Raw genomic sequence first — 228,881 nt, 5'->3', positions numbered from 1 at the left:
GCCGAGGCGACGTCCTGGATGCTGCCGTTGCCGTCGATCTTCGACGAGGCTCCCCAGGCGCCGCCGGCGGCCCGCGTGCGGTCCCAGATCTCGCCGTTCACCAGCGCCTGGACGTGCAGGGTGCCGTTGGGGAGGGCCGCGGAGGCTATGTCGGTGACGGCACCGCCCGCGTCGATCTTCGAGGAGTTGCCCCACGTGCCGTTGGCGGCGCGGGTGCGGTCCCAGATCTCGCCGTTCACCAGCACCTGGACGTGCAGGGTGCCGTCCGGCAGGGCGGCCGAGGCGACGTCCGTGATGTTGCCGTTGGCGTCGATCTTCGTCGCGCTGCCCCAGGCGCCGCCCGCCGCCCGCGTGCGGTCGAAGACCTGGCCGCCCGCCAGGGTCTGGACATGGACCGTGCCGTTGGGCAGTCCGGCCGCGGAGATGCTGTTGACGGCGCCGCCCTCGTCGATCAGGTCGGCGGTGGCGTCCCAGGGGCCGCCGTCGGGCCGTGTCCGGTCCCAGACCCGGCCGCCCTGCGGAGCGGTGGGCGGGTACGGGTCGGCGTGGTCGCTGCCCAGCCCGGCCAGCGGCCCGCACGACGGCCAAGCGCCTTCGCCCTGCCCCGCGAGGACCTTCTCGCCGGTCAGTATCTGCTCCTTCTTGGTCGCCAGATGCGGGTAGGTCGCGTAGGCGTCGCCGCCGTACGCGTTCCAGGTGCTGAGGCTGAACTGCAGCCCGCCGTAATAGCCGTTGCCGGTGTTGATGCTCCAGTTGCCGCCGCTCTCGCACTCGGCGACCTTGTCCCAGGTGGCGACCGAGGCGGCCTGTGCCGGGCTCGGCAGCGCGGTGGTCAGGGCCAGGGCAGCGGCCGACACCAGGAGAGCGGCGGTGGGTCTGCGGGTGGACACTGATGGCCTCCAGGTTCGGGAAAAAGGGCAGAGGAAACCCCGGTGCCCGGGCGGTGCCGGGCACCGGGGTGGTGGTTCAAACACCTGGTGGTGCTGGGTGATTGACGTACCGTCAGGCGTTGGTGCCGACGTGGAGCGTGCCGTTCGGGGTGGCGGCGGCGTAGGTGTCGAAGATCGCGCCGTTGTCGTCGATCAGGCTGCTGACGGACCAGTTGCCGGTGGTGCCCTTGAGGACCCGGTCCCAGACGTCGCCGTTGACGACGGCCTGGACGTGGATGTCGCCGTTGGGCAGACCGACCGAGGAAAGCTGCTTCACCGCGCCGCCGGCGTCGATCTTCGTGGCGCCGCCCCAGGTGCCGCCCGCGGCACGGGTGCGGTCCCAGATCTCACCGTTGACCAGCGCCTGGACGTGCAGGGTGCCGTCCGCCCCGGCGGCCGAGGAGAGGTCCGTGATGGCGCCGCCCGCGTCGATGCGCGAACTGCCGCCCCAGGTGCCGCTCGCGGACCGCGTCCGGTTCCAGATCTCGCCGTTCACGACCGCCTGCACATGCAGGGTCCCGTCCTCCAGCGCGGTGGACGCGATGTCCGTGATGGCGCCGCCCGCGTCGATCTTCGAGGAGTTGCCCCACGTGCCGTTGGCGGCGCGGGTGCGGTCCCAGATCTCACCGTTGACCAGCGCCTGCACATGCAGGGTGCCGTCCGGCAGGGCGGCCGAGGCGACGTCGCTGATGTTGCCGTTGGCGTCGATCTTCGACGAGGCGCCCCAGGTGCCGTTCGCGGCCCGGGTGCGGTCCCAGATCTCACCGTTGACCAGGGCCTGCACATGCATCGTGCCGTTGGGCAGACCGGCCGCCGTGACCGCGTTGACGGCCCCGCCGGCGTCGATCAGGTCGGCGGTGGCGTCCCAGGGGCCGCCGTCCGGGCGCGAGCGGTCCCAGACCCGCCCGGCGGGCCGGCTCACGTCACCGACGATGCTCTTCAGCCGCGCGGGCTTGAAGGTTCCGTACCCCGAGTAGTACGGGTACGGGATCGCGCGGTAGTGGACGCCGGAGCCGGTGAACTCGTAGCCCATGTACTCCGTGTGGGTGGAGTCCGTCCACGAGGAGAAGAGGGCGACGTGCCCGCTGCTGCCGCTGGCCTCGTTCAGCAGGACGTCGCCCGTCTTCAGGCTGTCCTTGGTGCTCCACTCCGCGACGTCCTGCGGGATGAACGTGTTGGTGGTGAGGGACGAGCCCAGGTTCCAGGCCATCGAGACATAGCCGGAGCAGTCGGTGCGCCAGCCCTGGTATTCGCCGGACTGGTCGTACGGGAGGCCGATCCCGACCCAGCTCTTGGCCCGGCGGATGACCTCGTCGCGGGTGATGGCCGGGGAGGCCACGGCCGCGGCCAGGCTGCCGGAGGCGCTGCCGGCCACCGGTGTGACCGGGCCCTGTCCGCTGCTGCCGTGCTCGGCGTCCGCGGCGGCGGCCACGCCGCCCGCGGGGGCCGCCCCGGCGGTCTGGACGACGCCCAGGAGGCTCGCCGCCACGACGGCCATGCCGACGGCTGCGGCTCTGCCGCGGTTTTTGAACATGGTGAAGGACACAGTTCTCCTACGGAGTTGGCGAATGAGGTGCAGCGAGGTGAGGGGAGAGACGCCGGTCAGGCGTTGGTGCCGACGTGGAGGGTGCCGTCCGGCGTGGCGGTGGCGTAGGTGCCGAAGATCGCGCCGTTGTCGTCGACCAGGCTGCTGACCGACCAGTTGCCGGTGGTGCCCTTGCGCACCCGGTCCCACACGTCGCCGTTGACGACGACTTCGACATGAAGGTCGCCGTTGGGCAGGCCGGCCGAGGAGATCTGCTTCACCGCGCCGCCGGCGTCGATCTTCGTCGAGTTGCTCCAGGCCCCGCCCTCGGAACGGGTCCGGTCCCAGACCTCGCCGCCGACCAGGGCCTGCACGTGCAGGGTTCCATCAGGCAGCGCTGCGGAGGCGACGTCCTTGATGCTCCCGTTGGCGTCGATCATCGTGCTGCCGCCCCAGGCGCCGTTGGCGGCCCGCGTGCGGTCCCAGATCTCACCGTTCACCAGCGCCTGCACATGCAGGGTGCCGTCGGGCAGGGCGGCCGAGGCCACGTCGGTGACGGCGCCGCCCGCGTCGATCTGGGTGGCGTTGCCCCAGGTGCCGTTGGCGGCGCGGGTGCGGTCCCAGATCTCGCCGTTGACGACGGCCTGGACGTGCAGGGTGCCGTCGGGCAGGGCCGCCGAGGCGATGTCGGTGATGGCGCCGTGGGCGTCGATCTTCGTCGCGTTGCTCCAGGCGCCGCTCGCCGACCGCGTACGGTCCCAGATCTCGCCGCCGACCAGGCTCTGGACGTGGACCGTGCCGTTGGGCAGTGCGGACGCGGAGACCGAGTTGATCGCGTCGTTGGTGTCGATCAGTTCGGCGTTGGCGTCCCAGGGACCGCCGTCCGGCCGGGACCGGTCCCAGACCCGGCCCGACGGAGCCGCGGCCGTGGAGATCTGGACGTCCAGGTAGTCCTGGTCGATGTTGATCGAGACACCGCCCCAGGTCTCGGTGTGGCCGCCCGAGTACTGGTGGATCCGCTGGTGGTTGCTCCAGCGCGAGCTCGGCACCACCGGATCGGCGGTGTCCGCGACGCCGTTCCAGAGCGCGTCGAAGATGACGTCCGGCATGGTGTAGCCGTTGTAGTTGTCGACCAGGTCCTTGATGCCGGAGCCACTGCTGCTGTAGATCCCGGAGTGGTAGCCCCGGGAGTGCAGTTGCTCGGTCCAGGCGGACTCGAAGGCCAGCACCTTGGAGCTGAGCGACGAGGAATAGGCCTCCATGTCGTAGTACAGCGTCGAACCGGGGCTGAACCCGAGCGCGACGGCGTCGTTGACGGCGGCGTTCGCGGCGCTGATGCCCTGGTTGGCGGGCGAGGTGATGCCCGAGGCCTGCGTGCCGACGTAGATCGGGATGAACCGCCATCCGTCGTCGGCCTGTTGCTGCACCCAGCTCGCCGTGAGGTTGGGCTGGCTGCAGGCGCGCTGCGAGCCGCCGATGTAGATCCCGACCGCGCTGTACGGGGAGCTGGTCTGCCAGGCGCTCATGGCGGCGGAGGAGGGGGCGGCACAGGCGTCGAAGCCCTTGCCGGTGAAGTTGGTGGCGGTCGCCGGGAGGGCGTCGGCCTGCGCGGTGAGAAGCGGGGCGGACGGCGAGGCCGAGGAGGGCTCGCCGGCCTCAGTCGATTCCTGGGTGCGGGGAGCGGTCGCCGGGATCTCGGCTCCGCTCAGGATGTTCCGGACGAGCGCCGGGTCCGTGCTGTACGTCGCCGTGACGCTCACCTTGGCCGCCTTGGCGCGGTACTCGCGCTCGACGGGCTCGGCCACCGTGCCCCGCCGGTCCGCCGGGTTGTCGGCCGGCTCGATGAGCAGGGCCTCGGTGCGTCCGACGAGGTGGCTGGGGCAGTCCTGGTCGGCGCTGGGGTGGCCGAGATACACCGCGTGCCGGTCGAATCGCACGCAGGCGTTCGGCGTCTTCGCGAGGTCGACCACCTCCCAGGAGCTCGGCACGGTGAACCGGTGCCCCTGGTAGTCCAGTTGTCGCCCGGCGGTCGGTGCGTCGGCCTGGGCCGGAGCGGTGCCGAGTGCGCCGAGCGCGCCGAGGCCGAGGGTCACCAGAGCGGTCGTCGCGGCCGTTCTCCGGGCTCTCCGTCTCCGGGAGCCCGCGTCCTTCTCAGAGCCGTTCGTCTTCGAGCCGTTCGTCTTCGATTCGTTCTTCGAGTCGTTCTTCTTCGTGCGTAAGCGCATTCGTGTCCCCTGATTGCTGGATACGTGCAGGAGAAAAGTGCGGGTCGGGCAGCAAAGAAAAGCGGTCTGTGCGGGATTCGAAAGGAAGATGAAAGACGGTTGAAAGACAAGAGAAAGGACACCTGTATCGACTGTCGGCCGACATGTCCTCCCCGTGAACCCGCCATTACGATCACCCTCCGCGGATCACAATGCGGGGCGACTCCCAATGCTGTCGTTAACAGCGGGTCCACAGGTGTGTTGCTGCTGCGTCTACACGGGCTCCGGGCCGGCCCTATTCCGGCTCGCGCGCGGACTGCGCCTGTACGCGGTACTCGTTGGGCGAGATCCCGTACGCGCCGCGGAAGGCACGGGTGAAGTCCGAGGCGCGCGGGATGCCCCAGCGGGCGGCGATGGTGTGGATGGGGGCGGCGTTCAGCGTGGGGTCCGCCAGGTCGCGGTGGGCGCCCGCCAGGCGCTGGTTGCGGATCCGGGCCGCGACCGTCTCCCCGGTGGAGTCCTTCTGGAAGAGCCGGTGCAGGTAGCTCACCGAGATGTGATGCGCGGCCGCTATCACCGGTGGCGACAGCGCCGGGTCGTGCAGGTTCTGGCGGATGAACGCCTGGATGCGCATCATCAGGCCTTGCTGACGGGTCTCCGGCGGAAGCGCGTCCTCCACCTCCAGTGCCTGCGCGAACCAGGCGGACAGCAGGTCGAGCAGCACCGTGCCCAGGCGGGGCGCGTCGGACGGCTGCAGAAAGTCGGCCTCCCGCTCGATGCCGGTGAGGAACCCGGTGAGCAGGGCGCCCATGCCTTCCCGCCCGGACAACGGCCTGCCCAGCAGCACCCGGACCCGGTCGGCGGGCAGGGGCAGCAGCGCCTTGGGGAAGTCCACGCCCACGCCCGTGATCACGTGGTGGCGGGCGCTGCCGGGCAGGGGGCGCACGTCGTAGGGCTGCGCGGTGTCGCTCACCCAGATGTCGCGTGGGCCGTACCCGTTGGACCGCCCCGCGTGGTCGAAGCTCAGCCCGCCCCCGAGCACCAGCGACAGGTGATACATCTCGGGGTCGCACTGCCGCACCATCTTCTCGGTGCGCCTGAATCGCGTCGACAGGTGCGACGACGGCCACACCAGGACCGGCCCCAGTTCCAGCAGTCGCTGCCGAGCCCAGAACTTGGCGGCGTGTTCGCTGCTCATCTCGCTCGGCGCGATCGCCCGGAGGGTTAACTCCCGCCAGTAGTCGAACCTGTGCTCCACAGACACTTCGTCGCTTTGGAAGACCGTCCCAATCATTCCGCCCCGTCCTTCATCCCGGAAGACCCTGCAAATGCTGATGCTCCCGCAGCGTACCCGGACCGTTTAATTGACCCGACGGCGGCCGGATCCGGCGAAGGAACTCCGGGGACGACACCACGATTTCATCGCCTGACGCAAGGGAATATGCCTCGATCACCCGCAAAGAACGTCCGAGAACGTCTGTATCCCGGCACCCGGTTGCGCTTCACCGACGCCGACGGACCGCTGCCGAGCTGCTTCGCCACCGACGCCGCCGGCACCCCGATCGCCGCACTCGAATTGCAGCGGGGCGCTCGCTTTCGCGGAGGGTTGCGGATACCTCCGCCGGCGCACCGTGCGGCGCGCCGGACGACAAAGGGGCTCGGGGCCAGGCGGACGCCGCCCGGCCCCGCACGTCCACCGGACTGCTGCCCGGCGAGCCGGACCGCCCGGTCCTGATCGACCGACGCGGAGCCGCTTGCGCCACCCGGGAAAGAGTCTCGAACCCGCGCGCGGCGGATCGAGGCCCGTAGCTCTTCGATGGCGAACTCGTCCGACAGCCACCTGGCTCCCGCCCGAAACGGCCGAAGCCACCAGGCCGTCATGGCAGGCCGACTCGCAACGACGTCGGCGACAGGGCACTTCAGGAGAGCCGCACCCGACTACTGGTGGCGGTCACAGACGTTTGGCGCTGCGCAGGGTCTTGGCGTAGTAGCCGTTGCCGTCGAGGCGGGAGGCGCCGCCGATGTCGCCGATGGTGGGGCCGTTGACCTCCTCGCGGCTGGAGACGAAGATCAGGTGGCCCTCGGTGTCGTAGCCGAGGACCATGCCCACGTGGTCGAGGCGTTCCTTGGTACGGGTGTCGAGCTTGAAGAAGACGAGGTCGCCGGGCTGGAGTTGGTCGATGCCGGACGGGCGGTCCTTGGCGGCGACGCCGGTCAGCGGGAGGACGTCGACGCCCCGCTCGGAGCGGGCCATCCCGTTGGCGGTGCGGGGCAGGCCGTTGCCCGAGGCGTCGGAGGACATCAGGGGGTAGCGGGCGCGGTAGCCCAGGATCATGCGCATATAGCCCGAGCAGTCGATGGACTTGGCGCGGAGGGTGTCCGGCGTGCCGGTGACGCCGTCCCGGAAGGGGTAGTCGGTGCCGAGGTAGTCGTAGAAGTCGGACTGCTCCAGGCGCAGGTCGCCGCCTTCGGCGCCACTGGTGTTGAGGGGGCCGAAGTTGGCGTCGCCCGCGTAGACGGCGCCTGTCGAGCTCTTCTTGTCGGGAGCGCCGGCGACGTACTGGAAGGCGTAGGCGAAGAGGTCGTCCTCCTCGCTGCTCGCGAACTCCTTGTACCAGTCCTTGAACCACTTCTCCGACTCCGCGCCCTTGGCCCAGGGCTCGGGCATGAGGCGTACCCAGTCCGTGGTGGACACCTTGGAGGAGGTCGAGGAAGGTTCCTCGAAGGTGCGGGCCGGGCCGGTCAAGGTGGCGGTGCGGGCCCCGTCGGTGAGGATGGCCTTGATCTGGCCGTCGGACCCGCGCAGAACGGAACGGGCCGGGTTCTCCAGTCGGGCCCAGGTCTCCTTTCCGGTGTCGGTGGAGGCCTTCCCGCCGTCCAGGATGCCGACGTTGCGGACCTCGGTCACTCCCTGGTCGTTCTGCTTGCGCAGTTCCACGGTGAGGTAGCCGGAGGCTCCGACGAGGCCCAGGACCACGAGGCCGGTCAGCAGCGGGCGCGTTTTGTTCTTCTTGGCAGCCATGGTTGTCTCCTCGCTCTCAGACGGTGGGCATGACGCCGAGCAGCAGGCCGGCTGCGACGACGATGTAGGCCATCAGCGAGACGGCGGCGGTGGCCAGCAGAGTGGCCCCCTTCGGCTGGCGGACCATCTGGTAGGCGATCAGGCCCGGGACGATGAAGCCGAGGGTCTGGTTGCCGTACAGCAGCGGGAACTGGAGGGAGAGCACGATCATCACCGTGGCCTGGAGCAGCACGCCCAGCAGGACGACGGCGGCGAAGAGCCGCTTGCCGTAGAGGATGACCAGGCGCTGCATGATCTTGGTGCCGCCGTAGGTGAGCGCGGTGACGCCGACCACCATGGCGGCCCGCTGGAGGTCCTCGATGAGGGTGAGGGCGAGCCAACCGGGGGTGATCATGCCGCCGGGAGAGAGGTTGGTGGTCAGATAGCAGATCAGCGAGAAGAACAGGCCTATGGCGATGCCGAGGGCGGCCATCTCGGGGGTCAGGGCAGCGGGGGTCACGGGGTCTCCGGGCGGTGGCGCAGGGACGAGGCAGGGCGGACGGGCACGGGGCGGCCCGGTGCGCGGTCGGTCGCGCGCGGTTCAGTAGCGCGGTTCAGTAGCGCGGTGGATTTCCGTCGCCCTGGTCGGGATAGAGCGGAAAGCGATCGTCCGGCGCCGGAGCCCCGGTGTGGTCCGGATAGCCGCCGTACTCTTCGGAGCGGTAGCCCCAGGTCTGCTGATCGGACGGCCATCCGCCGGCCTGGTCCGCGTACGGTCCGCTCGGCTCGGCCGGGATGCCCCTGAGGTTGATCACTGGGATCTCCTGCGTGCGGGATGCCTGGTAGCGCTCCTCGTACGCCACCGGGTAGGAGGCGTACGGGTCCAGGCGGGTCGGCTGAGCCGGTGCGGTGGCGCCCGGGGATGTCGCGTCGGCCGGCTCGTCGTCGGCCTGCGGGAGTTCGGCCAGGTACTCCAGGAGTTCCTCGCCCTGGCCGTGGATGTTGCCGATGGCGACCAGCGAGGAGCTGTCAGCCATGCGGCCGAGCAGTTGGGGCATGAACTCCTCGGAGGAGCGCCGCTCGCCGCCGAGGTCGACGGCGCGGTCGCGCCACTCGGCGGGGATGGCGTCGATGGCGCTGCGGGCGGGGTGGCCGATGACGAAGACGTTGTCCGGCTGGAGGTCGGGGATGATCTCGCCCATCTGCCCGTTGCGCTCGACGCGGTCCGGACGGCAGTTGATCACGACGTTCAAGGGTCGGCTGATGGCCCCGAGGTCGAGCAGTTGGTTGATGTTCATCAGCGTGGACTCGGGGTCGTTCGCGGCGAAGACGTTGGCGAAGGCGAGCCGCTTGCCCTCGGGGGTGGCATAGCGCTCCACGGAGAGCACGCCGGGGTCCGGCGGCGCGTCGTACATGCCTTGGAGGGCCACCTCGCGTTCGACGCCGAGGAGTTCGGCGACGGTGACGGCGATGGCGACGTTCTCCTTGAAGGTGAACCAGCTGAAGCCGCGCAACTCCTCGTCGGTGACGGTGTCGGGATCGGCGTAGATCAGTTGGCAGTTCCGGGCGTCCGCCTCCTCCTGGAGGATGGAGAAACGTTCCTTCTCGGCGGTGACGCAGATGCCGTTCTCGGGCATCGAGCGGCTCAGCGAGCGGGCCACGTCGTCCAGGGTGGGACCCATTTCGGCGAGGTGGTCCTCGCGGACGTTGCACAGCACGCCGATCGTGGAGCGGATCAGCTTGCTCTGGTTGACCTCCTGGAGAGCGGGCATGACGGCCATGCACTCGATGACCAGGGCGTCGGGTCGGTAGGTGGCGGCCCGCCGGACGATGCCGATCTGCTCCACCACGTTGGCGATGCCGAACTTGCGGTAGACCGGTTCCTCGGTGGCGTCGGGGTGGATGAACCGGGCGGCGGTGCCGGTCGTCTTGGCGACGGTGACGAGCCCGCCGCCGCGCAGCGCGCCCGCGCACAGCCGGGTGATGGAGGACTTGCCGCGGATGCCGTTGACCAGGACGCGCGAGGGGATGACGTGCAGCGAGGCGTAGTGCCTGCGCTGCTCCACGACGCCCGCCACCAGCAGGCACACCCCACCGATCAGCAGGACGAAGTACAGATAGAGCATGGCGGGATCACCTTTCCCCGGTGCCGGTCAGCGCCTCGGCGGGTGGGCGCGGCTGGTTCTGTCTGTGGGCCTGCAACTGCTGGCGGAGGAGTTCGAGGCTGCGGACCACGGCGCCCACCTCGTCCTGATAGCGGGGGTACAGCACGGTCTTGTGGTCGCCGGCGGCGACGTTCTCGGCGCTCGCGGCCAGGCTGCGCAGCGGTCGGACCACGACGAGGTGGATCCAGCCGAGGCAGACGACGATCGCGGCGAGCCCGAGCATCCCGGCGAGAACGCTGCGGTCCTCCAGCTGGTACGGGGCGATCTCGAAGACCTTGGCCGACTGCCAGCTGACCACGGTCCAGCCCATCTCGGCCGCGACTCCACCCCCGGAGAAGGGCGCGGCCGCGGCCACGGTGACGCCCGAGCCACCCCGGATGAGCAGCCCGTTCTCGACGGGGCCCGCTCCGACCGGGACATTGCCGGCCCTGACGAGACTGGTCAGTGCGCCGTCGGGCAGTTTCTCGAAGGCGAGGAAGCCCTTCCCGGAAGCGATCGTCCGCGCGTCGGGGTCGACGACGCGGACCTCGCCGAGCCCTGGGCGCTTGAGCAGCGAGTTGAGGAACTCCACGCGGACCTCGCCGACCAGGGTCGCGCCCTTGCCGTCCGGCACGGTGACCGACGCCTGGACGACGGGCTTCCTGTCGCCCTTGCCGGAGACCTTGATCACCGAACCGTCCTCGTCCGGCTTCCAGGAGTGCGGCGAGCCGCCACTGCGGGCGACGACGTCGCCGTCGGAGTCCACGAGGTACAGGGACTGGTAGCGGGTGTGCTCGCGCAGAGCCTCGTCCAGTACGGCGGCGGTGGCGCCGGAGCCGTCGGGCTCGATCTGCCGGGAGAGCGAGACGATGTCGGCGTGGGCCTCGTTGAGGGCCCGGCGGACCCGGTCCGCGACCAGGTCGGTTCGGTCGCGCTGGTCGTTGACCAGGGTCGACGGCACGCTGACCGAGGCGTCGGTGCGGTTGAGCAGGAGTCCGACAGGCACGCACCACACCAGCAGCAGGAGGGCGGTCAGCACGAGCGGCCCGCGCGCCCCGAGCCGGCCGCGCTTCAGGGCGCGGCGCTCGATGTCGCCACCGCCGAGCTGTCCGCGCAGGCGCTCCAGGGCCGCGCCGATCCGGGCGGCCTCACCCCAGCGGGGTACGGCGACGGGCCGGGCCAGATCGCCCCGGGCCAGTCGGCGGGACTCCAGGAACAGCCGGATCAGGGGACGTTGCACGGTCGCCCACAGCACCGCCGCGGCAAGCAGCCCCAGCAGCACCAGGACACCGGCCACCAGCAGGCCGTACAGCTTGTGGCTCTGGCCGGTGTCCTGCTGGACCACCGGGAGCAGGCCCACGACGGTCAGACCCAGGCCCGCACCGACGCTCCGTTTGTCCTCGGGATCGGCCGAGGCGAGGGAGGCGTAGCCGGCGGTGGCGACTCGGCCGTTGTAGCTCTTCCCGATGAGGGTGCCGCTGACGCCGGGGTACCCGCGGGAACCGGGCTCGCGTGCACTGACGGGGTTCGCCTCGGTCTGCCGGGCGGCACGGCCGGACAGCCGGGTCATCTGCTTCTGGAGGAAGGAGAGTTCCTGGCGTTCCTGATCGGAGTTGAGGGCCTCGGCCTGTTCGAAGCCGGCGGTGGCCAGGACCTCGCCGCCCTTGGCGACGACGGCCATGGTGCGGAACGGGCCGAGGTTGATGGCGGGCACGGAGAGGCTGTTGGAGGCCAGGAGCAGGCGCTGCGGCCGGCCCTTCCAGTCCAGTACCGCCATGGTCATCAGGCGTACGTCGCCTGTTTCCAGGCGCACCATGCGGGGGGTGAGAGCCTGTTCACCGGTGAGCGTCTCCTTGTCGAGCCAGCCCAGAGGAATCGTTTCTCCTCGGGCGGCGAGCACCTCGCCGCTCTCCAGGTCCAGCACGGTGGTGCCGGTCCACTTCTGGTACGCCTCGCCGAGGTCGGACAGGATCCGCTCCGGTTCGACCGGCTTCCCCGCATTGAGCGCGACGGCGGTGCGGCTGAGGTCGGCGACCCGTTCGTCGACCGAGGCTCGCAGGGCGATGGCGCCGTCCTGGGCGAAGTGCTCCTGCGAGGTCAGCACCGCCTCGGGAACGACCGGCGCGCCGCTCGGGCCGAGCACTTTGGCGGTGAGACCGGCCAGGGCGAGGACCAGCGCACACAGCACGGCGATCGGCGGGCGGATGCCGCCGAGCAGGGGCATGTCGGCCCGTTTCCGGATCCGCCGTCTGCCGCGGGAGCGTGCGTCATGGGTGGATGTCACTGGTTTGTCTCCGACCTCTGCCGCCCCGACGAGCCATGCGTGTGCCATGGTCCCGGCAGTTCGGTGCCGTAACTGAGAAGACTTCTGGTGTGGGCGCGGGCTGCTGAGTCCGGTGCCCTGAACGTGTCGCCGTCACTGCTTCAGCGACAGTTCCTTCAGCCCGTCACCGCCGGGGGCGCCCCGGTTGAACAGGAAGCCGCTGGTGCGGTCCGCCGCCAGCCGGTAGCGCGCGAGGCGGTCGCCGGACAGCTCGCCCGGGTGGTCGAGCGCGTCCCGCACGTCCACCACGCGGTGGTCCGTGACCGAGCCGGCGCGCGTCTTGTCACCGGGTTCGGTCTCCGGCGGGATGTCGACCAGCGTGGTGCGGTAGCGCGCGTCGACCTTCCAGCCATCGGTCGTCTCGCGGAACTCGAACCAGCCGATCGCCCCCTCCTCGGTCAGCCCGGTGGGCGAGGAGTGCCGGGCGACCTGGTTGCCGAGGCTGTAGGCGACCCAGGTGCCGTTCACCTTCTGGATCGGCTGGACCACGTGCGAATGGTGTCCGATCACCAGGTCGATGCCGGTCTCCTCGGTGATCCGTTCCGCCAGCTCCAGTTGGGGGACGCTCGGCTCGTTGTAGTGCTCCAGGCCCCAGTGGACGGAGAGGATCACCACCTCGGCGCCCTGCTCGCGGGCCTGGGCCTCGGCCTTCTTGATGCTGTCGGTGCTGATCTGGTTGAAGGCCCACCTCTCGCCCTTGGGCGTGGGGTTGAGGAACGACTCCCAGGAATAGGAGAGGTGGGCCACCTTGACGCCCTTGACGTCCCGGATGTTGATCTTCTTCGACTCTGCGGCCGTCCGGAACGATCCGGTGTGCCCCAGCCCCACCTTGTCCATCTCGTCCAGGGTGTGCTTCACGGACTTGAGGCCGTGGTCGAAGGTGTGGTTCGAGGCGGTGGAGCAGGTGTCGTAGCCGACATCCTTGACGGTGGTCAGGATCTGCGGCGGGACGAGGAACTCCGGATAGCCCTCGAAGGGGCCTTCCGGATCGCCGACCGGTGTCTCCATGTGACAGATGGCCAGATCGGCCTCGCCGATGACCGGCTCCACCCCGGCGAGCAGCGGCGCGAAGTCCAGTCCGGCCTCGCCCTCGCCCGTCCGCTTCGCGTCCTTGGCCGCCTGTTCCACGAGCTCGGGGTGGATCAGGATGTCACCGGCGGCGGCGACGGTGAACGACCGGCCGCCGGGTTTCACCGTCGACTCCGCGGGCTCCGACGTGCACCCGGTCGCCCAGACGGTGATTGCGGTCAGGACCGTCAGGACACGAGCTGTCCGGAGGGGTTTACGGAATGTCACCGACCTATGATCACACAACCTCCACAACCGATCTTCCCATTACCATTACGACCGTGTCACGTTTCACGCACTTTAACGTCCTAATAGGTTTGATTCTGGCCTTGTCCGCTTGCATGACGGAAGGTCAGGCCCCACCGGATCGATCCGTCTCGAATGTCCGAGAACTGGTCGACCTCCGCAGCCGTGTCCTCACGTATACGAAGGACTTCAGGGCGTCCGGCTCCTACACGCCGCCCCGTGGCACGCAGCGTGAGCGGCTCGCCGAGGGCATCGAGCGGCTTCTGGCGGGCGAGGCGGAGAAGGCCGGGGAGACACTCGCTCCCCTCGGTCTGAGGATCACCCACCTCACCGACGCGGCCTCGGGACGCCGCTACGACGAGGTCGCCGCCACCCGGAGCGGCGCGGCTGAGCACTGGGGCCGGCTGTATCTGAACGTCGACTCCGCGCTGCGCTGGAACGTCCAGGTGCCGCACCCCGTGTCCGACCAGGACACCGAATCGCTCGGCATCCGGCTTCTGGAGAGCGCTCCCGGCGGGGCGCTGGTCCTGGCCGGCTCCCACCGCCGGGCCGGCGAGGGCGGGGCCGCCGACGTCGCCCACCGCGCGGACAGCGCCTTCCACACCATCGTCGTCGAACTCCAGAAGCGTGGCGTGCCCAGCCTCCAGGTGCACGGCTTCGCCGCGTCCGGCGACCGCCCCTACGAGGCCGTGGTCTCCGGCGGCGCCGCCCGCAGCACGGTCGGAGAGGCGTCCGCCCTGGCCGACCGGATGGAGGCGGGCGGGCTGCAGGTGTGCCGGGGCTGGTCCGCGCGCTGTCCGCTGGAAGGCAACACCAACGCGCAGGGGCTCTCGGCGCAACGCCGGCACGCCAAGTTCATCCACCTGGAACTGGCGCCGGACGCGCGCGGGAACGGTTCGCGGGCCGGGGAGACCGCGGAATCCCTGACCGGGCTGCTGTCCGGCTGGGCGAAGGGCTGACCTCGCCAGTGAGGAGCCGGCTCACTCGTCTGTCGGCTCGGCCTCATGGGCTGCAGCGATGGCGTCGATCCGCCGGGCGAGGTCGAAGTCCGCAGCCGTCAGCCTGTGCCCGGCATCGTGCGTGGTGATCCCGAACCGCACCTTCCCCCACCGCAGATCGATGTCCGCATGGTGGCCGATCAGCCGCTCGACGTCCGCGACGTGCACGATCATCGCAACGCCGCCGTGATACCGGATCCCATACGAGCGGGTGATCTCATCCCCCTCTCGCCGGCACCCCGGCACCGCCTCCAGGGCGACCGCGATCTCTGCCTCGGTAAGCGGCACCGGTGCCTCCGCCACGCTTCGGCTCCTCTCGGTCACAGGTGCCAGAACCTCCGCAAGGTCCCGGCCGACCGGAGCATCCTGCCGCGGGGCCATGGCCCGCTGAAGAGCGGACAACTCGCGGCGCATGCGCGCTGATCGGGTCTCGACGGCGATGTCCGCCACTCTGCGGGCCATCTCCAACGCCTGGTCCGGCGCCCCCGCCCCGGTCGCCGCGACCGCATGCCGGGCGAGGTACACGCCCCGGTCGCGGCGCGCAGTCTCGGGGACGAGGTCGAGGACCTGGCCCCACAGAGCGACGGCTTCCTCGCCAAGACCGAGCCGCCCGTAACATGTCGCGCGCTGCACCTCCAGGTAGCCGGGCGTCCGCCTGCACGCGTTGCCCCACGGCAAGTCGTCGTCGACCCGGGCGAGCAGCCCGCCCGCCTCGTCGATCAGCCGATCCACGGCAGTACGGTCACCGATGAGGCTGGCACCGTGCGCCTGCTGCTGCAGCGCCATCACCGACACCTTCACCGCCGTCTCCCGCCGTCGGTCCAGTGCCGCCTCGCACAGGTCGACTACGGGGCATCGCGCCGACCAAAAGGTTCAGCACCGGAATCGACAAGAAGGCCGCGCGGTGGAACTCACGAAGGAAGGTGTCCTTCCAGGACGGCGGAAGCGTTCCGTCCGACCACAGCCGGACCACCCGCAGCCCGAAGATCCGCTTGCCGACCGTCGTGCCCCACCAGTGCACGAGGGGCAGGAAGTAGAGCCCCCCCCCCGCCGCGAACCCCACCGGCACAAGAACCAGCAGCGCGACGCCGTCGCTGATGCCGCCGCGGCCAGGAAGCCGAAACACGCGAACACCGTCGCGAAAACCGTGTCCACCAGACGGGCCGCGACCCTGCGCCCGTTGAAGGCCGGCACGAACACCGGAGCGCCCGTCGCGGCGCCGGCCCCCGCCGGGTCGGCGACGTACTCCACGTGAGCCCCTCGGGCCGAACCCCGTGCAACGGGTCCATCTCGGCCAGATGCCCTCGGTACTACTACCGCCCCATCTCCCCGGTCATCTCCTCGCTCATTCGACCACGGTGATCACGACACCAAGCCGCTGGAACAACTCCTCCGCCAGCTCTCGACCCGCGCTGCGGGGAATACGCAGATGCCACCAGGGCAAGGCGTCGCCCTCCGCCACGGGTCGCACCACGGAGGTAAGTGCGGAGAACTCCTGGTCGATGGAGTCGACAGCCTCCCTGAGACGCTGGAATTCCTCGACCGTTCGAAGGGTCTCGTCGTCAAGAGCCTTCTGCAGCCGATCCCGGACGCTCAGATCGAACTCGTACTCCGCGAGCGAATCAGAGTACCCGTCCCCGCATTCTTCGACGAATTCACGCCATGATTCGACATCGTTCCAGAGGTCCACGAAGCGGGAGTCATTTTCCCTCACCATCGAGCCTCCTTCGTAGATTCAAGCGATCTCACAGGATCTTACCGCCGCACTTGGCCAACTGAGTCTGCAGGTAGGGTGATCGAAGCCCGAGGGAACACCTCGCGTCAATCACTTCGCGGAGGAATCAATTCCACCAGGTCGCCCCATAAGCGACATCATAAACGCAAAGAAAAGGAATGGAATGAATAATGCGATCGCCATCGAAGAGCAAGAGGAGCTTCAGTACCGCGACCGAAAACGCCTATAAACCCAAAGCATCAACAAGGAGAAGAAAATCCTTGCCCACATATCCATCACGCGGCGAGGCCGCAGAGAACCGCCTCCCCGTCCGATCAGACCGTGAACTCCCGGATCACCACGTTCCGGAACACCGCCTGCCCGTCGATCGTGAACAGCGCAAGTGCGGTGTCGGACGGGTCGGGGAAGGCCTCGGTCGAGTGCACGTACCGGCCGTCGCCGACGAACATCTCGACGGACGTGCGGTCGACGAGGATCCGCAGGCGGACCGTGCCGGCGGACAGGTCGAACGGCGTGCGGCTCTCCTGCCAGCGGCCGGACGCGTCGGGGCTCACGGTGTAACCGCGGTTGACGAAGGCGTAGTCGCCGTAGACTCCCGCGTCGATGTGCCGCCCGCCGTCCGAGGACCGCCGCAACTGGAGGCCGGCGCCCAGCAGTTGGTTCCAGGTGATCTCACAGGTCAATTCGTACGCGGTACCCGTGTAGTCGAGCAGTCGGGTGCCGTCGACCGCGATGTCGCCGAGGTCCACCGTGCGCGACACATGGTCGTCCAGGGCCGCCACCGGCCGGGACGCCAGGTAATACGCACCCGCCGCGTGCTTCAGTCGTACCTCGCGGACGATCGAGTCGGTGCCGTTGAAGCCGTCGCACTCGACGGTGGGCGTGGTGTTCGCGTAGTCCCAGTGGTTCAGCCAGCCGATCGCGTACCGCGCGTCGGGGTCCAGGACCCCGCTCGCGTCACGTCTGTCGAAGGTGACCGCCGCGTACCAGTCCCAGCCGTGGTCCAGCCACTGGGGATCGGACGCGTCGGCGGTGAAGGTCGTACCGTCGAAGGAACCCGTCCAGTACGCGAACGTGCTCGGCAGCCCGGAGCCCTTGCCGTTGGCGCTGACGCCCAGCACCCACTTCCAGGTCCCGTCGTCCGCCCTGATCCGGAACAGGTCGGGGCACTCCAGGACGCCGATGCCGCCCTTGATGAAGCCGCCGACGTACGTCCACGCCTTGAGGTCGGCGGAGTGGTAGAAGCCGACTTTGTCGTTCTCGGCGAGTGCCATCACCCACCGCCCGCGCTCCTCGTCGCGGATCACCTTGGGGTCGCGGAAGTCCCGTACGCCGGGGTTGGGGAGGACCGGGGCGGTGCCGTGGTTCGTGAAGGTGCGGCCGCCGTCCGTCGAGTAGTACAGGTACTGGGCCTGGGTGACCTCGTCGGGCGCCATGGTGGCGATGACGATCACCGCGCCCGCGCCGAAGCCCGCCGTGTCGTCCGTGTCGACCACCGCCGAGCCGGACCAGACATCGCCGCCCGGAGTCGTGTCCTTCGGCACGGCGATGCCGCGGTCGGTGAAGGAGACGAGGTCGGTGCTGGTGGCCAGGCGCCAGGCGGTGCCGGCCGACGTGCCGCCCGTCGAGTAGTCGGGGTTGTAGAGGTAGTAGTAGTGGTACTCGCCGTCGATCCAGACCGGGCGCTGCGGGTCGTTCATCCACTGGTCGGGGACCGTGAAGTGGTACTCGGCGCGGTAGCTGCCCGGGCACGCGCCCGTCGCCGCGCGGGGCGCCGCCACCGCCGGTCCCACGAGATCCGGCAGCAGAACACCGGCGGCGCCGACGGCCGAGGCCGTCAGCAGCGACCGCCTGGACAGCGTCTCCCCCGGGCCGAGCGAACTCCCCTTCGTCTCCCCCGGGCCGAGCGAACTCCCCTTCGTCTCCCCCGGGCCGAGCGAACTCCCCTTCGTCTCCCCCGGGCCGAGCGAATTCCTCTTCATGCCACGCATCGTGCGGCTCCCTTCCCCGACGTCGTCGTCGGGACGCGGATCTTGTGCCTCGGAACCGTACGCCTAACTCGTTAAAGGTCAACCCTTCGTGCACCAACTCCTCTTATCTGCACATGCCTTGACAGAGTCGCAGCGAGGTTCCCATCATCGGGGAATCAACTTCGGCTAACACGAGTTAGGCTCGCCGATGACCGACTCGCTCCTCTCCCGACGGGCCCTGATGCGCTACGGCGCGTACGGCGCCGGAGCCGCCGCACTCGCCGGCGTCGCGGCCGGCTGGGACCGCCTCACCGCCGCCGACATCCCCGGCCGCGACGACGGCTCGCTCGTCATCGCCACCCTGGGCTCCGCCTTCGACCCCGAGGCGCAGCGCGCCCTGCGCGACGGATTCCGCACGGCCCACCCCGACATCAGGATCCGCATCAACCCCGTACAGGCCTACGACTGGTCGGACTTCTTCTCCAAGGTCCTCACCCAGATCGCCGCGGGCACGGCACCCGACCTCGTGTACGTCGCCACCGAGGGCGTGCAGCTCTTCGCCCAGCGGCTCGGCGTACCGCTGGACAGCTGGGCGAAGCGCGACGCGGCCGAGCTGCGCACGTACTTCGCCGACGTCCATCCCTCGCTGGTCGAGTCGATGATGTACGAGGGGAGCCTCTACCAGCTGCCGGTCGAGTTCAACGCGGCCGACATGTACCTCAACAACCGGGTCCTCGAACGCGCGGGCGCCGACCTCCCGGGCGACGACTGGACCCACGACGACTTCACCACGCTGCTGCGAGCGATGAAACGCAGCAACGGCGACCGGTTCACCCCGTATTTCTGGACCAACCGGCTGTGGGGCGGAGTGGTCCCCTGGCTCTTCGCCAACGACACCAACCTCCTCACCGAGTCCAAGGCCCCCGGCGGCGACTGGCTCTGGAACTCCTTCTATCCCGAGGCGCAGCGGCGCGGCCGGGGCGGCGGCTACCGGTGGACGACACCCCTGGCCGACTCCGACCGCGTCGCGGAGGTCTACGACTACCTCTCCTCCCTCGTCCAGGAGGACCTGTGCACCCGGCCGGAGGGCGGCGACGGCCGCAACCTCGTCGGCGTCTTCTCCACCGGCCGCGTCGGTGCCACGCCCGCGGGCGGCTTCTGGGCGGGCGGCCTGCATCAGGCGGGCATGAGACCGGCCGACTACGACGTGCGGTACTTCCCGCGCCGGCGTACCCGGCGTCACCAGTTCGGCGCCGCCGGGTACGCGATGCTGCGCACGTCGAAGATGCGGGACGAGGCCTGGGAGTTCATCAAGTACACCGCCCGCAAGGACGTGATGACCCAGCTCTTCGCGGCCAACCAGACCACTCCGGCCCGCCGCTCCATGGTCGACGAGGCCCGCTACCGGGAGACCGGCCCGGCCCACTGGCAGGTCTTCTACGACACCCTCGACAAGATCCCCACCACCGGCCCGATCCCGGCCCCGCCACAGGTCAACGAGGTCGAGCAGCTGCTGATCAAGCACACCGGAACGGCCCTCGCGAGCCCCGGCGCGGTGCGTCCCGCGCTGCGCCGGCTGCAGGGGGACCTGGAGCAGGCCATGGAGCGTGAAGTATGACCGTCCGCACCCGAGGCACCCGCCTCCTCGCCGTGCTGTTCCTCGCACCCACCGTCGTCGGCATCGTCGTCTTCACGGTCGTACCGATCGCCGGCTCGGTCGTCCTCAGCCTCTTCCGGTGGGACGTGATCGACGACCCGCGGTGGGCCGGGGCGGCCAACTACCGTGAAATCCTTACCGATTCGACGGTCCTCGTCTCCTTCCGCAACACGCTCGTCTTCATGGTGCTCGCGGTCGCACTCCAGTTGCTGATCGCGCTCGGGCTGGCGATCGCGGTGAACGGCCGGATGCCCCAGTGGCTGCGGTCCGTGTTCCGTTCGGCGTTCTTCTTCCCGCTGGTGCTGTCCGCCGCGTCGATCTCGGTGGTGATGAAGTACCTGTTCAACCAGGACTTCGGCCCCGTGAACTGGCTGCTTGCCACCGTCGGTATCCCCTCCGTGCCATGGCTGACCTCGGAGAACGGGGCGATGGCGGCCGTGGTCCTGGCGTATGTCTGGCAGCAGTTCGGCTTCTCGTTCCTGCTGTTCGTCGGCGGCCTGAACAACATCCCGAAAGAGGTGCACGAGGCGGCCTCGCTGGACGGCGCGAGCGGGGTGCGCAAACACCTCGCGATCACCCTGCCGCTGCTGTCGCCCACGCTGCTGGTCGCGTCCGTGGTCGGCATCATCAACGCCCTCCAGGTCTTCGAGCAGCCGTACGTCCTGACGGCGGGCGGTCCCGGCGACTCGACGCGCACGGTCGTGATGGTCATCTACGAGACGGCCTTCGAGCAGCTCCGCTTCGGCGAGGCGTCCGCCGTGGGCGTCCTGCTGTTCGCCCTGATCATGGCGGTCACCGCACTCCAGTTCCGGCTCAGCCGGCGTTACGTCCACTACCAGTGAGCCGGGTGAGTCAGATGAGCACGAGTTCCCTCTCAGGTCCGGCATCCGGTTCGGCATCCGCATCGGTATCGGGTTCGGCACCGCGTTCGGCACCGGGTTCGACCCCGGGTCCATCGGGTTCGACGCCGGGTCCCCGCACGCGCCCCACCGCGTCACGCGTACGGCACGGCCTGGCGCCCTGGGGACGGATCGCAGGCCTCGCGCTGTGCGCCCTGTTGACGCTCGGCCCGGTCATCTGGACGGTGTCGACGTCACTGCGCACGCCGGCGGAGTCCTTCGACCTGCCGCCGAAGATCATCCCCACGGACCCCACCGTGGACGCCTACCGCGGGGTCTTCGACCAGATCGACGTCTGGCTGTACGCACTGAACTCCACCCTGGTGACCGCGCTGATCGCGGCCGGCCAGATGATCACCGCGGGCCTGGCGGGCTATGCCTTCGCCCGCCTCGAATTCCGCTTCAAGAAGCCGCTGTTCGCGCTGGTCCTGGCCACGATGATGGTGCCGTTGCAGGTCACGATGGTCCCGGTCTTCCTGGAACTGAAGACGATGGGCCTGACCGACACCCTGCTCGGCCTCATCGTCCCGGCCTTCCCGACGGCCTTCGGCACCTTCCTGATGCGCCAGTACTTCCTGGGCATGCCCAAGGACCTGGGCGAGGCGGCGATGATCGACGGCGCGGGTCCGTGGCGCGTCTTCCGGTCGGTGTACGCCCCGTTGGCGGCCCCCGGTCTCGCCATCGTCGGCGTGCTGGCCTTCAACTACCACTGGAACGAATTCTTCCGGCCGCTGATCCTGGAGACCTCCACCGAGAACCTCACGCTGCCCCTGGGCCTGGTCTCCCTCCAGGGCAACCTCGGCACCGGCTCGATCTCCGTCGTCCTCGCCGGAGTCGTCCTCTCCATGCTCCCCGCCGTCGTCGTGTTCGTCGTCGGCCAGCGCCCTCTGCGCGAGGGCATCACATCCGCAGGAGTCAACCGTTGAGTTCCGTGAGCCGGTCGACGAGTTCCGTGAGCCGGTCGACCGACGACAACAGCCCGCGTTTCAGGGTCCGCCCGCCGGCCAACTGGATGAACGACCCGAACGGCCCGTTCCGTTGGGGCGGTCGACACCACCTCTTCTACCAGCACAACCCCGACGCCCCCGTGCACGCGAACGTGCACTGGGGCCACGCCTCCAGCCCTGACCTCGCCCACTGGGACGACCACGGGATCGCCCTGCGCCCCACGCCCGACGGCCCGGACGAGGCGGGCTGCTGGTCCGGCTGCGTGGTGGACGACGGTGGTGTGCCGACAGCGGTGTACTCCGGGATCGACCACGACCACCAGGGCCTGAGCGCGATCTGTCTCGCAGTGGCCGAGGACGACGGCCTCCAGAAGTGGAAGCAACTGCCGGAGCCGGTGGTCGCCGGCCCACCACCCGGCCTGGGCGTGACGATGTTCCGGGACCCTTTCGTCTTCCGCTTCGCCGGACGCCGCTGGGCGCTGCTGGGCGCCGGCCACGCCGACGGCACCCCGTCCGTCCTGGTGTACGACTGTGAGGACCTGTACGACTGGCGGTTCGCCGGGGTCCTGCTGGACGGCCGGGACCCCGCGGCGGCCCGCGCCTTCGGCAACCGGGCGATCGGCTGGGAGTGCCCACAACTGTGGGCGACCCGCGGGGGCGACTGGGTGCTGGCGGTGGCCCTGTGGGACGGCGACCCGCTGAGCACGGCCTATCTGACGGGACGTCTGATCGAGGCTGACGACCGGGAGTTGAGGTTCGTGGCGGGCACGGGCGGCGGCCCGCTGGACCTCGGCCGTGACTTCTACGCCCCTGCCGTCCTCCAGGACACGCAGTCCGGCCGCGCCCTGCTCTGGGGCTGGTCCTGGGAGTCACGCCCGCCCGAGGAGGTGGACCGCGCGGGCTGGTCCGGCGTCCTCACGGCGCCCCGGGTGATGGACACCCACGAGGACGGCACGCTACGGGTCGTACCGGCTCCGGAGCTCGAACTCCTGCGCGCGGCCGTCCCGTTCACGGCCGCACCAGGACCGTCGTCCCGGCCGCTCCCCCTCGCGTACGACCTGCTGGTGACCGCCCGTTCCGCGGCGACGGTGAGTCTGCTGCGGGCCGCGTCCGGGGCCGAACTGACCGTGCGACTCGATCCGGCGTCCGGCACGGTGACCCTGGACCGCACGGCCTGGCCACGCTCCCGACCGGACGGCACGGCCCCCCTGGTCCTGCCGACCCCGCCGGGCGAGACCCTCACCGTACGGATCCTCGTGGACGGCTCCCTGCTGGAACTGTTCGCGGCCGACCGGGCGACGGCCACGGAACGGGTGTACCGACGCGGCGACGACATCGCGGAGCTGACCGTGCGGGGGACGGACGTCGAGGTCACGGGCTGGGAGCTGGTCCCACCGAACCCCGCGTGACGACGGGGCACTCCAGCCGCCGGGTGGCGACCGGCGGCGCGGTCCCGCCGTCGATGGCGTCCAGGAGCAGGCGGACGGCCGTCTCCCCCATCGCGCGATGGGGCAGCGCGACCGTGGTGAGGGGCGGACTGAGGAAAGCCGCCATGTGTTCCTGGTCGTCATAGCCGACGACGGACAGCTCGGCGGGCACGTCGAGGCCCAGGCGCGCGGCGGCGTGCAGGACGCCCGCGGCGACCCGGTCGTTGTAACAGACGATCCCCGTGGGCCGCCGGTGGGCGGGAACGCCGTCCAGCAGCCGCAGCGCGCCCTGGTACCCGGCGGAGATCTCCCCTCCCGTCCGCAGGAGCCAGTCCTTCTCGGCGGTCAGCCCCACCGTCCGCAGCGCGTCCCGGAAGCCGCGCAGCCGTTCCGCGGTCGCGATGTCGTCCAGACCGCCCACCAGGGCGACACGGCGGTGGCCCGCGTCGAGAAGGACGCGCGCGGCGCTGCGGCCGCCGGCCCGCTCGGCGGGGATGACGGCCGGGAGGGAGCCGTCCTCGGGGAGGCAGTTGGCGAACACGGCGAACGTGCGGTGCAGCCCCTCCGGGACCCGGGCGCGGCGCAACGACAGCGCGGCGTAGATGATCCCGTCGACCCTCCGGTCGAGCAGTTCGGCGACGGCCGCGTCCTCGGCGACGGGGTCCTGCCCGGAGTCGACGGTGAGCACCAGGTGCTCACTGCTCCACGCCATGTCCATGGCCCCGCGCAGCAGCCGCCCGGCGAACGGCGAGGTGGCGATCTCGTCCGTGACCAGACCGATCACGGCGGTACGACTCCGGCGCAGGCCACGGGCGACCGCGTTCGGCCGGTAGCCGAGCTGTTCGGCCGCCTTGCGGATCTTCTCCTGCGTCTCGGCGGAGAGGTTGCCCTGGGCCCGCCCGTTGAAGACGAAGGACACGGCCGTGTGCGACACCCCGGCAAGCCGGGCGACGTCCCGCGAGGTCGCCCGCTCGGCCCCGCCACCCCGCGTCTTCTCGACCCCGCCCATGCCTCGTCCCCGCCGACTTCGCCTGACCGGCCAAAGCCTACCCGCGGCAACTGCCGCGGAGCCCGCCACCGCAGACCGAAGGTTCCTGCTGGCGCTGCTCGTACCGGGCGGGCGCGCCAAGGATCCAGGACCGAGTGCGGGGCTGCCCTGCTCGTCGACGGCGTCGGGATCCGCCCCGGCCTTCAGCAGCACTGTGACCGCGTTCTCGTCCCCGTTCCGCACCGCCGAGATGAGTGGGGCCTCGCCCATGCCCCGCCCCCCTGTTGCACTCGATCACCGGCCCTACCGGCAGCCGCGGGCCGGGAGAAACCTCGCCGGCCGAGTCCGTCACGCCGCCCCCGGAGTGGAGCCAGGGGCTGACCATCCGGGTGCCGGGCCCCCGGGCCGCTGACGATCGGCGGTCGATCCCGAGCCTCGTCCTGTGCGGAACCCATGCGGAACCCACTGGCTGAAGCAGCCTGTCACACGCGCTGGGCCTGGAGCGGCCACCGCGTGATCATCAAGGGCTGTGCGGACTCCTGAAGATCGTGAGGTGACCGCGGACCACAGGATGGACGCCGCCTGTCGGCGTCCATCGTCAGTCGGCGGAGAAGTAATGGCCGTTGTCCAGATCGGCGAGCAGGCCGGGCTGAGCGGGTTCCCAGCCGAGGGTCCGGCGGGTGACGAGGTTGGACGCCGGGTAGTTCTGCGTGACTATGTTCGCGAGGAACCCGAAGTATCCCGGCACCATCAGCACGTCCGCGGGAACGCTCACTGCGGGCAGGCCCAGACGGCTGCCAACGGCCTCGGCGATCCGGCGCAGCGGGATCGCCCCGTCTCCCACCGCGTGCCAGTACTTGCCGTCGGGCCCCTTCTCCAGCGCCAAGCGGAACAAGGTGGCGACATCGCGGACGTGCACGGCGTTCCACAGGTTCGCGCCGTCTCCGGGGTAGCCGACGAAACCCTTCTCCTTCGCGAGCGCGATCAGCTGCACGAGGAAACCGGCCCGATCGGTCGTACTGTGCGCGATGTTGGCGATCCGCACGACCGAAGACCGCACGCCCCGCTCGGCGAGGCCGATCACGGCGGTTTCCACGACGTTGCGAACCCGCAGGGTGCCCTTGTGCTCATCGCCGCCGGGAAGTGCCGGGTCCTCCTCGGTGACCGGCCGGCCCAGGTTCCCTGGCGAGCCGATGCTCCCCGCCGTGACCAGCGGCTTTCCGGTTCCCGCCAGCGCCTCGCCGTACGCGAGCATGATCGGGAGTTCCGCGGCGGCCACGCCGTCGATCCCGCCGGAGGGAAGCAGGTCCTGCCTGTGCGCGACGTGGATGACGCCGTCGGAGTCCGCGGCCGCCTCCTTGAGCCCGTCGAGATCCTCGAGGTCGCCGCGACGCACCTTCGCACCGAGCGCGGACACCGCAGCCGCGGCCGTGTCCGACCGGGCCAGGCCGGTGACCTCATGTCCGGCGGCGATGAGCTCGGGGATGATGTACGAACCGGAATGGCCGGTCCCGCCGGTGACGAAAACGCGCATGCGACTGCTCCTGGTGAGAGTTGGGTGGAGGGGCTGCTTCTCCCCGCGCCGCAGATCCACTGACGTGATGTGACGCGGGAAGTGGTGGTGAGAAAAGGGTGTTGAACGCCTGGGGGGCTCAGCCGGTGAATTCGTTCACGCCGAGGGCGAAGTCCCAGTGGCCAACTCCGTTGCCGGCAAGGCTCACCGTGAGCAGGCCCACTCCTTCCAGCCAGTGCGCCATTTTCAGGCCGCCGACGTCCAGCGGGCGCAGCCCGAGGCTCTCGACGAATGCCGCCACGCCGGCCTTGGCCTGCGCATTGTCGCCGGCGATGAAGACGTCGGGCCGGCCCGTCTCCAGGACATTGCGGAAGATGGTGTTGAACGCCTTCACCACGCTGGCGCCTGCCGGGGCCACCTTGGCGACTTCCTGCGCGATCGAGGTCTCCTCGCTGTGGGCCAGTCCGTCGAACGCAGCGTTGAAGGGGTTGCTGATGTCGACGACGACCTTGCCCGCGAGGGCGTCTCCGTACTCGGCGACGACCGGAACGACACCGGCGTACAACAGGGCCGTGATGACGATGTCCCCGGCCGGGACGGCGCCCCACTTGCCCGCCGTCGCACCGCCGCCCAGAGCCTTGGCCAGGTCGTCGGCCTTGGACTGATCGCGTCCCATGACCTCGACGGTGTTGCCGCCCGCGACCGCGAGTGTGCCGATGGTACGGGCCATGTTCCCCGTGCCGATGAGGGTGATGCTGCTCATGAGGTGTGCTCTCTTCCTGTTCTCGAGGTGTCGCTCTGTCTCGTTCGTGCCGGGTCAGGCGCAGGGCGTCGGCCGCGATATCTCCGGGCCGCGGCATTCCCGGTGTGTGGTTCAGATGGCGGTGGTGCCACCGTCGGTGACCAATTCCAGGCCGTTGACGTAGCTGGAGTCGTCGGAGGCGAGGAACAGGGCGACAGCGGCGATTTCCTCGGGGCGGCCCATCTTTCCGCGGGGAATGAGGGACTCGAATCCGGCCTTGGTTGCCTCGTCGAACAGTTCTTCCTGTTTGGCGGTGGCGACCTGGCCGGGGGGCAGGACGTTGACCCGGATCTTGCGGTCGCGCAGTTCGTTGAGCCAGACGCGGGCCCAGGCCTGCTGGACGGCTTTGCTTCCCGCGTAGAGACTCCAGCCGGGGAAGGCGCCGAGGGAGGCGTTGGACCCGGTCATGAAGATCGAGCCGTTGTCGTTGATCAGCGGCAGTGCCTTCTGCACGGTGAACAGGGTGCCGCGCGCGTTGAGCCAGAAGGCGCGGTGGAACTGTTCCTCGGTGATCTCGCCGAGGACGGCGGGTTCGCCCATCCCGGCGCTGGCCCACAGCACGTCGATCGAGCCCTTTTCCCGCTTGACGGTGTCGTACAAGCGGTCCAGGTCGTCCAGTTCGGCCGCGTCGCCCTGGACGGCGGTGACGTTGCGGCCGATCAGCTTGACGGCGTCGTCCAGTGCTTCCTGCCGCCGAGCCTGAATGAAGACGTGCGCTCCTTCCTCGACGAACAGTTTGGCGCCGGCCAGTGCCATGCCGGCGGATCCGCCGGTGATCACCGCTACCTTGCCATCGAGCTTTCCCACGATCACTCCGTTGAATTGACGGGTATCCGAAACAGTGCGCTCATTCTGGGACCTGAGCTCTGCCATCAAGTTCCGATGCCGAATTCGTGTAGCGAATTCTTATAGCGAATCCTTGCAGCAAATCCTTGTGGCGAACTCTTATGGCGAACTCTTATGGCGAATTCGCTTCGGCCCCAATAGGCACCTATTCAGGTTGCCATTGGCCTGAGGTGGTGTCCAAGACTTCTTTTCGGCCCGGTGATACCCTGGAGGTATCACCGGGCCGGGAGGCGCCATGGATCTGGACCTGCGCAAATTGCGTTACTTCGCCGCCGTGGCCGACCGGTTGCACTTCGGCCGTGCCGCCGAAGAGCTGCATATCGCGCAGCCGGTGCTCAGCCGGCAGATCCGCGCGCTCGAGCAGGATCTCGGCGCCTCGCTGTTCACCAGGGATCGCCACGGCGTGGCGCTGACCGACGCGGGCCGACAATTGCTGGCCGACGCCGGTCCGCTGCTCGCCTCCGCGCACGCGGTCCGCCGCAGGGTGTCCGTGGCCGCCCGCGGCAGCCGGCGGCTGATGGTCGGTTTCCGGGCCGGCATCCCGGTCATCCCGGCGGCGCGGGCGTTCGAGGCCCGGCACCCGGACGTGGTCGTGGACGTGCAACGGATCGAAGGGGACGACCAGGCCCCGATGCTGCTCGACGGCCGCATCGACGTCGGCTATGTGCGGCTGCCCATCGACGAGGCCGGCCTGCGCGTCACCCCGCTGTACACCGAGCCGCGGGTGGCGGTGCTGCCCACCGGCCACCGGTTGGCCGGCAAGGAGGAGGTCACCGAGGCAGACTTGGCCGGCGAACCGCTGGTCTGGCATGCCGACCCGAGCACGCAGCCCACCAGGCGCCCGCACCCCAACGCCGGGTACCTGGTGCGCGGGGTGGACGAAACGCTCGAGCATGTCGCGGCCGGCCGGGGCATCTCGTTCCTGGCCCGTTCGGCGACCGTGTTCTACTCACATCCGAACGTCACTTATGTGCCCATCCCGGATCTGGCGCCCGACCAGGTGTGCCTCGCGGTGGCGGCATCGCACACCTCGCCGGTGGTCGATGACTTCGTCACCGCCGCTCAGGCGACGGCCGAGATCACGGCAGAATGCGGAAACTATGAAATGTGGCAGCTTGGAAGCGATGCCGTTTCATAGCAAGGTCGAGCAGGGTCGAGCAATCCACCTGACAACAACAGCGCCAACAGGGGCAGACGCCCGCGGCAATTGCTGGCTTGGCGTAGGAGCCGGGAGAGAAGCGGTCGAACAGCGGGCCCGCCCGCAGCGTTCGCCGGGAGTCGGTCTCCGTTCAGAGGTAGTGGTGGTCAGCCTTCGGGTTCGGCAGTTGCGCGGCGAGGCCGTTGAGTACCGGGCCTCTCCGAGGGGCCGGACAGGCCGGGCCCACCTCCGCCAGGACCTTCCGCGCGAGGCCACCGCCTCCCCTGCTCATGAGCCGAGGTAGGTTCCATTTCTCAGGCATCCGTAAGAGCGCGGTCCCCAGCGACGCTCTAATCCTCGTCTCAGGTTGACCCGGGACAATGACCGGCAAAAACATCGACCGGAAATCGACCGGAAGGGGGCGGGCCGGCGTGCGGATCATGATCGCGGATGATGACGTGGCCATCCGTGAGGGGCTGGAGCGGGTGCTCCAGGTAGAGGGTTACGACACCAGCACCGTCGCCAACGGTCTCGCCGTGCTCGACGGGTTCGGTGGGGCCGACGGTGACACGCTGGATCTGCTGCTCCTCGACGTGATGATGCCCCACCTCGGCGGGTTGGAGACCTGCCGGCGGTTGCGGGCCGCGGGTCGGGATCTGCCGGTGCTGATGCTGACCGCCCGTGACCAGGTCTCCGACCGGGTCGCGGGGCTGGACGCGGGCGCCGACGACTACCTGCCCAAGCCGTTCGCCACCGAGGAGTTGCTGGCTCGGGTGCGGGCCCTGCTGCGCCGGCGCACGCCGACCGACGACGAGTCGCAGATCCTGTCGTTCGCCGACGTCCGGCTCGATCTCGACAGGTTCGAGGCGTCGCGGGGCGGGCGGCCGCTGCACCTGACCCGGACCGAGTTCTCCCTCCTGGAGGTCCTCGTGAGCAACGCGACCCGGGTCTTGACCCGCGACGCGCTGTTCGAGGCGATCTGGGGCTTCGGCATGAGCTCCACCGCCAACAACCTCCAGGTATACGTGAGTTACCTGCGCCGCAAGATGGAGGCCGAGGGTGAGCCGCGATTGATCTACACGCTGCGCGGCCTGGGATACACGTTGCGGGAGACTCCTCCGTGAGCAGGCCCGCCGGCCGGGAACCGCGCCGGCTGACCCGATGGTGGCGCCGGCGGTCCCTGCGGACCAGGCTGACGGTGATCGCGGCGACGGCCATCGCGGTCAGCGTGTTCGCGGCCTTCCAGGTGGCCAGCGAGCTACTGGACTGGGAGCTGCGGGACACCGCCGAGAATCAGCTGCGCGCCGACTCCCGCGTCCTGGCGACGAACGCGGAGCGCGCCGGTCTGGCGCAGGTCCAGCTACCGCCGTATCCCGGATCCGGTCGGCTGGTGCGGGTCATCCTGCCCGACGGCTCGATCCGGACGCCGGCCGGCCAACCCGCGCTGCCCCCGGTCAGCGAGCACGCCGGGCGCGTGGCGCAGGGCGCGTCGGCCGACCTGATGGAGTCGAACGACAGCGACGACGACGGCTACGTCATCTACACGCTGCGGGCGGGCGACGGCGCGGTCCAGGTGGCTCGCGTCGTCGACGACAGCCCGATCAACCGGTTCGGGTTCGGCATGCTGCTGATCGGGCTGCTCTGCGTGGTCGGCGGCGCCCTGGTCGGGCGGACCGTGGCGCGGACCGGGCTGGCACCGATCGACCGGCTGACCGCCGCCGCGGTACGTGTCGCGCACACCCGGGATCTCGACGCCGACATCCCGGACGAGGGCGGTGGGGAGATCCGGCGGCTGATCCAGTCGATCAACGACATGCTCGCCGCGCTCCGGAACTCCCGGCAGGCCCAACGGCTGCTCGCCGAGGACGCCGCCCACGAGCTCAAGACCCCGCTCACCAGCCTGCGCCTCAACGTCGAGCTGCTGATCCGGCTCGATCGGCGCGGCACCCTGGACAGCGCACTGCCGGCGGAGAGCCGGACCCGGCTGCTCAACGATCTCGGCGCCCAGGTGGCCGAGTTGAGCACCCTTGCCGCCGAGCTGACCGACCTGGCGCGCGGTGACATCAGCGACGAGAGCACCGAGCTGCTCGACCTCGCCGACGTGGTGGTGGCCGCCGCGACCCGGGCGCGTTCCCGCATGCCCGACATCGAGGTCGCGCTCGACGTGACCTCCGTGTGGGTGAGCGGGCGTCCCGCTGCGCTCCAGCGGGCGGTGCTCAACCTCATCGACAACGCCGGCAAGTGGTCCCCCGCGGACCAGCCGGTCCAGGTCCGGCTCCGTGCCGAGGGCGCGTCGGCGGTCCTCGAGGTCGACGACGCCGGGCCGGGCATCGACGCCGCCGACGTACCGCGGGTGTTCGACCGGTTCTACCGTGCCGACAGCGCCCGGGCGTTGCCGGGATCCGGTCTGGGGCTGTCGATCGTGCAGCGGGTCGTCGACGCCCACGACGGCCGGGCCACCGTCGCCCGCTCCGCACGCGGTGGCGCGCTGCTTCGGGTCGCCCTTCCGGCCGCGGCCCCGCCCGCCCCGATCGCCAAAGGGCGGCGACCGTCGGGCCCATGAAAAAATCCGGGACGGGCCTGGGGCCCCGTCCCGGATCTCGTCCGTGCCGCCGCGCTCACCGTTGCAGCGCGGGCTCCTCGTCGTCGGCGCGCGGCTGTTGACCGTCCGGCAGCTCCGCCGCCGGCCGGGACAGCCGGCTCGGCCACCAGATCCGGCGGCCGATCAGCAAGGTGAGGGCGGGCACCAGGACCGACCGCACCAGCAGGGCGTCGAGCAGTACGCCGAAGGCAACCAGGAACCCGACCTCGATCAGCATCACCAGCGGAAGTGTGGCGAGGACCGCGAACGTGGCCGCCAGGACCAGGCCTGCCGAGGTGATGACGCCACCGGTGGCGGAGAGGGCTTTGAGCATGCCCTCTCTGGTGCCGAGACGCACGGTCTCCTCCCGGGCCCGGCCGGCCAGGAAGATGTTGTAGTCGACGCCGAGCGCCACCAGAAACAGGAATGCCAGCAGCGGCACCGAATAGTCGATGCCCTTGAACCCGAGGATCGTGTCGAAGACGAACACGCTGCCGCCGAAGGCCGCGGCGAACGAGACGATCACGGTGGCCATCAGGACCAGCGGGGCCAGGATCGCGCGCAGCAGCAGCCCGAGGACGATCAGGACGACGACGAGCACCAGCGGGATCACCAGCTTCTCGTCGCGCTCGGTGGTCACCTCGGTGTCGAGGTTCTCCGCACTCGGCCCGCCGACGATCGCCTCCGCCCCGCTCACCGCGTGCACGGCGGTACGCACCCGCAGAATCGTCTCGTACTCCGCGACGGTGTCCGGCGCGTCCTTCGGGAACACGGAGATGTTGGCCCAGCCACCGCTGGTCTGCTCCGGGATGGCCAGGGCCACACCGCGAATGTCCTTGACGATGTCGAGCACCCGCTCCTGGTGCGCCGGCCGCGTGAAGACCGTGATCGGCTGGCCGCCGAGCTCCGGGAAGTGCTGGCGGAGAACGGTGAAGCCGGTGACCGACTCCGGCGCGGACAGGAACTGGTCCTGCTCCCGCAGGGCGCCGGTGTTGCCCGCCAGCCCGAGGGCGAGCACGCCGAGGACTCCGAGCGAGCCGAGCGTCGCCACCCACCGGCGGCGGCTGATGGCGGTGCCGAGCCGTCCCCACAGCCCCGGCTTCTCCTCCACGGCCGTGCTGAACCGCGGGATGGCCGGCCAGAAGATCCGCCTGCCGAGCACCACGAGCACCGCCGGGAACAGCGTCAGCATGGCCACCAGCGCGCACAGGATGCCGGCCGCACCGATCGGGCCCAGCCCGCTGGTGCTGTTCAGGTCCGCGACGAGCAGGCAGAGCAGGCCGGCGACCACGGTGGCCGCGGACGCGACGATGGCCGGCGCCGCGCCGCGTAGCGCGTGGACCATCGCGACCCGGACGTTCTCATGGTGGTGCAGTGCCTCCCGATATCGAGCGATGAGCAACAGCGCGTAGTCCGTGCCGACGCCGAATACCAGGATCGTCAGCAGCGCCGAGTTCTGGTCGTTGACCACGATGCCGAAGCCCTTGACGAGCAGGTAGACGGTCGCCATCGAGGTCAGTGCGGCCGCGCCGACGGCCACCAGCGGGATGATCCACAACACCGGGCTGCGGTAGGTGAGGATGAGCAGGAGCGTGACGACGACGATGGTGGTGAGAAGGACCTGCACGTCGATGCCGTCGAAGACGGCATCCATGTCGCCGTCGATCGCGCCCGGGCCGGTCACGTCGAGTTCCAGGCCGGAGGGGCGGTCCTTCGCGGCGTCACGCAACGGGCCGACGATGTCCTCCGGTGCGCCGTAGGCCGTGCTCACCTCGAGGGCGAACATCATCGCCTTGCGGTCGGTGGAGGGGCTCGTCGGTGAGCCCTCGTCGTCCTCGCCGGCCGCCGCCGTCGCCTTCGGCGGGTAGCGCTCGGCAAGGGTGTTGTAGTGGCGCTCGACCGTCGCTCGGTCGGCGTCGGTCATGCCGTCGGCGCGGTGGTACACGAAGACGAACGTGTTGTCGTCACCGCCGGGGAGACTGTCGTCCAGCACCGCCACCTTGGTGGACTCGGCACTGGCCGGCAGGGTGTCCACGGCGCTGTCGGTGGTGACCGAGCTCAGCTTTCCGCTCAGCGGCACCATGCCCGCCGCCAGCACCAGCCACAGGCCAATCACTAACCACGGCACCCACCGGCCTGCCAACCGACCGGCCGGCGCTTCCCCGGACGGCGCTGCGTCGACTGCCATCACTGGCCTCCTACATACGGGTTGCATCGCTTGTCTGGACGCCTACTTCGTACCGAGCGAACCTGAGGCGACTGTTAATACGCTGCTCAGGCCGGTTGGCGTCGAGGTCCACCCGCTCTGTGCGGGCGGTGACGGTGCTGACCCGTCCGGTCCACGCGGCCGCGGCGTCATGGACCTCCGCGCGGTCGACGAGGTCGAGCAGGAGCCCCCGCCCCTCACGCAGCAGGTCCGCCGACCGGGTCACCGCGGTGACGCCATCGGGGTCGGGCACAGGGTGCCGACGAGCCGATGGTCGTCGCCCAACTCGTACCGAACGTCCATGCCGGCGAGCGTGTCGGCGAGCATGCGACGTACCGGTGGGCGTCGTCGAGGTCTGCGGGTCCGGTCGCATCAGGGCGATCTGGGCCCGGGTGTTCTGCAGCAGACGCGCCGCGACCGGATGCCGTTCGGTGGTGTACGTGTCGAGGATGTCCTCGCCGGCCCAGCCGCGAACCACGGCCGCGAGCTTCCAGCCGAGGTTCGCCGCGTCGACGATAGCGACGTCGAGGCCCTGGCCGCCGACCGGCGCGTACACGTGGGCCGCGTCCCCGGCCGGCAGGACCCGGCCGGTCCGGTACCGCTGATGCGCCCCGGAGACATCGATCACCGAGGTCAGAAGCCGACAGACGTGATCCTGCCTCCGGAGATCAGGCTCGTGCGTCTCGCTGCTGCACTTCCTTGAGGACTCCCGCCACCGTCACGAAGTCGTTGTCCACATGGAGAACGGTGTGCCCATGGTGTACAGCTGTCGCACACACCAACAGATCGATCGCCCCAGCCGCCCGATGCCGGCCCTGCTGGGTCAGTTTGTACTGAGCGGTGTCGACCCAACGCCAGGCGTTCTTCGGAACCGGAGAGAGCAGGCAGAGCGCGTCCAGTTCCTCTGCGAGCTCATCCCGATGGGACGGGCTGGTTGCCGAGTAGAGAAATTCGGCACGTGTCGGCTCGCAGAGGTGGAACACCCCGGCGGCAATGTGTCCCTCCCAGGGAGGCAACGCACCTGGGGTGCGAAACAGGTGCCACAGAAACGAGGTGTCCACCAGATACGTGATCACTCGAAGGCCTCGCGTCGCGCACGCTTCTCCGCGTCATGCGCCGCCGCGGCCTGCTCGAACTCTCCACGCGCACCCCGCGCGGCCAGCTTCTCCGCAGCCTCAAGCCGCTTGATCCGCGCCACGTAGTCCCGAAGGGCCGCGTTGACGGTCTCCTTCTTCGTCGTGACGCCCATGAGCCGCATGGCCTCGGCCAGCGCCTCGTCGTCGAGATCAATCTGCGTGACGGACATCGGACACCTCCAACATCCACGATGTATGCACCCAAAATACATCACCAACATTGGGCGCAGCCATCGATCACAAACAGACCACGCGAGGGAAGTGCGCTGGATGTCGGGGCGTTCCCATGGGCCGCTTCCCGCCCCGGGGCGAGCCGGCGGAGACCTGCTCGACGTCGACACGAAATCCTGCATAGGAGCCATGCCCGACTTGACCGGAATCGGCGTCCGGAATTTGTCCAGCCGATCATGAAATTTTGAGATTATGAGTCCTTTGAGGATCTTGGCGACCCTTGTCGATCCATGCCCATCTTGACCGTTTTCCCAGGTCATACGATGTTTGGCGCCTCAGCCCTTCCCTGCCCTTGTCAGTCTTTTCCGATCCTTGTGTCCAACCTGCGTCCAGAACGGGTCCTGGAAGGACAAGCCCAACCAGCTTCCGAGGCGATCGCCCCAGCTCGGGAGTGCGCCTCGAAATCGCCCGCAGCGGATTCCCCGTCTCCCGCCTGCTGTCCGGTCAGATCCGGGACCGACCGGACAGGCGGGGTAGAGTCGCGGTTTGTCAGGTGGCGATGCTGTTTGTGGTGGTGAGAGGCGTGTCATGCTGATGTGACACGTGGGCCCCTCCTCATGTCCTGGCGTCTTCGCCTTCCGACGCTTGATCTCGCAAGGACCCCGCTTGGACCGTTTTCAGCAACCGTTCCTGCCTGGCGGAGCCAGCGGCCTGCAGTCCCCGTTGCGGGGGCGGGAAGAGGAGCAGGCGTTCGTCGGCGCGCGGTTCGACGCGCTGCTCCACGGCCATGGCAGCGTCGTGTGCGTGGAAGGCCCTCCGGGCAGCGGTAAGACCCGGTTCCTGGCGGAGGCACAGGCCACCGCGGTGCGCCGTGGGCTCCGGCTGTTTCGCGGAGGCGCGGATCCCGATGGCCAGTTCGTCCCGCTGGGTCCCCTGCTGGAGGGTCTGCTGACGGGCTCGGGGTCGTTGTTCGACGTGGACAGGCTGCGTGATCTCGCGGCGGCGCCCGAGCAGCGGTTCTGGTTGCTGCAGGAGTTGCAGGACCGGCTGGAGCAGGCGGCGCTGGAGACTCCGCTGGTCATTACTCTCGATGACGTCCAGTGGCTGGACGACGTGACGCTTCTGGCTCTGCGCACGCTTTCGGCCCAGCTGACGGCCCACGCGATCCTGTGGTTGGTGGCCGTCCGCAGCGGGACCGAATCGCCGGGCGTGCGCGCGACGCTGGACGCGGTGGAACGGGCCGGTGCCCATCGGCTCCAGCTCGTGCCCCTGACCGATGCCGCGGTCGCGCGGATCACCGAGGACGTGCTGGGGGCGGCTCCCGATCCCGGGACCCTCAGTGTCGCCCGCCGCGCGGAGGGCGTACCCCTGCTCCTGGTGGAACTGCTCCACGGCATGCGCGACGAACACGGGCTGATCGTCGCGAACGACGTGGCGCGGCTCGCGGCAGGCCGACTTCCCGCCAGTTTCCAGGCCTCCGTACGGCAGCGTCTCGGTCGGCTTGCCGAAGCGACCCGCGAGGTCGTGCAGACCGCGTCCGCCGTGGGCCGGAGCGTCACCGTCGGACTGCTGGCCGAACTGCTCGGCAGGCAGGCCGCCGCGCTGATCGCGCCGGTGCAGGAGGCCCTCGACTCCGATCTGTTCGTCGAGCGGGACGGTCGTCTGCTGTTCCGCCACGACCTGATCCGCGAGGCCGTCGAAGCGAGCCTGCCGGTGTCCGTACGCCGGGCACTGCGACGCCATGCCGCCGATGTTCTGCTGGCGCGCGGTGCACCGGTGACGGAAGCGGCCGCCCTGCTCGTGGACAGCGCGGACCCCGGCGACCAGGTGGCTGTGCGGTTGCTGCGGGCGGCCGCCAGGGAACTCTCGGCGACAGCTCCGGCGTCGGCAGTGGAACTCAGCGCCCGGGCACTGGCGCTCACCGCCGGGCAGGGTGCCGAAGGACCGGCGATCGTCGCGGAAACGATGCTCCTCCTGTGGCAGACGGGCCAGGCCGCGCAGGCCCGGGCGCTTGCCGCCTCGGCGCTGCCCGGCAGTCTGGATCCGGACACCGAGGCACGTGTACGGCTCGGACTGGCACGCGTGTCCAGCCAGTTCGACTTCACGGAGGCCGTCCACCAGGCTCGTACCGGAGCCTCTCTTCCCGGCATCGATGCATCGCTGCGGGCCGAACTGCTGGCGCTGCGGTGTCTGAACCTGGCCATGGTGGGAGATTTCGAGGCGACCGCCCTGGCCGTGGCCGACGCGCTTCACTGTGTAGAGGAGGCACAGAACAAGAGCGCACAGGCCACCGCGATCGCCGTCGACTCGGTCGTGCAGTTCTACCGGATGGACTGGAGTGCCGCGTTCGAGCAGGCCGACCGGGCCGCGGCCCTGGCGGCCGAGGTCGGGATCGAGCATTCCCTGTGGGTACCGGAGGCCCTGTGGAAGGCGTTTCTGCTGAACGCGGCGGGTCGCTCGCCCGAGGCTCTCGCCGAGTCCGAAGCCGGAGTTCGCGTCACCCAGCGACAGGGCCAGGCCGCGGCCACCGGTCTGTGGTTGATGAACCGGTCCCGGGTGCTGCTGGACGCGGGCCGGCTGGAGGACGCGCGGGCCGAGGCGGAGGCCGCGTCCGCGATGATGGAGGAACTGGGCATGGGCAACTTCGCCGACGCCACCCTCCTGTACACGCTGGGGCGCGTCGCCGTGTACACCAACGACCGAGAAGCGGCCAGGGCGTACGCGGCCGAGGGCAAGCGGATGCTGAACGACCCGGCGATCCTCGTACGCAACGTCGGCTCCTGGCTGACAGCACTGGTCGCGGACGCCGAAGACCGTCCCCGTCAGGCCATGGAACTTCTCGACGAAGCGTTCGACACCTTCGGCCTGGAAGGCCCCTCCCTCGCCAGCCCGGACGATCCGGCCGACGCCCCCGTCTTCGTCCGCATGGCACTGCGGGCCGGCGCGGCTGAGCGTGCCGCGGCCTGCGTCGCCGTCGCGGAGCGCCGGGCAGCCCTCAACCCACGGTTCCCGATCCTGGCGGCAGCCGCCGCGCACGCCCGGGGACTGCTCGACAACGACCTCGCACTCCTGCTGCGCGCCGTCGAGTTGTACCGCGGCGTTTCCCGCCTCCTTCCCCGGGCCTCGGCGCTGGAGGACGCCGGACGCAAGCTGGCCGCGACCCGCACCGTCGATGCCGTGCCGTACCTCGACCAGGCGCTCGACCTGTACACCGAGGCGGGCGCCGAGCGCGAGGCGGCGCGGGTCCGCCGGCGGCTGCGAGCAGCGGGAGCACCACGGCGTCGTACGACGTCCACGGGGTTCGTGAAGGGGTGGCCGGTGCTGACCATCTCCGAGGTGGCGGTGATCCGGCTCGTGGCGCAGGGGATGACGAACCGGCAGACCGCACAGCGCCTGGAGATCTCGCCGCACACCGTGAGCTCGCACCTGCGGCACGCCTTCACCAAGCTCGACATCACCTCCCGCGTCGAACTGACCCGACTGGTGCGGACACGCGAACACTGAGCGTGACCGCTTCGCATCCCACACGTGCTCCGGGAACCGGACGAAAACGTGCGATGCCTCGCCCTGTCCCCGCTGCCAGGATCGGTCCTGCCCGACGAAAAGGGAGAAGACCATGCCGCCTGACGCATCGGTGCACGATGAGGAAAGCGCCCCCGAAAGCGTCTACACGACCGACTCGCTGCCGGTCCACCACAGGCGTGCCTACTGGCGCGAAGCCCTGTCCCGGACGTTCGGCGCCGTCGACATGAAAGTCCCCGACGAGGTGTACTCCGGCACGATCCGCGCCTCGCCGCTCGGCCGGCTCCAGACCATCACCGTGGACGGCGACTGCCTCTACGCCCTGCGCACGCGCAGGCTCGTGGCGCAGGGCGGCGGGGAGGAGCGCGTGGTCGTCAAACTGCTGGACCGAGGCACCGCCAGGCTCACGCAGGACGGCCGCGAGGCGGACATGCGACCGGGTGACATCTTCGTCTACGACATGGCACGCCCCGTCCGGCTGGATCTCCCCCGGTCCTTCCGGACGAAGTCCGTCGTACTGCCACGGGACGTCCTCGGGTTGAGCGAGTCCGACCTGACGCGCGTCACGGCGTCCCCGATCCGTCCCGACTCGGCGCTGGGCGGTCTTCTGTCGCCCTTCCTGACCGGCCTCGTCGACACCGCCGCGACCTACCCTCCACGCATCAGCGAGCTGATGGCCAGCAACGTCGTGGACCTGCTCAGTGTGCTGGTGGACGAACAGCTCGGCCGGACGGCCGCCGGCACACGACGTGGCGACCGGGCACTGCTGCTGCGGATCCAGGCGTTCATCGACCAGCACCTCGCGGACCCCGAGCTGGGCCCGAAGGTCATCGCCCGCGTCCACCACATCTCCCCGCGCCACCTGCACAAGCTGTTCGAGAGCGAGGACGTCACCGTGACCCGGTGGATCCAGCGGCGCCGGCTGGAAGGGAGCAGGCGGGAGCTGGCACGACGCGATGCGGCATCCCGCTCCGTCACCGTGGTGGCCCACCGGTGGGGCTTCACCAGTGCCGCCCATTTCAGCCGGGCGTTCCGGGCCGCCTACGGCATGACTCCCAGCGAATGGCGCGGGGCGCGGAACTCGGCACAGGTCGCCCTGGCCGCCGCCGGACCCGATTCCTCCCCGAGCCATTTTCCGTGCGTTCTCCGACAAGGAACACGCTCCGTCGAATTCTAGGATCAGCGGCAGAAGAACAACTCCCGCATCCTTATTGGGGGACGCAATGAGAAAATCTCCCTCCTCGGTCGTATGCGCGGTCACGGTCCACGTCAGCGTCCCGGACGAACTGCCGGTACCCCTGCCCGCCGAATTGCGCTACGCCACCGCCGACCCCTACGCCGTGCGTCTTTCCCTCGGCGCACCCCACGCCGGTCCCGTCGACTGGGTGTTCTCCCGCGCACTGCTCACGGAGTGCCTCCGCACACCGTCCGGCATCGGAGACGTACTGGTGACACCGAGGTACGGCGGTGGTCTGAGCACCGTGCGCATCGTCCTGAGGTCCCCCGCCGGAACCGCGTTGATCGAGATCGCGACCCGCCCGGTCGCCGCGTTCCTCCGGAAGACCGTCTCTCTGGTGTCACCGGGAACAGAAGGCCGCCACATCGACATGGACCGCACTCTCACCGAGCTCACCGGGCAGCAGGGACTGAAATGAATTCGGCCGCCACCGCGTCGCACAAATAGCCTGAGACCAAGCAAAGGATTCACCATGAAAGAGCCGATGTCCGAAGGCGGCACAAATTTCCTCGGCTGCCTGGGGATCACCGTCCTGCGACCCGATGACGGAATCACCCTCCCTCCTCCCTTGCGGTCGAATTCGGACCATCGCGAATTCCTGCACATAGCCCTGCATGTTCGCGGCCCGGTCGCCGTCCTCCTTGACCACGGCAAGGAGTTCCTGGACCCCGGCGACCTGGTCTTCTACGATCCGGGCCGCCCCGGCTTCGCCCGCTTCGGCGAGCATGTCCGGATGACGTTCTTCCGGATACCTCGCCACTGTCTGGAGATCACCGAATCCGACCTTCACCGCATCATGGGTGTGCCACTGACCTGCGAGAAAGGCGTCCGCGCGCTCGTGTCGAACTTCCTGTCCGCGCTCGCCCGCGAAGCGGAGTTCCGCCGGACGGGCATCGGCGACCGGCTCGCCCGCAACGCCGCCGATCTCCTCACCGCGGTCGTCACGGAGTTCTCCGGCGAGGCAGCCGCCGGCCCAGCGGACGGACGCACACAGACGCTGTCCCGTGTCCGGGCATACGTCGAACTGCACCTGACCGATCCGGACTTGTCGCCGGAATCGATCGCGTTCGCCCACGGCATCTCCGTCCGCTATCTGCACAAGGTCTTCCAGGACGAGGGCACAACGGTGAGCCGGCTGATCCGACAGCGTCGGCTCGACGCCTGCCGACGCGATCTGGACCGGGCCCGGCATCGCGGCCTCACCGTCGCCGCCGTCGGACATCGCTGGGGGTTCACCAGCCCGTCCCACTTCAGCAAGGCGTTCCGGGACGCCTACGGCATGACGCCCAAGGAATGGCTGGCTCCGACGCCATCGAACACGGACACGGACATGATCACCGTCACGGCGGAGCGAGGCCCGGTGAGCGTGTCCGGCAGTCCCCTCCCGCTCAGACCTCGATCGTCCGGTACTCCACGCCGAGTCCGGCAAGGAACGTGAGCAGGTCCTTCGCGCCGATGAAGAGGGTGGCCCTGTTGTCGCCCGGGTGGAAGGTGAGGATCTCCTCCTCCAGCATCTCGGCATCGAACAGCAGGGACACCTCGCGATGGTCGGGGTCGATGAGACCGAACGGCGAGACGACCCCCGGCTGCAACCCGAGAGCGTCCGTGAGTCGCTGCGCCGACCCGAACGACAGCCGGTTCTCACCGAGCGTCACGGCCAGCCCGCTCACATCGAGGCCCTTCCGGTCGTCCATGATCAGCAGATACCGGGCCGTGCGCCTGCGGTTCACCAGGAAGAGACTCTTGGTCCGCACCCCTTCGTGCCCCTCGATGAACGCGTCGGCATCTTGGGTCGTATGCGCCTGCGCGTGCTCAAGGAGCCGAAAGCCGATTCCGGCCCCGGTGAGCGCACGGATGATGTCATCACGAGTGATCATTTACGCCTCTGCGGGAGTCTCGCACGGCCGGATAGTTCAGTACAGTAACATGAGAGTCTAATTTAGTAGACTACCATATACTGCACTTAACTGTTCATTAAAGTGAACTGCGAGGCGAGCCGTGACGGCGATCTCCACTCTGGCCGCCGATCCCCTGCGGGGACCGGCCGGTCGCACGCCCGCCGGTATTTCGGCCGCGACAGGTTGGAGAGCCCAGTGACGGACGGCCGGATCCCGGAGTGCGTCGAGCGCGGTCGCGACCAGCCTCAGTCCCTTCTGATGCCGGGCAAAGCCGGTACCGGCAAGACCGAACCGCTCCGCATCGCGACGGAGCGGGCGAGCCGCACAGGCACGCGCGTGTCGGCTGCCCAGGGTCGCGAAGCGGAGATACGGCAGTCGTTCGCAGCTCCGCACCAAGCGCCGCTCCCGGTGGTGGGTGATCTCGCGTTCCAGCCGGAGCGGCAGCGTGACGCGCTCCGCGCGACCTTCGAACTCGGCACCGGCCACTGGGCCGGCCGAGCCCATGGTGTTCCGCGTCGCCGTCCTGATGCCGCTCAGGCACGTCGCGCAGGCGAGGTCCCTACTACTGGCCGTCGACGACATCCTGTCACGGCACTGCTCGCGGCCCGTGGTGCGGTGCTGCCGCTCGGGCAGCGGGATCCACTCCACCAGGGCAGACAGAGGATTTATGTACGGATCGTGTCCGAGCGCCCGCGACGTCCACGGAGGAAACCCGTGTCCACTGTCCTCTCCACAGCTCCGCTGTCCGCTGCCGACCGGGCGGAGCGGTGGCATCAAGCGGTTTCCGGCACCTTCATGCCGATGGACGTGAACCTGCTGGAGAAGGAGCCGTCACCCGGAAAGATCGTCAGCAGTCGGCTCGGCGCCCTGCAGATCTCTCATGTGCAGGCCGGACCGCAAGTAGTGACGCGCAACAAGCGCAACATCTCCCGCGAGGACCGGAATTCACTTACCGTCAGCCTTCAGCAGCGAGGCACCGCGATAAAGGAGCAGGACGGACGGGAATCCGTGATAAAACCGGGCGAATTCTCCATCATCGACTCGTCCCGCCTCTTCAGGATAAAACTCGGAGGGGAATTCGTTTTCACCTCCTTTCATTTCCCTCGCGAAGATCTGCACGTGCGGGACGAGGATCTGCGGGCACTGACCGCCACCACCTTCACCGGCGAGGAGGGCAGCTCCGCACTCGTGGCGACCTATCTCGCGCGTATGGCACGCGAAGCCGAGGGCTTCGACGACGGCGTCGGCCGCCGGGTGGCCGCCACCGCGCTCGATCTGATGGTGCTGCTCATCGACGAACGGCGCGGTCGCCTTGCCGCCGAGGGCCCGCAGGTGGCCGCGGCCTCCCTTGATCGGGTCAAGGAGCATGTCCTGCGCAACCTCGACGATCCCGATCTGTCACCGTCCAGGATCGCCGAAGCGCACTTCATGTCGGTCCGCTATCTGCACAAGCTGTTCCAGCTCGAAGGCACAACCGTGAGCGGCTGGATTCGGACGCAGCGGCTGGAGCGGTGCCGCCGGGATCTCCTCCGGCCCATGGCCAGAGAGGTGGGGGTGGCGGCGATCGCCCAACGCTGGGGTTTTGTGAATCCCAGTCACTTCAGCCGGGCCTTTCGCACGGCTTACGGTACGACGCCTCGCGAATGGCAGCTCCACGGCCGATCCGGAGCACACTACGGGAACACTTGCGGTGCACTGACGGACAAGTGACCGGCAGCAGCGGCCCATAGCGTGGCGAGCAGGAAAGCATTCACACCACGCAAGGAACTGCAGATGTCTGACACGACGACTCCTGTACCCCCCGTTCTCGAACCCGAAGCCCTCGCCTTCGCCGAGGCGACCGCGAATCCGCCGTACCTGTTCGACCTGCCCCCGGCCGAGGGCCGCAAGGCCGTCGACGAGGTCCAGTCCGGCGCGGTCGACATGCCCACGGTCGACGAGGAGTGGATCACCGTCACGGGCGGCCCCACCGGCAGTGTCCGGGCGCGGATCGTGCGGCCGGCCGACGCCACCGGCACCCTGCCGGTGATCCTCTACATCCACGGCGCCGGCTGGGTCTTCGGCAACGCCCACACCCACGACCGCCTCGTGCGCGAACTCGCCGTCGGCGCGAACGCGGCCGTGGTCTTCCCCGAGTACGACCTCTCGCCCGAGGTCCGCTACCCCGTCGCGATCGAGCAGAACTACGCCGTCGCCCAGTGGATCGTCACCCAGGGGACCACCCAGGACCTGGACGGCACCCGGCTGGCCGTGGTCGGCGACTCGGTCGGCGGCAACATGAGCGCCGCGCTGACCCTGATGGCCAAGGAACGCGGTGACGTCCCGCTGCTCCAGCAGGTGCTGTTCTACCCGGTCACCGACGCGAGCTTCGACACCGACTCCTACCACCAGTTCGCGGAAGGCTACTTCCTGCGCCGCGACGGCATGTTCTGGTTCTGGGACCAGTACACCACCAGCGAGGCCGAGCGCGCAGAGATCACCGCCTCCCCGCTGCGCGCCACGACCGAACAGCTCACCGGCCTGCCCCCGGCCCTCGTCATCACCGGCGAGGCAGACGTGCTGCGCGACGAGGGCGAGGCGTACGCCAACAAGCTCCGCACCGCCGGCGTCGCCGTGAGCGCGGTACGTGTCCAAGGCGTCATCCACGACTTCGTGATGCTCAACGCCCTGCGCCCCACCCATGGCGCCCAACTGGCCATCACCCTGGCCACTGCCACCCTCCGCACCGCCCTGCACCCGGCCTGACCTGCCGCCCCAGCACCAAAGAGGATCCCCATGCCCCAGTCAACCGCTCCCACCATCGTCCTGGTCCACGGCGCGTTCGCCGATGCCTCCAGCTTCGCCCGGGTCATCCCGGAACTGCTGGCCGACGGTTTCCGCGTGGTGGCCCCGGCCGTGCCCAAACCGCAGTCTGATAGGCGACGCCGCCTACATCGCCTCGGTCGTTCGCCAGATTCCGGGCCCCGTGGTCCTGGTCGGCCACTCCTACGGCGGCGCGGTGATCACCGTCGCCGGCGTCGAGGACAACGTGCAGGCCCTGGTCTACCTGGCCGGCTACGCCCTGGAGCAGGGCGAGAGCCTGGGCGAGCTCCAGGGCCGCTTCCCCGACTCGGATCTGGGCTCGGCCCTGGTCTACACGCCCTTCCCGATCGAGGGCTCCACCGAGAGCGGCACCGATGTGACGGTGGACGTCGCGAAGTTCCCCGCGATCTTCGCCGCCGATGTCGAGCAGGACCTGGCCGAGATCCTGGCCGTGTCCCAGCGCCCGCTGGCAGCTCAGGCGTTCGCTGACGCGGCCCCGGCGGCGGCGTGGAAGACCAAGCCCTCCTGGGGCCTGGTCGCCTCGGCGGACCACACCATCAACCCGGACGTGGAACGCTTCGGCTACCAGCGAGCCGGGATGACCACCGTCGAGGTCCACTCCTCGCACCTCGTCATGCTCGCCCACCCCAAGAAGGTCACCGAGCTGATCCGCGAAGCCGCCCGCACCACGGCCCACTGACCACAGCCGTCCCGCCCTCCCGCTGCTGTCGGCCGGCCTCCCCTACCGGCCGGCAGCAGCCCGGGGCAGGCCCCGTCGAGGAGGTCTCAGGAGCGATCAGCCGCTGCTGAACCAAAAGGCCACCCCATGTCCGCGCGTTCGGAACCCTCGACCAGTTCCCACTCGGGCTGTCCCACGACGGCCGCATGCACTCCTGCCGGCGACTGAGCCAGGCTCTGGCCGACACCCAGTTCCTGGCCGAGCACCTCGTCGACACCCCGCTCGTCCGCAGTTGAATCTGCCCGAGCCCGACAGGGCGCTCACCTGGAAGACGAACGCCTCCTGGGCTGTCGTCGGTACCAGCACCGACCACGTCCTCCCTCGGCCGAACAACTCGTCAGGGCCACCCGTGCCAGCGCCCCGTCGCCGAGGCCAATGCTCCGCACCTCTCGGTGATCGCCCGGCCTGCCACCCAGCGGCTACTGCACCTGACAGACACAGCCCCTTGAACCCGGGCCAGCCACGCAACACTCACGCTGTGCAAGCCGGCTTCGCGCACCCCGAGTGTCCCTTCGTGCCGTTTCCTGTACGGGCCGTTTCTCGCCGCCCCGAGGCTGGCGGCTACGCCGTGATCCATGGGGCGCCCAACACCCTGGTCATCGTCCGCCACCGTCTCCCGGGGGCCACCGGGCGACACCACTTCCGGATCCTCGCGTCCAGCCAGCGTCCAGAATTCGACGTCCAGGCGCCCACACAGCCCACCTACGACGCCATCCCCCCGCTGCGGGCTGATGCGTCTGCGCAGGTCAGAGCGACCTCAACTAACGCTGACGGCAACGGAGTCGAACTCACGAGCAGCGGATTCAGCCCCGCGGACCAACGTCCTGAGTCCGTACCCCAGATGAGACGTTTCCGCAGGTCACAGGGGCGCACAGTGGGGCGGGTGGGACTCGAACCCACGGCCGACGGATTATGAGTCTCCGGTGGCGTTGATATGCCTAGTTCCGCCTTATGCCGCCCCCTGTCGGGCGGCATCGGTATGTGCTGGTCACAGAGGGATGGGCACCAGTGCCCACCCTTTCTTGATGCCGCTTCATGCCGCCCCGTGACGGCTACTTCCGGGGCGTTCGGGCCAGCAGCGGGCCAGCAAGAAGGCCCCCGTCACCTGCGATGACGAGGGCCCTGCTGTCCGCCTTCAGGATACCGGTCACGCGTCCGCAGGGGCAGTCTCCTCACGCGACTTCCGGGCCCGAGGCACGACCAGCGCCGCCTTCTCCGCGATCTCCAGATCGACCTCCTTCAGCAGGCTCGTGTACGTGTTGGACGTCAGCCTGATGTCGTCGTGCCGCAGCGTCTCCTTGATCGCATGCAGGTCTCCCCCGCCCGCATGGATCAGCGTCGCCGCGCAGTGCCTCAGGTCCCGCAGGTTGATCGGCGGCAGATCCGCGCGCCGGCAGACCCGGCGGAACTCGTCCGACACCTTCTCCGGATGCAGCCACCGGCCGTCGACGTCGGTGAACGCCTTCCCGGTGTCCGTCCAGTCGTCCACCTTCTTGCCCGTGGCGCGCTCCCGGGCCGCGTGCTCGTTCCACGCTTCCCGCTCCGCCGGCTGCCGGTCGCGGTGCTCACGCAGCACCGCCACGTTCAGCGAGTCGAGGGCGATCGTCGCCGCGCTGCCGTCCGTCTTCGGCACCCCTTCCTCCGGCGTCCACTGCCGCACCACGATGTTCTTGGCGATCGTGATGGCGTGCCCGTCGAGGTCGACGTCCCGCCAGTCCTGCCCGACCGCCTCACCGCGGCGCAGGCCCCGGAACGCGACCAGGTGGAAAAAGGCGTACAGCCGCGACGACTCCGCCTCGTCGAGGAACGCGCCGATCTGGGCAGGCGTCCACACCATCACCCCGCTCGGCTTCTCCCCCGTCTTCCGCCAGTGCTCGACATGCTGGTCCGTCCACAGCACGGCCTTCGGCCGCTTGCCCGAGGCCAGCTCCAGATGGGAGGCAGGGTTGAAGGTGATGAGCTGCCGCTTGATCGCCGCGTTCAGCGCCGTGCGCAGCGTCGCCCGGATCCGCTGCTTCGTGGCCGGCCCGGTGACGATCCGGTACGGCGGCATCGCGGCGAGCTTCTCCCGCTCGACGGCGAGGCGCGCGGACTCGGCGGCCGGCGGGCGCGAGTTCCTGCCCCACTTCGCCCGCGCCTCCTGCTCTCGGCGGGCCTGGTTCTCGGCGGCCACGGTCTCGTTGGTCTCGTCGACCGCGTCGAAGAACTCCTGGACGTGGGCGACGCTCAGCTTGTCGAGCCGGTAGTGCCCGAGGCCCGGCGCGAGGTGGACGCGGATGTGGGAGCGGTAGCCGTCGGTGGTGGTGCCCTTGGTCTTCTTGGTGGCGACCCACTTCTCAAGCCACTCGCCGACGGTCATCTTGCCGTCGAGGGGGACGCCGACGCCGAGCTTGCGGGACACCTCGGTCGGGTCGGGGATGTCCTTGCGGTCCTTCATGACGGCTTGGAGGAGGTCGCCGACGCGCCGCAGGCCGTCCTCGTCGTCGCCGGGCAGGTCGAGGATGGCCTGGAGTTTGGTGAGGTCGCCCTGTGCGTCGGTGACCTTGGCGTAGCCGGTGCGCCGGAAGGTGCGCCGTCCGCCCTCGGCGGTCGGCGGGAGTTCCTGCCGGATGGCGTGGGAGCCGTGGTTCCTCTTGGTCAGCTGCGGGCACGCGTTGCTGAGCAGCTTCCCGTCCGGGCCGCGGCACTCGCAGCGTTTACTGATGCCGCCAGCGCGGCGAGATGCGGGCATCTGCCCCTCCCTATATGTACAGCCAGATCCAATACCCGACGAGGGGCGCTTCGACTGCGACGCCCTCGTGTTCCAGTGGAAGCGGGGATAGTGGGAAGTCACTTCTCGGCTTTCCGCCCCTCATCATAGAGAGACAAGAAGTGAGCCGGGTCTAGCCCTAGGAATCTCGAATAGGTACGGATAAGAGTGCGAGCAAGTACGTCACCCCCAACGTTCCCAAATTGCCCCTTCTCGATCTCGTGAACAATTCCAGGTCCAACCCGGAGAGCCTTAGAAGCGTCTTGCATCGAAATATTCTTCTCTTCTCGGACGTTCTGCAGGTTCAGACCCAGCTGACGCCAAGCTTCATGCAACGGCTTCTCTCGATACCTTCTGGTCGGCGATCCTCCACTCGGCTTCCATCCTGCATACGTTGAGGTCAAGCCAGCCTGCCGGGCCCGGTGCACCCATGTACGCACAGTGGCTTGAGCCACATCGTGCCGCTCCGCCATTTCTCCGGCCGGATCCTTGGACCCGCCCGCCAAGATCTCCATGTATTCGTCGAGCGCTTCCGCCAGCTTGACCAGTCCGTTCCAACTGCGCGCGGAACCCTTACCTTCCCCTGGATCCAAATCAGGGCGGACTCGGCGGACCATTTCAATAGCCCGCTCTCGCCTGTTTCGCGACATATGGAAAAGGCTAACGGCCTCCTCTTCCGGATCCCCTGCCCCGTGCAATGGGTTGCCGTCAATTAGCCGCTGATACTCACCCGGCTCTAGCGGCACCGAAACCGCGGCAAGGCTGCGCTCCATGAACGCTTGCTCAACTGCAGCCTGGGCAACACGGTCCCACCTCGCTAGGGGTAGGTCCTTGATGACACCGGGCCCGAAGCGCGCCACTCCCTCTGGACGCTCCGCCTCCAGCAGCGTGACGGAGAACCCAATCTGCTCGATGCGAGGCAGCTCGTCAGGCACGAGGTACTGAAACGCCGCCCGGATCCCCGGATGATTGGCGTCTTGGATGGCGACGTGAGCCACTTCCCGTGCGGCAGCGCCGTACGACGATGTGGCCTCGAAGTCGACCGACACTGTCATCTGCTGATTGCTGTCGTGGGGGGCGTCGCCGACGGGGCCCTCATGGGTGCCCTGCTGGTCGGTCATGCCCCCATCGTGGGGAACCGGGAACGATTACGCAACACCCCTCCTTGGGCGTTGCGCGAATGTGTTGAAACTTGTCGCCGCGAGTGTTGCAATTTGATGTGAAACGACAGCGGAGTCTTGTTGCGAAACTGTCCTCCGCTGGAGTCTCATGTCCTCATGACACCGGAACAACTCCGGACCGTCGGTGAACTACGGCACCTCGCAGTCACTGGGGAGGCGCGGGCACTCCGCGAGTCTCTGCACATCGGGCTTCGAGAACTCGCACGCGTCATCGATGTGAGTCCATCGGCCCTCTCCCGCTGGGAGAACCACATCAATCTGCCGCGCGGCGAACACGCCCTGAAGTGGGCTGCAGTCCTCGGAGTCAGGGTCAGTACGGAGGAAGCACAACATGACTGACCGCACCGCAGTCCGCCGTAAGGCGCTCTCTGTCGCCGAGGTCTTCCAGCTCCCCGCCATGGTCGACGGCTGGCCTGACGCCGCCGCTGCCTGCGGAGGCATTTCACGCACCGTCTGGTACGAGCTCGTCGCCAAGGACGAGACACCTGTGCCGGTCGTACGCATCGGCCGGTCCATCAAGGTCCGGCGCCAGAGCCTCATCGACTTCCTCGGCTTGTCCGAGGAGACCGGCACCGCTCCGACGTACCAGGCCGGAGCGCCTGCCGGGAACGGCGAAGGGCCCGGGTACCAGCCGGGCCCTCCAGTCGAGCAAATCCGCACTCCCACGCAATGAGAACGAGGAACAGCTCTATGGACAAGCTACAGCTCACAACCTCGGGCAGCACGTCCCCCTCCGCCGAGGAGATGTTCGGCTGCGTCATCGCCGCGAATCTCGACCGGCTCGACGAGGCCATGCCCTCCGTGGTCGACAAGGCCATGCGGGAGGTCCTCCCGCACCGGTACACCCCCGAGCTGGCGCGGCAGATCGCCGACGACATCATGGCCCGCCTCCGCAGAGCAGCCGCGCCCGAGCCGCTCACCGCGCGGCAGCGCGGCACCGAGTGGATGCTCCGCTGGAACTGCCCCCCGTGGTGCATCAACGACCACACCGACCCGACCTCCCCCGAGTTCCACAGCGCCGCCCCGGTCGAGACCGACCTGCGCACCACCCACCTCGAAAACGGCCTCAACGACTCGCCCTGGCTGACCGCCGAGGTCGTGGCTTTCAGCGACAAGCCGCAGGCGTACGGCCGTGAGACCCGGGTGCTGCTGGGGTACGGCGACCACCTGGCCGAACTCACCCCGGCCAAGGCGCGCAATGCCCTGGAGGCGATGCGCGGTTTCGTCCCCCTGCTGGAGTCAGTGGTCGACCTGGCCGACGAGATCGCCGCAGACGACTTCGAGGGCGACCCGGAGATCGCAGCGGCCGACAAAGAGGCCGAGGACCGCCGTGTCGGGCGGATCACCGGAGCAGCAGCGTGACGGCCACGCCCAACACCGTGACGGCCGGGGGTGTGCCGCTCGTGGGCACCCCCGGCCGCCCGGCCCGCACCATCACCACCAGCAGCCAGGAGGCGGCGTGAACGAGCAGCCCATCCGTATCAGCCTCTCCGAGTCCAGCGGCCCCATCCCCGGCGGACCCATCGCCTCCGCCGACGGCACCGTCTTCCAGACGACCGCATGGGCGAGCACCTGCCCCGGCTGCGGCAAGGTCCCCGAGGCCGGGCAGAAGATCACCAAAATCTTCTACGCCTGGTGGCACGGAAACTGCGGCGCTGCCTACCTCCGCAGTACAGCCGCAGACGAGGCGTGGCTGGCCCTCGCCCACCAGCTGGAGCGGGCCCCGTCCCGGTTCAACAACGCCGAGACCAAGGCCATCGTCCGCAACCTCCTGCGCATCGCCGGCGCTGCTCGCACCATCCCTGAATCCCCGGACTGCCGTCGCGTCCACGGGGACAGCGCGATCGAGCGGGCGCTCCCCGCGGACGACGAGACCCAGTTCGCGGACGTCATCGACGGGTTCCACCAGTCCAACCTCTACGCGGCGTTCCTCCAGGTCGAGCAGCGCTACCCCGACGAGCTGCCGGTCGTGGCCGGCGTGCGGATGTGGGCCCTCCTCGACCGCGAGCAGCAGGCCCGCTACACGAACCAGGTGCTCGGGGCCTACGTCGAACTCGCCCGGATCCAGCGCGCCGAAGAACGAGAGGAGGGGTGGTGACCCGTACTCCGCAGCAAACGTTCTGGTCGGACCAGGCCCTCGCCGCCGCGCGGGAGACCGCCGCTGACCCGAGCCTCGTGCCGGTCGCCATCACGGCTGCCAACGGCGAACAGTGCACCTGGTGCGACTGCCCCCTCGGCCCGGACTCCCCGCACAACCAGCGCGGCTACGTCTGCGGCGGCTGCCTGGCCACGGCGACGAGCGTCGTCAGCACCTTCACCGGCCCGAGCCTCCGCTACGACTTCCCGGCCTGCGACCGGCACACCGCCGACATCGTTGCGTCCATCGCCCAGGTCGTAGGAGGTGCCCGGTGACGGACTACAGCCCGGGCGAGTGCCCGGCAGACGAGCCCGTCGGCTACGTCCCCGAGGACCTGTACGTGCAGCGGGCCGCCGAGCGCGGCCGTCACGAGGTCGTCCTCGGATCGATCCGCGCCCACCTCGAAGAACAGCCCACCCCGGTCGCCGTGCTCTCCGCCGTCCGCCGGTGGATCAACGACGTCATCGCCTTGGGCGACCAGGTCGCCAAGACCAAGCGGCGAAACCCCGGCTGATCGGGGAAGCGCTGCGGCCCCGGGCCCACCCCCAGGCCCGGGGCCGTCCGCGCACTCACGAACCTCACTGGCCCCGCTCGTAGAAGAGAGCACCGTTCGTGAACAGCACGACCACCGTCCTCCCGCTCTTCGGGGAGGACACCAAGCAGGACCAGGCGAACATCCAGCCGCCCCCGGTCCAGCTCGGCATGGCCGCCGCCGCGGCCCGCCTCGTCGCCTACCGCGACACCCAGTTCGCGGACGACGAGCCGCGCACGCTGCTCGTCGTGGACTGCCCGTTCTGCGACCACCAGCACGTCCACCCCGCCGGCCTCGCCTCGGCGCCGCGCGTCTGCCCCCGGCGGTCGCGGTGCGTCGGCCGGCCGACCGGCTCCTACTACTTCCCGGGGGTGGACCAGTGACAGCCCTCCTCAACGTTCCGGCCGACCTGCCGAGTGCGGCAGTCGCCTACGCGACCGCGGGCATCCGCGTGTTCCGCGTCCGGCCGGACAAGGCCCCGTTCGCCAACTGCGCCCGGTGCAGGCCGCCGACGGAGAAGCGGCCCAACCCGTTCTACATCGAGCACCGCCCCGAGGAGTGTCGCTGCACCGCACGCACCTGCCACGGGTTCCACGCGGCGACCACCGACGTCGACCTCGTCAGGCAGTGGTGGGCCGAGCAGCCTGACGCGAACATCGGCGCGCCCTGCGCGTTGAACGGGTGGGCCGTCCTGGACGTCGACCCCCGGAACGGCGGGCACCTGTCCCTGTCCGTCTTGGAGAAGCGCATCGGCTGCCTGCCCGGCACCGTCATGCAGCTCACCGGAGGCGGCGGACTGCACATCGTCTACCGCACGCCCTCCGTCTCCCTGCCCGGCACGCTCGGCCCCGGGCTCGACGTCAAGCACAACGGCTACATCCTGCTCGCCCCGTCTCTGCACAGCAGCGGAGGGAAGTACCGGTGGTCCGGGCACGGCCGGTTCCTCCAGCCTGGTGCGGGCTGGCCCGCCGTGCTCACGCCGCAGGCGCGGAGGGCGGCAGCGTGACCGCCTCCGACGCGATCCAGGAGGGCGTAGACGCGGCGCTGGCCAAGCTCCACGGCGGCGGCCAGCCCCGCGGCACGGGCTCGTTCACCGTGCAGTCCGAGCGCCTGGACGCGTACACCCGCAAGGCGCTGCAAGACGAGTGCGATCTGATCGTCAGCGCCCCGGACGGCGACCAGAACAACACGATCAACCGGGCCGCGTTCAACGTGGGCACGCTCGTCGGCGCGGGCGCGCTCTCCGAGGGCGAGGCCCGCGAGGCACTGCTGTCGGCCGCGCGTGCGGGCAACCACCCCGAGGGCCGGGCCCGGCCGAGCATCGACTCGGGGCTGCGCGCCGGCGCCGGGAGCCCCCGCCATCCGTGGCCCCCGGTGTCCCGCGCCGACGAGGCCGCGGACTTCCGTGCCCTGATCGACGCGCAGGGTATCGACTGGAGCGACCTCGAGAACGAGTTGCCCGTCGACGACGAGGGCTTCGACGACGCCGACGCCGAACAGCCTGGCGGGCAGGGCGCAGCCCGGGTGCCCGGGCTGATCCCCGAGGAGTTCTACGCGGCCCGCCCCCAGCTGCGGCACATCCGCCAGGCCGGGCACTCCCGCAGCCGGTCCGGCGACGTCGCCGTCCTGTCTGTCCTCACCCGGCTCTCGTCCCTGGTGTCGCACCGCATCCGCGCGGATACCGGTATCGCCGGGTACGCCTCGCTGAACCTGTTCGGCGGGATCATCGGCCCGTCCGGCATCGGCAAGTCGACCGGCGTCGAGGTCGCCGACCGGCTGCTGCCCGCGCCGCCCGAGCTGGACTTCCGAGACGGCCTGCCGCTCGGCTCCGGCGAAGGCCTCGCCGAGGTGTACATGGGCATCGTCGAGGAGGAGACCGGCGAGGTGCGGAAGGGCAGGGGCGGGACCGAGACGCCGGTCACGGTTAACGTCCGCAAGCAGGTGCGGCACAACGCGTTCTTCTACGTCGACGAGGGCGCCACGATCACCCGGCTGATGAAGGAACGGTCCGGCTCCACCCTCGGCGAGACGCTCCGCAGCGCAGCCGTCGGCCAGACCCTCGGGCAGACCAACGCCTCGAAGGACACCAGCCGGTACATCCCCAGCGGCTCGTACAGCCTCGGCCTGCTCGTCGGTTTCCAGCCGGAGACCGTGGCCCCGCTGTTCGAGGAGGTCGCCGAGGGCACGCCGCAGCGGTTCGTGTGGGTGCAGGTCATCGACCCGTCGATCCCCGACGTGCAACCGGAGTGGCCCGGCGAGCTCCGCGCTTGGCGGGACGCGGCCGCCGCACCGCCCGGCGACGAGGCGAGCCGCTTCGTCCTCGTCTCCTTCGACGAGTCCATCAAGGCCGAGCTGCGGGCCGCGGACCTGGCCAAGGTCCGCGGGCTGGTCAACCCATCCGAGCTGAACCAGTTCGACTCCCAGGCCCCGGTCATGCGGGTGAAGCTCGCCTCGCTCCTGGCCATCCTCGACGGGCGGCAGCACGTGAACGTCGAGGACTGGCAGTTGGCCCTGATGCTCTGGGAATCCTCGTGCGCCACGCGTGACGCGATCCTCGCCTACAGCGTGGCGCAGCGCCGCCAGGAGCAGGAGCGGCGCACCGTCTCCCGCATCGAGGAGGAGGTTCGCGTCGACCACGCGAAGCAGCTGGCGGAGGAGAGGCGGACGGATCGGGCCACCGAGAAGCTCGCGCTTCGGATCTCGGCCCACGTGCACGCGAAGGGGCCGTTGCCCCGCTCGGCACTGCGGGAGCGGGCGGCTGGCAAGGAGAAGCGTCTCCTGCCGGACGCCTACTCCTACGCGTTGCTCCGCGAGTGGCTGATCGAGGCGGATGGACGGTTCGCTCCGGGCCCGGTTCCCCCGTCGTGAGGAGGGGGGAACGAGGGGGGGGAACAGCGGCAGGGGGGAACGGCTTTCTCCCCCCTCTCTCCCTCACTCGGTGACGGATCTCGTTCCATCCCGCAACTATTGCACGCGCAACCAATCGCCTGAGCTGCACAAATAGAAGATCAAGATCAATAACTTCTCGACTCGCATAGCGCGCGACCCAGAAAGCGCGAGGGGGGGAGAAACCTGTTCCCCCCTGTTCCCCCCCCAAGGAGATCTGATGCCCGACTTCATCCCCGCCACGGCCGGCTGGTACGTCGAAGAGACCGAGGACGGCGAGACCAGCCTCGACCCCGTTCTCGCCTGGAAAGCCGCGACCGACAAGGACGGCGACGACATCCTGCTGCCGTTCGTCGACGCCGGCCCCGGCTACCCGCCCCTCGTCCTCACCGAGGACTCGTTCAAGCACTGCAACCGCCGCGTCGTCTACCGGCCGTCGCACGACCCGGGGCGGGCCGAGGCGTGAACGTCGACGACATCGTGGCCGAGAAGATCGCCGCCGCCCGAGCCCGCGCCGAAGCCGCCAAACGCCGGCGCGCAGCCCTCGCCGCCGCCCGGCAACGCGGCCTCGCCTTCCGGCACGCCGCCAAGCTCCGCAACCTCGCCGACGCCGAGCAGCACCAGGACGCCGAGGACGACCAGGACCACGACGACGAAAGGGCCACCCAGTGACCGACATCCTGACCGCCTCCGAGAGCAACGCGCTCACCGAGCACGAAGCCGTCATCGAACGCGGCATCCAGACCTTCTACGAGGTCGGCATGGCGCTCGCCGACATCCGCGACCGCAAGCTCTACCGAGCCGACTACGGCACCTTCGAGGAGTACGCCCAGCAGCGGTGGAACATGAGCCGGACGCGCGCCTACGAGCTCATGAGCGCGAGCGCGGTCGTGTCCGCAATTGCGGACACCGAGACGCCCGCACCCGCCAATGAGGGACAGGCCCGCGCGCTCTCCCGGGTGCCCGAACCAGAGCGGGCGGCGGTGTGGGCGGAGACCGTCGAGCGCACCGAGGGCAAGCCCACCGCGGCCGCCGTGCGCGAGACGTATGAGCAGCGGCAGCCCCCCAAGCCGCAGCGTGCAGCGAAGCCGGTGGAGGAGCACATCGGCTTCTACCGCGTACACCCGTTCCTGGCCCTGTTTCCGTGGGCCGACGACGAGCTGTTCGCGTCGATCGTGGACAGCATCAAGGCCATCGGCCTCCTGCATCCGATCGTCCTCACCCATGACCGGAAGACCATGGTCGACGGCCGCATCCGGTACCGGGCGTGCGAGGCCGCTGGAGTCGAGCCCAAGTTCACCGTCCTCGGTCCCCACTACACCGAGCGGATGGTCCTGGACGTGATCTGGTCGCTGAACGTGGTCCGCAGTCACGCCAGCACCGTGGAACGGACCATGGCGCTCGTCGACCTCCAGGCCAGCATCGAGCACCCTGCGCGTCCTTGACCCGCACGCAACCGGCCGGGCCCGCGGTTATCGGGCCCGGCCTCCCGCCAAGCATCCCGCGACTGACCTCCTTCAAGGAGGCCTGTCGCCGAACCCGAAGGAGTCCGCCATGGCCGGCGAGACCGTCATCACCGTCGTAGGAAATCTGGTCGACGACCCCGAGCTCCGCTTCACCCCGGCCGGCGCGGCCGTCGCCAAGTTCCGCATCGCCTCCACCCCGCGCGTCTACGACAAGCAGACCAGCGAGTGGCGCGACGGCGACGCCCTGTTCCTCACCTGCTCGGCGTGGCGGCAGGCCGCCGAGAACGTCGCCGAGTCCCTCACCAAGGGCGTCCGCGTCATCGTCCAGGGCCGGTTGAAGCAGCGGTCCTACGAGGACGGCCAGGGCGTCAAGCGCACGGTGTACGAGCTGGACGTCGACGAGGTCGGGCCGACCCTCGCCCGGGCCACCGCGAAGGTGACGAAGAACCCGGCGGGCGGCGGGCAGCGGCAGGCAGGTGTAACACCCGGCCAGGGAAATGTGACACCTGACCCGTGGTCCACGGCCCAGCCCGCCAACGGCCAGCCGCAGAACGGCGGCTGGGGTGGCGGCCAGCAGCAGCCCGCCGCGCAGGGCGCCGGGTACTCCGATGAGCCCCCTTTCTAGGAGATCGACATGACCGACCACGAGATCCAGCTCCTCGCCATCGGCGTCGCCATCGGCATGGACCTGATGCTGCTCCTCCAGCTCGCGTTCGGGATCCTCGACGACCGCCGCGACCGCAAGGCCGCACGCGCCGCCGAGGCCATGCTCGATGCCGCACGCAAGAGGGCCGAGGCGTGAGCGCGTGCGAGCTGTGCGGGGAGGAAGCCGGCGGCCGGTACCTGTGCGAGCGGCACACGGTGGAACTCGCCGTGCGCCTGCTCCAGCTGCCCGCGCTCGACGACGAGCTCGTCATGCACCTGGTGCCCGCCGCCGCCGGGATCACCGAGGCCGTCACCGGGCGGGGCTCCGGCCCCAGGTCGCCCATCAACGAGGGCGTCCTCGACCTGATGCGGGCCAACCGGGCGGCCCAGGTGATGCACTCGTGGCGCGTCGACGTTCAGCGTGAGCGTTGGCCCGAGCGCTCGGCGCCGCCCCCGGCCGGGCTGGCTGCGGACTGCCGGTGGCTCGGCATGGAACTGGACTGGATCGTTGCGAGCTATCCGGCGACCGGCGACCTGGCGCGCGAGGTGCGCGACCTGGAGGCGGAGTTGCGGTCCCTCGGCGCGGAGCCGGCCCGGCCGCGGGAAGGGCGGTGCATCGCGGTGACCGACGACCGGGGCACGGTGTGCGGCGCTGTGCTGTCCCGAGGGCCGGGCAACGTCGTGCGCTGCCGGTGGTGCCGGACGGAGTACCGGACGGAGCAGGATCTCCTGCTGCTGCGGCACTACCAGCCGAAGGCGTCGGCGTGATCCGCTTGTATCCCACCCCGGGGTGGGATACGGTTCTCTCAATGGACGCCAAGCCCTGGCGGGAACGGGTCCACGAGGAAGAACAGCTGTTGGAGCAGCTGCGCACCCTCGCCTCCGAATCCGCCACACGACGCGCCGCAGCCCTACGCGACGGCGTAAAGGAACTCGGCTCCGTCGCCGAGGTCGCCCGCGATCTCGGCCGGAGCTGGAACGCCGTCGACAAGGCGCTCAAGAAGCAGGACCGCAAAACCGCGTCCAGCACGGACGCCACGACAACCAAATAAACAACGAGGGCCGGACAGCAGCTCTCCACGGTGTTGGAGCACCGAGGAGGCGCGCGCGCCGTCCGACCCTCTAGCCCACACGAACGAGATCGGACCTCGTCGCATGGACCAGCAAAACCTTAGCGCGCCCGCATGCGCGCAGATCAGCCCCGCCCGCCGCCTCATCGCCGCCGGATTCATCCGCCGCGAGGCCGGCCGCACCATCACCGTGCGCGCCACCCCGGCCGGCGTCACCGGCAGCATCCGCAAGGCGGGCGCCCGATGACCATCAACACCCCCGCGCAGCAGCTCAACGAGCGCTTCACCGCGATCTACGCCCAGTTCCAGCCCCGCATCACCCGCCTCGTCCAGCACGAGGTGCGTGACGCGAACCTCGCCCTCGCTGAGGACCTCACCGCCGACGCCTTCTTCCGCGCCTGGCTCGACCTCCACAAGTGCAAGGCGACGACGGACGGCCAGATGTACGCCTGGCTCGCGACCGTCGCCCGCCGCACCGTCGGCCAGCACTACCGCGTCAAGAAGAACACCGCCGAGACGCCCGTCGACACCGGGCATTGGTCGTTCGCGAACTCCAACCTCACGCCTTCCGCGTCCGGCGCCTACGAGCCCGTGCGCACCGGCTTCGCCACGGCCAGGATCGGCGGTGGCCAGTGAACAAGCCCTGCTCCAGCCTGGCCGCTCTCGACGCCAGCAACGGCGAGCTCCAGGCCGCGGTCCGCACCGCACAGAAGATGCTCGCCGCCTACGGCGACAGCAGCGGCTTCGACGAGTTCGGATACGCCCAGGCGCACGGCGCGCTCTCCGAGTCCCTCCGGATCCTGCTGCGCGCCCTTGACGCCGAGCCGACCAGCGACTTCCTGCGATCGCAGGAAGTCACAGAGAGCAACAAAGTTCGTGTCACGAACATTAAGGAAGGCGCCGCACCCCGCTGCCCGGCCGCGCATCCCGAGGACCCCACCCCGTGCGGCGGTCCGGTCGTTGTGACCGTCCTCGACCGCGGCAACGCGGGCGCCCACGGCTGTGAACACCACGCCGCCCGGCTCCTCGCCTCCCTCGACGGCGGACGCGTCTACGCCCTCGGCACCTCCCCCGAGGCCGCCGCCATCCGCGTCTTCAAGGCCGCCGCCGGCACCCGCCCCTACCCCTGGGTCGAGCGAGGTGACCGGTGAGTACCGAGCCCCGCATGATCACGCTCACCACCGCCGATCGCGGCGACGTCACCATCCCGTGCCCGACCTGGTGCGTGGGGCATGCCCACCACGACCCCGAGGCCGGCCTCATCGACCTCATGCACTGCGGGCCGGCCGTGGAGTGCACCTTCCTCGGCATCGAGGTGTTCACCGCCGAGCTCGTCGCCTCCCCCTACGCCAGCACCAGCCTGCCGCGCCTCGGCGGCCGCACCCCCGGCGTCTCCATCCACCCCCTCGACAGGACGCTCGACCCGACCGACCTCTACAGCCTCGCCGCCGCCCTCGACAGCTACTCCGACCGGCTCCGCGACCTCGGCGACCGCCTCGCTGTGATCCTCGACGGAGGCGACCAGTGAAGCGCGATCCGCTGCTGTGGGCCGCGCTCGCCGCGGTCCTCGTCGTCCTCGCCTCCGCCGAGTACAACCTCGCCGTCGCATGCGGCTTCGGCCAGTACGTCGCCGCCGGCGTCCCCGCCGCCCTCGACGTCTACGCCCTCGCCGCACTCCGCGCCCGCCGCGACGTGTTCACGGTCGTCCTCACCCTGATCGCGGTGAACGCCGCGTCGCACCTCGTCGAGGTCGGCCTGCTGCCCGTATCCGTACCCCTTGTGGTCGGCGTCTCGGCAATCGCCCCGCTCGTCCTCTGGCGGGTACACCGGCTCAGCGAGCAGCACCCCGAGCCCGTCGACGAGCCGACCGTATCCGCCGTATCCGAGGCGTACCCGCCCGTAGAGGTACACCGGGATGCACACGCCCCCGAGCCCGTCGAGCAGGCCCCGGCGATGCCCGTCCTCGGCCCGTTCGCCAGCCTCGAACAGTTCCCGCGTATCACCGCGTACCCCGAGGTGTATCCCGGGCCTGAGCAGGACGAACACGAGCGCACCGACGACGACACACCCGCTCCGGACGCGTCCACGGATACGGCGGATACACCCCCGCTGCCGCCCGGATACGAGCGCGCCGACGGACGCCAGGACGAGCTCACCGTGCGAGCCCGCGAGGACTTCGAGCAGCTGCTCGCCAAGGGCCGCGCACCCTCGATCCGCTCCCTGCGGGATACGTACTCCATCGGCCAGCCACGCGCACAGCGCATCCAGAGCGAGCTGACCCGGGCGTGATCCTCGCCGCGTTCTTCGCCGGCACCGCCCTCCTCGCCCTCCTCGGGCTATGCGCCATCGCGCTCCACGACGTCCCCCGCATCACCGGGACCGTCGCCCTCGTGCTCACCCTCGCCGCGCTCGGCGCGGCCGTCCTCCGCTGAAGGACCAAGCTCATGAACTACATCACCGCCGGCGGCGTGACCGTCGGTCTCCTGATCCTCACCTACCAGGCCGTCACCTGGTGGCCCGGCCGCAAGGCCCTCATGAAGGACCCCGTCAAGCACGCGTCCAAGCTCCTCCCGTTCCTCCTGTCCTGGAGCTACGGATGCCTCACCACCCTCGGCATCGGCGGCCTCATCGGCACCGCGTCCAGCGCCGTCCTCGGCCTGTCCAACTGGCTCGGCGACGCAGCCCTGGTATGGGGCGTCGGCGAGAGCGGCGGGCAGCTCGCGGCCGCGACGACGTTCGTGCCGCTGTCCGGCCCCGGCGCCTGCCTGGTCCTGATCCTCACCGCGGGGTTCGTGGCGGCCGTGAAGAAGGCGGGCGACGGCGAGGCCGGCGTGCTCAAGCGCGGCGCGTGGTGCGGCATCACCCTCGGCACATCGGCGGGCGTGGCCGGGTTCGCCGCGGTGCCGCTCGCGCTCGCCGCGAACTGGCTCGGCGACCACGTGTACGCGGCCCTGTGATGGCGGCCGAGGAAGAACCGTCCCGCGCGGCCGGCGGGTGCGTCCTGGTCGTCCTCGCCGCGACCGCGGCGGGCGCCGCCTTCGCCATCGACGAAGCGGTGGGCATCCTCGCCGTGGTCCTCGTCGGGTGGGGCGCGCTGTACCGGTCGGCCCGCCGCATGTCCGATTCGTCCGCCACTCCCCCACCGGGGGAGGACCGCCCCTCCTGCCGCGAGTGCGCAGGTCACGAAGTCGTCAGCGTCACCCCTCTCACAGGCCAGAAGGGGATGTCGATCTACAAGGTGGAGCTGCCCGACCGCCCCGGACACACCCACGTGCACATCGCTGGGGAGGTGACCGAGACGTGATCACCAGACTCCTCGAACTGGTCCCCACCTACTGCGCCAAGTGCGGCTGGTGGACCGAGAACTGCGGCCACTGAACCCGCCGAGACCAGCCCCACCGCACCCACCGCGGTGGGGCTCTCCCGCATCACCGGGCATGGAGTCGTCAACCAGCCGATCTGGCTATCAAAACGCGCGGTCGCCATCAGAACCCCAGACACTGAAGCCAGTGCCGCCACAGGCTTGGCCAGCTAGGGACTGACCGATGACTCCAGAGAAGCCAAGAAAACGCCGCACCTTCTGGCTGGCGATCATCTCTGCTGCTGGCCTCACCGTTGGCGGCCTCCTGCTGTCAGCGTCCCTGGTGAACTCGGATTCACATCCGGCAGTCGAGGCTTCTCCAAGGCCGCCCGCAACCACCACCCAGCGTCCGACGCCATCAGCCTCAACCGAGAGTGGCACCCCGACACTGTCACCGGCCCCCGACGACAGCGACAACGCGCAAAGAACCGCGCCGCCCGCCCCCGACAGCAGCGACGGCACGCAAGGAACTCCCCCCGCACCACCTCACGAAAGCGAGGACACCGGCGAACAAAACAGTCGCCCGCCATCGCCTTCCGAAGCTGATTCAGAGTTCCCCTGGCTCCCTTCCGACGGGGTCACTGGCGAGGTCGCCGCCTCAGACAAGGAAACGGGGGCAGTGGAGCTAATCACTGCAGTTACGGGCGCCGTCACGGCGCTGGGAGGCGCATGTGCGGGTGTCGCCGCCCTCATCACCGCGAAGCACACGGCGGCAGCCGGACGGGCGGAACAGGGCACCAGCCGCAACCCGCCAGCTCCTTGACCCGGCGCATCATGGACGCATGACCACCGCGCTCATCCCGCCCGGCTACTACGGCACCATCGACGTCGCCCGCGCCCTCGGCAGCACCCCTGGCGGCGTCCGCAACCTCGTCTACCGCGGCCGCCTCCGCCGAGCCGGAGGCACCGAACGGCACCCCTGGTACCGCACCGAAGACGTCGCCGCACTCCTCGCCGAACGCCAAGCCCGCCAGGCCGCTTGACCGCAGGTCAGCCGCCGTGTGACGATCCGGGTGTACAACTGTGCCCTCAACCGGCACCACAGACACACGACGAAGCCCCGGCTCGGTCCCTCCAGCCGGGGCTTCGTCGTGTCCGCAGGCCTACTCGCCATCCGTGGCCTCCTTCTGGGCGTTCTCGATCCCCACGGCAATATGCCCAGGACCGAAGACACGTGTCGCTGTGTCGCCATCGAACAAGACCTCGAAGTGCCAGATGGGCTTCCGGCGCTCCCGCCCCCAAGACCGGTCCTTGATCACGCCGTCCCGCAGCACTGGCGGCACGGCCTGCGTGTCGAGCATGCGCACCCTCATGCCGGGACGCCACTCGTCGCCCCACCTCTTCTCAACCATGCGCGACAGCACATCACGGGCCGGAACGGAAGCGCCATGTCGAGACGTGCCATGCAGGTCTGCCCCACCCCAGGCTGTCCCACGCTGACCCCGTCCGGGCGCTGTCCCGCATGCCAGGCCGAGGCGAGAGCCCAACGCCCAGCACCCAACACACGCGGATACAACTCGGACTGGCGCAAGGCCAGCGCCGAGTACCTGCGTGACCATCCCTGGTGCGAATGCCACGACTGCTCAGCCCTGCCCATGCTGCAGCGCGACCTCGCCACCGAGGTTGACCACATCGACGGCCTCGGACCGCTCGGCCCGCGAGGCTTCGACCCGACCAACTGGCAGGCCATGAGCAAGCGGCACCACTCCCGCAAAACCGCAGCAGAAACCTGGGGATTCTGACATCACTCCCGGTCACCGACCCAGGGGGGTGACCCCCGGCCGGCCGGGGGTGGAGCAGCGCGGGGGAGGGCGCTGCCTGGTCCGACGGGTTCAGAGGGTCCCCGCTGTCACGCAAGGTGACGGCATGGTGCTGCGCAATGCAGCGCGTTGAAGGAGTGATCGACATGCCCCGTGGTGGAGCTCGCGCGGTCTCCGGACCGGCGCCGGATCCCCGGTCGCTGCGCAGCAGCAGGTCCGTGGACAAGGGCGGATGGAGGACTCTGCCGGCCGAGGGCCGCGGCGAGGCGGCGCCCGAGTGGCCGCTGACGACGGCGTCCGACCGGGAGGCCGTGCTGTGGGATGAGATGTGGGCCAAGCCGCAGGCCGTCGCGTGGGAGGACATGGGCCAGGAGTTGGAGGTGGCGCTGTTCGTGCGGACGCTGGCCGAGGCGGAGCGCGCTGACGGCCGGGTGGACGTGAAGAAGATGGTGCGTGGCTACCTCGACTCGCTCGGGCTGAGCGTGGCGGGCATGAACCGCAACCGGTGGAAGGTCGCCCCGGCTGTGGAGGAGCTGGCCGAGACCGCTCCGGCGGCCGCGCCCGTGCCTCGGTCGTCGGCACGTGACCGGCTGAAGGTCGTGTCCGGTGGCGAAGGGGCCTGACGCCGGGCCCGAGTTCGTCGTCGACTTCCCCACCCTGTGGATCGTGCCCGACTGGATCGAAGCGCACTGCCCGGTCCCGGACGGCTTCCGTGCGGGCGAGGACCTTGAGCTGTATCCGTGGCAGCTGTGGTGCACGGCCAACCACTACCGCGTCCGCCCGGGCGCGAGCGTGGGGCAGCTGGCGCCCGCGTTCCACTACCGGCGCTCGCAGGTGGTGGCTCCGCAGAAGACCGGCAAGGGCCCGTGGTCGGCGACCATCGTCCTGGCCGAAGCCGCGGGCCCGGTCGTCTTCGACGGGTGGGCCCGCGGCGGCGAGCGCTACCGCTGCTCGGATCACGGTTGCGGCTGCGGCTGGTGGTACGAGTACCGGCCGGGCGAGCCGATGGGGACGCCGTGGCCGACGCCGCTGATCCAGTTGACGGCGACGTCCGAGGACCAGGTCGCGAACGTGTACCGGCCGTTGCAGGCGATGGTGAAGCGGGGCCCGCTCGCCGAGATGATGTCGGCCGGCGAGGAATTCACCCGCGTCGGGGACGACGGCCGGATCGACACCGTCACGTCGTCGGCGCTGTCCCGCCTGGGCAACCCGATCATCTTCGCGATGCAGGACGAGACCGGCCTGTACACCACGGCGAACAAGCTGCGCCGGGTCGCGGAGACGCAGCGGCGTGGCGCGGCCGGCATGGGCGGCCGGTCGATGGAGACGACGAACGCGTGGGACCCGTCGGAGAACTCGGTCGCGCAGACGACGTCCGAGGCCAAGGCGAAGGACGTCTTCAAGTACCACCCTCAGGCTCCGAAGTCCCTGTCGTACAGCAACAAGCGGGACCGCCGGAAGATCCACGCGGTGGTGTACGCGGGCTCGTCGCACGTCGACCTGGACGCGATCGAGGCCGAGACCGCGGAGATCATGGAGAAGGACCCGGCGCAGGGCGAGCGGTTCTTCGGCAACCGGTGCGTGGCCGGTTCGGCGTCGTGGCTGGACGGGGCGAAGTGGGCTGCGAAGGCGAAGCCGCGGCGGGTCCGTCCGCTGACGCGGATCGTGCTCGGCTTCGACGGCTCGGACGTGGACGACTGGACTGCGCTGCGCGCGGAGACGATGGACGGCTACCAGTTCACGCCGCGGTACGGGCCGGACGATGCGCCGACCATCTGGAACCCGGCTGACTACGGCGGGCAGGTGCCGCGCGCCGAGGTGCGTGCGGCCGTGAGTCAGGTGATGCGGCGGTACGACGTGGTCCGCGGCTATTTCGATCCGCCGTACTGGGAGACCGAGATCGATGAGTTCGTCGATCTGTACGGGGAAGAGCGGATCATCCGCTGGCACACGCGGCGCATCGTGCAGATGCACTCCGCGTGCGAGCGGCTGCGCACGGACGTGCTGAAGCGCAACTCGGAGGGGGCCGCGTTCACGCACGACGGCTGTCCGATCACCCAGTCGCACATCGAGAACACGCGCGCGGCCGCCCGCCCGATGGACCGGTACGTGCTGCGCAAGGCGAGCCCCACGCAGAAGATCGACGCCACGATCCCGAGCATCCTCGCCCACGAGGCACTCGGCGACGTCATCGCTGCGGGCCTGGCCGAGCGCGAAGTGTCCTACTACTACGGCAGTTGAGGAGGGCCCGATGGCTACGGAGGCGCAGGCTCTCCAGCTGGTCGCGCTGCTGGAGAACGAGCTGATCCGGCGGCGCGGGGACATCGACCGGCACAACGACTACTACCGGGGCAAGCACCCGCTGCGGTTCGCGTCGCAGGAGTTCGCGAAGTTCCACGGCGAGAGGTACCGGGACTTCTCCGACAACTGGGTGCAGGTGGTCGCCGACGCGCCGGTCGAGCGGCTGACCGTCAACGGGTTCCTGGCCGACGGCGAGACGACCGCGGACAAGGATCTGTGGCGGGTGTGGCAGATCAACGGCCTGGACGCCGACAGCCAGCTGGGGTTCCTCGGCGCGGTCACCGGGGCCAGGTGTTTCGTGCTGGTGTGGGGCGACCCCGACGACCCTGATATGCCGGTGGTGACGTTCGAGGATGCCTCGCAGTCGATCGTCGCCTACGAGCCCGGCTCGCGCCGGCTGCGGCGGGCCGCGCTGAAGCGGTGGCAGGACGGCAACCAGGACTACGCCACCCTGTACCTCAAGGACGAGGTGTGGAAGTTCTGCCGCCCGCTGGCGCAGCAGGACAAGTCGCCGCAGATGGCCGACGTCGACGAGGAGCTGAAGCGGTGGACGCCGCGGGAGATGGGCGACGAGCCCAACCCGCAGCCCAACCCCATGGGCGTGGTGCCGATGGTGGAGCTCCCGAACAAGCCGATGCTCGTCGAGGATCCGATCTCGGACGTGGCCGGTGTGGTGGCGATGCAGGACGCGATCAACCTGATCTGGGCGCAGCTGTTCACCGCCTCCGACGCCGCGTCCTTCCCGCAGCGCGTGATCATGGGTGCCGAGCGGCCGATGATTCCGAAGCTGAACAGCGCGGGGGAGATCGTCGGCAAGCAGGCGGTCGACCTCGACAAGTTCATGGTCGACCGGGTCGCGTGGATCACCGGCAAGGACGCCCGGATCGACTCCTGGCCGGCCGCCAACCTGGCCATGTACACCGGCATCATCGAGGTCGGGGTCGGCCACCTCGCCGCGCAGACGAGGACCCCCCAGCACTATCTGATCAGCCGGATGGCGAACATCGCCGAGGGCACGCTGCTCGCCGCCGAGACCGGTCTGGTCAAACGGTGCGACGAAAAAATCTTGTGGTACGGGCAGGGCCTGCGCGAGGTGGCGCGGCTGATCGCCCTGGCCAAGGGCGAGTACGCGAAGGCTGAGGCGCTGCGCTCCGGGCGTGTGCTGTGGGCTGACACCGAGTCCCGCAGCCACGCGCAGATGGCGGACGCGCTGCTGAAGCTGAAGCAGCTTGGGTTCCCGTTCGAGTGGCTGGCCCTGCGCTACGGCCTCACCCCGACCGAGGTCGCCGACGTCGTCGCGCTGCGCGAGCGGGAGGCGGAGATGGATCCGGTGGCCGAGGTCGCCCGCATCATGACCAACGGCCCCGGCCCTGCCGCCGAGCCTGGCGACCAGGACGACGGCGAGGAGGCAGAGCCGGACGAGCCGGACGAGGTGTCGGCGTGAGCCCGACTGCCGCCGCCGACCGGCACGCCGAGTCGAGGCTGCGGCTCGCGGGCGCCGCGTCGAGGGCCGCGCGCCACCTGTGGCTGCAGACCGACCGCAACAACCTGATGTCGTCGTGGACCGGGCTGCTCGCCGGAGTCCTCGCCGTCGTCGCCGCCGGCCAGCTGACCGCGGCGCAGTCGTCCGAGCCGTGGCTGCAGCAGTTGCTCGGCGAGGACCCCGACCAGCCGCAGAGCGACCGCCTCAACCCGTCCGCGCTGGTCGGTGTCGACGGCACCGGCCGCCCGCTGGCCGGTGTGCTGATGGCTCCGGTGTGGTCGGCGCTGCGCCTGGTGACCGCGGGCGCGCCGATCGTGCAGGCGATGGCGCGCGGGCAGCTGCTCCTCGACGCCATCGTGCGCACGGCGATCGCGGACACCGGGCGGGCCGCGGACTCCGTGGCCATGATCAGCCGACCGGCCGTCACCTCCTACATCCGCGTCGTCGAGGCGGGCGCGTGCTCGCGCTGCCTGGTCCTGGCCGGCCGCGAGTACGGGGTGTCCACCGCGTTCGCGCGGCATCCGCGCTGTCACTGCGGGATGGAGCCCGTCACCCGCGAGCACCGGCCCACCGCGCAGGATCCGAGGCAGGCGTTCGACCGGATGTCGGACGCGCAGCGCCTGCGCACGTTCGGCGCGGCCGGTGCGAAGGCCATCGCCGAGGGCGCCGACCTGGCGCAGGTGGTCAACGCCCGGCGGGGCATGGCCTCGGCCACCGTCGAGGGCCGCCGCCTGGCCACGACGACCGAGGGCAGCGTGCGCGGTGAGTTCCGCCGGCGGGAGTTCCGCCGTCTGCAGGGCGAGGGCGCTGTCCCCCGCAGTCGGTCCATCCGCGGGTTCCGCCCGGAGCGGGCCCGCCTCATGCCGGAAGAGATCTTCCGCATCGCCGACGACCGGGCGCACGCCGTGCGGCTCCTGCGTCTGCACGGCTACCTGTACTGACCGCGCGCAACGCGCGGCCGCGTGATCTGAGGGAGCCGCAATGGCCGCCGACAACGAACTCGACGACATCGACCCGGCTGTTCCTGCCGGAACCCTTGAGTACTGGCGGGCCCGCGCCCGGCAGTGGCAGAAGCGATGCAAACGAGCCGAACGTGAGAAGACCGAGCTGATCGCCGAGCTGGAAAGGCTCCGGGCGCAGCCGCCCTCCCAGCGCGAGGCCCGGCGCATTGCCGTCCTGAACGGCGATCTCTACCCAGGGACTGGCCAGCCGCCGCGGTCCCGCTGATCCGCCCGACCTCCCGCCCGCAACGGGACGGGACCGATCCCGCAACGGGAGCACACCGATGGATCTCTTCACCCTGCCCCGCCATGCCCGCCGTCACGCGGCAGGCTGGTCCCACCCCTACCCGGCCGGCCCGTTCTCGCCGGTGTTCTACGCCGACGGCGACGACGATCAGAGCACCGACAACGACGATCAGGACGGCGTCGGAGACGACTCCGACGACGGCCAGGACGACGGCGGATCGGACGACGGCCAAGGCGACGGAGCCGCTGGCAGTGACGGCGACGACGACCAGGACGGCGCTGACGCGCTCGGGGACAAGGGCAAGCGGGCCCTCGCTTCCATGAAGGGGAAGTGGCGGAGCGAGCGCGACAAGCGCAAGCAGCTCGAAGAGCAGCTCGCGCAGAAGGCCGGCGCGGACGAGGCGGAGACTGTGCGCCGCAAGGCGGAGCAGGACGCCCTCGGCAAGGCGAACAGCCGCATCGTGCGGGCCGAGGTGAAGGCCGCGGCCGCGGGCAAGCTCGCGGACCCGGCCGACGCGTACAAGTTCCTCGACCTCGACCAGTTCGAGGTCGACGACGACGGCAACGTCGACAGCGAAGAGGTCGCGGAAGCGATCGAGGAGCTCATCAAGTCCAAGCCCTACCTGGCAGCCGCAACGGCGAAGAGGTTCCAGGGCACTGGCGACGGCGGCGCAGCGCGCAAGGCGGGCCGGCCGAAGCAGCTCACCCAGCAGGACCTCAAGACCATGACCCCCGAGGCGATCGACAAGGCCCGTATCGACGGGCGGCTCGACGACCTCATGGCGGGCAAGTAGCCAGGAGGCAATCCCATGACCGTGCGGAACTTCGTTCCCGAGATCTGGAGTTCGCGGCTGCTCGTCGCGACCCGCAAGCAGCTCATCTACGCTTCGCCGACGGTGGTGAACCGCGACTGGGAGGGCGAGATCTCCGAGGCTGGCGACACCGTCCGCATCACCTCAGTGTCGCGGCCGGCGATCGGCACCTACGTGCCGGGCACTACCACGATCACGCCGGAGAAGCTGACCACCGGCCAGCGCACCCTGGTCGTCGACCAGTCGAAGTACTGGGCGTTCTCCATCGACGACGTCGACAAGCGGCAGGCCAAGTCCAACCTGATCCCGCAGGCGATGAGCGAGGCCGCCTACGGTCTGGCCGACATCATCGACCAGTACGTCGCCGGGCTGTACACGCAGATCCAGGCGGGCAACTTCCTCAACGTGGTCGGCTCCCCGATCGACACGTACACCACGCCGACCGACGCCTACAACAAGGTCCTGGTCCCGCTGCGCACCAAGCTGTCGAAGGCGGACATCCCGAAGGCGGGCCGGTACTGCATCGTGCCCCCGGAGTTCTACGCCTCGCTCCTGCTGGACGACCGCTTCATCGCGGCCGACAAGGCGGCCACCGACCAGGGCCTGCGTAACGGCTTCGTGGGCAGGGCGGCCGGCTTCGACATCTACGAGTCGAACAACTGCCCCGTCCCGACCGGCGACACCACCGTCGTGCAGGCCGGCGTGAAGGAGGCCGTCACGTTCGCGGAGCAGATCAACAAGACCGAGGCCTACCGCCCCGAGTCCAGCTTCAGCGACGCCGTGAAGGGCCTGGCCCTGTACGGGGCGAAGGTCATCCGCCCGGACCACCTGGCCGCCGCGTTCATCAACCCCGCCGCCTGATCGGAGACATGACTCATGGCGACAACCCAGCTCAGCTACACCAACCTGCCGCCCAACAGCGGCGTGGTGAACCCGACCGGCACGACCCTCGTGGCCGCGCCGACCAACGACATGCAGCTCGCCAACGCCTTCCCCGAGCTGACCATCCTGCGCGTCCTCAACAACGACGACGACACGGCCCTGACCATCACGGTCAAGGCTGGTGACCACCCGCCCGCGCTCGCCGCGGGGCAGGGCGACCTGACGGTGTCCGTCGCGTTCGGCACCACGCACTTCATCGGCCCGTTCGAGTCGGGCCGGTTCGTCCAGTCCGACGGCAGCATGATGATCACGTCGTCCACGACGACGGGGACCATCGCCGCCCTCAAGGTCCCGAGGAACACCTGACATGGCCGAGACGATTTACGTCCGGGGCGAGGGCGGGGGCATCTTCGCGATGGACCTGCCCCTGCCCGAGGGCATCCAGGAGCGCCTTGACCGCGGGGCGATCCAGCGCGTCAACACGGACGGCTCCCCCTACTACGGCGCACCCGTAGCAGGGCCCGCGCCGAAGGCGGCGGCCGTGCAGGGCAGCGCGCTGACCGAGGGCATGGTTCCGCGCCCGGGCGCACGGGCGGGCAAGGACGACTGGGTCCTGTGGGCCATGGCCGTGCACGCCATCCCCGAGGCGGACGCCGAGGCGATGACCAAGGCGCAGCTGCAGGAGCTGCCCGAGCAGCCCGCCCCCGCCGCGCGCGCGGGCGACGGTCGGCCGGACCCGGGCGCCGACAAGGCCGCGTGGATCGACTTCACGGTCAAGTCGGGCCGCATGTCCCGCGAGGACGCCGAGGCGTACACCAAGGACGACCTGATCGCCCTGTTCGCCTGAGGCGAGGAAAGGGGGGCCGTCATGGCGCTCGCTGCTCTGGCGACCACGGCCGACCTTGCCGCGCGCGGCCTGACCGTGACAGCGCAGGAGGAGACCGTCGCGGAAACCTACCTCGACGTCGCCTCCACCGCTGTCCGGGAAGCCGCCGGGGTGCCGATCTCACAGACCACGTCCACCGTCACCCTGGAGGGCCCGGCCGCGGAGTGGCTGACGCTGCCCGGCCCGCCCATCGTGTCGGTGGCGACAGTGGAGATCGACGGGGAGGCGGTCACCGACTGGCGGCTGCGCTCCCACCGCCTGTGGCGGGCGGGCGGCTGGTCGCCCGGCTGCGGCCCGTCCGACGTCGAGGTGATCCAGACGCACGGCCTGGCCGTCGTGCCGTCGGACATCGTCGACCTGGTGTGCCGGATCGCCGCGACGGCGCTGGCCGACTACCGGGCCGACCCCGACGGTGCGGGCCTGGCCGCCGGAGACATCCGCTCCGAGCGGATCGGCGACTACTCCGTCACCTACGGGGACTCCGGGCTGATCACCGGCATGGAGCTGCCCGACTACCTGCGCGAGCGCCTCGCCGCACGCTTCGGCGGGGGCGCGGCGCTGGTGACGTTCCGGTGAGGGGCCGCGCGGGCATCGGCCGCTACCTCAACCGCGCGCTCACGGTGTGGCGTCCGCAGACCGACGACGACGGATCCGGCGGCCAGACCACCACGCTCGTCGAAGTGGGCAGCGTCCGGGCGAAGGTCGACCAGCCCACGGCCGCCGAGCGCATCGTCGCCGCATCGACCCTTTCCCGCCACTCGCACGACGTCTACCTGCTGCCCAGCGCGGACGTGCGCCGCGGCGACGAACTGCGCGGCACCGACGCCCTCGGCACCGTGCAGGTGTTCCGGGTGCAGGCGGTCGTCCAGCCGTCCACCCCCGTCTACTCCAAAGCTCTCGTCGAGCTGATCCAGGCAGAAGGAGAAAGCTGATGGCTGACCTCAGCCTCGTCACAGTGCCGGTCGCCACCGGCATCGCCGACATCGCCGCCCAGGCGACCGCCGCGGCCGGCGGCGGCGACACCGCCCCCGTCGGACCCGGCCGGTTCCTGTACGTCAACAACGGCGACGCGTCCTCCAAGACGGTGACGATCGCCACCCCGGGCACGGTGTCCGGGCTGGCCATCGCCGACGTCGCGGTCGTCGTCGCCGCGGGCAAGCACGCCATCATCCCGCTGACCAACGTCTTCCGCGGCTCGACCGGACGGGCGGCGATCACCTACAGCGCTGTCACGTCCGTGACCGTGAGGCCGTTCGAGCTGGGCACCTGATGCCCGGCCCGGAGGGCGGCGGCCTGCCGCGGGCCGAGCCGCAGGAGTGCCGGCGCGAGGCCGAACGGCTCCTCGGCCTGGGTCAGGTCGACGTCGATGTGCCTCAGGCGATCGCGTGGGCGCTCCTCGCCGTGGCCGGTGAACTGCACCAGATCCGCCGGCTCCTCGACAAGCGGAGGTGATCCCGTGGCGCGTCGACGAGGGGCCCGGGTTGAGATCGTCGGCATGGACCGGCTGCAGCGCCGTCTGCAGGAGCTGGTGCCGCAGCTGGAAACGGCCGCCAAGGCGGAGGTAGAGAACTCGGCCGCGCTCATCGTGGGGGACGTGCGCCGCAACGTGCGCGTCGACTCCGGCAACCTGCGCGGCAGCGTCGAGCCCAAGTACCAGAAGGACGGGCTGCAGGTGGAGGTCGGCTGGCGCGACCAGGACGACCTCTACGCCGTCTTCCACGAACGCGGCTCCCGCCGTATCCCCGCCAACCCCACGCTGATCCCCGCGCTGGAGCGTGCCGGGACGCAGCTGGTGCAGCGGCTGAAGGACGAGGTGAGGAGCCGCCTGTGAGCATGCCCGCCTCCGACTCCGCCGTCCTGCCCGTCCAGGAAGCCGTCCTCGCCGCGCTGACGGCGGACAGCACACTGACGGCCCTGGTCCAGGGCGTCTTCGACTGGGTCAAGGAGAACCAGCCGTACCCGTACATCGTCATCGGCGAGGCCGTCGAGACCCCGGACAACACCCACGACAGCCACGGCTCCAACACCGTGATCACGCTGCACGTGTGGTCGAAGTACCGCGGCTACCGCCAGGCCCTGCAGATCGCCGCCCGGCTGCGGGCGCTCCTCGAACACCGGCCGCTGACGGTCGCCGGGCACCGGCACGTGGCCACCTACTACGTGTCGCAGCAGACGATCACCGACCCCGAGCCGCCGGGCGACATCCGGCACGTACCCATCAGCTTCCGGGTCCTGACCCAGGTCAGCCCGTGAACGACGACAGAGAGGATGTGACCCGCCATGGCTGGTGAGGACGCAACCGGGACACTGCTCAAGCGGGACTCCACCGGCGGCGGCGTCTTCGTGACGATCGCGTCCGTCGAGGATCTGTCGGGCCCGTCCCGGTCCCGCAACATGATCGACGTGTCCGCGCACGACTCCCCCGACAAGTACCGGGAGTTCGTCAAGGGCATGAAGGACGGCGGCGAGGTGAGCGCCACCATCAACTACCGCCCGGGCGAGAACACCCACCAGGACCTGGACGCCGACTTCGAAGAGGACGAGCTGCGGGACTACCAGCTCGTCATGCTGCCCGGCGACGACGACGAGCACACCTGGCAGTTCACCGCCGGCATCAGCGACATCTCGGATGAGTTCCCCCTCGACGACAAGATGGGCCGAGAGGTCACCTTCAAGATCTCCGGGAAGCCCACCCTCACGGCCACCGGCTGACGATCACCCCTAGGAGCACTGCCGTGAGCAGCATCAAGGACGCCATCCGCGCCGCGCAGGACATCAAGACCCAGCCGGACGTGGAGATCCCCGAGTGGGGCGTCACCGTCGAGGTGCGCGGTCTGCCGTCCGGGGACTGGGAGGCCTACCAGAACAAGCTGAACAAGCTGCGCTTCCAGGAGGGCCGCAGCGGCGCCGAAATGCAGGTCCGCTCGAACCGGGCGGAGATCGTCGCCAAGGCCCTGTACGACCCGGACACGGGCAAGCTCGTCTTCCCCGACCTGCGCGAGGGCATCGCCATCCTCAGCGAGAAGAGCTCGGGCATGGTCGACGGGCTGTTCAAGCTGTGCCGTCACCTGTCCGGCGAGGACCGGGACTTCGAGCAGAAAGTCCGGGACGCCGAGGGAAACTCCGGCGGCGACCAGAGCTGAGGCTGCTGTACGACCTGTCCATCGCCTACCGGCTGCCGCCGGACGAGGTCATGGCCCGGTTCAGCGATGAGCAGATCGTGCACCTGGTCGCCTGGCAGAACCTCTACGGGCCCGTCACACCGCGCCGCTGGGACGTCCTCCTGGCACGCCTGGGCATGGACGTCACCGCCCCGCACATGAAGAGGGGCGCGCGGCCGAGGCTGCGCGACCACCTCATGGTGTGGTCGCGGGCGGACCGCCCTGCCCGCACCGGCCGGGAGATCCTCGGCATCGTCCAAGGCCTCCAAGCCCAGTACGAGCAGGACGAGCCCCGCCGCGGGCGCCGCTCCCGGAAGGGGACCTGATGGCTGTTTTGGACGAGCTCCTGGTGCGCCTCGGCGTCGACATGTCCGAGGCGCAGGGCGAGGTCGACGAGGGCGCCGCAGGCATCGAGGACCGTCTCAACGGGCTCGCCGCGGCGGGCACGGTCGCCGCGGCCGGGCTCGGCGGCGCGTTCGTCGTGGGCCTGGAGTCCGCCATGGACATCTCCTCGGCCATGACGACGCTGGAGCACGGCTTCGGCCTGACGAAGGACGAGGCCGACCGCGCGGGGCATCTCGCCGGCGAGGTGTTCTCCGCGGGGTTCGGCGAGTCGGTGGCGGGCGTCGCGGACGCCATGGGCGCGGTGATCGGCGCGATGGGCAAGGTCGGCGACTTCACCGACGCCGAGCTCAAGGACATGACCAAGAGCGCGGCCGCGCTGGAGAGCAAGTTCGGGATGGACATTCCCGAAGCGGCCAACGCCGCCGGAGCGCTCATCAAGCAGGGCCTGGTCAAGGACGGCACCGATGCGTTCGACGTGCTGACCAAGGCAGCGCAGACGCTGCCCTCCTCGATGGCCGCGGACATCCCCGCGATCGTCACCGAGTACGGCACCCACTTCAAGCGGATCGGCCTGGACGCGCAGACCGCGTTCGGGATGATGAGCCAGTTCGTGCAGGCGGGCGGCCGGGACATCGACCAGGCCGCCGACGTCCTGCACGAGTTCGCCCGCATCACCTCCGAGGAGACCAAGAGGGCATCGGACGGCTTCAAGGCGCTTGGCCTGGACTCGAAGACGATGCTCGCCGACATCGGCAAGGGCGGCAAGCCCGCCGCGGACGCGCTCACCAAGACCCTCGACGCGCTGCGCGGCGTGAAGGACCCCGCCGAGCGGGCCCAGCTGCAGGTGGCTCTGTTCGGCGACATGGCCGGTGAGGCGGCCGATGCGCTGCTGGCCATGAACCCGCAGACGGCGGCCGCCGCGACCGGTATGGACGACGCGGCCGGCGCGGCGAAGCGCGTCACCGACGGCATGGAGGGGGACCCCGCCCAACAGTGGAACTCGGTCATGCGGACCGTGACCGAGACCCTGGGCACGGCGCTCCTGCCCGTCCTGCAGCTGGTGTCCGGCCTGCTCACGAAGTACCCCGGCCTGGTCCAGGCGCTCGTCCCCATCGTGCTCGCCCTGGCCGCCGGCCTCGCGATCGCCGCGGTCGCGCAGTGGGCGATGAACTCGGCGATGCTCGCGAACCCGATGACGTGGATCATCGTGGCCGTCGTCGCGCTGGTCGCCGCGATCGTGTACATCGCCACCCAGACGGACCTGTTCCAGCGGGCATGGGCGGCAGCGTGGGGCGCGATCAAGGGCGCGGCCGCGGCCGTGTCCGGCTGGTTCACCGGGACCCTCATGCCTGCACTGAAGGCCGGGTGGAATGGCATCAAGGGAGCTGTGGAAACGGTTGTGGGCTGGTTCACCGGGACGCTCGTGCCGACGCTCACCGGCGTCTGGAACGCCATCTCGAACGGCGCCAGCGGCATGTGGACGAAGATCAAGGGCTACTGGAACGGCATGGTCTCGTTCATCACCGGGATCCCGGGGCGGATCAGCAGCGCCGTGTCGGGCATGTGGGACGGCATCCCGAGAGCCTTCCGTAGCGCCATCAACTCCGTGATCGGCGGCTGGAATCGCCTGTCGTTCAGTGTCGGGGGCGGCTCGTTCATGGGCGTCGACATCCCCCGCCTCACCCTCAACACCCCCGACATCCCCTACCTCGCCGACGGCGGCATCACCACGGGGCCGACGCTGGCGATGATCGGCGAGGGCCGCGAGCAGGAAGCCGTGCTGCCGCTGTCGAGGCTGGAACAGCTCCTCAACCAGGGCACGGCAGCGCCGTCGACCCGGCGCGTCCAGCCTCTTGAGGCCCGCTTCACGCTGGCGTTCGAGGGCGCCAACGACCGGTTCGTGGCGTTCCTGCAAGAGATCACCCGTACCGAGGGCGGGGGCTCCATCGTGCAACTGGCAGAGGGGTGAAGGCATGGTGTCGTGGCCGCTGAAGCGGATCGGTGAGGCGTTCATCGACGGGGAGTGGGTGAGCCTGCCCCTGCGCGAGTCGACCCGTGTCACCATCACCCGGGGCACCGGCTCGGAGGGGTCCTCCCCGCGCCCGGGCAGCATGACCGTGCGGGTCAACGACCCCGACGGCACGCTCAGCCCGCGCAACGTAGAGAGCGACCTGTACGGGCTCTTCGGTCGCGGCACCCGTGTCCGGTTCCGGGTCGGCGACGTGCCCGCCGCCCCGGCCGCGGTCATGACGGACACGTTCAGCCGCACCGAGTCCAACGGATGGGGGACCTCGGACTCGGGCACGGACTGGGTGATCTGGGACCCCGTCGGCAGCTCGCCGCCCGCCTCGGAGTTCTCCGTCTCCGGCGGCGCGGGGAAGATCACCACCAGCACGCTGAACTCCAGCCGCTTCATGATCACAGACGGGCTCGACCTCGGCGACTACGAGGCGACCTTCACCATCGCGACCAGCGTGCTGCCCCGGGACAACAACACTGAGGAGGGGCTCGTCTTCACGGCGATGCTGCGGGTCGACCCGGTCGCGGTGGAGGTCTACCTCTGCAACATCTTCCTGCTGCCCAACACCGGCCTGCCCGGCGGCGCGGGCCTGCGCGTGGGCGTGAACATCGCCACCCCGTCGGGGAACCCCTCCACCCCCTTCCAGCAGGTGCCCGGCCTCACCTACAACATCAACACCCCGCTGCGGGTGCGCGTGCGCTGCGAGGGCCCCCAGCTGCGCACGCGGGTATGGGCCGACGGAACGCCCGAGCCCGACCACTGGCACGCCCAGTTCTACGACGCCAGCTACAGCAGCGGCGAGTTCGGCTTCCGCGCTTCCATCCCGGCCGACGACACCGCGGTCCCGGTGACGTTCTCGTTCGACAACCTGGAGATCACACCGCTGCCCGAGGCCGCCGACACCGTCCGCCTGGTCGGCGAGACCAGCGACATCGAACCCTACGAGGACGAGGACGGCCCGGCGTCCGCCTACGTCGACCTCGACGTCGCCGGCGTGCTGCGCCGCTACGACGGCCCGCAGAAACCGGTCCAGTCGCCCATGCGCCGGCGCATCTCCCGCTACGGCGCGCAGGCCTACTGGACGTTCGAGGAGGGCGCGCAGGGCGACGTCTACGTCGCCGAGGTCGGTGAGCAGTCCACCGCGGGCCCGATGCGGGTCACCGGCCTGGACTTCGCGCGGGACAGCACGCTCGTCGGCAGCGCCCCGCTGCCCACCGTCCAGGCGGGCGGCACCCTCATGGCCACGGGCATCACCGGCGAGACCACGGGCTACTGGTCCGTCTACCTCATGGTCAAGCTGACCACCGACGGGTTCCCCACCGACGGGTCCAAGCACCAGATCCTGCGGTTCTCGACGGGCACCGCGACCATGACACTGGCCGCCCAGCTGATCGGCGGCGCCGAGAACATCACCCTGGACGCCGTCACCTCCGACGGCACCGCGCTGGGCTCCACCGCGGAGATCAGCCACGACACCATGCGGGGCCTGGGCTTCCTCGGCTTCCTCGACCGCTGGCAGCTGGTCAAGGTCTACGCCGAGCCGTCCGGCGCGAACACGTCCATCGTGCTCGCGCTGCTCGACCCGAACAACAGCGGCTCCACCGATTCGATCGGCGCGGTGGCCATCGGCGCGGACCGGGTCCGCTCCATCCGGACCACCTTCGGAACCGGCGTGCGGGGCATGGGCATCGGCCACCTCAGCGTCTGGGGCGTCGGCTTCACCACCGCCTACACCTTCAACGGCGACGGGCACCTCGTGAGCGGCGAGCTGGGCATCCCCGGCCTCAAGACCCGCGAGTGGCTGGCGCTGCTGGCCACGGACCAGGCCCTCGCCCTGGACGTCACCGGCCCCGGCACCATGGCGCTGGGCCCCTACGCCCAGTCCCCGGTCATGGCGCTGGTCCAGGCGGCCGCCGACACCGACATGGGCCTGCTCGTCGAGCGCCGCGACGACGTCGGCCTGGAGTACCTCACCCACGAGACGCTGGAGAACAAGCCCGTCGACCTGGTCCTCGACTACACCAGCGGGATGGTCTTCGCGCCGTTCCAGCCGAAGGACGACGACAAGGGCTTCACCAACAAGGTCACCGCCCGCCGGCGGCTCGGCTCGGAGGCCACCGCCGAGCTCGCCGAAGGCCGTCTGTCCACGGCCCCGTTCCCGGACGGCATCGGCGACAAGGGCACCTCGCCCGAGACGATCGTCCACACCGACGACCAGCTGCCCGATCAGGCCGGCTGGCGGCTGCACCTGGGCACGTGGGACGAGATGCGGGTCGCCAGCCTCACCCTGAAGATGGCCAACCGCCGCATGCGGAACCTGATCGACGCCGTCCTCAGGCTGCGCGAGGGATCCCGCGTCCAGGTCGTCAACACGCCCAAGCGGTACGGGCCCGACGGGTTCGACCTCCTGGTGCGCGGGACCAAGGAAGCCCACGGCGAGGGCGTCTTCGACATCACCCTCAACTGCACCCCCTACGGCCCCTGGACCGTCGGCGCGGTCGTCGTCTACGAGGACTTCGAAGACACCGACTACGCGGTGGAGTTCACCAACGGCGGCTCCGCGTCCTGGGCCCGCTCCACGACCCACTTCAACACCGGCGCCTGGTCGCTGCGCTCGGGGGCGATCGCCAACAACCAGGTCTCCAACTGGACAGTAACCGTGCCCACGGGCGCGACCGAGATGCGGTTCTGGTACTGGACCAGCAGCGAGGCCTCCGGCGTCGGCTTCGACGGCGACCGGCTCCTGGTGACCGTCGACGGCGCACTGGTGCTGCGCGCGCAGGGCGCCACGGGGTGGACGCAGAAGATCGTGCCCGTCGCCGGCGCGACCGCCGTGCTCTTCCAGTACGCCAAGGACAACTCGGCGGCCTCCGGTGAGGACGCCGTCCACATCGACGACCTGTCCTTCACCGGGATGGCTCCGGTGCGGGCCGACACCGCGGGCTGCGAGCTCATGACCGCGGCGACGGCCGCCGCGACCGCGCTGACCGTGGTCACCAGGCAGGGCCCGGAGTGGACGAGGTCGGCGATCGAACTGCCCTTCAACCTGAAGGCGGCCGGAGAGGAGATCCAGGCGTCCGCCATCACGTCGTGGGCCGCGGACGCCTTCGGGCGCACGGTGTCCGCCGGATGGGGCAGCGCCGACTCGGGCCAGGCCTGGACTGCCTCGGGCGGCACCGTCGCCACCGACTACGCCGTCGGCTCCGGCTACGGGCAGCACATCCTCACCACGACGAACGTCTCCCGCCGCTCCGGCATCGACCACACCGACCCGGACGTCGACGTCGTCGTGTCGGTCACCACCAGCGCCACCGCCACCGGCGGCAGCCTGTACGGCGGGCCGGCCGCGCGGTACGTGGACGGCAACAACCTCTATTTCGCCCGGGTGGAGTTCACGACCGGCAACGCCGTCCTCGTCGACCTCCGCAAGAGGGTGGCCGCCGCGGAATCCTCCCTCGGCACGTACACCACCGGCATCACCCACGTCGCCGGGACCTACGTCCGCTGCCGCCTGCAGGTGTCCGGCAGCCTCGTCCGCACGAAGGTGTGGGCGGCCTCGGCTGTGGAGCCGGAGACCTGGCAGGTGGCGACCATCGACACGTCGCTCACCACGTCGGCGTTCGTGGGGGCCCGGTCGATCACCGCTGCAGGCAACACCAACGTCAACCCGCAGGTCAGATACGACAGTTTCGAGGTTCTCAACCCGCAGGTCATCACGGCCTCGCGGTCCGTCAACGGCGCCGTCAAGCCCCATACCGCAGGCACGGCCATCAGCCTGGCCCGGCCGGCCGTCGCCGCACTGTAAGGAGGAACCCGCATGGCCTTCCTGGCCGGTGACACGCTCAAAGCCCAGCGCATCAACCGCCTGCAGCCCAAGTCCTACCGTGCTGGACAGACGAGCCCGCTGGCAGGCCCGGCGGCCATGGCGGACGTGCCGGGCTGCTCGATCACGCTGACCACCGAGACCGCCGGCGCGGTCTTCGTGGCGGAATGCGAATACGACTTCGAGGTCACCACCAGCAACGGCGGCCTGAGCAGCGGGAACCTGAACGTGGACGGCGCCACTCAGACCGAGTTCGCCGTGTTCCGGTGGAACAACACCAGCACGAACGTCAACAACCGCGCGACGACCCCAGCGACCTACCGGGGGACGCTGAGCGCAGCCGGCTCTCACACCTTGAAACTGGTGGCGTCACCGAGCACCGGGCACCGGCTGTTCGCGTACAGCGCCCTCACCGTGACGATCTACGAGGTGGCCTGAATGACGACTCACGTACTGGTCACCGAGGCTGGCGCGCGGCTCGCCGTCATCGCCTGCGCCCTGCGCAACACCGGCAGCGGGTGGGCCGTCATCGGCGGCTCTGCGCACCAGCCCTCCGCAGTGACGGGCGTGGAGACGAACGCGGACCACATCGAGCTGCAGCACGCCGTCGGCGCCACGCACGTGGTGACCATGTCGGTGACCGTCGATGAAACGTTCGCCCGGTCCGGGCTCCGGGCGGGTCCCTCGGCAGGCCTGGCCCTGTCCCGCATCGAGCTGTACGCGGGGGCCGCGGACACGCCGGCGTTGGACCCGGCCGACGTCGTCTCCGCCACCGGCAACCTGTGGGTCAGCGGCCTCCTGCTGCTGCCCGCCGCCTGACCCGACCCCACCACCGACCGCCCCGAGCCGCTGGCCGGGGCGTTCGTCATGTCTGGAGCACCCACGTTGAAGCTCGTCACGAGAGCCGAGTTCGGCTGGCCCGCCTCGGCCGCGCCGACGCAGACGTCCACGAAGGGCGTCAAGGTCCACTACGAGGGCACCGCCGTGAGCACGACGCTGCTCACCGACCATGCCGCGTGCATCGCCGAGTGGAAGGCCATCCGCAAGTCCCACCTGGCGAACACGAAGGAGAACTACTCCGACGTCGCCTACAACTACGCGGCCTGCCCGCACGGGTTCCTGTTGGAGGGCCGCGGCATCGGTAAGCGCACCGGCGCCAACGGCGACCAGGCCCTGAACCAGGCGCACTACGCGATCGTCGGACTCGTCGGCGACGAGGGCCTCACCCAGCCGACGGACGCCATGCTCGGCGCGATCCGCGACGGCATCGAGCTCCTGCGCAAGCACGGAGCCGGGAACGAGATCAAGGGCCACCGCGACGGCTACGCCACCGACTGCCCCGGCGGCCCGCTGTACGCCTGGGTGCAGAACGGCGCGCCCCGCCCGGCGGGCACCGTGACGGAGACGACCCCGGCCAAGCCCAAGGTGTCCCTGGCGCACGTCGTCGCTGCCGCCCGCAAGGACCCGGCCGCCGCGCAGGGCCACACCACCTACAAGGCCGAAGTCCTCCTCGTCGAGCGCGCCCTGAAGGCCGAAGGTCTGCTCGCCGCGGCCTACGTGGACGGCTCGTTCGGCACCAAGACCGTCGCCGCCTACGCGCGCTGGCAGCGGTCCCCGGCCGGCGGCGGCTACACCGGCACCGACGCCGACGGCATCCCCGGCCCTGCCTCCCTGAAGCTGCTGGCCGCCCGGCACGGCTTCACCGTTACCGCCTGAGCATCGAGAGGAACACCCCATGTCGAACCTTCACCTGCCCGACGCAGAGACGGTCGTGAAGACCGCGGGCACCTACGGCCGCGACCTTCTGGAGCGCGTCCTGTCCACGTTCCTGCAGTCGTTCATCGGCGGCATCGTCGTCACTCAGCCCCTCAACGGCAGCATGTGGTACGCAGCCGGAGCGGGTGGCGTGGGCGCCGTACTCGCCCTCTGCAAAGGCCTGGTGGCCCGGTGGAGGGATGTCACCAACAGCGCTTCGCTCGCGAGAGGCGTCTGATGGCGACGCCGGACTCCGGCGTGTATATCAGCACGGCTCAGATGTTCCAGGAGGTGAGGGATCTGGCTCAGACGGTCGGCCGCATCGAGTCCAAGGTGGACAGTTTCCTCGACGAGGCGAAGGACATTCGGCAGGACGTCCAGGACCACGAGCTCAGGATCCGCACCCTCGAACGCGCCCGCTGGCCGCTGCCTACGATCGGCGTCCTCGCCGGACTCGCCGGCGCGGCAACGGGCGCCGTCTCCCTCTTCGCACGCTGACCGCGGCCCCGTCCTCTTCGGAGGGCGGGGCCGCTTTCGTGCGTCCGAGGTCAGCTGCGCTGCGCGGCCACCGCACCCGTGTAGGTCTCCCGTGTCAGATCGTCCGGCCCGATCCCGAGGTCGGCGAGCACCGCGCGGATGTCGTCCAGGGCGGCGGTCACGTCGTCCTCGGCGACGAGGGTCTCGACCTCCAAGAAGGTGCCGTTGAGCTCGGGCACGCGGACGAGGGTGGCGAGCATCTGTCGGCCGCGGGCGGTGAAGTCGTAGTTGCGGCACCGCTTCTCGAACGCGATGACCTCGACATGGCCGAGGCCGCGGAGGATGGCGTGCGCTGCGTCTGCGTCGGCGACTGCGGTCTCGTGCTCGGGCTTCGACCCTGAGGCCTCGTCGACTGCAGCGTCCTTGAACGTGAGCACCGTCCGCGTGCTGTCCGCGCCGTGCACCGTCCGCACGCGCAGCTCTTGGTCGGCCTTCTCCATGCCGCCGTCAGGCCGGTCGTAGTACGTGTCGCGGTACACCTCGATGCGGGCCGTGGCGCGCTCGTCGAGCTGCCGCATGACCGCCTCCGGGGCGTGCACCCGAGCCTTCAACTCCGCCTCGATCACCAGCGAATCCCCTTCTCACACCGTGCGCTGCGCGCCGTCGATGACTGTCTCGAACATCCGCCGGAACCCGCGGAACAGCGGGCCGTGCGGCGTCGCCATGACCTTGTACATCGCGCTCTCGTGGCCCTCCCACCCTGCGTCGAAGGCACCGACGAACATGGTGGAGTCCGTGCGGATGACCCGCCAAGTGGGCAGCATCCGGTACCTCCACACTCCGACGTCCCCCGCGCCGGCCAACTCCCGCAGCCGTGCTTCCGCCAGACGCACGCCCCCGGCGAGGGACTCCGAGGACTCGCCGATCTCGGCCGCGCGGCGGGCCAGGGCGTCGCTGTCGGGGTCGAGGAGCGCCACCCGCACCCGGAGTCCCCGGCCGCCCTGCTCACGCGGCAGACATGCGCGCAGCAGGCTGTCGTTCAACCCAATCAGGCCGAGCCCTCGGACCGCCAGGACGTCCAACTCCTGCGCCTCACGAGCCTGCTGCCGGATCTCCTCGGACGCCGAGCCCTGCGCCGCGTACACACGCACCACTTCCGGGAACGCAGCCAGATCGAACGCCGGGCCGCCCGTGCGCTTCTCCCTGCTCGCCGCCAGGCCGAGGAGGTGTCGGGCGTCGTCGGGCATGTGCAGGCCGTCGGCGATCCGCTCGTACACGTCGAGCCGTGACACCTCACGGCGGCCGTTGATGATCTCGTTGACGCGGGCCTGTGTCATTCCGGCCGCGACGGCGATCCGGGCCTGACTCGCGCCGGCGTACTGCTGCACGTGGCGGAACACGGCACCCATGTCCCTGGCACGCAGGGCCTGGCGGACCTCGGCGCGTTCCCACGCCCAGGCCGGTAGTTCGATCGGCTCCAGTGCGGTTCCCATGGTGCGGCCCCCGGTATCCACGGTGGGATCGAAAGGTATCTCACCGTGAGATTACCGGTGGGGTATCGAGCCGAAACCGTCCGTCACACCAGCCTGACCAGGTACGCGAAACCCCGGCGGCCGCGCGAACGGCCCCGGGAGTGGCCGACTGGTTGGAGTCGACGTGGCGAAGCCTACGCAGACCGAGAATCCCCCCGCCATCCCCCGCACCGGTATCGCCTGGTGCGCCTGGCACGAGTCGTACAGCAACACGGCCCGGCTCGTCCGCGACTCCAGCGGCGCGAAGCTCTTCGCCTGCTCCTCGTGCCGTCAGGTCTACGACCTGGTGCCCGTCGCGGACCAGCCGTGAACCCCGGCTTCGTCAACGCGACCGAAATGCTGCCCGTACCTCGAGCGGCCGGCCTCGCCCCCGAGCAGATCGAGGGGAAGCGCTGCGTGTGGTGCGGCGGCGCCGACACGGTGGAACTGGGCCCGCGCCTCAGCGTCATCGGCGGAACCCTGAAGCGGTGGGAGCCGCGCGCCTGCCGACCCTGCACCCGGCGGGAGGCCGGCCGCGTGTACGACGTCCACATCACCGCGTGCGCCCGCTGCACCCACCGCGACTACTGCCCGGACAGCAAGGCCCTGTACACGCTCGCCCTGTACCGCCAGACGTCTGGCCTCCTTCCTGCCCGCACCGCGTGGAGAGACGGGCAGAGGAGCACGCCAGAGAAGGTGTCACGTCATCCGCGGTCACAAGCAGACCGCGCGTGACAGTCCCGAAGGAGGACTGAACGATGCAATGTCCGAACTGCGGCGCTTCCGCCATCCAGGGATCGAACGGTTCGTGGATCTGCTCGAACCAGTGCGGCTGGGCCAGTGGGTCCGCGCCCGCCCCGCGGGTACCCTCGGCACATGACTCAGCAGCGGCCGAAGCAACCCGTGCCGAGTAAGACCGCCCGCCCCCGGATCAGCCCGGAGATCACGAAGACGGAGTGCCGCCAGTGCGGCGCCGATGTCCACGGGCTGAACGGCCGTTACGCCTGCGGGCTCTGTGGCTGGGTCAACCACTGGTCGGAGGGGTACGGGAATCTCCCGACGGCCGAGGACGACCCGGACCACCCCGGCCGCTGAAACGCACCCTGCGCCCCTCGCCCCTTTCACGGGAGCGAGGGGCGTTCTGCTGTACCTCGGCGTGACCCCGCCGCCGGCCAGGTCCGTCTCCATGTCGTGATCGTTTACCTTCGGGCCAGCAGCGGGCCAGCTGACGATCTTCGAAGACGACGAAAGCCCCTCCATCGGAAGGGGCTTGGCGCTCTGCCGCAGGTGAGAACGTTCCTGCACTGGATCGCGAAGGTGGGGCGGGTGGGACTCGAACCCACGGCCGACGGATTATGAGTCCGCTGCTCTAACCGGCTGAGCTACCGCCCCATAGCGGCGTGTCGCGTACATGTGTGCGCGCCGTCTGCCGCAGCATAGCCGCTCATACGATCTCACGCTTCGGCTGGTGGACCTTGCACGACCATGAGGACTGCCCCCCTGGCCTGCACGGTTCCCGCCGACATGAAAAAGGACCCCCACGGGGTCCTCGTTCACGCTGCTCTCCCGACTGGACTCGAACCAGTAACCTGCCGGTTAACAGCCGGCTGCTCTGCCAATTGAGCTACAGGAGATCGAAGCTCCCCCGACTGGACTCGAACCAGTAACCTGCCGGTTAACAGCCGGCTGCTCTGCCAATTGAGCTACAGGGGAACGCCTCGTTGCATCGATCGTACCTACCTGGGTATTCGCCAGGGGGCGCTCGCTCGCTGCGACACATACATTAGCGCAAGCAGGGGGGTGCTCCGCCAATCGGTTCCCCCCGGCGTCGAGGTCACGGCCGGGACCGTCACGAGGGAAGGGTGGCCGTCATGCGCTACAAGCTCACGTTCGTCGTCGGACTGGCTGTGGGTTACGTGCTGGGCACGCGTGCCGGGCGCGAGCGCTACGAGCAGTTGAAGAAGTCCGCGCGGCAGGTCGCCCAGAACCCCGCCGTGCGCAATACCGCCGAGACCGCCGCCCAGCAGGGCCGCCAGTACGCGGGCAAGGCGTACCACGCGGTCAGCGACAAGGTCGGCGACCGGATGCCCGAATCGGTGGCGGGGCGGGTGCGGTCCCTGCGCGACCGCAACAGCAACGGCGCGAGCAGCGGCGCAAGCAGCGATGACTGGGGCACCAGCAACACCTGAGGCGGGCGGCAGCGGTGCGGAAGCCCGTCCGCGGGGCGCACCGCTGTGACATGTGCCGCCGTGCCGCGCGGGCTCGACCAGCCACGACGGGGCCGGTTCCGCGGCCGCGGAACCCTTCCCGCGGTCTCCGCGGCCAAACCCGAGCGGCGCGTGCGGCAGAATTTTCGTTATGGGGATAGTCGCCGGGCTGGACAGTTCGCCCGATTTCACTCGTATCGTCGTCTGCGACGCGGACACCGGAGCCGTGCTCCGGCAGGGATACGCGCCGCATCCGATGGAGGGCGCGGAAAACAGTGGACGGCCTTCGGACGTCGATCCGCAGGCCTGGCTGCTGTCCCTGGGCGAGGCCGCGGGCGGCGGGCTGCTCGAAGGCGTACAGGCCATCGGCGTGTCCTCGCAGCAGAACGCGGTCGTCCCGCTGGACGCGCAGGGCAACACCGTGCGCCCGGCGATGGTCGGCGGGGACAAACGGGCGCAGGTCGCGGCGGCGGATCTGATCGACGCCCTCGGCGGGCGCGAGGCCTGGGCCCAGGCGGTGGGATGCGTGCCGCAGGCCCCGCAGCCGGTGACCAAGCTGCGCTGGCTGGCGAAGAGCGAGCCCGACGCGGCCGCCCGGACCTCCGTGCTGCTCCAGGCCCACGACTGGCTGGTGTGGCAGTTGCTCGGACGGCCGGTGCGGCGCACCACCGATCGCGGCGGGGCCTCCGGGACCGGCTACTGGTCGGCGGCCACCGGCGGCTACCGGCCCGATCTCGTGGAGCTGGCGCTCGGTCACCAGGTGATGCTGCCCGACGTGATCGGACCGTCCGACGCGGCCGGTACGACGCCGGAGGGGCTGCTGATCTCCGCCGGCACCGGCGAGACCATGGCGGCCGCCCTGGGGCTCGGGATCGGGCTCGGCGACGCGGTCGTGTCCCTCGGCGCCTCCGGGTCCGTGATGGCCGTGCACCACGAGGCGCTCTTCGACCAGAGCGGGATGATCACCTCACTGGCGGACGCGACCGGCATGCATCTGCCCGTCGTCACCACCCTGAACGCGGTACGGACCCTGCGCGGGGCCGCCGAGCTGGTCGGCGCGGCCGATCTGGAGGCGCTGTCGGACCTGGCGATGAAGTCGACGCCCGGATCGCACGGGCTGGTCATGCTGCCCTATCTGGAGGGCGAGCGGACGCCGAACCTGCCGCACACGGCCGGGACGCTCGCGGGGCTGCGGCGCGAGTCGATGAAGCCCGAGCACTTCGCGCGGGCCGCCTTCGAGGGCATGCTGTGCGGGCTCGCGGACGCGCTGGACGTGCTGCGCGGCCGGGGCGTGGAGGTACGGCGGATCTTCCTGCTCGGGGCGGCCGCCGAGCTCGCGGCGGTGCAGACGGCGGCGCCGGCGCTGTTCGGGGCCCAGGTCGTCGTACCGCAGCCGGCGGACTACGCGGCGATCGGGGCGGCCCGGCAGGCCGCGTGGGCGCTCGGCGTCTCGCAGGGGGCCCTCGACCCGCGGACCCCGCCGGCCTGGCAGGGGGCGGCGGCGCAGGTCCTGGACCCGGGCGAGGAGCTGGCCGTGGGGCAGGCCGTGCGGCAGCAGTACGTGTCGGTGCGCGAGCAGACCCATCCCGGGGCCTTTCGCATATAGACATATAGACATATAGACATAGGGCCATGGAGTCGTGGAGTCATCTCGGGGCATAGCGCGCATACGGTGATACAGGCGACGCCCTGCGCACTGCTGTCGGCTTAATCGGTTGAGGTAACACGGGTGGAGTGTTCGACGATGGGGGCCAGGGGCAACCAATGCCCCTGGCCCCCACTCCGAGAGACGTAGCGTGCTCATACGACTTCTGCGGACCTATCTCAGGCCCTACAAGAAACCCATCTCCCTGCTGGTGCTGCTGCAGCTCCTGCAGACCTGCGCCACCCTCTATCTGCCCACCCTCAACGCGCACATCATCGACAAAGGCGTCGTCGAGGGGGACACCGGTTACATCCTGTCCTTCGGCGGGGTGATGATCGCCGTCTCGCTGGCGCAGGTGGTGTGCAACATCGGCGCCGTGTACTACGGCGCCAGGACCGCGTCCGCGCTCGGCCGGGACGTGCGGGCGGCCGTCTTCGACCGGGTGCAGTCCTTCTCCGCCCGCGAGGTCGGTCAGTTCGGCGCGCCCTCGCTGATCACCCGGACGACGAACGACGTCCAGCAGATCCAGATGCTGGCCCTGATGACGTTCACGCTGATGGTGTCCGCGCCGATCATGTGCGTGGGCGGCATCGTGCTGGCGCTCGGCCTCGACGTGCCGCTGTCCGGGGTGCTGGTCGCCGTGGTGCCCACGCTGGGCATCTGCGTGACCCTGATCGTGCGCCGGCTGCGGCCGCTGTTCCGGTCGATGCAGGTGCGGCTCGACACCGTGAACCGGGTGCTGCGCGAGCAGATCACCGGCAACCGGGTCATCCGCGCCTTCGTCCGGGACGAGTACGAGGAGCAGCGGTTCCGCAAGGCCAACACCGACCTCACCGACATCTCGCTCAAGACCGGCAATCTGCTCGCGCTGATGTTCCCGGTGGTCATGACCACGGTGAACCTGTCCTCGATCGCGGTGGTCTGGTTCGGGGCCCATCGCATCGACAGCGGCGGGATGCAGATCGGCGATCTGACCGCGTTCCTCGCCTACCTGATGCAGATCGTCATGTCCGTGATGATGGCCACCTTCATGTTCATGATGGTGCCGCGCGCCGAGGTGTGCGCCGAGCGCATCCAGGAGGTGCTCGACACCTCCTCGTCCGTGGTGCCGCCGACCGCGGCCGTCACCGAGCTGCGCCGGCACGGCCATCTGGAGATCCGGGGCGCCGGGTTCCGCTATCCCGGCGCCGAGGAGCCCGTCCTCAAGGCGGTCGACCTGGTGGCCCTGCCGGGCGAGACGACGGCCGTGATCGGCTCGACCGGCAGCGGCAAGTCGACCCTGCTCGGACTGGTGCCCCGGCTGTTCGACGCCACCGAGGGCGAGGTACTGGTCGACGGGGTGCCCGTCGGCGACGTCGACCCGGTGCTGCTCGCCAAGACCGTCGGACTCGTGCCGCAGCGGCCGTATCTGTTCGCCGGGACGGTCGCGACGAATCTGCGCTACGGCAATCCGGACGCCACCGACGAGGAGCTGTGGCACGCGCTGGAGGTGGCGCAGGCCAGGGACTTCGTCAGCAAGCTGGAGAACGGCCTCGACTCCCCCATCGCGCAGGGCGGGACGAACGTCTCCGGCGGTCAGCGGCAGCGGCTCGCGATCGCCCGGACGCTCGTCCAGCGGCCGGAGATCTATCTCTTCGACGACTCCTTCTCCGCCCTCGACTACGCCACCGACGCGGCCCTGCGGGCGGCGCTCGGCCGCGAGACCGCCGAGGCGACCGTCGTGATCGTCGCCCAGCGGGTCGCCACCATCCGGGACGCCGACCGGATCATCGTCCTGGACGAGGGCCGGGTCGTCGGCGCCGGCACCCACCGCGAACTCATGGCGGACAACGAGACCTATCGGGAGATCGTGCTCTCCCAGCTCACGGAAGCGGAGGCTGCCTGATGGCCGGGCCCATGGGACGCATGATGGCCGGCACCGGTCCCGAGAACCGCTCGCTGGACTTCAAGGTGTCCGGCAGGCGGCTGCTCGCCCATTTCAAGCCGGAGCGGTTCACGCTCTGGACGATGCTGGTCTGCGTGGTCTTCAGCGTCGGCCTCAACGTGGTCGGGCCGAAGCTCCTCGGCGAGGCCACCGACCTGGTGTTCGCCGGCATCATCGGACGGGAGCTGCCGGCCGGGAGCAGCAAGGAGCAGGTCCTCGACTCGATGCACGAGCGCGGCGAGGGCAGCGTCGCCGACATGCTCCGCAGCACCGACTTCACTCCGGGCGAGGGCATCGACTTCGGCGCGGTGGGCGAGGTCCTGCTGGTCGCGCTCGGGGTGTTCCTGATCGCCGGTCTGCTGATGGCGGTCGCGACGCGCCTGGTGAACCGGGCCGTGAACCGGACGATGTTCCGGATGCGCGAGGACGTGCAGACGAAGCTGTCGCGGCTGCCGCTGTCGTACTTCGACAAGCGGCAACGGGGCGAGGTGCTCTCCCGCGCCACGAACGACATCGACAACATCGGGCAGACGCTCCAGCAGTCGCTGGGCCAGCTCGTCAACTCGCTGCTGACGATCATCGGCGTGCTGGCGATGATGTTCTGGGTGTCCTGGCTGCTCGCGCTGGTCGCGCTGGTGACCGTGCCGCTGTCGGCGGTCGTCGCCACGCGCGTGGGCAAGCGGTCGCAGCCGCACTTCGTGCAGCAGTGGCGCTCCACCGGCAAGCTGAACGCCCACATCGAGGAGATGTACACCGGGCACACCCTGGTGAAGGTGTTCGGCCGCCAGCAGGAGTCGGCGCAGCAGTTCGCCGAGCAGAACGACGCGCTGTACGAGGCCGGCTTCAAGGCGCAGTTCAACAGCGGGGTCATGCAGCCGCTGATGATGTTCGTGTCGAACATCAACTACGTGCTGGTGGCGGTCGTGGGCGGCCTGCGGGTCGCGTCCGGCGCGCTGTCCATCGGCGATGTGCAGGCGTTCATCCAGTACTCCCGCCAGTTCTCGATGCCGCTGACGCAGGTCGCGTCGATGGCGAACCTGGTGCAGTCGGGCGTCGCGTCGGCGGAACGGATCTTCGAACTCCTGGACGCGGAGGAGCAGGAGGCGGACCCGGCGGAGGCCGTACGGCCGAAGGAGCTGCGCGGGCGGGTGGCGCTGGAGGGAGTGTCCTTCCGGTACGACCCCAAGAAGCCGCTGATCGAGGACCTGTCGCTGACGGTGGAGCCCGGTCACACGGTCGCGATCGTCGGCCCGACGGGGGCCGGCAAGACGACGCTGGTGAACCTGCTCATGCGGTTCTACGACGTCTCCGGCGGACGCATCACCCTGGACGGCGTGGACATCGCGAGGATGAGCCGTGACGAGCTGCGCGCCACGATCGGCATGGTGCTCCAGGACACCTGGCTGTTCGGCGGCACGATCGCGGAGAACATCGCGTACGGGGCGGCGCGGGAGGTCACCCGGGGCGAGATCGAGGAGGCGGCGCGGGCCGCGCACGCCGACCGGTTCGTGCGCACCCTGCCCGACGGCTACGACACCGTGATCGACGACGAGGGCAGCGGGGTCAGCGCCGGTGAGAAGCAGCTGATCACCATCGCGCGGGCGTTTCTGTCCGACCCGACGATCCTGGTGCTCGACGAGGCCACCAGCTCCGTCGACACCCGCACGGAGGTGCTGATCCAGAAGGCGATGGCGAAGCTGGCGCACGGGCGGACGTCGTTCGTCATCGCGCACCGGCTGTCGACCATCCGGGACGCGGACACCATCCTGGTGATGGAGAACGGCTCGATCGTCGAGCAGGGCGCGCACAGCGACCTGCTGGAGGCGGACGGGGCGTACGCGCGCCTGTACCAGGCCCAGTTCGCCCAGGCGGTGGCGGAAGTGGACTGAGCGCTCCGCGGGCGGTGCGGAGGAGGTGGTCGAGCGTCTGCGGCTCCGTCGTGGCTGGTCGCGCAGTTCCCCGCGCCCCTTGGGGAACTGCGGCACCGTAGCCGAATTCGCGAGGGCCGCTCTGCCTCAGGGGGCCGCCGGGCGGGCGGCCCCCTGCTAGTCCAGGTAGCCCCTCAGCTGGTCTGCGAACGCGTGGTCGCGGAGTTTGTTGAGGGTCTTCGACTCGATCTGGCGTATCCGCTCGCGCGTCACGCCGAAGATGCGGCCGATCTCCTCCAGGGTGCGCGGGCGGCCGTCCGCGAGGCCGTAGCGGAGTTGGACGACCTTCCGCTCGCGTTCGCCGAGCGTGGAGAGCACGGCTTCCAGGTGCTCGCGCAGCAGCAGGAAGGCCGCCGACTCGACGGGGCTGGCGGCGTCGCCGTCCTCGATGAGGTCGCCGAGGGCGACGTCGTCCTCCTCGCCGACCGGGGCGTGCAGGGAGACCGGCTCCTGGGCCAGCCGCAGCACCTCGCCGACGCGCTCGGGGGGCAGGTCGAGCTGGGCGGCCACCTCTTCGGCGCTGGGCTCGTAGCCGCGCTCCTGGAGCATCCGGCGCTGGACGCGGACGACCCGGTTGATGAGCTCGACGACATGCACGGGGACGCGGATGGTGCGGGCCTGGTCGGCGAGCGCCCGGGACATGGCCTGGCGGATCCACCAGGTGGCGTACGTGGAGAACTTGTAGCCGCGGGCGTAGTCGAACTTCTCGACCGCCCGGATCAGGCCGAGGTTGCCCTCCTGGACGAGGTCGAGCATGGTGAGCCCGCGGCCGACGTAGCGCTTGGCGACGGAGACCACGAGCCGCAGGTTGGCCTCGATGAGACGGCGCTTGGCCATCCGGCCCAGGACGACCAGCCGGTCGAGGTCGAGGGCCAGCTGACTGTCCAGGTCGGCGGCGCTGCCCAGCCGTTCCTCGGCGAACAGGCCGGCCTCCACGCGACGGGCCAGATCGACCTCCTCGACCGCGGTGAGCAGCGGGATCCGGCCGATCTCGCGCAGGTACTGGCGGAACAGGTCGGAGGACGGGCTGGCGCTCTCGGTGGCGCGGGCGCGGGGCGGGGCGACCGGCTCCGGGGCGTCCTCGGGGGCTTCTTCGGGGGCTTCCGCGAGCATCTCGGCGGGCGGCTCGGTCTCCGGCCCGCTCCCGGGCCCGCTCTCCTGCCCGCTGTCCTGCCCGCTCTCCTGCTCCGGCCGCGTCTGCGGGTGGTGCGCGGCGCGGCCCTGCGGCGGGACCGCGACCAGGACGTCGGTCTCGGCGTCCGCTTCCGCGCCGTCGTTCGCGTTCGTGCTGTCGGCAGTGCTGTCGGTCTGGGTGAGGGTCTGGGTCTGCACGGGGGCGACCTCCAGGATGATCGCTGCTGGGGTGAGCAGCAGCGGTACTACGGGGGCGGAGTCGGCGGCCACGCCGCTGTCCGTCCGGGATCGGCCGCGCTCCGAGGACTCAGGCACCGCAACCCAGTGTGGAGTACGACACATCGCTGCCACGAGGGGCGTGCGATGACTTTTTGCGGCCGGTCCGTGACCACGGGTTCAGAGAGCGGACGGGCCTTCGTGCTGGAGCGCCCTGTCGTACCTGGTCAGGATCATCATCTCGTTCTGGACGGCGGCCGCCTGGGCCGGGTCCAGGTGCCCGAGGCGGGTCAGCGTGGACTGCAGATCGGTCAGCCGGCGGTTCACGGCTCTGCGGCGGACGGTCACGAGCTGCTCGCCCGCGTAGTTCTCGTCGACCGTGCGGCGCATGATCGCCTCGACCGCGAGCTCCGTGACCATCGCGCGGACCGTGTCGTCGGGTGCGGTCTCGCGGACCCGGACGAGGTACTCGTGCCCGTCCTTCACGCCCCACTCGGCGCCGCCCGCGTCCAGGATCGCCTGGCGTACGGCCGCGTAGGGGGCGGCGGTGAATTCGTCCACGCCGTAGGCGTCGAAGGCCGGGGCGACGAGTTCGGGGCGCTGGAGGGCGAGCTTGAGGAGCTCGCGTTCGGTGGCGTAGACGGCGTTGCGGAGGTTGAGGGCGGGGCCGCCCGCGACGGGCCGGGGGGCGGCGTCGTAGGGCTGCTGGGGGCCGCCGCCGGGCCCGCGGGCGGGCGCGGGGCCCTTGCCGCCGCGGTCGCGGGCCCAACGGGCCAGCTGGGCGACCCTTTTGACGACGAACTGGGTGTCCAGGATGCCGAGCATCCCGGCGAGCTGGACGGCGACCTCGTGCTGGGCGCCGCTGTTCTTGATGCGGGCGACGATGGGCGCGGCCTCGTCGAGTGCGCCGGCGCGGCCCGCCGGGGTGTCGAGGTCGTAGCGGACGACGATCTGGCGGAGCGCGAACTCGAAGAGCGGGGTGCGGGGTTCGACCAGGTCGGCGACGGCTTCGTCGCCCTTGGCGAGGCGCAGGTCGCAGGGGTCCATGTTGTCGGGGGCGATCGCGATGTACGTCTCGGCGGCGAACTTCTGGTCGTCCTCGAAGGCGCGCAGGGCCGCCTTCTGGCCGGCCGCGTCGCCGTCGAAGGTGAAGATGACGCGGGCGCTGCCGTTGTCCATCAGGAGCCGGCGGAGGATCTTGATGTGGTCGCCGCCGAAGGCCGTGCCGCAGGTCGCGATGGCGGTCGTCACTCCTGCGAGGTGGCAGGCCATGACGTCGGTGTAGCCCTCGACGACGACCGCGCGGGAGGACTTCGCTATGTCCTTCTTCGCCAGGTCGATGCCGTAGAGCACCTGGGACTTCTTGTAGATCGCCGTGTCGGGGGTGTTGAGGTACTTGGGCCCGTTGTCGGCCTCGTAGAGCTTGCGCGCGCCGAAGCCGACGACCTCGCCGCCGATGTCGCGGATGGGCCACATCAGCCGGCCGCGGAAGCGGTCGATGGGGCCGCGGCGGCCCTCCTGGGCGAGCCCGGAGAGGAGGAGTTCCTTGTCGGTGAAGCCCTTGCCGCGCAGGAAGCGGGTGAGGTGGTCCCAGCCCTGGGGGCTGTAGCCGACGGAGAAGTGCTGGGCGGCGGCCTGGTCGAAGCCACGCTCGGCGAGGAACATCCGGCCGGTGTCGGCCTCGGGGCTGGTGGCCAGCTGTTCCGCGTACCAGTCGGCGGCGATCTTGTGGGCCTCGACCAGCCGGATGCGTTCGCCGCGCTGGTGGGCGGGGTTGTAGCCGCCCTCCTCGTAGCGCAGGGTGATGCCGGCCTGGGCGGCGAGCCGCTCGACGGCCTCGGAGAAGGTGAGGTGGTCGACCTTCATCACGAACGTGATGGTGTCGCCGCCCTCCTGGCAGCCGAAGCAGTGGAAGAACCCCTTGCTGGGGCTGACCTGGAAGGACGGCGATTTCTCGTCGTGGAACGGACAGAGGCCCTTGAGGTTGCCGCCGCCCGCGTTGCGCAGCTGGAGGTACTCGGACACCACGGCGTCGATCGGAACCGCGTCCCGAACCGCCTTCACGTCCTCGTCGTTGATCCGCCCAGCCACAGAGTGATTCTACGGGGGTGGACTGACACTCCTGGGACGAGCCGACCTCTCGGCCGGGCTAGGAGACGAGACTTTCGAGGGGGACGTGCGGGTCGGCCAAAGCCTCCGTGTTCACCGGGGCCTTCGAGGTGATCAACTTCTGGATCGGCTCTGTGACGTCCCACACGTTCACGTTCATCCCGGCCAGCACCCGCCCCTGGTGCAGCCAGAACGCGATGAACTCCCGCTTGCCCGCGTCGCCGCGGATCACGACCTCGTCGTACGTGCCCGGCGGGGCCCAGCCGCTGTACTCCATGCCCAGGTCGTACTGGTCGGAGAAGAAGTAGGGCACGCGGTCGTAGACGACGTCCTTGCCGAGCATCGCGCGGGCGGCCGCCGGGCCGCCGTTCAGCGCGTTGGCCCAGTGCTCGACGCGCAGCCGGGTGCCGAACAGGCCGTGCGGGAAGGACGCGACGTCCCCGGCGGCGAAGATGTCGGGGTCGGAGGTGCGCAGCTGCGCGTCCACGGCGACGCCGCCGCCGTAGGCGTGGTCGGCCATCTCCAGCCCCGCCGCCTCCGCGAGCGAGGTCCGCGGGGCCGCGCCGATCGCCGCGAGGACGTCGTGCGCCGGGTGCTCCTCGCCGTCGTCGGTGCGGGCGGCGAGGACCATGCCGTCCTGGCCGACGATCTCCGTGAGCCGGGCCCCGAAGTGGAAGCGGACGCCGTGCTCGCGGTGCAGGTCGGCGAAGAGGCTGCCCAGCTCCGGGCCGAGCACGCCGTGCAGCGGGGTCGCCGCCGGTTCGACGACGGTGACCTCCGCGCCGTACTCGCGCGCCGCCGCCGCGATCTCCAGGCCGATCCAGCCGCCGCCGGCGATCACGATGTGGCCGTTGTCCCGGCCGAGGGCGGCCAGGACGCCCTTGAGGCGCTCGGCGTGCGCGAGCCGGCGCAGATGGTGCACGCCCGCGAGGTCGGTGCCGGGGATGTCGAGGCGGCGGGGCTCGGCGCCGGTGGCGAGGAGCAGCTTGTCGTAGTGGACGAGCGTGCCGTCGTCACCGAAGCGGACCGTCTTCGCCGTGCGGTCGATGGCGTCGACGGTCTGGCCGAGGTGCAGTTCGACGTCGTTCTGCGCGTACCAGGCGGGCTCGTGCACGAAGACGCTCTCGCGGGTCTCCTTGCCGAGCAGGAAGCCCTTGGAGAGGGGCGGTCGCACATAGGGGTGGTCGCGTTCGTCGCAGATCAGTATCACGCGGCCGGTGAAACCCTCCGCCCGCAGCGTCTCGGCCGCCTTGGCGCCGGCCAGGCCTCCTCCGACGATGACGAATGTCTGATCCGCGTCGACCACGTGATGCCTCCTCGTAAAGGAACCGCCACGTGCGAGCGTCCCGCACGCAGCGTTAGGGGGGAAGGGGGACGTGCCCGATCAAGGCTCGCCGAGGCGTGTTCGGGCCCGTTTGGGCGCACCGGGCGCGCCCCTGTCAGCGTCTTGTGTGCCCCGTCAGACGGGTGTGAAGCGAGCGGGCCGAGGCGTCGGTGAGGGAGGCGATCTGGTCGACCACGACCCGCTTGCGGGCGCGGTCGTCGGAGGCCTGGTCGAACAGCGAGCGGAACTGCGGGTCGAGGCCGTCGGGGGCGCGGACGGTGAGGGCCTCGGCGAGCTCGCTGATGACGATGCGCTGGTCGGCCCGCAGCCGCTCCTGTTCGACGCGCTGCATGACGTAGCGGTCGGCGACCGCCTTGAGGACGGCGCACTCCAGGCGCGTCTCGTGCGGCACGACGAGTTCGGCGTCGTAGCGGGTGAGGCGGCCGGTGCCGTATCGCGTGCGCGTGGCACCCTCGGCGGCGAGGCAGAAGCGGCCGATGAGCTGGCTGGTGGTGTCCTTCAGCCGGGCCTGGGCCGTGGCCGTGCCGTCGTAGCCGTGCGGCCACCACTCCTCGTCCTGGAGGCGGTCGAGGGCGGCGGCGAGTTCGGCCGGATCCGTGTCGGCGGGCACGTACCGGCCGACGGCGACGCGGTAGACCTCCTGGCGTTCCGGTTCGGCGTGCAGGACGTTGGGGTCGATGTGCCCCGCGTGCAGGCCGTCCTCCACGTCGTGCACCGAGTACGCCACGTCGTCCGCCCAGTCCATGACCTGTGCCTCGAAGCACGTGCGCGTGCCGGGGGACTCCTTGCGGAGCCAGTCGAACACCGGCCGGTCGTCGTCGTAGACGCCGAACTTGGGGGACGCGGGGTCGGTGGGGTGGGCGCCCCGGGGCCACGGGTACTTGGTGGCGGCGTCGAGGGTGGCCCGGGTGAGGTTGAGGCCCACCGAGCCCTCGGGGGTGAAGCGCTTGGGCTCGATGCGGGTGAGCAGCCGCAGCGACTGGGCGTTGCCCTCGAAGCCGCCGCAGTCCTGCGCGAAGTCGTTGAGGGCCTGCTCGCCGTTGTGGCCGAACGGGGGGTGGCCGAGGTCGTGCGAGAGACAGGCGGCCTCGACCAGGTCCGCGTCGCAGCCGAGGGCCGCGCCCAGCTCGCGGCCGACCTGGGCGCACTCCAGGGAGTGGGTGAGGCGGGTGCGCGGCGTGGCGTCCCACACCTGGCTGCGTTCGCCCGGGGTGACGACCTGGGTCTTGCCCGCGAGCCTTCTCAGCGCCGAGGAGTGCAGGATGCGGGCGCGGTCGCGCTGGAAGGCGGTGCGGCCCGGGCGCTTGTCGGGCTCCGCCGCCCAGCGTTCTGTTGACGGCTCGTCGTAGGGCATGACTCGACAGTAAGCGGCGCTAGTGACAATTGGGCGCCCGGTGGGGTGCTGTGACCCTTAAGCGGCGTTGATCCCGGTCTCCAGGGCGGCTGCCTGGTCGTAGCGGTGGAGGAGCAGGTCGACCATGGCGGAGTGGGTGCCCAGGGGGGCCGAGGCGATCCAGGGGGCCGCCGCCGCGCACTCGGTCGCGAAGCGGCCGGGGGCGGTGAAGTGGGAGGCGATCGCGATCCGGTCGCGGCCGCGCGCCGCAAGGGCGCGCAGCGCCGTCGGGATCGTCGGGGCCGCCGTGGTCGCGTAGGCCGGGACGACCGGGACGCCCAGGCGGCGGGCCAGGAGGGCGGCCGTGCGGCGGGTGTCCACCGCCGAGTCGGGGTCCCGGGAGCCCGCCGCCGCGAGGACCACGGCGCTCGTGCGGCGCTCGTCGTCCGTCAGGTCCGGGTTCCAGCCGGCCTCGATCAGACGGGTGCGCAGGGTGTCCACCAGGAGCGGGTGCGGGCCCAGCGGCGCGGCCACGCGCGTGCGTACCCGTGCCGTCGCCGCCATCTCGGGGATGTCGCGCTTGACGTGGTAGCCGCGGGCGAGGAGGAGCGGGACCAGGACGGCGTCCGTGGCGCCGCGGGCGTCCAGGTCGGCCAGCGTGTCGGTCAGCAGGGGCTCGTTGAGCTCGATGTGGCCGAGGTGGACGGCGACGTCGGGGCGCTGCTCGCGGACCCGGTCCAGGAGCGTGCGGACGGTGCTCAGGGCGCGCGGGTCGCGGCTGCCGTGGGCGACGACGACCAGCGCGGGCGGGCCGGGACGCCGGCGGCCGGCGAGGTGGACGAGGCTTGGCTGGCTCATGCACCGATCCTGCCGCGGCGAGGTTGCACCCCCGTTGCCTGACCGTCACGAGTGTTTTCCGGGGGTTCACCGCCGGGGCGGGGGCGGTGTGAGGTGCGGGACACCCGGCGAGGGAACGAACCGGATCGCCGTGCCGGACGTCTTCCCAGGCCGTAGGGGATGAGGGGGACACCGAATGGACATGCGTCGACCGCGGCTGCCACGCACGCGTGCGGGGCGGCGTCGGCTGGTGCAGGCCGTGATGGCCGGGTGTGTGCTCGGGCTGCTGCCGGCCACCTGGCTGTTCGTGTCGACGGCCGACCGGCTCGGCACGACCGCCGACGCGCCGCGCACCGAGGTCGCCGTCGTGTTCGGCGCCGGGCTGTGGGACGGCGAGCCGTCCCCGTATCTCGCGCACCGGCTGGACGCGGCGGTGAAGCTGTACCGGGAGGGCCGGATCAGGGTCGTCCTGGTGACGGGCGACAACAGCCGCAAGGAGTACGACGAGCCCGACGCCATGCGCGCCTATCTCACCGGGCACGGGGTGCCGGACGCGCGGATCGTCAGCGACTACGCCGGTTTCGACACCTGGGACTCCTGCGTCCGCGCCAAGAAGATCTTCGGCGTGGACCGGGCCGTCCTGATCAGCCAGGGGTTCCACATCCGGCGGGCCGTCGCCCTGTGCGAGGCGGCCGGGGTGGACTCGTACGGCGTCGGGGTCGCCGCGAAGCACGACGTGACCTGGTACTACGGCGGGACCCGGGAGATCCTCGCGGCCGGCAAGGCGGCCCTGGACGCGGTGTTCGAGCCGGATCCGCGGTTCCTGGGGCCGAAGGAGCAGGGCGTGGCGCGGGCGCTCGCGGCCGCCGGCACGGCCGGCGCCTCACCGCGTCGGCCGGCGGCCGGGGAGGGCACGACCACACCGCCGTAACAGGAGACCGCACGGCGCGTAACACGGCCGACGCACGCTGAGCGCATGCGGACCGCCTCGACGCCCACCCACTGCCCGTACTGCGCGCTGCAGTGCGGGATGGCCCTGTCGCCGCTGCCCGCGGGGGGCGTCGAGGTGGTCGAGCGCACGGACTTCCCGGTGAACCGGGGCGCCCTGTGCGGCAAGGGGCGGACGGCTGCCGCGGTGCTGGCGCCGGGCGTCCGGCTGACCTCCCCGCTGGTGCGCTCGGGCGGCGGCGAGCTCGTGCCGGCCGGCTGGGACGAGGCGCTGGACCGGATCGCCGGGGAGCTGGGCCGCATCCGCGCGGAGCACGGGCCGGACGCGCTCGGGGTGTTCGGCGGGGGCGGGCTGACGAACGAGAAGGCGTACACGCTCGGCAAGTTCGCGCGGGTCGTGCTCGGCACCTCGCAGATCGACTACAACGGCCGGTTCTGCATGTCGTCCGCCGCGGCGGCCGGCGTCAAGGCGTTCGGGCTCGACCGGGGGCTGCCCTTCCCGCTGGCGGACATCCCGCGGACCGGGTGCGTGATCCTCGTCGGGTCCAACCTCGCCGAGACGATGCCGCCCGCGCTGCGGTTCTTCACCGAACTGCGGGAGAACGGCGGCATGTTGATCGTCGTCGACCCGCGGCGGACGAAGACCGCCGAGCAGGCCGACCTGCACCTGGCGCCCCGCCCGGGGACGGATCTCGCCCTGGCGCTCGGCCTGTTGCACCTGATCGTCGCCGAGGGGCGGGTCGACGAGGAGTACGTGCGCGAGCGGACCACCGGCTGGGAGGAGACGCGGGCGGCCGCGATGGCCCACTGGCCGGAGTACGTGGAACGGATCACGGGGGTGTCCGTTCCACAACTCCGGGAGGCTGTGCGGCTGTTCTGCGCGCCCGAGGCCGCGATGGTGCTCACCGCGCGCGGGCCCGAGCAGCAGTCCAAGGGCACCGACACGGTCGGCGCGTGGATCAACCTGTGCCTGGCCACGGGCCGGGCCGGACGGCCGCTCAGCGGCTACGGCTGTCTGACCGGACAGGGCAACGGCCAGGGCGGGCGCGAGCACGGCCAGAAGGCCGACCAACTGCCCGGCTACCGCAAGCTGGACGACCCGGCGGCGCGCGCGCATGTCGCCGAGGTGTGGGGCGTCGACCCCGACTCGCTGCCCGGACCGGGCCGCAGCGCCTACGAGTTGCTGGACGCGTTGGGGTCCGACGTGCGGTCGCTGCTGCTGATGGGGTCGAACCCGGTGGTGTCGGCCCCGCGCGCCGCGCACATCGAGGAGCGCATCAGGTCCCTCGACTTCCTCGCCGTCTGCGACGTCGTCCTGTCGGAGACGGCGGCCCTCGCGGACGTCGTCCTGCCGGTCACCCAGTGGGCGGAGGAGACGGGGACGACGACCAGCCTGGAGGGGCGGGTGCTGCTGCGGCAGCGGGCGATCACCGCTCCGGACGGCGTGCGCAGCGACCTGGAGGTGCTGCACGAGCTGGCGGCGCGGCTGGGCGTCGAGAAGGGGTTCCCGGTCGAGCCCGAGGAGGTCTTCGAGGAGCTGCGGCGGGCCAGCGCGGGCGGCATCGCGGACTACTCCGGGATCAGCTACGCGCGGCTGGCGCAGGGGGCGGGCGAGGGCGTGTTCTGGCCCTGCCCGGCGGAAAACGTGGAAGGGGCGGAGGGTGAGCCGGCGCCGCCCGGCACGCCCCGGCTCTTCCTCGACCGGTTCGCCACGCCGGACGGCCGGGCCCGGTTCGTGCCGGTCTCGCACCGGCCGTCCGCCGAGGAGCCGGACGACGACTACCCCGTGCTGCTCACCACCGGGCGGGTCGTGGCCCAGTACCAGTCCGGCGCCCAGACCCGCCGCGTGGACGAGCTGAACGCTGCCGCGCCCGGCCCGTTCGTCGAACTGCACCCCCGGCTGGCGGCGCGGCTCGGCGCGGCCGAGGGCGACCCGTTGGCCGTGACCTCCCGGCGCGGGCGGGCCGTCGCCCCCGCCCGCATCACCGCCGGCATCCGCCCGGACACCGTCTTCATGCCGTTCCACTGGCCGGGCGAGGGCCGCGCCAACACCCTCACCAACCCGGCCCTGGACCCGACCTCGCGGATGCCGGAGTTCAAGGTGTGCGCGGTGCGGGTGGAGCTGGTCGACCCGTAGGACGGATCCCTGGGGCTCAGCGGGGCAGGCGCAGCGCGAGGCCGTCCAGGACGACGTCCAGGCCGTAGGCGAACTTGGCGTCGCGCAGGGCGACCGGGTCGGCCGCCGCGGCGGCGCCGGCCGCGTATCCCTCGGCGAGGTGGTCGTAGGGGGCGGCGGCCTGCTGGGCGGCGGGCATCAGGCGGGCGATGAAGTCGGCCTCGGTCTCGCCGGAGCGGGCGACCGTGGTGAGCCAGGCCGCCTCCGTGGTGCTCATGCCGATCACATACGACAGGACCGTGTCGATCGCGCCGCTCGGCTCGGGGAAGCCCGCCGCGGTGAACAGTGCGGCCAGCCGCTCCGAGAAGGCCATGAGGTTGGGGCCGAGGTAGGCGAGTCCGGCCTGCCCGAGGACCGAGGAGAGCCAGGGGTGCCGTAGCGCCGTCGTACGGAACGAGCCCGCGGCCTCGGTGACGGCGGCCCGCCAGTCGGGTGCGCCGGCGGGCGGGACGTGGATCTCGCCGGCGACCTCGTCCACCGCCAGCTCCATCAGCTCGTCCTTGGTGGCGACGTGCCGGTAGAGGGAGGTCGCGCCGGCGTTCAGGCGTGCGCCCAGCTTGCGCATGCTCAGCGCCTCGATGCCGTCGGCGTCCAGCATCGTGATCGCCTCGCGGACGATCGCGGCCCTGCTCAGCGCGGGCTGGTCGGGCTCGCGCCGCTGCCGGGCCCAGACGGACGGGACGGGGTTCGGGTTCTTTGCCTTGCCTGCCATGGGCTCTCCCACACTCCGGTGCGTACAACGTGCGCTTCCAGCGTACAGAGTTCGACACTTGCGAACACTGTTCCGTCGTGCGTACAGTGTGCGCATCAAAGGAACGGTGTTCGCACACTGTTCGCACACGACAGGGGAGAAGCCATGGAAGCGCGTGCCGAGAACGGTGGGACGGGTGGGACCGGTGCGACCGATGGGAGCGGGCGCGACCCCCGCCGCTGGTGGATCCTCGTCGTGCTGTGCCTGAGCACGGTGGTCCTGACGATCGACAGCATGGCGCTGACGGTCGCGGTCCCCTCGATGACCGAGGACCTCGGCGCCACCGCCCAGGACACGCAGTGGATCCTCGACTCCTACATCCTGGTCTTCGCGGGTCTCCTGCTCACCTCGGGCAGCCTCGGCGACCGCTTCGGCCGCCGGAAGGTGATGCTGATCGGCCTGGTGCTCTTCGGGGCGGCCTCACTCGCCGCCACGATCTGCACCAGCCCCGGCGAGGTGATCGCCGTGCGCACCGCGATGGGCGTCGGCGGGGCGCTGATCATGCCCTCCACCCTCTCGATCCTCATCACCGTCTTCGACGAGGACGAGCGCGGCAAGGCGATGGCGGCCTGGGGCTCCGTGTCGATGCTGGGGCTGGTCGGCAGCCCGGTCCTGGGCGGCGTCCTGATCGACCACTTCTCCTGGCACTCGATCTTCTTCATCAACGTCCCGGTCGTCGCGCTCGCCGTCGTCGCCGCCGTGCTGCTGATGCCGGAGTCCAAGGCGCCCTGGCAGAAGGCGGATCCGCTGGGCGCGGTGCTGTCCGCGGTCGGGATGACCGCCCTGGTCTGGTGGATCATCGAGATCCCGCAGCACGGCGCGTTCGACGGCCGCTCCGCCGTCAGCCTCGCGGTCGCCGTGGTAGGCCTGGCCGGGTTCGTGATCTGGGAGAACGTCACCGCGTCGCCGATGGTCCCGCTGGTCCTGTTCAAGCACCGCAACTTCAGCGGCGGTTCGCTCTCGCTGGCCCTGGTCCAGATCGGCAACGGCGGTCTGCTGCTGGTCCTCACCCAGTATCTGCAGTTCGTCCTCGGCTACTCCCCCGTCGAGGCGGGCCTCGCCTTCCTGCCGCTGGCCGTCGCCGCGCTGATCGGCAACGGCGTGGGCGTGCAGCTGGCCGAGAAGATCGGCAACCGGTTCGTGATCCTGGCCGGCATGCTCGTGATGGTCGCCTGCTTCGCCCTGCTGACGACGGTCGACGCCGACTCGGGCTTCACCGTCCCGGCGATCGCCCTCGGACTGCTCGGCCTCGGCGCGGGTCTGGCGATGCCCGCCGCCGTCGGCGCGCTGATGAGCACCATCCCCGCGGACAAGGCGGGCGTCGGCTCGGCCCTGAACGACACCATCCAGCAGGCCGGCACCGCCCTCGGCATCGCGATCCTCGGCTCCCTGCTGACCAGCGGCTTCGCCGCCGAGATGCCCGCCGACGCCCCGGCCGCGGCCCGGCAGTCGATCGGCGGGGCGCTGACGGTGGCCGGCGAGGACGCCGGTCTGGTCCGGGCGGCCCGGGAGGCCTTCACCGCCTCGATGACGACGACCTTCACGGTCAGCGCGATCGGCGTCCTGGCCGCCGCCGTCCTGGCGACCCTGGTGATGCGCGACCGCAAGCCGCAGACGACGGAGACGGCGCCGGTCGAGGAACCGGAGCTGGTCGCCTGACCGTCGCCCCGCGGTGAGCGGAGGGCCGGTGCCGTCGAGCACCGGCCCTCCCCCCGTTTCACCGCACCGGGCTGCGCCGCACGACCTTCCCCGTGCCGTCCGCTTCGAGCGCGGCCGCGCCCACCGGACCGGTCACGGCGACGCGCAGCGCGAGGGAGCCGGTGAGGTGGTCGGCGGTGAGCTGCCAGGTCCCCGGGGAGCCGGCCCCGAGGCTCGTCGTGGCCTCGCGGACCAGGGCGGGGACGCGGGCGTAGGGCAGGGCGGCCAGGTCGAAGGCGGGGGTGGCGGTGCCGGCGGGCGCGAACACCACGGTCAGCAGCCGCTCCTGGACTACGACGGTGATCGCGCGCGCCGCCCCCGTCTCCTCGTCCTTGCCCTTGTCCTTCGTCAAGGCCGCGACCGCGCGGCGCAGTTCGCCCGAGTCGAGCAGCGACCGGTCCGGCCCGACGGCGACCGTGCCGGACACCGACGTCGAGGTGACCGTCGTGGACCAGGAGGAAGGGGAGGACGAACTGGAGGAGGACACGGACGGCTCGGGGGACGCGGACGCCGATCCGAAGCCGTCCGGGCCCGCCAGGTCCGAGTAGAACGGCAGGACGACCGCCGCGGCACCGATCAGCAGCCCGACGCGGACGGCGCCGCCGAACGCCCGTTCCTCGGGCGGCACGCCCACGAGGGCCGACTCGGGCGCGGAGTCGATGGCGGCGGTGGCCGCCCGGCTCGTCCACTCCGGCGTCGGCCGCTCGGCGATCTCGGTCTCCCACGGCCGGTCCCCCGGGTACTCGACGACGAGGGTCCCGCGCGGACGGTAGTCGGGGAGGTCGACCAGGTTGACGCGATGGCTGAGCTTCACGCGGAACGCCGACGCGTCGTCCGGCGCGACCGTGAGCTCGAAGCTGATCGGCACGTCCCCGGTCTCGGTGGAGTCCGCGCGCAGGCTCTCGATCTTCGCGAGAGCCGTGCGGCGCGGGACGGCCGGCTCGCGGGCGCGGCCCGGTCCCCTTGTCACGATGCCGATCACGACGAGCGGCACGAGCGGCACCAGGCCGACGACGAGCAGGGGGCCCCGGTCGAGGATGAAGCCGACGACCAGAGCCGCCAGCGACACGCCGATCCCGGTGCCGACCAGGAGGCCGCGCGCGAGGGCGCGCTGCATGGCGGAACGGCTCACCCGGCGATCCAGTCGGGGACGGTCGGCAGCACCTGCTGCGCCACCCGGATCAGGGCCGCGTCGTCGGGCACCATGCCGTCCTTGCGCCAGACGGCTATCTCGTAGGAGCCGCCGGCGTCCTTGGCGTCCGGGGCGACGAGCAGGCTGCGGACGGCCACGCCGGGGGCGGACTCGGACTGGTCGCCGTCGAGGCTGAAGCGGATGCTGATCGTCCGGCTCGAATAGAGCACCGCGGGATGCCCGAGGATCGTCTTCTTCTGCGCGTCGTCCAGCAGGCCCTCCAACTGAGCCAGCGGGAGGTCGTCGTAGGACCGCGAGAGCTTCACCGTGTAGGTGTCCAGTGTGACGGTCGCCTCCGGGACGATGCCGATCAGCGACTCGGCCGAGCCGGTGGTGCCCTGGCCCGTCCCGAGCGCCTGATCCTCGGGCGTGCCGAGGAGCGTGGGCAGGTCCGCGCGGTTGAGCGCCGTGCACAACTGCGACCCCGAGAGGCGTTTCGCCGCAGCCGCTTCCCTGGCCTCCTTGCCGGTCTCGGCGTCGGCCGTGCAGGTGGCCGGTTTGCCGACGGCGTCGGCCGTGTTCTTCTGCATCACGAACAGCGCGCCCCCGATGGCCGCGACCACGACCAGCGCCGCCGTCGCCTGGGCCCAGGCATTGGGCCCCTTCTCGGCCACGCCGACGTCGTCGCCCGTGCCGTCGCCCGTGTCGTCCATGATGCCCATTACCCCCGGTACCCCCTGGTCACCCTGCTCCCCCGGCGCGCGCCGGTCGTGCGCGCGCCGGGGGAGCCTAGCGGGTGATCCAGCCAGGCGATAGTCAATTCACGTTGACCGCGCTCCAGGCCGCCGCGACCGCGTTGTACTCCGCGCCGCCGCTGCCGTAGAGGTCCCTGGCCGCGTTGAGAGTGGCGGTCCTCGCGCCCGCGTAGTTCGTCGAGGACGTCATGTAGACGGTCAGGGCCCGGTACCAGATCGCGCCGAGCTTGTCGCGGCCGATGCCGGTGAGCGTGGAGCCGTTGTACGTCGGGGAGTTGTAGGTGACCCCGTTGATCGTCTTCGTGCCGCTGCCCTCCGCGAGGAGGTAGGCGAAGTGATTGGCAACGCCGGAGGAGTAGTGGACGTCCAGGTTGGCGACCGAACTGCTCCAGTAGTCGGCGGAGTTGGCGTCCTTGCTCGGCTTGTCCATGTAGCGCAGGGCGTCCCGGCCGAAGCCGGAGCGGACGATCTTCTCGCCGATGAGGTAGTCGCCGGCGTCGGAGGCGTTGCCCGCGTAGAACTCGACCAGCGAGCCGAAGATGTCGGAGGTCGCCTCGTTGAGGCCGCCGGACTCGCCCGAGTAGGTCAGGTTGGCCGTCTTCGACGTCACGCCGTGGGACATCTCGTGGCCCGCCACGTCCAGCGCCACCAGCGGGCCGAGCTGGGTGGCGTTGCCGTCGCCGTAGGTCATGCAGAAGCAGCTGTCGTCCCAGAAGGCGTTGGCGTAGTTGTTGCCGTAGTGGACCCGGTTGTAGGAGCCCTTGCCGTCGTTGCCGATGCCGTTGCGGCCGTGGACGTTCTTGTAGTAGTCCCAGGTGACGTCGGTGCCGTACTGCGCGTCGACGGCCGCCGTGGAGCGGTCGGTCGCCGCGCCGGTTCCCCAGTGGTTGTCGGCGTCGGTGAACAGCGTCGCCGGGGCGCGGCTGATGCAGATGCCGAAGATGCACAGGTCGGTCTTGTTCTCCGCGTCGCCGGTGTACGTGTTGCCGCGCGTCGGGTCCTTGAGCTGGTACGTCGATCCCGAGAGGGTCGTCTCCAGCGGGACCGTGCCGCCGTACAGGGACTTGCCGTCGCCGGTGGCCGTCTCGATGCTGTCCCAGGCGTCGATCTGGGCGCCGGTGCGGGCGTCGGTCAGCACCTCGCGGGCGACCGGGTTGCCGAGCGAGTCCAGGGCGACGACGTTCGTCCGCCAGGCCAGCTTCGGGGCGCCGTGCAGGGCGTCGACGACCAGCTGCGGCTTGGCCTTGACCTGGGTCAGCGCCTCGCCGAGGTTGACCGCGCGCAGGGCGTTCACGGCCGCGTCGGCGGCCTTGGGGGCGGAGAGGGCGGGGGCGATGCTCGGCAGCGCGATCGTCGCCTTCGTCGCCCGGTTCGCGCTGCGGTAGGCGCCGTCGGGGGCCAGGTGGACGACGAAGTCGCCGCCGAGTACCGGGAGTTGACGGTAGGTGCGGTCGTAGCGGACGTGCTGGGCGCCGTCCTTGTCGACGATCACGTCGCGCACGGACGTGGACTGCAGCGAGGTGAGGCCCAGGGCCGCCGCGTGGTCGGCGAGGGCCTCCGCCGCGTGGTCGAGGGCGGTGGCCCGGGTCGGCCTGTCGGCCGCGCCGGCGACCGGGGAGAGTACGGCGGCCAGCAGCGTGGCCGTGGTGGCGGCGATGCCGGCGGTGGCGAGACGGGAACCTCGGACGTGCTGCCGTATCCGTATCCGACTCATCGGTGTCTTCGGTCTCCTCGAGAAGGCGCCGTGGGGGCGCGTGGGGGTGACTCGGGGGGGGTGACTCGGGGGGGGTGACTCGGGGGGGGTGGCGCTGAGTTCGTCCTGGCATTTAAGAGGCCCTGACATGTCATGTCCATAGCGTCCACGCGGGGGATGAGTGAGGATCGGTCAACATCGGTGAAGGGGGAAAGGAGGGGAAGAGCAGGGGAAGAGAAGGGGGGAGAATCGTTTCCGTGAGCGCCCCCGAACTCCCCTTCTTCGTCTACGGCACCCTCCGCCCCGGCGAGGTCAACCACGACCTCTTCCTGCGCGGCCGGACCCTGCGCGAGGAACCGGCCCGGCTGGCGGGCGCGGTGCTCTACGACGGGCCGGGCTATCCGTACGCGGTCGAGGAACCGCGGGAGCGGGGCGCGGCGGTGGCCGGCGAACTGGTCACCGCCCGGCCCGAGGCATACGCGCGGCTGCTCGCCGACCTCGACCGGCTGGAGGAGTACGCACCGGGCGACCCGCACAACCTGTACGAGCGCGTGGAACGCGAGGTGGTCTGCGAGGTGGTCTGCGGGGTGGCCGACGGGGAGGCCTCGCCTCCCGGCGGCCCCACTCACTCCGTGCGCGCCTGGGTGTACGTCGCAGCACCCGCCGTCGCCGCCGCCCTGCGGGCCCGGGGCAAGCTGATCAAGGGCGGGGACTGGCTCACACGACGATGAGGCTTTAGGGGCGCGGGGAACTGCGCGACCAGCCACGATGGCGCCGCAGCGAAACGACGGCGCATCCCGGCACTTCCAGCGAAGCGCTCAGGGGCCGAGGGCCGGGGACCGACGGCCGGGCGTCGAAGGGCGAGGAGGGGTCACCCGTTCACACCCTTGCGTGGGCGCATTTCCGGGTCGGGTGCGGCGGAGCCGTTCGCACGTCGGTGACCTGCTGAAACGCGGGCGCCCGCACCCCGCTCGGCGGGGCCTGCGACACCCGTTCATCCCAATTCCCGACGCATCCTCGGGAAGCGCGCTCGCCGCGCTGCGACTTACCTCGGAAGGACAGGGACGCGACCGAAGAGCTCGTGAGGAGCACCGATGCGACGACGTACCGCCCGTACCGCAGCCCGGCTGCTGACCGGTACCGCGCTCGCCGTCACCGCCGCGGCCGGACTCGCCGCGCCCGCCCACGCCGCCGGTCCGGCCGCCGGCGTCGGGCGGCTGGACGTGTACCCGTCCACCGCGGTGCCGGGCGGGCAGGTCTCGGTGAACACGGCGGCGTGCGGGGACGGCGGAGCCGCCGCGGGCGACGCCGGGGCGGTCGGCGCCGGCCCCTTCCCGCTCGCGCCCACCACGCACGACGGCGAGGCGATCGGCCAGTTCCAGGTGCCGCCGAGCGCGCAGCCGGGGACGTACGAGATCGTCGCGGAGTGCGCGGCGGGCGGGCGGCGGCTCGCCGGGGATCTGGTGGTGGTGCTGGCCTCGGACCGGCAGGCGGTGCATCCGCGAGGAAGTGTGAAGACGGGGGTCGGCGGCGCACTGGGCCCCGACCCCGTACAGACCGCGGCCGGTGTGGCGGCTCTCGCCGTCGCCGCCGCGGGCGGTACCTGGCTCCTGCATCGCCGGGCGAGAGGCGACGGGATCTGACGGACACCCTCCGCTGTCCGTCCGCCGGTACCGCATGTCCCCTCCCCCTCCGGGTCCGACGCCCCTCGCGGCCCGGAGGGGGCCCGGGGTTCCCGCTCACGGAGCGGCCACGGAGCACCTACGGAGCACCCACGGGAGGTCTCGGCATGCGCAAGGTCGGCAACTCCGCGATAGCGGCGGTCACCGTGGCCGCCCTCTGCTGCGGCGCATGGCTGCTGCGCGGCGGCGCCGAGACGCACGCCCCGCCGCAGCCGTCCGCCGCACAGGCGCATGCCGACCGGGCCGCCGAGGCGTCCACGGCGCCCGCGCTGCCGCCGTCCCCGCCCGACCGGGTCCGCATCCCCGCGATCCACGTGGATGCCCCCCTGATGGGCCTGGCCCTGACCGCGTCCGGCAGCCTCGACGTCCCGCCCGCCGCGAAGAAGAACCTGGCCGGCTGGTACGAGGCCGGCACCACGCCCGGTGAGACGGGCACCGCGATCGTCGCCGGCCATGTCGACAACGCCGACGGGCCCGCCGTCTTCTACGACCTGGGCGCCCTGCGCAAGGGCAGCGCCGTCGAGGTGGACCGCCGCGACGGCAGCGTGGCCGTGTTCACGGTGGACGCCGTGGAGGTGTACCGCGCGAACGCGTTTCCCGACGAGAAGGTCTACGGCCCCGCCGACCGGCCCGAGCTGCGGGTGATCACCTGCGGCGGCGGATACTCCCGGGCAACCGGTTACCAGGGCAACGTGGTCGTCTTCGCCCACCTCACGGGCGTCCGCCACAGATGAGCCGCCGGAACCCTCACACCTGGGCCCGGGCCCCGCTGAGGGCAGCGTTCCTCGCGGGAAACAACCGTGATGCTGCCGGGTAACGTCGGCATCGCACGCTCCTGGGCATGACCTCGAATTCGCGTGTGGTGGTGCTCGGCGCCGGCCTCGCGGGCGTACGACTCGCCCGCCGGCTCGGCGAGCTGGGTGCGCCCGCGCTGCTCGTCGGCGAGGAGGAGCACCGGCCGTACAACCGGGTGCTGCTCGCCGAGGTGCTGGCCGGCCGGTACGCCCCGGAGGTGATCGCGCTGCCCGCGCCAACCGGTCTGGTGCGGGCCCGGGTCACCGGCATCGACCGCGACCGGCGGACCCTGGCCTGCGCGGACGGCTCGGAGATCGCATACGACACGCTCGTCCTGGCCACCGGCTCCAACCCGGTACTGCCGCCGCTGCGCGGACTGTTCACGGACATGTACCTCGCACCGACACACCGGGCAAGCGATCCCACCCGCCTTTCCGGCCGGGGGTCCGGGGGTTGTCCCCCGGGAGGGCACAGCACGCCGGACCATGTGCTGCCGGAGGGCGTCCACGCCTTCCGGACCATGGACGACTGCCTCGGCCTGTCGAAGGCCGTGCGGCCGGGCGTGCGGGCGGTCGTCATCGGCGGCGGGCTCCTCGGGGTCTCCGCGGCCCGCGCGCTCGCGGTGCGCGGCGCACAGGTCGTCCTCGCCCAGCAGGCCGAGCGGCTCATGGAGCGCCAGCTCGACCCGAGCGCCTCCGCACTGGTCCGCCGGCACCTCGCCGGCCTCGGCGTGGAGATCCACACCGAGTGCCGGGTACGCGACGTGCGCTGCGTCGGCGGGGCCGTCCGCTCCGTCGAGATGGCCGACGGCTACACCCTGGGCGCCGACCTGGTGGTGCTGGCCTGCGGGGTCTCGCCGCGCGCGGGACTGGCGAAGGAGGCGGGGATCGCCGTGCACAAGGGGATCCTGGTCGACGACGAACTCCGGACGTCCGACCCGCACATCCACGCGATCGGCGACTGCGCGCAGCACGGCGGGACCGTGTACGGCCTCGCCGCCCCGGCGCTGGAACAGGCCGACGCGCTGGCCGAGCTGCTCGTCGGCGATCCGAACGCGCGCTACGGCGGCACCCGCGCCCTCACCCGGCTCACGCTCGCCGGAAACAACGCCGGAAACAACGCCGGAAACGGCACCGGGAACAACGGCGGAAACAACGCCTTCGGTCCTGCCGGGAACAGCGCCTTCGACCTCGCCGCGTTCGGCGAGACGGAGCCGCGCCCCGGCGACGACGTCGTCCAGCTCGCCGACGCCACCCGCGGCACCTACCGCAAGGTCGTCGTCCGCGACGACCGCCTGGTCGGCGGCGTGCTCGTCGGCGAACTCGGCACCGTCGGCGCGCTCGCGCGCGCCTGGGAGGGAGCAGAGCCGCTCCCCGACCACGGCCCCCTGCTCCACCTGCTCACCAACGACGGAGGCTCCTGATGACCGCCACCCCGGAGGCCACGGAGGCCACCCCCACGATCGTGCTCGTCGGCCACGGCATGGTCGGCCAGCGCTTCCTCGAAGCGCTCGCCGAGCGCGGCCTGACCGCCACGCACCGCGTGGTCGTCCTGTGCGAGGAGCCGCGCCCCGCGTACGACCGCGTCGCCCTCACCTCGTACTTCTCGGGCAAGACGCCCGAGGAACTGTCCATGACCGACCTGGACTTCATCGCCGCGCACGGCATCGAACTGTACGTCGGCGACCCGGCGGAGACGATCGACCGCGAGGCGCGGAAGGTCACCGCCCGCTCCGGTCAGGTCTTCGAGTACGACACGCTCGTCCTCGCCACCGGCTCCTACCCCTTCGTGCCGCCCGTGCCGAACAAGGACGCCGAGGGCTGCTTCGTCTACCGGACGATCGAGGACCTCCTCGCCATCGAGGAGTACGCGAAGTCGCGCGCCACGACCGGCGCGGTGGTCGGCGGCGGTCTGCTGGGTCTGGAGGCCGCAGGCGCGCTGAAGGGTCTCGGACTCACCTCCCACATCGTGGAGTTCGCGCCCCGGCTGATGCCCGTCCAGGTCGACGCGGGCGGCGCCGCAGCCCTGCTGCGCACCATCGAGGACATGGGCCTGAGCGTCCACACCGGCGTCGGCACACAGGAGATCGTGGTCGGCGAGAACGGCGCCGTCACCGGCATGAAGCTGTCCGACGGCTCCGAACTCGCCACCGACCTGGTGGTGTTCAGCGCCGGCGTCCGCCCCCGCGACCAGCTCGCCCGCGACTGCGGACTGACGGTCGGCGAGCGCGGCGGCATCGCGGTCGACGAGCAGTGCCGCACGGTCGCCGACCCGCAGGTGTTCGCGATCGGCGAGTGCGCGCTGGCCGCCGACGGCCGGGTGTACGGCCTGGTCGCCCCCGGCTACGAGCAGGCCGCCACCGCCGCCGCGACGATCGCCGCCGACGAGGCCGCTTTCACGGGCGCCGACCTCTCCACCAAGCTGAAGCTGCTCGGCGTGGACGTGGCGTCCTTCGGCGACGCGCACGGCGCCGCCGAGGACTGCCTGGACGTCGTCTACTCCGACTCCCGCTCGGGCCTGTACAAGAAGCTGGTTATCGGCCGCGACGGCACGCTGCTCGGCGGCATCCTGGTCGGCGACGCGGAGGCCTACGGCACGCTGAAGGCCTTCACCGGCTCGGTGCCGCCCGTCGCCCCCGAGTCCCTCGTCCTGCCGGCCGGCGCCGGGGAGTCCGTCCAGCTCGGCCCGTCCGCGCTGCCGGACGACGCGATCATCTGCTCCTGCAACAACGTCCGCAAGGGCACGATCCGCGGCGCGGTCACCGAGCACGACTGCACCACCGTGCCCGAGGTGAAGAAGTGCACCAAGGCCGGTACTACGTGCGGCAGTTGCGTCAAGGTGCTCGGACAGCTGGTCACCGCCGAGCTGGAGGCGAGCGGCGTCGAGGTCGACAAGGGCCTGTGCGGCTGCTTCGGCCAGACCCGCGAGGAGCTGTACGAGATCGTCTTCGCCCTGCGCATCAACACCTACCAGGATCTCCTGGACCGCTACGGCCGCGACGGCGCCAGGGGCGGCGACGGCTGTGACATCTGCAAGCCGGCGGTCGGCTCGATCATCGCCTCCCTCGCCCCGACCATCGGCGCGAGCGGCTACGTCCTGGACGGCGAGCAGGCGGCCCTCCAGGAGACCAACGACCACTTCCTCGCCAACCTCCAGAAGAACGGCTCGTATTCGGTCGTCCCGCGCATCCCCGGCGGCGAGATCACCCCCGAGGGGCTGATCGTGATCGGCGAGATCGCCCGTGACTTCGGCCTCTACACGAAGATCACCGGCGGCCAGCGGATCGACATGTTCGGCGCGCGCGTCGAGCAACTCCCGCTCATCTGGACACGGTTGGTGGACGCCGGCTTCGAGTCCGGACACGCCTACGGCAAGTCCCTGCGCACGGTGAAGTCCTGCGTCGGCCAGACCTGGTGCCGCTACGGCGTCCAGGACTCCGTCCGCATGGCGATCGACCTGGAGCTGCGCTACCGGGGGCTCAGGTCGCCCCACAAGCTCAAGTCGGCGGTCTCCGGGTGCGCCCGCGAGTGCGCCGAGGCCCAGTCGAAGGACTTCGGCATCATCGCCACGTCCAACGGCTGGAACCTCTACGTGGGCGGCAACGGCGGCGCGACCCCGCGCCACGCGGACCTGCTCGCCCAGGACCTCGACGACGCCGAACTGATCAAGCTGATCGACCGTTTCCTGATGTTCTACATCCGCACGGCGGACCGCCTGGAGCGCACCTCGACCTGGCTGGAGCGCATCCCCGGCGGCCTGGACCACGTCCGGGACGTCGTCGTCGAGGACTCCCTCGGCATCTGCGAGGAGCTGGAGTCCCTGATGACGGCCCACGTGGCGCACTACGCCGACGAGTGGGCGACCACCATCAACGACCCCGAGAAGCTCGCCCGGTTCGTGTCCTTCGTCAACGCGCCGGACACCCCCGACCCGGTCGTCGGCTTCGTCCCCGAGCGCGACCAGATCAAGCCCGACCTGCCGCTGCTCACCATCGGCCACCGTCCCCTGGAAGGGAGCGCCCAGCGATGACCCTGGCACCCGAGACCACCGACCTGAAGGTCCAACTCCAGTTGGAGGACGCCTGGTTCACGGTCTGCGACCTGAGCCGGCTCGTCCCCGGCCGGGGCGTGGCCGCGCTGCTGCCGGACGGCCGCCAGGTCGCCCTGTTCCGCGACCGCTCCGGCACCCTGTTCGCCGTCGACAACCGCGACCCGTTCGGCGGCGCGGCCGTCCTCTCCCGCGGCCTGACCGGCACCCATCAGGGCCGCCCCTTCGTCGCCTCGCCGCTCCTCAAGCAGCGCTTCGACCTGCGGACCGGCGAGTGCCTGGACGACGAGACGGTACGCATCGCCACCTACGAGGTGCGCACGGCCTGACGGGCGGCGCCCGTTCGGGTCCTCAGGTCGGGTCAGCGTGGGCCCGGGGTCGTGGCCTGGAGGCGTCTCGACTGGCGCTGGGCGGGGATGCCGTGGGCCCCGGGGCGGGCCGGCACCGCGGGGAGCCGGACGACCGCGTCCAGGCCGCCGTGCGGGGCCGGCCGCAGGACCACCTCGCCGCCGCTCGCGTGGGCGAGGCGCTGCACCAGGGCGAGGCCCAGACCGGTGCCGCCCTTGGGGGCGTCCGGGGCACGCCAGAAGCGGTCGAAGGCACGGCGGCGCTGCTCCTCGGTCATCCCGGGGCCTTCGTCCATGACGTGCAGCTCCACCCACGCCGGACCGGCCGGCCGGTGCGGGCCGCGAGGCGTGAAACGGCGCTCGTGGGGCGTGTGGCAGCGCGGGTCGACGGAGACCGTGGAACCCGGAGGCGCCACGCGCAGGGCGTTGGAGAGCAGGTTGTCGAGGATCTGCTCCACCGCCCCGGGCAGCGCCAGCACCTCGCCGTCGTAGTCCCCCGCCAGCGCCAGCCAGACCCCGTGCTGCTCGAACAGCGGCGTCCAGGCCCGATGCCGTTCCGCGCACACCCGGCCCAGGTCGATCTTCTCGCGTTCGGCGGCGCTCTCGTCGAGCCGGGCCATCGCGAGCAGCCCCTCGACCATCCGGGCCAGCCGGTCGGTCTCGGTCAGCGCGGCGGTCAGCGAGCCGCGGGCGTGCAGGGCGATGTCGCTCTCCAGGTTCTCCAGCCGCAGCCGCAGCGCCGCGAGGGGCGTCTTCAGCTGGTGCGATGCCTCACCGGCGAACGCCCGCTGGGAGGCCAGCAGATGCTCCAGCCGGGCGGCGGTGCGGTTGAAGGTCGCGGCGAGACTGCGCACCTCCGGCGGCCCGTTGGTGATCGCGACGGGCGTCGCCGCCCCGCCGACGGCCAACTCGTGCGTGGCCCGCTCCAGTTCACGGATGGGCCGACCGGTCCAGCGGGCGATGACGAAGCCGAGGGCGGCGACGGCGGTCAGCGCCGCGAGTCCGCCGAGCGCCAGCAACAGCCAGACGTGGTGGACCCGTTCGGACACCATGCGGGTCGGCAGGGTGATCCGCACGGCGCCCTGCTTCTCCGCGCCGTGCGCCACCGGCGTGGCCACCGCGAGGTACTGCACCCCGCCGATGGTGGAGGTGCGGACGTCCGCGGTGGCGGTTCCCTGCAGCGCGGCGGCGATCCCCGGCCAGGTGGCGAGGTTGCCCTCCTCTCGCTCGGTGAGCGGATGCGAGGTGGCCAGCAGTCTGCCGCGCTCGTCGACGATCAGCACCTTGCCGCCGATGCGTTCGGCGCAGTGCGCGGCCCGTTCGGGCAGATCCTGCGCCTCCCGGCCCGCCGAGATGGACAGGGAGGCGTACGCCGACACCGACTCGGCCTCGTCCTTGGCCAGGTTGATCACCCGGTCCCGCTCGCCCCGCGAGTACACATAGCCGAGCGGGATCTCCAGACAGAGCAGCACCAGGGCGGCGAGCGTGAGGTAGCTGAGCAGCAGCCGACGGGTCATCGGTAGGCCGCCGAGCGCTGAGGGGGCTGAAAGCTGTCGAAGCTCTCGTAGGCCTCGTGGGGGTAGGCGGGCCGGGGTTCGTACGCCGAGGGAGGCTCGTACGCGGCGGGCTCGTAGGCGGGAGGCTCGTAGGCGGTCGACTCGTGGGCGGCGGGCTCATAGCCCGTGCGCTCGTAGCCCGTGGACTCGTAGGCCGTGGGCTCGTAGCCCGTGGGGTCGTAGCCCGTGGGGTCGTAGGGCGTGGACTGGACGTACGTCGGCTGAGCGCGCTCGGTCTGGACGGGCACGGCGTCGACGGGGGCGGCATGAGCCGGGGCGGCCTGGACCGGGGCGGGGGGCGCGTAAGCCTGCTGCGCGCCCGGCGCGGAGGTGTGCACGGCCAGCCGGAAGCCCACTCCGCGCAGGGTCTGGATCCACGCCGGGTTGCCCAACTTCCGTCGCAGGGTGGCCACATGGACGTCCAGCGTCTTCGTCGGACCCTGGTAGTGCGGGTCCCACACGCGGTCGAGGATCTGCTGGCGCGAATACACGGCCCCGGGGTCCTCGGTGAGCAGCGCGAGCAGTTCGAACTCCTTGGGCGTCAGCGCGACCGCCCCCTCCCCCACCCACACCTGCCGGGTCCGCCGGTCGACGACCAGCGGACCGACGGCGCCGGTGGTGGCGGGGGCTGCGCCCACGAGGGCGGCGGGGGCGGCGGGGGCGGCGGGGCGCGACGGTACGGGAGCCTGAGCCTGCCGCATGGGCCCCGGTTGCATGGGTGCCGGTTGCACGGGAGCCGGTTGTACGGGTGCCGGCGGGGCGAGTTCGGCGAGGCGCTGAGGCGCCGCCTCGGCGAAGGGCGCCGCGCCGACGCCCGCACCCGCGAAGGACTCGCCGCCGAAGGGATCGCCACCCGCCAACTGCCCTGGCTCCGCCCGCCGTTGGGCCCGTCGGGTCACCGCACGCACCCGGGCCACCAGCTCACGCATACTGAACGGTTTCGCCAGGTAGTCGTCGGCACCCAGCTCCAGGCCCAGCACACGGTCGGCCTCCTCGCCGCGCGCGCTGAGGATGATGATGGGGACGTCGGAGGTCTGCCGGATGCCTCGGCAGACGTCGATGCCGTCGATGTCGGGCAACCCCAGGTCGAGCAGCACGACATCGCCGTACTGCGCCCTCAACCCCTCGTTGCCGGTGGCGACGTGATGCACCGTCAGCCCGAAGTTCGCAAGGCCCTCGACGAGCGGTTCGGCGATCGTCCGGTCGTCCTCGATGAGCAGGACTCGTACACCCATGCGTTCCCGTCTCTCCCGTGAACCAATTCGCGTGTTCAGTGGAACTGACACGCTACAAGAACGGTCAGGAAACCGCCTACGCCTCCCGGGCAATGTGAGCAGCCACTCAACTCCGGACGAAAACTGTCCCATTCTTGTCGGCGGTTTAGTGTTCCTCTAACCTTCGCCTGGCATTGCCCCCTCTACGGTGATGGGGAACTGGTCGGACCCCCATGCCGACCAGCTCTGAACTGGGAGGATCCGTGAAGGCACTGCTGGACCGCGCCCGCTCGTTCAAGCGGCGGGTCGACTTCGAAAGCGGCGAATACCGACGATTGGCGGAAGGCCAATATCCCGAGGCGTTGTTCATCACCTGCTCCGACTCGCGGGTGATTCCAGCCCTGATAACGGGCGCACGGCCCGGCGAGATATTCGAGCTGCGAAACGCAGGCAATATCGTTCCGCCGCACGGCCGACCGGGCGCCTCGGGCGAGGCGGCCACCATCGAGTACGCACTGGAGGTGCTCGGCGTTCAGGACATCGTGGTGTGCGGCCACTCCCACTGCGGTGCGATGGGCGCGCTCAAGTCCGGCGACGACCTCTCCGGTCTGCCCGGCGTGGACGCCTGGCTGCAACTGGCCCGCCCCCGGCTGGCGCCGGTCCTGGACGGCCACGTCGAGGACCCGTCGATGCCGGACGTCGCCCAGCTGAACGTCGTCAACCAGCTGGCTGTGCTGCGGAGTTACCCGGCGACGCGACGGCGTCTCGACTCGGGTCGGCTGCGCCTGCACGGCTGGTACTACGAGGTGGACACCGGCCAGGTGCACGAACTGGACGACGACGGCCTGTTCCGGGTGCACGCGGCATGAGCGGCTCACACGCCCGGCACGGCCGAGGGTGGGGCCCGGGCTCCGACGCCAGCGACGGCAGGGGCCGCACGTTCGGCGAGGAGGCCGGTCTGACGGGCCCACCGCGCCGGCCCATGCCCTCCCCGTCGTCCGCGTTCTCCGCGCCGCCGCTGACGCCCCCCGTGCCTGCTTCGGTGCCCAGGCCTTCTCCCACTTCTCCTACTCCTCCGGAAGCTCCAGCGGCTGGGGCAGCTGCGGCGGCTGGGGCGGGTAGGACGACGCGGATGCCTCGGCCGCCCGTGCGGGAACCCCGCGTCCCGCGAGACGGCAGGGAGGCCGGACGGCAAGCCGGTGAAGAGGCCGCCGCCGCACAGGCCACGGAGAAGGCGGCGAAGGCGGCGATGGCGGCGATGGGGAAGGCGGCGGCTGCGAACGGCGCTGCCAAGGCCTCGGGGCCGAAGGTCGATCTGGCCACCGAGATCACCGCGTCCCTCGTCGTCTTCCTGGTGGCGCTCCCGCTGTGCATCGGCGTGGCCGTCGCCTCGGGCGTGCCCGCCGAACTGGGCATCATCTCGGGCGTCATCGGCGGCCTGGTGGTGGGCGCGGCGCGCGGCAGCACGCTCCAGGTGAGCGGCCCGGCCGCCGGTCTCGCGGCGCTGGTCGCGGAGACCGTGCTGGAGTTCGGCGTGGCGATGCTCGGCGTGATCGTGTTCTTCTCCGGCATCCTGCAGATCGTCCTCGGCCTGGTGAGACTGGGCCGGTTCTTCCAGGCGATCTCCCTGGCCGTCGTCCAGGGCATGCTCGCGGGCATCGGCCTGCCGCTGATGTTCGGCCAGGCGTATCCGGCGATGGACGCGAAGGCTCCGGGCACCCCGCTGGAGAACATGGCCGGCATCCCCGGCCTGATCACGGACACGCTGGCCAACCCGCAGGCGATGATCGCGGCCGGCCTGGGCATCGTCACGGTCGTCCTGAGCTTCCTGTGGAAGAAGATGCCGGGACCGGTCAAGAAGGTGCCCGCGGCGCTGGTCGCGGTGGGCATCGGCATCGGGGTGGCCGCGCTGCCGGGCGTCGACATCAAGACGCTCCAGGTGGGCAACCTGCTGGCCTCGGTCGACGTGCCGGGCGCGGAGCAGTTCGCCGGCCTGGCGGACGCCGGGATCATCACCGCGATCCTGACCTTCACGGTGATCGCCTCCGCGGAGTCCCTGTTCACGGCGGCCGCGGTGGACCGTATGCACGACGGCCCGCGCACCCGCTACAACCCCGAGCTGATCGCCCAGGGCGCCGGCAACACCCTCGCGGGCCTGCTCGGCGCGCTCCCCATCACGGCGGTGGTGGCCCGTAGCTCGGCGAACGTCCAGGCGGGCGCCAAGACCCGGCTCTCCCGCACGCTGCACGGCCTGTGGCTGCTGGCCTTCGCCATCCTCCTCCCCCAGGTGCTGGCCCTGATCCCGATCTCGGTCCTCGCGGGGGTCCTCGTCCACAGCGGCTGGAAGCTCTTCGCGCCCGAGGAGTTCCCGAAGATGTGGCGGCAGGACCGCGGCGAGTTCGCGGTCATGACGCTCACCACGCTGGTCATCGTGGCGACGGCCCTGCTGGAGGGCGTCCTGATCGGTCTCGCGGCGGGCATCGTGCTGGCGGCGGTGCGCATGTCGCAGACGGTCATCAAGCAGCACCTCGAGGAGGACACGGCGAAGGTGGTCATGGCCGGGAACGCGACGTTCCTGCGGCTGCCCCAGGTCATCGAGGCCCTGGAGACCGCGGCGCAGGCCGGCAAGCCCCGGATCCGGCTCGACCTCACCGGCGTGACCCACCTCGACCACGCCTGCCGCAGCCAGGTGGAGGAGTTCACGGCCCAGCAGCGCGGCAAGGGCCTACGGGTGGAACTCCTGCTGCCGGGCCCGGCGAAACGCCTGCCCGTACCGGAGGACACGGCACCGGCCCCCGACCTGGCCCTACAGACCGACCCGCTGCCCCGCCGCGAGCCGGCCCCGGCAACCGCTTCCGCCTCCGCCTCCGCAACCAGCCCCGGCCCCACCGCCGAGTGGTTCTACCTGGACACCACCCCGATGCCGGAGGACTTCGCCCAGAGGTACGCGGAGGAGTTCGCCCCGAGCATGGGATACGGGCAGGACTCAGGAAGGGGGTACGGCGGCCAGGGATACGGCCAGGGGTATGACGAGGGCTACGGCCAGGACTATGGCCAGGCCTTCGGACAGAACTACGGCCAGGGGTATGGGCCTGGGTACTCGGAGGAATACGCGCAGCGGTAGGCGAGGGGAGACAGGCGCGGGTCAAGGGCCCCCGGGGCCCCGCGCTTCCGCACCCTCCCCGAAGAAGGACGCCGGAGGCCCTCTGACACCATCTGACGCGACGAACCGAACCGCTCCTCAGGCCTTGAGGGCCTCGTACACCACCCCGGTCAGCTGCTCGGAGGCGCTCCACAGCCGTTCCCCCGCCCGGTCGTCGAGGGTCCAGGAAGCCCGCCGCGAGGGTGCGGGCGCCCCGCGCCACATCGCGAGGGACGGCCCGGTGAACGAGTCCGGGCGGACGCCGGGCGCGGTCGCCGCGTACAGGGCGGGCAGCGCGCCGGCCTCGGCAGGCTGGGCGATCACCCGGTTGCCGAGCGCCATCAGCCGCTCGGCGACCCGGCGCCCCTCTGCTCGCGGCCCGGCCGTCTGCAGGTTGGTCGCCGCGTACCCCGGGTGCGCGGCCGCCGCGACGACGTCGGAGCCGGCCGCCGCGAGCCTGCGCGCCAACTCGTGCGTGAAGAGCAGATTGGCGGTCTTGGAACGGCCGTAGGCGGTCCAACGTCGGTACCGTCGCTCGGAGTTGAGATCGCGGAGATCGATGTTGCCGAGCAGGTGGGCCATGCTGGACACGGTCACCACCCGCGCGCCGTCCGACCCGGCTGCGGGACCCCCCTCCGCGGCGGCGAGCAGCGCGGGCAGCAGCAGCCCGGTGAGGGCGAAGTGCCCGAGGTGATTCACCCCGAACTGCGTCTCGAACCCGTCGGCGGTGGTGCCGTACGGCATCGCCATCACACCGGCGTTGTTGACGAGCAGATCGAGCCGCTCGTACGGCAGCGAGCCCGCGAACTCCCTCACGGAGGCCAGCTCCCCGAGGTCGAGCAGCCCCAACTCCACGTCGCCGCCGGGCACTTCACCGCGCAGCCGCTCGACGGCCGCCCGCCCCCGCGCCTCGCTCCGGCAGGCGAGCAGGACCCGCGCCCCCTTCCGGGCGAGCTCGCGCGCGGTGACGTACCCGAGCCCGCTGTTGGCCCCGGTGACGACGGCGTTGCGGCCGCTCTGATCAGGGATGTCGCGCACACTCCAGCCGGCCATGGCCGTGCTCCTTCCACCACTCCCCGGCAGCCTACGACGGCGCCCGGCCCGTCGCTCCGCAACCCATCTCGCATCCACCCGCCACGACATGTCCACGACACAGCCATCACACAGCTACCCTGCGCTCCTAGCGTTCGGCAGCGCACGACCTACAGCACACGACCTGCAGCACACGCTGTGTGGCCCGCACGACCCTGCTCCACCACCCGTCGCCGGGACCGGCGTACGGGCCGGTTCACCCACACCATCCCCGGGAGTGAGCGTGGAACGTCGTACCTTCCTGCGTACGGCCGCGATCGGCGGCTCCTCCGCCGTACTCGGCGGAACCCTCTGGCGCGGCGCCGCCTACGCGGCCCCCGCCCAGCCCGGCACGGGCCCGTACGGCGCCCTCGGCGCCGCGGACGCCAACGGCATCCGTCTCCCCTCCGGCTTCACCAGCCGGGTGATCGCCCGCTCCGGCCAGACCGTGTCCCGGACGTCGTACACCTGGCACAACGCCCCCGACGGCGGCGCGTGCTACGTGGACGGCACAGGCTGGATCTATGTCTCCAACTCGGAGATCAACCCGTCCGGCGGCGCGAGCGCGGTGAGGTTCTCGGCGGCCGGGGCGATCACGGGCGCGTACCGCATCCTCTCCTCGACCCGCCAGAACTGCGCGGGCGGGAAGACCCCGTGGAACACCTGGCTGTCCTGCGAGGAGGTGGACCGTGGATACGTTTACGAAACAGACCCCTGGGGTGTGACGGCGGCGGTGCGCCGGGATGCGATGGGCCGCTTCAAACACGAGGCGGCGGCGGCCGACCCGGTCCGTCAGGTGATCTACCTGACGGAGGACGAGACGAACGGCTGTTTCTACCGTTTCCGCCCGACGACCTGGGGCAACCTGTCCGCCGGCACCCTGGAGGTCATGGTCGCCGGCACGGCCACCAGCGGCCCGGTGACCTGGACCAGAGTCCCCGACCCCACCGGCGCCTCCGCCACCCGCAACCAGGTCTCCGGCGCCAAGCGCTTCAACGGCGGCGAGGGCTGTTACTACGCGAACGACACCTGCTGGTTCACGACCAAGGGCGACAACCGGGTCTGGCAGTACAACGCGGCGGCCCAGACGATCGAACTCGCCTACGACGACTCCCTCGTGACGTCCGGCACGGCCCCCCTCACCGGGGTCGACAACGTCACCGGCTCCGCCTCCGGCGATCTGTTCGTGGCGGAGGACGGCGGCAACCTGGAGATCTGCGTGATCACCCCGGACGACGTGGTCGCCCCCTTCCTCCGCGTGGACGGCCAGTCGGCGTCGGAGATCACCGGCCCGGCCTTCTCTCCGGACGGCACCCGCCTCTACTTCTCCAGCCAGCGCGGCACGAGCGGCAGCTCGTCGGGCGGGATCACGTACGAGGTGCGGGGTCCCTTCCGAGCCTGACGGGACTGGCGGGGCCAGTGGGGGGGCATGGGGGCGTGGGGGCGTGGGGCGGGCGGGGTTGGCGGGGTTGGCGGGGTTGGCGGGGCGGACAGGATTGAAAGGAACCTGACAGCAAAAGGGTGGAACACGGTCAGGCGGCGACTCGTTACTGGCCAACGAAGTCCAAACTGGAAGTAAAGCCATACCCAGTGGGACCACAGTCATCAGTGTTACGCCGTTCGCCGCCCGAACCCCACTCCCGGAGGCCCGTAACCATGAACGCCACCCCCGCTCCGTCCCGCCGAGCAGTCCTCGGCGGCGCCGCCGCATCCCTGGCGGCCCTCACCTTGACGACGACGCCGGCAACAGCGAAGTCCGGTACTCCTGAGGCGACTTGGCCGGCGGAGTACCCCCTCCCCGACGGCTGGCTCCCCGAGGGCATCGCCATCGGCCGCAAGCCGTACGCCTACCAGGGCTCCCGCGCCAACGGCGGCATCTACCGCACCGACCTGCGCACCGGCGAGGGCACTGTCGTGTACGCAGGCGGCACCGGCCAGATCGCCGTCGGCCTGAAGATCGACCACGACGGCCTGCTGTACGTGGCGGGCAGCACAGGCGTGGCGCGAGTGATCGACTCCCGCACGGGCAGTCTGCTGACAACCCATCAACTCACTGACACCGCAGGCCACTTCATCAACGACGTGACGCTGCTCGGCGACCGCGCCTGGTTCACCGACTCCCGGGCCGCGGCGCTGTACAGCGTCAGGCGCGGCCGGGGCGGTGCCGACATCCGCACCCTCCCCCTCACCGGCGACTGGGTGCAACTCCCCAACGTGAACAACGCCAACGGGATCGTCGGCACGCCGGACGGCCGCGGGCTGATCGTCGTCAAGAGCACGCCGGGCGAGCTGTACAACGTCGACGTCAAGACGGGGTACGCCAAGAAGATCACGCTGGTCGGCGCAGCCGACGTCGTGAACGGCGACGGCCTCTACCGCATCGGCCGCACGCTGTACGTCGTCCAGAACCGGCTGAACCTGATCAGCGTCTGGGCCCTGGACCGCACGGCGACGACCGCCACCCTGACCCGGACGATCACCGACCCGGGCTTCGACGTCCCGACCACGGCCGCCCGCTACGGCGACCGCCTCTACCTGGTCAACGCACGCTTCACCAGCCCGCAACTGCCGGAGACGACGTTCACGGCGGTGGCCGTCTCCCTCTGACGAGACCCGACAAGCCGCACGGGGACGGCACTTGAGAGCACCGGGTGCCGCCCCCCCCTGCCATGATGAACGAATGACAAAGACGACCACGGGCACCTCCGCCTCCGCCTCCGTCTCCGTCTCCGTCTGCCGAAAGGCAGATGCCGCGTAACCGCCCCGGCGCGTTGCGCGCCCTGCGCACCCGCGAGAGCGCCGACACCCGCCCGCGCACCCGCGAGATCCCCGAGCCGGAACGCATCCCCGGCCTGTCCGCACGCACCAGCCTCGCGATCCACCACGTGGAGCAGAAGAGCGGCGGCCACCACCTCTTCGCCGGCGCAACAGCACGCGCCCTCGACCGCTACCGCAGGTCCCTGAGAGCCCCCGGCCGCGGCACCCTCCACCCCCGCACCTCGGCATGCCCCTCCCGCCCACGGTGACGGAATGACGACCCCGGCCCCCAACCCGGCCGATGCACACAGAAAAGTCACGGAACAGCCACACCGCATACACCACCTACAAAACGGCAATACCGTCGTCCCCTCACATCACTCGACACCCTGGGGGGACACCATGACCAACCCGTACACCACCGCCCCGAACCCCACCCCCCGATGGGCCCGCAAGAGATACGTCCTGCCCGCCCTCGCCCTGGCGCTGTTCCTGGGCATGGGCGTCGGCGGCTCCGACGACGGCACGAAGGCGGAAGCGAAACCGACGTCGGCCGACCCCCAGCCGACGGTGACCGTGACGACCACGACGACGGAGACGGCAGTACCGGAACCGGCAGCCACGAAGACAGCGACGGCAACGGTGACCGCAACGGCAACAAAGACGGTAAAGGTGACGGTGACGGAGAAAGCGGCGGCCGCGAACGACGACCCGGCCGCCGACTCCGGAAGCGAGTACTACGAAAACTGCACGGCCGCCCGCGCGGCCGGAGCCGCCCCCGTACACGCAGGCGACCCGGGCTACGGCCGCCACCTGGACCGCGACGGCGACGGAACCGGCTGCGAATAACAAACGCTCCAGACGCCTGGCCGGGCACTTTGCCGAACCGGCAACAAGACTCGCGGGAGCAGCACCGGTCCCAGCATGCTCGAAGTCCCCGAGTCCTGGAGGACCGATGCCGCAACAGCCGACGAGCGACGCCGCGAAACACCGACTGCTGCCCTCGCCCGCGGGCCGAATCCACGTGGTGGAACAGGGCGAGGGGCCGCTGGTCCTGCTCGTGCACGGCTTCCCGGAGTGCTGGTACTCCTGGCGCCACCAGCTGCCGGCCCTGGCCGCCGCGGGATACCGCGCGGTAGCCGTGGACGTCCGCGGCTACGGCCGCTCCTCCAAGCCCGACGCCGCGGACGCGTACCGGATGCTGGAACTGGTGGCGGACAACGTCGCGGTCATACACGCCCTGGGCGAGCGTTCCGCGACGATCGTCGGCCACGACTGGGGCGCGACGATCGCGGCCCACTCCGCGCTCCTCCACCCGGAGGTCTTCGGGGCTGTGGGACTGCTGAGCGTCCCGTACACCCCACCGGGCGGCCCGAAGCCGAGCGAGATCTTCGCAAAGATGAACGCATCAGGTGCAAAGGAGAAATTCTACGTCTCCTACTTCCAGGAACCCGGCCGAGCCGAGGCGGAGATCGAGCCCGACGTACGAGGCTGGCTGGCCGGCTTCTACGCCGCCCTGTCCGCCGACACGATGCCGCCGCCGTCCGCCCCGAGCCCCCACTTCGTCACCACCGGCGGAACCCTGCGCGACCGCTTCCCCACCGACGCGCTCCCCACCTGGCTGACCGAACAAGACCTGGACGTCTACGCCGAGGAGTTCGAGCGAACCGGCATGACCGGAGCCCTGAACCGCTACCGAAACATGGACCAGGACTGGAAAGACCTCACCGACTACACCAACGCCCCGATAACCCAACCGTCCCTCTTCCTCACCGGCAACCTGGACGCCTCCACCACCTGGCTGGCCGCCGCGATCAAGGCCCACTCCCACACCCTCCCCGGCCTGACGGCCTCCCACATCCTCGAAGACTGCGGCCACTGGCTCCAACAGGAACACCCCACCCAAACCAACCACCTCCTCACCACCTGGCTGACCTCCCTCACTACCGTGACCCCATGAACCTCTCGCCGCTCGGGATCGCCGCAGCGCGGAAGGGCGGCACCCCACGGGGCACCGCCCTTCCAGATGCAACTTCAAGGCATCAATCCCGCCGGATCAACTCGGGGTCGATCCGCCGCCCGACCAGCGGCAAGGACCCGACCGCAGCGATCAGCACAGTCGCAAGCGCGCAGGCCAACAGCAACGGCACACCGGCCCCGTCCCAGAAGATCGCACCACCACCGGTAACGAGGTAACCGGACTCGGCGGCCTTCCCGGCAACGACAGCCAACACCAACCCGACGGCCAAGGGCAGCACGACCTGTGCCACCTGCACAGTCCTCAACATACGGGGCCGCATACCGAGCAAAGAGAGCGCGGTTACCTGCGGTCTGCGCTCGAACGCCCGGTCGGTGGCAGCCACAAGATAGGCCGCCACTCCGATGATGAGGCCGAGAACCATACCCATGGCGAGGATCGTCTTGACGACGGCAATCTGCTGCAGCGCGGTGACCACTACGCCGGGGGTATCCACCTTTGCAGTCGGATCGACTCCGCCGATGTCGTCAAGGACCGCACGGACGGTCTCAGGTGCCGAACTGCTGACCAAGACGAGGGTGGCTTCCTGAGGTCGGAAGCCGTCAGGCAGGAAAGAGGGCGGGACAACCACATCGCCACTACTCAGCACAGAGATCCCTGTTTGATCATGGAAGATCACCTGTTGCTTCGGCACTCGCAGAGTCATCACACGTCGCCCGCCCTTCTCGTTCATGAGATGGAACGGAAAGCTCGCACCAGGCTTACTGTCCTCGTCGTAGGGCTCCTGAGGGTTCACTACGCGGAAAGGTCTGCCTTCGGCGCATCGCCCCATTTCAGGTACCATCCCGCGAAGCTGGCCACACGTAGCAATCACGGCGTAGATTACTGGCGGAAATTCAGCGTTCCGATCACTCCACGACGCCGCCACCAATCCATGCCCACGGACACCCGCCACCGACTCGAGCGCCCGTTGCCGCTCTTGGGAAATGCCATCCAGCGAGAGTGTGTACGACTGGACAGGTGACGTGTTCTTGGAAACCTGGTCCAATTCGATGAGAACTCCTTGCACGAGTGAAGCCGCGTAGACCAATAGCACCAGCCCAGTCGCAACCCTAAGAGCCCCGCCCGGTTCCACCTCGTTGCGCCTCATTGCCAAGCTGAGAGGCAGGGAGCGACTGCTGCGCGCAACTGCCCGGGACAGGCCCCGGGAGAGAATCGGGAGTGACAGTACGAGCCCTACGCCGACGAGGACTACCGCGAGCGGCATCAGGATCGACGAGAGTGACGTATCCCGAGGTGCGTGCCCCGTCGCACCTGCTACGCAGTACCCGGCAACGATGCCCAGTCCAGGCAGGAGCGGGAGCAAGCCCCATTTCGCGGGTGGTTTCTCAACCGCGCTGCGCCTCACAGCCAGCGGGTTCGTCGCAGCCTTCCTGGCTCCGATGGCTCCAGCGAACCACGCGAGTGCCGGGCAACCGATCAGGCAAATGAGGGCAGTGGACAGGGACAGCGAGCCGTCGGATGGATACCAACGGAATCCGGGAAGGCCGATGCGGGAGATGAGTTGGTTCGCGGCTGCGTAGATACCCAGGCCGAGTACCGCCCCGATCAATGCCGCAGTGACCGTCTCGGCCGCGTTGACGCGCTGAACGCCCCTCTTGCTCAGCCCGACCAGGCGCAGAGCGGCAAGCCGACGAGCCCGCGCCGCAGCCGACAACCGCGCGCACACGGACAGATAGACGGCCAGCGGTAGCAGCACGACACCTGCAAGCGTGAACCGCACGATGTCCAGCGTTGAAGGTTCCACCGTTTCATCGGTTGTATAGGGCCACCCGTAAAACGTCACAGGAGACCCACCCCTCAACTGATCCCGAGCAACGCCAATGTATGCGTACAGCTCATCGGGATGCGCCAGTCCTTGGGCGCCGATGAGTCCCCGTTCCCGTCCCGGCACAAGCTGGGCGAGTCCCGGCTCCTTCTTGAGTTCGTCATGTAGCTGTGGCGATACAAACACCTCGCCCGGAGCAGGCAACTCATGCAGACCCGGCGGGGGCTCGACCGCTTTGGTCCCTGGCGCGTGAAAGATGCGGGTCATTGGGCGAGAGCCGTATGGGTCTGTCAATCCGAGTTCGAGCGGGGCGGCTCTGTTGTGACCGCTACAGGCCCTGCGACCGCCAGAACAATCTCCCTCACGCGCCGCCTTGCGCCCATCCTGCGCGGCCAGGATTCCCGGAATCGCAAGCACCATGGCAAGGCAACACACACCGACAGCGCTGCCTCCGGCCATGAGGAAGAAACGCACACGGTTGCCCCGCCCACTGCCCAACAACAGACGCAGGCCCAGCAAGAGTTCTTTCATGTCGTCTCCCGCGCCAGGGCCGAGAGAACTCCGTCGCGCATCGCATACTGGCTGTCGGCCCGGGAGGCCACTTGAGCGTCATGCGTGACGAGAACTACGGCCGTCCCCTGAGAACGCGCGAGGGTCAGGAACTCCTCCAGCACAGCAGCGGCGTTGGCGCTGTCGAGCGATCCCGTCGGCTCGTCGGCGAACACCACTGCCGGCCGATGCACCAACGCCCGTGCGACAGCGACGCGTTGACTCTGGCCTCCGGACACCTGCGAAGGACGTCGCTGGCGAAGGTCGGCTAGACCCAGCCGCCCCAGAACCTCCCCGGCAGCAGTCAGCGCCGCGGCTTTACGCTGCCCGGCCAAACGTAGAGGCAGGGCAGTGTTCTCCTCTACGGTCAACTCCGGTAGGAGTTCCCCGTATTGGAAAACAAAACCGAAGCGCTCACGGCGCAGGGCACTGAGTTCCTCGTCGTCCAGTTCGCCAAGGACGCGCCCCTCGAACCGAACTTCACCGCATGCCACCGGCAGGACACCGGCGAGGCAGTAGAGCAACGAGGACTTCCCGGAGCCACTCTGCCCTGTAACTGCTGCGACTTCGCCACGACGCAGGCCGATGTCGGCGTTCCTGACAGCGGGCGTCTCACCATAGAACAGGTCGACACCTTTGGCGGTCAGGACTTCTGACGTGTTGATGATGGTTCCCCTATTGACGAGAGGGAGCCCAGATGCAGACATCTGGGCTCAGCAGCTCAGAAGGCTCTAGCGACCGCTCGAGTAATGCTTAATTTCGGAGCAGTTGTCCGGATGCAGACTGCCGCGGTCGCGACATGCCCTGATCTCTGCGTCGTTGGTATAGCGCTGCGCACCGTCCCAGTTCGAGTGGTGCAGGGAGACGGTCTTCCGCTGCTTGCCGTTGTAGCGCACCCAGTCGTGGCCTTCGATGCGTACCAGCATGTACACGTTGTGGCCGTCTTCAGTGTCAGCGTCCTTCAGTTGTCCTTTCCACTCGAAGGCACCGTGGTTCCGGCCTGCAGGATTGAAGCGATACTCACCCTCCAGGAAGCGAACGCCTCCGGACTTCAGCAACGGCATGCCGCGCCAGTCCCCAGCGCCCAGCGCCGTCCCGGCTCCCGCCAGCAACGCCGCTGCTGCCGCCACGCCAGCCAGTACTTTCTTCATGCTTCACCCTCCTGAAACCGAAGGCCCGACAGCCTTCGGCATCACAGAAGGTAATGGATTGAACACAAGGCGAAACCTTCAGTCACGAACCACCACCACATCAGGTGATCGACTTCCAGCCACGTCACCGAAAACAGAGGGAGACAGCACAGCTACACAGGGTGCCGCCCCATCGCGCTGCGCAGGAGCCCACCGTCGGTCTGGTCAAGGTCGGGCCCAGCGCACGGGGAGCGACGTAGTGGAACCTCTGTCAATCGGCCACCATGCCACCGCTATTAGCGACGGAAACCGTTCAGCCGCCCACTTGGCTGCCCACGCCGCCGGGCCACACGTCGGTCCATTCGGCCTGGGCGTAGGCGTATGCCTCTTCCATGCCGCCTGCGTCCCACATGCCGCCCGTCTCCCCGGCCCCCACGTTCTGCGAGCCATGCAAGTGGGCGTACACACCGCCCCAGGCGAGTAGTTCCTTGTGGGTGCCTGTTTCTGCTATTCGGCCCTGGTCTATGACGAGGATGCGGTCCGCGTCCGGGGCCAGGTTGAGGTCGTGGGTGATCATGATGGTCGTGCGGCCTGCCATCAGGCGGCGGAGGGGTTCCACGATGCGGCGGGTGGCTATCGCGTCGAGGCCGGTGGTCGGTTCGTCCAGGACCAGGACCGGGGCGTCGCGCAGCACTGCTCGGGCTATGGCCAGGCGTTGCAGTTGGCCGCCGGACAGGCGGGCGGAGTTGGGGTCGACCCTGGTGTCGTAGCCGTCGGGGAGTGCCGTGATGAACTCGTGTGCGTCGGCCGACCGTGCCGCCTCCTCGATCGCGTGGTCGCTCGCGCCGGGGCGGCCGCAGGCGATGTTCGCGCGGACCGTGTCGTGCAGGACCAGCGTCTCCTGCGGCAGCAGCGTCACGTACTCGCGCAACCGCGCCAGAGGGAAGTCGTGCAGCGGGGTGCCGTCCAGGAGGATCGCGCCGGAGTCGGCGTCGTAGAAGCGCAGGAGCAGCTTGGAGACCGTGGACTTGCCCGCGCCGCTCGGGCCCGTGATGATCACCAGTTCCCCGGGGTGTGCGGTGAAGGTCAGTTCCGCCAGGGTCTGGGTCTGCGCGCCCGGGTAGCGGAAGGAGACGTCTCGCAACTCGACGATGCCGTCGGGGCGACCGTGGTCGCTGTGTTCCGCGCCCGTCGGGTCTGTCACCGCCGGCCTGGCGTCCAGGATCTCGACCAGTCGTTCCGCGCCCGCGGTGGCCGCGGTGATCAGCAGTCCCAGTTGGGCCAGGCTGCGGATCGGGGGGTAGAGGTAGCTCAACAGGGCTGCGAACGCCAGTAGTTGGCCCAGGGTCATCTGGCCCCGCGAAATCTCCCAGACGCCGATGCCGATCACGGCCAGTACGCAGATCGTCTCGATGACCTGTACCAACTGCCCGTACGCCTGGTTGAGGCGGGCCGAGCGGACGGCCGCGCGGAACCAGGCCGTCGCCTCCTGGCTCAGCCGGCGACGCTCGGCGTCCTGCCGGCCGTAGGCCTGCGTCAGGACCAGGTTGCCCAGGGATTCCTCCACCACGGACGTGACCGCTCCGTCCGCCACCCTGCCCTCCCGGGCCACCGACCGGACGCCGTCGGCGAACCTTCGGGCGGCCAGCCAGAACAGCGGGGCCAGGATGAAGGTCGCCGCGGCCAGGTCCCAGCGCAGCCAGAACGCGGCCGCCGCGTAGAACACCGCACTGAAGAGGGCTGACGCCGTGCCGATCAGGCCCGACACCGCCATCTGCTCGATGGCCTCGACGTCGCCCGTCAGCCGGGACAGCAGATCGCCCTGGCGGTGCTTCTGGAAGAAGTGCGGGGGAAGTTTCTGCACATGGTCGAAGACGCGCTCGCGCAGCCGCATCACGAACCGCTCCGACACCCACACGGAGAGGGAGCCGCCCGCGTAGCCGATGGCCGCGCCCACGATCGCGATGCCGAGCCACTGCGCCGCGGGGGTCCAGAAGGCGTCCAGTGAACCCCTTTGCAGCGCATTGTCGGTGAGGTCGCCGAAGAGCAGAATGGCGGCGGTCTCCGCCAGCGCGCCCAGCACCGTGCACAGCCACACACCCACGAGCCAGCGGCGCAGCCCCTTCGTCATCGGCCAGAAACGGCGGAACGCCACACGCGGGGAGAGGACAGGGGTGGTGGTCTCGGAAGCGGACGGGGCCTCTTTATAAGGGATTGGCTCCCGGGGTGCCGGATTTTCTTCGAGGTCGTCCACCACCTCGCATCCGTCGAAGACCTCGTATCCGTCGAAGACCTCGTAATCTTCGACAACGGCCGCGGATGCTGTCTCCCTGACAATCGGTTGACCGTAGTCGGAAAGTTCCAGTCCCGGCGGAATATGCCGGGGAAAACCAGCCCCTGAACTCTTCTTACGCGCGCCCATATTTCTCCCATCACTGGCGGGAGGGCCGGCGGAACCCCGCCGGCCCTCCCCTTTCACCTGGGATCTTCCACTCAGGAGCCGGCTCAGAAGCCGGGCTGCTGAGGCGCGGCCTCACCGGGTCGCGGACGGCGACGGCGTCCCTGCTGCGGGGGCGGGGGAACCTGGCCGGGGTTCGGGTTCGCATTCGCGTTGGGGTCCGTGGCGGCGTTCCGGCGGGGGGTAAGCGGCGCAATCACCCTGAAGCTCATGACGACTCCTTCTGAGATTCCAGTATCTGCACGGGAAGGGGGAATTCGGGAATTCCGCACGGCCGAGGGGGGATCAGGGTCGTCACCCTGGGCGATCCCTCCGCCCGATGAGAAAGAACTTAACACGGGATACGACGACCCGAAGAGAGAACTCAGAATTCAATGCCGGAAAGAATGCTGTGAAAACCTTGTCTTTACCTTGGTATTTATTAAGTGAGCCCCATTGACCAGCAGAAACAAGCCCACCGACAGCAACAGCGACGCCGACGCCGACGCCGACAGCAAGAGGACGGCACCCCCGCACAGGGTGCCGTCCTCCTTGGTGCGCCGGAGCCGTCGCCGATCGGTGAGGGTCGGGGACCGACGGCGGCTCCGGGGTCAAAGCCCGGTCAACGCGCGCTCAGCGGTGGTCGCTTCCCGTCGACTGCGTCGCCGCCCGGCCCGCTTCCAGACGGGCCACCGGGATCCGGAACGGGGAGCAGGAGACGTAGTCCAGGCCCACCTCGTGGAAGAAGTGCACGGACTCCGGGTCGCCGCCGTGCTCGCCGCAGACGCCGAGCTTGAGGTCGGGGCGGGTCGCCCGGCCCGCCTCGGCAGCCGCCTTGACCAGCGAGCCGACGCCGTCCCGGTCGATCGTCTCGAACGGGGAGACGCCGAAGATGCCCTTCTCCAGGTAGGCCGTGAAGAACGAGGCCTCCACGTCGTCGCGGCTGAAGCCCCACACCGTCTGGGTCAGGTCGTTCGTGCCGAAGGAGAAGAACTCCGCGGCCTCCGCGATCTGGCCGGCCGTCAGGGCGGCCCGGGGCAGCTCGATCATCGTGCCGATCGCCAGCTTCAGCGCGACGCCCGTCGCCGCCTCGACCTCCGCGATGACCTGGTCGGCCTCCTCGCGAACGATCTCCAGCTCCTGGACGGTGCCGACCAGCGGGATCATGATCTCGGCGCGCGGGTCGCCCTTGGCGTTGCGGCGTTCCGCCGCCGCCTCCGCGATGGCGCGGACCTGCATCGTGAACAGACCGGGGATGACGAGGCCCAGCCGTACGCCGCGCAGGCCCAGCATCGGGTTCTGCTCGTGCAGCCGGTGCACCGCCTGGAGCAGTCGGAGGTCGTTCTCGTGGGACTCCTCGCGGGACTCCGCGAGCGCCACCCGGACCGAGAGCTCGGTGATGTCGGGGAGGAACTCGTGCAGCGGCGGGTCCAGCAGCCGGACCGTCACCGGGAGGCCGTCCATGGCCTCGAAGAGTTCGATGAAGTCCTTCTTCTGGAGCGGCAGCAGCTGCCGCAGGGACTCCTCGCGCTCCACCTCCGTGTCCGCCAGGATCAGGCGTTCGACCAGCTCACGGCGGTCGCCGAGGAACATGTGCTCGGTGCGGCACAGGCCGATGCCCTGCGCGCCGAAGCGGCGGGCGCGCAGCGCGTCCTCGGCGTTGTCGGCGTTCGCGCGCACCCGCAGCCGGCGCTTGCGGTCGGCGAAGGCCATGATGCGGTGGACGGCCTCGACCAGCTCGTCGGCGTCGTCGGCGCCCGCGTGCATCCGGCCCTCGAAGTACTCGACCACGGGGGACGGGACGACCGGGACCTCGCCCAGGTAGACCTTGCCGGACGAGCCGTCGATGGAGATGACGTCGCCCTCCTCCACCACATGGCCGCCCGGCACCGTCATCCGGCGGCGTTTGGTGTCGACCTCCAGCTCCTCCGCGCCGCACACGCACGTCTTGCCCATGCCGCGGGCGACGACGGCCGCGTGGGAGGTCTTGCCGCCGCGGGAGGTGAGGATGCCCTCGGCCGCGATCATGCCGTCGAGGTCGTCGGGGTTGGTCTCGCGGCGGACCAGGATGACCTTCTCGCCCGAGCGAGACCACTTCACGGCGGTGTAGGAGTCGAACACCGCCTTGCCGACGGCCGCGCCCGGCGAGGCCGCGATGCCCCGGCCGACCTTCTCGACCTTGGCGTCCTCGTCGAAGCGGGGGAACATCAGCTGCGCGAGCTGGGCTCCCGTGACCCGCTGGAGCGCCTCCGTCTCGTCGATCAGGCCCTGGTCGACGAGCTGGGTGGCGATGCGGAAGGCCGCGCCCGCGGTGCGCTTGCCCACGCGGGTCTGGAGCATCCACAGCTGGCCGCGCTCGATGGTGAACTCGATGTCGCAGAGGTCCTTGTAGTGGTTCTCCAGCGTCTCCATGATGCCGAGCAGCTGGTCGTAGGACTTCTTGTCGATCTGCTCCAGCTCGGCGAGCGGGACGGTGTTGCGGATGCCCGCGACGACGTCCTCGCCCTGGGCGTTCTGCAGGTAGTCGCCGTAGACGCCCTGGTGGCCGGAGGCGGGGTCGCGGGTGAAGGCGACGCCCGTGCCGGAGTCGGGGCCCAGGTTGCCGAAGACCATCGAGCAGACGTTGACGGCCGTGCCCAGGTCGCCCGGGATGCGCTCCTGGCGGCGGTAGAGCTTGGCGCGGTCGGTGTTCCAGGAGTCGAAGACGGCCCTGATGGCGAGGTCCATCTGCTCGCGCGGGTCCTGCGGGAAGTCCCGGCCGGCCTCGGCCTTGACGATCTTCTTGAAGCGCGTGACCAGCTTCTTGAGGTCGGCCGCCTCCAGCTCGGTGTCGACGGCGACCTTCTTCGCGGTCTTCGCCGCCTCCAGCGCGTCCTCGAAGAGCTCGCCGTCCACGCCGAGGACGGTCTTGCCGAACATCTGGATCAGCCGGCGGTAGGAGTCCCACGCGAAACGGTCGTCGCCGGCCTGCCTGGCCAGGCCCTGGACCGACTTGTCGGAGAGGCCGATGTTCAGGACGGTGTCCATCATGCCCGGCATGGAGAACTTCGCGCCGGAGCGGACGGAGACGAGGAGGGGGTCGTCGGCCTGGCCCAGCTTCTTGCCCATCCGCTGCTCCAGCGCGTCGAGGTGCGCACTCACCTCGTCACGCAGTGCCGTCGGCGCCTCGCCGCTGTCGAGGTAGACCTTGCAGGCGTCGGTGGTGATCGTGAAGCCCGGAGGGACGGGAAGGCCCAGGTTGGTCATCTCGGCGAGGTTCGCGCCCTTGCCACCGAGGATGTCCTTGAGGTCCTTGTTGCCCTCGGTGAAGTCGTAAACGAACTTCGCTACGTGGGAATCTTTGTTTTCCGACACGATCTCGACTCCTCGAGGACGCGGTGGCTGCCCTGACGCCGAGGAACATACCCAGATCAAAGGCGTCTGGGTACGTCTACTCGTGCGTCATGTGCTTGTAACCAGCCGTCCGCCAGCGGATCGAAAGTCAAAGCTTGGCAAGCGCACAGCCGCGGATGTTTTCACTTCTTGAACGCATCCACCTCTCACCCCACCCCATCATCGCTCATATGAGCGCAGAGCGCCACGCCTGATTTCGATCGATGAACGATCAAGGGGTGGCACCCAGTGCCACCCCTTGGAGAAGTGCATTCGATCAACGACCCGCTCATCTGAGCATTACGCCCCTCAGGGGTGGCGAGAATCACGCCGTGCGAAGCCGACGGATTCCACCATGCGGACGCGACACAGGGGAGAAACACCTCCCTTACAAGGTCGCTCACACCCCCAGTGCCAGCAACCGCTCCTCGACCCGCTCCGGCGCGTACAGGTGCTCCACGACCATCGCACCCGCTCCCACCAGGCCCGCACGCTCCCCCAGCCGCGAGGTCACGACGTCCAGATGGGCGGTGGAGCGGGGCAGCGCCCGCTGATAGAGCAGCTCGCGCACGCCCGTGAGGAAGGCCGTTCCGGCCAGATCTCCGGCGATCATCAGCACTCCGGGGTTGAGCAGCGTCACCACCGTGGCGAGGACGTCCCCGACCTGGCGGCCCGCCTCCCGGGCCAGCGCGGCCGCCCCGGGGTGCCCGGCGGCGAGCAGATCGCGCACATCCGAGCCGGAGGCCGTCGGCAGGCCCGTCTCGGCGAGCCGGCGCGCCACCGCGCCACCGCTGGCGACCGCGGCCAGACACCCGTAGGAGCCGCAGCGGCACAGCGCGTCCGCGCCCACCCGGATATGCCCGATGTCGCCCGCGCCGCCGTCGACGCCCCGGAAGACCGAGCCGTCGACCACGACCCCGGCGCCGATGCCGGTGGACACCTTGACCAGCACGAACGCCGAGCAGTCGGGGTATCCGGTGCGCTGCTCGCCGTAGGCCATGAGGTTCGCGTCGTTGTCGACGAAGACGGGGACAGGGGTGGAGACGGGAACCCCTGCGGGCGCACCCGCCGCGCCCGCCGCACCCGTCCCGGCCGCCGCACCCGTCCCTGCCGTCCGCTCGGCGAATGCTCGCGCCAAGCGGCCGCGTATGTCGTAGCCGTCCCAGCCGGGCATGATCGGTGGCTGGACGACCCGGCCCGTCTGGCTGTCGACCGGGCCGGGGACGGCGACTCCTATGCCGCAGACCTCGTCCGCCCGGTGGCCCGCCTTCTCCAGGAGTTCGGCGAACCAGCCGCCCAGTTCGCCCAGGACGGCTTCGGGGCCGTCCTCGATGACCAGCGTGCCGCCGTGCTCGGCCAGGATCTCCCCGGTCAGCGACAGCACGGCCGCGCGCGCGTGGCGCGTGTCGAGGTCCGCCGCGAGGACGACCGCGTGGGCGTCGTCGAATTCCAGGGTGATCGAGGGCCGGCCGCCCAGCGGCGAGTCGACCGGGCCGCCGGCGCCCTCGCGCAGCCAACCCGCGCGGAAGAGCCGGTCCAGCCGCTGGCCGACGGTCGCCCGGGAGAGGCCGGTCGCCTGCTGGAGGGCGCCGCGCGTCGTCGCCCGTCCCGTGCGCACGAGTTCCAGGAGATCTCCGGCGCTCGCCTGACTGCCCGCCTTGCCGACCGTCCTGCCGGTCCGTCCCGGACGCCCAGTCATGCGCACCCCCTTGTGTTTCTCAAGCTTGCATTACATATTGAGTTTTGCGTGTTAAATAGACGTAACCCTACGGTAGCCACCGCCGAACCCGGTGGCCCAGTCGTCTTCGGGGAGCCCCGAGTGGATCGCACCGCCCAGCTCATCGTCCGTCCGGCGGCGGATATCGCCGTATACGATCCGACGGCTCCGCCGCCCTGGGGGGCGCTGCACGTCCGAGCGGCGGACGTGCTGGCGGGCAACTGGACGGGAACGTCGACGGTGCCCTCGCGCCGGCTGTACCCCCACCAATGGTCCTGGGACTCCGCGTTCATCGCCATCGGGCTGCGGCACGTCTCGCCGCGCCGGGCGCAGACCGAGCTGGAGACGCTGCTGGCCGCCCAGTGGGGCGACGGGCGCATCCCGCACATCGTCTTCAACCCCTCCGTGCCGCTCGACGCGTACTTCCCGAGCCCCGATTTCTGGCGCTCCTCGACCGCGGGGCGCGCTGCGGGCGCCCCGCGCACCGTACAGACCTCCGGCATCGTGCAGCCACCGGTGCACGCGCTGGCGGCCTGGCTGGTGCATCGCGCCGACCCGGGGCTGTCACGCGCGCGTGGCTTCCTCGCCCGGGTGTATCCCCGGCTGGCCGCCTGGCACCGCTATCTGCTGCACCGGCGGGACCTGGGCGGGGGCGGGCTGGCGTCCGTCGTCCACCCGTGGGAACAGGGCATGGACAACGCGCCGAGCTGGGACGCCCCGCTCGGCCGGGTCACCCCGGCCCCGGCCCGCTCCTTCCGTCGGGCGGACCTCGACCACGGGGCTGCCGAGGACCGTCCGACGGATCTGGACTACGGGCGGTACGTGCGCCTGGCGACGGAGTACCGGGACGGCGGGTATGCCGACGGGGGCGGGGAGTTCGCCGTCGAGGATCCCGCCTTCAACGCGCTGCTCATCGCCTCCGAGCACGCCCTCGCCCGGATCGCGCGCGAACTCGGCGCGACGGCCACGGCCCGCCACGCCCGCGCGGAACGCCTGACGGCGGCGCTGGTGGAACGCCTGTGGGACCCGGCGGAGGGCATGTTCTTCTGCCGGGACGTGCGCGACGGCGGCCTGGTCCCCGAGCGCGGGGTGTCCGGGCTGGTGCCGCTGCTGCTGCCCGGGCTGCCGCGGGAGGTGGTCGGCGGGCTGGTGGCGACCCTGCGCGGGCCGCACTTCGGGCTCGGCGGCGCGACGCGTCTCGTGCCCAGCTACGACCTGCTCGGCGAGGCCTTCGACCCGCATCGCTACTGGCGCGGGCCGGCCTGGTTCAACACGAGTTGGCTGCTCGAACGGGGGCTGCGGCTGCACGGGGAGCGGTCCGCCGCGGACGGGCTGCGCCGGGCCGTCCTCGACATCGCGGACAGCTCGGAGTTCGCGGAGTACGTCGACCCGTACACCGGCGAGGCCTGCGGCGCGACCGGCTTCAGCTGGACCGCCGCGCTCACGCTCGACCTGATCCACCAGAAAGACCTGATCCAGCGAGAAGAAATGTCAGGCACGGGTACCAAGGGAGGGGACCTGGGATGACGGACCGGCATCATCTGCTCGTGCACGGCGGGACGTTCGCCGCCGTGGGCGACCGCGGAGACATCAGCGGCGTACGAGGCTCCGGCTCGGCCGCCGGATCCCCCGAGGGGTTGTTCGTCCGGGACGCCCGGCACCTGAGCCGCTGGCAGCTGACGGTCGACGGGGCCGTGCCGGAGGCGCTCTCGCCGGTCGCGGACGGGGACACCACGCGGTGCGTGCTCGTCCCGCGCGGCGGCCGCAACGAGCCGCCGTCCTGCACGCTCTTCCGGGAGCAGGCCGTCGGCGACAGCTCGTTCGTGGAGTCGCTGCGGCTCGTCAGCAACCGCCCGGTGCCGACCACGGTCCGCCTCGCGGTCACCGCCGACGCGGACTTCACCGACCAGTTCGAACTGCGCTCCGACCACCGGACGTACGCGAAGACCGGGGTCGTCCGCCGTCGCCAGGTCATGGACGACGGCGTGGAGTTCACCTACCGGCGCGGCGAGTGGCAGTCCTGTACGACGGTGACGGCCGACCCGGTGCCGGACGGCGTCGAGGAGACCGGCACCGGGGCCCGTCGGCTCGTCTGGAAGCTGGAGTTGGAGCCGCACGGCTCCGCCGAGCTGACCCTGCGGGTGATGGCCCGACCGCATGGCGAGAAACGTGCGTTGCGCGTGCCGCGCTCGCCGTCCGCATTGGCCGAAAAGTTACTTGCGCAGGAGGCCGAGTTCGTGAAGGGCATCGCCCTTCCGACCGGCTGGCCCGAACTGGCGTCCGCCTGCGCGCGCGGTCTCGCCGACCTTTCGTCACTCCGAGTGATCGCCCGCGGACCGGAGGACGAGGAGTTGCGCGTCCCGGCGGCGGGCGCCCCCTGGTTCCTCACGCTGCTGGGTCGCGACGCCCTGCTCACCTCGCTCTTCGCGCTCCCGTACCGCCCCGGCCCGGCCGCCGCCACGCTCCTCGCGCTCGCCGCGACCCAGGCGACGGAGACCGGGCCGCGGGCGGTGTCGCAGCCCGGCAAGATCGTGCACGAGGTGCGGCACGGGGAGCTCGCCCACTTCGGGCAGGTGCCGTTCGCCCGCTACTACGGCTCGGTGGACGCGACCCCGCTGTTCCTCGTCGTCCTCGGCGCGTACGTCGAGCAGACCGGCGACACGGCGCTGGCCCGCCGGCTGGAGCCGAACGCCCGCGCGGCGATCGGCTGGATGCTCGACCACGGCGGACTGACCTCCCGCGGCTACCTGGTCTACCGGGCCGACCAGGGCGGCCTCGCCAACCAGAACTGGAAGGACTCCCCCGGCGCCATCTGCTCCGCGGACGGCACCCGCGCGACCGGGGCGGTGATGGCGGCGGGGGCCCAGGGGTACGCCTACGACGCGCTGCGCCGCACGGCGTGGCTGGCGCGCACGGTGTGGGAGGACGAGAAGTACGCGGCGCTGCTGGAACAGGCGGCCGCCGATCTGCGGGACCGGTTCCAGCGGGACTTCTGGATGCGGGAGCGGTCCTTCCCGGCGCTCGCCCTGGACGGCGAGGGCCGCCAGGTCGACGCGCTGGCCTCGGACGCCGGGCACCTGCTCTGGTCGGGGCTGCTGGACAAGGAGTACGCGGAGATCGTCGGCCGGCGGCTCCTCGAACCGGACTTCTTCTCCGGCTGGGGCGTGCGCACGCTGGCGGCCGGGCAGCCGGCGTACCACCCGCTCTCCTACCATCGCGGCTCGGTCTGGCCGCACGACAACGCGCTGATCACGCTCGGCCTGGCCCGGTACGGGCTGCACGACGAGGCCCGTGCGGTCGCCCACGGGCTGGTCGACGCGGCGACCGCGACCGGTCACCGGCTGCCCGAGGTCCTCGCGGGCTACGGCCGTGACACGCACGCGAAGCCGGTACCGTACCCGCACGCGTGCGTACGGGAGTCCCGGTCGGCGGCGGCCCCGTTGGCGCTGCTCACGGCGGTCGGGGGCGGGTGACGCCACCCCGGTCGGGGCGCTTGGCGTGCCGTTTGCACGGTGTTTGCCGAGCGTAGGCGGAGGGGGCTGAACGCGGGCCGGGGGCAGGCCGTACGAAACTGTGGCGGATCCGACCGACGTCGGATCCGCCGAACCGCCGGGCTTCGTACGGAAGGACCCTCGGGTGCCTGTCTCCACTCGCTCATCCCAGCCGCCTGCATCGAGAGAACCCGCTTCACCCGAGAACGACGCCACGCAGACCGTCACATCAGAAACGACCGCCCCGGAGAACCCGGCCGCCGCCCTGGAAGCGGCCGCTGAGGCCTCGATCGCCGCCCCTGGCACGGCTGCGCACAACCAGGCCGCCGCGTCGAAGACAGCCGCAGAGACCCCGGCCGACAGCTCGGAGACAGCCGCTGAAACCCCGGCCGGCGGCTCGGAGGCCGCTGCGGACAACCAGGCCGCCGACCCGGAGACGACCGCTGAGGCCGCGGTCGTCGACCCGGGCACGGTCACGGCGACCACGGCCGACGCGTCGGAGACAGCCGCAGAGACCCCGGCCGACAGCTCGGAGACAGCCGCTGAAACCCCGGCCGGCAGCTCGGAGGCCGCTGCGGACAACCCGGCCGTCGCGTCGGAGACGGCCGCTGTGGCCCCGGTCGTCGACCCGGGCACGGTCACGGCGACCACGGCCGACGCGTCGGAGACAGCCGCAGAGACCCCGGCCGACAGCTCGGAGACAGCCGCTGAAACCCCGGCCGGCGGCTCGGAGGCCGCTGCGGACAACCAGGCCGCCGACCCGGAGACGACCGCAGAGACCCCGGATGCCGGCTCGGACACGGCTGGCGAGAACCTGGCCGCCGGGTCGGAGACAGCGACTCAGGCCGCGGTCGCCGGCCCGGGCGCGGTCGCGGAAAGCACGGCCGACATATCGGAGACAGCCGCTGAAAGCCCGGCCGACGGCTCGGGGGCGGATGCGGAGAACCCCGCCGCCGACCCGGAAGCGGCCGCTGGGGCCCCGGTCGCCGACCCGGGCATGGCCGCGGAGATCACTGCCGTCGCGTCGGGGACGGCCGCTCAGGCCTCGGGCGCCGACTCGGGCGGGGTTGCGGAGACCTCGGTCGTCGGGGCGGAGGCGGCTGCGGACAACCAAGCCGCCGACCCGGAGGCGGCCGCCGAGACCTCGGATGCCGGGGGCGGTGGCAGGCGGGGGTTCAAGGCGCGTGTCGCGTATCGGCGTTCCTGGCGCGGTCGGCATCCGCGTGCCGCGCAGGCGCTGTGGTGGACGGTGACGGCCCTGTCGCTGGCCCTCGTGCTCACCGCGCTGCTGCTGCCGAACCGGATGGGCGGGCTCCATCCCAACCGGTTCACGCGGCTGCCCGCGGAGGCGATCCTCGGGGCGGCCGTGCTGCTGGCGCTGCGCCGCCGCCCGCGGATGGTGGTCGCGGCGCTGAGCGGGGTCCTCCTCGGGGCGCTGACCGTGCTGAATCTGCTCGACATGGGGTTCGTCGAATACCTGGGCCGCGATTTCAACCTCGTCCTGGACTGGGGTCTGCTGGACGACGCCCAGTCCTACATCGCGGACTCGATGGGCGGGGCGACGGCCGTCGCCGCCGCCGTCGGCCTCGTCGTGCTCGTCGGGCTGCTGTTCGCGGTCATGGCCCTGGCGACGGTCCGGGTCAGCAAGCTGATGATGCTCAACCCGCAGACGGCGACCCGGGCGACGCTCATCGCCGCCACGGTCTGGGTCACCTGCTCCGTCGTCGGCCTGCAGAACTCGGGCGTGCCGGTCGCCTCGTACCGGACCGCGGACGCGCTCGCCAACAAGGCCCGGCAGGTGCGGCAGACGCTGAAGGACGAGGCCGCGTTCGGCAAGGAGGCCCGCAACGACGCGTTCGGGGCGACCCCGGCCGACCAGCTCGTGCCGGATCTGCGCGGCAAGGACGTCATCTTCACGTTCATCGAGAGCTACGGCCGCAGCGCCATCGAGGACCCGGTCATGGCACCGGGCGTCGATCGGACCCTCGCGACGAGCACCGAGGCCCTGACGAAGGCCGGCTTCCACGCGAAGAGCGGCTGGCTGACGTCGGCGACGTTCGGCGGCAGCAGCTGGCTCGGCCACTCCACGACCCTCTCCGGTCTGTGGGTCGACAACCAGCAGCGCTACCGCACGGTGATGGCCAGCGACCACCTGTCGCTGACCAAGGCGTTCCAGAAGACCGGCGCGTGGGACACGGTCGGGATCATGCCGGGTGTGCAGAAGGGCTGGCCGGAGCAGGAGTACTACGGCCTGGACACGGTGTACAACGCTTTCCGACTGGGGTACCAGGGGCCGAAGTTCAGCTGGTCGACCATGCCCGACCAGTACGCGCTGGAGGCGTTCCAGCGGCTGGAGCACGGCCGCGCGAACCGCGACAAGCCGCTGATGTCGGAGATCATCCTGACCTCCAGCCACCAGCCCTGGGCGCCGATCCCGACGATGGTCGGCTGGGACGACCTCGGCGACGGCTCGATCTTCGACGGCATCCAGAAGGCGGGCAAGAAGGCGTCCGACGTCATCTCCGACAGCGCCGAGTCCAAGGTGGAGTACGGCAAGTCCATCGAGTACTCGGTGACCGCGCTGACCCAGTGGATGGAGCGCTACGGCACCGACGACACCGTCCTGGTGTTCCTCGGCGACCACCAGCCCATCACCCGGGTCAGCGGCGACAGCGCCAGCCGGGACGTGCCGATCTCGATCGTCGCCAAGGACCCGAAGGTCCTCGACAAGATCGCGGCCTGGAACTGGACGGACGGCCTGAAGCCGGCGAAGAACGCCCCGGTCTGGAAGATGAACCTGTTCCGCGACAAGTTCCTCACGGCCTACGGCTCGACCCCGCACCCCTCCAAGGGCTGATCCCCTGGAGGGATGCGCGGGCCCTCGGCCGGGGCCTCGGCCGGGACTTCAGCCGGGACTCGGCCGGGACCTCAGCCGCCGGAGGTGTCCAGTTCCGCGTCCTCGCTGATGCCCGCGCAGTCGTAGGGGTCCTTGAGCCAGCCGTCCGGGAGCACCACGCGGTGGTTGCCGGACGAGCGGCCGCGGGGGCCGTCGGCGCCGCTGGGCCAGGGCTGGTCGAGGTCCAACTCGTCCAGCCCGGACCGCAGTTCCGTCAGCGACGACGTGATCGCCAGCCGCCGGCGCATCTCGGAGCCGACCGCGAAGCCCTTGAGGTACCAGGCGACGTGCTTGCGGAAGTCGATGACCCCGCGCGACTCGTCGCCGATCCACTCGCCGAGGAGGGCGGCGTGCCGGACCATGATGTCGGCGACCTGGCGCAGGGAGGGGCGCGAGACGTCGTCCGGGCGCCCCTCGAAGGCGGCGACCAGGTCCGCGAACAGCCAGGGGCGGCCCAGGCAGCCGCGCCCGACGACGACTCCGTCGCACCCGGTCTCGCGCACCATCCGCAGCGCGTCCTGCGCCGACCAGATGTCGCCGTTGCCGAGGACGGGGATCTCCGGGACGTGTTCCTTCAGGCGGGCGATGGCGTCCCAGTCGGCGGTGCCGCCGTAGTGCTGGGCTGTGGTGCGGCCGTGCAGGGCGATGGCGGCCACGCCCTCCTCGACGGCGATCCGGCCCGCGTCGAGGTACGTGAGGTGGTCGTCGTCGATGCCCTTGCGCAGCTTGACCGTCACCGGGAGGTCGCCGGCGCCGCTGACGGCCTCGCGCAGGATGGCGCGCAGCAGGTTGCGCTTGTAGGGGAGGGCGGAGCCGCCGCCCTTGCGCGTCACCTTCGGGACCGGGCAGCCGAAGTTCAGGTCGATGTGGTCGGCGAGGTTCTCCTCCACGATCATGCGGACGGCCTTGCCGACGATCGCCGGGTCGACGCCGTACAGCTGGATCGAGCGGGGCTTCTCGGTCGCGTCGAAGTGGATCAGCTGCATGGTCTTCTCGTTGCGCTCGACCAGCGCCCGGGTCGTGATCATCTCGCTGACGAACAGCCCCTTGCCGCCACTGAACTCCCTGCACAAGGTACGGAAGGGCGCGTTGGTGATCCCGGCCATGGGGGCCAGGACGACGGGCGGCTGGACGGCGTGCGGGCCGATCCTCAGGGGCCGGGCGATGACGGGTGTGGTCGTGGGCATTGGGCCATTGTCGCGCATCGGCAAGGATCATGTAACAGTCATTAGTTAGACGCACTATTGAAACCGGGCGTACGCTGAATCGCATGCCCGAGCTCAGCCCTCGCCGACGCCTCCTCGTCCTCGCCATCTGCTGCATGAGCCTGCTGATCGTGAGCCTCGACGCCACGGTCCTGAACATCGCCCTGCCCGTGATGCAGCAGGACCTGCACGCCACCACCGCCGGACTCCAGTGGACGATCGACGCCTACACGCTGGTGCTGGCCTCGCTGCTGATGCTCGCGGGGTCGACCGCCGACCGGATCGGCCGCAAGAAGGTCTTCATGACCGGCCTGGTCGTGTTCTCGATCGGCTCCCTGCTGTGCTCGCTCGCCCCCGACCTCGACCTGCTGATCGCGGCGCGGATGGTGCAGGCGGTCGGCGGTTCGATGCTGAACCCGGTCGCCATGTCGATCATCACCAACACCTTCACCGCCCCGCGCGAGCGCGCCCGGGCGATCGGGGTGTGGGGCGCGGTCGTCGGCATGTCGATGGCCGCCGGCCCGCTGCTGGGCGGACTGCTCGTGGAGACCGTCGGCTGGCGCTCGATCTTCTGGCTCAACCTGCCGGTCGGCCTGGTCGCCCTGCTGGCGACCTTGCGCTACGTCCCCGAGTCCCGGGCGCCGAAGGCCCGCCGCCCCGACCCGGTCGGCCAGCTGCTGGTCATCGCCCTCTTCGGCTCCCTGACCTACGCGATCATCGAGGCGCCGGAGGCGGGCCTGGCGACCAGCGGCCCGTTCGCCGCCGTGGCGCTGGCCGCGCTGATCGGTCTGCTCCGCTACGAGCCCCGGCGCGCCGAACCCCTCATCGACCTGCGGTTCTTCCGGTCGGCGCCGTTCAGCGGCGCGACCGTGGTGGCGATCAGCGCGTTCGCCGCACTGGGCGGGTTCCTGTTCCTGTCCACCCTCTACCTCCAGAACGTACGGGGCCTCGACGCCCTGCACGCGGGCCTGTGGATGCTGCCGATGGCCGTGCCGACGTTCCTGTGCGCGCCCCTGTCCGGACGGCTGCTGGGCACCCGGGGCCCCCGGCTGCCGCTGCTGATCGCGGGCGTCGCGATGACGGCGAGCGGGCTGCTGTTCGCCGCCTTCGACGCGCAGACGTCCGACGCGACGCTGTTCCTCGGGTACGCGCTGTTCGGCGTGGGCTTCGGCTTCGTGAACGCGCCGATCACCAACACGGCCGTGTCGGGCATGCCGCGCAGTCAGGCGGGGCTCGCGGCGGCGGTCGCCTCCACCAGCCGCCAGCTCGGCCAGACCCTGGGCGTCGCGGTGATCGGCGCGGTCCTGGCGGCGGGCGTGAGCACCTCGTCCTACCGCGAGACCTTCGCCGCCGCCGCGGTCCCCGGCTGGTGGATCCTCACCGGCTGCGGCGCGGTCGTCCTCGTCCTGGGCGCGGTCACCACCGGCCGCTGGGCGAAGGGGACGGCGGAGCGGACGGCGCAGCGCCTGGAGACGCCGGAGATCCTTGAGGCGTCGAGCGTCAGCGCGTGAGCGTGCGCCGCGGGTCCCGGGCCAGCGCGTTCAACTGCTCCAGCCGTTCCCGGGTCTGCGCGTCCACCGGTACGTACGTCACGATGCGAGCGCCGAGTTCCGGGTTCAGCCAGAGGTCGGTGTGGGTGAGGGTCAGCAGGCCGACATGGCGGTTGCGGAACTGTTTGACCTTGCCGCGGCCGGCGGCGATCTCGTAGCGCTCCCAGTTCTCGCGGAACGCCGGGGACTCCGACTGCAGCCGCTTGACCAGCATCTTCCAGGCCGGCTCGGAGAGGTGTCCGGCCATGGACGCGCGCAGTTTCGCGGCCATCACGCGCATGGACTCGTCGTGGTGGATCACCGACTCGCGCCACTGGGGGTGGGTGTGCATGAGGATCACGCAGTTGCGGTCCTCGGGCGGCACCGCGTCGAGGTCGCACAACAGGTGGGCGTAGGTGCGGTTGTAGGCCAGGATGTCGTAACGGCTGTTCTGGACGCTGGCGGGGATCGGGTCGAGCCGGTCGAGCAGATCGCGGACGGCGTCCGTGACGCCCATGCACGACGAGGCGGGCGTCGGGTCGGTCGCGCCGGCCAGCTGGAAGAGGTGGGCCCGTTCGCTCGGGTCGAGCATCAGCGTGCGGGCGAGCGCGTCCAGGACCTGGACCGAGACATGGATGTCCCGCGACTGTTCGAGCCAGGTGTACCAGGTGACGCCGACCGCCGAGAGATGGGCGACCTCCTCACGGCGCAGGCCCGGCGTGCGGCGGCGCGCCCCGCGCGGGAGGCCCACCTGCTCGGGCGTGATGCGCTCGCGGCGGCTGCGCAGAAAGGCCGCCAGCTCGTGCCGCCGGATCTCCGTCGTCGTCATGTCTCCAGCGTGCCGTCGTTCGGATCCTGTTGCCAGGTACTTCTGCTACCAGGACAAGGACACTCTGGTACCCGTCTGCGGGGCGGCTCAGGCTCTGGAGGGTGACTGAAACCATCGCTACCCCAGCCGCCGGACGGAGTGCCGCGGCACCCGGCGCGCTCGGTTCGCTCGGGCTGTTCACCGTGCTGATCGGCGCGGCGCTGCCCCTCGTCGACTTCTTCATCGTCAACGTCGCCCTGCCCACCATGGGCCAGGACCTCGGCGCGAGCGAGTCGGTCCTCGAACTCGTCGTCGCCGGGTACGGGCTCGCGTATGCCGTGCTCCTCGTGCTCGGCGGCCGGCTCGGCGACCTCTTCGGCCGGCGCCGGCTCTTCCTGTGCGGCATGGCCGCCTTCGGGCTGACCTCGCTGGTCTGCGGCCTCGCGCCCGACGCCTGGTCGCTGGTCGCGGCGCGGATCGCGCAGGGCGCGGCGGCCGCGGCCATGGTGCCGCAGGTGCTCGCCACCATCCAGTCCGCCACCGAGGGACCGCGCCGCGCCAGGGCCATGAGCCTCTACGGCGCGACCGCCGGCCTGTCGATGGTCGCGGGCCAGATCCTCGGCGGCGTCCTCGTCGCCGCGGACCTCGCGGGCAGCGGGTGGCGGTCCGTGTTCCTGGTCAACGTGCCCGTCGTGCTCGTCGGCCTGGTGCTTGCCGTCCGGGCCGTCCCGGAGACCCGCTCCCGGCGTCCGGAGCCCGTGGACGGACCCGGCACCGTGCTGCTCGCCGCCGCCCTGCTGGCGCTGCTCGCCCCGCTCACCGAGGGCCGGGCCGCGGGCTGGCCGCTGTGGACCTGGCTGTCGCTGGCCGCGTTCCCGCTGCTGGCGGGCGCGTTCTACGCGGTGGAGCGGCGGGCCGACCGGCAGGGCCGAACGCCGCTGGTGCCGCCGAGCCTGTTCGCGCTCACGCCGCTGCGCCGCGGGCTGCTGCTCATGGTGCCGTTCTCGATCGGGTTCAGCGGATTCATGTTCGTGGTGGCCGTGGCGTTGCAGCGCGGGGCCGGGCTCGGTCCGGTGCCGGCCGGACTCACGCTCGCGCCGATGGCCTCGGCGTTCTTCCTGGCCTCGCTGGCCGGACCCCGGCTGGTGACCCGGTTCGGGGCCCGGGTGGTGACCGCCGGTTCGCTGCTCCAGGGGCTGGGCGTCGTCCTCCTCATCCTCGCGGTGCGCGCGGACTGGCCGGACGTCGGCTTCGTCGAGCTGCTGCCGGGCGCGGCGGTCGCCGGTACCGGCCAGGCGCTCCAACTGCCCGTCGTCATGCGGATCGTGATGTCGCAGGTGCCGCCGGAGCGGGCGGGCGTCGGCAGCGGTGTGATGGTGACCACTCAACAGGCCTCGCTGGCCCTGGGCGTGGCCACCCTCGGCACCCTGTTCCTGTCCCTGGTCCCGGGGATGGGCATGCGGGACGCCCTTGTCACCACGCTGGCCGTGCAGTTGGCCGGGGTGGTCGTGACGGCGCTGTTGAGCCTGCGGCTGCCGCGCACGGTGGGGTGAGGTCCGGCCGGTGTCCCTGTTGATGTTGGTCTTGCTGCACACTCCTTGCTGCGCGGGTTCCTCGACCGCGCGGCCGGACTCGATGTCCTCGGACGCACGACGAGACGCAGGAGACGTCATGCTGGAGATCAACACGAGCAAGGTGAGCCGCTGGGACCAGCACGGGCGGGAGCACATCGTCAGGGTGCGGCGTGCGGGGGCGCGGCGCACGATCGAGTGCGACACGTGCGGCTGGCGTCAGGGGGCGCAGTTCCTGCCCTGGCTGAAGGCCCAGGAGCACCTCGCCGAGGCGCACCAGGCGACGGTGGATCCCACGGAGAGCCGCGAGCAGGGCCGCTGAGCGCTCCGCTGGATGTGCCGCGATGTGCCGTCGTTTCGGTGCGGCACCATCGTGGCTGGTCGCTCCCCCACTCTCGGCTGCGCTCGAGCGGGGGGACCCCCACCGCGGCGGAGCCGCAGATGTCAGCGCCCCGCGCCCCTTCAGGGCGCTGCCGAACCGCAACCGACTTCGCCCGAACCGCTTGGCAGCGCCGTCGGCCGCGCCGCGATGAGTTGCGGGTGCCCGGGGAGTCGTACCGGTGAAGAGTGAAGCCGAAGACTCCCACCGGAAGGCCGGCCCATGAGCGCTCCGCACCAGCCCCCGCACCGGAACCTGCGCAACACCTTGCGACAGTACGTCGACGACGGGACCGTCCCGGGCGCTGTGGCTCTGGTGGCCCGGGGGGACGAGGTGGAGGTGGTGGCGGCCGGGTCGCAGGACGCCGACGGCTCCGCCCCGATGACCCGGGAGTCCCTCTTCCGTCTCGCCTCGATCAGCAAGCCGATCACGGCGGCGGCGCTGCTGACGCTGGTGGAGGACGGCACCGTCGCCCTGGACGCGCCGGCCGCCGAGTGGCTGCCCGAGCTCGCTGCCCCGCTGGTGGTCCGCACCCCGGCCGTTCCCCTGGACGACGTGGTCCCGGCGGCCCGCCCGATCACGGTCGAGGATCTGCTGAGCTCGCGCCCCGGCTGGGGCTTCCCCGCCGACTTCTCCTTCCCGGCCGTCCAGGCGCTGTTCCAGGTGCAGAAGGACGGCCGCGCCCCGCAGGCGTTCCCGGACCCGGACGCCTGGCTGGCGGACCTGGCCCGCGTCCCCCTGCTCCACCAGCCGGGCGCGGCCTGGCTGTACGGCACGGCGTCCGATCTGCAGGGGGTGCTGATCGCGCGGGCGTCGGGCCGTCCGCTCCCGGAGTTCCTCGCGGAGCGGATCTTCGAACCGCTGGGCATGACGGACACGTCGTTCGAGGTGCCGAAGGAGAAGCGGGACCGGTTCACCACGGCGTACCGTCCCGACGGCGTCGGCGCGCTGGAGGTGGCGGACACTCCGGACGGCGAGTGGAGCAGCGTGCCGAGGTTCCCGTCGGGCGGCGGGGGCCTGGTCTCGACGGCCGACGACTGGCTGGCCTTCGGCCGCCTCCTGCTGAACGCGGGCGAGGCGAACGGCCGCCGCGTCCTCTCCCCCACCTCGGTGAGCCGTATGACGTCCAATCATCTGACGGCGGCCCAGCGGGAGGGCGCAGCCCTGTTCCTGGAGGGGCAGGGCTGGGGCTACGGCGGCAGCGTGGACGTCGCCCCGGTCGACCCGTGGAACGTTCCGGGCCGCTACGGCTGGGTCGGCGGCACGGGCACGACGGCGCACATCGTCCCGCACACGAGCACGGTCACCGTCCTGCTGACCCAGGTGGCGATGGAGAGCCCGACGCCCACACCGCTGATGCGGGACTTCTGGCGGTGCACGACAGGACGCTGAGGCTGCTGAGGCTGCGGCAGGAGGGCCGCGGCCGGTGCTGCCTCAGGTCGGGGAAGCCGGAGGGGACTGCGTCCGCAGGCCGTCCAGCAGCAGGTCCACCAGGGCCTTGAAGTCGTCGTTCGCCTCCGGGCGTTCCCACTCCCGGAAGTAGACGGGGTCGTGGAAGCGGGCGGTGGCCTGGAAGACGGCGCGGGCGGCGACGGCCGGGTCGGGGGTGGCGAAGGCGCCGGTGGCGACCCCCGCCTCGATGATCGAGGTCAGCTGGCCGGTGAGGTCGTCGAGGTGGCCGCCGACCGCCGAGCCGTTCTCGCTGGTCAGCACCATGTAGGTGGCGAACAGCTCGGGGTCGAGGCCCGCCTTGCGGCGCTTGGCGTCGAGCAGGGCGGCGAGCCAGTCGCGCAGCCGGTCCTCAGGGGTGCGGGTCTCGTCGGCGGTGATGCCCGAGAGCGTCTCCGAGGTGCGGTCCAGCCACCGTTTCGTGACCGCCTCGCGCAGCGCCGCCTTGGTGCGGAAGTGGCGGTAGACGCTGCCGTGGCTGACGCCGAGCGCGCGGGCCACGTCGACCACGGTGGCCTTGGCGGGGCCGTGGCGGCGCAGCACCTCCTCGGTCGCCTCGAGGATGCGCTCGGCGGTCAGGGTCTCGGTGGTCGGTGACATGCTCAGACCGTACCTGGCAGGGGAATCACGCCGGGAGGTGAGCCATCGCGGCCGCGGGGTAGCGCTCGCCCGCCGCGGCGTCGGCCGGCACGGCCTCCTCGATGGCGGCGAGGTCGGCCGCGTCCAGAGTGACCTCCAGGGCGCCGAGGGACTCCGTGAGCCGCTCCCGGGTGCGGGCGCCGACGAGGGGCACGATGTCCTCGCCCCGGCCGAGCACCCAGGCGATCGCGATCTGCGCGACGGAGACGCCCTTCTGCTCGGCGATCTTCCGCAGCGCCTCCACCAGGTCCAGGTTGTGCCGGAGGTTGTCGCCCTGGAAGCGGGGCGAGTAGGCGCGGTAGTCGTTCGCGGCGAGCTGCCGGTCGGCGGTGAAGTGGCCGGAGATCAGGCCCCGGGAGAGCACTCCGTACGCCGTGACGGCGATGCCCAGCTCGCGGGTGGCCGGCAGGATCTCCGCCTCGATGCCCCGCGAGATCAGCGAGTACTCGATCTGGAGGTCGGCGATCGGGGCGGTCGCGGCGGCCTTGCGGATCGTCTCGGCGCCGACCTCGCTGAGGCCGATGTGCCGGACGTACCCCTGCTCGACCAGCTCGGCGATCGCGCCGACCGTCTCCTCGATCGGCACGTCCGGGTCGAGCCGGGCGATGCGGTAGACGTCGATGTGGTCGACGCCGAGGCGCTGGAGCGAGTACGCGGCGAAGTTCTTCACCGCCGCCGGGCGGCCGTCGTAGCCCTCCCAGCCGCCGTCCGGGCCGCGCAGGGCGCCGAACTTCACGCTGACCAGCGCCTGCTCGCGGTGGGCGGCCGGGGCGGTGCGCAGCGCCTCGCCGACCAGCAGTTCGTTGTGCCCCATGGCGTAGAAGTCGCCGGTGTCCAGCAGCGTCACGCCGGCCTCCAGGGCCGCATGGATCGTCGCGATCCCCTCGGACCGGTCCGCGTCGCCGTACAGCGCGGACATGCCCATACAGCCGAGCCCCAGGGCGAAGACCTCGGGGCCGGTGGTGCCAAGGGTGCGGGTGTGCTCGTGGATCGTCATGACCGTCAGCATGGCATGACAGCTGACAGATTTCAATATCTGTCAGCTGTCATGCCATGCCGTGCCCTGTCATGCCCCGCCCTGCCCATCGACCCCTGTCCATCGACCCCTGTCCGTCGATGCGACGGCAGCGCCCGGGACCCGGACAATGGAGAGTGTCGGCGTGCAGTCACCTCGGCGGCGCCTGCCGTCGGCCGAGCGGCTCTGCGCCGCCGCGGGAGGCGCGTCATGACCATCCGTATCGGCACCTTCAACGCGGAGAACCTCTTCCGCCGTCCGAAGGCCTTCGCCCTGGAGAGCGACACCCAGCGCGACAAGGTCCTCGCCGACTTCGGCGAACTGGTGGCCCTCCTGGAGAAGGAGAGCTACTCGGACCTCGACAAGGACCGGATCCTCGCGATCGTCAAGGAGCACCGGGTCCTCGACTCCTCGCCGGACAGCCCCCGGCCGTTCTTCGTCAACGAGCTGAAGGGGACGGGCGGCAGACTCTTCGACGAGGACCCCACCCTCACGATCGCGGCCGCCGGCCGCGGGGACTGGGCCGGCTGGGCCCAGCTCGTGCGCGACGACCTCAGCTGGCCGGCCGTGCAGAACACCGGTCGGGTGGTGGCCGAGGTCAACGCGGACGTCCTGCTCATGGTGGAGGTCGAGGACCGCCTCGCCCTGGAGCGCTTCAACGAGAACGTCCTCGGCAAGACGCTGGGGCACCAGCCCTACCCGTTCAACCTGCTGATCGACGGCAACGACCCCCGCGGCATCGACGTGGGCGTCCTCAGCCGTCACCCGATCACCTCGGTGCGGTCGCACATCTTCGACCCCGGACAGGGCGGCCGGCGGCTCTTCAGCCGGGACTGCCCCGAATTCGAGATCTCCCTGAACGGCACGCCCCTGTGGATCCTGGGCAACCACCTCAAGAGCAAGCGGGGCGGCGGCGCCGGACTCCGCGCCCGCCAGGCCCTGCGCGTCCGGGAGATCTACGAGGCCGCCCTCCTGCGGTCGGCGCAGGTCGTCGTCGCCGGCGACCTCAACGACTTCATGGCCAGCGCCCCGGTCAAGACCCTGCTGGACGCCGGCCTGAAGGACGCGATGACGCACACCAGCTACACGGGAGACCCGGGCACCCACGGACCGGGCACACAGGACGACGACAAGATCGACTACCTCATGTTCCCGCCGGGGCTGTTCGAGCGCGTCGAGCACGTCGAGGTGGAACGGCGGGGCATCTGGGCCCCGAGGACCTTCAAGTCGTTCCCGACGGTCACGTCGAGGGCGACCCAGGCCTCCGACCACGCGGCGCTGTACGCGGACCTGGACCTGTAAAACACAGCGGGCCCCGCACCCCGGCGAGGGGATGCGGGGCCCGTGTCAGCGGGTCGGCGGGTCAGCAGCCGATCAGGCGGCCGGCCAGGTAGCCCTCGATCTGGTCGAGGGACACCCGCTCCTGCTTCATGGAGTCGCGCTCGCGCACCGTCACCGCGTTGTCGTCCAGGGTGTCGAAGTCGACCGTCACGCAGTACGGCGTGCCGATCTCGTCCTGGCGGCGGTAGCGGCGGCCGATCGCGCCGGCGTCGTCGAACTCGATGTTCCAGTTCTGCCGCAGCGCCTGGGCGAGGCCCTTGGCCTTGGGGGACAGCTCGGCGTTGCGGGAGAGCGGGAGGACCGCGACCTTCACCGGGGCGAGACGGTGGTCGAGGCGCAGCACCGTGCGCTTCTCCAGCTTGCCCTTGGCGTTGGGGGCTTCGTCCTCGACGTAGGCGTCGAGCAGGAAGGCGAGCATCGCGCGGCCGACACCGGCGGCGGGCTCGATGACGTACGGCGTCCAGCGCTCCTGGGCGTCCTGGTCGAAGTAGAAGAGGTCCTGGCCGGAGGCCTTGGAGTGCGCGGTGAGGTCGTAGTCCGTGCGGTTCGCGACGCCCTCCAGCTCACCCCACTCGTTGCCGCCGAACTGGAAGCGGTACTCGATGTCGGCGGTGCGCTTGGAGTAGTGGGAGAGCTTCTCCTTCGGGTGGTCGTACCACCGCATGTTCTCCTCGCGCAGGCCGAGACCGGTGTACCAGTTCCAGCGCTGCTCCATCCAGTACTCCTGCCACTTCTCGTCCTCGCCCGGCTTGACGAAGAACTCCATCTCCATCTGCTCGAACTCGCGGGTGCGGAAGATGAAGTTGCCGGGCGTGATCTCGTTGCGGAAGGACTTGCCCATCTGGGCGATGCCGAACGGCGGCTTCTTGCGCGAAGTGGTCTGCACCTGGGCGAAGTTGGTGAAGATGCCCTGCGCGGTCTCGGGGCGCAGGTAGGCGATGGAGCCGGTGTCCTGCGTGGGGCCGAGGTGGGTGGAGAGCAGACCCGAGAACTGCTTGGGCTCGGTGAACTGGCCCTTGTTGCCGCAGTTGGGGCAGTTGATGTCCGCCAGGCCGTTCTCCGGCAGGCGGTGGTGCTTGGCCTCGTACGCCTCTTCCAGGTGGTCCGCGCGGAACCGCTTGTGGCAGGAGGTGCACTCGGTCAGCGGGTCGGAGAAAGTGGCGACGTGACCGGAGGCCACCCAGACCTCGGGGGCCAGGATGACGGACGAGTCGATGCCGACCACGTCCTCGCGCGACGTCACCATGTAGCGCCACCACTGGCGCTTCAGGTTCTCCTTGAGCTCGACACCCAGCGGTCCGTAGTCCCAGGCGGCCTTCTGGCCGCCGTAGATCTCACTGCAGGGGAATACGAAGCCACGGCGCTTGCTCAGGCTGACGATGGTGTCGATCTTGTCGGCGGCCACGGTGCTCTCTTCATAACGACGACGGGCGACGAAGCGAGGTGCTTCCAGCGAAGACTTCAGGGTACCGGCGGGGGCTCCCCCTCAACCAAATCGGTGCCCTGCCGGAACCTTGTTGACAACGGTTTCCATATTTGTTGAAAATGACTGTCATGAACGTACGACGAGTCATATCCGGCACCGCGATCGCCGCTGCCACCGCTCTCGGCCTCGGCACCCTCTCCGCCTGCTCGACCGACAGCGCGGCCGCTGCGAACACGGACAAGTTCGACGTCGTCGCGTCGTTCTATCCGATGGCCTACCTCGCCGAGCAGATAGGCGGGGACCATGTGCACGTCACCAGTCTCACCCAGCCCGGCCAGGAGCCGCACGACCTGGAGATCAGCGCCAAGCAGACGGCCGCCCTCCAGGAGTCCGACGCGGTCCTGTACCTGAAGAACCTCCAGCCCTCCGTCGACGACGCGGTGGCCCAGTCCGAGATCAAGACGAAGATCGACGCCGCCTCCCTCACCACGCTGGAGAAGCACGGCAACGAGGTCGGCGGCCACGCGGCCGAGCACGACGACCACGAGAACGAGGAACTGGCCGGTCTCGACCCCCATATCTGGCTCGATCCGGTGCGCTACGCCGAGGTCGCCGCGGGCGTCGGCAAGGCCTTCGAGAAGGCCGACCCGGACCACACGGCCGACTACAAGACCAACACCGCCGCCCTCGTGAAGAAGCTCGGCGAGCTGAACACGAAGTTCGAGACCGGGCTCGCGAACACCAGGACCAAGGTCTTCGTCACCACGCACGCCGCCTTCGGCTACCTCGCCGAGCGCTACGGCCTGACCGAGGAGGCCATCAACGGCCTCGACCCCGAGTCGGAGCCCAGCGCCGCGCGCGTCAAGGAGCTTGAGAAGATGGCCAAGGCCGACGGCGTCACGACCGTGTTCTACGAGACGCTCGTCAGCGACAAGACCGCGAAGACCATCGCCTCCGACGCGAACCTCAAAACCGACGTCCTCGACCCGATCGAGGGCATCACCGAGAAGTCCCGGGGCAAGGACTACTTCGCGGTCCAGGAAGCCAACCTCAAGGCGCTGCAGACGGCCCTGGGAACCAAGTGAAGCTCCAGTGATCTCTACGGAGGGCGTCATGGACGCGAAGCGGGTCGGAAAAAGTCGGCTGCGGTCCGGCAGCGCCCTGAAGGGGCGCGGGGAACTGCGCGACCGGCCACGATGGCGCCGCGGCGGAACGACGGCACATCGCGGCACTTCCAGCGGAGCGCTCAGCGTCGTCGACGCGCAGGCCGAGCCCGTCAGCGCGCAGGCCGTCATCTCGCTGCGCGGGGTCCGGGCCGACCTCGGCTCGCGCCCGGTCCTGCGGGGCATCGACCTCACCGTGCGGCGCGGCGAGGTCGTCGCCCTGCTCGGCGCGAACGGCTCCGGCAAGTCCACGGCCGTGCGCAGCGTCATCGGCCAGGTGCCGGTCGGCGCCGGGGAGATCGAGCTGTTCGGCACCCCGCAGCGCCGGTTCCGGGACTGGGCGCGGATCGGCTACGTCCCGCAGCGCACCACGGCCGCGGGCGGCGTCCCCGCCACGGTGACGGAGGTCGTCTCCTCGGGCCGCCTCTCGCGCACCCGCTTCGGCGTCTTCCGCAAGGCCGACCACGCGGCCGTCCGGCACGCCCTGGAGCTCGTCGGCATGGCCGACCGCGCCAAGGACAACGTCGACGCCCTCTCCGGCGGCCAGCACCAGCGCGTGCTGATCGCCCGCGCGCTGGCCGGCGAACCCGAGCTGCTGATCATGGACGAGCCGATGGCGGGCGTCGACCTGGCCAGCCAGGAGGTCCTGGCCCGGACCTTGCGGGACCAGGTCGCGGCGGGCACGACGGTCCTCCTCGTGCTGCACGAACTGGGCCCCCTGGAGCCCCTGATCGACCGGGCGGTCGTCCTGCGCGACGGCTGCGTGCTGCACGACGGCCCGCCCACCCCGGCCACCGGCCAGCACGCCCTGCCCGGCCACGACCACGTCCACCCCCACGCGCCCGCCGGCGCCGAGCCGATCCACACAGGACTGCTGAGCTGATGGACCTCCTGAACTACGCCTTCATGCAGCGGGCGCTGCTCGCCGCGGTCCTGGTCGGCATCACCGCCCCCGCCGTCGGCATCTACCTCGTCCAGCGCCGCCAGGCCCTCATGGGCGACGGCATCGGCCACGTCGCGATGACCGGCGTCGGCCTCGGCTTCCTGCTGTCCTGGTCCCCGGTGTGGATGGCCACGGCCGTCTCCGTCGCCGGCGCGGTCGCGATGGAGCTGATCCGCTGGTACGGCAAGACCCGCGGCGACATCGCCCTCGCCATGCTCTTCTACGGCGGCATGGCCGGCGGCGTCATGTTCATCAACCTCGCCCCGACCGGCTCCAACGCCAACCTGACGTCGTACCTGTTCGGCTCGCTGTCCACGGTGTCGGAATCCGACGTCACGGCGATCTGTCTGCTCGCGGCCTTCGTGGTCCTGGTCACCGTCGGCCTGCGCCGCCAGCTCTTCGCGGTCAGCCAGGACGAGGAGTTCGCCCGGGTCACCGGCCTGCCGGTCCGCGCCCTGAACCTGCTGACGGCCGTCACGGCGGCGATCACGGTGACGGTCGCCATGCGGGTGGTGGGCCTGCTGCTGGTGTCGGCCCTGATGGTCGTCCCGGTGGCCGCCGCCCAGCAGCTCAGCCGCAGCTTCGCCGCGACCTTCGCGATCGCGGTGGCGATCGGCGTGAGCGTGACCATCGGCGGCACGGTCACCTCGTACTACCAGGACGTCCCGCCCGGAGCGACGATCGTCCTGCTGACCATCGGCGCGTTCATCGTGCTGGGGGTGCTGGCCGCCCCGCTGGCCCGCCGCCGCGCCCGCGCACTGGCCGCGGCGCAACCCGCCGGAGACCCGGCGGAGTGCGCCATTCCGGCCACCCGGGGATCGGGGGGCGAGGTCGGCGTCTGACCGCGCACAGGCCGGACTGGCACAATGGCCCGGCAAGCCGCAGACGTGAGGAGGCAACGGTGACCACCGCTGGACCGCCCGTGAAGGGCCGCTCCACCCGGCAGCGCGCCGCCGTGGCAGCGGCGCTCGACGAGGTCGACGAGTTCCGCAGCGCGCAGGAACTGCACGACATGCTCAAGCACAAGGGCGACTCCGTCGGTCTGACGACCGTCTACCGCACGCTGCAGTCCCTCGCCGACGCGGGTGAGGTCGACGTCCTGCGCACCTCGGACGGCGAGTCCGTGTACCGCCGGTGCTCCACCGGCGAGCACCACCACCACCTCGTCTGCCGCGTCTGCGGCAAGGCCGTGGAGGTGGAGGGCCCGGCGGTGGAGACGTGGGCGGAGGCGATCGCCGTGGAACACGGCTATGTGAACGTCGCGCACACGGTGGAGATCTTCGGCACGTGCGCGGAGTGCGCCGCGCGGTAAGCCGTCCCTGGGCGCTTGCAGCCCCGGGCCCCCGCTGCGCTGGAGAGCATGCGGATCAGTTGACTTGCTCCTTGGGCGAAGCCCGAGGATTCCGGCCGTCCCTTACCTGGTGCTGTGCCGCTGCGCGGCACGGGCCGTGGGTGGGATTCCATGGCTTCCTGTTTCGTCGCGCCGTGCCCCGCCCGGTAAGGGGTGGGGTCCTACCTGCGCTCCACAGGCTGATGCCGCCAGTCCGGCGGCCTTGATGCTGCGTGCAGCGTTGACGTCCCGATCATGGACGGTGTCGCAGGCCGGACAGGTCCATTCCCTCACGGACAGGGGCTTGGGCCCGTCGCGGTGGCCGCAGGCCGAGCAGGTCTGGCTGGTCGGCTCGAACCGGCCGATCTGCACGAAGGTGCGCCCGTACCGCTCACACTTGTACTTGAGCATGGTCACGAACATCGACCAGCCCGCATCGTGCACGCTCTTGGCCAGCCAGGTGCGCGCGAGTGCACTGACCGCCAGATCCTCCACCACGACCGCTTGGTTCTCACGGACGATCTTCGTGGACAACTGCTGGCAGAACTCCTTGCGCGCGTCGGCAACCTGCGCGTGGGCGCGAGCGACCTTCAGCCGGGCCTTGATCCGGTTCTTCGACCCCTTCTGCTTGCGGGACAGGACTTGTTGGGCCTTCTTCAGTTTTTTCTCCGCGCGGCGCAGGAACCTCGGGGAGTCGATCTTTGTACCGTCGTCCAGGACAGCAAAGTGGGTGAGGCCAAGGTCTATGCCGACGCTGGAGCCCGGCGGGGCGTCGGGGAGGGTGGCAGCATCCGTGTCGCCGTCCGTGTCGATGACGAAGCTGGCGAAGTATCGGCCGGAGGCGTCCTTGATGACGGTGACCGAGGACGGCACCGTCGGCAAGGGACGCGACCACTTGACCTTCACCTCGCCGATCTTGGGCAAGAGCAGCTTCCCCGTCCCAGTGATCTTCCAGCGGGCGTTCGCGGTGAACCGGATCGCCTGCCGCGCGTCCTTTCGCGACCGGAACCTGGGCTCTCCCACAGGCGGGCCCTGGCGTTCGCCCTTGAGGGAGGCGAAGAAGTTTGCGTACGCGGCGTCCGCATCCCGCAGGGCCTGCTGCAGAACAACGGCGGACACTTGGCCGAGCCAGTACCGGTTACGGTGCAGCTTGCCCCGCGTGATCAGGGACCGGGACAGCGTCTTGAAGGTCGGATAGGCCGCTCCTGCCGCATACGCATCCTGGCGGGCCCGCACGGCGTCGTTGAACACGACGCGGGCGCACCCGAACGCCCGAGCCAACGCGCCTTGCTGACCAGGCTCCGGGTACAAGCGAAATCCGTACCGAAGCTGCATGTCGTTGATCGTAGGAATCTGCCCGGCACCGCCGCTACGGAGAACATACGTGCCAACTGTCACCGCCTTGCGGGCCAGCCTGGTCCGCTCCGCCAGACCGACACCACGACGCTCGGGTCGCCATGATGGAGGCGGCTAGGAAGTGGCCTGCTGGTCTGGAGTCCTTCCCTCCATGGCCAAAAGTTCCTCATTGGGGATCGCGCCGCCGAACCGACGGTCCCGGGAGGCGAACTCCACGCAGGCCCGCCACAGGTCACGACGGTCGAAATCCGGCCACAACACGTCCTGGAAGACCATCTCCGCGTACGCGCTCTGCCACAGCAGGTAGTTGGAGGTGCGCTGCTCGCCGCTCGGCCGCAGGAACAGGTCGACGTCCGGCATGTCCGGGTAGTACAGGTACTTGGCGAGGGTCTTCTCATCGACCTTGGAGGGGTCGAGCCGGCCCGCCTTCACGTCCTCGGCGAGCGCCTGCGCGGCGTCCGCGATCTCGGCCCGGCCGCCGTAGTTCATGCAGAAGTAGAGGGTGAGCAGGTCGTTGTCCTTGGTCTGCTCCTGGGCGACCTGGAGCTCCTTGGCGACCGACTTCCACAGCTTGGGCATCCGGCCCACCCAGCGCACTCGGATGCCGAGCGAGTCGAGCTGGTCGCGGGACTTGCGGATGAAGTCCCGGTTGAAGTTCATCAGGAAGCGGACCTCGTCGGGCGAGCGCTTCCAGTTCTCGGTGGAGAAGGCGTACAGCGAGATGTTCCGCACGCCCATCTCGACACCGCCCTGGAGGACGTCGAGGACCTGCTCGGCGCCGACCTTGTGGCCCTCGGTGCGCGGCAGCCCGCGCTGCTTGGCCCAGCGGCCGTTGCCGTCCATGACGATCGCCACATGCTCGGGGATGAGCTCGCCGGGAAGCTTCGGCGGGCGCGCGCCGGAGGGGTGCGGCTCCGGCGCCGTGTACTCCCGCCGCTGCCGCCCCAGGAACCCACGTACGACCATGTTGTCTCCGTCTCCCCTACTGCTTGGTGGTTGGTGGTTGGTGGTTAGTGCTTGGTGCTCGGTGGTTGGTATGTCTACTTTTCCACGTACCGGAGGGAGCGCAGTCCGCGCTCCAGGTGCCAGTGCAGATAGGCGGACACCAGCCCGCTGCCCTCCCGGACGTACCGCGGCTCGCACGCGTCGGCCGTCTCCCAGTCTCCCGTGAGCAGCGCGCCCAGCAGGACCAGGGTCTGCGGCGAGGGCACGACGCTGCCGGCCACCCGGCAGTCGACGCAGACGGAGCCGCCGGCGGCGACGGAGAAGAACCGGTTGGGTCCCGGCATTCCGCACTTGGCGCAGTCGCCGAAGCTGGGGGCGTAGCCGTTGACGGCCAGCGACCGCAGCAGGAACGCGTCGAGGACGAGGTGCGGGGCGTGCTCGCCGCGAGCCAGCGTCCGCAGGGCCCCCACCAGCAGCAGGTACTGCTGCACGGCCGGCTCGCCCTCGTGGTCGGTGAACCGCTCGGCGGTCTCCAGCATGGCCGTCCCGGCGGTGTAGCGGGCGTAGTCGGTCACGATCCCGCCGCCGTAGGGAGCGATGATCTCGCTCTGCGTGCACAGCGGCAGCCCGCGGCCGACCAGCTCGCTGCTGCCCCGGGCGAAGAACTGCACGTCGACGTGTGAGAAGGGTTCGAGACGCGCCCCGAACTTGGACTTCGTCCGCCGCACCCCGCGCGCCACGGCCCGCACCCGCCCGTGCCCGCGCGTCAGCAGCGTGATGATGCGATCGGCTTCGCCGAGCTTCTGGGTCCGCAGGACGATGCCGTCGTCCCGAAAGAGACTCATCGCACACCGCCAGCGAACCGCCGGGGGCGGAACAGGCTCATGCCCCCCATTCTCGCCTACCCGGACGGAACGGCGTGCCCCCGCTCCCGGACCGCCCTAGGATCCCCGGGTGGTGCGGCGGGCGCTGGGGCGCGACTTCGGGTGGTTGTGGGCGGCGTTCGCCGTGAGTTCGTTCGGGACGTGGCTCGCGTTCAACGCGTTCCCGATGATCGCCGTGCTGAAGCTGCACGCCGGTCCGGCCGAGGTGGCGGCGCTGGCGGCGGTGGGCCCCGCGGTGGGCGCGCTGCTGGCGGTGCCGCTCGGGCCGTGGGTGGAGTTCCGCCGCAAACGGCCCGTGATGATCACCGCGGACCTCGTGCGCTGCGTGGCCATGCTGAGCGTCCCGGCGGCCTATGCCCTCGGCGCACTCGGGCTGGGACAGCTCCTGCTGGTCTCGATGATCGTCGCGGCGGCCGACATCTCGTTCACGGCGGCGAGCGGCGCGTTCCTGAAGAACCTGCTCCCACCGGAGGACCTCCTGGTGGCGAACGGCCGCTTCGAGTCCACGACCTGGACGGCGACCATGCTGGGCCCGGCACTCGGCGGAGCCTCGATCGCCCTGCTCGGCCCGGTGGCGATGATCGCGGCGGACGCGACGAGCTATCTGCTGTCGGCACTGGGACTACGAGCGGTCCGAGCACGGGAACCGGATCCGGCGAAACCGGTGGAGCCGGCGAAACCGGCGGGACCGGGGCCGGGGCCGGGGCCGGACCGTCGGGCGCCGCGGCTCACCGCCGGGGATCTGCTGCTCGGCTGGCGGCACCTGCTCTCCCACCGTTCGCTCCGCCCGCTCTTCCTCAACACGGCTCTCGTGAACGGGCTGATCATGGCCGGCTCGCCCCTGCTGGCCGTGCTGATGCTCGGGCCGCTGCACCTCGCGCCCTGGCAGTTCACGCTCGCGTTCGCCGTGCCCTGCACCGGCGGGCTGATCGGCTCGCGGCTGGCCCCTCCCCTGGTCGCCCGGTACGGACGGCGCCGCGTGTTGCTGACGTCCGGGACGCTGCGCGTCTGCTGGCCGCTCGGGCTGGCCTTCGTGGGGCCGGGCGCGGGCGGCATGGCCCTGGTGATGATCGTGGAGTTCGGCCTGATCACCTGCATCGGCGTCTACAACCCCGTCCTGGCCACGACCCGCCTGGAGTTGACGCCGACGGACCGGGTGGCCCGTACGCTGTCGGCGTGGTCGGTCGGCACCAAGGCGACCACCGCCGTGCTGACGGCCCTGTGGGGCGTCCTGGCCTCCTGCACCGGCCCACGCACCGCCCTCGCGGTTGCGGGAGTGGCCCTCCTGGCGACACCGCTGCTGCTCGCAACCGGACGACAGGACGAGACGTCCGTGACAAGTGAGGCCCCAGCCACCGAAGTTACGGAAGCTGACGAAGTCGCTGAAGCCACTGAAGCCACCGAAGTCACCGACGGACGGAGAGAACGATCTTAGGCTCGCCCACCTCCCACACCGCCCCCACCCCCCGCACCACCCGCACCACCCGCACCACCCGCACCACCCGCACCACCCGCCGCACGCTCCTCACCGCGGGCGCGGCGACCGCGGCCACGCTGCTGACCACCACCACCGCCGCCCGTGCGGCCACGGACCCCGTCACCGCGCGGCTGCGCGACCTCGAAGCCGGTCACGGCGCCCGGCTGGGAGTGTTCGCGTACAACGTCCGCACCCGCCGCTCGGTCCGGTACCGCGCCGACGAGCTCTTCCCGGTCTGCTCGCTGTTCAAGCCCCTCGCGGTGGCGGCCGTCCTGCGGGACCTGGACGTGGACGGCGAGGTCCTGGCCCGCCGGATCCACTACACCGCCGACGAGGTGGTCGCGAACTCCCCGGTCACCGAGCTCCATGTGGCCGACGGCATGACGGTCGCCGAGTTGTCCGCCGCCGCGATCCAGGTCAGCGACAACACGGCCGGCAACCTGCTCCTGCGCGAGCTGGGCGGCCCCGCCGCGGTCACCCGCTTCGCCCGCTCGGTCGGCGACGGCGTCACCCGCCTCGACCGCTGGGAACCCGACCTCAACTCGGCGGAGCCGGACCGCGTCACGGACACCACCAGCCCGTACGCGATCGGCCGCAGCTACGCCCGGCTGGTCCTCGGAAACGCCCTGACCGCCCCGGACCGCACCCGGCTGACCGACTGGATGCTCGGCACCGTCACCAGCGTCAACCGCTTCCGCAAGGGCCTGCCCCCGACCTGGACGCTCGCCGACAAGACCGGCGGCGGCTGGTACGGCGCCGACAACGACGCCGGCATCGCCTGGACCCCGGACGGCACCCCGATCGTCCTGTCCGTCCAACTCACCAAGCCGGACCGAGACGCCCCCTACGACCACGACCTGATCGTGGAAACAGCGGCTCTGCTGGCCGAGACGCTGGGCTGATCCCCGGGGAACCGAGCGGGTCGGCAGCACGTGGGGAGGCCGCGGGAAGCGGTCTCCCCACGCCGGACAGACAGCGCACTTCGGCCAGGCCGGTCTAACTTCGGCCCTCCGTCTCGTCGGCGGGGCGGAACCCCCGCACATACCTCCGCTGCCAAGGTGTCTCCACCGCGCGTCGGTCGTAGGTTCGGCGGACGAACTCCACCGCTTCCGGTGCGGGGACGCCGTCCAGGACGGCCAGGCAGGCCAGGGCTGTGCCGGTGCGGCCGCGGCCGCCGTCGCAGGCGATCTCGACTCTCGCGTCGGCCGCCCGGTGCCACGCCTCGATCAGGGTCGCGCGGGCGGCCCTGTGGTCGGCGGGGAGGCGGAAGTCGGGCCAGTGGATCCAGCGGGACTCCCAGGGGGCCTGCTGGGGGCGCTTGCCGAGCAGGTACACGCCGTAGGCCGGTGTCGGCGCGGTCGGATCCAGCGGGCGGCGCAGTCCACGGCCGCGGATCAGCCGTCCGGACGGCAGCACCAGCACTCCGGGCTGTCCGGGCCGCCAGGCCCACGCGCCGCTCTCCACCGCCCCGTCCGTCGACTCGTCCGTCGTCCTCTCCATCGTCTTGTCCGTCGGCTCGTTCGGTGCTTCTTTCCTCGCCTCGTCCATTGCCTCATTCGAACGTGCTCGTGGCCCGTGGGCAACCGATTCGGGTCGGCCGGTGGTCTGGGGGGCGAGGAGGGTGCTTGATGCAGGCCGAACAAGAGGAGCGGTTCCAGGAGTTCGTCAGAGCCCGGTGGTCCAGGCTCGTGCGAACCGCCTATCTGCTCACGGGCGACGTCCACCACGCGGAGGATCTGACGCAGACCGCGCTGGCCAAGGCCTACCGGTCGTGGCGGCGGATCTCGCGCAGCGACAACCCGGAGGCGTACGTCCGGCGGATGCTGGTCAGTTGCAACAGCGACCGGTTCCGCAAGCGGCGGGTCAAGGAGGCGTTGACCGCGGCGCCGCCGGAGCGGGCGGGCCGGGACGAGGGCGCGGGGCGGGTGGAGGAGCGCGGCTCCCTGCTCGCCGGACTGGCCCAACTGCCGCCGCGGCAACGGGCGGTGGTGGTGCTCCGGTACTGGGAGGACCTGTCCGAGGCGGAGGTGGCCGAGGTGCTCGGCTGCTCGCCCGGCACGGTCAAGAGCCAGGCCTCGAAGGGGCTGGCGAAGTTGCGTTCGTATCCGGGGCTGACCGCGGGTCGCACCGGTGCACGGGTTCCGAGTCAGGGGCAGGGAGGCCTTCGGTGAACGGGGCGGACAATCAAGGGGACTTCGGGTTCGAGGAGCGGATGCGGGAGTTGCTCGCCGAGGACGCGCACGCCGTGCAGCCCTCGCCGGCGCCGTATCCGGCCATCCGGCGGCGTGGACTGGCCGAGCGGCGACGGCGCCTGGCGGTGACCGGAGCCGTGCTGGCGACGCTGGCCGCGGTGCCGGTGGGGGCGTATGCCGGGGCCGGGGGGAACGGGGGGCGGGGCGCCGACACGGCGGCTCCCGGACCGTCGGTCAGCGCCCCGCGCACCCCGACCGCGCAGGCCTCCGCAACCACCGGGGCCACTGGGGCCACCGGGGCCACCGGGGGCGACACGGCCCCCGAAGGGCAGTTGCTGGACGGGGTGACGGCCGCGCAGGCCGCGGACGGGCTCGAGAACTGCCTCGCCTACGACGACGCGAAGCCGTCGGGAGGCCTCGAAAAGGACTATCTGGGCGACGCCGCGGACTACCGGATGCTCCTGGCGATGCGCAGCACCGGCGACAGCAACTCCCCCGGTGACGGCATCTTTGTCGTCGCGGTCAAGGAGAAGGGCAACGTCCGGCTGATCTGCAACATCAAGGGCGGGGAGACGTCCGGCATCAACATCAGCTCGTCCGAATCCAGTCCCACGGGCCTGGTCGTCTCCGACATCAACGGCGGCAAGCTGTACCAGCAGTCCTTCATGGACAAGGGCCGCTGGAAACTGCCGTTCCGCTGGGGGGTCATCGGCACGGTCGAGCCGTCGGTGGCCAAGGTGACCGTCTCCTACGGCGACAGCAGCGCGACGGCGGCCCTCGACCACGGCTGGTTCGTCGCCGCCGGCATCCTGAACCGGCAGGTGACCCTCGCCCCGCACATCAAGGGCTTCGACGCGGCCGGCAAGCTCGTCTACGACTCCGACACGGACAGCTCCTACGAGCGCACGCTGCCCTGAGGACCTGTCCTGCCCGGGGTCACCAGTCCCGACTCGTAGGCCACGATGACCAGTTGGGCCCGGTCACGCGCGCCCAGCTTGCCCATGATCCGGCTGACGTGGGTCTTCGCGGTGAGCGGGCTGAGGCCCAGCGCCTCGGCGATCTCGGTGTTGGTCAGCCCCCGCGCGACCAGGGCGAGCACCTCGCGCTCCCGTTCGGAGAGCCCTTCCGGACCGCCTGAGGGGGGCGGTCCGGAGGGGCTGCGCAGGAAGCGGGCGATGAGCCGGGCCGTCGGTCCGGGCGACAGCAGCGCCTCGCCGGCGGCGACCGTGCGGATGGCGTCCAGGAGCTCGGCGGGCCGGGTGTCCTTCACCAGGAAGCCGGACGCGCCCGCGCGCAGCGCCTCCACGATGTTCTCGTCGGTGTCGTAGGTGGTCAGGACGAGGACGCGGACCCCGGCCAGCTCCTCGTCGGCGGCGATCAGCCGGGTCGCCTCGATGCCGTCGAGGTCGGGCATGCGGATGTCCATCACGATCAGGTCCGGGCGGGTGGCACGGGCCAGCGCGACCGCCTCCCGGCCGGTGCCGGCCTGACCGACCACCGCCGCGTCCGGCGCCGACTCCACGAGCATCGCGAACGCCGCCCGGACCAACGTCCGATCGTCGGCCAGCAACACCCGAATCGGCCCCCGAGCGCCCACCGGAGCGCCCCCCGGATCGCCCGACCGATCTCCCACCCGATCCCCCACCGGAGCGCCCGCCGAATCTCCCACCGAATCCCGCGCCCGATCGCCCGCCGGGTCTTCCGCCGGATCTCCCGACCCATCGCCCACCGGAGCGCCCACCACATCGCCCGACCGATCGCCCGCCAGAGGTCCCGCAGCAGCGCCCGCCAGATCTCCCACCGGAGCGCCCGCCGAATCCCGCGCCCGATCGCCCGCCGGATCTCGCGCCCGATCGCCCGCCGGGTCTTCCGCAGCAGCGCCCCCCGAATCTCCCGCAGCAGCGCCCGACCGATCTCCCACCAGATCTCCCATCGCGTCGCCCGACCGATCGCCCACCCGGTCCCCCGCCTCGTCGCCCACCCGATCCCCCGCCGCATCGCCCGGCCGGTCGTTGCGTGGGGCGCTCATCGGGCGGCCCCCGTCGGCAGTACGGCACGCACCTCGTAGCCCTCCCCCTCGTCGTCCCTCGGCCCGGCCTCCAGGGTGCCGCCCACGCTGCGCGCCCGTTCGCGCATGCCGACGAGCCCGAAGCCGGGCGGGCCCGTCCCGGCGCCCGCCCCGTCGTCGGTCACCGTCACCCGCAGGGCGCCCGGCTCCTCCTGCACCCGCACGCCGACGGCGAGATCCTCCCGTCCGCCGTGCCGCACCGCGTTCGTGAGCGCCTCCTGCACGATCCGGTAGGCGGCCGCGCCCACCGCGGGCGGCACCTCCCCGGCCCCCACCGAGAGCTCGACCCGCGCGCCCGCCTCCCGGGCCGTCTCGGCGAGGTCGGGCAGACCGTGCAGGCCGGGCAGCGGCCCACGCGCCTCGGGGGCGTCCGGGTGGTCGTTCTCCCGCAGCACCTCCAGCGTCGTACGGAGTTCGCCGCGCGCGTTGCGGCAGGTGTCGGCGATGTCGTCCAGGGCCTTGGCGACGGCCGCGCGGTCGAGCCGGTCGGGGTCCGCGGCCAGGACATGGGCGGCGACCGAGGTCTGCACGCCGATCAGGGTGATGGTGTGGGCGAGCAGATCGTGCAGGTCACGGGCGATGCGCAGCCGCTCCTCGGCGACCCGGCGGCGGGCCTCCTCCTCCCGGCTGCGCTCCGCGCGCTCGGCCCGCTCGCGGTGGATGCGCAGATAGCTGCCGAAGAGCAGCACGGAGACGATCCAGCCGGTGATGCGCAGGATGTCCACGACCTGGTCCGGGTTGGTCAGGGCGTTGACCGTGAGGGTGAAGGAGACGACGGTGCCCCCGACGGCGAGCGTGCGGCGGACGCTGCCGCTGACCGCGACGGTGTAGAGGGCGATCATGCTGGCCGGCACGGGGGCGCTGTGCATGAAGTCGAGCGCGTGGTACGGCACCACGCACGCCAGCACCGCGAGCAGTACGGCCATCGGACGGCGGCGCCGGGCCAGCAGGGCGACCTGGGCGCCGAGCAGCAGCGCCCAGCCCAGGGCGTCCGGGCGGCGGCCGTCCTCGACGAACGTCCCGAGGACGACGGCCGCGGCGGCGGACCCTGCGGCGATCCACACGTCCGTCTTCCGGAGCCGGCCCATGCTCTCCCCCTCCCCCTCACTCACCGTCCCATCTTCCGTCAGGCGTACTGGCGTTCGTGCTCCGATCCTGATTCCGGTCCCGACTCCGGCCCCGGTCCCGGTCCCGGTTCCGGCTTGCGCGAGAGCGGGCCCGGCCACCACACCCGCCGGCCCAGCGCCACGCTCGCGCTGGTCACCAGGTAGGTCCGGACGAGGAACGTGTCCAGCAGCACGCCCACCGCGATCACGAAGCCCAGCTCGACGAGTTGCACGAGCCCCATGTTCGTCAGCACGGCGAAGGTCGCGGCGAGGACGAGGCCGGCCGAGGCGATCACCCCGCCGGTCGTGCGCAGCGCGCTCAGCGCGGCGGCCGCGGGTTCGGCGCCGCGCATCGACTCCTCCCGCATCCGGTGCATCAGGAAGATGCCGTAGTCGACGCCGAGGGCGACCAGGAACACGAAGGACAGCAGCCCGAGACCGGGATCCGTGCCCTCGAAGCCGAACACCGGCCCGAACACCAGCCCGCCGAGGCCGAGCGCCGCGCCCCACACCGCGACCACCGCGGCGACGAGCATCAGCGGCGCGACCAGCGAGCGCAGCAGCACGATCAGGATCAGCAGGACGGAGACGAGGACGATCGGGACGACGACGAGCCGGTCGCGGGCGTTCGCGTCCACCAGGTCGATCTGCTGGGCGCTGGGCCCGCCGACGTAGGAGCCGGTCAGCCGGTCCCGGAGGTTCTCGATGGTCGCCGTCTCGGCCGCCGACTGGGGTGGCGCGGCGGCGGTCACCGCGATCTCCGTCCAGCCTCCGCCGGTGCGGCCCGTGCGGGCGTCGGCGACGCCGTCGGTGTCCCGGATCGCGGCGAGCGTGGCGTCGGCCCGGCCGGCCGGGGTCATGACCTCGATGGGCTGGGCGGACTGCTCCGGGAAGGCCGTGGCGAGGGTCCGCATCGCGGAGACCGACTCGGGCCGGTCGACGAAGGCATCCTGCTGTTTGACCGAGCCGGGCAGGTTCAGCGTGCCCAGCGCGAGCGCCCCGAGCAGGACGGCGCCGGCCGCCAGGACGGTCCGCGGGCGCCGTCCGGCCGACGTGCCCATCGCGGAGAGCAGCGACCGGCGGACCTTGGGCGTGGAGCCGTGGGCGGGCACCAGCGGCCAGAACACCCGGCGGCCCAGCAGGACCAGGAGCGCGGGCAGCAGCGTCAGCATGGCGAGCAGCGCGCACAGCACGCCGACGGTGCCGAGCGGGCCCATGCCCCGGTTGGAGTTCAGGTCGGCGGCGAGCAGGCAGAGCAGTCCGGCGGCCACGGTCCCGGAGGAGGCGAGGACGGCGGGCCCGCAGCCGCGCAGCGCGGCCGCCATCGCGTCGTACGGCCGCTCCACGCGCCGCAGTTCCTCCCGGTACCGGGAGACGAGCAGCAGGGCGTAGTCCGTGCCGGCGCCGAAGACGAGGATGGTCATGATGCCCGAGCTCTGCCCCGACACGGTCGTCCCAAAGGCCTGGTTGAGGCCGTAGGCGACGCCCATGGACAGGAAGTCGGCGATCCCGGCCACCACGAGCGGCACGAGCCACAGCACCGGGCTGCGGTAGATGACGATCAGCAGCAGCGCGACGACTCCGACGGTGGTGTAGAGCAGCGGCCCGCCGAGCGACTCGTACACCTTGCTGACGTCGGTGGCCAGCGCGCCGGTCCCGCCGACCTCGACGGTCAGCCCGCCCTGGCTGTGGGCGACTCGGCGGACGTCGTCCACGAAGGCGTCCCGCTTGGTCTCGTCGGTGCCCGGCTCGTTGGTGGCGACCGGGTACATGAGCGTGGCGCCGTCGGCGGACGGGACGCCCTCGGGGGTCCCGGTCAGCGTGTGGTCCGCGGCGACCCGGGCGACCTGCTCGCGGGCCGTGCTGCGGTCGGCGGCGGTGAGGCCGCCGTCGCGGTGGTAGACGAGGACGAGTTCGGTGCTCTCGCCGCCCGGCAGCTGTTCCTGGAGCTTCGCGACCCTGGTCGAGTCGGCGCTCGCCGGCAGGTAGTCGGTGACCCGGTCGTGCTGTACGTCGGCGAGCTTGGCGGCGAACGGCGAGGCGAGCGCGAGCACGCCCACCCACAGCGCGAGCATCAGCCAGGGCATGGCCCGGCGAACGCCCTTCCCTTTCCCGGCCCCCGCCTTCCCGGCCCCCGCCTTCCCGGCCCCCGCCTTCCCGGCCCCCGCCTTCCCGGCCCCGGTCTTATCGGCCCCTGTCTTTCCGGCCCTCGGCTTCCCGGCCCCCATCACATCTGCGGCCCCCATGAGACGGGCCCTCCCTTCGGCACGGCGGTCTGGATACGCATCCCAGACTCCCGGCGCGGGAGGCGCCGTTCGTCGCGCGCAAGGGCGAGTTCGGGGGTACTGCCGGGGGTGGCCGGACGGCCGCGTTACTCCCCCGGGAGTACGTGGCGGGTGTCAGGACGGGGTGCGGGCCGCCGCCAGGAGCCGGGTCACGTCGTCCGCGCGGATGGTCAGGGCCGCGCCCACCGTCGCGAGGACCTCGCGCTCGGCCGGGGTGTACGGGCCGTCCGCCAGGGCGATGCGGGCGCCCTGCAGCAGGATCGATTCTCGTCCTGCGGCAGCGAGGTGCGGGGCGAGCGGGTCGAGGGCCTCGTGGAGCTCTATGGCGAGGCCGGCGCCGTACGGCTCGCCGTAGCTGCGGCCGGTGTCGGCGGCGAGGGCCTCGACGAGCGCCGCGAGCTGTTCCTCGGTGCAGTCGGTGAAGCCGGCCGCGCGCACCGCGCCCGCCGCCGCCTCCAGGGCCGTCCGGGCGCAGGCGCCGCCCGCGGACAGGACCGCGAGGGCGACCGTGTGGACGGCGTCGCGGAGCATCGCCGAGAAGCGCACGGTGGTCGGGTGGTCGAGGACGTCGGTGCCGAAGTGGCGGCGGCAGGCCCCGCACTCGACGACCGGGCCGGTCTCGCCGCGCGGCACGATCGGCACGCCGAGGACGGTGAAGCGGCGCTGTCCGGTCAGCCGCTGGTAGTTGCGGTCGCCGCCGCAGCCCGGGCAGAAGAACTCGCCGTCGCCCATGGGCGTCCATGCGGTGCGGGTGCCCAGGATGCGCGCACGCCTGGTGACACGGCCGTCTCGTCCCCGTCCTGGCAGCACGTCGCACCTCCGCGTAATGCCGCGGCAACATCGCCGCGTCTGCGTGATGTTAGCCACAGGTAAGAGGTGCAGTCAGTACCCCGGACGAGACCTTTCCGTGACCTCCACGGAAGGGTGGCTGATAAGCGACGGGGCCCTGCCCGCCGTATACAGCGGGCAGGGCCCCTAAACCACCGGTCAGGGCGGTCAGCGGGTCGCGCGGTTGACGGCGGAGACGACCGCCTTCAGCGAGGCACGCGTCGTGTTCGCGTCGATGCCGATGCCCCACAGGACCTTGTCGCCGATCGCGCACTCGATGTACGAGGCGGCCTGCGCGGACGCGCCCTCGCTCATCGTGTGCTCCTGGTAGTCGAGCAGGCGTACGTCGATGCCGACGGACTCCAGGGCGTTGAAGAAGGCCGAGATCGGACCGTTGCCGGTGCCGGTCAGGACCGTGTCCTCGCCGTCGACCGTGGCCTCGACGGTGAGGGTGTCGACGCCGTCGGTGTCGGTCGTGGACTGGCCGGTGCGGACCTGGATGCGGCCCCAGGGGTTCTCCGGGTTCGGCAGGTACTCGTCCTGGAAGACGGCCCAGATGGCGCTGCCGGTGACCTCGCCGCCCTCGGCGTCGGTCTTGGCCTGGATCAGCTTCGAGAACTCGATCTGCATCCGGCGCGGCAGGTCCAGCTTGTGGTCGTTCTTCAGGACGTACGCGATCCCGCCCTTGCCGGACTGCGAGTTGACCCGGATCACGGCCTCGTAGGAGCGGCCGACGTCCTTCGGGTCGATCGGCAGGTAGGGGACCGCCCACTCGATGTCGTCGACGGTGACCCCGCGAGAGGCGGCATCCGCCTCCATCGCGTCGAAGCCCTTCTTGATGGCGTCCTGGTGGGAGCCGGAGAAGGACGTGTAGACCAGGTCGCCCACGTACGGGTGGCGCGGGTGGACCTCCATCTGGTTGCAGTACTCCCACGTACGACGGATCTCGTCGATGTCGGAGAAGTCGATCTGCGGGTCCACGCCCTGCGAGAACAGGTTCATGCCCAGGGTGACCAGGTCGACGTTGCCGGTGCGCTCGCCCTGCCCGAACAGACAGCCCTCGACGCGGTCGGCGCCGGCCATCAGCGCCAGCTCGGCCGCCGCGACGGCCGTGCCGCGGTCGTTGTGCGGGTGGACGGAGATCACGACGTGCTCGCGGCGGGAGATGTTGCGGCTCATCCACTCGAAGCGGTCCGCGTGCGTCGACGGGGTCGACCGCTCCACCGTGGCCGGCAGGTTCAGGATGATCTCGCGGCCCGGACCGGGCTGGTAGACGTCCATCACCGCCTCGCAGACCTCCAGCGCGAAGTCCAGCTCGGTGTCGGTGAAGATCTCGGGGCTGTACTGGTAGCCGAACTCCGTCTCCGGGCCCAGCAGCTTCTCCGCGTACTCCATGACCAGCCGCGTGCCGTCGACGGCGATCTGCTTGATGTCGTCCTTCGAGCCGCGGAAGACCACCCGGCGGAAGACCGGCGCGGTGGCGTTGTACAGGTGCACGGTGGCGCGCTTGGCGCCCTTCAGGGACTCCACGGTCCGCTCGATCAGGTCCTCACGGGCCTGGGTCAGCACGGAGATCGTGACGTCGTCCGGGATCGCGCCCTCTTCCTCGACGATCGAGCGCACGAAGTCGAAGTCGGTCTGGCCGGAGGCCGGGAAGCCGACCTCGATCTCCTTGTAGCCCATCTTGACCAGCTGGTCGAACATCCGGCGCTTGCGCTCGGGCGACATGGGGTCGATCAGGGCCTGGTTGCCGTCGCGCAGGTCGGTGGAGAGCCAGCGGGGGGCGACGGTGATCCGGTTGTTCGGCCACGTGCGGTCGGCGATGTCGACCTGCTCGTACTGTCCGTACTTGTGGATCGGCATGTGGCTGGGCTGCTGGCGGTTCGCCATGGTGCGGTGGCTCCTCAGAATGACCGGATCTGTCCGGACGGAAGGACGGCCGACACGCAACACCAAGCTCCGCGGGGAGGGAGTCGGCCTCGACTACAGGCCCTCGCCGCGGCAGCTAAGGAGAAGCAGCCCGAAATGCATAGTGCTCCGCACTTTAGCCGAGCCCCCTGTGCCGCGCGGGTCCGTATCAGTATGCGGGACCACCGGAACCAATGGTGCGAAACGTGCCCCATACCACTCAAAGCCATGGATCGGCCATGTTTGTCACCGTTTTTCACCGATCATGGTTGCCGATGGTGACAGCGACGTCACGCAGTGCAAGGGTGCCGGGCATGACGACTCACGGGGGCTTCGAGCCCGTCTTCTGCACCGTCGTACCGCCGCACCTCCTCGACCGGCTGGCGCGCAGCGACAACCCCGCTCTCGCCGGCCCCGCCCAGCGCACCCTGCTGCGCGACGGCGAGCTGCGCACGCTGCGCCAGGTGACCACGGAGTACCGCCTCGCGGCCGTCCCGACCGCGAAGGCGCCGTCGGACCAGCCGCTGCGCACGATCTACGACGCCGAGCACCGCACCTCGCTGCCCGGGACCAAGGTCCGCGGCGAGGGCCAGGACCCCGGCCGGGACGCCACCGTCAACCGCGCCTACGCCGGCCTCGGCGCCACCTTCGACCTGTTCCTGAAGGCCTACCAGCGCCACTCGATCGACGGCGACGGCCTGCCGCTCGACGCCACCGTGCACTACGACGAGGGCTACAACAACGCCTTCTGGAACGGCGAGCAGATGGTGTTCGGCGACGGCGACGGCGAGGTCTTCGTCGACTTCACCAACTCCATCGACGTCATCGGGCACGAGCTCGCCCACGGCGTCACCCAGTACACGGCGAACCTGACCTACAACGGCCAGCCGGGCGCCCTCAACGAGTCGATGTCCGACGTCTTCGGCTCGCTCATCAAGCAGTACTCCCTCGGCCAGACCGCCGCCGAGGCCGACTGGCTGATCGGCGCGGAGCTGCTCGCCCCGGACGTCACCGGCACCGCCCTGCGCTCCATGAAGGCCCCGGGCACCGCGTACGACGACGACGTCCTCGGCAAGGACCCGCAGCCCGCGACGATGGACGACTACGTCCGCACCGGCCGCGACAACGGCGGCGTCCACATCAACTCGGGCATCCCCAACCACGCGTTCTACCTGGCCGCCACCGCCCTCGGCGGCCACGCCTGGGAGAAGGCCGGGCAGATCTGGTACGACGTCCTGACCGGCGGCGAGCTCGGCGAGCGGGCCTTCTTCACCGACTTCGCGGGGCTCACGGTGAAGGCCGCACGCGAGCGCTTCGGCGACGGCGGCGAGGAGCTCCAGGCCGTGGCGAAGGCGTGGGAGCAGGTGGGGGTGCGGATTCTCTGAGTCCGTAATAGACAGGGACCCATGCGTATTCAGGTAGCACGCACGGGCGGGTTCGCGGGCATCGAGCGCCGCGCCGGGGTGGAGACCTCGGGGCGGCCCGATGCCCGTGAGTTCGAGTCGCTGGCGGAGCGGGTCCTCGCGGCCGGCCACCGCTCCCCTCCGGTCGGCGTCCCGGACGGGTTCGCGTACGAGATCACGATCGACGGGAAGACGGTGTACGCGGCCGACCCCCAGCTCACCGAGGAGCAGCGCAGGCTGGTCTCGCGGGTGCTGAAGGAAGGCGCCTGACCGGGTGCCTGACCGGGCGGGCAACCCGCACTTCCCGCCCGGCCGTTGACTTCCTTACCGATCGGTAAGGATGATCCCGCCCATGGCGAACGATCCGCGCGACGCGGCGCACCCGATCCCCCAGTTCCCGGCCGGCTTCCTGTGGGGTGTGTCCACCTCGGCCCACCAGATCGAGGGCGCGGTCGACGAGCGCGAGCCGTCCGTCTGGGACACGTTCACGGCCGAGCCGGGGCATGTGAAGGACGGCTCGACGGCGGCGGTGGCCTGCGACCACTACCACCGCTATCCCGAGGACGTCGCCCTGCTCAAGGGGCTCGGCGTGGACGCCTACCGCTTCTCGATCTCCTGGCCCCGGGTGAACTCCCCCGGCGGCCTGGACTTCTACGACCGTCTCGTCGACGAACTGCGGGGCGCCGGCGTCCGCCCGGTCCCCACCCTCTTCCACTGGGACCTGCCGGCCGGACTCGACTGGCTGGAGCGGGACACCGCCGCCCGGTTCGCCGAGTACGTGTCGACGGTCGTCGGCCGCCTCGGCGACCGGGTGGACAAGTGGATCACCATCAACGAACCCGCCGAGCACACCCTGCTGGGCCACGCCCTCGGCACCCACGCCCCCGGCAAGCAGCTCCTGTTCGACGCGCTCCCGGCCGCCCACCACCAGCTGCTGGGGCACGGCCTCGCCGTCCAGGCCCTGCGCGCGGCCGGCGCCGGCGACATCGGCATCGCCAACTCGCACGGCCCGACCTGGCCGGCCTCCCGGGAACCCGCCGACCTGGAGGCGGCCGCGTTCTACGACCTCCTGCTGAACAAACTGTTCGCGGAGCCGGTCCTGCTCGGCGCATACCCGGACGGGCTCGGCGAGCTGATGCCGGGCGACGTGGCCGCCGACCTCAAGACGATCTCCGAGCCGCTCGACTGGTACGGCGTCAACTACTACGCCCCGACGAAGGTGGGCGCCCCGCAGGGCGCCGAGATCGAGTTCGGCGGGATCACCATCCCGGCCGAACTCCCCTTCTCCGTCCAGCAGATCGAGGGCGTCCCGGTGACGGACTTCGGCTGGCCGGTGGTCCCCGAGGGCCTGACCGAACTGCTCACCACCTTCAAGGACCGCTACGGCGACCGCCTCCCGCCGGTCGTCATCACGGAGAACGGCTGCTCCTACGAGGGCGTCGACGACCAGCAGCGCATCGCCTACCTGGACGGCCACCTCCGCGCCCTGCACCGGGCGGTCGAGGCGGGCGTCGACGTGCGCGGCTACTTCGTCTGGTCGCTGCTGGACAACTTCGAGTGGGCGGAAGGGTACGCGCGCCGCTTCGGCCTGGTCCACGTCGACTACGAGACGCTCCGGCGCACCCCGAAGGCGTCGTACGCCTGGCTCCGGGACGTCCTGCAGAGCCGGCGATGACGGCCTTCAGGCCCAGCGACGACGACGGCTGACCCGCGGGCTGAGCGGGGACCCCCATCGCGGCGGAGCCGCAGATGTCAGCGCCCCGCGCCCCTTCCGGGCGCTGCCGAACCGTGGCCGACTTCGCCCGACCCGCTCACAGCGCCCCCGCGTCCCGGGCCGACCAGACCGACGGGTGGATCGGGCGGAAGCCCAGGTCCCGGCGGATCCGCTCGGTGGACACGACCCCGCGCCACGGGTCGGGGTCGGTCCGGGTGTGCAGGTCGGCGGGCGCCTCGACACCGTTGAGCAGGTGCAGTTCGAGCGCCGTGACGGGGGCGTCGTCGGCGATGTTGTAGATCCGGCCGCCGACCCCCGGCGCGTGCAGCAGACGCAGCAGGCCCTGGGCGACGTCCGCGTGGTGGACCATCTGCAGCCGCTGGGACGACGCCCAGTCACGGGCCCACATCAGGGACTGGGCGAGATGCGGATCTCCCTCGCCGTAGACGAAGACGAGCCGGCCCACGCGCACGTCCAGCCCAGCCAGGGCGAGCAGTTCCCGCTCGGCCGCCGCCTTCGACTCGGTGTAGGCGCCCCACATCTCGCCGCCGGGCCGGCTCTCGTCGTCCTCGGTCAGCGGGCGGCCCCGCCCCAGGCCGTACACCAGTCCCGTGCTGACCTGAACGAACCGCCGCACCCCCGAGGACTGCGCGGCCCGCCCCAGGGCCACCGCCGCATCCCGGTTGACGGCCCACGCCTCCTCGTCCGGCACGCCCCGGAAGGACGCCGCGACGTTCACCACCGCGTCCGCCCCGGCCACCGCCTTGCCCAGCGCCTCCTCGTCCCGCAGGTCCCCCACCACGACCTCGGCGCCCAGCTCCGCGAGCCGCTCCCCGCGCGCCGCGTCGCGCACCAGCACCCGCACCCGGTCCCCCGGCGCGGCCTGCGCCAGCAGCCGCGGCGCGAACCGCCTGCCGACCTGTCCCGTCGTCCCCGTCACCAGCGTCAGCATGCTCGTCTCCTCGCGATCATCGAGGCCGAACTCCTGGAGCCCGACCTCGTCGAGCCCGATCCGGCGTCTGCAACCCTGGGCCGGATCCGCGGCGACCGGGAGAGACCCGTCGATCGGGGGATCGGCAGACCCTGGATAAGCCGGGCGGGCTCCCGCACGCTGGAAGCGTGAACCGCGCCGAACTCGCCGACTTCCTGTGCCGTGGCCGCGCCCGGCTGACCCCGCCGGACGTGGGCCTGACGGCCGGCCCCCGGCGCCGTACACCCGGGCTGCGCCGCGAGGAGGTGGCACAGCTGGCGGGCATGTCGGTGGACTACTACACCCGGCTGGAGCAGCGCCGGGGCCCGTGTCCGTCCCGTCAGACGCTGACCGCGCTGGCCCGCGCGCTGCGGCTCACCGCCGACGAGCGCGACCATCTGTTCCACCTGGTCGGCGCGGAGCCCCCGCGCCGGGAGACGGCGTCGGCGCATGTCCAGCCCGGTCTGCTGCTGATCCTGGACCGGCTGCACGACACCCCCGCGCAGGTGGTGACCGACTGCGCGGAGGTGCTCGCCCAGAACGCGATGGCGCGGGCCCTGACCCTCGATGTGATGTCCCGCCCCCGGCGCGAGCGCAATCTCGCCCGCCGCTACTTCCTCGACCCGGGCGCGCGCGAGCTGTTCCCCGAGGAGGACCGGCCCGAGCACGCCCGCGCGGTCGTCGCCAACCTCCGCGCGGTGACGGCCGCCCGCCCCGAGGACCCGGAACCGGCGGCCCTGGTCGCCGAACTACGCGCCGGGAGCGAGGAGTTCGCCCGCCTGTGGGAGGAGCACGAGGTCGCCCTGCGCCATCGGGCGACCAAGCGCTTCCAACACCCCTCGGTGGGTCTGCTGGACCTGGACTGCGAGGTCCTGCTCAGCCACGAACACCATCAGCTCCTGGTCATCCACTCGGCCCGCCCGGGCACGCGGGCGCATGAGCGGCTGCAGCTGCTGAGGGCGCTGTCAGCCGGCGGAGGGGTCGAACCGCAGGTGGCGTCGTTCGGCCAGTTCCTCCGCGCTGACCACGGTCAGCAGCGGGGTGCCGGGCGGCGCGAACATGGTCACCACGATCTCTGACTGCGCGTCCGCGAGGTTGTTGCCGCCCACGTAGTGGATGACGTCGCCGCCGGGCTCGAAGACGGCGTCACCGGCCTTGAGCACATGGGGCGCCTGCCCTTCCAACTCGAAGAGGATCTCGCCCTCGGTCACATAACCGAAGATCGGCCCGGGGTGCCGGTGCGGGGGCGCGCCCGGGTCGCCGGGCGCAAAGGTGAGCTTGACGCACCGAGCCTCGGCGTCGGCCGGAACGAGTGCGCCCGCCCCCGGCCTGGTCGTGATGATCTTGATGCCCGGGGGCAGGTGCGAGTGGTCGCTCATGGTGTTCCTCCAGCAGAAAAGACTGTCTGTTGGTAACGACCGAACCGCCCTGTTGTTTGTGACGCCGTGGCCGGTGAGGCTCCGCTCAGAAGCCCAGCTTGCGCAGCTGCTTGGGGTCGCGCTGCCAGTCCTTGGCGACCTTCACATGCAGGTCCAGGAAGACGGGGGTGCCGAGGAGCGCCTCGATCTGCTTGCGGGACTTGATGCCGACGTCCTTGAGGCGCTTGCCCTTCGGGCCGATGATGATGCCCTTCTGGCTGGTGCGCTCGATGTAGATGTTCGCGTGGATGTCGAGCAGCGGCCGGTCCGCCGGGCGGTCCTCGCGCGGCAGCATCTCCTCGACGACCACCGCGATGGAGTGCGGGAGCTCGTCCCGGACGCCCTCCAGCGCCGCCTCGCGGATCAGCTCGGCGACCATGACCTGCTCGGGCTCGTCCGTCAGATCGCCCTCGGGGTAGAGCGGCGGGCTCTCCGGCAGCATCGGGATCAGCAGGTCGGCCAGCAGTTCGACCTGCTGGTCGCCGACCGCCGAGACCGGCACGATCTCCGCCCACTCGAAGCCCAGCTCCTTGCCGAGCTGATCGAGCGCGATCAGCTGCTCGGCGAGCGTCTTGGAGTCCACCAGGTCGGTCTTGGTGACCACCGCGACCTTCGGGGTCCGCTTGATCCCGGCCAGCTCCTTGGCGATGAACCGGTCGCCGGGGCCCAGCTTCTCGTTGGCGGGCAGACAGAAGCCGATGACGTCGACCTCGGCCCAGGTGGCGCGCACGACGTCGTTCAGCCGCTCGCCGAGCAGCGTGCGCGGCTTGTGCAGCCCCGGGGTGTCGACCAGGATCAGCTGCGCCTCCGGGCGGTGCACGATGCCCCGCACGGTGTGCCGCGTGGTCTGCGGACGGTTCGAGGTGATCGCCACCTTCTTCCCGACCAGAGCGTTCGTGAGGGTGGACTTGCCCGCGTTGGGGCGGCCCACGAAGCAGGCGAAGCCGGCGCGGTGAGGGGCCTCGGCCGGCTGCTCGGATGACTGGTTACGAACGCTCATGCCGCCCATTCTCCCTGATCCACCGGGCCCCGCCGCACACACGAGCGGCAGCACCCCCCGCGGTGAGCTCCCGGAAACCTCCACGCAACGAAACGTCATGGAAACATCCCTGTACGCGACCCGAAACCGGAACCGGTGACCCTCTGACGAGCCCCCGCATCGTTGGAGACCCCGTGACTCTGGCCGCCGCCCAAGCGAACACCGGCGACACCGCCTGGCTGCTCGCCGCCACCGCCCTCGTCCTGCTGATGACCCCGGGACTGGCCCTCTTCTACGGCGGCATGGTCCGCACGAAGAGCGTCCTCAACATGCTCATGATGAGCTTCGTGTCGATCGCACTGGTCACCGTGGTGTGGCTGGCCGCCGGCTACTCCCTCGCCTTCGGCGACGACGCCTTCGGCGGTCTCATCGGCGGCCTGAAACACGCGGGCATGGCGGGCATCGGCCCGGACAGCGTCCAGGGCACGGTCCCCACCCTGCTCTTCGCCACCTTCCAGCTCACCTTCGCGATCATCACGGCCGCGCTGATCAGCGGCGCGATCGCGGACCGGGCGAAATTCGGGGCCTGGCTGGTCTTCGTACCCCTCTGGGCGCTCCTCGTATACGTTCCCGTCGCCCACTGGGTCTGGGGCCCGGGCGGCTGGATCCTGGACGGCCTGGGCGCGCTGGACTTCGCGGGCGGACTGCCGGTCGAGGTCGCCTCCGGCGCCTCCGGGCTGGCGTTGTGCCTGGTCCTGGGCCCGCGGCTCGGCTTCAAGAAGGACGCGATGCGGCCGCACAACCTCCCGATGGTGATGATGGGCGCGGGTCTGCTCTGGTTCGGCTGGTTCGGCTTCAACGCGGGCTCGGCCCTCGGCGCGAACGGCCTCGCGGCCGCCGCCTTCCTCAACACCCTCGCCGCCGGCTGCACCGGTCTGCTGGGCTGGCTCTTCGTCGAGCAGAAGCGCGACGGCCACCCGACGACGCTGGGCGCGGCCTCCGGCGCGGTCGCGGGCCTGGTGGCCATCACCCCGTCCTGCGGTTCGGTCTCGCTGCTGGGCGCGCTGGTCGTCGGCCTCACCGCCGGCGTCGTCTGCTCCTACGCGGTGAGCTGGAAGTTCAAGCTGAACTACGACGACTCGCTCGACGTCGTCGGCGTCCACCTGGTCGGCGGCGTCATCGGCACGCTCCTCATCGGCGTCTTCGCGGTGGACACCATGACCGGCGGCGCCGAGGGCCTCCTCTACGGCGGCGGACTCGGCCAGCTCGGCAAGCAGTCCGTCGCGGTGATCGCCGTCGCCGCGTACGCCTTCGCCGTCACGTACGGCATCGGCAAGCTGCTCGACAAGACGATCGGCTTGAGGGCGGACGAGGAGCACGAGCACACCGGCCTGGACCTTACGGTGCACGCCGAGACGGCATACGATCACGGCGTCCTGGGCCACGGCGCCCCGGTCAGCGCGTCCGTCGTCCCCTCCGCTCAGAAGGTCAAGCCCCAGGCATGAAGCTCATCACCGCGATCGTCAAGCCCTACCGCCTCGACGAGGTCAAGACGGCCCTGCAGGAGCTCGGCGTGCACGGCATGACCGTGACCGAGGCCAGCGGCTACGGCCGCCAGCGCGGCCACACCGAGGTGTACCGGGGCGCCGAGTACCAGGTCGACCTCGTGCCCAAGGTCCGTATCGAGGTCGTCGTCGACGACGCGGACTCCGAGGCGGTCATCGAGGCGGTCGTCAAGGCCGCACGGACGGGGAAGATCGGCGACGGAAAGGTGTGGGCACTGCCGGTCGAGACGGTCGTTCGGGTCCGGACGGGCGAGCGCGGCCCCGACGCGCTCTGACGAACAGCGCCCCCGCCAGCCCGCCCGCCACGAACACCACCGTCACCACCAGCCACGGCACCGCCACGAACGACGCGGTCGCCGACTCCTCGGTGTCCGTGGCGCTGGCCGTCACCTTCACGTCCGCCCAGTCGAGTTGGGGCGCGCCCTGCCAGCGTTCGGTGAGGTGCACGCGTTGGCCCGGGAGCAGCTGGGACGGGATCTTGGTGAGTTTCCGGGTCAGCAGGGTGCGGCCGAACAGCCCCTGCGCCGTCAGCTCCACCTTCGGTTCGAGGGTGACGTTGCCGGTGTTGTGCAGGGTGTAGAGAATCGTCGCCGTGCTGTCGCCCAGGCCGGGGACCAGTGGCTGATGATGGCTGATGCGGACGTCCTCGACGGCGAGCGCGGGGAGCTTGGGACCGCCGACCGAGAGGTAGACCCGGGCGGCGACCGCCCGCTGCACCCCGAGGGCGACGCTGCCGCCGCCGTCGGCGACGCGTTCGTCGAGGGCGACGATCGCCCCCGGATGGTCGCCGGGCTCGGCGCCCTCGGGCACCCCGACGGTGAACGGCACGGTGACCGTCTTGCCGGCGGGCACGGTGACCCGGTCCTTGGACAGCACGGCCCACGCGCCCACGCCGAGCATCCGCTCCTCCGCCGACTTCACGGCGAACCCGCCGTCGCGCTCGGTGTTGTAGGCGTCGGCCGCGTACAGCCGGAAGGTCAGGGGCTCGGCCGTCTTGTTGGCGACGACGACCTTGTCGGTGATCGTCTGCCCCGGATCGGCGGAGACGTAGAAGTAGGGCCGTGCGGCGACGGCCGAGGAGACCGGGTAGACGGACCAGCTGCCGTTGTCGGCGGCGTGGGCGGACGGCGCGGCGGACAACAGAAGCAGGAGTAGCGGCAGGAGGAGGACATACGGCTTGCGCATGGGTGCGGACCCCCACGTACGGGCTGCGTTGGCGGACGGGCAGACGGGGGACGGGCGGGTGCGGACCTGTGGGGCGGGCGCCCGGCCACCGGTGGACGTGGTGCGTGCGCTCGGCCGATCGTGAGGGGTCAGCTGAGCGTGAGGGTGAGAATGCCGGAGTACGTGCCCGCGGGCGTGAACGCCGGTACGTCGAGGGAGAGTCCGGCGTTCGCGGTGAACTCACCGCCGGCGACCGTCGCGTTCGAGGTGGACGCCAGGGTCGCCCCCGCACTGCCCACGACTCCGGACGACCCGGCCTGACAGGTGCTCGGGCTGCCCGCCTTGGTGGTGCAGGCAGGCGTCCAGCTCAGCTTGTCGGCGGCGATCGTGGCGCCGGGTCCGCTGAAGTCGGTGACCTTGCCGGTCAGGGACCAGCCCGCGGGTCCGCCGCGGAAGTCCTTGACCGTCACCGCGTTGAGCGCCCCCGTCGAGGCCTGACCCGAGCCGAGGTCCACGGTGGACATCGTCACGGAGTCCCCGGCCTGGGACATCGACAGGATGCCCGGCCGGACCGCGGTGGTCAGCTGCTGACTGCCCTCGGGTATGGGCTGGTCGTTGATGACCACGTAGGCGACCGGACCGGCGCCCACGGCCGAGTCCCAGGCACCGCCCTCGTACGCCACCACACCGGTCGTGGTGAGGTCGCTGACGACGAGCGAGCCCGAGATGTTCCCCTGCCCGTTCGCGACCACGCTCGCCGTGTCCGCGGTCTGGGTCGCCCCGGAACGCCCGGCCAACGTGACCGACGCCCCCGGCGTGAAGCCGCTGCCGGTGACGGCGACGGCCGCGCCCGGCGACCCCGAGGCCGAACCCAGGGAGATGGCCCGGGTGTTGGCCGGCGGGTTGGCCGTCGCCGTGATCGTCTCCGACACCGGGGCGGGCGGATTGGTCACGGTGCAAGGAGTGTCCAGCTCGAGGATGTAGCTGGTGTGGATGTTGTAGTCGCCGGGCGAGAGGGTGATCGCGCCGGGCGAGGTGACCGTGAACGTGCCGGTCATCGAGAATGACGGGAAGACGCCCAGGCCGGGCACCGGGGGATTGCTCCTCGGTCCCGCGACGGTGACGTTGCCGGTCTGCGCGCCGCCGAGGGCGACCATGCCCGTCGGCGTCATGATGTCGGCCGGCAGGTCGAGCGCGGTGGGGTTGTTGGCGGCGGGCGTGACCACGGTGTAGGTGACGGCGACGGTGTCGCCGACCTCGGGGCTGGTGTTGTCCACCGTGATCTTCGCGGTCGTGGTGCCGTCGATCGGCGGGAGACCCGCCAGCGGCGGCGGCACACAGTGCGTCGGGAAGTTCACGTTGGTGGCGGCGCCGGCCGGAAGTGCCAGCGCCCCGCCCGCGGTGACTGCGAGCGCGGTGGCCCCGAGCAGCGATGCCCAGCGCCGTCTTCGGGACCTTCGGGGTGAACCCATGTTTTGCCCCCTCCTCCAGGGTGCGGGCGCAGCGGCTCTTCTGCGCCGACAGGGGGCATTGAGATGCGGATCGCGCGAGAAGTCAATAAAAACGGCGAGATGAACTGATGGACCGTCAGCTTCCTGGTCCCGTACGGAAACCGACGGTCCGCGTGCTCAGTTCCCGACCGCTATCAGCTGTACACGAACGGTCCGGGCAACTGCGTCGAGCTCGTCGTACAGGTGACGGTGATCCCGAAGACGACCATCTTCAGGGAGCCCCCGAGGAAGTTCAGCGAGTCACCGGAGGCCACGGTCCCGTTGAGCGGTCCGACGGTGATCGGGGAGTTGATCGGCATGAGCGGGTTCGCCGTGCCGGTGAAGACCCTGTTGGGTCCGGTGGAGTTCGCCATCGTGAGCGTCGAGGAGATGCTGTTGGCGTTGAGCTGGATCGGCGCGGTGACCGCGGTCGAGGTGAAGGTGATGGTGGCCGCGGTACCGGTCTGGGTGGCCGTGAGGGTGGCGGCTCCGCCGCCGAACAGACCGCAGCTCGCGGTGACGGTCGCCGTCGTCGGTGCGACGGCTGCGGCAGACGGCGCGAACGCCAGCCCGGTGACCGCGAGGGCCCCGGCCAGCATTGCCGCACCTGATCCGATTCGTTTGACTCTCATGGAGTTCCGGCTCCTTTTTTACTGTGGGGAGACGGACGGCCGAGACGGAACGGTGGGTGCGGACACCGGTGCCGGTGGGGGGTGAATCTGACGGTCCGTCGGAATTTACGGTCCCATTGATGCGTGGGGGACGGGAGGACGGCAAGGCCGAAAACCGGCCGAAGTCCGGTCGGTGCGCATGTGACTGACCGAGTCGGGTGGGATGGTGGGCGATGGGGGGGCCAGGGGGGCGGAGCCCCCCTGGGACGTCAGCCGGCGGAAACGGTGAGCCGCACAGTCCCGTCCAGCGAAGCGACGTGCACCAGAGTCCCCGCCCCGCCGAGATCCCGTACGACGCTCAGATCCGCGTCGCGAACCGCCTCCGCCGAGGTCACCACGGCCGCCGCCTCCAGCGACTCCGCCCCGGAAGCCACCGCCATCGCCACCGCCGTCTGCAACGCGCTCAGATGCAGCGACGGCAGATCCACCGTCACGGCGACATACGTACGTCCCGTCTCGTCCCGCACGGCAGCCCCCTCGGGCACACCGTTACGGGCCCGCGCGGAACGGGCCAGGGTGACGATCTTGCGGTCCTCGGGATCGAGCGCGTTGCTGTCGGTCATCCCCCGAGCATACGGTCGAGCTTCAACCGCTCCATCCTCGGCAGCCCGGCCACCACCAGGTCGTACGAGTCCTCGACCAGCTCGCGGATCAGCCGCTCCGGAAGCTCCCCGTCGACGGTCACCGTGTTCCAGTGCCGCTTGTTCATGTGATACCCGGGGGCGATCAGCCCGGGATGCTCGGCACGCAGCCGCACCGCGTCGTCCGGGTCGCACTTCAGGTTGACCTTCAGGGGCCGCTGGTCGATCCAGCTCAGCGCGAACATCTTGCCCAGCACCTTGAAGACGGAGATCTCCGGCCGGAAGGGAAAATCCTCCTCGGCCGCCTCGAAGGACAGGCACAGCGCCCGCAGCTCGTCCGGACTCACTCCGGCTTCTCCTCCTGCTGCTCGGCCGCGGTCACCGGCTCCACCAGCACCGTCACGATCTTGTTCCGACGGCCGGCCGCGGCCTCCGCCGTCAGCCGCAGCTTGCGCCCGTCGGGCAGTTCCACCGCGGACGACGCCCCGGCGATCGGCACCCGGCCCAGGGCCTTGGCCAGCAGCCCGCCGACCGTCTCCACGTCCTCGTCGTCGTACTCCTCCAGGCCGTACAGCTCGCCGAGGTCCGTGATGTCGAGGCGGGCGGTCACCCGGTACCGGTCGTCGCCGAGCTCCTCCACCGGCGGCAGCTCGCGGTCGTACTCGTCGGTGATCTCGCCGACGATCTCCTCCAGGATGTCCTCGATGGTGACGATGCCGGCGGTGCCGCCGTACTCGTCGATCACCACCGCGACGTGATTGCGCTCCTGCTGCATCTCCCGCAGCAGATCGCCGGCGTTCTTGGTGTCCGGGACGAACGCGGCCGGCCGCATCGCCGTCGACACCAGCTCGCTCTCCGCATCCCGGCTGATGTGCGTCTTGCGGACCAGGTCCTTCAGATACACGATCCCGACGATGTCGTCCTCGCTCTCCCCGCTCACGGGTATGCGGGAGAAACCGGACCGCAGGGCGAGGGTGAGCGCCTGCCGGATGGTCTTGTACCGCTCGATCACCACCAGATCGGTCCGCGGCACCATCACCTCCCGCACCAGCGTGTCGCCCAGCTCGAAGACCGAGTGCACCATGCGGCGCTCGTCGTCCTCGATCAGCGACTCCTTCTCGGCGAGGTCGACCAGCGCGCGCAGCTCCGCCTCGGAGGCGAAGGGGCCCCGGCGGAAACCCTTGCCGGGCGTGAGCGCGTTGCCGATGAGGATCAGCAGCGAGGGGATCGGGCCCATGATCCGCGCCAGCGGCAGCAGCACGTACGCGGCCGCCGTCGCCGTGTTCAGCGGGTGCTGGCGGCCGATGGTGCGCGGGGAGACGCCCACGGCGACGTACGACACCAGGACCATCACGCCGATCGCGGCGAGCAGCGCCGGGGTCGTGCCGTGGATCTCCTTGAGACAGGCGTAGGTGACCAGCGCGGCGGACGCCATCTCGCAGGCGACGCGGACCAGCAGCGCCACGTTGAGATAGCGGGTCGGGTCGGCGGCGACCTGCGCGAGCTTGGCGCTGCCGCGTCGGCCCGACCGCACGGCCTCCTCGGCGCGGAAGCTGGACACCCGCGCGAGGCCCGCCTCCGCACAGGCGGCGAGCCAGGCGACGACGACCAGGGCGATCGCGCCGGAGACGAGACCGAGGCTCATGACACGGTCGGCGCCGGCGACGGCCCGGTCATGCCCTTCTCACCCCGCCACCCGTCCACGATGGCCGCCTGAAGGCCGAACATCTCGGCCTTCTCGTCGGGCTCCTCGTGGTCGTACCCGAGCAGGTGCAGCACCCCGTGGACGGTGAGCAGTTGGAGCTCCTCGTCCATGGAGTGCTGCGTGGGCGCTTCCTTGCCCTGCCGCTCGGCGACCTCCGGACACAGCACGATGTCGCCGAGCAGCCCCTGCGGAGGCTCGTCGTCGTCCTTCGACGGCGGCCGCAGCTCGTCCATCGGGAAGGACATGACATCCGTCGGACCGGGCAGATCCATCCACTGGATGTGCAGCTGCTCCATGGCGTCGGCGTCCACGACGATCACCGAGAGCTCGGAGAGCGGGTGGATACGCATCCGCGCGAGCGCGTAGCGGGCGATGTCGAGGATCGCCTGCTCGTCGACCTCGGTTCCGGACTCGTTGTTGACGTCGATCGACATGGTGCTGGCTTGTCTACTTCCGCTTGTTCCGGCCGCCCTTGTGGGTGCCGTTCTCCGTACCGTTCTCACTGTCGTACTTCTCGTACGCGTCGACGATACGGCCGACCAGCTTGTGCCGGACGACATCCTGGGACGACAACCGGGAGAAGTGGACGTCGTCCAGCCCCTCCAGGATCTCCTGCACCTGCCGCAGCCCCGACTTGGTCCCGTTCGGCAGGTCCACCTGCGTCACATCACCCGTGATCACGATCTTCGACTCGAACCCGAGCCGCGTCAAAAACATCTTCATCTGCTCAGGACTCGTGTTCTGAGCCTCGTCCAGAATGATGAAGGCGTCGTTCAGAGTCCTTCCCCTCATGTACGCCAGCGGTGCCACCTCGATCGTTCCCGAGGCCATGAGCTTGGGGATCGAGTCCGGGTCGAGCATGTCGTGGAGGGCGTCGTACAGGGGGCGCAGGTACGGGTCGATCTTTTCGTAGAGGGTGCCGGGGAGGAAGCCGAGGCGTTCGCCGGCCTCTACCGCGGGGCGGGTCAGGATGATGCGGGTGACCTGCTTGGACTGGAGGGCCTGGACCGCCTTGGCCATGGCCAGGTAGGTCTTGCCGGTGCCCGCGGGGCCGATGCCGAAGACGATCGTGTGCTTGTCGATCGCGTCGACGTACCGCTTCTGGTTGAGGGTCTTGGGGCGGATCGTGCGGCCGCGCGAGGACAGGATGTTCTGTGTGAGCACTTCGGCCGGGGTCTCCTGGCCGTCGCTCGTCCCGTTCTCGCTCGCTCGCAGCATGGCGATCGAGCGTTCCACTGCGTCCTCCGTCATCGGCTGCCCGGTGCGGAGCACCAGCATCATCTCGTCGAACAGGCGCTGGATGAGGGCGACTTCCCGTGGTTCGCCGACTGCGCTTATCTCATTGCCCCGGACATGGATGTCAGCCGCCGGGAAGGCCGTCTCGATCACGCGCAGGAGGGAGTCTCCGGATCCCAGCACGGTCACCATGGGGTGCTGGGCGGGAACGGTGAACTGTGCTCTCGCCTTGCCCTGCGCGGGCGTGTGAGCTGTGGGTGTCTGAGTCATAGGCCGGCCCGAGGGCCTCTACGTCCTCCCGGATGCGTCTCGCCTGCCACGAGGGCGGCCTGGCGAGTTCTAGCGTACGCCAGGGCACTGACAACGCCGTAGGAGTTTTCGCCGGTCCTGTGACCGCGCGGGCCCTATGCCGAGCGGCCGAAACCGATCGTCGGGACGGCTCTGCGCAGCGGCCACGGGGTGACCCGCTCCGCCGCCGGGACCAGGTCCGCGAGGAACGCGTACCGGCGCAGCGCCTCGGGGTCCTGGCCCTCGACCGACTGGACCCTGCGCCACCAGGCCGCGAGCTCGTTCCAGCCGGGGGCGGAGAGCGAGCCGCCGAACTCCTGGACGGAGAGGGCGGCCGTGAGGCCGGCGAAGGCGAGTCGGTCGGCGAGCGGCCAGCCGGCCAGGGTGCCGGTGACGAAGCCGGCCACGAAGACGTCCCCGGCGCCGGTGGGGTCGAGGGCCTCGACGGCGATGGCCGGGACCTCGGCGCTCTCGCCGGTCTCGCGGTCCACCGCGTACGCGCCCTCCGCGCCGAGCGTGACGACCGCGAGCGGTACGTGTTCGGTGAGGGCGTGGGCGGCGGCCCGGGGGCAGGTCGCGCCGGTGTAGTTCATGGCTTCCTCCGCGTTGGGCAGGAAGGCCTCGCAGTGCTCCAGGTCGGCGAGGCCGGCCAGGTCCCAGGCGCCGGTGTCGTCCCAGCCGACGTCGGCGAAGATGCGGGTGCCGCGGCGGGCGGCCTGTTCGATCCAGGGGGCGCGTTTGCCGGGGGTGAGGGAGGCGACGGCGGCGCGGGCGGGGGGCGGGCACTGGGGGGCCGCGTCGGGGACGAGCGCGGCCTCGGGGGGCGGTTCGTGGCCGTGGGAGACCATCGTCCGCTCGCCTTCGTAGGCCATGGAGACGGTGACCGGGGAGTGCCAGCCCGGGACCGAGCGGGAGGGGCTGAGGTCGATGCCCTCGCCCTGTTCAAGGGCGTCCCAGCAGTACTCGCCGTAGTGGTCGTCGCCGAAGGCCGCCGCGAGGGAGGTGCGCAGGCCCAGGCGGGCGAGGGCGGTGGCCATGTTGGCGACGCCGCCGGGGCTCGACCCCATGCCGCGGGCCCAGGACTCGGTTCCGCGCACCGGGGCGGAGTCGAGCCCGGTGAAGATGATGTCGAGGAAGACGGTGCCGGTGAGATAGACGTCCCACGGCGGATCGTCGGGGGTGCGCCGGGCGGCCAGGGGGTCGACCCGGGCGTCCTCCCGGGGGGCGGCCTGACGGATCCGGCCGCTCGGGCCGGCCTTCCCGGTCTGGCCGGCCTGCCTGTTCTGGCCGGCCCTGGCGGGCCTGCGGTGGTGTCCCTCTCCGGTGGACGCGTTGGACGCGGTCACGGTGCGCTCCCTGACGTGGTGCCGATCTGGCCAGTGTGCACCACGCCACCGACAGCCCGCCGTGCGTCACACGCGCACCAAGGGCTCGGCCGCCGCGACCTCCCCCTGGAGAGTGAAGCGCCGGGGAGTGAAGCGCGGCTACCAGCGCGGGACGGCCGGGGTGACCCAGTCGGGGTCGGCGACGCGCATCGCCGCCGCGTCGTCGCGTTCGCGCAGGGCGCCGTCGCCGTCGAGCCAGCGTCGGTGCAGGAGCGCGAGTCGGTCGTGATCGAGTTCGACGCCGAGGCCCGGTGCGTCCGAGACGGCGACCTTGCCGTCGTCGAAGGCGAGCCGCTCGGTGAGGACGTCCTCGGACTGCCAGGGGTAGTGGGAGTCGCAGGCGTGGTGGAGGTCCGCGACGGTGGACGCCACATGGGTCATGGCGGCCAGCGAGATGCCCAGGTGGGTGTTGGAGTGCATGGAGATCGCGACCCCGAACGTCCGGCAGATCGCGGCGAGTTGCTGTGTGTTGCGCAGTCCGCCCCAGTAGTGGTGGTCGGAGAGGACGACCTGGACGGCGTCCCGGGTGAACGCCTCCTTGATCTCGGCGAACGTGGTCACGCACATGTTGGTGGCGAGCGGCACGTCGGTCTTCGCGGCGACCTCGGCCATCGCGGGCGAGCCGAGCGTGGGGTCCTCCAGGTACTCCAGGACGTCCCCGATGTCCTCGGCGACCCTCAGCGAAGTGGCCACGCTCCAGGCCCCGTTGGGGTCGAGGCGCAGCGGGTGCCCGGGGAACGCCTCGGCGAGCGCCCGGATCGCGGCGATCTCCTCGTCCGGCGGGAAGACGCCGCCCTTGAGCTTGAAGGAGGTGAAGCCGTAGCGCTCCTTGAAGCGCCGGGCCTGCTCGACGACTCCGGCGGGGTCGACGGCCGCGCCCCAGTCGTCCTGTTCGGCGGTCACGCCCTCGGGGTGGCCGGCCCACTTGTAGAAGAGGTAGGCGCTGTACTCGACGGCGTCGCGGACCTTGCCGCCGAGCAGGGCGTGCACGGGCAGGCCGAGCGTCTTGCCGAGGGCGTCGAGGCAGGCGACCTCGAAGGCGGAGACGACGGACAGGCGCAGCTTGTCGGCGGTCTGGACGCCGCGCAGTCCGCCGACGTCCACCTGGCCGAAGACCCGGGAGCTGTCGACGGCCACCTCGTCGGCGATCGTGAACAGCCCGTTCAGATCGCTGACCTGGCGGCCGGTCAGCTTGGCGGCGAAGGGGCGGGCCAGTTCGAGGTACTTGGTGTCGCCGTACGTCTCGCCGACGCCGGTGACGCCGTCGGCGGTCTCCACCTCGACGATCAGTCGGGGGGTGTACGGCTGGTGCACGCCCTGGGTGTTGAGCAGCGGCGGGTCGGCGACCAGGATCGGGGTCAGGCGGACGTCGGCGATCGTGAGGTTCACAGTGCCGCTCCTACGAGGTCGAGGCCGGTGGTGAGCAGGGCTTTCAGCCGGGCGAGGTCGCCGTCCGACGGGTCGGCGAGCGGGGAGGCTCACGCTCGCCCATCTCCCCATGTAGATGTTATCCACGTATGAAGATGAAGGCTAGATATGCGAACCGCCGTCGTCAATGGCTACGCTCAGCGCATGTCAGAGACAGGAGGCGTCCGGGAAGTGAAGTCGGCCGCGCGCACGGTCGAACTGCTGGAACTTCTCGCGGCGCGGGCCGACCGTCCGGCCCGGCTGCAGGAGCTGGCGGACGAACTGGGCGTGCCGCGCAGCTCGATGTACGCACTGCTGCAGACGCTGATCGACCGGGGCTGGGTCCGCACGGACGTCACCGGCTCCCTCTACGGCATCGGCATCCACGCCCTCCTGACCGGCACCGGCTACCTCGACTCCGACCCGCGCGTCCGGCTGGTGCGGCCCTTTCTCGACGAGGCCTCCGAGGCGCTGGGCGAGACCATCCACCTCGGGCGGCTGGACGGCCGGGGCGTGGCGTATCTGGCGACGCGCGAGTCGCACGAATACCTGCGCACGATCAGCCGGGTCGGGCGGCGGCTGCCCGCGCACGTCGGCGCGCTCGGCAAGGCGCTGCTGGCGGAGCGGCCGGACGGGGAACTGCCCGAGGGCCCGTACGAGGCGCTGACGCCCAGGTCGCACACCAGCCGGGGGGCGCTGCTCGCCGACCTCGTCGAGGTGCGGGCGCGCGGGTACGCGGTGGACCGCGAGGAGGGCGTGAGCGGCATCGTCGGCTTCGGCTTCGCACTGCGCTACGACGCTCCGGCGCAGGACGCGGTCAGCTGCTCGGTGCCGGTGGCGCGGCTGACGCCTGAGCACGAGGAGCGGATCGTGGCGGTGATGCGGGAGATCAGGGCGAAGATCGAGGCGACGACGCCGGGCGGCGTCGGCGGCGCGGTCAACTGGCGTTAGAGGCGCGGCGTTTACCCGGCGTTCCCCGCCGCAAACAATTTGTGATCCGGATCACACACCCTGCGCTGTTGTGCGCACTCTGTGCTTGATACAAATTGCCCGCGCGTTCCTGTCCGTCGACGGCCTGCGCCCCACCCTTGCTGAGCCGTTCATTTCGCATGCCTTGGAACGCCCGTGTTCGCCCGTCGCACCCCCCTGCCCTGGCCCCTCCTCGCCCTGTTCACGGCCGGGTATCTCGCTCCGTATCTGCTGCCGACGGTGGTCGGCCGGCTGGAGTCCGGACTTCCGCTGACCGCCACCGAGGCGGGCGCCGTCGGCAGCGCGCTGCTGCTGAGTTCGGCGTCGGCGGGCTTCCTGCTGGCCTCCCGGGTGGAGCGGATCGGCGCCCGCACCCTGGCCCGGACCGGGCTCGCGCTCGCCGCGTTCGGCTACGGCGGGGCCGCCCTCGCCGGTGACGTACGGGCCGTCGTCGCGGGCGCGGTCCTCGGCGGCTTCGGCTCCGGTACGGCCACCACGGTCGCCGCGACCCGGATCGCCGCCGAGCCCGACCCGCACCGCACCTCCACGCTGGGCCTGCTCTGGGTGTCCGCGGTCGCCGGGGTCGTCTATCTGACGGTTCCGCACCTCGGGGCGGGCCATGGACAGCCGCTGGCCGCCATAGCGCTGGCCTCGCTCGCCGTATGGCCGCTGACCGGGCGACTGCCCGGCCGTACGGCTTCCGCCGCCCGGCGCCGGGAGCGCGCCCCGCTGCCCAACCTGCGGGCCGGGCTGGTGCTCGCCGCCGCCATGCCCTGCTGGTCCCTCGTGCAGAACTCCCTGTGGGGCGTGAGCGGGCGCATCGGGCTGACGCAGGCGGGGCTCGGCGAGGCCGCCGTCGGCGCGGTGTTCGCGGTGGCGCTGGGGGCCGGGCTGCTGGGCGTGCTGGGCGCGCGGGCGCTGGGGGCGCGGCTGGGGCGGGCGGTGCCGATCGGCGCCGGGACCGTCCTGATCGCCGGATGTGTGGTGGCCAGCGCCTCGGCCACCGGGCCGGTGAGTTTCGCGACCGGTGAGATCGCCTGGAACGTGCTCTACCCGGTCGTCCTGTCGTATCTGATCGGGCTGGCCGCCTCGCTGGACCCCCGCGGGCGCTGGGCGGTGCTCGTCGGGGCGGCGGGCTCGCTGGGCACGGCGGCCGGGCCGCTGACCGGGAGCGTGCTGTCGGCCTCGGCCGGGTTCCCGGTGATGGGCCTGGTGCTGGGAGCGGCGCTGCTGGTGGTCGCCGTGCCGATGACCGGGGTCGCGCTGCACGCGGGCGGCCGTCCGATGCGGGTCGGGGCCGGGCGGCGGCCGGCCGTGGAGCTGTTCGAGGTGGACGTCCCGGCGGTGTCCGCCCCCGACGCCTACGACACGGCCGGACCCCGGCAGGCAGGCGCCTCGCCGGGGTCCGGGGGGTAGAACGGGCTCTCAGGCGTTCCGCCCAGGGCTACCGGGTCCGGGGCGTCTTCGCCCGGCGGCGGACGTACCAGCCCGCCGCGGTGAGGAGCCGGCGGCCGCGGGCGCGGTGGACGCGGGCACGGAAGCCGGGCTGGACAAGCACTTCACGCCCATCACCACCGAGGCCCCCGCCCAGGCCCAGCCGGACGTCATCCTGATGATGACCAAGGGCCTGGACTCGGTCGGCGGCCTCGACGGCGTGCTGCCGAGCTTCGGCCCGCGCACGCCCCTCGTCATCGACATCCTGTTGACATCCTCCCCCTCTTGAAAGAGGGGGATTCCAACCCAGTCGGGTCGGGGTTCACGGGCGCTCGAACGGCTGGTGGCCGTTGTCACCCCTGCGGCACCGGCTGTTCGCCGGGGGCGGGGGATCCCGCCCTGTCCTGCCGCGACGTTGATACTCGCGTTGGTGTCCGCGTTGCAGGTGAAGCCGCAGGAGGAACACTCGAACTCGGCTTGGCTCTTGCGCGAGTTCTTGTCGATCCATCCGCAGGCGCTGCATCGCAGGCTGGTGTAGGGGGCGGGCACGTCTTCGACGCGGCCGGGTGCCTTGTGTTCGGTGCGCTGCCGGAGCAGCCCCCACCCTTGGGCGAGGATGCTCCGGTTCAGTCCGGCTTTGGCGGCGCGGCCGTTCTTGAGGTACTGGCCGGGCTGGTCGAGGTCGGGCTTCGGCCTGGATTTCGCCGTCATCGTCTTGATGTTCAGCTTCTCGAACCGCACCAGGTCATAGGTGCGGGCGAGCATGGTGCTGGTCTTCTCGCACCAGTCCTTACGCCGGTCGGCTTCACGGGCCTTGAGGCGGGCGGCCTTGCCGTATTCGGCCGTCTTGAGGTCGCTGCCCTTCGGGGCTCGGGCGGCGCGGCGCCGGTGCTTGCGGATCTGTGCCCGCTCGCGGGTGGTGAGCTGAGGACAGTTCAGGGTGCGGCCGTCCGACAGGGCGGCGGTGATGGCCACGCCCCGGTCGATGCCGATGGCCTCCCCCGTGCCCGGCGCCACGATCGGGTCGGGCACGATCGCGAACGCGATGTGCCACTGGCCGTTCTTGAGCGTCACCCGGAACGTCTTCGCGTCCGGCAGTACGGGGCGGGTGAGGCGGAAGCGGACCCAGCCGCAGCCGGGCACCTTCACCTGCGCCCACCGCTTGTTGAGCTTCTCGACCCGGACGGAGCGGCCCATGACCTGCTTGCCCTTGGCATTCAGCTTCGGGCCGCCATCGGGCTCGCACTCGGGTACTCGATCGGTGCCGATGACGCGGAAGCCCTCGTGACGGAACTTCTTGCGCCAGGTCGGCTCACCGAACCCAAAGGTGAACCGGGCGTTCTTGGCCTTCGCGAAGTCCTTGAGCGCCTGCTGCTGTACGTCGGCGTTCCCGGCCCCAAGCCACTCGTTCTCGCGGCGGGCCTCGGTGAGCTGACGGCACTGCTCGGCAAACGACGGGGCGCCCGCCCATGTGCCGTCCGGGCGGCATACCCGGCTGTCCCGGCTCCAGTGCGAGTGCTGCTCGACGGCCAGGTTCCACACGTACCGGGCGTTTGCTGCACCTTGTGCGACGTGCCGTCGTGGGAGGGCCGAGAAGGATGTCGCTGGAGCCTCGGGCTGATCTGGGGGTGCCGGAGTTGACGGCTCGGGTGGTGCGGTCGGCGTTTCCCGAGGGGACGCGCGCGGTGCGGATCCGTGAGGCGCTGGGTCCGCTGTTTGGGGATGCGGCGTTTGCCGGGGCGTTCCCTTCGCGGGGGCGTCCTGCGGTGTCGCCGGGGGGCGTTGGCGCAGCCTGTTCCGGGCCCGCCTGATCAAGCACGGGCTGGAGCAGAGGACAGAGTCCTGAAGGCCGGGGCGCCCTGCCAGGAGACAAGGTGGACCGGATCCACCGGGCCTGACCTCCGGCCAGGCCTGACCCCGGCCGACCGGTTCAGAAGGTGTAGGCGTCGACCTCGGCGAGATACCGGGCCCGCCGCTCCTCGTCGTCCTCCAGGAAGGAGGCGGCGAAGGAGTTGCGGGCCAGCTCGCGCAGCCGCTCCTCGGTCAGGCCCAGGGCGGTGCGCACGGCGTCGAAGTTGTCGCCCGCGTAGCCGCCGAAGTAGGCGGGGTCGTCGGAGTTGACCGTGCACAGCAGCCCGGCGTCCAGCATCGCGGGCAGCGGGTGGTCGGCCAGGACGTCGACGGTCCGCAGCCTTACGTTGGACAGCGGGCACAGCGTCAGCGGGATCCGCTCCCGCACCAGCCGCTCGACCAGCGCCGGGTCCTCCATGCACCGCAGCCCGTGGTCGACGCGCTCCACGCCGAGGACGTCGAGGGCCTGCGTGATGTACTCCGGCGGCCCCTCCTCACCGGCGTGCGCGACCCGGCGCAGCCCGAGCGCGGCCGCGGCCTCGTACACCTCGCGGAACTTCACCGGCGGATGCCCGACCTCGGCGGAGTCCAGTCCGACGCCGGTGATCCGGTCGAGGTAGGGCCTGGCCGCCTCCAGCGTCTCCAGCGCCGACGCGGCGGACTCGTCGCGCAGGAAGCACAGGATGAGGCGGGTGGAGACCCCGTGGTCGGCCTCGCTCCGGCCCAGCGCCCGCCACAGCCCCTCGACCACCGTGCCCATCGACACGCCCCGGGCGAGATGGGCCTGCGGGTCGAAGAAGATCTCCGCGTGCCGTACGCCCTGCGCGGCGGCGCGGGCCAGGTAGGCGTTCGCGAGGTCCTCGAAGTCCCGCTCGGTGCGCAGGACCGCCATGAGCTCGTAGTACAGGTTCAGGAAGGACTGCAGGTCGTCGAAGGCGTAGGCCTTGCGGAGCGCTTCCGTGTCCGCGTAGGGCAGCGCCACCCCGTTGCGGGCGGCCAGCTCGAAGGCCAGCTCCGGCTCCAGGGTGCCTTCGATATGCAGGTGCAGTTCAGCTTTGGGGATAGGCATCAAAGCATCGTACGGCTGCTCCCGCTCGGATTCCGCCTTGCGGTGTCTGCACCGATCACCCCTGCCGACCTGGGCTGACCTGCTTTTCTGCCGGGGGTCCGGGGGTCGTCCCCGGAACGGCGCACTATCGCCGTTTCGGAACCGGCACCCGCATCAGGTCGTGCGCCACGGTCAGCTCGCCGTCGAACCCGGCCGCCCGCGCCTGCCGCTCGAACTCGTCGGGATCGGTGTAGCGCTGGCTGAAGTGGGTGAGGACCAGGTGCCGCACCCCGGCGTCACGGGCCGCCCGCGCCGCCTGGCCGGCCGTCAGATGTCCGTGGTCGACGGCGAGTCGTTCGTCCTCGTCGAGGAAGGTCGACTCGATGACGAGCAGGTCGGCGCCGTTGGCGAGCGCCTGCACCCCCTCGCACAGCCGGGTGTCCATGACGAACGCGAACCGCTGTCCGCGGCGCACCTCGCTGACGTCGTCGAGCGAGACGCCGCCGAGGGAGCCCTCCCGTTGGATCCGGCCGACGTCCGGCCCCTTGACGCCGTGCTCGGCGAGCCGCTCGGGCAGCATGCGGCGGCCGTCGGGCTCGACGATCCGGTAGCCGTAGGACTCGACCGGATGCGAGAGCCTGACGGCTTCGAGCCGGTAGGACGGGGCGGTGGCGAGGAGTCCGTCCGCGTCGACCGGGGCCTCGGTGATGCCGACGGTCTCGCGGTAGGCGGTGGAGTAGCGCAGCCGCTCGAAGAACCGCTGCCCGGAGCGCGGGTAGTGCGCGGTGACCGGGTGCGGGACCTGGTCCAGGTTGATGCGCTGGATGACGCCGGCGAGGCCGAGCGAGTGGTCGCCGTGGAAGTGGGTGACGCAGATCCGGTTGAGGTCGTGCGCGGCCACCCCGGCGCGCAGCAGCTGGCGCTGGGTGCCCTCGCCGGGATCGAAGAGGATGCCCTCTCCGTCCCAGCGCAGCAGATAGCCGTTGTGGTTGCGGTGCCGGGTCGGGACCTGGCTGGCGGTGCCGAGGACCACGAGTTCGCGTACGGACACGACGACCTATCCGGGGGGCCAGTGCAGCCCGCGGCCGCCGAGGACGTGCGCATGGGCGTGGAACACGGTCTGGCCCGCGCCGGCGCCGGTGTTGAAGACGATGCGGTAGCTCTCCAGCTTGTCCTCGTCGGCGACGGTCTGGGCCTCGCGCAGGACGTCCGCGGCGATCGTCGGCTCGGCGGCGGCGAGGGCTGCGGCGGTCGGGTAGTGCACCTTCGGGATCACCAGGACGTGCGTGGGCGCCTGGGGGTTGATGTCCCGGAACGCGACGGTCGTCTCGGTCTCACGGACGATCGTCGCGGGGATGTGCCCCTCGGCGATCTTGCAGAACAGACAGTCGTCCTGCGGCTCCCCTGCCATGCGGTCCCCTCGGTAGTGCGGGTAAGTGTGCGCATCGTAGCGTCGTCGGGTGCGGGTCCGGTGGGGGCTGGTCGCTCCCCCACTCTCGGCTCCGCTCGAGCGGGGGGACCCCCATCGCGGCGGAGCCGCATATCGATACAGCCCCGCGCCCCTTACGTCGGCAGTGTGGGCGGTGTTTTAGCCGGGTGCTCCTCCAGTGACTGCAGGGCCAGGCGTACTGCCTCGTCCAGTTGTACGTCACGGCCTGCCGCGTGGTCCTGGGGGGCGCAGACGACCTCGACGTCCGGGTCGACGCCGTGGTTCTCGACGCCCCAGCCGTAACCCTCCAGCCAGATCGCGTACTTGGGCTGGGTGATCAGCGTTCCGTCGACCAACCGGTAGCGGCTGTCGATCCCGATCGTCCCGCCCCAGGTGCGCGTGCCCACGACCGGACCGATCCCGAGCGCCTTGATCGCCGCGTTGACGATGTCCCCGTCCGATCCGGAGAACTCGTTGGCGACGGCGACGACCGGCCCCCGGGGCGCGTCCTCCGGATAGCTGGACGCGCACATCCCGCGCGGCACGTCCCAGCCGACGATCCGCCGTGCGAGCTTCTCGACGACGAGCTGGGAGGTGTGCCCGCCGCGGTTCTCCCGGACGTCCACGATCAGCCCCTCCCGCGCCACCTCGACGCGCAGGTCGCGGTGGATCTGGGCCCACCCCGGCGCCTGCATGTCGGGCACGTGCAGATACCCCAGCCGCCCGCCGGACGCCTCGTGCACATAGGCCCGCCGGTCCGCGACCCACGCGTGGTAGCGCAGCGCCTCCTCGTCCGCGACCGGGACGACGACCGCGTGCCGCGGCTCGCCCCCGCCGGACGGCGAGATCGTCAGCTCGACGACCTTGCCCGCCGTCCCGACGAGCAGCGGTCCGGGCCCGGTGACCGGGTCCACCGGCTGTCCGCCGACGGCGACGACCGCGTCGCCGGCCCGCACGGCCACGCCGGGCGCGGCGAGCGGGGAGCGGGCGTCGGGGTCGGAGGTCTCCGAGGGCAGGACGCGGTCGATGCGCCAGGTGCCGTCCTCGTGCCGGGAGACGTCAGCGCCGAGCAGCCCCTGCCGGGCGCCGCCGCCGCGGCCGCCGCCCGGCATGACATAGGCGTGCGAGGTGCCGAGTTCGCCGTGCACCTCCCACAGCAGGTCGACGAGGTCGTCGTGGGTGGCGACCCGGTCGAGGACGGGCCGGTAGCGGTCGAGGACGCCGTCCCAGTCCACGCCGCCCAGGTCGGGCCGCCAGAAGTTGTCCCGCATGATCCGGCCGGTCTCGTCGTACATCTGCCGCCACTCCGCGGCCGGGTCGACGACGCGGCGGATCCGGCTGAGGTCGACGGTGATGTTGCTGTCGCTGTCCTCGTCGCCGGAGGCGCGCCGGTCGCTGGGGACGACCTTGAGCTTGCCGTCGGTCCACAGCAGCAGCCGCTTGCCGTCGCCGCTGACCTCGAAGCCGTCGGCGTCGGCGCACAGGTGTTCGAGGCGCTGCTGGGCGAGGTCGTAGCGTTCCAGCTCGGTGTCGGGATCGGGGTCGTCCGGGGTGGCGCGGGAGGCGCCGAGGACACCGCGCACGGGGTGCCGCAGCCACAGCACGCCGTCCTTCGCCGCGGCCAGCCCGGAGTAGCGGCCGGCCTCGACGGGGAAGGGCACTATCCGGTCGGCGAGGCCCTCCAGGTCGATCCGGGTGGTCGGGGTGCCCTCGCTGTCGGGCGTCTCCTCCTTCTCCGGCGCCTCGAACGGCTTGCCGTGCCGCTGCGGTCCGAAGGGGGACGGCGTCGTCGCCGCGAGGGTGATGAGGTGCGGGCGGGCGCCGGCCACGAAGGAGAGGTCGAAGACGTGCTGGTCGTAGACCGGGTCGAAGGCGCGGGTGGAGAGGAACGCGAGGTGCTTGCCGTCGAGGGTGAACGTGGGCGCGTAGTCGCGGAAGCGCAGCGGGGTCGCCTCGGTGACCGACAGGTCGGTGACGTTGGCCAGCTTGAGCTGGCTGAGCGGGCGCGGCCCGGGGTGCGACCAGGCCAGCCAGGCCGAGTCCGGTGAGAAGACCAGGTCGGACACCTCGCCGTCGGGGCTGCTGTCGACCTCGCGGACCTCGCCGGTCTCCCGCTCGACGAGCAGCAGCCGTCCGTCGTGTGCGGCGACGGCGGCCCGGCTGCCGTCGGGCGCCATGGCGAGTTCCAGGACCCGCCCGAGCCGTCCGGCGGCGAGCCGGCGCGGTGCGGCGGCGGGGGCCGGGCCGGTGGCGGGGGCGAACTCCAGCGCGTCCTCCCCCTCCGCGTCCGTCACCCACACGGCCCACTCCTCGCCCTCCGTGCGGAAGGTGCGCGGCAGCCTGGCCCGGACGCCGGGTTCGGCGGCGAGCGCGCGGGCGGGTCCGGCGCGGTGGGTGACCCAGTGGACGGCGCCGCGCACCTCGACGGCGCTGCCGCGCGCGGTGTGGTCGGGCGCGGCCCCGCCCAGCCAGCGGGCGGCGGTCACCGGGTAGGGGCGGCGGTCGGTGCGCTGGCCGCCGAGCCGGACGTCGAGGCGGCGGGGTTCGGCGCCGTCCAGGTCGTCCAGCAGCCACAGCTCGCCCGCGGACATGTACACGACCCGAGTGCCGTCACCGGCGGCCTGCCGGGCGTAGAAGCCGTCGAGGGGCGTGTGCCGGCGCAGGTCGGAGCCGTCGGCGAGCGACGAGTACAGGGCGCCGGTGCCCTCGTGGTCGGAGAGGAACGCGAGCCGGTCCCCCGCCCACACCGGGTACTCGATGTTGCCGTCCAGCTCCTGGTGCAGCCGGACGAACTCGCCGTCGCCCTCCCGGTCGATCCACAGCTTGCCCGCGGTGCCGCCGCGGTAGCGCTTCCAGTGGGCGGCCTCGCGGCCCATCGGCGCGGACAGCAGCACGGTGTGGAGGCCGTGGGCGACCGTGCCGACGGGCCCGTACGGCAGGGTGGTCGGCGGTCCGCCGTCCAGCGGGACGGCGCGGGCCCAACTGCGGCGCAGGGTCGCCTGGTCGTGGGAGCTGACGGCGAGGACCCGGCCGTCGGGGGTCCAGCCGCGCACCCGGGTCTGCCAACTCCCCCAGTACGTCAGCCGGGTCGACGGGCCGCCGTCGACGGGCGCGATGTGCACTTCGGGTGCGCCGTCCCGGGTGGAGGTCCAGGCGACGGTGGCGCCGTCGGGCGAGATGCGCGGGAGGGAGACCGGCATGTTGTCGGCGCTGACCCGCCAGGCGCGGCCGCCGTCGAGGGGCGCGAGCCACACGTCGTCCTCGGCGGCGAAGGCCACCAACTCGCCGTGCAGGTGCGGGAATCTGAGATACGCAGCAGGCGTCGCGGACTGTGTCACCGGATCACTGTATGCAACGACGACGCCGCTGGTCAGGGGTTTCGATCACTTACCTGCACTATTGCCACCGCCTTGGACGGTTTCGGTGACCGTCACGGTCACGGTGACCGTCGGCCGGCCGCCGGGCTGCGCCGAGCCGGACGGTTTGACGGGCGACGGCGTCGCGGACTTGCAGTCGCCGAGCCCGGTCACCCGGAACACCTGCTTCTTCCCCACGACGGCGGTCAGATCGCCGCGCACACACGCCCCGTCGACCGCCCGGGAGACCGACCCGGTGACGGTGATGTCCCGTCCGTCGCCGGTCTCCCCCTGGCAGTCGACGGAGGCGACGCTGCCCGCCTTGTCCGGGTCCTTGTACTGGGCCGTGCAGGTCAGCCAGCGCACGTCCACGTCCCGCCGCCCGAGTTCGGCCGTCGCCGCCTCGTCGGTGGTGTACGCCACGGACATGCTGCTCAGCCCGCCCGGATCGCAGGCCGCCACGCCACCGGCCAGCACGGCCGTGCCCACGAGAAGCCAAATCCGCCTCAATGCCCCCATGGAGGGCAGCGTGCCACTCGGCGGGGCGGCGCGGAAGCCCGTATGCGGCCACGATCCGGACCGCGTTCACGGTCGGGAGGTCAGGACCAGCGGCCGGTTCTGCCCAGGATGAGCGCGGCGGCGGCCGTACCGGCGGTCGAGGTGCGCAGAACGCTCCGCCCGAGCCGGTACGCCCGCGCGCCCGCCTCCTCGAACAGCGCCAACTCGTCCGGGGACACGCCCCCTTCGGGGCCTACGACGAGCACGATCTCGCCCTCGGCGGGGAGTTGGGCGAGGGCCAGGGGCTCGCTGCGGTAGTCGCGGTCCTCGTGGAGGACGGCGGCGAAGTCGGCCCGCGCCAGAAGTGCCGCCACCTGCTTGCTCGTCGCCGCCTCGGCGACCTCGGGGAAGCGGACCCGGCGGGACTGCTTGCCCGCCTCGCGGGCGGTGGCCCGCCACTTGGCGAGCGCCTTCGCCCCGCGCTCGCCCCGCCACTGCGTGATGCAGCGCGAGGCCGCCCACGGCACGATCGCGTCGACGCCGGTCTCGGTCATCGTCTCGACGGCCAACTCGCCCCGGTCGCCCTTGGGCAGGGCCTGGACGACGGTGATCCGGGGCGCTTCGACGGGCTCCTCGGTCACCTCCGTCAGACGCAGGACCAGCCGGTCCTTGCCCTCGGCGGCGACGACCTCGCCCTGCGCCCAGCGTCCGGCGCCGTCGGTGAGGACGACCTCCTCGCCGGCCCGCAGCCGCTTCACGGAGACGGCGTGCCGCCCCTCGGGACCGTCCAGCACGAACTCGGCGCGGCCGACGGGCAGTTCGTCGACGACGAAGACGGGCGCGGTCATCGGTCGCCGCCGTCCTCGTCCGCCGCGGCCTCCACGGGCAGCTCGGACAACGCCGCCCGCGCCTCGGCGAGTTCGGACATCAGGACCTCCACCAACTGCCCGGCGGGCAGTTCGCGGGCCAGCCGGTGGCCCTGGCCCGCCCACAGAGCCATGCCCTGCGCGTCGCCCGCCTTGGCGGCCGCCTTGCGCAGCGGCGCGGTGAGGTGGTGGACCTCCGGGTAGGCGGCGGGCGCGTACGGGCCGTGCTCGCGCAGGAAGCGGTTGACCAGGCCGCGGGCCGGGCGTCCGGAGAAGGCGCGGGTCAGCTCGGTGCGCACGAACAGGGGGTTGGTCAGCGCCTGCTTGTGCACGGCGTGCGCGCCGGACTCGGGCGTGGCGAGGAACGCGGTGCCCAGCTGGGCCGCGTGCGCGCCGGCCGCGAGGACCGCGGCGATCTGGCTGCCGCACATCAGGCCGCCCGCGGCGACGATCGGCAGGCCGACGGCCGCCCGGACCTGGGCGACCAGGGAGAGCAGGCCGATGCCCGCGCGGTCGGTCTCCGGGTTGTCCCGGTGGGTGCCCTGGTGGCCGCCGGCCTCCACGCCCTGCACGATCACCGCGTCGGCGCCGGCCCGCTCCACCGCGCGGGCCTCGTCGACGGTGGTCGCGGTGACCAAGGTGAACGTTCCCGCGCCGCGCAGGGAGTCCAGGACCTCGCGGCTCGGGACGCCGAAGTGGAACGACACGACCGGCACCGGGTTGTCGAGCAGCACGGCGAGCTTGGCTTCGTAGCCGTCGTCGCGGCCGCTGTCGGGGTCGCCGAGCTCGGTCTCGTACCAGGCGGCCTCACCGGCCAGCTGATGGGCGTAGACCTCCACGGCGCCCGTCTCCGCATGTTCGGGCTGCGGCAGGAAGAGGTTCACGCCGAAGGGGCGGCCGGTGAGGCTCCGCAGCTGCTTGATCTCCTCGTACAGACCGTCGGCCGTCTTGTACCCGGCGGCGAGGAACCCGAGCCCGCCCGCCTCGGCCACGGCCGCGACGAGCTGCGGGACGGAGACACCGCCCGCCATCGGGGCCTGCACGATCGGATGTGGGAAGAGATCGGTCAGTGCGGAGGACATGACGGCATGTTGTCACGTCCTTTGAACAAGTCCGAATCCGGCCGTCCAGCGGCATAGGCCACCGGCACACGTGCCGGTGGCCCGTACCTTTCGACTGCCCGTTCGACTGCCCTTTCGGTGCCTTTCGGCTGCCTTTCGGGGGTCTTTCGGGTGCCGTTCCGTGGGCTCAGCGCCCGTTGAAGGCGTCCTTCAGCCGCGAGAACAGGCCCTGCTGACCGGGCTGGAACTGACCGGTCGGCCGCTCCTCGCCGCGCAGCTTCGCGAACTCGCGCAGCAGCCGCTCCTGCTCGGGATCGAGCTTGGTCGGCGTCTGCACCTCGACGTGCACGATGAGGTCGCCGCGCCCGCCGCCCCGCAGATGCGTGACGCCCCGGCCGTGCAGCGGGATCGACTGGCCGGACTGGGTGCCGGGCCGGATGTCGACCTCCTCCAGGCCGTCCAGCGTCTCCAGCGGCACCTTGGTGCCGAGCGAGGCCGCCGTCATGGGGAGGGTGACCGTGCAGTGCAGGTCGTCGCCGCGGCGCTGGAACATCGCGTGCGGCAGCTCGTGGATCTCCACGTACAGGTCGCCGGCGGGACCGCCGCCGGGGCCGACCTCGCCCTCGCCCGCCAGCTGGATCCGGGTGCCGTTGTCGACACCGGCCGGGATCTTCACCGTGAGCGTGCGACGGGAGCGGACGCGGCCGTCACCGGCGCACTCCGGGCACGGCGTGGGGACCACGGTTCCGAAGCCCTGGCACTGCGGACACGGCCGCGAGGTCATGACCTGGCCCAGGAAGGACCGCGTCACCTGCGACACCTCACCGCGACCGCGGCACATGTCACACGTCTGGGCGGTCGTGCCCGGCGCCGCGCCCTCACCGCTGCAGGTGGCACAGACGATCGCCGTGTCGACCTGGATGTCCTTCGTCGTGCCGAAGGCGGCCTCCTCGAGGTCGACCTCCAGCCGGATCATCGCGTCCTGGCCGCGCCGGGTGCGCGAGCGCGGCCCGCGCTGCGACGCCGTCCCGAAGAACGCGTCCATGATGTCCGAGAAGTTGCCGAAGCCACCGGCCCCGAAGCCGCCCGCCGCGCCGCCGCCCGCCTGGGACAGCGGGTCGCCGCCGAGGTCGTAGACCTGCTTCTTCTGCGGATCCGACAACACCTCGTAAGCGGCGTTGATCTCCTTGAACCGCTCCTGGGTCTTCGGATCCGGATTGACATCCGGGTGCAGCTCGCGTGCGAGCCGCCGGAAGGCCTTCTTGATCTCTTCCTGCGACGCATCGCGGCGCACGCCGAGAACGGCGTAGTAGTCCGTGGCCACTTACGACTCCGCCAGGATCTGTCCGACGTACCGTGCCACCGCTCGTACCGCTCCCATCGTTCCCGGGTAATCCATGCGGGTCGGTCCGACCACGCCGAGTTTGGCGACTGCCTCGCCGCCCGAACCGTAACCGACCGACACCACCGAAGTGGAGTTGAGTCCCTCATAGGCGTTCTCGTGACCGATGCGTACGGTCATGCCCGAATCGCCCGCCTCGCCAAGGAGCTTGAGGAGCACGACCTGCTCCTCCAAGGCCTCCAGGACGGGCCGGATAGTGAGGGGAAAGTCATGTCCGAAGCGGGTGAGATTGGCGGTTCCGCCGATCATCAACCGCTCCTCGTTCTCCTCGACGAGCGTCTCCAGCAGGGTGGAGAGCACCGTCGCGACCGTGCCGCGGTCCTCCGCCTCGAAGGCTTCCGGCAGGTCCTCGACCAGCTGCGGCACGTCCGCGAAGCGGCGGCCCGCGACCCGGCTGTTGAGCCGCGCGCGTAGATCCGCCAGAGACGTCTCCCCGAAGGGCGCCGGGCAGTCCACGAGCCGCTGCTCGACCCGCCCGGTGTCCGTGATCAGCACGAGCATCAGGCGCGCGGGCGCGAGCGAGAGAAGCTCCACGTGCCGCACGGTCGAGCGGGTCAGCGACGGGTACTGCACGACGGCGACCTGCCGGGTGAGCTGCGCGAGCAGCCGCACGGTGCGGGCCACCACGTCGTCGAGGTCGACGGCGCCGTCGAGGAAGTTCTGGATGGCCCGGCGCTCCGGACCGGTCATCGGCTTGACGCCGGCCAGCTTGTCGACGAACAGCCGGTAGCCCTTGTCCGTGGGGATCCGCCCGGCGCTGGTGTGCGGCTGGGCGATGAACCCCTCGTCCTCCAGGGCGGCCATGTCGTTGCGGACCGTCGCCGGGGACACGCCGAGGTTGTGCCGCTCGGTGAGCGCCTTGGAACCGACCGGTTCCTCGGTGCCGACGTAGTCCTGGACGATGGCGCGCAGCACCTGGAGCCTGCGTTCACTCAGCAACCGCGCACACCTCCAGAAGTCGTCCCCAGTCCCCTGGGCGCCTGCCCTGACACCGCCCCTGGCACTCTTCACTTCCGAGTGCCAGCGTTCCCCGGCCCAGTGTACGGCCGTGGGGTGCACCCGGGGCAAGGTCGGCAGACGGCGATCGGTCGGCGATCGGTCGGGGCGGGGACGATATGAGGCTAGCGTCGCGGTATGACGGTGACTTGGGAAGAGCTCGGGTGGGAGCGGGTCGCGACCGGGGTCGGACGGTGCCGGCTGCCGGGCTGGGACTGCACGGCCGGGCTGGTCGTCGGGGCGGGCGCGGCGCTGATGGTAGACGCGGGGTCGAGCCTCGCGGAGGGGGCCCGGCTGCGGGCGCAGGCCGAGGAGCTGACCGGCGCCCGTGTGACCCATCTCGCGCTCACCCATCCCCACTTCGACCATGTCCTCGGCGCGGCCGCGTTCGCGGGGGCGGAGGTCTTCGGGGCGGTGGGCGTGGACACCGTGTCCGCCGAGGAGCTGCGGGCGGACGCGGTGCGCCACGGCCTCGACGAGACCGCGGCGACGGAGGCCGTGGACACGCTCGTCCGGCCCCGCCACCTGGTCTGCGGCGAGTGGACCCTGGACCTGGGCGACGGCCGCCAGGTGCTGCTGGCGAACGTGGGACCGGGCCACACCGCCCACGACCTGGCGATCCTGGTCCCCGCCGGGCCCGGTTCGCCGGAGGTGGTCTTCTGCGGCGACCTGGTCGAGGAGTCCGGCGAACCGCAGGCGGGCCCGGACGCCGTCCCCTCCCGCTGGCCCGCCGCCCTCGACCGGCTCCTGGACCTCGGCGGCGAGGACGCGCTGTACGTGCCGGGGCACGGGGCGGTGGTGGACGCGGCGTTCGTCCGGGCGCAGCGGGACGCGCTGGCGGCGAGATTCGGCGTGTCGTCCTGATCGCGCCCGGGCTTCTCCTATCGTCATCCGAATGCGCCAGTACTCCGCCGATCTGACCCCGCCGTGGAAGAAGCCCCGGCCCGTCCCCGAGGTCGCGGCGGAGCCCGGCCTGGTGGTGGAGGAGCCGGGGACCGGCTTCTGCGGCGCGGTGATCCGCTGCGAGGCGGGCACGGTGACCTTGGAGGACCGCTTCGGCAAGCACCGCGTGTTCCCGCTGGAGCCCGGCGGCTTCCTGCTGGAGGGCCGCGCCGTCACGCTGGTGAGACCGCCCTCGGCCGGTCCCGTACGGCCCACCCGCACCGCCTCCGGTTCGGTCGCCGTCCCCGGCGCACGCGCGCGGGTCGCCCGCGCCGGCCGCATCTACGTCGAGGGCCGGCACGACGCCGAGCTGGTCGAAAAGGTCTGGGGCGACGACCTGCGCGTGGAGGGCGTGGTCGTGGAGTACCTGGAGGGCGTGGACGACCTCCCGAAGATCGTCGCCGACTTCGCGCCGGGCCCGGACGCGCGGCTGGGCATCCTGGTGGACCATCTCGTCCCCGGCACGAAGGAATGGCGCATCGCCCGGTCGGTCACCAGCGAACACGCCCTGGTCGTGGGCCACCCGTACATCGACGTCTGGGAGGCGGTGAAGCCGTCGTCCGTCGGCATCGAGGCCTGGCCAAGCGTCCCCCACGGCCAGGACTGGAAGACAGGCGTCTGCCGCGCGCTGGGCTGGCCGCCGGAGAACACGGGCGCGGTATGGCAGGCGATCCTGGCCCGGGTGAGCTCCTACCGGGACCTGGAACCGGAACTGCTGGGAAGGGTGGAAGAACTGATCGACCACGTGACTGCTACTAGCCCGTCCGGCGTTTGAGGACGAGGCCGTCCAGGCCGAAGCGGGGGTCTGGGGGCGCAGCCCCCAGGGACGGGACGGGAAGGGGCGGCGGGGGCGAAAACCCCTCAGTCCACCAGATCCCGCACGACCGCATCAGCCAGCAACCGCCCGCGCAGCGTCAGCACGGCCCGCCCCTCGTCATACGGCCCCTGCTCCAGCAGCCCGTCCCGCAAGGCCCGCCCGGCAGCCGCAAGCCCCGCCGGACGCAGCAGCTCCAGCGGAACCCCCTCCCGCAGCCGCAGCTCCAGCAGCACCCGCTCCACCCGCCGGTCCTCCTCCGACAGCAGCTCACGCCCCGCGCCCGGCGAGCGCCCAGCGGCCAGCGCCGCCGCATACGCCCCCGGATGCTTGACGTTCCACCAGCGCACCCCGCCGACGTGGGAGTGGGCGCCCGGCCCCGCGCCCCACCAGTCGGCGCCGCGCCAGTACAGCTCGTTGTGCAGACAGCGCCCGGCGGCGGAGGTCGCCCAGTTGGAGACCTCGTACCAGTCGAAGCCAGCCGCGGACATCACCTCGTCCGCGATCAGATACCGGTCGGCGTGGACGTCGTCGTCGGTCATCGGCACCTCGCCGCGCCGGATCCGGCGGGCCAGCTGCGTGCCCTCCTCGACGATGAGCGCGTAGGCCGAGACATGGTCCGGGCCGGCGCCCAGCGCCGCGTCCAGCGAGGCCCGCCAGTCGTCGTCCGACTCCCCGGGCGTGCCGTAGATCAGGTCCAGGTTGACGTGCTCGAATCCGGCCGCGCGGGCCTCCGCCACGCAACGCTCGGGGCGGCCCGGCGTATGGGTCCGGTCCAGCACGCGCAGCACATGCTGCTTCGCGCTCTGCATGCCGAAGGAGATCCGGTTGAAGCCGCCCCGGCGAAGGGTGGCGAGATAGGCGGGGTCGACGGACTCCGGGTTGGCCTCCGTCGTCACCTCCGCGTCCGCCGCGAGCCCGAACTCGTCGCGGATCGCGCCCAGCATCCGGACGAGGTCGGACGCGGGCAGCAGGGTCGGCGTGCCGCCGCCGACGAAGACCGTGCGGACCTCGCGAGGGTCGTCGCCGAGGACCTTGCGGGCCAGCCGGATCTCGTCGATCAGGGTGTCGGCGTAGTTCTCGCGGGAGGCGAGGACCCCGCCCGTGCCGCGCAGCTCGGTGGCGGTGTACGTGTTGAAGTCGCAGTAGCCGCAGCGGGTCGCGCAGTACGGGACGTGCAGATAGAACCCGAGGGGGCGGTCGGCGGCGCCGGCGAGCGCGTGCGCGGGCAGTGCACCGTCGGTGGGGACGGGCTCACCGTCGGGGAGTGCGGAAGGCATGGGGTCCATTGTCCCGCACACCCGCACCGCCCCGTTTCGTGCGCCGCCTCAGCCGAGTCGTGTGCCGCCTCAGCCGAGCAGCTCCGCCCCCAGCGGCCGTCCCGGACGCGCTCCCGGCAGGACGTACGCCACCGCCGAGCCCCGGGCCTCGCTGAACCTGCTCAGCTCGTCCCGTGCGGCCATCCGCCGCTGCACCCGGGTGAACAGTGCCGGGTCCCGCATGAAGGCGAGGAACAGCAGGCCCTGGTCGGTGGGGCCGTCGGCGTAGGAGTAGCCGCGGCGCAGCATCCGCGCGCCGGCGTCGAGTCCGGGGTCGGCGGCGCGGACGTGGGAGTGCGGCGCGGCGACGCCCCGGCCGCCGTCCACACCGTCCCCGCCCTCCGCGCCGTCGTCGCCGTCCGCGCCGTCCAGCGGGCCGCCGGTCTCGCGGCGACGGCCGATGATCTCTTCCTGGCGGTGCACGGAGAGCCGCGCGAAGTCCTCGACGCGCAGGTGGACGCGCCGGACGACGAGGTAGGTGGCGTCGTCCGTCCAGACCCAGCGTTCGCACTCCTCGGGGGTCGGGTTGGCGCTGCCGTTCTTGAAGCCGAGCAGGTCGCGAGGGGTGCCGCCGCCGTCGGGGGACGGCGGCAGGAAGCCGGCCTGCCGCCAGCGCGGGCGCAGGGCGTCCCCGGCCAGCCGGGTCAGGGTGGCGGCGGCCGCCTCGCCGGCGTCGGCGCTGTCGGCGCACAGCTGTACGAGCACGTCGCCGCCGCAGCGGGCGGGGTCGAGACGCTCGCCGGGGAAGGGCGGCAGCTCGCGCAGGGCGGCGGGGGCGGGGACGCCGAGCCGGGCGGGCAGCCGGGGGCCGATGCCGACGGTGGCGGTGAGACCGGCCTCGGCGGACCCGCGTTCCGCCACCGTGCGGGTCCACGCGCCGAGCACCTCCTTCAGCGCGCGCACGCCCGGCGCGCCGCGCAGTTCGGGATCGAGGTCGTACGCCAACAGCAGCGCGGTGGCCTGCTGCGGGGTCGTGACGCCGGCCTGGCGCACGCCGTGGCGGGCGGGCCCGGGGGCGCCCTGCGGCGGCTCGGCGGCGCGGGTGCAGGCGGTCACCGTCAGCCCGATTCCCGCGCCGGCGATCAGGACGCGTCGGCGGGTGGGCGTATCGAGTACGACATTCTTCGCCATCGGCACGAACGGGACGATACATCCGCCGGTGCGACCGCCCCGTCTCCCCCGCCCGGGCCGGCCCGGCGCGCTCTCAGTCCGCTTGCAGCACCAGCAGTGCCAGGTCGTCCTCGGGCGGCTGCTCGCCGAACTCGTGCACGAGCCGCCGGATCCGCTCCGCGATCAGCTCCGCGTCGAGCCCGGCGCATCCGGCGAGCGCAGTCGCCAGGCCGTCGCCGTCGTCGAACTGCCGGGAGCCCGACCGCCGTTCGGTGACTCCGTCGGTGACGCACAGCAGGCTGTCGCCGGTCCGCAGCTCCAGGCTGTCGCTGGTGTACGTGACGTCCTCGATGACCCCGAGGAGGGTCTGCGGGCGCCCGGCCGTGGCGACCGAGCCGTCCGGTGCGAGCAGCAGCGGCAGCGGGTGTCCGGCGGAGGCGAGGGTGCAGCGGACGCCTCCCTCGAAGGGGACCAGTTCGCCGTAGAGGAGGGAGAGGAAGCGGGTCTGCGGGCCCTCGCCCGGTCCGGCGGGGCCGACGAAGGCGCGGGCGGCCGCGTCGGCGGCCTCGGTCGCGTCGTCGAGGAGGAGCTGGTTGAGGCGGTCCAGGACGTCGGCGACGCGGTAGCCCTCGCGGGCCAGCAGCCGCAGCCAGGGCCGGGCGAGGCCGATGACGACGGCCGCCTCCGGGCCCTTGCCCTGGACGTCGCCGACCGCGAAGCACCAGCGGCCGTCGCCCGCCGGGAACAGGTCGTAGAAGTCGCCGCTGGGTCCGCCCTGCTCGCGCGGCTCGTAGACGAGGGCGCTGTGCACGCCGGGGATCTCGGCGACCGCGCCGGGCAGCAGTCCGCGCTGCAGGACGGCGCTGATGGTGGCCTGGCGGGCGTACTGCCGGGCAGCGCCGATCGCGAGCGCGACCCGGCGGCCGAGGTCCTCGACGAGCCCGGTGACCTCGTCGGGGAAGGCGGACAGTCCGGCCCGGCCGATGACCAGGGTGCCCAGCGGGCGGCCGCCGGCGATCAGCCGGTAGGCGAGCGACGCGCCGCGCGGGCCGAGGACCGTGCCGGGCCAGGGGAAGGGCTCGGGTCCGGACTGCGGGCCGCCGTCGGGCGGGCACGGCGGGTCCTTCTCCAGGGCCCGGCGCAGCTCCTCGATGAGATGCTCGCCGCCGTGCCAGACCCGGGCCAGCCGCGGTCCGGGACCGCCGGCCCAGTCACCGCGTCCGCCGACCTCGTCCTCCAGCCACACCGCGCACCAGTCGGCGAGCCGCGGCACGAGAAGCTGGCCGGTGAGCGCGGCCACCAGGTCCTCGTCGAGCTGTCCGGCAAGCAGGTCGGAGGCCTCGGCGAGGAAGGAGAGGGCGCCGCGGTTGAGCCAGTCCGGGTCGCCGCGCCCGACGGGCTGCGGCACGGGGGCGAGGGCTTCGAGGAGACCGGGGGCGGGCGCGGGGGCGGGGCCGTCGGCCGGATCGAGGTCGTAGGGCTCGGCGCTGGGCGTCAGCCGCGCCCACACCGTCTTCGTCCCTCTGCGGTAGGTCACTCCCCAGGCCTCGGCGAGCGCGGCGACCAGACGCAGACCGCGGCCGTACTCCGGCAGCTCGTACGAGGGTGTCCCGGGCGGCTGTTCGGGCGCGCCGTCGCGGGGGGCGCGGGAGGGGTGGTGGTCGGAGACCTCGACGACGACCGCGAGGCAGCCGTCGGGGTGCCCGGGCTCGTCCTCCAGCCGGCACACCAGCTCGACGTCGGTGCCGGCGTGCACGACCGCGTTCGTGACGAGCTCGCTGACGACGAGTACCGCGTCCTGCGCGCACCGCTCGCCGAGTTCTCCGGGCCCGGGGATGCCGGGGCCGGCCCACTCGGTGAGCGCGGCGCGGAGCAGGTCGCGGGCGGCGCCGGGGGCGAGGGGGCCGCCGGTCAGGGTCGCTCGGGTGTGCGGGAGCCCACCCGAGTGCGCGGGCGCGCCCTTGGCACGGGAGACGGTCTCCCGTTGGGTCGGAATGGCCCCCATGCGCAGCTCCCCGGACGGTTTCGGATGCCCTCAGGGTGACAGACCGATCCCGGCCATGAGCGCTGGGTTACCGAAGTGGGCCGTCATGAGCGAGAAGCGTGCTGCGCGGCTGCACTCCCGTGTACGCACGTGCCCGATGACGCACGGTTGAGGGGCGGAATCCGAGCATTCGGACTCCGCCCCCGCCCCGCGCACTGGCCTAATACGGGTGGTGCGTCACGCCTCGCGCGCTCCGGCGTACATCTCGTCGATGAGGTGCTTGTACTCCCGCTCCACGACGGGCCGCTTCACCTTCAGGCTCGGCGTGATCTCGCCGTGCTCGATGTCGAGGTCCCGGGGCAGCAGCCGGAACTTCTTGACGGTCTGCCAGCGCTGCAGGCCCTCGTTGAGCTGCTTGACGTAGCCGTCGATGAGCTCGACCGTCGCGGGCGCGGCGACGATGTCCGCGTAGGACTTTCCGGCCAGTCCGTTCTCCTTCGCCCAGTCCGTGAGCGAGATCTCGTCGAGGGCGATGAGCGCCGTGCAGAAGTTCCGGTCGGCGCCGTGCACGAGGATGTTGGAGACGTACGGGCAGACCGCCTTGAACTGTCCCTCGACCTCGGCGGGCGCGATGTACTTGCCGCCGGAGGTTTTGATCAGGTCCTTCTTGCGGTCGGTGATGCGCAGATAGCCGTCGGGCGAGAGCTCGCCGATGTCGCCGGTGTGGAACCAGCCGTCGGCCTCCAGCACCTCGGCGGTCTTCTCGGGGAGCCCGTGGTAGCCCTCCATGATGCCGGGGCCGCGCAGCAGGATCTCGCCGTCCTCGGCGATGCGCACCTCGGTGCCGGGCAGCGGCTTGCCGACCGTGCCGATGCGGTAGGCCTCGCCGGGGTTCACGAAGGAGGCCGCGGAGGACTCCGTCAGGCCGTAGCCCTCGAGGATGTGGATGCCCGCGCCGGCGAAGAAGTAGCCGATCTCGGGCGCGAGGGCCGCCGAGCCGGACACGCAGGCGCGCAGGTTCCCGCCGAAGGCCTCGCGGATCTTGGCGTAGACGAGCGCGTCGGCGACCTTGTGCTTGGCGCCGAGCCCGAACGGGACGGCCGAGGTGCCGGTGCGGCGGAAGTTGTCCTGTGCGGCCCTGGCGTACTCGCGGGAGACCCCGGCGGCCCACTGGAAGATCTTGTACTTGGCCCCGCCGGCCGCGCGGGCCTTGGCGGCGACCCCGTTGTAGACCTTCTCGAAGATGCGCGGCACGGCCGCCATGTACGTCGGCCGGACGACCGGCAGATTCTCGATGATCTTGTCGACGCGGCCGTCGACGGCGGTGACGTGCCCGACCTCGATCTGGCCGGAGGTGAGCACCTTGCCGAAGACGTGCGCGAGCGGCAGCCACAGGTACTGCACGTCCTCGGGGCCGACCAGCCCGGTGGCGGCGATCGCCTTCGCCATGTACGACCAGTTGTCGTGCGGCAGGCGCACGCCCTTGGGGCGGCCGGTGGTGCCGGAGGTGTAGATGAGGGTGGCGAGCTGGTCGGAGGTGATCGCGGCGACCCGCTCCTTGATCAGCCCGGGCTCCTGCGCCAGCCGGGCCGCGCCGCGCTTCTCCAGCTCGTCGAGGGTGAGGATCCAGTCCTCGCCGGACTCGACGCCCGCCGGGTCGATGACGACGACATGGGTGAGGGCGGGCAGTTCGGCGCGCTTCTCGACCGCCTTGGCGAGCTGGGCCGCGTCCTCGGCGATCAGCACCCTGCTCTCGGAGTCCGAGAGGATGTACGCCGATTCGTCGGCGTTGGTCGACGGGTAGACGGTGGTCGTGGCGGCCCCGGCGCACATGATGCCGAGGTCGGCCAGGATCCACTCGTACCGGGTGGAGGAGGCGAGCGCGACGCGCTGCTCGGGCTGCACGCCGAGTTCGATGAGGCCGGCCGCCATCGCGTAGACCCGCTCGGCGGCCTGCGCCCAGCTCAGCGACTTCCATTCGTCGGGACCCGCGCCGGACGCGGCCGGCACCGGGTACCGGTACGCCTCCACGTCGGGCGTGGCCGCCACCCGCTCCAGGAAGAGGCCCGCGACCGACGGCGGACGGTTCTCGATCAGTGTCTGTGTGTCGCTCACGACATCCTCCGGGGCCCGCGGCGTTGCTGGCTCAATGCGGCTGGTGGCTGGCTGCTGTTGTTTAACTCACGAGTAACTATTGAGCAGGCATCAGAGTAAGCGGCGACTGGCCAGCGCGTAAGGGGCTCCGGGTGATCGATTTCCACCAGGACGGAGCACAGTGCGCCCGCAGGACTCAGCGCGGGACACCCCGGGACGGCATCGGGGATGCTTCGGGTGACACCCCGCAGGACACGGCGGAGCCCGCCACGCTCTCGCGCGGCGGGCTCCGGAGGATCGGTGCAAGGACCGGCGTACCGGGCGGCTACTTCTTGCCCTTGCCGGATCCCGCGTTGTCGTCGCTGCTCAGGACGGCGATGAAGGCCTCCTGCGGAACCTCCACGGAACCGACCATCTTCATCCGCTTCTTGCCTTCCTTCTGCTTCTCCAGCAGCTTGCGCTTCCGGGAGATGTCACCGCCGTAGCACTTGGCGAGGACGTCCTTGCGGATCGCGCGGATCGTCTCGCGGGCGATGACCCGGGAGCCGACGGCCGCCTGGATGGGCACCTCGAAGGCCTGCCGCGGGATCAGCTCGCGCAGCTTGGCGACGAGCCGCACCCCGTACGCGTACGCGGCGTCCTTGTGGGTGACGGCGGAGAACGCGTCGACCTTGTCGCCGTGCAGCAGGATGTCGACCTTGACCAGGCTGGAGGCCTGCTCGCCGGTGGGCTCGTAGTCGAGCGAGGCGTAGCCGCGGGTCTTGGACTTCAGCTGGTCGAAGAAGTCGAAGACGATCTCCGCGAGCGGGAGCGTGTAGCGGATCTCGACCCGGTCCTCGGACAGGTAGTCCATGCCGAGCAGGGTGCCGCGCCGGGTCTGGCACAGCTCCATGATCGAGCCGATGAACTCGGAGGGCGCGAGGATCGTGGCGCGTACGACGGGCTCGTACACGTCGTCGATCTTCCCCTCGGGGAACTCGCTCGGGTTGGTGACCGTGTGCTCGGTGCGGTCCTCCATGACGACGCGGTAGACCACGTTGGGCGCGGTGGCGATCAGATCGAGCCCGAACTCGCGCTCCAGCCGCTCACGGATCACGTCGAGGTGCAGGAGCCCGAGGAAACCGACGCGGAAACCGAAGCCCAGTGCCGCCGAGGTCTCCGGCTCGTACACCAGCGCGGCGTCGTTGAGCTGGAGCTTGTCGAGGGCGTCGCGCAGCTCGGGGTAGTCGGAGCCGTCCAGCGGATACAGGCCCGAGAAGACCATCGGCTTCGGGTCCTTGTAGCCGCCGAGCGCCTCGGTGGCCCCCTTGTGCAGGGTGGTGATCGTGTCACCGACCTTGGACTGCCGGACGTCCTTCACACCGGTGATCAGATAGCCGACCTCGCCGACGCCGAGCCCGTCGGCCGACTTCATCTCCGGGGACGAGACGCCGATCTCCAGCAGCTCGTGCGTGGCGCCCGTGGACATCATCCGGATCCGCTCACGCTTGTTGAGCTGCCCGTCGATGACACGTACGTACGTCACGACACCGCGATAGGAGTCGTACACCGAGTCGAAGATCATGGCGCGCGCCGGAGCGTCCTGGACGCCGACCGGTGCGGGGACCTCGGCGACGACCTTGTCCAGCAGCGCCTCGACACCCAGACCCGTCTTGGCGGAGACCTTGAGGACGTCCTCGGGGTCGCAGCCGATGAGGTTGGCGAGCTCCTCGGAGAACTTCTCGGGCTGCGCGGCCGGCAGGTCGATCTTGTTCAGCACCGGGATGATCTTGAGGTCGTTCTCCATCGCCAGGTAGAGGTTGGCGAGGGTCTGGGCCTCGATGCCCTGAGCGGCGTCGACGAGGAGGACGGTTCCCTCGCAGGCCGCGAGCGACCGCGAGACCTCGTAGGTGAAGTCGACGTGCCCCGGGGTGTCGATCATGTTGAGGATGTGCGTGTTGCCCGGATCCTGAGTCGGGGCCCAGGGCAGCCGCACGGCCTGGGACTTGATCGTGATGCCGCGCTCGCGCTCGATGTCCATACGGTCGAGGTACTGAGCGCGCATCTGCCGCTGGTCGACCACGCCGGTCAGCTGGAGCATGCGGTCGGCGAGCGTGGACTTGCCGTGGTCGATGTGCGCGATGATGCAGAAATTGCGGATCAGAGCCGGGGCGGTACGGCTCGGCTCGGGCACATTCTTAGGGGTCGCGGGCACGCAGGGTCCTGATTCTTGAGGTATCCGCAGGGTCAGCGGCTCGGGTCGGATCGATACGTAGGCTCCATGGTCCCACGGGCGGCGACCGGGGACCGGTTTGGGCCGTTCTCGCGTCCACTGGTAGCGTGGGCAGCTGTGTCTCATGCCCTCTCAGCGCGGGGCACATTCGAAACCAGGAAAAAGAAGAGGCTTACTTCGTGGCGAACATCAAGTCCCAGATCAAGCGGATCAAGACCAACGAGAAGGCTCGGCTGCGCAACAAGGCCGTCAAGTCCTCCCTGAAGACCGCGGTCCGCAAGGCCCGCGAGGCCGCTGCCGCGGGTGACGTCGAGAAGGCCACCGAGTACCAGCGCGCTGCCGCGCGTCAGCTCGACAAGGCCGTCTCGAAGGGCGTCATCCACAAGAACCAGGCCGCCAACAAGAAGTCGGCGCTTGCTTCCAAGGTCGAGGCCCTCAAGGGCTGAACCCTTCTCTGATCTGAACCTTTGATCGCCGGAAGGACTCGGGCGGGCCCTCTCTCATCCGCCCCCGACCGGCACCCACGGGTCCGCGCACGGCCTGCGTTCGCCACGCGGGCGTGGATCCAACAGCTTGATCGGCTCGACCCGAGGCCCCGGCGGCCCGCCCTTCCCCAGGACGGCAGCCGGGGCCTTCGGCATGCTCACCGCGCTCACGACCAGATGTCGTCGTCCTACGACGTTGTCCTACGACGTTGTCCTACGACCAGAATTCGTTGCTCTTGTCGATGCTCTCGAGGCACTCGTCGAGGTCGGTGACCTTGTCGCCGACGATCCGGAAGACGATGCAGGCGTTCTCGTCGATGTGCTTGCCGTTGCGGTCGGCGGTGAAGCGGTGCATGGCGACGGCGTGTCCACGGCCGTCGACCATGACGTTCTTCATCTCGACCCGCATCGAGCCGCCCGTCTCCGAGAAGAGCCGACCGTACATGTCGATGATCGCGTCGGTGCCCTTGAAGTCCCCCGCGAGGGGGTGCGAGCCGGGCACATGGTGGGTGCAGTCCCCGGTCATCATGCCTCTGAGGGCGTCCATGTCACCCCGAGTGAAGGCCTCGTAACCCTTGCGGACGAGCATCGCGTGCGGGTGTTCAGCCATGACGATCGCCACCTTTCCCAGTCCGGCGACAGAAGGCTGATACGGACTGATACGAACGATTCTCCTCCCCCGTGCGCCTACCGTCCCCCGGAGCGGGCCGCCCGCGCGATCGTCACCACGGCCTTCTCCAAGGCGTACTCGGGATCGTCACCGCCGCCCTTCACACCCGCGTCGGCCTCGGCCACCGCCCGCAGCGCGACGGCCACCCCGTCAGGTGTCCACCCCCGCATCTGCTGTCTGACCCGGTCGATCTTCCAGGGGGGCATGCCGAGCTCTCTGGCGAGGTCGGCGGGCCGGCCGCCGCGCGCGGAGGACAGCTTGCCGATGGCCCGCACGCCCTGGGCGAGCGCGCTGGTGATCAGCACGGGCGCGACGCCGGTGGCCAGCGACCAGCGCAGCGCCTCCAGCGCCTCCGCCGCCCGCCCCTCCACCGCCCGGTCGGCGACGGTGAAGCTCGACGCCTCGGCCCGCCCGGTGTAGTACCGCCCGACGACCGCCTCGTCGATGGTCCCCTCGACATCCGCGACCAGCTGGGACACGGCCGACGCCAGCTCCCGCAGATCGCTGCCGATGGCGTCGACCAGCGCCTGGCACGCCTCGGGCGTGGCCGACCGGCCGGTCACCCGGAACTCCTGTCTGACGAAGGCCAGCCGGTCCGCCGGCTTCGTCATCTTCGGGCAGGCCACCTCCCGCGCCCCCGCCTTGCGCGCGGCGTCCAGCAGCCCCTTGCCCTTGACCCCGCCGGCGTGCAGCAGCACCAGCGTAATCTCCTCGGCGGGAGCCCCGAGGTACGCCTTGACGTCCTTGATCGTGTCGGCGGACAGGTCATGCGCGTTGCGTACGACCACGACCTTGCGCTCCGCGAAGAGCGACGGACTGGTCAGCTCGGCGAGCGTGCCGGGCTGCAGCTGGTCCGAGGTCAGGTCACGTACGTCCGTGTCGGCGTCGGAGGCCTTGGCGGCGGCCACCACCTCCTGCACGGCACGGTCGAGCAGGAGGTCCTCCTGGCCCACGGCAAGCGTCACCGGGGCGAGAGGGTCGTCATGTGCAGTCTTCCTGGCCATCCCCAAAAGCATCCCACGAGCCACTGACAACGCGGCCGAGTTCCGGCGTGCCCGGCGGCGGCGGGCGTGCACGGCCGCGGCCGAGGCGAGCGGTAGCGTCCGGCGTGTACGGCCCACGCCGAGGTGAGCGGTAGCGGCCGGCGTGTACGGCCGACGCCGAGGTGAGCGGTAGCGGCCGGCGTGCACGGCCCACGCCGAGGTGGGCGGCGGCCGGCGTGTACGGGCGCGGCCGAGTTGTGCGGCGGCGGCCAACCTGTGCGGCCCACGCCGACGTGCACGGCAGCGGCCGGCGTGCACGGCCGACGCCGAGGTGGGCGGCGGCCGGCGTGTACGGGCGCGGCCGAGTTGTGCGGCGGCGGCCAACCTGTGCGGCCCACGCCGGCGTGCACGGCAGCGGCCGGCGTGCACGTCCGACGCCGAGGTGGGCGGCGGCCGGCGTGCGCGGGCGCGGCCGAGGTGGGTGGTAGCGGCTGGTGTGTGCACGGGCGCGGTCGACGTGCACGGAAGCAGCCGGCGTGTACGGCCGACGCCTAGGTGTGCGGTAGCGGCCGGCGTGTACGGGCGCGGCCGAGGTGTGCGGCGGCAGCCAACCTGTGCAGCCCATGCCGGAGCGTGCACGGGCGCGGTCGACGTGTGCGGCCGCGGGCGACGCGTACGGGCGCGGTCGGTCGGTGCGGCGGCGGTCGGCCGGTGCGGCTGCTGGCGTGGCTCGGCCGGGGCCGGCTACGGCTCCTCGCGCCAGCCTTCCCACTCCGCCGCGAACTCGTCGAGCGCCGCCGCGTCGAGCCGCTCCTCCTCGTCCCCGACCAGGACAAGCCACTGCGCGTCCTCCGCGTCGTCCTCCCCGGCCAGGGCGTCCCGGACGATCCTGGGCTCCTCGCCCACCCCGAACCGCTCCCCGAGCGCCTGGGCCGTTTCCTCGGCGGCCTCACGATCGGGCAGCACCAGCACATGTCTCACATCGCTCACGGCCCCATTTTCCGCCACGCGGGACGGCAGCCGTACCGCAACGGTCGTGCTATCGGCGCGGTCGTGCTGCGCGTCCCGATCGGGGGCTTCGCTAAGCCGGCCTCTCCGCCGCCGCCCGTACCGTCGGCACCCGCTCCAACTCGATCCCGAACCGCTCCCGATACACCGCCAACACCGCGTCGTCGCCCGTCAGTTCACTCTCCTCACTCACTCCGTCCGCGGACGTCGCCTTGAACCGGCGTCCGCTGAGCGTGATCCTCCCGCCGTCCTCCGTGACCCGTGAGCAGATCAGCGACTTCGTGAAGTGCGACTCCGGCGAGGTGCTGTGCCACCAGGCTCCCGCCACGAAGTCCCCCAACACCCTGGGCCGCAGCTCCAGTCGGTACACCCGCACCCCGTCGCGCACGACGTCCACGTCCCGCGCCCGAGCCGCACCGGTACCGCCCCTGGCCGGATCCGGACCATCCTCATCCGCCTCGACGATCCGGAACACCCCGCCGGGATCCCCTTGTTCGTCACGGCTCCCCCACCGGAGCGGGTAGTGGCTGTGCGCCCCGAACCCGACGTCGGCCAGCCACTCGCCCGCGTCCGCCGTCCCCACCAGCAGCGCGAGATGGTCGTACGGAATCCCGAGCCGCCCCTCCTCCCCGTGCACGCGCGCCGCCAGCAGCGTGACCTCGAACCCCAGCGCCGCGAGCAGCGCGCCGAACGCCCCGTTCAGCTCGTAACAGAAACCTCCCCGCCGCGCCCCGACGACCTTCTCGACCAGCCGACTCTCCTCCAGCACGATCTCCTCCCCGAGATGAACCGACAGGTTCTCGAAGGGCACCGTCCGCAAATGCCGCAGCTGCAACTCACGCAGCAGCCTCCCGGTGGCGGTGGGCCGCTCCGGGGGCTCGACGCCGATGCGGCGCAGATACGCATCGACCAGTCGGGCGTCGAGCCGAGCGTCGGAGGGCTGGGGCGGTTCGTCCTTGGCCTGTGCGGGATTCATGCCCTCAGTCTCGCGCCACCCCCAGTTCCCCGCCCGTGCCCGCGACGACCGCCACCGCGCCGTCCCGATCCGTCCGCAGCACCTCCGCGCCTCCCGCACGCAGCGCCGCGACCGTGCGGGGCGCGGGATGCCCGTACGGGTTGTCCGCGCCGCAGGAGATCAGCGCCAGCCGTGGTGCGACCTCGCGTATGAGGTCCGGATCCTGGTAGGCCGAGCCGTGATGCGCCACCTTGAGGACGTCCACTCCCCGCACCAGCCCGGCCGCCGGAGACCGCGCCAGTGCCTGTTGCGCCGGGGGTTCGAGGTCTCCGAGCAGCAGCATCCGCAGCCCGGCCGACCGCACGAGCAGTGTCACGCTCGCGTCGTTCGGACCGTCCGGTTCCGGCACCGGGTCCGGTGGCGGCCACAGCACCTCCCAGTCGAGCGCCCCGATCCGCCGCCGCTCCCCGGCCACGGCCCGCACCATCGGAACCCCCCGCGCCGCCGCCTCCTTCCGTACGAAGTCCACCTGGTCGACGGGCTCCTCGAACCCCGTCGTCTGGATCTCGCCCACCGCCCGGCCCCGCAGCACCCCCGGCAGCCCGGCGACGTGGTCAGCGTGGAAGTGGGTCAACACGACGAGCGGCACCCGGGTGATGCCGAGCGAGCGCAGGCACCGATCGACCAGCCTCGGATCCGGCCCGGCGTCCACCACGACCCCGGCGCCGGCACCCGCCGCGAGGACGGTCGCGTCCCCCTGTCCCACGTCGCACATGGCCAGCCGCCAGCCCGGCGGGGGCCAGCCCGTGAGCACTCTGGTCAGCGGCGGCGGCTGTATCACCACGAGCAGGAGCAGCACCCCACAGAGCCCGCACAGCCACGGGTGCCCCAACAGCCGCCGCCCGAGCAGCACCACCCCTCCCGTGACGAGCGCGAGCGACAGCGCTCCGCCCCAACTCCCCGGCCAGTCCACTCCCCCGCCGGGCAGCGCCGCCCCGGCCCGTGCCACCCCCGCGATCCACCCGGCCGGCCAACTCGCGCACCATGCCAGTGCCTTGGCCACCGGCATCGCCACGGGCGCCGTCGCCAGCACCGCGAAGCCCAGCACCGTCGCCGGCGCGACCGCGAACTCCACGAGGAGGTTGCAGGGCACCGCCACCAGACTGACCCGCGCCGACAGCACGGCGACCACCGGCGCACACAGCGCCTGCGCGGCTCCCGCGGCCGCCAACGCCTCCGCGAGCCGGGGCGGCACCCGGCGCCGTCGCAGCGCGGCACTCCATCGCGGCGCCACCGTCAGCAGGGCTCCGGTGGCCAGGACGGACAGCAGGAACCCGTAACTCCGGGCCAGCCACGGGTCGTACAGCACCAGCAGCAGTACCGCCGTCGCCAGTGCCGGGATGAGCGATCTGCGGCGGCCGGTCGCGAGGGCGAGCAGCACGATCGCCCCGCAGGCCGCGGCGCGCAGCACGCTGGGGTCCGGCCGGCACACGACCACGAATCCGAGGGTGAGCGCTCCGCCGAGCAGCGCGGTCGTCCGGAGCGGGACGCCGAGCCGGGGCGCCAGCCCGCGCCGCTCCACCTGCTGGGCCAGCCCGGGCGGTCCGAGGAGAAGGGCGAGGATGATCGTGAGGTTGCTCCCGGAGACGGCGAGGGTGTGTGCCAGATCCGTCTCCTTGAAGGCCTCGTCCAGTTCGGGAGTGATCCGCGAGGTGTCCCCGACGACCAGCCCGGGCAGCAGCGCCCTCGCGTCCGCCGGCAGTCCCTCGGTGGCCGCCCGCAGTCCCGCGCGCAGCCGCCCCGCCAACCGCTGCGCGGCCGACGGTTCCCCCACCACCGACGGCACCGCACGATCCCGTACCCGCAGCACAGCCGCGATCCGGTCCCCTCGGGCCAGCGCGGGCGCCAACCCCCCGCTCACCCGCACCCGAGTGGACGGCAACAACCCGAGCCACGACGCCCTGGCCGTCACCCCGCGTCCGCGTGCGCCTGGGCGTGCGTCTGCGCCCGATCCGACGTCCACGATCATCAGCACCGGGGCCCGCGTCACCACCGCTGCCGCCCCGGCCGCACCCTCGACGCGGCGCACCTCGCCCTCGACCAGGACGGAGTCCGGCGTCACATGGTCCCCTCTGACTCTGGGCCGGGTCAGCCGGGGATCGGAGGTGATCTCGACCTCGGCGGTGACGGTCGCGTACTCCCGTGCCAGCGCCGGCACCGGCCCCCGGCGCAGATCGGCCCCGTGCAGCCCGGCCGACGCGGCAGCCGCGCCCACGCAGAGCAACGAAGCGGCGACGGTGACCCGGGGCCAGGCGATCCGCCCGCCGGGAGCTGGGCCTGCGCACCGCGCCCGCCGCCGCCTCACGATCAGCAGGGCACCGGCGGTCACCAGGCAGACGACCACGATGCCGCCCACCAGCCCCGGCGACGCGTCCAGCGTCAGCGCGGCCGTCGCCCAGGCCGCGAGCGCGGGCGGCACGAGCCGTAGATCCAGCGGCTCTTCCTGGCGCGGGTTGGCGTCGCCCAACCGCTTACCGGATTCCGCGTGCACGGCTCGGCGAGCGCGGGAGCCGAGCCCGCCCGGGACGCCGTCGCCGTCGGCACCGCTCCCGGCCCCGGTGCCAGGGTCTCCGCCTCCAGGAACGACGTGCCCAGCCTCTTCACGCCTCATGGCCGCACGAGATTCCGCAGGTCGGCGAAACGTCGCTCGCCGATGCCATTGACCTCGCGCAACTCGTCCACCGACCGGAAACCGCCGTGCTGTGCCCGGTAGTCGACGATGTGCTGCGCCAACACGGGGCCGACGCCGGGCAGGGTGTCGAGCTGATCGACGGTGGCCGTGTTGAGGGAGACGGGGGCCGCGGGCCCGGCACCTGCCCCTGCCCCCGCACCGGCGGCACCTCCCGCTCCCGCCCCGACGGGCCCGGCCGGCGCCGGTCCGCCGACGACGACCTGCTCCCCGTCCACGAGGAAGCGCGCGCGATTGAGACCGTCGGTGTTGGTGCCGGGCCGGACTCCACCGGCCGCACCCAAGGCGTCGACGACACGTGAACCGGCCGGGAGCCGGTGGATACCGGGCTTTCGCACCTTCCCGCTGACGTCCACGACGATCTCGGCCCCTGCCGTACTCCCCATGCCCGCCGGCTGGCCGACGGGCGGCGCAGGCTCGGCCGCCGAGCTCTGTTCATCCACCGGGTAGGGCGGCGCGGCTCGCACCACCTCCGGTGCCTGTACCGGCTCGGCCCGTCCCACCCAGAAGTGCTGTACGGCGAAGGCAGCGGCGACGACCAGCAGTACCGTGAGCGCGACCACGCTCCTGCGCTCCAGCCCACAGCGCGCCTGCAGCCACACCGGCATCCGCTCCCGCAGAGCAAACCCCGCCCGCGTCTGCCAGGACCCCACGCCCCGAGGAGCCGTCCCCTCACCCCCTCCGTCGACGTCGTCAGCCCGCACACCCACACCGCCGGACCCACCACCGTGCGACACATCGACCCCGCTCAAGGCATCCGAAGCCCCCGCCGTTCCCGACGCCCCGACCGATCCCCCTGCTCCCCCAACGACCGGATCTCCCTCAACGACCGGAGCCACCCCGGTCTCCGGACCCGCCCCCGCCTCCGGACCCGCCACCGTCTCCGACACGGCCACCGATCCCGAAACCACCGCCGTCCCCGGCTCCGTCGCCGCTGGCGCCCCCGCCGTCACCGACGCCCCCGTCACCGGCGTCTCCACCGCCCCCCGCGCACCCCCCGCTCCCACCGGCACCGCGCCCTCACCTGGTGGCGGCCCCAGTCCCAACTCCCCTCGCATGCGGACCCGTTCGGCGAACAACGCCTCCGCCCGGCGACGGAGTTCCTGCGCCGAGGCGTCACGGTGTCCGGTCCGGCCGCCGCCAGGTGGGCGGAGGCGGCGGGAACGGCCGTCTGAGCCGGGACCCCGTCCAGGGCCGCTGGTCGCATGCGTGCTGTGTGAGCGTGATCGAAGTGCCATGCGACGAGGATCGGACACTTCGCCGAACCGCGATGATCTTGCTCAATTTCCGTGGATCATTCCCCAGTTGTGGATAACTCCACCACTCTTCCGAGTGAGGGAAGTCCTCAGCGCGGCGAGACCACGACCCCGAGCAGCCCCGGCCCGGTATGGGCCCCGATCACCGCTCCGACCTCGCTCACGTGCAGGTCGGCGAGCCCGGGCACACGCGATCGCAGGCGGTCCGCGAGAGCGGACGCCCGGTCGGGAGCGGCGAGATGGTGCACGGCGATGTCGACGGACGCGCTGCCCGCCCGGTCGGCCCCGAGTTCTTCCAGGCGCGCGATCGCCCGCGACGCCGTCCGCACCTTCTCCAGCAGGTCGATGCGCCCTCCCTCCAGCTGGAGGAGCGGCTTCACGGCGAGCGCGGAGCCCAACAGGGCCTGCGCGGCGCCGATCCGGCCGCCACGGCGCAGGTAGTCCAGGGTGTCGACATAGAAGTAGGCGGACGTCCCGGCCGCCCGCTTCTCCGCCGCGGCGACCGCCTCGTCCACCGTGCCGCCCCCCTCGGCGACCTCGGCCGCCGCGAGCGCGCAGAAGCCGAGCGCCATCGCGACCATGCCGGTGTCCACCACCCGTACCGGCACCGGTGCCTCGCGCGCCGCGACGACCGCCGCGTCATACGTGCCGGACAGCTCGGCGGAGAGATGGAGGGAGACGATGCCCGTGGCGCCGGACTCGGCGACCCTGCGATACGTCTCGGCGAAGAGCTGGGGGCTGGGGCGCGAGGTGGTGACGGGTCGTCGCTTCTGCAAGGCCTGCGCGAGGGAACGCGTCGAGATCTCGCTGCCCTCTTCAAGGGCCTGATCGCCGAGGACGACGGTCAGCGGCACCGCTGTGATGCCATGGCGCTCCATCGTCCGCTGCGGCAAGTAGGCCGTTGAATCCGTGACGATCGCGACATGGCGGGACATGACCTGGAGGTTACCTGGCGTAGCCCCCGTACGGCAGCCCGGCCCCTCGCAGCTGGGCCGCCCTTGACCGAATCACGTACCGGTCGGACAGCGCCCGCCCCGGGGTCGCCTCAGGTGGTGCTCTCCGGGCGCGGCTTCTTCTGCCACGGGTAGGTGGGCCGCGTTCCCGGAGGGGTGATGGCAGCCCGGGTCGGCTCCTCCGCGGTGCGGGAGCCGGGTGTCTCCGGCCATGTCTGCCCCGCTGCCGGGCTGTCGGCGGCCGGCGCCTCGGGCCACGAGGGCGGCGTCCGGTCGGGTTCCGAAGTCGTCCAGTGCCGCAGGGCACCGGTCTCGACGTCGATCTGGGCGCTCAGGGAGTCGAGGTCGTCGTCGGCGAAGCGGTGGGCGCGGTCCCGGGCCGCCCAGCGCAGCGAGTCGGCCGATCCCGTGATGCGCTCGGTGCGCTCCCGCAGCGAGGGCAGCCGCTCGGCCAGCGTGGCCCGGTCCGGCTCGGATTCCAGGCGCTTGAGCTCGTCGTCCAGTTCGCGTCCGTGCGCGCTGAGTCTCTGGAAAAGGCCGAGGGACTCCTTGAGGGACTCGTCCTCCGCGACGCCCGCGTGCAGCGCGTCCTGGGTGGCCCGCATCGATGTGCGCAGTTTGAGCCGCAGCTGGGCGATCTCGCCGGCCGGTCCGAGCTGGGCGAAGGACTTGGCCCGAAGGGTGTGGTCCTCGACCGTGCGGCGGGCCTGGGTGATGGTGCGGTCGACGCCCCGCTTGGCGGCTCCGATCGCCTTCACCGTGGCGTAGGCGCCGAGCGCCAGGAACAGCACGAAGAGCAGGGCTACGACGGTGATCACTGCTTCCACGAGCTCCTCCTGCGGCCGGCCACGACACATCCGGCGCCACACATGGCGCGCCCCACTCAAAACGGTAAACGACGCGGGCAGGTTCGGAGTTCCAGAAGAACCCCGAACCTGCCCGCACGAATCCCTTAGGGGACGGCCGCGGCCGGTCTCGGTCCCTTACGCCGGGACGATGTTCACCAGCTTCGGCGCCCGCACGATCACCTTGCGGATCCCGGCGCCGCCCAGGGCGTTCACCACGGCTTCGTCGGCCAGGGCCACCTTCTCCAGCTCCTCGTCGGAGATGGCCGGGGAGACCTCCAGGCGTGCCTTGACCTTGCCCTTGATCTGCACGACGCAGGTCACGCTCTCGTCCACGACGTACGCCGGGTCGGCGACCGGCAGGTCCTGGTGGACGACCGAGTCGGGGTGGCCCAGCCGGCGCCACAGCTCCTCGGCGATGTGCGGGGCCAGCGGGGCGACCAGCAGCACCAGGGCCTCGGCGACGGGGCGCGGCAGCACGCCGCCCGCCTTGGTCAGGTGGTTGTTCAGCTCGGTGATCTTGGCGATGGCGGTGTTGAAGCGCAGGCCCTCCAGGTCCTGGCGCACGCCGTCGATCGCCTTGTGCAGGGCCCGCAGGGTGTCCACGTCGATGTCGGCGTCCTCGACGTCGACGACGGTGACCTCGCCGGTGGCCTCGTCGACGACGTTGCGCCACAGCCGCTGCAGCAGCCGGTACTGGCCCACCACCGCGCGCGTGTCCCACGGCCGGGACACGTCCAGGGGGCCCATCGCCATCTCGTACAGGCGCAGGGTGTCGGCGCCGTACTCGGCGCAGATCTCGTCCGGGGTGACCGCGTTCTTCAGGGACTTGCCCATCTTGCCCAGCAGCCGGGAGACCTTCTCGCCCTCGTAGAAGTACGCGCCGTCGCGCTCCTCCACCTCGGCGGCAGGCACCGCGATGCCACGGCTGTCGCGGTAGACAAAGGCCTGGATCATGCCCTGGTTGAACAGCTTGTGGAAGGGCTCCACGGACGAGACGTGCCCCAGGTCGAACAGGACCTTGGACCAGAAGCGCGCGTACAGCAGGTGCAGCACGGCGTGCTCGGCGCCGCCGACGTACAGGTCGACGCCACCGTGCGGCTGACCCTCGCGAGGGCCCATCCAGTACTGCTCGATCTCCGGGTCGACCAGCTTCTGGCTGTTGTGCGGGTCCAGGTAGCGCAGTTCGTACCAGCAGGAGCCGGCCCAGTTGGGCATGGTGTTGGTCTCGCGGCGGTACTTCTGCGGGCCGCGGCCGTCGCCCAGGTCCAGGGTGACGTTCACCCAGTCCGCGTTGCGGGACAGCGGGGTCTCCGGGGACGTGTTCGCGTCGTCCGGGTCGAAGGTGCGCGGCGAGTAGTCCTCGACCTCGGGCAGTTCCAGGGGCAGCATCGACTCGGGCAGCGAGTGGGCGACGCCGTCCTCGTCGTAGACGATCGGGAAGGGCTCGCCCCAGTAGCGCTGGCGGCTGAACAGCCAGTCGCGCAGCCGGAAGTTGACGGTGCCCTCACCGATGCCCTTGCGCGCCAGCCACTCGGTGATGCGCGCCTTGGCGTCAGCGACGCCCAGGCCGTCCAGGGCGATCTCGTCGTTGGACGAGTTGATGATCTTCGCGTCGTACGACCCGAAGGCGCTCTCCCAGGTCGACGGGTCGGTGCCGCGGTCGTCGGTCGGCTCGACGATGCAGCGGATCGGCAGCTCGAAGGCGCGCGCGAACTCGAAGTCGCGCTGGTCGCCCGCCGGGACGGCCATGATCGCGCCGGTGCCGTAGCCCATCAGGACGTAGTCGGCGATGAAGACGGGGATCTGGTCGCCGTTGACCGGGTTGGTCGCGTACACGCCGGTGAAGACGCCGGTCTTGTCCTTGGCCTCGGCCTGGCGCTCGACGTCGGACTTCGAGGCGGCCTGCGCGCGGTAGGCGGCGACGGCCTCGGCCGGGGTCACGTGGCCGCCGGTCCAGACGTCGTGCGTGCCCTCGGGCCATGCGTCCGGAGTGAACTTGTCGACCAGCGGGTGCTCGGGCGCCAGCACCATGTAGGTCGCGCCGAACAGGGTGTCCGGGCGGGTGGTGAAGACGGTGATCTGCTCGCCGTCCACGGGGAAGTCGACCCGGGCGCCCTCGGAGCGGCCGATCCAGTTGCGCTGCTGCAGCTTGATGGCCTCGGGCCAGTCCAGCGCGTCCAGGTCGTCCAGCAGGCGGTCCGCGTAGGCGGTGATGCGCATGTTCCACTGGCGCAGCTTGGCCTTGAAGACGGGGAAGTTGCCGCGCTCGGAGCGGCCGTCGGCGGTGACTTCCTCGTTGGCCAGCACGGTGCCCAGGCCCGGGCACCAGTTGACCGGCGCGTCGGAGGCGTAGGCCAGGCGGAACTCGCCCAGGACGTCGGCGCGTTCGGTGGCGGTCAGTTCGTGCCACGCGCGCGTGTGCCCCGGTACGGCACGCTCACCGGACTCGAACTGGGCGATCAGCTCGGCGATCGGGCGGGCCTTGTCGGCCTCGTCGTCGTACCAGGAGTTGAAGATCTGCAGGAAGATCCACTGGGTCCACTTGTAGTAGTCCGGGTCGATCGTGGCGAACGACCGACGCCGGTCGTGGCCCAGGCCCAGCCGGCGCAGCTGGACCTTCATGTTCTCGATGTTGGCCTCGGTGGACACACGCGGGTGCGTGCCGGTCTGCACGGCGTACTGCTCGGCGGGCAGGCCGAAGGCGTCGAAGCCCAGGGTGTGCAGGACGTTGTGGCCGGTCATCCGCTGGAAGCGCGCGAAGACGTCGGTGGCGATGTAGCCCAG

209 protein-coding genes, 4 tRNA genes and 6 pseudogenes (2 of these 219 cut by a window edge) are annotated in these 228,881 nt (G+C 71.0%); 117 read left to right on the top strand and 102 right to left on the bottom strand.

The features are described 5' to 3' along the window. From ACWCPF_RS05980 to ACWCPF_RS05940, 9 genes are all read right to left on the bottom strand, one after another. Positions 1-890, bottom strand: partial view of a transglycosylase family protein gene (locus tag ACWCPF_RS05980; protein WP_451043721.1) — the 5' portion only. 322 nt of this gene lie to the left of the window's left edge; the window shows 890 of its 1,212 coding nt (coding positions 1-890); the start codon lies at positions 888-890; the stop codon falls past the left edge of the window. Positions 891-1,002: 112 nt separating this feature from the next. Next, complete coding sequence (locus ACWCPF_RS05975; RefSeq protein ID WP_451043720.1) at positions 1,003-2,463, bottom strand: hypothetical protein; 1,461 nt, start codon at positions 2,461-2,463, stop codon at positions 1,003-1,005. A 68-nt stretch (positions 2,464-2,531) separates the two neighbouring features. After that, positions 2,532-4,679, bottom strand: a complete 2,148-nt coding sequence (locus tag ACWCPF_RS05970) for a glycoside hydrolase domain-containing protein (RefSeq protein ID WP_451043719.1) — start codon at positions 4,677-4,679, stop codon at positions 2,532-2,534. A gap of 274 nt (positions 4,680-4,953) precedes the next feature. Next, positions 4,954-5,952 carry a helix-turn-helix domain-containing protein gene (locus tag ACWCPF_RS05965; protein WP_451043718.1) on the bottom strand — a complete coding sequence of 333 codons (999 nt, stop codon included), beginning with the start codon at positions 5,950-5,952 and terminating at the stop codon, positions 4,954-4,956. Positions 5,953-6,609: 657 nt separating this feature from the next. Then, complete coding sequence (locus ACWCPF_RS05960; RefSeq protein ID WP_451043717.1) at positions 6,610-7,680, bottom strand: NlpC/P60 family protein; 1,071 nt, start codon at positions 7,678-7,680, stop codon at positions 6,610-6,612. A 16-nt stretch (positions 7,681-7,696) separates the two neighbouring features. Continuing rightward, a complete protein-coding gene (locus ACWCPF_RS05955; protein ID WP_451043716.1) occupies positions 7,697-8,179 on the bottom strand; it encodes a poly-gamma-glutamate biosynthesis protein PgsC/CapC in 483 nt (160 codons plus the stop codon). Between the two features lie 94 nt (positions 8,180-8,273). Beyond that, complete coding sequence (gene pgsB, locus ACWCPF_RS05950; RefSeq protein WP_451043715.1) at positions 8,274-9,785, bottom strand: poly-gamma-glutamate synthase PgsB; 1,512 nt, start codon at positions 9,783-9,785, stop codon at positions 8,274-8,276. A gap of 7 nt (positions 9,786-9,792) precedes the next feature. Further along, positions 9,793-12,027 carry a HAMP domain-containing protein gene (locus ACWCPF_RS05945; RefSeq protein WP_451043862.1) on the bottom strand — a complete coding sequence of 745 codons (2,235 nt, stop codon included), beginning with the start codon at positions 12,025-12,027 and terminating at the stop codon, positions 9,793-9,795. A gap of 192 nt (positions 12,028-12,219) precedes the next feature. After that, positions 12,220-13,386 (bottom strand): CapA family protein, encoded by a 1,167-nt coding sequence (locus ACWCPF_RS05940; protein ID WP_451043861.1) that lies wholly within the window; start codon positions 13,384-13,386, stop codon positions 12,220-12,222. Positions 13,387-13,535: 149 nt separating this feature from the next. Here ACWCPF_RS05940 and ACWCPF_RS05935 point away from each other — a divergent pair, with 149 nt between their 5' ends. Further along, positions 13,536-14,399, top strand: a complete 864-nt coding sequence (locus ACWCPF_RS05935; RefSeq protein ID WP_451043714.1) for a hypothetical protein — start codon at positions 13,536-13,538, stop codon at positions 14,397-14,399. Between the two features lie 21 nt (positions 14,400-14,420). Here ACWCPF_RS05935 and ACWCPF_RS05930 read toward each other — a convergent pair whose 3' ends face one another. From ACWCPF_RS05930 to ACWCPF_RS05915, 4 genes are all read right to left on the bottom strand, one after another. Further along, positions 14,421-14,726, bottom strand: coding sequence for a 4a-hydroxytetrahydrobiopterin dehydratase (locus ACWCPF_RS05930; protein WP_451043860.1), 306 nt, complete (start codon positions 14,724-14,726; stop codon positions 14,421-14,423). A 454-nt stretch (positions 14,727-15,180) separates the two neighbouring features. Next, positions 15,181-15,564, bottom strand: a complete 384-nt coding sequence (locus ACWCPF_RS05925) for an RDD family protein (protein WP_451043713.1) — start codon at positions 15,562-15,564, stop codon at positions 15,181-15,183. Between the two features lie 219 nt (positions 15,565-15,783). After that, positions 15,784-16,155 carry a hypothetical protein gene (locus tag ACWCPF_RS05920; protein ID WP_451043712.1) on the bottom strand — a complete coding sequence of 124 codons (372 nt, stop codon included), beginning with the start codon at positions 16,153-16,155 and terminating at the stop codon, positions 15,784-15,786. Between the two features lie 332 nt (positions 16,156-16,487). Continuing rightward, positions 16,488-18,155: a glycoside hydrolase family 32 protein gene (locus tag ACWCPF_RS05915; protein WP_451043711.1), complete on the bottom strand. Its 1,668-nt coding sequence runs from the start codon at positions 18,153-18,155 to the stop codon at positions 16,488-16,490. A gap of 196 nt (positions 18,156-18,351) precedes the next feature. Here ACWCPF_RS05915 and ACWCPF_RS05910 point away from each other — a divergent pair, with 196 nt between their 5' ends. From ACWCPF_RS05910 to ACWCPF_RS05895, 4 genes and pseudogenes are all read left to right on the top strand, one after another. Continuing rightward, entirely contained in the window at positions 18,352-19,761 is a 1,410-nt protein-coding gene (locus tag ACWCPF_RS05910; protein ID WP_451043710.1) for an ABC transporter substrate-binding protein, read from the top strand. Then, positions 19,761-20,642 (top strand): annotated as a pseudogene (locus tag ACWCPF_RS05905) (carbohydrate ABC transporter permease); the annotation flags it as partial. The gene ACWCPF_RS05910 and the pseudogene ACWCPF_RS05905, both read left to right, overlap by 1 nt. Positions 20,643-20,845: 203 nt before the next feature. Next, positions 20,846-21,625, top strand: coding sequence for a carbohydrate ABC transporter permease (locus ACWCPF_RS05900; RefSeq protein ID WP_451043859.1), 780 nt, complete (start codon positions 20,846-20,848; stop codon positions 21,623-21,625). 26 nt (positions 21,626-21,651) lie between these two features. Next, positions 21,652-23,055, top strand: a complete 1,404-nt coding sequence (locus ACWCPF_RS05895) for a glycoside hydrolase family 32 protein (RefSeq protein WP_451043709.1) — start codon at positions 21,652-21,654, stop codon at positions 23,053-23,055. Here the strand turns inward: ACWCPF_RS05895 and ACWCPF_RS05890 are convergent. From ACWCPF_RS05890 to ACWCPF_RS05870, 5 genes and pseudogenes are all read right to left on the bottom strand, one after another. Next, complete coding sequence (locus ACWCPF_RS05890) at positions 23,018-24,082, bottom strand: LacI family DNA-binding transcriptional regulator (RefSeq protein WP_451043858.1); 1,065 nt, start codon at positions 24,080-24,082, stop codon at positions 23,018-23,020. The genes ACWCPF_RS05895 and ACWCPF_RS05890 overlap by 38 nt on opposite strands. A gap of 165 nt (positions 24,083-24,247) precedes the next feature. Further along, positions 24,248-24,331 (bottom strand): annotated as a pseudogene (locus ACWCPF_RS05885) (hypothetical protein); the annotation flags it as partial. 328 nt (positions 24,332-24,659) lie between these two features. After that, positions 24,660-25,595 (bottom strand): SDR family oxidoreductase, encoded by a 936-nt coding sequence (locus ACWCPF_RS05880; RefSeq protein ID WP_451043708.1) that lies wholly within the window; start codon positions 25,593-25,595, stop codon positions 24,660-24,662. A gap of 118 nt (positions 25,596-25,713) precedes the next feature. Next, on the bottom strand, positions 25,714-26,337 hold the full coding sequence (locus ACWCPF_RS05875; RefSeq protein ID WP_451043707.1) for an NADPH-dependent F420 reductase: 624 nt from the start codon (positions 26,335-26,337) through the stop codon (positions 25,714-25,716). A 111-nt stretch (positions 26,338-26,448) separates the two neighbouring features. Then, entirely contained in the window at positions 26,449-27,183 is a 735-nt protein-coding gene (locus ACWCPF_RS05870; protein ID WP_451043857.1) for an SDR family NAD(P)-dependent oxidoreductase, read from the bottom strand. 274 nt (positions 27,184-27,457) lie between these two features. Between ACWCPF_RS05870 and ACWCPF_RS05865 the strand changes: the two genes are divergently transcribed. From ACWCPF_RS05865 to ACWCPF_RS05855, 3 genes are all read left to right on the top strand, one after another. Continuing rightward, a complete protein-coding gene (locus tag ACWCPF_RS05865) occupies positions 27,458-28,360 on the top strand; it encodes a LysR family transcriptional regulator (RefSeq protein ID WP_451043706.1) in 903 nt (300 codons plus the stop codon). Between the two features lie 431 nt (positions 28,361-28,791). Beyond that, the gene (locus tag ACWCPF_RS05860) at positions 28,792-29,484 is read left to right on the top strand and encodes a response regulator transcription factor (protein WP_451043705.1); all 693 of its coding nucleotides are present in this window, start codon (positions 28,792-28,794) and stop codon (positions 29,482-29,484) included. After that, positions 29,481-30,923 carry a HAMP domain-containing sensor histidine kinase gene (locus ACWCPF_RS05855; protein ID WP_451043704.1) on the top strand — a complete coding sequence of 481 codons (1,443 nt, stop codon included), beginning with the start codon at positions 29,481-29,483 and terminating at the stop codon, positions 30,921-30,923. The genes ACWCPF_RS05860 and ACWCPF_RS05855 overlap by 4 nt, the downstream gene beginning before the upstream one ends. 55 nt (positions 30,924-30,978) lie before the next feature. Here the strand turns inward: ACWCPF_RS05855 and ACWCPF_RS05850 are convergent, their stop codons facing one another. Genes ACWCPF_RS05850 through ACWCPF_RS05835 form a run of 4 tightly spaced genes read right to left on the bottom strand, consistent with a single transcriptional unit; the run spans position 30,979 to position 34,453 of the window. Next, a complete protein-coding gene (locus ACWCPF_RS05850; RefSeq protein WP_451043703.1) occupies positions 30,979-33,129 on the bottom strand; it encodes an MMPL family transporter in 2,151 nt (716 codons plus the stop codon). 10 nt (positions 33,130-33,139) lie between these two features. After that, entirely contained in the window at positions 33,140-33,775 is a 636-nt protein-coding gene (locus ACWCPF_RS05845) for an FAD-dependent monooxygenase (RefSeq protein WP_451043702.1), read from the bottom strand. A 40-nt stretch (positions 33,776-33,815) separates the two neighbouring features. Then, complete coding sequence (locus ACWCPF_RS05840; RefSeq protein ID WP_451043701.1) at positions 33,816-34,223, bottom strand: PIN domain-containing protein; 408 nt, start codon at positions 34,221-34,223, stop codon at positions 33,816-33,818. Beyond that, entirely contained in the window at positions 34,220-34,453 is a 234-nt protein-coding gene (locus tag ACWCPF_RS05835) for a type II toxin-antitoxin system VapB family antitoxin (protein ID WP_053672219.1), read from the bottom strand. The genes ACWCPF_RS05840 and ACWCPF_RS05835 overlap by 4 nt, the downstream gene beginning before the upstream one ends. Before the next feature lie 667 nt (positions 34,454-35,120). Between ACWCPF_RS05835 and ACWCPF_RS05830 the strand changes: the two genes are divergently transcribed. From ACWCPF_RS05830 to ACWCPF_RS05815, 4 genes are all read left to right on the top strand, one after another. Then, positions 35,121-37,958, top strand: a complete 2,838-nt coding sequence (locus tag ACWCPF_RS05830) for a helix-turn-helix transcriptional regulator (RefSeq protein ID WP_451043700.1) — start codon at positions 35,121-35,123, stop codon at positions 37,956-37,958. 112 nt (positions 37,959-38,070) lie between these two features. Then, the gene (locus ACWCPF_RS05825) at positions 38,071-39,153 is read left to right on the top strand and encodes a helix-turn-helix domain-containing protein (protein WP_451043699.1); all 1,083 of its coding nucleotides are present in this window, start codon (positions 38,071-38,073) and stop codon (positions 39,151-39,153) included. A gap of 46 nt (positions 39,154-39,199) precedes the next feature. Then, positions 39,200-39,631, top strand: coding sequence for an SsgA family sporulation/cell division regulator (locus tag ACWCPF_RS05820; protein ID WP_451043698.1), 432 nt, complete (start codon positions 39,200-39,202; stop codon positions 39,629-39,631). A 54-nt stretch (positions 39,632-39,685) separates the two neighbouring features. Next, entirely contained in the window at positions 39,686-40,651 is a 966-nt protein-coding gene (locus ACWCPF_RS05815) for a helix-turn-helix domain-containing protein (protein ID WP_451043697.1), read from the top strand. Here the strand turns inward: ACWCPF_RS05815 and ACWCPF_RS05810 are convergent. Then, a complete protein-coding gene (locus ACWCPF_RS05810; protein ID WP_451043696.1) occupies positions 40,602-41,090 on the bottom strand; it encodes a YbaK/EbsC family protein in 489 nt (162 codons plus the stop codon). The two genes, ACWCPF_RS05815 and ACWCPF_RS05810, sit on opposite strands and share 50 nt — an antisense overlap. Positions 41,091-41,825: 735 nt before the next feature. On the opposite strand from ACWCPF_RS05810, the gene ACWCPF_RS05805 reads away from it, so the two are divergent. The 3 genes and pseudogenes from ACWCPF_RS05805 to ACWCPF_RS05795 all read left to right on the top strand — a co-directional run bounded on the left by ACWCPF_RS05805 (position 41,826) and on the right by ACWCPF_RS05795 (position 44,613). Further along, entirely contained in the window at positions 41,826-42,821 is a 996-nt protein-coding gene (locus ACWCPF_RS05805) for a helix-turn-helix domain-containing protein (protein ID WP_451043695.1), read from the top strand. A 63-nt stretch (positions 42,822-42,884) separates the two neighbouring features. Further along, entirely contained in the window at positions 42,885-43,856 is a 972-nt protein-coding gene (locus ACWCPF_RS05800; RefSeq protein ID WP_451043694.1) for an alpha/beta hydrolase, read from the top strand. A 30-nt stretch (positions 43,857-43,886) separates the two neighbouring features. Continuing rightward, positions 43,887-44,613, top strand: a pseudogene (locus tag ACWCPF_RS05795) (alpha/beta fold hydrolase). A gap of 914 nt (positions 44,614-45,527) precedes the next feature. On the opposite strand, the gene ACWCPF_RS05790 reads toward ACWCPF_RS05795, so the two are convergent. The 3 genes from ACWCPF_RS05790 to ACWCPF_RS05780 form a co-directional block, all read right to left on the bottom strand. Then, positions 45,528-45,613, bottom strand: a tRNA-Ile gene (locus tag ACWCPF_RS05790). A 186-nt stretch (positions 45,614-45,799) separates the two neighbouring features. After that, on the bottom strand, positions 45,800-47,383 hold the full coding sequence (locus tag ACWCPF_RS05785) for a site-specific integrase (protein WP_451043693.1): 1,584 nt from the start codon (positions 47,381-47,383) through the stop codon (positions 45,800-45,802). Positions 47,384-47,481: 98 nt separating this feature from the next. Then, positions 47,482-48,522 (bottom strand): helix-turn-helix domain-containing protein, encoded by a 1,041-nt coding sequence (locus ACWCPF_RS05780; RefSeq protein ID WP_451043692.1) that lies wholly within the window; start codon positions 48,520-48,522, stop codon positions 47,482-47,484. 156 nt (positions 48,523-48,678) lie between these two features. On the opposite strand from ACWCPF_RS05780, the gene ACWCPF_RS05775 reads away from it, so the two are divergent. From ACWCPF_RS05775 to ACWCPF_RS05655, 25 genes are all read left to right on the top strand, one after another. Continuing rightward, positions 48,679-48,921 (top strand): helix-turn-helix domain-containing protein, encoded by a 243-nt coding sequence (locus ACWCPF_RS05775; RefSeq protein ID WP_451043691.1) that lies wholly within the window; start codon positions 48,679-48,681, stop codon positions 48,919-48,921. Beyond that, on the top strand, positions 48,914-49,255 hold the full coding sequence (locus ACWCPF_RS05770; protein WP_451043690.1) for a hypothetical protein: 342 nt from the start codon (positions 48,914-48,916) through the stop codon (positions 49,253-49,255). The genes ACWCPF_RS05775 and ACWCPF_RS05770 overlap by 8 nt, the downstream gene beginning before the upstream one ends. A gap of 17 nt (positions 49,256-49,272) precedes the next feature. After that, positions 49,273-49,944 (top strand): DUF6907 domain-containing protein, encoded by a 672-nt coding sequence (locus tag ACWCPF_RS05765; RefSeq protein WP_451043689.1) that lies wholly within the window; start codon positions 49,273-49,275, stop codon positions 49,942-49,944. A gap of 97 nt (positions 49,945-50,041) precedes the next feature. Then, on the top strand, positions 50,042-50,680 hold the full coding sequence (locus tag ACWCPF_RS05760; RefSeq protein WP_451043688.1) for a hypothetical protein: 639 nt from the start codon (positions 50,042-50,044) through the stop codon (positions 50,678-50,680). Then, complete coding sequence (locus ACWCPF_RS05755; protein ID WP_451043687.1) at positions 50,677-50,994, top strand: hypothetical protein; 318 nt, start codon at positions 50,677-50,679, stop codon at positions 50,992-50,994. The genes ACWCPF_RS05760 and ACWCPF_RS05755 overlap by 4 nt, the downstream gene beginning before the upstream one ends. Further along, positions 50,991-51,233 carry a hypothetical protein gene (locus ACWCPF_RS05750; protein ID WP_451043686.1) on the top strand — a complete coding sequence of 81 codons (243 nt, stop codon included), beginning with the start codon at positions 50,991-50,993 and terminating at the stop codon, positions 51,231-51,233. The genes ACWCPF_RS05755 and ACWCPF_RS05750 overlap by 4 nt, the downstream gene beginning before the upstream one ends. A gap of 98 nt (positions 51,234-51,331) precedes the next feature. After that, positions 51,332-51,634, top strand: a complete 303-nt coding sequence (locus ACWCPF_RS05745; RefSeq protein ID WP_451043685.1) for a hypothetical protein — start codon at positions 51,332-51,334, stop codon at positions 51,632-51,634. Beyond that, positions 51,631-52,257: a bifunctional DNA primase/polymerase gene (locus ACWCPF_RS05740; RefSeq protein ID WP_451043684.1), complete on the top strand. Its 627-nt coding sequence runs from the start codon at positions 51,631-51,633 to the stop codon at positions 52,255-52,257. Before ACWCPF_RS05745 ends, ACWCPF_RS05740 begins: the two co-directional genes overlap by 4 nt. After that, positions 52,254-54,119, top strand: coding sequence for a hypothetical protein (locus tag ACWCPF_RS05735; RefSeq protein WP_451043683.1), 1,866 nt, complete (start codon positions 52,254-52,256; stop codon positions 54,117-54,119). Before ACWCPF_RS05740 ends, ACWCPF_RS05735 begins: the two co-directional genes overlap by 4 nt. 238 nt (positions 54,120-54,357) lie before the next feature. Continuing rightward, complete coding sequence (locus tag ACWCPF_RS05730; RefSeq protein ID WP_451043682.1) at positions 54,358-54,603, top strand: hypothetical protein; 246 nt, start codon at positions 54,358-54,360, stop codon at positions 54,601-54,603. Further along, entirely contained in the window at positions 54,600-54,809 is a 210-nt protein-coding gene (locus ACWCPF_RS05725) for a hypothetical protein (RefSeq protein ID WP_451043681.1), read from the top strand. Before ACWCPF_RS05730 ends, ACWCPF_RS05725 begins: the two co-directional genes overlap by 4 nt. Further along, positions 54,806-55,582: a ParB/Srx family N-terminal domain-containing protein gene (locus ACWCPF_RS05720; RefSeq protein ID WP_451043680.1), complete on the top strand. Its 777-nt coding sequence runs from the start codon at positions 54,806-54,808 to the stop codon at positions 55,580-55,582. Before ACWCPF_RS05725 ends, ACWCPF_RS05720 begins: the two co-directional genes overlap by 4 nt. A 109-nt stretch (positions 55,583-55,691) precedes the next feature. Beyond that, on the top strand, positions 55,692-56,228 hold the full coding sequence (locus ACWCPF_RS05715) for a single-stranded DNA-binding protein (RefSeq protein WP_451043679.1): 537 nt from the start codon (positions 55,692-55,694) through the stop codon (positions 56,226-56,228). Between the two features lie 9 nt (positions 56,229-56,237). Continuing rightward, a complete protein-coding gene (locus ACWCPF_RS05710) occupies positions 56,238-56,405 on the top strand; it encodes a hypothetical protein (RefSeq protein WP_451043678.1) in 168 nt (55 codons plus the stop codon). Continuing rightward, positions 56,402-57,016: a hypothetical protein gene (locus tag ACWCPF_RS05705; protein WP_451043677.1), complete on the top strand. Its 615-nt coding sequence runs from the start codon at positions 56,402-56,404 to the stop codon at positions 57,014-57,016. Before ACWCPF_RS05710 ends, ACWCPF_RS05705 begins: the two co-directional genes overlap by 4 nt. A gap of 41 nt (positions 57,017-57,057) precedes the next feature. Beyond that, the gene (locus tag ACWCPF_RS05700; RefSeq protein WP_451043676.1) at positions 57,058-57,300 is read left to right on the top strand and encodes a hypothetical protein; all 243 of its coding nucleotides are present in this window, start codon (positions 57,058-57,060) and stop codon (positions 57,298-57,300) included. A gap of 103 nt (positions 57,301-57,403) precedes the next feature. Next, complete coding sequence (locus tag ACWCPF_RS05695) at positions 57,404-57,565, top strand: hypothetical protein (RefSeq protein ID WP_451043675.1); 162 nt, start codon at positions 57,404-57,406, stop codon at positions 57,563-57,565. Next, positions 57,562-57,954 carry an RNA polymerase sigma factor gene (locus ACWCPF_RS05690; protein WP_451043674.1) on the top strand — a complete coding sequence of 131 codons (393 nt, stop codon included), beginning with the start codon at positions 57,562-57,564 and terminating at the stop codon, positions 57,952-57,954. Before ACWCPF_RS05695 ends, ACWCPF_RS05690 begins: the two co-directional genes overlap by 4 nt. Then, entirely contained in the window at positions 57,951-58,469 is a 519-nt protein-coding gene (locus tag ACWCPF_RS05685) for a hypothetical protein (protein WP_451043673.1), read from the top strand. Before ACWCPF_RS05690 ends, ACWCPF_RS05685 begins: the two co-directional genes overlap by 4 nt. Then, entirely contained in the window at positions 58,466-58,846 is a 381-nt protein-coding gene (locus tag ACWCPF_RS05680) for a DUF6907 domain-containing protein (protein ID WP_451043672.1), read from the top strand. Before ACWCPF_RS05685 ends, ACWCPF_RS05680 begins: the two co-directional genes overlap by 4 nt. Continuing rightward, positions 58,843-59,607: a hypothetical protein gene (locus ACWCPF_RS05675; protein ID WP_451043671.1), complete on the top strand. Its 765-nt coding sequence runs from the start codon at positions 58,843-58,845 to the stop codon at positions 59,605-59,607. The genes ACWCPF_RS05680 and ACWCPF_RS05675 overlap by 4 nt, the downstream gene beginning before the upstream one ends. Then, a complete protein-coding gene (locus tag ACWCPF_RS05670; protein ID WP_451043670.1) occupies positions 59,604-59,750 on the top strand; it encodes a hypothetical protein in 147 nt (48 codons plus the stop codon). The genes ACWCPF_RS05675 and ACWCPF_RS05670 overlap by 4 nt, the downstream gene beginning before the upstream one ends. A gap of 12 nt (positions 59,751-59,762) precedes the next feature. Then, the gene (locus ACWCPF_RS05665) at positions 59,763-60,275 is read left to right on the top strand and encodes a hypothetical protein (RefSeq protein ID WP_451043669.1); all 513 of its coding nucleotides are present in this window, start codon (positions 59,763-59,765) and stop codon (positions 60,273-60,275) included. Continuing rightward, complete coding sequence (locus ACWCPF_RS05660) at positions 60,275-60,622, top strand: hypothetical protein (RefSeq protein WP_451043668.1); 348 nt, start codon at positions 60,275-60,277, stop codon at positions 60,620-60,622. Before ACWCPF_RS05665 ends, ACWCPF_RS05660 begins: the two co-directional genes overlap by 1 nt. An 839-nt stretch (positions 60,623-61,461) precedes the next feature. Further along, positions 61,462-61,662 (top strand): hypothetical protein, encoded by a 201-nt coding sequence (locus ACWCPF_RS05655; RefSeq protein WP_451043667.1) that lies wholly within the window; start codon positions 61,462-61,464, stop codon positions 61,660-61,662. A gap of 120 nt (positions 61,663-61,782) precedes the next feature. Here ACWCPF_RS05655 and ACWCPF_RS05650 read toward each other — a convergent pair whose 3' ends face one another. Then, positions 61,783-61,980: a hypothetical protein gene (locus ACWCPF_RS05650; protein WP_451043666.1), complete on the bottom strand. Its 198-nt coding sequence runs from the start codon at positions 61,978-61,980 to the stop codon at positions 61,783-61,785. A gap of 294 nt (positions 61,981-62,274) precedes the next feature. On the opposite strand from ACWCPF_RS05650, the gene ACWCPF_RS05645 reads away from it, so the two are divergent. The 26 genes from ACWCPF_RS05645 to ACWCPF_RS05520 all read left to right on the top strand — a co-directional run bounded on the left by ACWCPF_RS05645 (position 62,275) and on the right by ACWCPF_RS05520 (position 81,652). Further along, the gene (locus ACWCPF_RS05645) at positions 62,275-62,421 is read left to right on the top strand and encodes an HNH endonuclease signature motif containing protein (RefSeq protein WP_451043665.1); all 147 of its coding nucleotides are present in this window, start codon (positions 62,275-62,277) and stop codon (positions 62,419-62,421) included. A 164-nt stretch (positions 62,422-62,585) separates the two neighbouring features. Further along, complete coding sequence (locus ACWCPF_RS05640; RefSeq protein WP_451043664.1) at positions 62,586-63,062, top strand: hypothetical protein; 477 nt, start codon at positions 62,586-62,588, stop codon at positions 63,060-63,062. Continuing rightward, positions 63,046-64,680 (top strand): hypothetical protein, encoded by a 1,635-nt coding sequence (locus ACWCPF_RS05635; RefSeq protein ID WP_451043663.1) that lies wholly within the window; start codon positions 63,046-63,048, stop codon positions 64,678-64,680. Before ACWCPF_RS05640 ends, ACWCPF_RS05635 begins: the two co-directional genes overlap by 17 nt. Positions 64,681-64,690: 10 nt before the next feature. Next, a complete protein-coding gene (locus ACWCPF_RS05630; RefSeq protein WP_451043662.1) occupies positions 64,691-66,184 on the top strand; it encodes a phage portal protein in 1,494 nt (497 codons plus the stop codon). Further along, positions 66,181-67,164, top strand: a complete 984-nt coding sequence (locus ACWCPF_RS05625) for a VG15 protein (RefSeq protein ID WP_451043661.1) — start codon at positions 66,181-66,183, stop codon at positions 67,162-67,164. The genes ACWCPF_RS05630 and ACWCPF_RS05625 overlap by 4 nt, the downstream gene beginning before the upstream one ends. Positions 67,165-67,204: 40 nt before the next feature. After that, positions 67,205-67,450, top strand: coding sequence for a hypothetical protein (locus ACWCPF_RS05620; RefSeq protein ID WP_451043660.1), 246 nt, complete (start codon positions 67,205-67,207; stop codon positions 67,448-67,450). A gap of 58 nt (positions 67,451-67,508) precedes the next feature. Beyond that, the gene (locus ACWCPF_RS05615) at positions 67,509-68,264 is read left to right on the top strand and encodes a hypothetical protein (protein WP_451043659.1); all 756 of its coding nucleotides are present in this window, start codon (positions 67,509-67,511) and stop codon (positions 68,262-68,264) included. Positions 68,265-68,279: 15 nt separating this feature from the next. Beyond that, the gene (locus ACWCPF_RS05610) at positions 68,280-69,143 is read left to right on the top strand and encodes a phage major capsid protein (protein ID WP_451043658.1); all 864 of its coding nucleotides are present in this window, start codon (positions 68,280-68,282) and stop codon (positions 69,141-69,143) included. 15 nt (positions 69,144-69,158) lie between these two features. Next, positions 69,159-69,530 carry a hypothetical protein gene (locus ACWCPF_RS05605; protein WP_451043657.1) on the top strand — a complete coding sequence of 124 codons (372 nt, stop codon included), beginning with the start codon at positions 69,159-69,161 and terminating at the stop codon, positions 69,528-69,530. Position 69,531: 1 nt separating this feature from the next. Then, positions 69,532-70,011 (top strand): hypothetical protein, encoded by a 480-nt coding sequence (locus ACWCPF_RS05600; RefSeq protein ID WP_451043656.1) that lies wholly within the window; start codon positions 69,532-69,534, stop codon positions 70,009-70,011. A gap of 21 nt (positions 70,012-70,032) precedes the next feature. After that, positions 70,033-70,626 carry a hypothetical protein gene (locus ACWCPF_RS05595; protein ID WP_451043655.1) on the top strand — a complete coding sequence of 198 codons (594 nt, stop codon included), beginning with the start codon at positions 70,033-70,035 and terminating at the stop codon, positions 70,624-70,626. Continuing rightward, complete coding sequence (locus tag ACWCPF_RS05590; protein WP_451043654.1) at positions 70,623-70,982, top strand: head-tail adaptor protein; 360 nt, start codon at positions 70,623-70,625, stop codon at positions 70,980-70,982. Before ACWCPF_RS05595 ends, ACWCPF_RS05590 begins: the two co-directional genes overlap by 4 nt. After that, positions 70,982-71,320 (top strand): hypothetical protein, encoded by a 339-nt coding sequence (locus tag ACWCPF_RS05585; RefSeq protein ID WP_451043653.1) that lies wholly within the window; start codon positions 70,982-70,984, stop codon positions 71,318-71,320. Before ACWCPF_RS05590 ends, ACWCPF_RS05585 begins: the two co-directional genes overlap by 1 nt. Then, positions 71,320-71,502, top strand: coding sequence for a hypothetical protein (locus ACWCPF_RS05580; protein WP_451043652.1), 183 nt, complete (start codon positions 71,320-71,322; stop codon positions 71,500-71,502). The genes ACWCPF_RS05585 and ACWCPF_RS05580 overlap by 1 nt, the downstream gene beginning before the upstream one ends. 4 nt (positions 71,503-71,506) lie before the next feature. Next, positions 71,507-71,881, top strand: coding sequence for an HK97 gp10 family phage protein (locus ACWCPF_RS05575; protein WP_451043651.1), 375 nt, complete (start codon positions 71,507-71,509; stop codon positions 71,879-71,881). Between the two features lie 2 nt (positions 71,882-71,883). Beyond that, positions 71,884-72,303, top strand: a complete 420-nt coding sequence (locus ACWCPF_RS05570) for a DUF3168 domain-containing protein (protein WP_451043856.1) — start codon at positions 71,884-71,886, stop codon at positions 72,301-72,303. Between the two features lie 27 nt (positions 72,304-72,330). Further along, a complete protein-coding gene (locus ACWCPF_RS05565) occupies positions 72,331-72,762 on the top strand; it encodes a phage tail tube protein (protein WP_451043650.1) in 432 nt (143 codons plus the stop codon). A gap of 23 nt (positions 72,763-72,785) precedes the next feature. Continuing rightward, on the top strand, positions 72,786-73,193 hold the full coding sequence (locus tag ACWCPF_RS05560; protein WP_451043649.1) for a hypothetical protein: 408 nt from the start codon (positions 72,786-72,788) through the stop codon (positions 73,191-73,193). A 50-nt stretch (positions 73,194-73,243) separates the two neighbouring features. After that, positions 73,244-73,537, top strand: a complete 294-nt coding sequence (locus ACWCPF_RS05555) for a hypothetical protein (protein WP_451043648.1) — start codon at positions 73,244-73,246, stop codon at positions 73,535-73,537. Continuing rightward, positions 73,537-75,525, top strand: a complete 1,989-nt coding sequence (locus tag ACWCPF_RS05550; protein ID WP_451043647.1) for a phage tail tape measure protein — start codon at positions 73,537-73,539, stop codon at positions 75,523-75,525. Before ACWCPF_RS05555 ends, ACWCPF_RS05550 begins: the two co-directional genes overlap by 1 nt. Positions 75,526-75,529: 4 nt before the next feature. Then, entirely contained in the window at positions 75,530-79,381 is a 3,852-nt protein-coding gene (locus tag ACWCPF_RS05545) for a hypothetical protein (protein WP_451043646.1), read from the top strand. A gap of 12 nt (positions 79,382-79,393) precedes the next feature. Next, the gene (locus ACWCPF_RS05540; RefSeq protein WP_451043645.1) at positions 79,394-79,837 is read left to right on the top strand and encodes a hypothetical protein; all 444 of its coding nucleotides are present in this window, start codon (positions 79,394-79,396) and stop codon (positions 79,835-79,837) included. Then, complete coding sequence (locus tag ACWCPF_RS05535; RefSeq protein ID WP_451043644.1) at positions 79,838-80,218, top strand: hypothetical protein; 381 nt, start codon at positions 79,838-79,840, stop codon at positions 80,216-80,218. It begins immediately after the preceding gene. A gap of 48 nt (positions 80,219-80,266) precedes the next feature. Then, the gene (locus tag ACWCPF_RS05530; protein WP_451043643.1) at positions 80,267-81,115 is read left to right on the top strand and encodes an N-acetylmuramoyl-L-alanine amidase; all 849 of its coding nucleotides are present in this window, start codon (positions 80,267-80,269) and stop codon (positions 81,113-81,115) included. 19 nt (positions 81,116-81,134) lie between these two features. Beyond that, on the top strand, positions 81,135-81,392 hold the full coding sequence (locus tag ACWCPF_RS05525) for a hypothetical protein (RefSeq protein WP_451043642.1): 258 nt from the start codon (positions 81,135-81,137) through the stop codon (positions 81,390-81,392). Further along, positions 81,392-81,652: a hypothetical protein gene (locus ACWCPF_RS05520; protein WP_451043641.1), complete on the top strand. Its 261-nt coding sequence runs from the start codon at positions 81,392-81,394 to the stop codon at positions 81,650-81,652. The genes ACWCPF_RS05525 and ACWCPF_RS05520 overlap by 1 nt, the downstream gene beginning before the upstream one ends. A gap of 50 nt (positions 81,653-81,702) precedes the next feature. Here the strand turns inward: ACWCPF_RS05520 and cyaB are convergent, their stop codons facing one another. Then, a complete protein-coding gene (cyaB, locus tag ACWCPF_RS05515) occupies positions 81,703-82,257 on the bottom strand; it encodes a class IV adenylate cyclase (protein ID WP_451043640.1) in 555 nt (184 codons plus the stop codon). Between the two features lie 15 nt (positions 82,258-82,272). Then, positions 82,273-83,124: a helix-turn-helix domain-containing protein gene (locus ACWCPF_RS05510; RefSeq protein WP_451043639.1), complete on the bottom strand. Its 852-nt coding sequence runs from the start codon at positions 83,122-83,124 to the stop codon at positions 82,273-82,275. Between the two features lie 163 nt (positions 83,125-83,287). Here ACWCPF_RS05510 and ACWCPF_RS05505 point away from each other — a divergent pair, with 163 nt between their 5' ends. The 3 genes from ACWCPF_RS05505 (at position 83,288) to ACWCPF_RS05495 (ending at position 84,237) form a co-directional block, all read left to right on the top strand. Next, entirely contained in the window at positions 83,288-83,473 is a 186-nt protein-coding gene (locus ACWCPF_RS05505; protein ID WP_451043638.1) for a hypothetical protein, read from the top strand. Further along, positions 83,470-83,877: a hypothetical protein gene (locus ACWCPF_RS05500; RefSeq protein ID WP_451043637.1), complete on the top strand. Its 408-nt coding sequence runs from the start codon at positions 83,470-83,472 to the stop codon at positions 83,875-83,877. The genes ACWCPF_RS05505 and ACWCPF_RS05500 overlap by 4 nt, the downstream gene beginning before the upstream one ends. A 141-nt stretch (positions 83,878-84,018) precedes the next feature. Further along, entirely contained in the window at positions 84,019-84,237 is a 219-nt protein-coding gene (locus ACWCPF_RS05495; RefSeq protein ID WP_451043636.1) for a hypothetical protein, read from the top strand. A 223-nt stretch (positions 84,238-84,460) separates the two neighbouring features. Here the strand turns inward: ACWCPF_RS05495 and ACWCPF_RS05490 are convergent. From ACWCPF_RS05490 to ACWCPF_RS05480, 3 genes are all read right to left on the bottom strand, one after another. Further along, positions 84,461-84,534, bottom strand: a tRNA-Ile gene (locus ACWCPF_RS05490). Positions 84,535-84,703: 169 nt separating this feature from the next. Further along, positions 84,704-84,776: transfer RNA gene (locus tag ACWCPF_RS05485), tRNA-Asn, on the bottom strand. A gap of 6 nt (positions 84,777-84,782) precedes the next feature. Further along, positions 84,783-84,855: transfer RNA gene (locus tag ACWCPF_RS05480), tRNA-Asn, on the bottom strand. A gap of 158 nt (positions 84,856-85,013) precedes the next feature. Here ACWCPF_RS05480 and ACWCPF_RS05475 point away from each other — a divergent pair. From ACWCPF_RS05475 to ACWCPF_RS05460, 4 genes are all read left to right on the top strand, one after another. Continuing rightward, complete coding sequence (locus tag ACWCPF_RS05475; protein ID WP_451043635.1) at positions 85,014-85,331, top strand: YtxH domain-containing protein; 318 nt, start codon at positions 85,014-85,016, stop codon at positions 85,329-85,331. Between the two features lie 169 nt (positions 85,332-85,500). Continuing rightward, a complete protein-coding gene (locus ACWCPF_RS05470; RefSeq protein WP_451043634.1) occupies positions 85,501-86,955 on the top strand; it encodes an FGGY family carbohydrate kinase in 1,455 nt (484 codons plus the stop codon). Positions 86,956-87,145: 190 nt separating this feature from the next. Then, positions 87,146-88,879: an ABC transporter ATP-binding protein gene (locus ACWCPF_RS05465; RefSeq protein WP_451043633.1), complete on the top strand. Its 1,734-nt coding sequence runs from the start codon at positions 87,146-87,148 to the stop codon at positions 88,877-88,879. Then, positions 88,879-90,807 carry an ABC transporter ATP-binding protein gene (locus tag ACWCPF_RS05460; protein WP_451043632.1) on the top strand — a complete coding sequence of 643 codons (1,929 nt, stop codon included), beginning with the start codon at positions 88,879-88,881 and terminating at the stop codon, positions 90,805-90,807. Before ACWCPF_RS05465 ends, ACWCPF_RS05460 begins: the two co-directional genes overlap by 1 nt. Positions 90,808-90,963: 156 nt before the next feature. Here ACWCPF_RS05460 and ACWCPF_RS05455 read toward each other — a convergent pair whose 3' ends face one another. The 5 genes from ACWCPF_RS05455 to ACWCPF_RS05435 form a co-directional block, all read right to left on the bottom strand. After that, a complete protein-coding gene (locus ACWCPF_RS05455; protein WP_451043631.1) occupies positions 90,964-92,295 on the bottom strand; it encodes an RNA polymerase sigma factor in 1,332 nt (443 codons plus the stop codon). A gap of 81 nt (positions 92,296-92,376) precedes the next feature. Beyond that, complete coding sequence (gene dnaG / locus ACWCPF_RS05450) at positions 92,377-94,287, bottom strand: DNA primase (RefSeq protein ID WP_451043630.1); 1,911 nt, start codon at positions 94,285-94,287, stop codon at positions 92,377-92,379. Positions 94,288-94,345: 58 nt separating this feature from the next. Beyond that, positions 94,346-95,611, bottom strand: a complete 1,266-nt coding sequence (locus tag ACWCPF_RS05445; protein WP_451043629.1) for an NAD(P)/FAD-dependent oxidoreductase — start codon at positions 95,609-95,611, stop codon at positions 94,346-94,348. A 133-nt stretch (positions 95,612-95,744) separates the two neighbouring features. After that, complete coding sequence (locus tag ACWCPF_RS05440; RefSeq protein ID WP_451043628.1) at positions 95,745-97,004, bottom strand: deoxyguanosinetriphosphate triphosphohydrolase; 1,260 nt, start codon at positions 97,002-97,004, stop codon at positions 95,745-95,747. A gap of 57 nt (positions 97,005-97,061) precedes the next feature. After that, positions 97,062-97,841, bottom strand: coding sequence for a sirohydrochlorin chelatase (locus ACWCPF_RS05435; protein ID WP_451043627.1), 780 nt, complete (start codon positions 97,839-97,841; stop codon positions 97,062-97,064). 175 nt (positions 97,842-98,016) lie between these two features. On the opposite strand from ACWCPF_RS05435, the gene ACWCPF_RS05430 reads away from it, so the two are divergent. Both ACWCPF_RS05430 and ACWCPF_RS05425 read left to right on the top strand, forming a co-directional pair. After that, positions 98,017-98,751 carry a SanA/YdcF family protein gene (locus tag ACWCPF_RS05430; RefSeq protein ID WP_451043626.1) on the top strand — a complete coding sequence of 245 codons (735 nt, stop codon included), beginning with the start codon at positions 98,017-98,019 and terminating at the stop codon, positions 98,749-98,751. A 45-nt stretch (positions 98,752-98,796) separates the two neighbouring features. Then, positions 98,797-100,905 carry a molybdopterin oxidoreductase family protein gene (locus ACWCPF_RS05425; protein WP_451043625.1) on the top strand — a complete coding sequence of 703 codons (2,109 nt, stop codon included), beginning with the start codon at positions 98,797-98,799 and terminating at the stop codon, positions 100,903-100,905. 16 nt (positions 100,906-100,921) lie between these two features. On the opposite strand, the gene ACWCPF_RS05420 is transcribed toward ACWCPF_RS05425, so the two are convergent. Beyond that, positions 100,922-101,656: a TetR/AcrR family transcriptional regulator gene (locus ACWCPF_RS05420; protein WP_451043624.1), complete on the bottom strand. Its 735-nt coding sequence runs from the start codon at positions 101,654-101,656 to the stop codon at positions 100,922-100,924. A 144-nt stretch (positions 101,657-101,800) separates the two neighbouring features. On the opposite strand from ACWCPF_RS05420, the gene ACWCPF_RS05415 reads away from it, so the two are divergent. After that, a complete protein-coding gene (locus ACWCPF_RS05415; RefSeq protein WP_451043623.1) occupies positions 101,801-103,354 on the top strand; it encodes an MFS transporter in 1,554 nt (517 codons plus the stop codon). 58 nt (positions 103,355-103,412) lie between these two features. On the opposite strand, the gene ACWCPF_RS05410 is transcribed toward ACWCPF_RS05415, so the two are convergent. The 3 genes from ACWCPF_RS05410 to ACWCPF_RS05400 all read right to left on the bottom strand — a co-directional run bounded on the left by ACWCPF_RS05410 (position 103,413) and on the right by ACWCPF_RS05400 (position 106,994). Beyond that, the gene (locus ACWCPF_RS05410; protein ID WP_451043622.1) at positions 103,413-104,525 is read right to left on the bottom strand and encodes a hypothetical protein; all 1,113 of its coding nucleotides are present in this window, start codon (positions 104,523-104,525) and stop codon (positions 103,413-103,415) included. Then, positions 104,522-105,238, bottom strand: a complete 717-nt coding sequence (locus ACWCPF_RS05405; protein WP_451043621.1) for a DUF6215 domain-containing protein — start codon at positions 105,236-105,238, stop codon at positions 104,522-104,524. Before ACWCPF_RS05405 ends, ACWCPF_RS05410 begins: the two co-directional genes overlap by 4 nt. 103 nt (positions 105,239-105,341) lie before the next feature. Beyond that, complete coding sequence (locus tag ACWCPF_RS05400) at positions 105,342-106,994, bottom strand: M4 family metallopeptidase (protein ID WP_451043620.1); 1,653 nt, start codon at positions 106,992-106,994, stop codon at positions 105,342-105,344. A 236-nt stretch (positions 106,995-107,230) separates the two neighbouring features. On the opposite strand from ACWCPF_RS05400, the gene ACWCPF_RS05395 reads away from it, so the two are divergent. From ACWCPF_RS05395 to nirD, 6 genes are all read left to right on the top strand, one after another. Continuing rightward, complete coding sequence (locus tag ACWCPF_RS05395; protein WP_451043619.1) at positions 107,231-107,704, top strand: gamma-glutamylcyclotransferase family protein; 474 nt, start codon at positions 107,231-107,233, stop codon at positions 107,702-107,704. 363 nt (positions 107,705-108,067) lie between these two features. Beyond that, complete coding sequence (locus ACWCPF_RS05390; RefSeq protein WP_451043618.1) at positions 108,068-108,616, top strand: hypothetical protein; 549 nt, start codon at positions 108,068-108,070, stop codon at positions 108,614-108,616. A 146-nt stretch (positions 108,617-108,762) separates the two neighbouring features. Continuing rightward, a complete protein-coding gene (locus ACWCPF_RS05385; RefSeq protein WP_451043617.1) occupies positions 108,763-109,389 on the top strand; it encodes a class F sortase in 627 nt (208 codons plus the stop codon). A 107-nt stretch (positions 109,390-109,496) separates the two neighbouring features. Beyond that, the gene (locus ACWCPF_RS05380; protein ID WP_451043616.1) at positions 109,497-110,873 is read left to right on the top strand and encodes an NAD(P)/FAD-dependent oxidoreductase; all 1,377 of its coding nucleotides are present in this window, start codon (positions 109,497-109,499) and stop codon (positions 110,871-110,873) included. Continuing rightward, positions 110,873-113,479 carry a nitrite reductase large subunit NirB gene (gene nirB, locus ACWCPF_RS05375; protein WP_451043615.1) on the top strand — a complete coding sequence of 869 codons (2,607 nt, stop codon included), beginning with the start codon at positions 110,873-110,875 and terminating at the stop codon, positions 113,477-113,479. The genes ACWCPF_RS05380 and nirB overlap by 1 nt, the downstream gene beginning before the upstream one ends. Next, positions 113,476-113,826, top strand: coding sequence for a nitrite reductase small subunit NirD (gene nirD / locus ACWCPF_RS05370; protein ID WP_451043614.1), 351 nt, complete (start codon positions 113,476-113,478; stop codon positions 113,824-113,826). Before nirB ends, nirD begins: the two co-directional genes overlap by 4 nt. A gap of 32 nt (positions 113,827-113,858) precedes the next feature. Here the strand turns inward: nirD and ACWCPF_RS05365 are convergent, their stop codons facing one another. Together ACWCPF_RS05365 and ACWCPF_RS05360 are read right to left on the bottom strand one after the other, a co-directional pair. Beyond that, complete coding sequence (locus tag ACWCPF_RS05365) at positions 113,859-115,361, bottom strand: HAMP domain-containing sensor histidine kinase (protein ID WP_451043613.1); 1,503 nt, start codon at positions 115,359-115,361, stop codon at positions 113,859-113,861. 335 nt (positions 115,362-115,696) lie between these two features. After that, positions 115,697-116,635 (bottom strand): annotated as a pseudogene (locus ACWCPF_RS05360) (response regulator transcription factor); the annotation flags it as partial. Positions 116,636-116,877: 242 nt separating this feature from the next. Between ACWCPF_RS05360 and ACWCPF_RS05355 the strand changes: the two are divergent. Beyond that, positions 116,878-117,483, top strand: a complete 606-nt coding sequence (locus ACWCPF_RS05355) for a carbonic anhydrase (RefSeq protein WP_451043612.1) — start codon at positions 116,878-116,880, stop codon at positions 117,481-117,483. Between the two features lie 380 nt (positions 117,484-117,863). After that, entirely contained in the window at positions 117,864-119,738 is a 1,875-nt protein-coding gene (locus ACWCPF_RS05350) for a SulP family inorganic anion transporter (RefSeq protein WP_451043855.1), read from the top strand. Positions 119,739-119,855: 117 nt separating this feature from the next. On the opposite strand, the gene ACWCPF_RS05345 is transcribed toward ACWCPF_RS05350, so the two are convergent. Then, complete coding sequence (locus ACWCPF_RS05345) at positions 119,856-120,809, bottom strand: oxidoreductase (RefSeq protein WP_451043611.1); 954 nt, start codon at positions 120,807-120,809, stop codon at positions 119,856-119,858. Between the two features lie 262 nt (positions 120,810-121,071). Between ACWCPF_RS05345 and ACWCPF_RS05340 the strand changes: the two genes are divergently transcribed. The 5 genes from ACWCPF_RS05340 (at position 121,072) to ACWCPF_RS05320 (ending at position 125,544) form a co-directional block, all read left to right on the top strand. Beyond that, on the top strand, positions 121,072-122,229 hold the full coding sequence (locus tag ACWCPF_RS05340; RefSeq protein WP_451043610.1) for an alkaline phosphatase PhoX: 1,158 nt from the start codon (positions 121,072-121,074) through the stop codon (positions 122,227-122,229). 254 nt (positions 122,230-122,483) lie between these two features. Continuing rightward, on the top strand, positions 122,484-123,434 hold the full coding sequence (locus ACWCPF_RS05335) for an SMP-30/gluconolactonase/LRE family protein (RefSeq protein ID WP_451043609.1): 951 nt from the start codon (positions 122,484-122,486) through the stop codon (positions 123,432-123,434). A 140-nt stretch (positions 123,435-123,574) separates the two neighbouring features. Beyond that, a complete protein-coding gene (locus ACWCPF_RS05330; protein WP_451043608.1) occupies positions 123,575-123,853 on the top strand; it encodes a hypothetical protein in 279 nt (92 codons plus the stop codon). 133 nt (positions 123,854-123,986) lie between these two features. Continuing rightward, the gene (locus ACWCPF_RS05325) at positions 123,987-124,433 is read left to right on the top strand and encodes an excalibur calcium-binding domain-containing protein (RefSeq protein ID WP_451043607.1); all 447 of its coding nucleotides are present in this window, start codon (positions 123,987-123,989) and stop codon (positions 124,431-124,433) included. 106 nt (positions 124,434-124,539) lie between these two features. Continuing rightward, positions 124,540-125,544: an alpha/beta hydrolase gene (locus ACWCPF_RS05320; RefSeq protein WP_451043606.1), complete on the top strand. Its 1,005-nt coding sequence runs from the start codon at positions 124,540-124,542 to the stop codon at positions 125,542-125,544. A gap of 82 nt (positions 125,545-125,626) precedes the next feature. Here ACWCPF_RS05320 and ACWCPF_RS05315 read toward each other — a convergent pair whose 3' ends face one another. The 6 genes from ACWCPF_RS05315 to ACWCPF_RS05290 all read right to left on the bottom strand — a co-directional run bounded on the left by ACWCPF_RS05315 (position 125,627) and on the right by ACWCPF_RS05290 (position 136,577). After that, the gene (locus ACWCPF_RS05315; RefSeq protein WP_451043605.1) at positions 125,627-127,921 is read right to left on the bottom strand and encodes an FtsX-like permease family protein; all 2,295 of its coding nucleotides are present in this window, start codon (positions 127,919-127,921) and stop codon (positions 125,627-125,629) included. Beyond that, complete coding sequence (locus ACWCPF_RS05310; RefSeq protein ID WP_451043604.1) at positions 127,918-128,646, bottom strand: ABC transporter ATP-binding protein; 729 nt, start codon at positions 128,644-128,646, stop codon at positions 127,918-127,920. The genes ACWCPF_RS05315 and ACWCPF_RS05310 overlap by 4 nt, the downstream gene beginning before the upstream one ends. Positions 128,647-128,670: 24 nt before the next feature. Then, complete coding sequence (locus ACWCPF_RS05305) at positions 128,671-129,090, bottom strand: hypothetical protein (RefSeq protein WP_451043603.1); 420 nt, start codon at positions 129,088-129,090, stop codon at positions 128,671-128,673. Between the two features lie 292 nt (positions 129,091-129,382). Then, complete coding sequence (locus tag ACWCPF_RS05300) at positions 129,383-131,200, bottom strand: ABC transporter ATP-binding protein (protein ID WP_451043854.1); 1,818 nt, start codon at positions 131,198-131,200, stop codon at positions 129,383-129,385. 939 nt (positions 131,201-132,139) lie between these two features. Then, the gene (gene ppdK, locus ACWCPF_RS05295; protein WP_451043602.1) at positions 132,140-134,860 is read right to left on the bottom strand and encodes a pyruvate, phosphate dikinase; all 2,721 of its coding nucleotides are present in this window, start codon (positions 134,858-134,860) and stop codon (positions 132,140-132,142) included. 418 nt (positions 134,861-135,278) lie between these two features. Continuing rightward, positions 135,279-136,577, bottom strand: coding sequence for an ROK family protein (locus ACWCPF_RS05290; protein WP_451043601.1), 1,299 nt, complete (start codon positions 136,575-136,577; stop codon positions 135,279-135,281). A gap of 120 nt (positions 136,578-136,697) precedes the next feature. On the opposite strand from ACWCPF_RS05290, the gene ACWCPF_RS05285 reads away from it, so the two are divergent. The 3 genes from ACWCPF_RS05285 (at position 136,698) to ACWCPF_RS05275 (ending at position 142,943) form a co-directional block, all read left to right on the top strand. Continuing rightward, a complete protein-coding gene (locus tag ACWCPF_RS05285) occupies positions 136,698-138,122 on the top strand; it encodes an MGH1-like glycoside hydrolase domain-containing protein (protein WP_451043600.1) in 1,425 nt (474 codons plus the stop codon). Continuing rightward, positions 138,119-140,068 carry an amylo-alpha-1,6-glucosidase gene (locus ACWCPF_RS05280; RefSeq protein WP_451043599.1) on the top strand — a complete coding sequence of 650 codons (1,950 nt, stop codon included), beginning with the start codon at positions 138,119-138,121 and terminating at the stop codon, positions 140,066-140,068. The genes ACWCPF_RS05285 and ACWCPF_RS05280 overlap by 4 nt, the downstream gene beginning before the upstream one ends. 1,015 nt (positions 140,069-141,083) lie before the next feature. Continuing rightward, positions 141,084-142,943 (top strand): CDP-alcohol phosphatidyltransferase, encoded by a 1,860-nt coding sequence (locus ACWCPF_RS05275; RefSeq protein ID WP_451043853.1) that lies wholly within the window; start codon positions 141,084-141,086, stop codon positions 142,941-142,943. Positions 142,944-143,014: 71 nt separating this feature from the next. On the opposite strand, the gene dusB is transcribed toward ACWCPF_RS05275, so the two are convergent. Continuing rightward, entirely contained in the window at positions 143,015-144,169 is a 1,155-nt protein-coding gene (gene dusB, locus ACWCPF_RS05270) for a tRNA dihydrouridine synthase DusB (protein WP_451043598.1), read from the bottom strand. Between the two features lie 83 nt (positions 144,170-144,252). Between dusB and ACWCPF_RS05265 the strand changes: the two genes are divergently transcribed. Beyond that, positions 144,253-145,698: an MFS transporter gene (locus ACWCPF_RS05265; RefSeq protein ID WP_451043597.1), complete on the top strand. Its 1,446-nt coding sequence runs from the start codon at positions 144,253-144,255 to the stop codon at positions 145,696-145,698. On the opposite strand, the gene ACWCPF_RS05260 is transcribed toward ACWCPF_RS05265, so the two are convergent. Beyond that, the gene (locus tag ACWCPF_RS05260) at positions 145,688-146,545 is read right to left on the bottom strand and encodes a helix-turn-helix transcriptional regulator (protein WP_451043596.1); all 858 of its coding nucleotides are present in this window, start codon (positions 146,543-146,545) and stop codon (positions 145,688-145,690) included. The two genes, ACWCPF_RS05265 and ACWCPF_RS05260, sit on opposite strands and share 11 nt — an antisense overlap. A 101-nt stretch (positions 146,546-146,646) precedes the next feature. On the opposite strand from ACWCPF_RS05260, the gene ACWCPF_RS05255 reads away from it, so the two are divergent. From ACWCPF_RS05255 to ACWCPF_RS05245, 3 genes are all read left to right on the top strand, one after another. Further along, positions 146,647-148,077, top strand: a complete 1,431-nt coding sequence (locus ACWCPF_RS05255) for an MFS transporter (protein ID WP_451043595.1) — start codon at positions 146,647-146,649, stop codon at positions 148,075-148,077. A gap of 118 nt (positions 148,078-148,195) precedes the next feature. Continuing rightward, positions 148,196-148,417 (top strand): hypothetical protein, encoded by a 222-nt coding sequence (locus ACWCPF_RS05250; protein WP_451043594.1) that lies wholly within the window; start codon positions 148,196-148,198, stop codon positions 148,415-148,417. A 279-nt stretch (positions 148,418-148,696) separates the two neighbouring features. Further along, on the top strand, positions 148,697-149,866 hold the full coding sequence (locus ACWCPF_RS05245) for a serine hydrolase domain-containing protein (protein WP_451043593.1): 1,170 nt from the start codon (positions 148,697-148,699) through the stop codon (positions 149,864-149,866). 42 nt (positions 149,867-149,908) lie between these two features. Here ACWCPF_RS05245 and ACWCPF_RS05240 read toward each other — a convergent pair whose 3' ends face one another. After that, entirely contained in the window at positions 149,909-150,523 is a 615-nt protein-coding gene (locus ACWCPF_RS05240) for a TetR family transcriptional regulator (RefSeq protein ID WP_451043592.1), read from the bottom strand. A gap of 25 nt (positions 150,524-150,548) precedes the next feature. Next, positions 150,549-151,559, bottom strand: a complete 1,011-nt coding sequence (locus ACWCPF_RS05235; RefSeq protein WP_451043591.1) for an aldo/keto reductase — start codon at positions 151,557-151,559, stop codon at positions 150,549-150,551. A gap of 228 nt (positions 151,560-151,787) precedes the next feature. On the opposite strand from ACWCPF_RS05235, the gene ACWCPF_RS05230 reads away from it, so the two are divergent. Next, positions 151,788-152,879 (top strand): endonuclease/exonuclease/phosphatase family protein, encoded by a 1,092-nt coding sequence (locus ACWCPF_RS05230; protein WP_451043590.1) that lies wholly within the window; start codon positions 151,788-151,790, stop codon positions 152,877-152,879. 61 nt (positions 152,880-152,940) lie between these two features. Here the strand turns inward: ACWCPF_RS05230 and ACWCPF_RS05225 are convergent, their stop codons facing one another. Further along, positions 152,941-154,323: a glycine--tRNA ligase gene (locus tag ACWCPF_RS05225; RefSeq protein WP_451043589.1), complete on the bottom strand. Its 1,383-nt coding sequence runs from the start codon at positions 154,321-154,323 to the stop codon at positions 152,941-152,943. Between the two features lie 149 nt (positions 154,324-154,472). Between ACWCPF_RS05225 and ACWCPF_RS05220 the strand changes: the two genes are divergently transcribed. From ACWCPF_RS05220 to ACWCPF_RS05205, 4 genes are read left to right on the top strand one after another with little or no spacing between them, the layout of a single operon-like run. After that, positions 154,473-155,429 (top strand): metal ABC transporter substrate-binding protein, encoded by a 957-nt coding sequence (locus ACWCPF_RS05220; RefSeq protein ID WP_451043588.1) that lies wholly within the window; start codon positions 154,473-154,475, stop codon positions 155,427-155,429. A gap of 28 nt (positions 155,430-155,457) precedes the next feature. Further along, positions 155,458-156,390: a metal ABC transporter ATP-binding protein gene (locus ACWCPF_RS05215; protein WP_451043587.1), complete on the top strand. Its 933-nt coding sequence runs from the start codon at positions 155,458-155,460 to the stop codon at positions 156,388-156,390. Then, a complete protein-coding gene (locus ACWCPF_RS05210; protein WP_451043586.1) occupies positions 156,390-157,292 on the top strand; it encodes a metal ABC transporter permease in 903 nt (300 codons plus the stop codon). Before ACWCPF_RS05215 ends, ACWCPF_RS05210 begins: the two co-directional genes overlap by 1 nt. A 59-nt stretch (positions 157,293-157,351) precedes the next feature. Next, complete coding sequence (locus tag ACWCPF_RS05205; RefSeq protein WP_451043585.1) at positions 157,352-157,762, top strand: Fur family transcriptional regulator; 411 nt, start codon at positions 157,352-157,354, stop codon at positions 157,760-157,762. A gap of 102 nt (positions 157,763-157,864) precedes the next feature. Here ACWCPF_RS05205 and ACWCPF_RS05200 read toward each other — a convergent pair whose 3' ends face one another. The 3 genes from ACWCPF_RS05200 to recO form a co-directional block, all read right to left on the bottom strand. Then, positions 157,865-159,115 carry an RNA-guided endonuclease InsQ/TnpB family protein gene (locus ACWCPF_RS05200; protein WP_451043852.1) on the bottom strand — a complete coding sequence of 417 codons (1,251 nt, stop codon included), beginning with the start codon at positions 159,113-159,115 and terminating at the stop codon, positions 157,865-157,867. Between the two features lie 135 nt (positions 159,116-159,250). Further along, complete coding sequence (locus ACWCPF_RS05195; RefSeq protein ID WP_451043584.1) at positions 159,251-160,102, bottom strand: isoprenyl transferase; 852 nt, start codon at positions 160,100-160,102, stop codon at positions 159,251-159,253. Between the two features lie 74 nt (positions 160,103-160,176). Further along, complete coding sequence (gene recO, locus ACWCPF_RS05190; RefSeq protein ID WP_363168462.1) at positions 160,177-160,926, bottom strand: DNA repair protein RecO; 750 nt, start codon at positions 160,924-160,926, stop codon at positions 160,177-160,179. 109 nt (positions 160,927-161,035) lie between these two features. Here recO and ACWCPF_RS05185 point away from each other — a divergent pair, with 109 nt between their 5' ends. Further along, entirely contained in the window at positions 161,036-162,400 is a 1,365-nt protein-coding gene (locus tag ACWCPF_RS05185) for an MFS transporter (protein ID WP_451043583.1), read from the top strand. Here the strand turns inward: ACWCPF_RS05185 and ACWCPF_RS05180 are convergent. Then, positions 162,372-162,566 carry a hypothetical protein gene (locus ACWCPF_RS05180; protein ID WP_451043582.1) on the bottom strand — a complete coding sequence of 65 codons (195 nt, stop codon included), beginning with the start codon at positions 162,564-162,566 and terminating at the stop codon, positions 162,372-162,374. The genes ACWCPF_RS05185 and ACWCPF_RS05180 overlap by 29 nt on opposite strands. Between ACWCPF_RS05180 and bla the strand changes: the two genes are divergently transcribed. Then, positions 162,520-163,344 (top strand): class A beta-lactamase, encoded by an 825-nt coding sequence (gene bla, locus ACWCPF_RS05175; protein WP_451043851.1) that lies wholly within the window; start codon positions 162,520-162,522, stop codon positions 163,342-163,344. The genes ACWCPF_RS05180 and bla overlap by 47 nt on opposite strands. A gap of 94 nt (positions 163,345-163,438) precedes the next feature. Here the strand turns inward: bla and ACWCPF_RS05170 are convergent, their stop codons facing one another. Next, the gene (locus ACWCPF_RS05170; RefSeq protein ID WP_451043581.1) at positions 163,439-163,942 is read right to left on the bottom strand and encodes a protein-tyrosine phosphatase family protein; all 504 of its coding nucleotides are present in this window, start codon (positions 163,940-163,942) and stop codon (positions 163,439-163,441) included. A 128-nt stretch (positions 163,943-164,070) separates the two neighbouring features. Here ACWCPF_RS05170 and ACWCPF_RS05165 point away from each other — a divergent pair, with 128 nt between their 5' ends. After that, on the top strand, positions 164,071-164,613 hold the full coding sequence (locus tag ACWCPF_RS05165) for a SigE family RNA polymerase sigma factor (protein WP_451043580.1): 543 nt from the start codon (positions 164,071-164,073) through the stop codon (positions 164,611-164,613). Beyond that, the gene (locus ACWCPF_RS05160; RefSeq protein WP_451043579.1) at positions 164,610-165,551 is read left to right on the top strand and encodes a hypothetical protein; all 942 of its coding nucleotides are present in this window, start codon (positions 164,610-164,612) and stop codon (positions 165,549-165,551) included. Before ACWCPF_RS05165 ends, ACWCPF_RS05160 begins: the two co-directional genes overlap by 4 nt. Here ACWCPF_RS05160 and ACWCPF_RS05155 read toward each other — a convergent pair. The 5 genes from ACWCPF_RS05155 to leuA form a co-directional block, all read right to left on the bottom strand. After that, positions 165,530-166,204 (bottom strand): response regulator, encoded by a 675-nt coding sequence (locus ACWCPF_RS05155; RefSeq protein ID WP_451043578.1) that lies wholly within the window; start codon positions 166,202-166,204, stop codon positions 165,530-165,532. The two genes, ACWCPF_RS05160 and ACWCPF_RS05155, sit on opposite strands and share 22 nt — an antisense overlap. Before the next feature lie 455 nt (positions 166,205-166,659). Beyond that, on the bottom strand, positions 166,660-167,790 hold the full coding sequence (locus ACWCPF_RS05150) for a sensor histidine kinase (protein WP_451043577.1): 1,131 nt from the start codon (positions 167,788-167,790) through the stop codon (positions 166,660-166,662). A 38-nt stretch (positions 167,791-167,828) separates the two neighbouring features. Further along, positions 167,829-169,895 (bottom strand): MMPL family transporter, encoded by a 2,067-nt coding sequence (locus ACWCPF_RS05145; protein WP_451043576.1) that lies wholly within the window; start codon positions 169,893-169,895, stop codon positions 167,829-167,831. 312 nt (positions 169,896-170,207) lie between these two features. After that, a complete protein-coding gene (locus ACWCPF_RS05140) occupies positions 170,208-170,903 on the bottom strand; it encodes a tellurite resistance TerB family protein (RefSeq protein WP_451043575.1) in 696 nt (231 codons plus the stop codon). 186 nt (positions 170,904-171,089) lie between these two features. Then, entirely contained in the window at positions 171,090-172,811 is a 1,722-nt protein-coding gene (gene leuA, locus ACWCPF_RS05135; protein WP_451043574.1) for a 2-isopropylmalate synthase, read from the bottom strand. Positions 172,812-173,143: 332 nt separating this feature from the next. Here leuA and ACWCPF_RS05130 point away from each other — a divergent pair, with 332 nt between their 5' ends. The 3 genes from ACWCPF_RS05130 (at position 173,144) to ACWCPF_RS05120 (ending at position 175,907) form a co-directional block, all read left to right on the top strand. After that, on the top strand, positions 173,144-174,214 hold the full coding sequence (locus ACWCPF_RS05130) for a M4 family metallopeptidase (protein ID WP_451043573.1): 1,071 nt from the start codon (positions 173,144-173,146) through the stop codon (positions 174,212-174,214). 21 nt (positions 174,215-174,235) lie between these two features. Further along, a complete protein-coding gene (locus tag ACWCPF_RS05125) occupies positions 174,236-174,502 on the top strand; it encodes a protealysin inhibitor emfourin (protein WP_451043572.1) in 267 nt (88 codons plus the stop codon). 82 nt (positions 174,503-174,584) lie between these two features. Next, complete coding sequence (locus tag ACWCPF_RS05120; RefSeq protein ID WP_451043571.1) at positions 174,585-175,907, top strand: GH1 family beta-glucosidase; 1,323 nt, start codon at positions 174,585-174,587, stop codon at positions 175,905-175,907. Positions 175,908-176,043: 136 nt separating this feature from the next. Here the strand turns inward: ACWCPF_RS05120 and ACWCPF_RS05115 are convergent, their stop codons facing one another. Continuing rightward, entirely contained in the window at positions 176,044-176,898 is an 855-nt protein-coding gene (locus ACWCPF_RS05115; RefSeq protein WP_451043570.1) for an NAD-dependent epimerase/dehydratase family protein, read from the bottom strand. Between the two features lie 167 nt (positions 176,899-177,065). Here ACWCPF_RS05115 and ACWCPF_RS05110 point away from each other — a divergent pair, with 167 nt between their 5' ends. Beyond that, the gene (locus ACWCPF_RS05110) at positions 177,066-177,995 is read left to right on the top strand and encodes a helix-turn-helix transcriptional regulator (protein WP_451043569.1); all 930 of its coding nucleotides are present in this window, start codon (positions 177,066-177,068) and stop codon (positions 177,993-177,995) included. On the opposite strand, the gene ACWCPF_RS05105 is transcribed toward ACWCPF_RS05110, so the two are convergent. Next, positions 177,882-178,295, bottom strand: a complete 414-nt coding sequence (locus ACWCPF_RS05105; RefSeq protein WP_451043568.1) for a cupin domain-containing protein — start codon at positions 178,293-178,295, stop codon at positions 177,882-177,884. The two genes, ACWCPF_RS05110 and ACWCPF_RS05105, sit on opposite strands and share 114 nt — an antisense overlap. Before the next feature lie 85 nt (positions 178,296-178,380). Continuing rightward, complete coding sequence (era, locus tag ACWCPF_RS05100) at positions 178,381-179,334, bottom strand: GTPase Era (RefSeq protein WP_351917721.1); 954 nt, start codon at positions 179,332-179,334, stop codon at positions 178,381-178,383. 173 nt (positions 179,335-179,507) lie between these two features. On the opposite strand from era, the gene ACWCPF_RS05095 reads away from it, so the two are divergent. Both ACWCPF_RS05095 and ACWCPF_RS05090 read left to right on the top strand, forming a co-directional pair. Further along, positions 179,508-180,818, top strand: a complete 1,311-nt coding sequence (locus ACWCPF_RS05095; RefSeq protein WP_451043567.1) for an ammonium transporter — start codon at positions 179,508-179,510, stop codon at positions 180,816-180,818. Next, positions 180,815-181,153 (top strand): P-II family nitrogen regulator, encoded by a 339-nt coding sequence (locus ACWCPF_RS05090; RefSeq protein ID WP_451043566.1) that lies wholly within the window; start codon positions 180,815-180,817, stop codon positions 181,151-181,153. Before ACWCPF_RS05095 ends, ACWCPF_RS05090 begins: the two co-directional genes overlap by 4 nt. On the opposite strand, the gene ACWCPF_RS05085 is transcribed toward ACWCPF_RS05090, so the two are convergent. From ACWCPF_RS05085 to ACWCPF_RS05040, 10 genes are all read right to left on the bottom strand, one after another. After that, entirely contained in the window at positions 181,047-182,063 is a 1,017-nt protein-coding gene (locus ACWCPF_RS05085; protein ID WP_451043565.1) for a WxL protein peptidoglycan domain-containing protein, read from the bottom strand. The two genes, ACWCPF_RS05090 and ACWCPF_RS05085, sit on opposite strands and share 107 nt — an antisense overlap. 128 nt (positions 182,064-182,191) lie before the next feature. Further along, positions 182,192-183,514, bottom strand: coding sequence for a beta-xylosidase (locus ACWCPF_RS05080; protein WP_451043564.1), 1,323 nt, complete (start codon positions 183,512-183,514; stop codon positions 182,192-182,194). 173 nt (positions 183,515-183,687) lie between these two features. Further along, the gene (locus ACWCPF_RS05075; protein WP_451043563.1) at positions 183,688-184,164 is read right to left on the bottom strand and encodes a hypothetical protein; all 477 of its coding nucleotides are present in this window, start codon (positions 184,162-184,164) and stop codon (positions 183,688-183,690) included. A 248-nt stretch (positions 184,165-184,412) separates the two neighbouring features. Further along, on the bottom strand, positions 184,413-184,766 hold the full coding sequence (locus ACWCPF_RS05070; RefSeq protein ID WP_451043562.1) for a cytidine deaminase: 354 nt from the start codon (positions 184,764-184,766) through the stop codon (positions 184,413-184,415). Continuing rightward, positions 184,763-185,131 (bottom strand): MmcQ/YjbR family DNA-binding protein, encoded by a 369-nt coding sequence (locus ACWCPF_RS05065; protein ID WP_451043561.1) that lies wholly within the window; start codon positions 185,129-185,131, stop codon positions 184,763-184,765. The genes ACWCPF_RS05070 and ACWCPF_RS05065 overlap by 4 nt, the downstream gene beginning before the upstream one ends. Continuing rightward, positions 185,128-186,429 (bottom strand): hemolysin family protein, encoded by a 1,302-nt coding sequence (locus ACWCPF_RS05060; protein WP_451043560.1) that lies wholly within the window; start codon positions 186,427-186,429, stop codon positions 185,128-185,130. The genes ACWCPF_RS05065 and ACWCPF_RS05060 overlap by 4 nt, the downstream gene beginning before the upstream one ends. Then, on the bottom strand, positions 186,426-186,923 hold the full coding sequence (gene ybeY / locus ACWCPF_RS05055) for an rRNA maturation RNase YbeY (protein WP_351917703.1): 498 nt from the start codon (positions 186,921-186,923) through the stop codon (positions 186,426-186,428). Before ybeY ends, ACWCPF_RS05060 begins: the two co-directional genes overlap by 4 nt. A gap of 13 nt (positions 186,924-186,936) precedes the next feature. Beyond that, positions 186,937-187,995 (bottom strand): PhoH family protein, encoded by a 1,059-nt coding sequence (locus tag ACWCPF_RS05050; protein WP_351917701.1) that lies wholly within the window; start codon positions 187,993-187,995, stop codon positions 186,937-186,939. Positions 187,996-188,129: 134 nt separating this feature from the next. Further along, the gene (locus ACWCPF_RS05045; protein ID WP_451043559.1) at positions 188,130-189,359 is read right to left on the bottom strand and encodes a carbohydrate kinase family protein; all 1,230 of its coding nucleotides are present in this window, start codon (positions 189,357-189,359) and stop codon (positions 188,130-188,132) included. 138 nt (positions 189,360-189,497) lie between these two features. Continuing rightward, a complete protein-coding gene (locus ACWCPF_RS05040; protein ID WP_451043558.1) occupies positions 189,498-190,787 on the bottom strand; it encodes a glucarate dehydratase family protein in 1,290 nt (429 codons plus the stop codon). Between the two features lie 183 nt (positions 190,788-190,970). Between ACWCPF_RS05040 and ACWCPF_RS05035 the strand changes: the two genes are divergently transcribed. From ACWCPF_RS05035 to ACWCPF_RS05025, 3 genes and pseudogenes are all read left to right on the top strand, one after another. After that, positions 190,971-191,756, top strand: coding sequence for an IclR family transcriptional regulator (locus ACWCPF_RS05035; RefSeq protein ID WP_451043557.1), 786 nt, complete (start codon positions 190,971-190,973; stop codon positions 191,754-191,756). A gap of 174 nt (positions 191,757-191,930) precedes the next feature. Continuing rightward, the gene (locus ACWCPF_RS05030) at positions 191,931-193,190 is read left to right on the top strand and encodes an MFS transporter (RefSeq protein WP_451043556.1); all 1,260 of its coding nucleotides are present in this window, start codon (positions 191,931-191,933) and stop codon (positions 193,188-193,190) included. A gap of 94 nt (positions 193,191-193,284) precedes the next feature. Continuing rightward, positions 193,285-193,497 (top strand): annotated as a pseudogene (locus ACWCPF_RS05025) (ABC transporter substrate-binding protein); the annotation flags it as partial. A 134-nt stretch (positions 193,498-193,631) separates the two neighbouring features. On the opposite strand, the pseudogene ACWCPF_RS05020 reads toward ACWCPF_RS05025, so the two are convergent. From ACWCPF_RS05020 to hrcA, 10 genes and pseudogenes are all read right to left on the bottom strand, one after another. Next, a pseudogene (locus ACWCPF_RS05020) lies at positions 193,632-194,750 on the bottom strand (RNA-guided endonuclease InsQ/TnpB family protein); the annotation flags it as partial. A gap of 388 nt (positions 194,751-195,138) precedes the next feature. Continuing rightward, positions 195,139-196,128, bottom strand: a complete 990-nt coding sequence (locus ACWCPF_RS05015) for an adenosine deaminase (RefSeq protein ID WP_451043555.1) — start codon at positions 196,126-196,128, stop codon at positions 195,139-195,141. Positions 196,129-196,252: 124 nt separating this feature from the next. Further along, a complete protein-coding gene (locus tag ACWCPF_RS05010; RefSeq protein WP_451043554.1) occupies positions 196,253-197,158 on the bottom strand; it encodes a ribonuclease Z in 906 nt (301 codons plus the stop codon). Positions 197,159-197,164: 6 nt separating this feature from the next. Continuing rightward, positions 197,165-197,518: a histidine triad nucleotide-binding protein gene (locus tag ACWCPF_RS05005; RefSeq protein ID WP_451043553.1), complete on the bottom strand. Its 354-nt coding sequence runs from the start codon at positions 197,516-197,518 to the stop codon at positions 197,165-197,167. A gap of 152 nt (positions 197,519-197,670) precedes the next feature. Further along, positions 197,671-200,874: a S41 family peptidase gene (locus ACWCPF_RS05000; RefSeq protein ID WP_451043552.1), complete on the bottom strand. Its 3,204-nt coding sequence runs from the start codon at positions 200,872-200,874 to the stop codon at positions 197,671-197,673. 45 nt (positions 200,875-200,919) lie between these two features. Continuing rightward, entirely contained in the window at positions 200,920-201,411 is a 492-nt protein-coding gene (locus ACWCPF_RS04995; protein WP_451043551.1) for a hypothetical protein, read from the bottom strand. A gap of 80 nt (positions 201,412-201,491) precedes the next feature. Beyond that, positions 201,492-202,238 carry a 16S rRNA (uracil(1498)-N(3))-methyltransferase gene (locus ACWCPF_RS04990; protein ID WP_451043550.1) on the bottom strand — a complete coding sequence of 249 codons (747 nt, stop codon included), beginning with the start codon at positions 202,236-202,238 and terminating at the stop codon, positions 201,492-201,494. Then, on the bottom strand, positions 202,235-203,338 hold the full coding sequence (locus ACWCPF_RS04985; protein ID WP_451043549.1) for a nitronate monooxygenase: 1,104 nt from the start codon (positions 203,336-203,338) through the stop codon (positions 202,235-202,237). Before ACWCPF_RS04985 ends, ACWCPF_RS04990 begins: the two co-directional genes overlap by 4 nt. A 166-nt stretch (positions 203,339-203,504) precedes the next feature. Continuing rightward, positions 203,505-204,641, bottom strand: coding sequence for a molecular chaperone DnaJ (dnaJ, locus tag ACWCPF_RS04980; protein WP_351915642.1), 1,137 nt, complete (start codon positions 204,639-204,641; stop codon positions 203,505-203,507). Continuing rightward, positions 204,642-205,658 (bottom strand): heat-inducible transcriptional repressor HrcA, encoded by a 1,017-nt coding sequence (gene hrcA / locus ACWCPF_RS04975; protein ID WP_451043548.1) that lies wholly within the window; start codon positions 205,656-205,658, stop codon positions 204,642-204,644. Positions 205,659-205,853: 195 nt separating this feature from the next. Between hrcA and ACWCPF_RS04970 the strand changes: the two genes are divergently transcribed. Beyond that, positions 205,854-206,579 carry an MBL fold metallo-hydrolase gene (locus ACWCPF_RS04970; protein WP_451043547.1) on the top strand — a complete coding sequence of 242 codons (726 nt, stop codon included), beginning with the start codon at positions 205,854-205,856 and terminating at the stop codon, positions 206,577-206,579. Between the two features lie 31 nt (positions 206,580-206,610). Further along, positions 206,611-207,432, top strand: coding sequence for a DUF3097 domain-containing protein (locus tag ACWCPF_RS04965; RefSeq protein ID WP_451043546.1), 822 nt, complete (start codon positions 206,611-206,613; stop codon positions 207,430-207,432). Positions 207,433-207,518: 86 nt separating this feature from the next. Here ACWCPF_RS04965 and hemW read toward each other — a convergent pair whose 3' ends face one another. From hemW to lepA, 5 genes are all read right to left on the bottom strand, one after another. Continuing rightward, the gene (gene hemW / locus ACWCPF_RS04960; RefSeq protein WP_451043545.1) at positions 207,519-208,751 is read right to left on the bottom strand and encodes a radical SAM family heme chaperone HemW; all 1,233 of its coding nucleotides are present in this window, start codon (positions 208,749-208,751) and stop codon (positions 207,519-207,521) included. Between the two features lie 69 nt (positions 208,752-208,820). Continuing rightward, on the bottom strand, positions 208,821-209,921 hold the full coding sequence (locus tag ACWCPF_RS04955) for a Dyp-type peroxidase (RefSeq protein ID WP_451043850.1): 1,101 nt from the start codon (positions 209,919-209,921) through the stop codon (positions 208,821-208,823). A 73-nt stretch (positions 209,922-209,994) separates the two neighbouring features. Continuing rightward, complete coding sequence (locus tag ACWCPF_RS04950; RefSeq protein WP_451043544.1) at positions 209,995-211,905, bottom strand: SpoIIE family protein phosphatase; 1,911 nt, start codon at positions 211,903-211,905, stop codon at positions 209,995-209,997. A gap of 216 nt (positions 211,906-212,121) precedes the next feature. Continuing rightward, positions 212,122-213,999 (bottom strand): AMP-dependent synthetase/ligase, encoded by a 1,878-nt coding sequence (locus ACWCPF_RS04945; RefSeq protein WP_451043543.1) that lies wholly within the window; start codon positions 213,997-213,999, stop codon positions 212,122-212,124. Positions 214,000-214,303: 304 nt separating this feature from the next. Beyond that, complete coding sequence (gene lepA / locus ACWCPF_RS04940) at positions 214,304-216,172, bottom strand: translation elongation factor 4 (protein WP_451043542.1); 1,869 nt, start codon at positions 216,170-216,172, stop codon at positions 214,304-214,306. A 197-nt stretch (positions 216,173-216,369) separates the two neighbouring features. Between lepA and rpsT the strand changes: the two genes are divergently transcribed. Further along, the gene (gene rpsT, locus ACWCPF_RS04935) at positions 216,370-216,636 is read left to right on the top strand and encodes a 30S ribosomal protein S20 (RefSeq protein ID WP_451043541.1); all 267 of its coding nucleotides are present in this window, start codon (positions 216,370-216,372) and stop codon (positions 216,634-216,636) included. 253 nt (positions 216,637-216,889) lie between these two features. Here the strand turns inward: rpsT and ACWCPF_RS04930 are convergent, their stop codons facing one another. The 9 genes from ACWCPF_RS04930 to leuS all read right to left on the bottom strand — a co-directional run. Continuing rightward, entirely contained in the window at positions 216,890-217,285 is a 396-nt protein-coding gene (locus ACWCPF_RS04930; RefSeq protein WP_451043540.1) for a nuclear transport factor 2 family protein, read from the bottom strand. Positions 217,286-217,362: 77 nt separating this feature from the next. Continuing rightward, entirely contained in the window at positions 217,363-218,349 is a 987-nt protein-coding gene (gene holA / locus ACWCPF_RS04925) for a DNA polymerase III subunit delta (protein WP_451043539.1), read from the bottom strand. Between the two features lie 723 nt (positions 218,350-219,072). Continuing rightward, the gene (locus tag ACWCPF_RS04920; protein WP_451043538.1) at positions 219,073-219,318 is read right to left on the bottom strand and encodes a hypothetical protein; all 246 of its coding nucleotides are present in this window, start codon (positions 219,316-219,318) and stop codon (positions 219,073-219,075) included. Between the two features lie 91 nt (positions 219,319-219,409). Continuing rightward, positions 219,410-220,312, bottom strand: a complete 903-nt coding sequence (locus tag ACWCPF_RS04915) for an arylamine N-acetyltransferase family protein (RefSeq protein ID WP_451043537.1) — start codon at positions 220,310-220,312, stop codon at positions 219,410-219,412. Positions 220,313-220,316: 4 nt separating this feature from the next. Then, the gene (locus tag ACWCPF_RS04910) at positions 220,317-222,842 is read right to left on the bottom strand and encodes a ComEC/Rec2 family competence protein (protein ID WP_451043536.1); all 2,526 of its coding nucleotides are present in this window, start codon (positions 222,840-222,842) and stop codon (positions 220,317-220,319) included. A gap of 116 nt (positions 222,843-222,958) precedes the next feature. Beyond that, entirely contained in the window at positions 222,959-223,750 is a 792-nt protein-coding gene (locus ACWCPF_RS04905; protein WP_451043535.1) for a helix-hairpin-helix domain-containing protein, read from the bottom strand. 635 nt (positions 223,751-224,385) lie between these two features. Next, entirely contained in the window at positions 224,386-225,231 is an 846-nt protein-coding gene (locus ACWCPF_RS04900) for a DegV family protein (protein ID WP_451043534.1), read from the bottom strand. A gap of 110 nt (positions 225,232-225,341) precedes the next feature. Beyond that, positions 225,342-226,076: a hypothetical protein gene (locus ACWCPF_RS04895; RefSeq protein ID WP_451043533.1), complete on the bottom strand. Its 735-nt coding sequence runs from the start codon at positions 226,074-226,076 to the stop codon at positions 225,342-225,344. A 156-nt stretch (positions 226,077-226,232) separates the two neighbouring features. Further along, positions 226,233-228,881 carry the 3' portion of a leucine--tRNA ligase gene (gene leuS, locus ACWCPF_RS04890; protein ID WP_451043532.1) on the bottom strand. The gene runs 246 nt beyond the window's last position, so only the last 2,649 of its 2,895 coding nucleotides appear in the window; the start codon falls outside the window, past its right edge; the stop codon is at positions 226,233-226,235.

It is taken from the genome of Streptomyces sp. NPDC001858 (assembly GCF_053594615.1).
The sequence above is the reverse complement of the archived record's forward strand: the minus strand, read 5'-3'. Positions and strand labels throughout refer to the sequence as shown.

Coding starts and splice junctions, on each gene's coding strand:
- ACWCPF_RS05975 (WP_451043720.1), bottom strand. CDS start 2,463: ATGTTCAAAAACCGCGGCAGAGCCGCAGCCGTCGGCATGGCCGTCGTG.
- ACWCPF_RS05970 (WP_451043719.1), bottom strand. CDS start 4,679: ATGCGCTTACGCACGAAGAAGAACGACTCGAAGAACGAATCGAAGACG.
- ACWCPF_RS05965 (WP_451043718.1), bottom strand. CDS start 5,952: ATGATTGGGACGGTCTTCCAAAGCGACGAAGTGTCTGTGGAGCACAGG.
- ACWCPF_RS05960 (WP_451043717.1), bottom strand. CDS start 7,680: ATGGCTGCCAAGAAGAACAAAACGCGCCCGCTGCTGACCGGCCTCGTG.
- pgsB (WP_451043715.1), bottom strand. CDS start 9,785: ATGCTCTATCTGTACTTCGTCCTGCTGATCGGTGGGGTGTGCCTGCTG.
- ACWCPF_RS05945 (WP_451043862.1), bottom strand. CDS start 12,027: ATGCCCCTGCTCGGCGGCATCCGCCCGCCGATCGCCGTGCTGTGTGCG.
- ACWCPF_RS05935 (WP_451043714.1), top strand. CDS start 13,536: ATGACGGAAGGTCAGGCCCCACCGGATCGATCCGTCTCGAATGTCCGA.
- ACWCPF_RS05920 (WP_451043712.1), bottom strand. CDS start 16,155: ATGGTGAGGGAAAATGACTCCCGCTTCGTGGACCTCTGGAACGATGTC.
- ACWCPF_RS05915 (WP_451043711.1), bottom strand. CDS start 18,155: ATGAAGAGGAATTCGCTCGGCCCGGGGGAGACGAAGGGGAGTTCGCTC.
- ACWCPF_RS05910 (WP_451043710.1), top strand. CDS start 18,352: ATGACCGACTCGCTCCTCTCCCGACGGGCCCTGATGCGCTACGGCGCG.
- ACWCPF_RS05890 (WP_451043858.1), bottom strand. CDS start 24,082: ATGGGCGGGGTCGAGAAGACGCGGGGTGGCGGGGCCGAGCGGGCGACC.
- ACWCPF_RS05880 (WP_451043708.1), bottom strand. CDS start 25,595: ATGCGCGTTTTCGTCACCGGCGGGACCGGCCATTCCGGTTCGTACATC.
- ACWCPF_RS05875 (WP_451043707.1), bottom strand. CDS start 26,337: ATGAGCAGCATCACCCTCATCGGCACGGGGAACATGGCCCGTACCATC.
- ACWCPF_RS05865 (WP_451043706.1), top strand. CDS start 27,458: ATGGATCTGGACCTGCGCAAATTGCGTTACTTCGCCGCCGTGGCCGAC.
- ACWCPF_RS05850 (WP_451043703.1), bottom strand. CDS start 33,129: ATGGCAGTCGACGCAGCGCCGTCCGGGGAAGCGCCGGCCGGTCGGTTG.
- ACWCPF_RS05835 (WP_053672219.1), bottom strand. CDS start 34,453: ATGTCCGTCACGCAGATTGATCTCGACGACGAGGCGCTGGCCGAGGCC.
- ACWCPF_RS05825 (WP_451043699.1), top strand. CDS start 38,071: ATGCCGCCTGACGCATCGGTGCACGATGAGGAAAGCGCCCCCGAAAGC.
- ACWCPF_RS05820 (WP_451043698.1), top strand. CDS start 39,200: ATGAGAAAATCTCCCTCCTCGGTCGTATGCGCGGTCACGGTCCACGTC.
- ACWCPF_RS05815 (WP_451043697.1), top strand. CDS start 39,686: ATGAAAGAGCCGATGTCCGAAGGCGGCACAAATTTCCTCGGCTGCCTG.
- ACWCPF_RS05810 (WP_451043696.1), bottom strand. CDS start 41,090: ATGATCACTCGTGATGACATCATCCGTGCGCTCACCGGGGCCGGAATC.
- ACWCPF_RS05800 (WP_451043694.1), top strand. CDS start 42,885: ATGTCTGACACGACGACTCCTGTACCCCCCGTTCTCGAACCCGAAGCC.
- ACWCPF_RS05785 (WP_451043693.1), bottom strand. CDS start 47,383: ATGCCCGCATCTCGCCGCGCTGGCGGCATCAGTAAACGCTGCGAGTGC.
- ACWCPF_RS05780 (WP_451043692.1), bottom strand. CDS start 48,522: ATGACCGACCAGCAGGGCACCCATGAGGGCCCCGTCGGCGACGCCCCC.
- ACWCPF_RS05775 (WP_451043691.1), top strand. CDS start 48,679: ATGACACCGGAACAACTCCGGACCGTCGGTGAACTACGGCACCTCGCA.
- ACWCPF_RS05770 (WP_451043690.1), top strand. CDS start 48,914: ATGACTGACCGCACCGCAGTCCGCCGTAAGGCGCTCTCTGTCGCCGAG.
- ACWCPF_RS05765 (WP_451043689.1), top strand. CDS start 49,273: ATGGACAAGCTACAGCTCACAACCTCGGGCAGCACGTCCCCCTCCGCC.
- ACWCPF_RS05730 (WP_451043682.1), top strand. CDS start 54,358: ATGCCCGACTTCATCCCCGCCACGGCCGGCTGGTACGTCGAAGAGACC.
- ACWCPF_RS05715 (WP_451043679.1), top strand. CDS start 55,692: ATGGCCGGCGAGACCGTCATCACCGTCGTAGGAAATCTGGTCGACGAC.
- ACWCPF_RS05710 (WP_451043678.1), top strand. CDS start 56,238: ATGACCGACCACGAGATCCAGCTCCTCGCCATCGGCGTCGCCATCGGC.
- ACWCPF_RS05700 (WP_451043676.1), top strand. CDS start 57,058: ATGGACGCCAAGCCCTGGCGGGAACGGGTCCACGAGGAAGAACAGCTG.
- ACWCPF_RS05695 (WP_451043675.1), top strand. CDS start 57,404: ATGGACCAGCAAAACCTTAGCGCGCCCGCATGCGCGCAGATCAGCCCC.
- ACWCPF_RS05690 (WP_451043674.1), top strand. CDS start 57,562: ATGACCATCAACACCCCCGCGCAGCAGCTCAACGAGCGCTTCACCGCG.
- ACWCPF_RS05665 (WP_451043669.1), top strand. CDS start 59,763: ATGAACTACATCACCGCCGGCGGCGTGACCGTCGGTCTCCTGATCCTC.
- ACWCPF_RS05660 (WP_451043668.1), top strand. CDS start 60,275: ATGGCGGCCGAGGAAGAACCGTCCCGCGCGGCCGGCGGGTGCGTCCTG.
- ACWCPF_RS05655 (WP_451043667.1), top strand. CDS start 61,462: ATGACCACCGCGCTCATCCCGCCCGGCTACTACGGCACCATCGACGTC.
- ACWCPF_RS05650 (WP_451043666.1), bottom strand. CDS start 61,980: ATGCTCGACACGCAGGCCGTGCCGCCAGTGCTGCGGGACGGCGTGATC.
- ACWCPF_RS05645 (WP_451043665.1), top strand. CDS start 62,275: ATGCTGCAGCGCGACCTCGCCACCGAGGTTGACCACATCGACGGCCTC.
- ACWCPF_RS05640 (WP_451043664.1), top strand. CDS start 62,586: ATGCCCCGTGGTGGAGCTCGCGCGGTCTCCGGACCGGCGCCGGATCCC.
- ACWCPF_RS05630 (WP_451043662.1), top strand. CDS start 64,691: ATGGCTACGGAGGCGCAGGCTCTCCAGCTGGTCGCGCTGCTGGAGAAC.
- ACWCPF_RS05620 (WP_451043660.1), top strand. CDS start 67,205: ATGGCCGCCGACAACGAACTCGACGACATCGACCCGGCTGTTCCTGCC.
- ACWCPF_RS05615 (WP_451043659.1), top strand. CDS start 67,509: ATGGATCTCTTCACCCTGCCCCGCCATGCCCGCCGTCACGCGGCAGGC.
- ACWCPF_RS05610 (WP_451043658.1), top strand. CDS start 68,280: ATGACCGTGCGGAACTTCGTTCCCGAGATCTGGAGTTCGCGGCTGCTC.
- ACWCPF_RS05605 (WP_451043657.1), top strand. CDS start 69,159: ATGGCGACAACCCAGCTCAGCTACACCAACCTGCCGCCCAACAGCGGC.
- ACWCPF_RS05600 (WP_451043656.1), top strand. CDS start 69,532: ATGGCCGAGACGATTTACGTCCGGGGCGAGGGCGGGGGCATCTTCGCG.
- ACWCPF_RS05595 (WP_451043655.1), top strand. CDS start 70,033: ATGGCGCTCGCTGCTCTGGCGACCACGGCCGACCTTGCCGCGCGCGGC.
- ACWCPF_RS05585 (WP_451043653.1), top strand. CDS start 70,982: ATGGCTGACCTCAGCCTCGTCACAGTGCCGGTCGCCACCGGCATCGCC.
- ACWCPF_RS05580 (WP_451043652.1), top strand. CDS start 71,320: ATGCCCGGCCCGGAGGGCGGCGGCCTGCCGCGGGCCGAGCCGCAGGAG.
- ACWCPF_RS05570 (WP_451043856.1), top strand. CDS start 71,884: ATGCCCGCCTCCGACTCCGCCGTCCTGCCCGTCCAGGAAGCCGTCCTC.
- ACWCPF_RS05565 (WP_451043650.1), top strand. CDS start 72,331: ATGGCTGGTGAGGACGCAACCGGGACACTGCTCAAGCGGGACTCCACC.
- ACWCPF_RS05555 (WP_451043648.1), top strand. CDS start 73,244: ATGGCCCGGTTCAGCGATGAGCAGATCGTGCACCTGGTCGCCTGGCAG.
- ACWCPF_RS05550 (WP_451043647.1), top strand. CDS start 73,537: ATGGCTGTTTTGGACGAGCTCCTGGTGCGCCTCGGCGTCGACATGTCC.
- ACWCPF_RS05545 (WP_451043646.1), top strand. CDS start 75,530: ATGGTGTCGTGGCCGCTGAAGCGGATCGGTGAGGCGTTCATCGACGGG.
- ACWCPF_RS05540 (WP_451043645.1), top strand. CDS start 79,394: ATGGCCTTCCTGGCCGGTGACACGCTCAAAGCCCAGCGCATCAACCGC.
- ACWCPF_RS05535 (WP_451043644.1), top strand. CDS start 79,838: ATGACGACTCACGTACTGGTCACCGAGGCTGGCGCGCGGCTCGCCGTC.
- ACWCPF_RS05530 (WP_451043643.1), top strand. CDS start 80,267: ATGTCTGGAGCACCCACGTTGAAGCTCGTCACGAGAGCCGAGTTCGGC.
- ACWCPF_RS05525 (WP_451043642.1), top strand. CDS start 81,135: ATGTCGAACCTTCACCTGCCCGACGCAGAGACGGTCGTGAAGACCGCG.
- ACWCPF_RS05520 (WP_451043641.1), top strand. CDS start 81,392: ATGGCGACGCCGGACTCCGGCGTGTATATCAGCACGGCTCAGATGTTC.
- ACWCPF_RS05510 (WP_451043639.1), bottom strand. CDS start 83,124: ATGGGAACCGCACTGGAGCCGATCGAACTACCGGCCTGGGCGTGGGAA.
- ACWCPF_RS05495 (WP_451043636.1), top strand. CDS start 84,019: ATGACTCAGCAGCGGCCGAAGCAACCCGTGCCGAGTAAGACCGCCCGC.
- ACWCPF_RS05475 (WP_451043635.1), top strand. CDS start 85,014: ATGCGCTACAAGCTCACGTTCGTCGTCGGACTGGCTGTGGGTTACGTG.
- ACWCPF_RS05470 (WP_451043634.1), top strand. CDS start 85,501: ATGGGGATAGTCGCCGGGCTGGACAGTTCGCCCGATTTCACTCGTATC.
- ACWCPF_RS05460 (WP_451043632.1), top strand. CDS start 88,879: ATGGCCGGGCCCATGGGACGCATGATGGCCGGCACCGGTCCCGAGAAC.
- ACWCPF_RS05440 (WP_451043628.1), bottom strand. CDS start 97,004: ATGCCCTACGACGAGCCGTCAACAGAACGCTGGGCGGCGGAGCCCGAC.
- ACWCPF_RS05435 (WP_451043627.1), bottom strand. CDS start 97,841: ATGAGCCAGCCAAGCCTCGTCCACCTCGCCGGCCGCCGGCGTCCCGGC.
- ACWCPF_RS05430 (WP_451043626.1), top strand. CDS start 98,017: ATGGACATGCGTCGACCGCGGCTGCCACGCACGCGTGCGGGGCGGCGT.
- ACWCPF_RS05425 (WP_451043625.1), top strand. CDS start 98,797: ATGCGGACCGCCTCGACGCCCACCCACTGCCCGTACTGCGCGCTGCAG.
- ACWCPF_RS05420 (WP_451043624.1), bottom strand. CDS start 101,656: ATGGCAGGCAAGGCAAAGAACCCGAACCCCGTCCCGTCCGTCTGGGCC.
- ACWCPF_RS05415 (WP_451043623.1), top strand. CDS start 101,801: ATGGAAGCGCGTGCCGAGAACGGTGGGACGGGTGGGACCGGTGCGACC.
- ACWCPF_RS05405 (WP_451043621.1), bottom strand. CDS start 105,238: ATGGACGACACGGGCGACGGCACGGGCGACGACGTCGGCGTGGCCGAG.
- ACWCPF_RS05400 (WP_451043620.1), bottom strand. CDS start 106,994: ATGAGTCGGATACGGATACGGCAGCACGTCCGAGGTTCCCGTCTCGCC.
- ACWCPF_RS05390 (WP_451043618.1), top strand. CDS start 108,068: ATGCGACGACGTACCGCCCGTACCGCAGCCCGGCTGCTGACCGGTACC.
- ACWCPF_RS05385 (WP_451043617.1), top strand. CDS start 108,763: ATGCGCAAGGTCGGCAACTCCGCGATAGCGGCGGTCACCGTGGCCGCC.
- ACWCPF_RS05380 (WP_451043616.1), top strand. CDS start 109,497: ATGACCTCGAATTCGCGTGTGGTGGTGCTCGGCGCCGGCCTCGCGGGC.
- nirB (WP_451043615.1), top strand. CDS start 110,873: ATGACCGCCACCCCGGAGGCCACGGAGGCCACCCCCACGATCGTGCTC.
- nirD (WP_451043614.1), top strand. CDS start 113,476: ATGACCCTGGCACCCGAGACCACCGACCTGAAGGTCCAACTCCAGTTG.
- ACWCPF_RS05365 (WP_451043613.1), bottom strand. CDS start 115,361: ATGACCCGTCGGCTGCTGCTCAGCTACCTCACGCTCGCCGCCCTGGTG.
- ACWCPF_RS05350 (WP_451043855.1), top strand. CDS start 117,864: ATGGCGGCGATGGGGAAGGCGGCGGCTGCGAACGGCGCTGCCAAGGCC.
- ACWCPF_RS05345 (WP_451043611.1), bottom strand. CDS start 120,809: ATGGCCGGCTGGAGTGTGCGCGACATCCCTGATCAGAGCGGCCGCAAC.
- ACWCPF_RS05335 (WP_451043609.1), top strand. CDS start 122,484: ATGAACGCCACCCCCGCTCCGTCCCGCCGAGCAGTCCTCGGCGGCGCC.
- ACWCPF_RS05330 (WP_451043608.1), top strand. CDS start 123,575: ATGCCGCGTAACCGCCCCGGCGCGTTGCGCGCCCTGCGCACCCGCGAG.
- ACWCPF_RS05325 (WP_451043607.1), top strand. CDS start 123,987: ATGACCAACCCGTACACCACCGCCCCGAACCCCACCCCCCGATGGGCC.
- ACWCPF_RS05320 (WP_451043606.1), top strand. CDS start 124,540: ATGCCGCAACAGCCGACGAGCGACGCCGCGAAACACCGACTGCTGCCC.
- ACWCPF_RS05315 (WP_451043605.1), bottom strand. CDS start 127,921: ATGAAAGAACTCTTGCTGGGCCTGCGTCTGTTGTTGGGCAGTGGGCGG.
- ACWCPF_RS05310 (WP_451043604.1), bottom strand. CDS start 128,646: ATGTCTGCATCTGGGCTCCCTCTCGTCAATAGGGGAACCATCATCAAC.
- ACWCPF_RS05305 (WP_451043603.1), bottom strand. CDS start 129,090: ATGAAGAAAGTACTGGCTGGCGTGGCGGCAGCAGCGGCGTTGCTGGCG.
- ACWCPF_RS05300 (WP_451043854.1), bottom strand. CDS start 131,200: ATGACGAAGGGGCTGCGCCGCTGGCTCGTGGGTGTGTGGCTGTGCACG.
- ACWCPF_RS05290 (WP_451043601.1), bottom strand. CDS start 136,577: ATGACTGGGCGTCCGGGACGGACCGGCAGGACGGTCGGCAAGGCGGGC.
- ACWCPF_RS05280 (WP_451043599.1), top strand. CDS start 138,119: ATGACGGACCGGCATCATCTGCTCGTGCACGGCGGGACGTTCGCCGCC.
- ACWCPF_RS05275 (WP_451043853.1), top strand. CDS start 141,084: ATGGCCGCGGAGATCACTGCCGTCGCGTCGGGGACGGCCGCTCAGGCC.
- dusB (WP_451043598.1), bottom strand. CDS start 144,169: ATGCCCACGACCACACCCGTCATCGCCCGGCCCCTGAGGATCGGCCCG.
- ACWCPF_RS05265 (WP_451043597.1), top strand. CDS start 144,253: ATGCCCGAGCTCAGCCCTCGCCGACGCCTCCTCGTCCTCGCCATCTGC.
- ACWCPF_RS05260 (WP_451043596.1), bottom strand. CDS start 146,545: ATGACGACGACGGAGATCCGGCGGCACGAGCTGGCGGCCTTTCTGCGC.
- ACWCPF_RS05250 (WP_451043594.1), top strand. CDS start 148,196: ATGCTGGAGATCAACACGAGCAAGGTGAGCCGCTGGGACCAGCACGGG.
- ACWCPF_RS05245 (WP_451043593.1), top strand. CDS start 148,697: ATGAGCGCTCCGCACCAGCCCCCGCACCGGAACCTGCGCAACACCTTG.
- ACWCPF_RS05240 (WP_451043592.1), bottom strand. CDS start 150,523: ATGTCACCGACCACCGAGACCCTGACCGCCGAGCGCATCCTCGAGGCG.
- ACWCPF_RS05235 (WP_451043591.1), bottom strand. CDS start 151,559: ATGACGATCCACGAGCACACCCGCACCCTTGGCACCACCGGCCCCGAG.
- ACWCPF_RS05230 (WP_451043590.1), top strand. CDS start 151,788: ATGACCATCCGTATCGGCACCTTCAACGCGGAGAACCTCTTCCGCCGT.
- ACWCPF_RS05220 (WP_451043588.1), top strand. CDS start 154,473: ATGAACGTACGACGAGTCATATCCGGCACCGCGATCGCCGCTGCCACC.
- ACWCPF_RS05215 (WP_451043587.1), top strand. CDS start 155,458: ATGGACGCGAAGCGGGTCGGAAAAAGTCGGCTGCGGTCCGGCAGCGCC.
- ACWCPF_RS05210 (WP_451043586.1), top strand. CDS start 156,390: ATGGACCTCCTGAACTACGCCTTCATGCAGCGGGCGCTGCTCGCCGCG.
- ACWCPF_RS05200 (WP_451043852.1), bottom strand. CDS start 159,115: ATGCAGCTTCGGTACGGATTTCGCTTGTACCCGGAGCCTGGTCAGCAA.
- ACWCPF_RS05195 (WP_451043584.1), bottom strand. CDS start 160,102: ATGGTCGTACGTGGGTTCCTGGGGCGGCAGCGGCGGGAGTACACGGCG.
- recO (WP_363168462.1), bottom strand. CDS start 160,926: ATGAGTCTCTTTCGGGACGACGGCATCGTCCTGCGGACCCAGAAGCTC.
- ACWCPF_RS05170 (WP_451043581.1), bottom strand. CDS start 163,942: ATGGAGAGGACGACGGACGAGTCGACGGACGGGGCGGTGGAGAGCGGC.
- ACWCPF_RS05165 (WP_451043580.1), top strand. CDS start 164,071: ATGCAGGCCGAACAAGAGGAGCGGTTCCAGGAGTTCGTCAGAGCCCGG.
- ACWCPF_RS05150 (WP_451043577.1), bottom strand. CDS start 167,790: ATGGGCCGGCTCCGGAAGACGGACGTGTGGATCGCCGCAGGGTCCGCC.
- ACWCPF_RS05145 (WP_451043576.1), bottom strand. CDS start 169,895: ATGCCCTGGCTGATGCTCGCGCTGTGGGTGGGCGTGCTCGCGCTCGCC.
- leuA (WP_451043574.1), bottom strand. CDS start 172,811: ATGGCGAACCGCCAGCAGCCCAGCCACATGCCGATCCACAAGTACGGA.
- ACWCPF_RS05130 (WP_451043573.1), top strand. CDS start 173,144: ATGACGACTCACGGGGGCTTCGAGCCCGTCTTCTGCACCGTCGTACCG.
- ACWCPF_RS05125 (WP_451043572.1), top strand. CDS start 174,236: ATGCGTATTCAGGTAGCACGCACGGGCGGGTTCGCGGGCATCGAGCGC.
- ACWCPF_RS05120 (WP_451043571.1), top strand. CDS start 174,585: ATGGCGAACGATCCGCGCGACGCGGCGCACCCGATCCCCCAGTTCCCG.
- ACWCPF_RS05115 (WP_451043570.1), bottom strand. CDS start 176,898: ATGCTGACGCTGGTGACGGGGACGACGGGACAGGTCGGCAGGCGGTTC.
- ACWCPF_RS05105 (WP_451043568.1), bottom strand. CDS start 178,295: ATGAGCGACCACTCGCACCTGCCCCCGGGCATCAAGATCATCACGACC.
- era (WP_351917721.1), bottom strand. CDS start 179,334: ATGAGCGTTCGTAACCAGTCATCCGAGCAGCCGGCCGAGGCCCCTCAC.
- ACWCPF_RS05090 (WP_451043566.1), top strand. CDS start 180,815: ATGAAGCTCATCACCGCGATCGTCAAGCCCTACCGCCTCGACGAGGTC.
- ACWCPF_RS05085 (WP_451043565.1), bottom strand. CDS start 182,063: ATGCGCAAGCCGTATGTCCTCCTCCTGCCGCTACTCCTGCTTCTGTTG.
- ACWCPF_RS05080 (WP_451043564.1), bottom strand. CDS start 183,514: ATGGGTTCACCCCGAAGGTCCCGAAGACGGCGCTGGGCATCGCTGCTC.
- ACWCPF_RS05075 (WP_451043563.1), bottom strand. CDS start 184,164: ATGAGAGTCAAACGAATCGGATCAGGTGCGGCAATGCTGGCCGGGGCC.
- ACWCPF_RS05070 (WP_451043562.1), bottom strand. CDS start 184,766: ATGACCGACAGCAACGCGCTCGATCCCGAGGACCGCAAGATCGTCACC.
- ACWCPF_RS05060 (WP_451043560.1), bottom strand. CDS start 186,429: ATGAGCCTCGGTCTCGTCTCCGGCGCGATCGCCCTGGTCGTCGTCGCC.
- ybeY (WP_351917703.1), bottom strand. CDS start 186,923: ATGTCGATCGACGTCAACAACGAGTCCGGAACCGAGGTCGACGAGCAG.
- ACWCPF_RS05050 (WP_351917701.1), bottom strand. CDS start 187,995: ATGACTCAGACACCCACAGCTCACACGCCCGCGCAGGGCAAGGCGAGA.
- ACWCPF_RS05035 (WP_451043557.1), top strand. CDS start 190,971: ATGTCAGAGACAGGAGGCGTCCGGGAAGTGAAGTCGGCCGCGCGCACG.
- ACWCPF_RS05015 (WP_451043555.1), bottom strand. CDS start 196,128: ATGCCTATCCCCAAAGCTGAACTGCACCTGCATATCGAAGGCACCCTG.
- ACWCPF_RS05005 (WP_451043553.1), bottom strand. CDS start 197,518: ATGGCAGGGGAGCCGCAGGACGACTGTCTGTTCTGCAAGATCGCCGAG.
- ACWCPF_RS04995 (WP_451043551.1), bottom strand. CDS start 201,411: ATGGGGGCATTGAGGCGGATTTGGCTTCTCGTGGGCACGGCCGTGCTG.
- ACWCPF_RS04990 (WP_451043550.1), bottom strand. CDS start 202,238: ATGACCGCGCCCGTCTTCGTCGTCGACGAACTGCCCGTCGGCCGCGCC.
- ACWCPF_RS04985 (WP_451043549.1), bottom strand. CDS start 203,338: ATGTCCTCCGCACTGACCGATCTCTTCCCACATCCGATCGTGCAGGCC.
- ACWCPF_RS04970 (WP_451043547.1), top strand. CDS start 205,854: ATGACGGTGACTTGGGAAGAGCTCGGGTGGGAGCGGGTCGCGACCGGG.
- ACWCPF_RS04965 (WP_451043546.1), top strand. CDS start 206,611: ATGCGCCAGTACTCCGCCGATCTGACCCCGCCGTGGAAGAAGCCCCGG.
- hemW (WP_451043545.1), bottom strand. CDS start 208,751: ATGCCTTCCGCACTCCCCGACGGTGAGCCCGTCCCCACCGACGGTGCA.
- ACWCPF_RS04955 (WP_451043850.1), bottom strand. CDS start 209,921: ATGGCGAAGAATGTCGTACTCGATACGCCCACCCGCCGACGCGTCCTG.
- ACWCPF_RS04950 (WP_451043544.1), bottom strand. CDS start 211,905: ATGGGGGCCATTCCGACCCAACGGGAGACCGTCTCCCGTGCCAAGGGC.
- ACWCPF_RS04930 (WP_451043540.1), bottom strand. CDS start 217,285: ATGGCTGAACACCCGCACGCGATGCTCGTCCGCAAGGGTTACGAGGCC.
- holA (WP_451043539.1), bottom strand. CDS start 218,349: ATGGCCAGGAAGACTGCACATGACGACCCTCTCGCCCCGGTGACGCTT.
- ACWCPF_RS04915 (WP_451043537.1), bottom strand. CDS start 220,312: ATGAATCCCGCACAGGCCAAGGACGAACCGCCCCAGCCCTCCGACGCT.
- ACWCPF_RS04900 (WP_451043534.1), bottom strand. CDS start 225,231: ATGTCCCGCCATGTCGCGATCGTCACGGATTCAACGGCCTACTTGCCG.